Genomic DNA, 226,225 nt, shown 5'->3' with positions numbered 1-226,225 from the left:
AGAGTCGATCCGGGGCCACGTCCAGGTGTTCTTCACGAACCAGGGCGTGACCTTCACCGAGCCCGGACGTCACACGGTCGCCGCGCAGCTCGAGGTCGATCCGGTGACGACCGTGCGGTCGGCGCCGGTGACCGTCGACGTCCGCGGGCCCGCCTCCGAGGCCGAGGTCGACATCAGCGCCAAGACGCTGACGCCGGGCGTCGGGCGCGCGATCGCGATGGGCGATTTCGCGACGGATGCTGCCGCCCGAGCCGTGCTGACGGACCTGGCCGAGCAGCACAACGACACTGACACGGGTGCGGCCGGAGCCCTGGTGCTCGCGAACTCGCTGGCGCGCTCGTTCACCGACGTGCGTGCCCGCGGCGTGCGGGACGCGGCGCCGGACGAGGCGGCGCACTTCCTCGAACTGGCGCTTGCCGGCCGGTCGGCCGAACGCGTCGCCGCGCTCGCCGTGACGGTCGCGAGTCCGACGGAGAAGAATGCGCCGGTCGTCGCCGACACGGTGGCGGCGCTCAAGGCGCGCACGAAGGGCGGCGCGAGGTCGGCGGCCGGGAAGGACGTCGCGGCGGCCGAGCAGATCGCCGAGGACTTCGTCTCGCCGCAGGGGCGGTGACCCGGTGACAGCGGCGCCGTGCCGAGCAAGGATCGAGATGTGACTTCTGATGCGCTGGGCGGCGGGCTGGAGCTCCGGCTCCGGCTCGCCCCCGAGTCCGTTCCGCTCGACCGCATCGCCTACGCCGAGGTGGAGGTCGCGGCGGTCGGTGGCGCGGCGACCGTGAGCGCCCGGCTCAACCTCATCGAGGGCGACCTCGATGTGGAGGTGACGGGGCCGGACGGGCGTATCGCCCGAGCCGCCTGGCCGTGGCCGGCCGATTCGGCGCCCCGCTCGGTCGAGCTCGCCACGGGGGAGCGCCTGGTCGCGGGGGTGCCACTCGTGTCGGAGGGCAGTGAGCCGCTGTTCCCCGTCCCCGGTCGCTACGAGCTCGTGGCGCACTTCGCCGTGCGGCCGGGCGAGACGCTCACGTCGAACTCGGCCGCGCTCATGCGCACCGCGGGTGAGAACGCCGCGCTCGCCGCGGATCTCCTCGATCGCGATGTGGTTCAGAGCCTGCTGGGGACGGGCGTCATCGGTGCCGCCGAGCCCGCGCTCGAGCGTCTCGCGGACTCGTCCGACCCGGGCACGGCGGTCGCCGCGCGTCTCGCGCTCTCGCGCACCGATGCCCTCGCCGCGGACGCGGCCGATCCCGCCGTGTCGAGGGCGGTCGCCGCGCTCCTGCCTCCCGGCGCCACCGGGCCGGACGAGCGGCGCGAGGCGGTGGTGGCGCGCGCCGCCCCGCGCGACGCCGCGATGCTCAGCGGACGCCCGGTCCAGGAGTGACCTCCCGCGGTAGGCTTCCTGTTGCCACCGGAGTAGCATCGCCATATGTCCTTCACGAAGGTGAGCGTGAGCCTCAGCCAAGCGGACGTCGAATTCCTCGACCGCGAGGCGCTCGACGGTCATTTCGAGAGCCGCTCCGCCGCAGTGCAGGAAGCCGTGCGCCTGCTGCGTGAAAGCCGGCTCGCCGACGCCTATGCCGAGGCCTTCGGCGAATGGAAGGAATCCGGCGAGGAAGACGTGTGGAGCGCCGCCACGGGTGACGGCGTCGCATGAGCGACGCGATCCCCTTTCTCCGTCGTGGCCAGATCGTGCTGGCATCCCTCGATCCGGTGATCGGTAGCGAAGCATCGCGGACGCGTCCCGTCGTCGTCGTCAGCAACAACACGGCGAACGCCGCGGCGGTTCGTGCGGGCGGCGTGATCACCGTCGTTCCCGTCACGTCGAATGTCGTGCACGTGCATGACTTCCAGGTGCTTCTTCCCGCGGAGCAGACCGGGCTGCAGCGCCTTTCCAAGGCACAGGCGGAGCAAGTGCGCACGATCGCCGTCGCACGAGTCGCCGGGATCGTCGGCTGGGTCCCCGCGGAACTGCTCGGCGCGCTCGACGACGCCTTGCGGTTGCACCTCGCCCTGTAGGACTCGCGGAACCCGGCCGCGCGAACATCGAACCGACGCGATTCCGGGCTACACGACCAGCACCGCGTGCAAGGCGGCGGAGCGTGCGACGTCGTTGTCGATCGTGAACTCCGGCGGGACGATCTTCGCCGGTGACGTCTGCGGCTACTGGGGCGCGGCGAAGAAGTGGGGCTTCTCGATGACCTGCAAGAAGCTGGTACCCATCGGCTCCTGAGCGGGCGCCGGGGCGCAGCATCCGTAAAATCGAGAGCATGACCGCCGCCTCCACGCCCCAGCTCGAAGCCGACCGCCAGTATCTGATCGCGCTGATCCAGGACGAGGCGGTGTTCCACGGGGACTTCACCCTCTCGAGCGGCAAGCAGGCGACGTACTACGTCGACATGCGCAAGCTGACGCTCGACCACCGTGCGGCTCCGTCGATCGGGCGCATCATGCTCGATCTCATCCGCGACGTGGACGGCATCGTCGCCGTCGGCGGCCTCACCCTCGGTGCCGACCCCATCGCGAACGCCGTGATGCACGAGTCCGCGCGCACCCACAAGCCGCTCGACGCCTTCGTCGTGCGCAAGGAGCCCAAGGACCACGGCCGCGGCCGCCAGGTGGAGGGGGCGGATGTCGCGGGAAAGCGCGTCGTCGTCGTTGAAGACACCTCGACCACGGGTCAGTCGGCGCTCAAGGCCGTCGAGGCGCTCCGCCGCGAGGGCGCCGAGCCCGTCGCCGTCGCCGTCATCGTGGACCGCAAGACCGGCGCGCGGGCGGCCGTCGAGGCCGAGGGCCTGGAGTGGCTCGCGGCCATCGATCTCGACGACCTGGGCCTCGACCCGCAGTAATTCTCCGCGGGGTGTGTCACACACCGGCCGCGGCCGGTGTCTCCATGTCGTAGGACCCATTCGACACGGAGGTAGACATGACCAGCGACACCCGCATTCCCACCGCAGAGGTCACCGGCGCGCAGGGCGCGATCATCAAGTTCGCCGCGCGCAGGATGATCGGCCGCGTGCCCGACTCCGTCGGTGTGCTGTGGCACCACCGTCGCGTGATGAAGGACTCGATGGGCATCGGCCAGAAGGTCGAGGGCTGGCACGAGCTCGACCCGAGCCTCGCGACCTTCGCGGCGATGGCGTCGGCGGCCACCATCGGCTGCAGCTTCTGCCTGGACTTCAACTACTTCATGTCACGAAACCGCGATGTCGACGCGGCGAAGGTGCGCGAGGTGCCGCGGTGGCGTGAGTCGACCGTGTTCACCCCGCTCGAGCGCCGCGTGATGGAGTACGCCGAGGCGGCGAGCCAGACGCCGCCCGCGGTCACCGACGAGCTCTCGGACGCGCTCCTCGCCGACCTCGGCCCCGCCGGCCTCGTCGAGCTGGCGGCCCGCGTCGCGTTCATGAACATGTCGGCGCGGATGAACATCGCGCTCGGCATCCGTTCCGAGCACTTCGCGGATGCCTGCGGGCTGCCGCCGCTCGCGACCCGGCCTGCCGTCGGCGCCTCCGCGTAGGCTCGCGACCATGAGCATCGCCGACGTCGACGATCCTTTCGTCACGCACCGGAGCCTGCTGTTCACCGTCGCCTACGAGATGCTCGGCTCGGCGGCCGACGCCGAGGACGTGCTGCAGGAGTCGTGGCTGCGGTGGGCGGCGGTCGACCGCGCCGCCGTGCAGGAGCCGCGCGCCTATCTCGTGCGCATCGTCACGCGGCAGGCGCTCAACCACCTGCGCGCGGTGTCGCGGCGGCGCGAGGAGTACGTCGGCGAGTGGCTCCCCGAGCCCCTGCTCACGAGCCCCGACGTCGCCGATGACGTGGAGCTCGCCGAGAACCTGTCGATCGCGATGCTCACGGTGCTCGAGACGCTGGGCCCCGCCGAGCGGGCCGTGTTCGTGCTGCGCGAGGTGTTCGACGTGCCGTACGACGAGATAGCGGATGCGGTGGGCAAGACTCCTGCGGCCGTGCGGCAGATCGCGCGCCGTGCGAAGGACCACGTCGCCGCACGCCGGCCTCGCGTCACCGTCGGGCCGACCGAGCACGAGGAGGTGGTGGAGCGACTCGTCGTCGCGCTGAACAGCGGCGACCTGCAGGGACTCATGGACGTGCTCGCGCCCGACGTCGTGTCGGTCGCCGACGGCGGCGGCAAGGTCCGCGGTGCCGCCCGTCGGCCGATCGTCGGCGCCGATCGGCTCGCACGCTACCTCATCGGCGGCTTGGCGAAGGTCGAGGGCTCGCTCGTGGCGTCGTCGACGTGGGTCAACGGGCAGCCCGGGGTGCGCATGGAGCTCGACGGCGGGCTCGTGGGCGTCGTCAGCCTGACCGTCGTGGACGGGCGCATCACGCAGGTGTACTCGATCGCCAACCCCGAGAAGCTCGGCCGCGTCGACGCCGAGGCAGTGGTCGCCCGCTGATCCCGGTCAGTCGCCCTTGCCCCGGCCACGCCACCACTGCCAGATGATGACGGTGAGCGTGCCGAGCGTGATGAGGGCGGCCGTCAGCAGGAGCAGCGTCTGCTCGGTCTCGGAGATCACGGGCGCCTCCCTTCGGCAGCGTCCGCCACGATCTTCGCGACACGGGCGGCCCGGGTGTCGGGGCGCCGCGCCATGTCGACGGTCGAGATGCCGAGTTTGCGGCTCGACGGCGGGAACGCGTCCCACGCGGTGCGTGCGGCGGGTACGGCGTCGAGCGCCGCTGCGAGGTCGTCGGGCTCGCGCATCGCCTCGGCGTTGTCGAGCACGGTCCACGCGCCGTTGGCCTTGGCGACCTCGACCGCGCGATAGCCGGCCTCGGTGATCAGCCCGGCCTCTTCCAGCTGGATGAGCCGCGCCTTGTTCGTCGCCGCCCACCCGCTCGTCGCACGCCGCGGCGCGAACCACAGGCCGCCGCGCTCTTCGTCGAACGAGCGCACCGGACCGTCGATCCACCCGAAGCAGAGGGCCTGCAGGATCGCATCCTCATAGCCGATGACCTCGATCCCGGATCCCGGTCGCGCCCGCACGAGCCACGCCCCCTTGGAGGTGCGATGGTTCGCGTCGAGCCACGAACGCCAGGCCGCGGCATCCGTCACTTCCACCATCTCGCCGTCGTCGAGCGCTCCCATGATCGCGACCCTACCGGGAGCCTCCGACCTCGCGCACGGTGGCGGCGAGCAGGCGCACCGCCTCGTCGACGAGGGGGTCGGCGAGGTCGCCGTAGCCGAGCACGAGCCGCTCGGGTGCCGGCGCGTCGGGCGAGACGCGGTAGCGGCGGATGTCGGTGAGGCCGAGGTCGCGGGGCTCCGCGGCGCGCACGACGTCGGCCGCCCGCACGCCGGACGGGAGATCGAGCACGACATGGAGCCCTGCCGCGATGCCCGACACGCGGCACTCGGGCAGCGCGCGATCGAGCGCGGCGAGGAGCGCCTCGCGTCGACGCCGGTATCTCGTGCGTGCGCCGCGCAGGTGCCGGTCGAGCCCGCCGGAGGTGAGGAAACGGGCGAGCGCGAGCTGGTCGAGAATCGACGGCGCCGCCGATCCCGCGTCGCGCACCGCATCGCGCAGCCACGGCGGCAGCACGAGCCAGCCGAGGCCGAGCGCCGGGGTCGCCGTCTTGCTGAGGCTGCCGGCGAGCACGACGCGGTCGGGCGCCATCGCCTGCAGCGCTCCGATCGGGCGCCGGTCGTAGCGGAACTCGGCGTCGTAGTCGTCCTCGATCGCGACCCCGTCCCGGGCGCGCGCCCAGGCGATGAGTGCTTCACGGCGCTCGGCCGACAACGGCACCCCGGTGGGGAACTGGTGCGCGGGCGTCACGAGGGCTGCGCGCGCGCCGGTGCGGACGGATGCCTCGACCAGCGCCTTGACGTCGATGCCATCGTCGTCGACCGGAACCGGCACCGCGGTGAGGCCCTCCGCCGCGGCGACCTGACGCATGCGCTGCCAGGACGGGTCCTCGACGAGGAGCGCGGTATGCCCGAGGGCACGGAGCGCCCGCGCAACGCGCCGCATGCCGTCGGCCGCGCCGTGCGTGACCACGACGGCGTCCGCGTCGGCCCGAGCGAAGCGCGACCGCGACAGGTAGGCCGCGAGCGCCACGCGGGCGGCCGGCACATCCCCGTCGAGACGGAACAGATCGGCGTCGGGTGTCTCGGTCAGCACCTCGGTCATCGCGCGCAGCCACAGCGCGCGCGGCGCGTTCCGCAGATCGGGCACGCCGGGCGCGAGGTCGTAGCGGGGCCTCCGCAGCGGGGGGACAGGCTCCGGGGCGGGCCGGGCAGCGGTGGCGCGGACGGATGCTGCCACCCGCGTCGCCGAGCCGGTCCGGGCATCGAGGATGCCCTCGGCCGTGAGCCGCCCGTACACCTCGGTGACCACCCACCGCGAGACCCCGAGCGACGCCGCGAGCAGCCGGCTCGGGGGAAGTGCGGCGCCGGCGGGCAGACGGCCGGTGGCGACAGCATCCCGTACCGCCTGCTCCAACCGCACGTGACGCGGGCCGTCGTACGCGGCGAGATCGAGCAATGTCTCCCACGCGATCGGATTGGTCTGGGTCTCTGGCATCGAATCGGATCGTACTCCCAGACCGTCCGCGCTCCACGATGGGATCACGAACCAAGGAAAGGGCACACCATGCAGTACCGCACCATCTCGAACGGCACGACGGCCTTCGAGGTCTCGACCCTGTGCCTCGGCACCATGTTCTTCGGCACGCGCACCGACACCGCGACATCCCTCGAGATCCTCGACCGGTTCGCCGCCGCCGGCGGCACCTTCGTCGACACCGCGAACAACTACAACGCGTGGGTCGGCGGCCACGGCCGCGACAGCGAGGATGTGCTGGGCACGTGGATCCGCCGCCGCGGCGGCCTCGGCGATGTGCGGCTGGCCACCAAGCTCGGCGCCGCGAAGAAGGACCCCGCGCTGCCCCTCCAGAACGTCGAGCCGACGAACTTCCAGGGGCTGTCGGCGGAGGTGGTCGCGCGCGAGGCGCGGCTCAGCCTGCAGCACCTCGGCGTCGACCGCATCGATGTGCTGTACGGGCACGTCGACGACCGCGAGACGCCGATCGCCGAGACCGTCGCCGCGTTCGGGCAGCTGCAGCGCGAGGGGCTCGTCGGCATCTCGGGCATCTCGAACGTCGCGCTGTGGCGCCTGATCGAGGCCCGCGACGAGGCGCTGCGCCAGGGCGTCGACCCCTACGGTGTCGTGCAGCAGGGCTACAGCTACGTCTACCCGAGCCCGGGCTTCGGGCGCACCAACGACGTATCGGTCGAGCTCCTGGACTACACCGCCGCGGCCGGCATCGACGGCAGGCCGCCGCTCACCATCACGGCGTACTCTCCGCTGCACCAGGGCGCGTTCGCCCGCGACGACAAGCCGATGTGGGCGCCCATGCGGCATGCATCCAACCGCGAGCGCGTGCGCGCGCTCCACGACGTCGCCGCCGAGATCGGCGCGACACCCAACCAGGTCGCGCTGTCGTGGCTGCTCGGTGCGGCGCTGCCGGTGATCCCCGTGGTCGGCATCTCGAGCGTCGCGCAACTCGAAGAGGCACTCGTCGCGTCTGAGCTCGTCCTCGACGCCGACGTCCGGGCGCGCCTCGCCGCCGCCGACCTCGACGTCCGCGCGGCGGTCTCGGCCTGACCGGGTGCGGCGGGCGCCAGCCCGCCCTCACCCGGCGCGGGCCCCGGGCCGCAGCATCCGTCCCTCATTTGAGGTCGTAAGCCGAGGTGAGGGCCGTGCGCGACGTGTCGGTCCGCATCCCGGCTCTGATCCTCAATTGAGGACAGGCAGCGTGCACGGGATGCTGCGGCCGCGGCCTGTCAGAGAAGCTCGGGGTCTTCGGATTCGACGGGCTCGTGGTCGAGGAGGTCGGCGACCGAGGTCAGCACCTCGTCGGGGCGGAACGGGTAGCGCGCGATCTCGGCGGTGTCGCTGATGCCCGTCAGCACGAGCACGGTGTGCAGACCCGCCTCGATGCCGGCGACGACGTCGGTGTCCATGCGGTCGCCGATCATGCCGGTGTTCTCGGAGTGGGCGCCGATGCGGTTCAGGGCCGAGCGGAACATCATCGGGTTCGGTTTGCCGACGACGTAGGGCTCCATGCCCGTCGCCTTCGTGATGAGCGCCGAGATCGCGCCGGTCGCCGGCAGCACGCCCTCGGTCGAGGGCCCGGTCGCGTCGGGGTTGGTCGCGATGAAGCGGGCGCCGGCGTTGATGAAGCGGATCGCCTTCGTGATCGCCTCGAACGAGTAGTTGCGGGTCTCGCCGACGACGACGTAGTCGGGGTTCGTCTCGGTCATGATGAAACCGGCCTCGTGAAGGGCGGTCGTGAGCCCCGCCTCGCCGATGACGAACGCCGAGCCGCCGGGCATCTGCGACTTGAGGAAGTCGGCGGTGGCGAGGGCGGACGTCCAGATCGATTCCTCCGGCACGATGAGGCCGGAGGCCCGCAGCCGGGCCGACAGATCACGCGGCGTGAAGATCGAGTTGTTCGTGAGCACCAGGAACGGCACACCCTGATCGGTCCACTGCTGCAGCAGATCTGAAGCCCCGGGAATGGGGGTGTTCTCGTGGACCAGCACGCCGTCCATGTCGGTGAGCCAGCATTCGATGTCCGCGCGGGTCCGCATGCGTCCAGACTAGGTGCCGGTCGGGCGTAGGGTCGTTCCCGTGACGTGGGACCCCCGGACCCTTCCCGACCTCTCCGGACGCGTGTACCTCGTGACCGGATCCAACGCCGGCCTCGGCTACTTCGCCTCGGAACAGCTCGTGCGCGCAGGTGCGCACGTGCTGATGTCGGCGCGCCATCCCAACCGCCTCTCGGCGGCCCGCGCGGCGATCCGTCGGCGGGTTCCGGATGCTGCGCCCGACGCGACCGAGCCGCTCATCCTCGACACCTCGAACCTGGCGTCGGTGCGCTCGGCCGCGGCGAGCGTGCGCGGCAAGGGCGCCCTCGACGGCGTGCTGCTCAACGCCGGGATCGTCCACGCGCCGAAGACGCGCGAGACCACGATCGACGGGCACGAGGTCGTGTTCGCCACCAACGCCCTCGGCCATTACGCGCTCGCCGGCGAGCTCCTGCCCGCCCTCGCCGAGGCCCGCGGGCGGATGGTGTGGGTCGGGAGCATGTCGACCTCGCTCACGCCTTACGACCCCGTCGACCCGCAGCTCGTCGACGGATACACGGCCTGGCGCGCGTACGTGCAGTCGAAGGTCGCGACGACGGCGCTGGGCTTCGAGGCCGACCGGCGCCTGCGGGCGGCCGGTATCCCGGTCGCGAGCGTCGTCGCGCACCCCGGCTACTCGACCGGCGGCCGCACTCCCGGCATCGTCGGCGTCAACGAGCCCTCTCGCGCCAAGCGCTTCCGCGACAACCTGCAGGCGGCGATGGCGCAGTCGAAGGAGCACGGCGCCTGGCCGCTCGTGCGGGCGCTCACCGACCCCGCCGTCGAGGGCGGCGAGTTCTGGGGTCCGCGTACGGGCTCGCGCGGCGAGCCCCGCAAGCACACCGCCTCGAAGATCACGCGTGACCCGGTCGTGGCCGCGCGCCTGTGGGACGTCGCCGAGACCGCCACAGGCGTGCGCTGGCCGTTCGAGGTCGCGGCGCGTCCCTGACCTGACGCGCACAGAATCGGAGGTTCTGTGCGACTCGCCGGCGCGCAGCATCCGTTCCCCGGCGTGCCGTCGCGAATCTTGCGATCCTGTGTCGGGAGACGGATGCTGCCGCCCCGGCTGTCAGACTGTTGCGACCCGTGAACGGCGGTCAGGCGCTGAGCCACACCGCGTCGGCCGCCGCCGCGGGCAGCGAGACCGAAGCGGCGCCGATGCCCTCACCCATCGTCAAACGCAGGGACGCAGCCCCCGTCACCGTCACCGTCGCGCCGACGGACACGCCGGCCGACTCGACGGCCCTGAGCAGCTCGGGATCGCGGTCGCTCACCCGCAGCACCCGGCCGACGTGCCCCGCGGGTGCCGAAGCCAGCAGCACGAAGGGCTCGCGGTGGACGTGGCCCGCAGCATCCGGGATCGCGTCGCCATGCGGGTCGAAGCGCGGGCGTCCGAGCCGCTCGTCGATGCCCTCGAGCAGCCGGTCGCTGATCGCGTGCTCCAGCACCTCTGCCTCGTCGTGCACCTCGTCCCACGCGTAGCCGAACTCGCGCACGAGCCACGTCTCGATGAGGCGGTGGCGGCGGATGATCGCGGCTGCCCGCAGCTCGCCGGACTCGGTCAGCGACACCGGGCCGTAGGGGCGATGCGTCACGAGACCCTGTGCGGCGAGCTTCTGCACCATCTCGGTGACGCTCGACGGCGCGAGGCCGAGCTCGGCTGCCAGCTGCGACGGCGTGATGCGGTCGTCCTGCCACTCGGTGTGGTGGTAGATCGTCTTCAGGTAGTCGTCGATCGCAGGGGAGGCCACGGAATCAGGGTACCGGGCGGCCCTCACGCCCCCGTCAGCACGAGGTACAGCAGCATCCCGTTGAGGGCGATGAGGAACACGGATGCTGCGATCCCCGCGACCGTCGTCCACACCCGGTTGCGGTAGCCGCCGAGCACGTCGCGGTTCGCGGTGAGCGCGACGAGCGGGATGAGCGCGAACGGGATGCCGAACGACAGCACCACCTGACTCAGCACGAGCGCGACCGTCGGGTCGAACCCCACAGCGAGGATGACGAGCGCCGGGATCAGCGTGACCAGGCGGCGGGCGAGGAGCGGCACGCGGATGTGCAGCAGGCCGTGCATGATCTCGGCGCCGGCGTAGGCGCCGACCGACGTGCTGGCGAGCCCGCTCGCGAGGAGGCCCACCGCGAACAGGGTCGCGACGAGCGGGCCGAGTCCCGCGTACAGCGCCGCGTAGGCGCCCTCGAGCGAGTCGGTGCCCGGTACGCCCGCCAGGTTCGCGGCCGCGAGCAGCAGGATGCAGAGGTTCACGGTGCCCGCGATCAGCATCGCGATCGTGACATCCCATTTCGTCGCCCGGAGGAGACGTGGGGTGGGGATGCCGCGCAGCTCAGCCAGCGTCGGGTCTGCCGGAGCCCCGATGGGGGCATCCGCAGCGCGGGAGCTGCGCGGCACCAATCGGTCGCCGCCGAGCGCGCTGTTCGAGCGCGGCGGAGCGAAGCGGTCGCGGGCCAGGGCGCTGTGCGCGTAGATGGCGTGGGGCATGATCGTGGCGCCGAGGATCGAGGCCGCCAGCAGCACCGAGTCGGTGCCCTCGAAGCGCGGCACCAGGCCCGCCACGACGCTCGCGCCGTCGGGCGGCGCGACGAACACGCCGAACGAGAACCCGATCGCGATGATCGCGAGCAGGCCGATGACGACGAACTCGAACGGCCGGGCCCCGCGCCGCGACTGGATCAGCAGGAGCGCCATCGAGACGGCACCCGTGATCACGCCGCCCCACAGCAGCGGGACGCCGAACAGCAGATTGAGCGCGACCGCCCCGCCGATCACCTCGGCGATGTCGGTCGCCATCGCGACGAGCTCGGCCTGCAGCCAGTAGGCGCGGCGCCCCCAGCGGTTGCCGATGCGATCGCCCAGTGTCTCGGGGAGGCTCCGCCCGGTGACGATGCCGAGCTTGGCCGAGAGGTACTGGATGAGCCACGCCATGATGTTGCCGAGCACCACGACCCACACGAGCAGATACCCGTAGCGGGCGCCGGCGGTCATGTTGCTCGCGACATTGCCGGGATCGAGATACGCGACCCCCGCGACGAGCGCCGGCCCGATCAGCCACGCGAGGCGCGGCATCGACAGGCGTCGGCTCTGGAGCGCGGTGGGGGTCCTGACGTCCTCGGCAGTTTTCGGCATACCGAAAACATACCCTGTTTTCGGCGCACCGAAAAGCTGCGCGCGCCCACTCCTGTGACGGCTTGTCAACCCCTGCGCACGCCGGTTCGATCGGCGATATGCCTGACTCGACATCCTCGAGAGCAGGCGGTGCAGATGACGACGAAGTTGGTCGCGGCGATCCACCACGTGATGGACGGCGTGCGGGAGCGCAGGATGGCGCGGCCCGCCCGCCGGATCTGGCGGGCGTCGCTCGCCGAGACGCGACGCGGCCAGTGGCACCAGGTGCACCACACCTGATCGCCCGATCGCGGGGCGCGCTCCGCGGCGGATAGCCTGGGCCGGTGAATCCGCCCGATGCGAGCGCCGCCGAGCCTGCCGAGCCCACGCTCCCGGTGGGCGTGGGGCCGTGGCCGGGTGGTCCCGGTGCGTGGCCCGACGACCCGCGCTACGACCGCGACCTGCTCGCGAACGGCGACGCCCGCAACGTCGTCGACGCCTACCGGTACTGGACGATGGACGCCATCGTCGCCGACCTCGACACGCGCCGCCACGCGTTCCACGTCGCGATCGAGAACTGGCAGCACGACATGAACATCGGCTCGATCGTGCGCAGCGCCAATGCGTTCCTCGCCGCCGAGGTGCACATCATCGGCAAGCGCCGCTGGAACCGCCGCGGGGCGATGGTCACAGACCGCTACCAGCACGTGCGCCACCACGAGACCGTGGAGGCGTTCACCGAATGGGCGGATGCTGCGTCCCTCCCCGTCATCGCGATCGACAACGTCGAGGGCTCGCGGCCGTTGCCGGCCGCCGACCTGCCCGAGGCGTGCGTGCTGCTGTTCGGCCAGGAAGGACCCGGGCTGTCGCCGGAGGCGCTGGCCGCAGCATCCGGAACCGTCCAGATCGAGCAGTACGGCTCGACCCGCTCGATCAACGCCAGCGCCGCCGCGGCCGTCGTCATGTACGAATGGTGCCGCCGCCACACCGGTCGCTGAGTGAGCTTGCGAGTCGAAACGCAGGTCATGCCCCGGCGGTGAGCCAGGCCGATCCGCGCACGCGCCAGCCGAGGGTGGCGAGCCGGGCGAGCATGTAGACGCCGAAGAACGCGACGGCCAGCCACGCGAGGCCGGCGGCACCCACGGGGTGCAGCCAGGCCACGAGCACGAGCGCGGGGACGAACGGCACGAGGTTCAGCACTCCGACGATCGCGAGGTACTTCGCGTCGCCCGCGCCGATGAGCACGCCGTCGAGCACGAAGACGACGCCGCACACCGGCTGGGCGATCGCGAGCACGATGAGCGCGGGCTGCACGAGTGTCGCGATGCCGGCGTCGCCGGTGAAGGCCAGCCCGATGACCCCCGACAGTGCGCCGATGATCGCGCCGGTGATCACGCCGAACCACGCGCCCCACGCGACGGTGCGGCCGAGCACGCGGCGCACCAGAGGGGTGTCCTCCGCGCCGAGCCCCATGCCGATCAGCGCCTGGGCGGCGATCGCGAGCGCGTCGAGTGCGAAGGCGGCCGTGGAGAAGATCGTGAAGGCGACCTGCCAGCCGGCGAGCTCGACCGTGCCGAGCCCGGTCGCGACGGCGACCGTCGCGAGCAGTGCGAACCGCAGCGACACCGTGCGCAGGAACAGCCAGCCGCCGGACCGCGCCGACCCCCGCACCCCCTCGCGCTGAGGGCGGACGGATGCCTCGTGCCGCCGCGCGAGCCGCCCGATGACGATCGCGTACGCCGCGACCATGCCCCACTGGGCGACGACGGTGCCGATCGCGGAGCCCGCGATGCCCCAGCCGAAGCCGTAGATGAAGAGCCAGTTGAGAAGGGCGTTGGCGGCGAAGCCGAGACCGGCGATCCACAGGGGCGTCACCGTGTCCTGCATGCCGCGCAGGAGTCCGGTCGCCGCGAACACGACGAGCATCGCGGGCAGGCCCCACATCGAGATGCCGAGGTAGATCTCGGCCTGCTCGGCGACTTCGGGCGTCGCGCCGAACAGGCCGACGAGCAGCGGCGTCGCGACGTAGCCGACGAGCGCCAGCACCGCGCCGATGCCGAGTGCGAGCCACATGCCGTCGATGCCCACCGACACCGCGCGCGACGGGTCGCCCGCCCCGAAGCGGCGCGCGACAGCGGGCGTCGTCGAGTACGCGAGGAACACCATGAGCCCGACGATCGTCTGCAGCACCGCGCTCGCGATGCCGAGGCCGGCGAGCGGCTCGACGCCGAGGTGGCCGACGAGGGCCGAGTCGACGATGAGGAAGAGCGGCTCGGCGATCAGGGCGCCGAGCGCCGGCACCGCGAGCCGCAGGATGTCGCGGTTCAGGGTGTCGGTCGTCACCCCACGAGCCTAGGAGGCGGCGCCGACGCCGGGGCGCAGCATCCGTTCATCACAATGTCGTCACGAGCGGCGATCCGTCCCCTCCCGAGAGTTGTCCAGGTTTCGGGCGACTACCCTGGAACGCATGACCGATGCCCCCCGCTCCGGTCTCGCGCTCGAGGAACTCAGCGCCGAGATCCGCCCCCAGGACGACCTGTTCCGCCACGTCAACGGCAGCTGGCTCGAACGGACCGAGATCCCGGAGGACAAGGCACGGTGGGGCTCGTTCCACCTCATCGCGGAGCAGGCCGAGAAGGACGTGCACGCGATCGTCGAGGAGTCGCAGCAGGCCGAGCCCGGCACCGAGGCCCGCAAGATCGGCGACCTGTACACGAGCTTCATGGACACCGAGCGCATCGAGGCGCACGGTGCCGCCCCGCTCGCCGAGTCGCTCTCGCGCGTCGAGGCGATCGAAGACATCCCCGGTTTCCTCCGCACGATCGGCGAGTTCGAGCGCGACGGCATCGCCGCGCTGATCCACCTCTACTTCGAGCCCGACCCGGGCAACCCCGAGCGATACGTGCCCTTCTTCATCCAGGGCGGGCTGTCGCTGCCGGACGAGAGCTACTACCGCCTCGACAACTTCCAGGAGACGCGCATCGCGTTCCGCACGCACGTGCAGCGCATCCTCGAGCTCGCGGGCGTGGCCGAGGCCGAGGCATCCGCCGACCGCATCGTCGCGATCGAGACGGAGCTCGCCACGCACCACTGGGACAACGTCTCGAGCCGCGACGCGGTCAAGACGTACAACCTGAAGACGTGGGACGAGGTGCAGGAGCTCGTCGGCGTCGACCTGACGCCGTGGCGCGAGGGCGCGGCACCCGACCACGCCGACGCGTTCGCCGAGATCAACGTCTACCAGCCCAGCTTCTTCGAGGGGCTCGGCGCGCTGCTCGTCGAGGACCGCCTCGAGGATTGGAAGGCGTGGCTGCGGTTCGCCGTCGTGCACTCCGCGGCGCCGTTCCTCTCGGAGGAGTTCGTCGCCGAGAACTTCGGGTTCTACGGCACGCAGCTGACCGGCGTCCCGGTCAACCGCGAGCGGTGGAAGCGGGGCGTCAGCCTCACGGAGGCCGCGATGGGCGAGGCCATCGGCCGCGTCTATGTCGAGCGGCACTTCCCGCCCGCCGCCAAGGAGGCGATGGACGAGCTCGTCGGCAACCTCATCGACGCGTACCGCGCGTCGATCGCCGAGCTCGAGTGGATGAGCCCCGAGACCCGTGAGCGCGCGCTCGCGAAGCTCGACGCCTTCACCCCGAAGATCGGGTACCCGGTGAAGTGGAAGGATTACTCCACCCTCGAGATCGACGCCGAAGACCTCGTCGGCAACGTGCGCCGCGCGCACGTGTGGGAGCACGACCGCCAGCTCGCGAAGGTCGGCCAGCCGATCGACCGCGACGAGTGGTTCATGACGCCGCAGACCGTCAACGCGTACTACAACCCGCTGATGAACGAGATCGTGTTCCCGGCGGCGATCCTGCAGTACCCGTTCTTCGACGTCGAGCGCGACGCCGCCGCCAACTACGGCGGCATCGGCGCGGTCATCGGCCACGAGATCGGCCACGGCTTCGACGACCAGGGCAGCCGCTTCGACGGCGACGGGTCGCTGCGCGACTGGTGGACCGACGACGACCGCGCCGCCTTCGAGAAGCGCACCAAGAACCTCATCGCCCAGTACGACGCCCTCGTGCCGCAGGGGCTCGCCGACGACAACCACGTCAACGGCGCGCTCACCATCGGCGAGAACATCGGCGATCTGGGCGGTCTCGGCATCGCGATCAAGGCCTACGCCCTGTCGCTCGACGGCACGGGCGCGCCCGAGCTCGACGGCTTCACGGGCATCCAGCGACTGCTGCTCAGCTGGGGACAGATCTGGCAGCAGAAGGGACGGGATGCTGAGACCATCCGTCTGCTCACGATCGATCCGCACTCGCCCAACGAGTTCCGGTGCAACCAGATCGTGCGCAACATCGACGCGTTCTACGATGCGTTCGGTGTGACCGAGTCGGATGCTCTCTGGCTCGACGAGGATCAGCGCGTCACCATCTGGTGACGGACGGGCCGCATGCGGCCCGATCACCCCGCAACAACGTCAAGGGGAAGGGAAACTCCGTGGGCATGGAGCCCAGAAAGGATGCCGAGTCGCTGCGGGGGGCAGGGCGGAGCACCGGTCGGCGGCTGCCGAAGAGGGCAGCGGCCGGTCGTCGTTCGTTCACGTCGACGCTGAAGGCGCTCGACGATCTCGCCGCATCCGGGGCCAAGATCTCGGTGCGCATCACCGACCTCGACCGCGGCACATCCGTCCTGTCGGGCGACGACTTCGTGACGCTGCCGGTGGCCGGGCTCGGTGTCGTGCCGCTGCTCATCGAGGTGGCGGCCGCGTTCGAGTCGGGGCGCCTCGAGCCGCTCGAGATCATCGACCGCGCGCACATCGAGCCGGTCGGCGTGGGGGGAGTGTGGCAGCACCTCAAGGCGCCCGCCCTTCCCCTTGTCGACCTCGCTGTGCTCACTGCGTCGACAGGCGACGCGCTTGCCGCCAACGCGCTGCTGCGGCGCGTGGGCATCCCCGCCGTGCGCGCCCGCATCGAGGAGCTCGGGCTCGCCCGCTCGGCGCTGCTGGACCGGTTCCGCGACGAGCGCGGGCCCGACGACGCTCCGCACTTCGCCCTCGGCTCGGCGCGGGAGCTCGCCGAGGTGTTCGCGGCGCTGGTGAACTCGCAGGTCGTCTCGCCGAGCGTGAGCGCCCAGGTGGCGGAGTGGCTGAGCCTCAACCACGACCTGTCGCTCGTGGCATCCGCCACCGGTCTCGACCCGTTCTCGCACGAGAACGACGAGCACGGACTGCTCTTCATCAACAAGACGGGCCGGGATGCCGGCATCCGTGTCGAAGCAGGTGTGCTCGCCGGCCCGCGCGCCGGAGTGTCGTACGCGCTCATCGTGTGCTTCGACGACCTGTCGATCTCGCACCGCCTCCGCGCACACGAGGCGTTCCGCATCCTCGGCACCGACCTCATGGAGTACGTGTTCTGACGCCCCGGCGCCGCCGGTGGACTCGCGAAAGGGTAGATCTCCGCACGTTCCGGGCCCTTCTCGTGTGCGGAAACCCACCCTTTCGCGGTTCTGTGACGGGACGTTTCCCTATGGCGGGAGGGATCAGGTACGCTCGCGAGGGTGTCAACACCGCCGTTCCGCGCCGACATCGTCGGCAGCTTCCTCCGTCCCGCCGAGCTCGCGGAGGCCCGTCGCCGGTTCGCCTCCGGCCAGATCGACGCCGAAGCGCTGAAGGTCGCGGAAGACACCGCGATCGCCGAGCTGATCGTCCGCGAGGCCGACACCGGGCTGAAGCTCGCGACCGACGGCGAGTTCCGCCGTTCGTGGTGGCACTTCGACTTCTTCGGTCTGCTCGACGGCGTCGAGATCGTCGAACTCGACCACGGCATCCAGTTCCAGGGCGTGCAGACCAAGCCGCGCGGCATCGACGTGACCGGACGGATCGGCTTCAGCGACACGCACCCCTTCCTCGGCCACTTCCGGTCGCTCAAGAGCCTGCTCGAGCGCACGACCGGCGCGGTGCCCAAGTTCAGCATCCCGGCGCCGACCGTCCTCGACTTCCGCATCGAGCCGGGGCACCTCGCTGCGTCGGGCTACGGCGGGCACGACGACATGGTCGACGACCTCGTACAGACCTACCGCGACGCGGTGGCGGCGTTCTACGAGGCAGGATGCCGCTACCTCCAGTTCGATGACACCGCGTGGGCGTACCTGTGCTCCGAGGTCGAGCTCGAGAAGGCGCGGGAGCGCGGCATCCGCACCGACGGCATCGCCGAGCGTTACGCGACCATGCTCAACCGCATCCTCGACGGCAAGCCCGACGACCTCACGATCACCACGCACGTCTGCCGCGGCAACTTCCGCTCGACGTGGATCTCGTCGGGCGGCTACGAGCCGGTCGCCGAGCAGCTGCTGGGCAACACCGCCTACGACGGGTACTTCCTCGAGTACGACAGCGAGCGCGCCGGCGGCTTCGAGCCGCTCCGATTCCTGCCCCAAAGCAGCAATGGGAACGGTCGCGACAAGACGGTCGTGCTCGGGCTCATCACGTCGAAGACCGGTGAACTCGAGAACGTGGATGCTGTGAAGCAGCGCATCGACGAGGCGGCGGCGTTCGCCCCGCTCGAGCAGCTGGCCCTGAGCCCCCAGTGCGGCTTCGCCTCGACCGAGGAGGGCAACGTCCTCACCGAGGACGAGCAGTGGGCCAAGGTGCGCGAGGTCGTCGACATCGCCGCCGACGTCTGGCGCTGACCCGCCGTCCCGCTCCCCGGTGCCTCGCATTCCGGCGAGAGAACACCTGGCGGCCGAGAGGTAGTGAACTTCCCTATTCCTCGGCCGCCAGGTGTTCTCTCGCGGATCCGGGTGGCGGGGAACGGACGGATGGTTCAGACGACGGGGGTGCCGTGCGTGTGGAAGGTCTCGATCGTCTTCATGCCCCAGGCCTGCCCCTTGCGGCGCTCGGCCTCGGTCCACTCCACGACGGGCTGGTCGGGGTCCAGCAGCAGGCGGGCGCCGGCGTTGGCGAACTCGATGCGGTTGCCGCCGGGCTCCCAGACGTAGAGGAAGAACGTCTGGTTGATCGCGTGCTTGTGGGGCCCTGACTCGATGTGGATGCCGTTCTCGAGGAAGATGTCGGCGGCCTTGAGGATGTCCTCCCGGGTGTCGGGCGCGAACGCGATGTGGTGCAGGCGATTGCCGTGCTTGGTCCAGTCGTCGGAGTACACCACGTCGTACGACTTCAGCGAGAAGTGGAACCACCACGCCGCGAACTTCCCGCTGTCGAGCCGGATGCGCTCGGACTCCCGCATGCCGAGCGCGTCGCGCAGGAATGCACCGTTGGCCTCGACGTCCTTCGCGAGGTAGTTGATGTGGTCGAGGCGGCGCGCGTTCACGCCCCGGCCGGGGAACCGCGAGGCCTGGTTCTTCAGGGCCGGGCGGTCGTCGTCACCTGCCTCGTACCGCTCGGCCTCGTAGAAGATCCCCATCGTGTGCCCGTCGGGGTCGGTGAACTCGTACGTCGGTCCGCAGCCCACGTCGCCGTCGGTCCACCCGCTGCCGAGCCCCGCCTGCTCGATCGCGGCGACGCGACGCTCCAGCGCCTGCGCCGACGAGGCCCGGAATGACGTGCGACCCACGCCCGCAGCATCCGATGCCGTGAGCTTGATCGTGTACAGCTGGTACTCGTCCCACGTGCGCAGGTAGACGGAGTCGCCCTCCTCGGCGACGACCCGCATCGCCAGCAGGTCCTCGAAGAACCAGCGGCTCTCCGCCGGGGTGGGCGTCAGCAGCTCGACGTGGGCGAGGTGGGCGACGTCGAACGACGTGTCTGCGGTCATGAGGCGTCCTCTCTGACGGTGTTCATCGGCGCGGCCTCGGAAAGACCGTGCCATCGAAGAGCTTGCGAGCCGTCCGCCGGGAGAATGAGGTCGCGCGCCAGGCGCCGGCGTCGTCCTGCGTGACGCGGACGCGCGACGGGAACGTGCCGCTCGGGTGCTCGACAGCGGTGTCCTCGTCGTCGAGCGGGCCGGCCATGGCGTGGCCGACAGCGTCGGGGATCCGGAGGGCGGCGGCGACGGATGCTGCCATCAGCACGCCGATCGCCGTGTGCACGCGCGTCGGGATGAAGGCGCGGGTCGAGATCGCGCCGCCCGCGCGCGGCGGCGCGAGCAGGATCACCTTCGGCACCGTCTGCGCCGTCACGTCGCCGAGCCCCATGAGCGGGCCGGCGGCGAGTCGGACGCGCTCGATGCGCGCGGCGAGGTCGGCATCGGCCTCGAGCGCCGCGGGCGACTCCGAGCCGTCGACACCGAGGTCGTCGGCGCGCAGGAGCACGACCGGCATGCCGTTGTCGATGAGGGTCGCGGCGACGCCGTCCAGCTCGTCGGCGGGGTGGCCGGTCGGGAGCAGCGCCTTGTCCGGGCCGCCGCCCACCTCCAGCTCGATGGCGGATGCCGTGCCGGGCACGCCGTCGATGGCGGCATCGCCGTCGTAGTCCGGGCGGCCGTCGGCCGTGGTGAAGACCGCGGTCGCGGTGTCCCCGGTGTTGAGGAGCCGGATGCGCACGGTCGTGCGCGCGCCCGTCGCCGCGACGAGGCCGCGTTCCACGGCGAACGGCCCGATGCCGGCGAGCAGGTTGCCGCACGTCTGCGCGTCGGCCACCGTCGCGGTGTCGACGCCGATCTGAAGGAACAGGTAGTCGACGTCCACGCCCTCGGCGGTCGACCGCGAAACCACCGCGACCTTGCTGGTGAGCGGGTGCGCGCCGCCGATGCCGTCGATCTGGCGGGGGTCGGGCGAGCCCATGATGCGCAGCAGCAGGTCGTCGCGCTCGGGCCCGTCCTCCGGGAGGTCCGAGGCGAGGAAGTACGCGCCCTTCGACGTGCCCCCGCGCATGAGCATGCAGCGGACGCCGTCGCGCACCGGATCAGGCGCGCTCATCGTCGCGCGCCTCGTACTCGGCCTGCGTGACGTACTCGATGCCGAGCTCGGCGAGGAGGGGGCGCAGGCCCTTGCGGTCGAGGCTCAGCTCAGCGCCGGATCCGTACGCTTCGCGGTCCGCGGTCTCCTTCGCGACGCGAGCATCGGCAGCCGAGAGCACATCCGCCGCGCGCTCGCGCGGCACGACGACCACGCCGTCGTCGTCGGCGATGACCACATCGCCCGGCCGCACCGTCGCACCGGCGACGACGATCGGCACGTTGACAGAGCCGGGTGTCGCCTTCACGGTGCCCTGTGCGTGTACAGCGCTCGCCCACACCGGGAAGCCCATCTCGCGCAGGTCTGCGGTGTCGCGGACGCCTGTCGTGGTGACGAGCCCCCGCACGCCGCGTGCCTTGAGCGCGGTGGCGAAGAGGTCGCCGAACGCGCCGTCGGTCGACGGTGAGGTCGTCGCGACCACGAGCAGGTCGCCTTCGCGGCACTGCTCGATCGCCGCGTGGATCATGAGGTTGTCTCCCGGCCAGCTCAGCACCGTGACGGCCGTTCCCGCCGTGCGGACACCGGTCTGGATGGGACGGATGCCGGGACCCACGAGTCCCGTTCGCCCCATCGCCTCGTGCACCGTCGCGACGCCGTGCGATCCGAGCGCGCGGGCGGTCGCAGCATCCGTCCGCGCGATGTCGGTCACGATGACGGGCTTCATCACGGACGCACCCCGCTCACGACAGCACCGCGGTGACCTGCGGGAAGTGCCGCATGTAGGCCTCGCCCATGGTCTCGTGGGGAAGGCCCAGGTTCGGGCCCGCGTTGCGCTTGAGCTGCACGCCGCGGCGGACCGCGAGGTCGGTGTAGTACGACCACATGTGCTTCTGGGCGGGCAGGCACTCCATCGCGGCGCGCTTGCGCCCGAACGCCTCGGTGATGTCGAGCAGCACGTTCGGGGTGAAGTCGCACTGCTCGGGCTGGTGCGGCTCGAAGAAGAACACCGGCGGGGCGCCGATGAAGTCGTCCTTCGTGGGGTAGCTGCCGTCGGAGTTCGCGACGCCGATCGCCTGCGCGAGCACACGGGCCTCGAGCGCCATCCGCGCCGCAGCAGGGTGGTCGCCGTTGTAGGGGTCGCGCAGCGTGTGCGTGAGCACGACCGTCGGCTGCACGCGCCGGTACAGGTCGACGAGGCGCGACACCGCTTCGCGCGACTCGACGAGCGGGTAGTCGCCGAGGTCGAGGAACTCGATCTCGGCTCCGAGAGCGGATGCTGCGGCCTCGGCCTCGTCGCGCCGGATGCGCTTGATCTCGTCCAGCGACTTGCCGTCCAGCCACTGGCTCGCCGACTCGCCCCGCTCGCCGTACGACAGGCAGGCGACCACCGCGCGTTCGCCTCGAAGGGCCGCGGCGGCGATCGCGCCGCCCGCCCGCCACACGAAGTCGCCGGCGTGGGCGCTGACGACGAGGAGCGTGTCGACGGCGGTGTCTGTCATGGGGCCAGCGAACCATACCTGTGGCGAAATGGTCAACAAATTGTCTACAATCGTGGCGACGAAATACCTCTGGACGTAGGTATCGCCGCGACGTAGCATCGCGGTCAGGTCACCCGGCAGCACCCACTGGACGAGGAAGTCGAGACAGGCATGGCGAGCAATCTGCAGGAACTCATGGACGAGCGGGGAAGCGTCGTCGAGATGCTCCGCAACTCGCCGCTGGGCACGTACATCTACCCGGTGGTGCCGGCGGAGTTCACGAACTGGCGGCGCGAGCAGAAGGCGTGGCGCGAGACGGCCGTGCTCTACGACCAGACCCACCACATGGTCAACTTCTTCATGACGGGACCGGATGCGCTGACGCTGCTCTCCGACACCGGTATCAACTCGTTCGCGAACTTCCCCGTGAACACGGCGAAGCAGTTCGTGCCGACCTCGTCGACGGGCGGGGTGATCGGCGACGGCATCCTCTTCCACCTCGCGGACGACGAGTACGTCTACGTCGGCCGTGCGCCGGGCGCGAACTGGCTGCAGTTCCACGCCGAGACCGGCGGCTACGACGTCGAGACCCGCTACGACGACCGGTCGCCGTCGCGCCCGTACGGCGAGGCGGTCACGCGCGAGTTCTACCGCTTCCAGATCCAGGGACCCAACGCCTGGCCCATCATCGAGAAGCTCGCCGGCCACGAGGTCGAGCAGGTGCGCTTCTTCCACATGGGCGAGCTCGAGATCGCGGGGCAGCAGGTGCGCACGCTCCGCCACGGCATGGCCGGTGCGCCGGGCCTCGAGATCTGGGGCCCGTACGCCGAGCACGGCCGCATCCGCGACGCCGTGCTCGAGGCGGGCCGCGAGTTCGGCCTCGAGCCGTGCGGCTCGCGGGCGTACTCGTCGAACACGCTCGAGTCGGGCTGGATCCCCTCGCCGCTGCCGGCGATCTACACCGGCGGCGACCTCGAGCGCCGCTACCGCGAGTGGCTGCCGGCGAACAGCTACGAGGCGATCAACGCGCTCGCGGGGTCGTTCGTCTCGGAGGACATCGAGGACTACTACCTCAACCCGTGGGACCTCGGCTACGGCTCGTTCGTGAAGTTCGACCACGACTTCATCGGGCGCGAGGCCCTCGAGCAGATCGACCCCGAGACGCAGCGCAAGAAGGTGACGCTCGCGTGGAACGACGAGGACCTCGCCAAGCTCCTCACGAGCGTGATCGACCGCGAGGGCCCCGGGTATCAGTTCTTCGATCTGCCGAACGCGAACTACGGCTCGTCGAACTACGACGCGGTGATCGACGCCGACGGCGACACGATCGGCCTCTCGCTGTTCACCGGCGTCACGGCGAATGAGAAGCGCGGCCTGTCGCTGGCGACCGTCGACCGCGATGTGCCGATCGGCGCCGAGGTGCGCGTGGTGTGGGGCGAGCCCGACGGCGGCTCGCGCAAGACCACCGTCGAGCCGCACGAGCAGCTGGCGGTGCGGGCCGTGGTGAGCCCGGTGCCCTACGCGGTGACGGCTCGCCAGGAGTACCACGGCGGCTGGCGCACCGCCGCGGCGGCGGTGTAGCCGACGTCGGTGCGGGACCGGTGCGGCGGCATCGGTCCGCTCAATGCGCTTCGCCATTGTGCGTGGCGGGGAATGCGGGTAGGTTGCCCCGTTCAGTCGTGGTCGCGCTCTGCCACGAGCCGCTCGAACCAGGCCAGGGTCGCGCGGGTCATGTCGGCGGGCTGGCCCGAGGCTTCGAGCGCGGCGAGGGCGGCGCGCACCTCGTGCTCGCGGCGCACCGCGTGCGTCGTCGAGCCGTCGACGAGGCGGTCGATCAGCGCCGCGCCGTCGGGTCCGAGCTCCTGCGCCATCTGCGCGCGGAGCCAGTCCTCGGCGCCCACGGCGCGCGAGGCGCCGAGCCCCTCCAGCACGAGGGCGGCGAGGCCCTTCATGAACACGCTCCGCAGCAGCCGCAGCCGGGCGGCTTCGCCCGCCTCGCCCTCGACGACCTCCACCGGCACCTCGAACGGCCCGACGCGAGCCGCGAACTCCTGGGCCCCGGATCCGCTCGCGAGCAGCGGCGTGCGGTGCCCGGCGCGCACCACCGGCGCCAGCACGGCGACGTCGGCCATCGCGAGCCCGCGGTCGGCGGCGAGCCGCGCGATGCGCTGTTTGAGCTCGGGCGCCCCGGTGTTGAGGTCGGCGTACACGGCACCCGCCGCGATGTGCGGCAGGGCTTCGCGGGCGACGGATGCTGCGGCATGGCCGGTCACGAGGCTCAGGGCGACATCGGCCCCGGCGAGGGCATCGACGAGGGAGGCGAACTGCGGCACATCGGGGTCGCCGAGGTCGTGTGCGGGATCGAAGCCGCGCACCTCAGCTCCGGCGTGCGCGAGGCCGCGCGCGTAGCGTCGGCCGGCTTCGCCGAGCCCCAGGACCGCGATCGTCGTCATGGCGCCAACCTAAGGCACCGGCGCGGGGCCGAGGGCGGGAAGCGCGCCCGAGACGCGCGGGTCGGCGTCGAGGCTCTCGAGGTACTCCAGCGACCGTCGTGAACCGCTCACGAGCGAGCGGATGCCGTGCGTGCGTTCGTCGACGTCGGGCCGGTACGCGACCGCGAGCTCGCGCGCGATGCCCGCTGCCGCGCGGCGCAGCAGTTCGGCGTACGCATGGGTCGAGGCGCCGTCGTTGGGCACAACGACGCCGATCGCGGCGTACACGGTACCTCCGGGCCCGGTCACGGGCACGGCGATGCCGCGAGACTCGGGGTGGATGGCGCCCTCGGTGACGGCGTACCCCTGCTCCCGCACGCGGCGCAGCTCCGCGCGCAGTTCGGCGCCGGTGCGGATCGTGCGTTCGTTGTAGGTCCGCAGGCCCGCGGCGATCACGTCGGCAACGAGTGACGCGTCGGCGTACGCCAGCAGCACCAACCCGCTCGACGACGCGTGCAGCGGGATGCGGCCCCCGATCAGCGTGGCGTTGACGACGGCATCGCGCGTCGACATCCGATCGATGAAGAGCACGTCCCGCCCGCTCAGCACGCCCAGCTGCGCGTGCTGCCGCACCCGTTCGTGCACCGCACCCAGCCACGGGCGCGCGATCTCGCGCAACCCGACCGCGCCCGGCGTGCGGCTGGCGAACTCCCACAGCCGCACGCCGAGACGGTACGTCCGGTCGGGCAGGCGCTCGAGCAGACCCTCGTGCTCGAGTTCGGCGATGAGGCGGTGCGCGGTCGACGGCGGGATGCCCGACGCGTCGGCGATCTCCGTCAGGGTGAGGAACGGGTGCCACGCATCGAAGCTCTCGAGCACGCGCAGGTGCCGGTGAAGCACCGACTCTCCGGCCGATCCTCGTGCCACGGCATCCTCCTCGACGACGCCGCCATGCTAACCCCGCTCGGGCGCCGCGGTTCCGATCAGCGGAATCCGGGCGCCGGAGCGGTCAGCGGCTCAGGCGTTCTGGCGATACACCGTCCGGGCGTAGTCGTGGTACGGCGCGGGGGCGACGGTCGCGCGGATGCGCACCTGGCGGTGGTCCGCATCCACGCCGTCCTTGCGCGAGATCGGGTCCTCGCCCCACACCACCTCCACCTCTTCGCCCTCGCGGATGCCGGCGTCCAAGGTGGCGAGCGACATGTAGAGCTGGTCGTACGCCACGTAACCGGCATCCGTCGAGATGCCCACCCGCTCGCCGTCCTTCAGGATCTCGTCCATCTGGTACAGCCCGTAGCGCGCCTTGGGGAAGTCGAGGTACTTCGCGGGAGTGCCCGGCTCGAGCTGCGAGCGCACGACCGCGGCGACGTCGTCGGCGTTCCAGATCAGCGTGACCTTGCGGCGGCGCTGGTTCTCGGCGTGCTTCTCGAGCGCCTCGCGGCCGTGGAAGTCGTGGTCGAAGCGCACCGAGCGGCCGAGGCCGATGTCGAACGGCGTCATGTAGAAGTCGTGGATGTCGGTCGAGTACAACGAGCCGCCCACCGAGCCGATGCGCGCCGCCGGCAGCCATTCGCGGTACTCGGCGAAGTCGTCGTCGAACACGGCCGGGAATGGCGTCGGGACCCACCCCGACTCGAGCGGCGACGAGGAGTACGCCTTCGCGCCGACGCGGCGGATCCCGTGCTCCTCACCCGCCTCCATGAGCGCGTTCAGAACGACCTCGTGATCTTCCCACGGCCCGTAGAACTCGAAGCCCGGCTGCCCGGCCATGCCGTGGCGCAGCGCCTTGACCGGGCGCCCCGCGATCTCGACGTCGCCGATGTGGAAGAACTTGATCTCTGGCGCCGGCCCGCCGAACACCTTCTCCATCACGAGGTCGGCGTGCGGCCCTTGCAGTTCGTAGCGGTAGAACGTGGGCGGTCCCTGCCGCATGTGCGAGTTCGCCTCGAGGCGGTAGCGCACGTCCTTGCCGAGCGCCTCCGCCTTCTCGATGTTGAATCGCACCCAGTCGATGAGGATGTGGTGCCCGATGAGCACAAGCCCCTCGGGGCCTTCGGAGTTGTAGAACAGGATGCTGTCGCCGATGAGGTAGCCGTCCTTGTTCACCGAGATGAGCTGCTTCGCAACGCCCGGCCGGAACGTCGCGAACGTGTTCGGCGAGATCGAGCTCAGCAGGGGAATGAGGTCGGCGCCGTCGAGGAACAGCTGCGTCATGTGGTGCGACTGGTCCATGAGCGCCACCGAGGTGTTCCACGCCCGCTGCTCGTCGCGCCAGTTCGTGAACTCCGGCGCCACCGGGAACGTGAACGCCGGCCAGTTCTGGTTGCGCAGCAGCTCCACGGGGCTGCCGGCGCGCTCGATCGCCTCGGCGAGCGATTCGGGCTTGGTGTCCGTGATCGTGGTCATCGTCGACCCTCCTTCGTCGGTTGGGGAAGCTGCGGTCAGCGTAAGAGCGCTCCGGCCGGCTTCGACAGGGTCGTTCCGTTGAACGGAAACGGATGCCGCGCCCCCGCGCGCGCCGCGCCAGCATCGTGTCGAAGGTCACGGTCGCGGAACTTCACACCAAAATCGTTGACAATCTGGCCGCGAATCCGTAGTTTCCCAAGCACGGGAGGGACTCGACTCCCGGATCGACCACGACCACGCGATGACGCGAAAGGTGGGGCCATGGGCGCTCGGCTCGCAGTCCGCGACGTGAGCCTGCACTTCGGCGGCGTCAAGGTGCTCGAGGACGTGACCTTCACTGTCGAGCCCGGCCAGATCTTCGGCCTCGTCGGCCCCAACGGCGCCGGCAAGACGTCGCTGTTCAACTGCGTGAGCGGCCACTACCGCCCGAGCGCCGGCTCGATCACGATCGACGACGACGAGGTGCTCGGCTCGCCGCCGGCGACCCTCGCACGGCACGGCCTGGCGCGCACGTTCCAGCACCCCGCGCTGCAGCTGCGCGAGACCGTGCTCGAGAACGTGCTGCTCGGCGCGCACAGCCGCCTTCCGGGTGGGCCGGCGGAGTGGTCGCTGCGACTGCCCCGAACGACCCGCTGCGAGAAGGCGCTCCGGCACGAGGCGCTGGACCTTCTCGAAGGCCACGGTCTCGGCTGGGCCGCCCGCACGCGGGCCGACGAGCTGTCGCACGGGCTGCACAAGGGTGTCGAGCTCTGCCGTGCCCTGCTCATGAAGCCGCGGCTGCTGCTGCTCGACGAGCCGGCCGCGGGGCTCCCGCACTCCGAGGTCGAGCAGCTCATCGAGACCGTGCGGCGCGTGCGCGACGACGACATCACCGTCGTCATCGTCGAGCACAACATGGGACTCATCTCCGCGCTCACCGATCGCGTCGTCGTGCTCGACCACGGCCGCAAGCTCATGGAGGGCTCGGCCGCCGAGGCGCAGTCCGACCCGCGCGTCGTCGAGGCGTACCTCGGAAAGGACGCGGTCGATGACGCTGCTTGAGCTCGCCGACGTCCGCGCGTTCTACGGGCGCGTGCAGGTGCTCGAGGGCGTCTCGCTCACGGTGCCCGACGGCGGTGCGGTCGGCATCCTCGGTGCGAACGGCGCCGGCAAGACGACCACGCTGCGCGCGGTGTCGGGCACCGTCCGCTCGACCGGCACGATCCGCTTCGACGGCAAAGACCTCAAGGGTCTGCGCCCCGACCAGGTCGCCGCGCTCGGCATCGCGCACGTGCCGGAGGGCCGCGGGACGCTCTCCGACCTCACGGTGCGCGAGAACCTCCGGGTCGGCGCGTACCGCCGCAAGGACGCCAAGGCGATCCGCGCCGACGTCGATTACTGCCTCGAGCTCTTCCCGCAGCTCAAGGACCGCATCCGCTCGAACGGGTCGGCGCTGTCGGGCGGCGAGCAGCAGATGCTCGCCATCGCGCGGGCGATCATGGCCCGGCCCCGCCTGATGCTGCTGGACGAGGCATCCCTCGGTCTCGCCCCCGGCACCGCGAAGACCGTGTACCAGGCGATCGGTCGCCTGCGCGCCGAGTCGGGCATCGCGATGCTCGTCGTCGAGCAGAACGCCAACCTCGCCTTCACCCTCGTCGACAGCGCGACCGTGCTCGAGACGGGGCGCAATGTCCTGACCGGCTCGACCGCGGAGCTCAAGGGCATGGACGAGATCCGCCGCGCGTACCTGGGAGGCTGACGGTGGGCACGTTCATCCAGCTCGTGATCGACGGCCTGTCGACGGGGTCGATATACGCCGCGCTCGCCCTCGCGATCGTGCTGGTCAACCAGGCCACCGGCCTCATCAACTTCGCCCAGGGCGGTATGGCCGTGCTGTCGGCGTACATCGCGTGGGCCCTCAACGGGTTCGGCGTGCCGCTGGTGCTGGCGATCCTCGCCGCGATCGTGATCTCGTTCTTCCTCGGCGCACTCATCGAGCGCTACCTCCTTCGCCGGTTCGAGCGCGGCGACCCCGACACCGCGGTGGTGGTGACGATCGGCTTGCTGACGTTCATCACCGGACTCTGCGCCTGGATCTGGACGTACAACAACCGGCTCTTCCCTTCGCTGTTCCCGCTCGAGACGATCCGGATCGGGGGAGCGGTGATCAGCGTCCGCTCGCTTGGGACGATCATCGTGATCGTCGTGATCATGGGGCTGCTGCAGGCGCTGTTCCTCGGCACGAAGCTCGGACTGGCCCTGCGGGCGGTCGCGATCAACCCCGGCTCGGCGGCGTTCTCGGGCATCAACGTCGGACGCAACCTCATGGTCGGCTGGGGACTCGCCGCGGTGCTCGGCGCCGTCGCGGGCGTGCTGGTCGCGCCGCAGCTGACCCTCACCCCCGGGATGATGGACGGCGCCCTCGTCTACGCGCTGGCTGCCTGCATCCTCGGCGGTCTGTCGAGCCCGATCGGTGTCGTGATCGCGGCGTGGCTCATCGGCGTGCTCGAGAACCTCGCCGCCGTCTACGTCCCCTTCATCGGCCACGACCTCAAGATCGCCGTGCCGTTCATCCTCATCTTCGTCGTGCTCATCGTGCGGCCACAGGGCCTGTTCGGCCGGAAAGCGGTGGTGCGCGTCTGATGCCTTCGACCGCGGAGTTCTGGACACGCCCCTGGGTGAAGTGGGCGGGGGTCGCCCTCGTCGTCGTGCTGCTCGTCGTGGGGCCGCTGATCCTGCCCGAGTTCGCCAACCAGACGATCGCGCGCATCGGCGTCTTCGCCGTCGCGGTGCTCGGTCTCAACGTCGTGATGGGCTACACCGGTCAGGTGTCGCTCGGCCAGATCTTCTTCGTCGGCGTCGGCGCGTACGTCACGGCGTACGGCGTCAACCAGGACTGGAACATCGTCCTCGTGTTCGTGCTCGCGTGCATCGTGCCGGCGGTGTTCGGGCTGCTCGTCGCGCTCGCCGCAGCGCGCCTCGGCGGCCTCGCGATCGCCATGGTGACGATCGCGCTCCCGCTCGTGGGCCTGCCGCTCGCCAAGCGGCTGTCGGAGTTCACCGGCGGATCGCAGGGCACCTCCGCGCGCTTCTCGAGCGCGCCGGAGTGGACGGGCCTCTACGACGACCAGTGGCAGCTGTACATCGTGATCCTCATCGGCGCCATCACGTTCCTGCTGACGCGCAACCTCGTGCGGGGCAAGTACGGCCGCGCCTTCGCCATCGTGAAGGGCAACGAGGCGGTCGCAGCATCCATGGGCGTCTCGCCTTACCGCTACAAGGTGCTGGCCTTCACGATCGCCTCGCTCATCGGCGGCGTGAGCGGCTTCCTCTACATGGTCGTGATCCAGTACACCTCGCCCGAGACGCTGCACTTCGGCCACTCGATCGAGCTGCTCGCCTCGATGGTCATCGGAGGCGCCGGCAGCATCATCGGCTCGCTCCTCGGCGGCGCCTGGTACGTGCTGCTGCCGCAGATCACCAACCTCATCGATCCCAACATCACGGCGATGCTCCAGGGCGCGATCCTCCTCGTCGTGCTGTTCATCCTCCCGGGCGGCTTGGTGTCGCTGCCACGGCTGTGGCGTCGACGACGCCGCGATGCGGGCGCCGGGCGCGGACCGGCCGGCGGAGCAATGCAGGCGGATGCCGCAGCATCCGTCACCGGATCCTCGACCGTCGGCGACGCCTTGGGATCCCCTTCGACGCAATCACCCCCACCCCCTACGACGCAGTCGTAAACCACACAGAGAGGCAGGACCCATGAGCACGAATCGCAGAAGGATGCGCGTCGCCTCGGTCGTCGCGGGAATCGGCATCGTCGCCGTGCTCGCTGCCGGCTGCGCGCGCGGCGGCGGCTCGCCGGACAGCACGGAGGAAGGCGGCGCTGCCGCGAGCCCGGGCATCACCGACGACTCCCTCACGCTCGGCATCACCACTCCGCTGTCGGGACCCACGGCCGGCCCCGGCACCTGCACGGTCGCCGGTATCACGGCCTACTTCGGCGCCAAGAACGCCGACGGCGGCGTCGAGTTCGGCGACGGGAAGACCCGCACCGTCGAGATCGAGGCGCTCGACGACGAGTACGACCCGCAGAAGGCCAAGGCCAACTACGACCAGCTCAAGAGCAGCGTGTTCGCGATGACCGCCGGTCTCGGCACGCCCACCAACCGGGCGTGGCTCGACGCGGCGATCGCCGACGAGGTGCCGCAGGTGCTGATCATGACGGGCGACCCGATCTTCAGCAACCAGGAGGAGAGCCCGTGGCAGCTCGGCTTCGTGCCGATCTACCAGAACGAGGGCGAGGCCTTCGGAGAGCTGCTGGCGAGCTCGAGCGAGGACCACACTGTCGCGATCCTGTCGCAGAACGACGACTACGGAGAGGGCTACGTCGAGGGCTTCAAGTCGGCCATCGAGGGCGCCGACAACATCGAGGTCGTCAAGGAGCTCACCTACGAGGCCACCGACACCTCGGTCGACGCGCAGCTGACCGAGCTCGCCGGTTCGGGCGCGGACGTGTTCTTCAACGCGATGTCGATCACGCCGCTCGTGATCTCGTCACTGCAGAAGACGCAGGAGCTGGGCTGGCTGCCCTCGTGGTTCCTGCCGTCCAACACGTCGAGCCCGAGCGCGATCCTCGAGCCCGGTGGCGCAGCCGCGTTCCCCGGCGTATACACCGTCGCGTTCGCGCAGTCTGCGGCCGCACCGACCTTCGCCGAGAGCGAGGAGGGCGCCGCCTTCCTCGAGCAGCTGAAGGAGTACGCGAACTACCCCGACGTCCCCGCGTTCCCGCACTGCGTCTGGTCGTACCAGATCGGCGCGACGCTGGAGGAGGTGTTCGGCAACATGACCGAGCCGACGCGCGAGAACTTCATGGAGGCGCTGCGCGACGTCTCGGGCTTCACCGCACCGCTCATGCTCGAGGGCTCCACCGTCGACACCACCGTCGACGGCCAGCCCGCGGTCTCGACCGTGCAGGTGCAGAAGTACAACGGCAAGGGCTACGCCCCGGCCGAGTCATGGGACGAATGATCTGAGCCGTGGCGAGGGGGCGGGCGGAGGCATCCGTCCGCCCCTTCGCCCTGCTCGCTCCTGCGCTTCGGGGATTCGGACACGGATGCCGCGGCCCGAGCGCCGTCTACTCCATGCCGTGGAGCACCTCGACGATGCCCGAGAGATGGGCGCGCGTCGCGGCTTCGGCGGCGTCGGGGTCCTTCGCGAGGATCGCGTCGATGATGGCGATGTGCTCGGGCGCCGACGTCGCGGCGCGGCCCGGGTGGAACGCGAGCCGGAACTGGTGGCGGGCGGACTGCGCGCGCAGGCGCTCGAGCAGCTGCGTCGCGGTGCCGTGGCGGCTGAGGTCGCGGATGCGTCGGTCGAGCTCCTGGTTGAGGCGCGAGTACGCCATGAGGTCGCCCGACCCGATCGCGGCGTCGATGTCGGCGCGCAGCGCCCGGAGCTCGTCGGCATCGGTCGGCGTCAGGTTCTCGGCGGCCTTGCGGGCGCACAGAGTCTCGAGGCCGATGCGCACCTCGACGATCTCGATCGCCTCGTCGACCGTGATCGCGCGCACGCGCGCCCCACGGTTGGGGAGGCGCTCCACGAGCCCTTCGCCGGCGAGGTTGAGCAGAGCCGTCCGCACGGAGGCCCGCGACGCGCCGTAGCGCTCGCTGAGATCGGCCTCGATGAGGCGCTGATGCGGCGCGAACTGCGCGTCGAGGATCGCCTCGCGGATCACCTGCGTCAGGTCGGGACGCTCTGTGGTCTCGTCGTCGCTCAGCACTGCAGCATCCGTCATCTCGGCCAACCCCCTTCGGCGCCTTCGTCCGTGCACTGACACTATCTCGCGCGAGACCGATCATCGCGAAGAATCTCATACGAAATCCGCGCGAAAATCGTCGACAATCTTGATTCACACGCATGGGAGAGGCACGCTGGGAGAGGTGTCGATCCGCGCCGACCCGAGGCGGATCCACGTTGGACAACACGGAGAGGTGGGCGTTCCATGGGCGAGACGGCGATGGGGACTTCGGTCCGGACGGGCCTGTTCATCGGGGGTGAGGAGCGGTTCACCGACGACGTGCTGACGATCGCCGATCCCGGCAAGCCGGGAGCTGTCGTCGGTGAGGCGGCGGCCGCGACGGAATCGGATGTGAAGGATGCCGTCGCCGCGGCGAAGAAGGCCTTTCCGGCGTGGGCGGCGCTCACCCCGCAGGAGCGCGCGGCCGCGATGGCCGACGCCATCGCCGGGATCGCCGACGACCGCGACGAGGACGCCGCGATCCTGTCGCAGGAGAACGGCAAGATCCGCATGGAGGGGTGGATCGACGCGCTCGTGTTCGAGATCCGCTGGAACCTCGCGCTGATGCTCGCCGACGAGGTCGACGCGTCCAAGACGCTGCCCCCGATCCCCGGCGCGATCCCGGTGTCGACCGACGTGGCGTACCAGCCGCTCGGCGTCGTCACCGTGATCGTGCCGTTCAACTGGCCGATCGCGATTCTCGGTGCATCACTGCCGCACGCCCTGCTGGCAGGCAACACCGCGATCGTGAAGCCCCCGCCCTCCGCGCCGCTGGCGACCACTCGCGTCGTGCAGCGCGTGGCGGAGAAGCTGCCGCCCGGCGTGCTGAACGTCGTGACGGGCCGCGACCAGGACATGGCCGGACTCATCCAGAACCCCGACATCGCGAAGGTCTGCTTCACCGGATCGGTCAACGGCGGCAAGCGGATCATGGAGATGGCGTCGAAGACGCTCACGCGGGTGACGCTGGAGCTCGGCGGCAACGACGCGGCGGTGTTCCTCGACGACGCTATCCTCGACGACGCGCACCTCGACCGCCTCTACGCCGCGATCTACGACACCACCGGCCAGATCTGCATGAACGCCAAGCGCATCTTCGTGCACCGGTCTCGTGCCGACGAGCTCGTCGCGGGGCTGTCCGCCCGGCTCGAGGCGGCGAAGCTCGGCTACGGCCTCGACGAGGGCACGACGATGGGGCCGCTGCACCAGCCGGCGCAGAAGGCGTTCGTCGACGAGATCATCCAGGAGGCGAAGGATGCCGGCGCCGACGTCCGCGAGTTCGGCGACCTGCCCGGCGGCGACCTGGCGGGCGGCAACTTCGTGCGCCCCGCGATCGTCGTCGACCCGTCGCTCGACCTGCGCGTGGTGACGCAGGAGCAGTTCGGCCCGGTGATCCCGGTGATCCCGTTCGACGACGAGGCCGAGGCCGTCCGCCTCGCCAACGACACGTGGGGCGGCCTGTGCGGCTCGGTGTGGACGGCCTCGCCGGAGGCGGCGCAGCGCGTCGGCTCGCAGCTGGAGTGCGGCTACGTGTGGGTCAACGACCACGGCGCGACCCGCCTCGACCTGCGGGCGCCGTTCGGCGGCATGAAGCAGTCGGGCTTCGGCCGTGAGCAGGGGATCGAGGGCGTCCGCGCCTTCCAGGACACGCGCTCCATCGCGACGCTCGACCCGGAGGTGCTGGCCTCGATGGCCCACTGACCCTCGTCCGACCCACAAAGGCGGGTCCGCTCCGGCGGGGCCTGCCCCTTCCGCGAGAGTACAACTGGCGGACGAGAGGGTGGTTGGTTCCCTACCTTTCGGCGACCAGCTGTACTCTCGCGAAGAGTGAGGTGCGGGCGAGGCGGACCCAGGCTCTGGGTCAGGGCTCGAGGCGGTCGACGAGCGCCAGGCCGCGGCGGGCCCAGGAGATCTCGCCCTGGGCGCGCTCCACGAGACCCTCGTACGCGAAGCGCTTGTAGGCGATGGTGCGCTCGCGGTCGGCGTCGGCCGTCACCTGGAGGCGCCGGACCAGCATGGGGTTGGCGACGGCGTCGATGCGCTCCAGCTCACCCTCCCACTGCGCCAGTTCGCCCTCCCACTGGGCGATGTGCCGCTCGAGGAACGTGCGCGCGTCCGCGGGGGTTGCGGCCTCGAGGTAGGCCGCGCGCAGGTGCGCGGGGTCGCGCACGCGCTGGTAGTCGAGGGGAGAGCTCATCCATGCGAGGAACGCCTGCTCGCCGGCATCCGTCACGTGGTACATCCGCCGCGTGCCGCGCTCGCCGCGCGTCTGCTCCTCGCCCTCGATGAGACCGAGCTCTTCCATCTTGCGCAGCTCGGGATAGATCTGGGAGTCGGGCGCGTGCCACACGTGGCCGACCGACTGGTGGAACTGCTTCTGCAGGTCGTAGCCCGACAGCGGGCCCACCCGCAGGATCGCCAGCAGTGCGTAGCGCAGACTCATGCGTCTCCCTTCGTCCCCGAGCGTAGCGACCGGATTCGGATGCCTCGGCCAGGCGTCGCCCGGAATGCCCGAAGGGGGCCCGCCCGGCGTGGGCGGACCCCCTTCGGATCCGTTCGCTGCAACCGGACGGCTCAGGCCGGCTGGTACTGGGTGCGCCAGCCGCCGTGGTAGGTCTGGCGGGCGACCGTCGAGTACGGCACGGGGCTGACGACGGCGCGTACCTCGAGCTGGCGGTGCGGCTCGACGGAGGCCTTCGTGGTGCCGCCGTTCGGCTCGCCCCACACGACAGTCACCTCGGCGCCCTCGGGCACGTCGGGGTTGACCGTGGCGAGCGAGAGCGCGCGCTTCTCGTTGGCGCTGTACCCGGTGAACATCGAGAAGCCCACCACGTTGCCGTCGGCATCCGTCACCGAGTCGTAGTTCGCCGACCCGTAGTTGGCGAGCGGCAGGTCGAAGAACTTGTAGCTCTCGTTCTCGGTGTCCAGCAGCGACGCGAAGATCTTCGTGACGTCCTCGGCGTTCCACGCGAGCGTGACCTTGCGACGCTGCGTCTCGGGGTCGATCTGCTCGAGCGCGTCGCGGCCGATGAAGTCGTGGTCGAACTTCACGAACGAGCCGTAGCCGAGCTCCCACGGGGTCAGGTAGTAGTCCGAGATGTCGTCCGAGACGAACGAGCCTGCGAGCGTGCCGGTCGCCTCGTAGCTGTCGACGCCGAGCCACTCGCGGTAGCCGCGCTCGGCCTCGCCCGAGTAGATCGCGGGCAGCGGCGACGGGATCCAGCCCGACTCCAGCGTGTTCGACGGGTACGCCCGCGAACCGACCGGCACGAGCCCGAACTCGGCGCCCGCCTCGACGATGAGGTCGCGCACCCGGTGGTGGTCCTCGTAGGGCCCCCACACCTCGAGGCCGGGGGCGCCGGCCATGCCGTGACGCAGCGTCCGGACGTTCGCGCCGCCGATCTGCATCTCCGACATGCTGAAGAAGCGCAGCTGCTCGAGCGGCCCGCCGTTGAGCTTCTCGATGACGTTCCACGCCGCCGGACCCTGGATCTGGAACCGGTAGTAGCGGCGGCTCACCGCGTCGCCGTAGGGTCGCGAGGGCGAGCGGCGGTCGACGGTGATGTCGAGGTTCGAGTACCCGCCGGTCTCGCCGTGGTACAGCAGCCAGTTCGACGCCGGCGCGCGGCCGACGTAGACGAACTCGTCCTCGGCCTCGTGGAAGAGGATGCCGTCGCCGATGACGTGGCCCGACGCGGTCGTCGGCACGTACTGCTTGGCACGGTTCACCGGGAAGGTCGCGACGGAGTTGATCGCCGTGTCGGAGATCAGCTTGATCGCGTCCGAGCCCTTGAGGAACACATTGTCCATGTGGTGCGACTGGTCGTACAGCACGGCCGTGTCACGCCACGCCCGCTGCTCTTTGATCCAGTTCTGGAAGTCCGCGGGGACCACCGGGTAGATGTACGAGCCGATCTGCGAGTTGCGCAGCATCTCGACGGCGTTCTGCGCGTCGAGCAGCTCCTGCAGATTCTTCGCCATGGGGAACCTCTCTGTTCGTGGGTTGTGTTCTGTGATGACGGATGCTGCGGTCCGCAGCATCCGCGTCGATCAGGTGAAGACGATCGTGTGGTTGCCGTGCCGGATGACACGGTCTTCGGCGTGCCACTGCACCGCGCGGGAGAGCACCGCGCGCTCGACGTACGCGCCGCGGGCCTGGAGGTCGCCCGCGGTCATGGCGTGGGTGACGCGGGCGACGTCCTGCTCGATGATGGGTCCCTCGTCGAGGTCCTCGGTGACGTAGTGGCTGGTCGCGCCGATGAGCTTGACACCCCGCTCCTTCGCCTTGCGGTACGGCGCCGCGCCGATGAAGGCGGGCAGGAACGAGTGGTGGATGTTGATCACCGGCACCCCCACGTCTTCCAGGAACGAGTCGGAGAGGATCTGCATGTAGCGGGCCAGCACCACGAAGTCGACGTTGCCCTTCAGCAGTTCGACGATCTTCGCCTCGGCGGCGGACTTGTCGGGCCCCTGCGAGGGCACGTGGAAGAACGGGATGCCGAAGCTGCGGACGTCTTCGGCGGTGTTCGTGTGGTTCGAGATCACCATCGGAATGGTGACGGGCAGCTCGCCGCGGCGGTGCCGCCACAGCAGCTCGAGCAGGCAGTGGTCGCTCGTCGAGACCAGGATCGCCATCCGCTTCGGGATGGACTGGTCGGTGATCCACCACTCCAGGCCGAGCCGGGTGAGCGTCTCGTCGAGATCGGCCTCGATCGCGGGCAGCGCCGCCTGCAGGTCGGGCCGGTGGAACACCACGCGCTGGAAGAACTCGCCCCCCTCGGGGTTGTCGGAGTACTGGTCCAGCGTCACGATGTTTCCCTGGTTACGGGCCACCAGCGCCGTCACGGCCGCGACGATGCCCGAGCGGTCGGGCCCGTGCACGATCAGACAGGCATGATCGCGCCGCACGTCGAGGTGGGTCGTCATCGACGCGCCCCCGAGGACTGCGCCGCGACGAACTCCCGCGCCCAGTTGCTCGTCGCGGCAAGGCCCCCGAACGTGTAGAAGTGCAGCTTCACGTCGCCCGAGGTCGGGTCGTCGGCCAGCAGCGTGGCAAGGTCCGACACGAAGCGGTCGGGTCCGGCCGTGCCCATGAGGTTCGTGAGCGAGAAGCCGTACTTCTTCACGATCATGGCGTTCGCGCCGATCCCGAAGCGGCGGGCGAAGCCCAGCAGCCGCTTGATGCCGGCGGGACCGGGCGTGCCGATGCGGATCTGCGCGTCGATCCCGCGGGCGCGCACCGCGTCGATCCACGTCATGACGGGATCGGTGTCGAACGCGAACTGCGTGAGGATCACCGCATCCAGTCCCTGCTGCGCGAGCGCGAGCGCCTTCTCGTCGAGGTGATTCCACAGCACGTCGTCGGAGATGTCGGGGTGGCCCTCGGGGTAGCCGGCGATCGAGACCTCGCGCACGCCGAACTTCTGCAGCACGCCCGAGCGGATCACGGTGAGCGAGTCTGGGTAAGGCCCTTCGGGCTCGGCGGGGTCGCCGCCCACCGCGAACACGTGCTCGGTGGCGCCGACCTCCGCGAGGCGGCCGAGGAACTCCTCGAGCTCGGCCTGCGACCGCAGCCGGCGGGCCGAGAGGTGGGGGACGGGGACGAAGCCCATCTCCTTGACGGCCTTCGCGGCGGCGACGCGCATCTCGAGGTCTTCGTTGCCGAGGAACGTCACGTTGATCTTCGTCCCCTGCGGGATCATCTCGCGGGCCTCTTCGAGCCCGGCGATGTCCTTGCCGGTCATCTCGAGCGAGAAGCCCTCGACGAGGGCTGCGGCCTTCGGCGAGACGGGAGTCTGGTGTGCCACTGATCGAGGTCCTTTCCTCGGCGCGGGCGCCTTCGCACCGCGGGGAGTGATGTCAGATTACCTATGGACATAGGTAATGGCAATAGGCACGCAGCGCGTGCGGAACCATCCTCGAATCAAGCGCGCCGCGATCCGCACCGGATTTCCGTTGAGCGGATGCTGCACCCCCGAGCCTCAGCATCCGTCCTGCTCTGCTTCCACAGGTCAACCGCGCTTCCACAGGCCGTGTGGCGCGAAAAGCTCCTGTGGAAGCCCGGTTGACCTGTGTGCACTGCGTCGCGCACGGTGCAAGAGGCAGAGGGGTAGACCCGGCCGCCGATGCGGCTGGATCCACCTCTGACGGTGACCGGACTGCTCAGGTGACGCGGTAGGCGACGTAGCGCACGCGGTTCGCCTCGCGGATGTACGACGCCAGGTACACCGCACGCTCGAATTCGGGGTGCGCGGCGCATTCGAGCGTGAGCGCCGCCCGGAAGTAGTAGTCCGCCGGGTCGACGTCGTCGCCGCGGAGCAGCGCCTCGAGCACGGCGGGGTCGCCGCTGCGCACCCCCTGGGCGCGGATGTAGAGGAGCGAGCCGTCGTCGCCGCGCGCGCTGTAGCGCCCGTCGATCTCGATCGACCCGTCGGCGCGCACCGTCTGCCAGTCGGCGCCGCTCGACAGGATCGCGCCGGTGAAGGCGCCGGTGATCGTGCCACCGATCACCGGGATGACGCGGCGGTGGCCGGCCCGGGTCATGCCGTGGTCCTCGAGCGGTCCGAGGTCGGCCACGACCTCGAACGCGCGCTCGAAGGACGGTACCGGCGGTTCGTGCGTCATCGGCTCTCTCCATAGCGCGCGCGGAGGTCGGCCTTGCGGACCTTGCCGGATGCCGTGCGGGGCAGGTCCTCGACGACCACGACGTTCTTGGGCAGCTTGTAGCGGGCGAGCAGGCCGTCGAGGTGCGCGCGGACGATCTCCGTGTCGACCTCGGCGCCCTCGCGGAGCGTGACCACCGCCCACGGCACCTCGCCCCAGCGCTCGTCCGGCACGCCGACGACGGCGACGCCCGAGATCCCCTCGATGTCGGCGATGAGGTTCTCGACCTCGGCGGGGTAGATGTTCTCGCCGCCCGAGATGATCATGTCCTTCAGCCGGTCGGAGATGTAGAGGTAGCCCTCGGCGTCGAGGTAGCCGAGGTCGCCCGAGCGGAACCACCCGTCGGGCGTGAACGCGGCCGCGGTGGCCTCGGGCAGCCCGTGGTAGCCCAGGAACACGTTGGGTCCCGCGACCTCGATCTCACCCACGGTGCCGCGCGGCACCACGTCGCCGTGCTCGTCGGTGATGCGCACGTCGGTGAAGAAGTGCGGCAGGCCCACGCTGCCCTGCTTCTCGCGGGTCATCGCGGGGGAGAGGGACGTCGCCCCGGGGGAGGTCTCGGTCATGCCGTAGCCCTGCGAGAACGACAGCCCGCGGTCCTCGTAGGCGTTGAGGATGCGCGTGGGCACGGCCGATCCGCCGCAGGTGAGCTTGCGCAGGGTCGAGAGGTCGGTGGACGTCCACGCCGGGTGGTCGGCCATCAGCTGGTAGGTCGTGGGCACGCCGCTGAGCATCGTGATCCCGCACTGCTGGATGAGCGCCAGCGCACGGCCAGGCTCGAAGCCCTTCTCGAGCACGAGTGTCGCGCCCTTCAGAATCACCGGCAGTGCGCCCATGCCGAGCGAGGCGACGTGGAAGAGCGGCGAGATCATGAGCGACACGTCGGCCTGGACGACGTCGTAGTCCACGATGCAGTTGAGCGCTACCCACGTCAGGTTGCCGTGGGTGAGGACCGCGCCCTTCGGCTTGCCGGTCGTGCCGGACGTGTACACGATCGCGGCCGGGTCGTCGAGGTCGACGTCGGCGACGATGTGCCCGCCGGGTGCCTCGGCGGCGAGCACCGCGAGACCGGGGTGCTCGGGAAGGCCGTCACCGGTGACGATGACGTGCGCGATCCGGCCCGCTTCGACACCGGGCATCGCCCGCTCGAGGAACTCCGGGTCGAGCACGACGGCCCGCGCCCCGGCGTCGACGAGCAGGTGCTGCACCTCGGGCGCGGCGAGACGGGTGTTGACCGGGACGAACACGGCACCGAGCTGCGCGGCGCCGAACATGACCTCGAGGAACTGCGGGCTGTTCTCGCCGATGTACGCCACGGCGTCACCCCGACGGATGCCGCGGTGCCAGAGCACGGCGGCGGCGCGGTCGGCGGCGTCGGCCAGCTCACGGTAGGTGAGCTCGTGGTCGCCGAAGACGACGGCGGTCTTGTCTGGGTCCTTCAGGCGCCGTTTGGCGAGCCAGAACCCGATGCCCTTGTGCATCGTTGCGGTGTCCTCTCCTTCGAGGCGTTTCGTCGCGGTCGCTGCGATCCCTCGCGGGGCGACCCGGTATGTCAGGCGTAGAAGCGGTACAGGCCGCGGGCGACGACGGCGGGCTTGCCGCCGCCTTCGATCTCGATGGTCTGGTCGACGGCGAACTGGTAGCCGCCGGGCACCTCGGTGACCTCGGCGATCACCGCGCCGCCCCGGACGCGCGCGCCCACCTTGACGGGCGAGACGAACCGCACCTTGTCGAGACCGTAGTTGACGCGGGTGCTCACCCCGGTCACGTCGAACAGCTCGGACCAGAACTTCACGGTGAGCGACAGCGACAGGAAGCCGTGCGCGATGGCGCCGCCGAACGGGCCCTCGGCCGCGCGCTCGGCGTCGACGTGGATCCACTGGTGGTCGTCGGTGGCGTCGGCGAAGAGGTTCACACGCTCCTGAGTGACCTCGAGCCACTCGGTCCAGCCGAGGTCGGTGCCGGCGAGGCCTGCGACGTCGGCGTAGTCGACGGTGGTGGTCATGGGTTCTCCTTCGATGGGTCGGACGGTTCAGGCGAAGGCCGAAGCGCCTGTGAGGGCGCGGCCGACGATGAGGGCGTTGATCTCGTGCGTGCCCTCGTACGAATAGACGGCTTCGGCGTCGGCGAAGAAACGGGCGACGTCGTGCTCGAGCAGGATGCCGTTGCCGCCGAGCACCTCTCGCCCGAGGGCGACGGTCTCGCGCGCGAGGCGGGCGGTCTGCAGCTTGGCGAGTGCGGAGTTCTCGTCGGCGTACTCGCCCGCATCCTGCCGGGTCGACAGCTGGGTGACCAGCGCCAGCGAGGCCACGGTGTTGCCGAGCATGCGGGCGAGCTTCTCCTGCACGAGCTGGAACCCGCCGATGGGCCGCTCGAACTGGTGGCGCTCGCGCACGTAGCGCACGGTGGCATCGAGTGCGCCGGCCTGGAGCCCGGCGGCGATCCACGCCACGTCCGAGCGCAGCGCGCGGAGGATGCGGGCGACGTCGCGCCAGCCGTTCACGTTGTGCAGACGCTCCGCCTCGGTCACGCGCACGTCGTCGAGCGTGATCACCGCGTTCTGCATGGGGCGCAGCGCGACCTTGCCGCCGATCGCCTCGAGCCGCACGCCCGTCGCGTCGGTCGGCACGAGGAAGGCCTTGACGGCGTGGTCGTAGACGTCGCGGGCGAACACGACGAGCACATCGGATGCCGCGGCCCCGCCGATCCACTTCTTGCGGCCGTCGATCACCCACGCGTCGCCCTCGCGGCGCGCGGTGGTGGCGAGCCCGCCGGCGATGTCGGAGCCGTGCTCCGGCTCGGTCAGCGCGAAGACGCCCTTGAGTTCGAAGCTCCGCACCCGCGGATCGAGCTCCTCCGCCTGCGCGGCCGATCCGCCCAGCGCGATCGCGGTGCGGAAGAGCCCGGACTGCGCGTTGAACAGCGTCGCCACCGATACGTCGGTGCGTGCCAGCACGTAGTTGCGGAAACCCGAGTACAGAGACGACGCCGCCTCCGCAGCATCCACCCCCGCCGGCTGCATGAGGTCGAGCGGGATGAGGGCTTCGAGCACCTCGGGCGGCATGGTCGCCGTCTCCCACGCCTCGGCGAGGAGAGGACGGATGCTGCGCTCCAGCGCATGCTGCAGACGCCCGAGCGCCGCCCGCGCAGCGGGGCTGAGGTGCGCGGCCGCGATCGCGTACGGGTCGAACCCGAACGTCGCATCCGCCTCGAGGGTGGGCATGTCAGCCGCCGAGTCCGAGGAGCCGCACGGCGTTGTTCTTGAGGATGCCGGGCATGACCTCGGGCTTGAAGGAGCCGGCGGTCTCGGCATCCCTCATCCAGCGCTCGGGCGTGAGCAGCGGGAAGTCCGAGCCGAACAGCACGCGCTTCTTGAGGTACGAGTTCGCGGCGCGCACGAGGGACTCGGGGAAGTACTTCGGGCTCCAGCCCGACAGGTCGATCCACGTGTTGTGCTTGTGGGTCGCCACCGAGAGGGCTTCGTCCTGCCAGGGCACCGACGGGTGGGCCATGATGATCTGCAGCTCGGGGAAGCGGGCGGCGACCGGGTCGAGCAGCATGGGGTTCGACAGGCCCAGCAGCAGGCCGCGCCCGCCTGGCAGGCCCGCGCCGATGCCGGTCTGACCGGTGTGGAAGAGCGCCACGACGCCCGCGTCCTGCAGCGTCTCGTACAGCGGGGAGTACGCCGGGTCGGACGGGTCGAAGCCTTGCACGGTGGGGTGGAACTTGAAGCCGCGCACGCCGTGGTCGTCGATGAGACGGCGGGCGTCCGAGGTCGCGGTCGGCTTGAGCGGATCGACCGAGCCGAAGGGGATGAGCACGTCGTTGTTGCGCGCCGCGCCCTCGGCGATGTCGGCGCTCGAGATCGCCGAGTGTCCGAAGTTCGTCTCGGCGTCGACGGTGAACACGACGGCCGCCATCTTCCGCTCCCGGTAGTACGCGGCCACGCCGTCGAGGTCGGGGTTCGGCCCGTCGGTGCTGAAGTAGGTCGCCGCGGCGTCGCGGAGGTCGTCGGGCAGCGACGAGTGCCCGTGGTGATCGACTTCGATGTGCACGTGCACGTCGATCGCGGTGATCGCGTCGAGGTCGATCGCGGGTTCGTAGCGGGTCATGGCGGTCTTCCGTTCGTTGAGCGAGCGAAGCGAGTCGAAACGCGTCAGCGCGTCACGAGCGCTGCAGCTCCTCGGGGAGCGGCGGGAACTTCTCGCCCACCGACTGGAGCGGGCCCGCCGCGTCGGTGAAGCCGGTGGCGAGGTCGTCGTACGACCAGCCGCCCTCGCTGTAGGCGGTGGCGACGGCCTCGGGGTGCGACCACAGCTGCAGTCGGTCGCCGCCGATGCCGATGGCCTGACCGGTGACGGCGGCCGCAGCATCCGATGCCAGATACGCGATGAGTCCCGCGACGTCGTCCGATGTGCCGAACCCGAGGTTGTGGCGGAAGAACGCGGGCATCGGCTCGCCCGCGGCGTCGGCCTCGACGGCCGCGGCGAAGTACGGCACGGTCGCCGTCATCGCGGTCGCGGCGACGGGGATGACCGCGTTCGCGGTGATGCCGGCGCGCTTGAGCTCGAGCGCCCAGGTGCGCACCATGCCGACGATGCCGGCCTTGGCGGCGGCGTAGTTGGTCTGGCCGAAGTTGCCGCGCTGGCCGGTCGGCGAGCCGATGCAGATGATGCGGCCGGCGACCTCGTTCTCGCGCATCCATGTCGCGGCCTCGCGCACACAGGTGAAGGTGCCGCGCAGGTGCACGTTGATGACGGTGTCGAAGTCGTCGTCGCTCATCTTCCACAGCACGGTGTCGCGCAGCACGCCGGCGTTGGTGACGAGGATGTCGAGGCGCCCGAACTCGTCGACGGCCGTCTGGACGAGCTGCTTCGCGGTCGCTGTGGGGCCGACCGGGGCGACGACGGCCACCGCTCGCCCGCCTTCCGCGGTGATGGTGGCGACGGCCTCGGCCGCGGTGGCCTCATCCACGTCGTTGATCACGACGGCGGCGCCCTGCCGGGCGAGCTCCTGGGCGTAGGCGAGGCCGAGGCCGCGGCCCGAGCCGGTGACGATGGCGACCTTGCCGTCGAGCGGTGCGTGCGAAGACATGCGTGAACTCCTTCGTGTCGGATCCATTGAAGTGCCAACTGTTGAGAAAGTCAATCATTCCGTTCGTCCATGAATTGCATTAGCATCGTGGGCATGCCCAAGACCGCTGACACCGTCACCCCCGAGGGTCTGCGGGCGTCGGCGCTGACCGACGACGTGAGCTTCCTGCTCGCGCGCGCGAACGCCATCGCGCTCGCCGCGGGCAACGCCGCCCTCGCCGAGCACGGGCTGAAGGCGCGCTCGTACTCCGTGCTGGTGCTGACGTCGGGCGAGGCCCGGCCGTCGCAGCGTGAGCTGGCCGAGTTCCTCCGGCTCGACCCGAGCCAGGTCGTGAGCCTCGTCGACGAGCTGCAGTCGCGCGGCCTGGTCGAACGCAAGCCCGATCCCGCGGACCGGCGCGCCAACGTCGTCGTCGCGACGGATGCCGGCCGCGCACTCGTCGGCCAGGCGCGGGAGTCGGCCCGGGCGGCCGAAGAGCGCGTGCACGCCGACCTGTCGGAGACCGAGCGCGCGACGCTCGCCACGTTGCTGCGGACGCTCGCCTTCCCCGGAGAGTGAGCCCGGGCCGCAGCATCCGTTCCGCTACCGGCGGTCGAGCACGAACCGGTCGCGCCCGGCGAACACGCCCACGACGGTCAGAGCCACGAGCACGGCGAGCACCAGCGCGAGCGACGCAATCCAGCCGCCGGTGAGGCTGTGCAGGGCGCCGAAGGCGATCGGGCCGAGCGCCGCGATGACATAGCCGACCGACTGCGACATTCCCGACAGCGCCGCCGAGGTGTCGTGGTCGCGGGCGCGCTGGGCCATCAGGGTGAGCGACATCGCGAGCGTCGCGCCGCCCGTCAGCCCGATGAGCGAACCCCACGCCAGCACGGCGTCCGGCGCGATCATGAGGCCGGCGACGCCGACGATCGCGAGCGACGGGATGAGCGCGGGCGCCCAGCGTTCGAGACCGCCGCGCAGCGCGAGCGGCAGCAGCAGGCAGCCGGCGAGCGAGAACAGCTGGTAGACCATGACGTCGACGCCGGCGACGACCTCGGAGCGTCCGATCGACATCGACAGCGGCGCGAGCCAGGTCACGAACATGTAGAACATGGATGCCTGCAGCCCCATGTACGCGGCGACGAGCCAGGCGATCGGGTCGCGCCAGATGCCGGTGCGCCCACGCGGTGCCGAGGCGCGATCGTGGGCGCGTCCGGCCCCGCGGTGCGCCCACCACCACGCGGCGATCGCGAACGGCAGGAGCGCGGCGCCCGTGACGAGAAGCGCGAAGCGCCAGCCTGCGGGATCGCCGCCGAGCTCGATGTGCGAGATCGGCACGACCACGCCCGACGAGACCGCGCCGAGGCCCGCGAGCAGCGCGGTGTAGGCCGCGGTGACGGCGGGGACGTGGCCCGAGAACTCGCGCTTGACCACGGCAGGCATGAGCACGTTGATGATCGCGATCCCGATGCCGATGATCGCGGTGCCGATCCACAGGCTCACCACCGGACCCGGGATCGACCGCACGAGGGTGCCGACGAGCAGCACCAGCAGCGACCACAGCAGCACGCGCGGCTGCCCGAACCGGCGGCTCAGGTCGTGTGCGAGCGGCGAGAACAGCGCCCACGCGATGAGCGGCACCGCGGCGAGCAGGCCCAGCGCCGAGACCGACATGCCGGTGTCGGCGCCGATCTGGTCGAGGAGCGGCCCGAGCCCCGTGATCGCCGGCCGCATGTTCATCGCGACGAGGCACACCGCCGCGAGGAGCATCGCCACCGAGGCCGTGCGGGACGGCTCGGTTCGCGTGGTCCGCGACGATGAGGCCATAGGCACCGGACTATAGCCGAGGCCGGGGACGCAGCATCCGCTCATTCCCGTTCAGCGGCAATGCCGGCTCCCGCACTGGCCTCGCGCCGAGGGGCACCGCGTCAGGCGAGCCCCTCGAGCGGCCAGCCGGTGTACGCCTCGGCGAGGAAGCGGCGGCCGGCCTCGGACTCCACGACCGACTGCAGCTCGCCGAGCTGGCGCATCCGGTCGAAGTCCGAGGCATCCGGTGCCACGTGCAGCATGCTCGTCATCCACCACGAGAAGTGCTGCGCCTTCCAGATGCGGTGCAGCGCCTTCTCGGGGAAGGCCCCGATGAGCCGGTCGTCGTTGTCGAGGAGGAGTGCGCGCAGCGCCCGCTCGAGCACGAGCACGTCCGCGACGGCGAGGTTCATGCCCTTCGCGCCGGTCGGCGGCACGGTGTGCGCGGCGTCGCCGATGAGCGCGACGCGGCCGTGCAGCAGCTCGTGGGCGACGAAGCTGCGGAACCGCAGCACGTCGCGCTGGAAGATCCTGCCCTCCTTGAGGGTCGTGCCGGGCACGCGCTTCTGCAGTTCCTCCCACAGCTGCTCCTCGCTGAGGGCGTTCGGGTCGGCGTTCGGGTCGCACTGGAAGTACATGCGCTGCACCGTGGCGCTGCGCTGGCTGATGAGCGCGAAGCCGTCGGGCGAGTTGCTGTAGATGAGCTCGTCGGCGCTCGGCGGCGCCTCGCACAGGATGCCGAACCACGCGAACGGGTACTCGCGGAAGTACCCGCCGGTGGACGATCCCGTGACCGCTTCGCGCGCGACGCTGCGCGACCCGTCGGCGCCGACGACGAACTCGGCCTCGATCTCGAGGGGCGCGCCGTCGGCGTCGGTCGCGATGACGCGGGGGCGATCGGATGCCGCGTCCTCGACGCGCACGGCGGTCACGCCGAAGCGGAGATCCTGACCCTTGTCGAGGCGCACCGCGATGAGATCCTTGAGCGCCTCGTGCTGCGGGTACAGCCACACGCCCCGGCCGACGAGGTCGGCGAAGTCGATGCGGTGGCCGTGGCCGGCGAAGCGGAGTTCGATGCCGTCGTGGCGGTTGCCGACCGTGCGCACACGGCTCGACGCACCCGACGAGTCGAGGATCTCGACCGTGCCCTGCTCGAGGATGCCGGCGCGGATCGTCGTCTCGATCTCCTCGCGCGAGCGCTGGTCGATGACGACCGACTCGATGCCGGCGATCCCGAGCAGGTGCGACAGCAGGAGCCCGGCCGGGCCGGCGCCGATGATGGCGACGCGGGTGCGGATCGTGGACATGGACGTCTCCTTCGACGTTCGGGAACGGGTGCCTGCGCCCAGTGTGACGCGGGCGGTTCGATGTGCGGTGGGATTCCCGTTGAACGGGAAGCGTGGCGCCATCCTCAATTGAGGATCTCAGCCGCAATGAGGAGGGGCGAGCCGGTTTCGCTCCTCATCTCGGCCCTGAACCTCAGATGAGGATCGCGGAGGCGCCGGAGGAGTCAGCGGCGGTCGGCGCGCAGCGCCGACTCGATGCCGGCGGCGGCGTCGCGGAGCGCCTGGATCGCGGCCGCCGGGTCGGTCTCGCGCGGCAGCACGACCGAGAGCGCGGCGACGACCGCGCCTGCGTCACGGATCGGCACGGCCACGCCCGTCGACACGGCCTCGATGGATCCGGGCGCCACCACGACCCCGGCGCGTCGGACCTCGGCGATGAGGCGGCGGAGGCGCGCAGCATCCGTCACCGTCTCCGGAGCCAGGGCGCGCAGCGGGCCGGCGAGCACTCGCTCCCGGAGGGCGGACGGGGCATGCGCGAGCAGCACGAGCCCCGACGAGGAGGCGTGCAGCGGCAGGCGTCCGGCGATGCGCGTGATGTTGGCGCCGGCATCGGGGTGGGAGAGGCGCTCGAGGAAGAGGGCCTCGTCCTGCTCGAGCACCGCGAGCTGGGTGTGCTCGCGGATGCGGGTCTGCACCTGCTCCATGTGGGGGAGCGCTGCCTGCCGCAATCGCAGTGCCGTCGAGCCGCGGAGCGCGAGCTCCCACAGGCGCATGCCGAGGTGCACGCGGCGGTCCTCGTCGCGTTCGAGGAGGCCCGCGTCGACGAGCTCGTCGACGATCCGATGCGCGGTCGACGACGGCAGCCCCGCGCGGCGGCCGATCTCGGCGGCCGACTGCATCGAGCGCTCGGCGGTGAACGTCTCGAGCACCCGCACGATGCGGTCGGTCATCGAGTCGCCGGAGGGCGAGTTGGCCATGCGCCCACTGTGACACAGCACGGGGCGGGTAACGTCGCTCGGGGAGGATCCATGACGGTGGGCGAAGGCGTGCTCGAGCGCACGCTGCGAGTGCTCGGCTGCTTCACTGACGACGAGCCCGCGGTCACCGCGACGACGCTCGCCGCGCGCACCGGACTCGCGTCGTCGACGCTGCACCGCCTGCTCGCGACGCTTGTGGCCGAGGGCCTCCTCACGCGAGGACCTGGCCACACCTACGCGATCGGCCCGCGACTGTGGGAGCTCGGCGAGCTCTCGCCGCTGTCGCTGCGGCTGCGCGAGACGGCGCTGCCGCACATGGTGCGGCTGTACGAGGCGACCGGCGAGAACGTCCACCTCGCGGTGCTCGACGGTGCGACCCCCGCCACGACGACCGCCCTCTACGTCGGCCGCCTCACCGGACGCCAGTCGATCGCCACGCTGAGCCGCATGGGCGGGCGCGGGCCGCTGCACACGACGGGCGTCGGCAAGGCGCTGCTCGCGACGCGCGACGAGGGCTGGCTGCGCGCGTACTTCGCGGCCCCGCTCGAGCGCGAGACGGTCAACTCGATCACGACCGAGCAGGAGCTCCGCACCGACATCGCCCGCACGCGGGCGCTCGGCTATGCGACGACCCGCGAGGAGATGACCCTCGGCAACGTCTCGGTCGCCGCCGCGCTGCCGCGGGTCGAGGGCCTGCCGCCCATCGCGCTCGGCCTCGTCGTGCACCTCGCGCGCGCCGACGAGCGGCGCCTCGGGCCTCTCGTGGTGCAGGCCGCGAAGGACCTGCACCTCGACCTCCGTTCCCACTGAGTGGGAATCCACGGCGCCGAGCCTGCCGGGGAGTGCGAACCTGGGACGACCCGAGTCGTCGAAGGAGACCTCATGACACAGGCCCAGCCCGATACCCAGGGCGAGGAGGCGTTCTCGTCGTCGGTGGTGCTCGAGCAGACGGCGGCGGCCCCCGAGTCGCTGCTGGCCTCGCCCGACCAGCTCACCCAGCGCGAGATCACGCAGGAGATCGTCGACTACCACGCCGCCGCCGCGCGGCGTGAGGCGGCGGGGGAGCGGCTCAACATGAGCCTGCACGACTTCCCGCCGTACCGGTCGAGCCTGCTGCGCCACCCCACCAAGAACCCGAAGCTCGTCGACCCCGAGACGATCGAGCTGTGGTCGCCCGCGTTCGGGCAGCGCGATGTCGCCGCCATCGAGTCCGACCTGACGCTGCAGCACATCGGCGAGCCCCAGGGTGAGCGCATGACCGTCGAGGGCCGCGTGCTCGACTCGTGGGGGCGTCCGGTCCCCAACCAGCTCGTCGAGATCTGGCAGGCGAACGCGGCGGGCCGCTACATCCACCAGCGGGATCAGCATCCCGCCCCGCTCGACCCGAACTTCACCGGCGCCGGACGCATCGTCACCGACGACGAGGGGTACTACAAGTTCACGACGATCAAGCCGGGCGCGTACCCGTGGAAGAACCACGTCAACGCCTGGCGCCCCGCCCACATCCACTTCTCGATCTTCGGCTCGGGCTTCACGCAGCGCCTCGTGACGCAGATGTACTTCCCCGGCGACCCGCTGTTCCCGCTCGACCCGATCTACAACACCATCTGGCGCCAGAAGGACCGCGACCGCCTCATCGGCCGGTACGACCACGACCTGTCGGTGCCCGAGTTCTCGATGGGCTACCGCTTCGACATCGTCGTCGACGGCCCCGACGCGACCTGGTTCGAGCCCGAAGAAGGAGAGCACTGATGGCCCGCACCGCGCGCGATCTCGGCCCGAAGACCCACGAGGCCACCGGCGGCCAGACTGTCGGCCCGTTCTTCGCCTTCGGCCTGGACTACGACAAGAAGCACCAGGTGGTGTTCCCGCACAGCCCGGGCTCGGTCGTGCTCGGCGGCACCGTGTTCGACGGTGCCGGCAACCCGATCCCCGACGCGGTCATCGAGATCTGGAGCGCCGACGAGCACGGCCGCATCCCGCGGGCCCACGGCGCCTTCCGTCGCGACGACCACTCGTTCACGGGGTTCGGCCGCGCCGCCACGACCGACGTCGGACGCTACGAGTTCTGGACCCGCAACCCCGGTCCGATCGACGGCGGCGCGCCGTTCTACTCGGTCATCGTGTTCGCGCGCGGCCTTCCCGACAAGCTCGTGACGCGCATCTACCTGCCCGAGCACGAGGAGCTCCTCGCGGCCGACGCGCTGCTGTCCTCGCTCGACGCCGACGAGCGCGCTACGCTCATCGCGACGCGCCTGCCGGACGGCAACCTGCACCACGACATCCACCTGCAGGGCGAGAAGGAGACCGTGTTCCTTGCCTTCTGACCGTGACCGGCCCGCACTCGATGGGGGTCTGCTCTCGCCCGTGACCGTCGGTCACGACGAGACGGTGACGGATGCTGCGTACCTCGACGCACTCGTGACGGCTGAGGTCGCGCTCGCACGGGCGTACCGCGAGATCGACCTCGCGCCCGATGAGGCGATCGACGAGATCGAGACCGAGTTCGGCTGGCAGGGCGCGCTGCGCGGATGCCGCGACCACGGCGTGGACGGCATCGCGCTGGCCGCTGCGGCCGTCGCGGGCGGCAACCCCGTGATCCCCCTCGTCGGGCGGCTCAAGGAACGGGTCGGGGCCGACGCGCGGGTCTGGGTGCACCGCGGCGCGACCAGCCAGGACATCGTCGACACCGCCGCGATGGTGGTCGCTCGTGCGGCGACGAGCCGCGTCGTCGCGGCGCTCGTGCACACCGAGGTATCGCTGCGCTCGCTCGCCCGTTCGCGGCGGGACGAGGTCGCCGCAGCACGCACGCTGACCCAGCACGCCGTGCCCACGACGGTGGGCCTGCGCGCCGCGGCGTGGCTCCGCGCCGTCGAGCGCGCCAAGGAGCGCGTCGAGGACGTGCAGCACCGGCTGCCGGCCCAGCTCGGGGGCGCCGCGGGAACCCTCGCGTCGTTCGCCGAGATCGCGGGGGCCGAGGGCGCGGCCGCGCTGCCCGCCGCCTTCGCGCACGAACTCGGACTCGCCGCCCCCGACGCTCCGTGGCACACCAACCGCTGGCCGATCACCGAACTCGGCGACGCCCTGGTGCAGGCGATCGACGCCGTCGGCAAGATCGCCACCGACGTCGCGACCCTCAGCCGCACCGAGATCGGCGAGCTCGCCGAGGGTGCGGGTGGCGGATCGTCGGCGATGCCGCAGAAGCGCAACCCCGCAGCATCCGTCCTCATCCGCTCGGCCGCGCTGCGCGCACCCCAGCTCGGTGCGACGCTGCATCTCGCGTCGGCCCTCGCCGCCGACGAACGCCCCGACGGCGCGTGGCACGCGGAGTGGCCGACGCTCCGGGAGCTGCTGCGCCTCGCACTCGGTGCGACCGCCCACGCGGCCTCACTCGTCGCAGGGCTCCACGTCGACACCGACGCCGTCGAGCGCAACCTCGCCGCCACGGGCGGGCTCATCGTCTCGGAGCGCCTCTCGATCGTGCTCGGGCCGGTGCTGGGTGCGGCTCGCGTGGCGGAACTCGTGACCGCGGCCGCCGGGGGCGGAGACCTCGCCGGTCTCCTCGCGGCGTCGCCCGAGGTCGCCGCCCTCGCCGCAGAGCGCGGCGCGACCCCCGAGGCGTTCGTCGCCGATCTGCTCGACCCCGCCCGCTACACCGGACTCGCCGGCCGCCTCGTCGACGAGGCCGCCGCCCCCACCGCAGAGGAGGAGGACGCGTGACCGTCCCCGCCATCTCCCTCACCGACCCCGTCGGCCCCGCTGCCGCACCGCTGCTTCTGCTCGGGCCGTCGCTCGGCACGTCGACGCTGCTGTGGGACCGCGTGGTTCCGGCGCTCGCCGAGCACGACCGCGTCGCCCTGTGGGACCTGCCCGGCCACGGCGCCGCGCCCGCGTCGGCCGACGCGTTCACGATCGCCGAGCTCGCCGACGCGGTGGCGGCCGCGGTCGAGGGACCGTTCCTCTACGCCGGGGTCTCGCTCGGCGGCGCGGTCGGACTCGAGCTGCTGCTGCGGCACGGCGACCGCATCGACGCCGCGGCGATCCTGTGCTCGGGCGCGAAGATCGGCACGCCGGAGGGCTGGCGCGAGCGTGCGGCCCAGGTGCGCGCGCAGAGCACGTCGAGCCTCATCATCGGCTCCGCGCAGCGCTGGTTCGCGCCGGGCTCGATCGAGCGCGACCCCGACCTCACCGGGCGGCTCCTCCACGTGCTGCAGAACACCGACGACGAGAGCTACGCCCGCTGCTGCGACGCGCTCGCCGTCTTCGACGTGCGCGATCGGCTGGGCGAGATCGCCACGCCGATGCTCGCGGTGTGGGGCGATCACGACGCGGTCACCCCCGAGGCATCCGCTCGCGAGATCGCCGCGGGTGTGCAGCACGGCGAGGCGATCGGGATCCCGGATGCCTCGCACCTGGCGCCCGCCGACTCCCCGGCGGCGACCGCCGCGGTGCTGCTCGACTTCTTCGACACGGTCGCCGCGGAGCGTGCCGCGTGAGCCGGTCCGACGGTGAGGGCCTGACCGACGAGGAGCGCTACGACCAGGGCATGATCGTGCGTCGCGAGGTGCTCTCGGATGCCCACGTCGATCGCGCGATCGACGGCACGACCGACCTGACCGCCGACTTCCAGGACTTCATCACCCGCGTCGCGTGGGGCGACATCTGGTCGCGTCCGGGGCTCGACCGCCGGTCGCGGTCGGTCGCCGTGCTCACCGCGCTCATCGCGCTCGGCCACCACGAGGAGCTCGCGATGCACCTGCGCGCGGCCCTGCGCAACGGGCTCACCGTCGACGAGATCAAGGAAGTGATCCTGCAGGCCGGCTTGTACTGCGGGGTTCCTGCCGCGAACACGGCGTTCCGCATCGCGAAGGACGTCTTCGCCGAGGCCGAGTAACCGGGGCTCTCCTCCTCCGAAATCTCCTGATCTGGCGAAGACAGGACGTTCCGCCGCAGATCGTCCTGCCTCCGCCAGATCTCCTGATCCCGCAAACGGTGAGGGAGACGGATGCTGCGACCCGGGCCGATCGCGGCGTCGTGCGCTCGCGGCGGGGGGTTTCGGCGACCCCGTTTGCTGGCGTACACTGGATCGCAGAGCGTACATGTGTTCGCAGCGCGAACAAGCAAGGAGGCGGCTCGTGATCGACAAGACCGTGGGCTCCGTCGAGGAGGCCGTGGCCGGCATCCCTGACGGAGCGACCATCATGATCGGCGGCTTCGGGCGTGCCGGGCAGCCCGTCGAGCTCATCGACGCGCTCATCGCGCAAGGTGCGTCGGGCCTCACGATCATCAACAACAACGCGGGCAACGGCGACGTGGGACTCGCGGCGCTGCTCGCGAAGAAGCGGGTGCGCAAGATCCTCTGCTCGTTCCCGCGTCAGCACGACTCGTGGGTGTTCGACGGGCTGTACCGCGCCGGCGAGATCGAGCTGGAGCTCGTGCCGCAGGGCAACCTCGCCGAGCGCATCCGCGCGGCGGGGGCGGGCATCGGGGCGTTCTTCTCGCCGACCGGCGTGGGCACCCAGCTCGCCGAAGGCAAGGAGATCCGCGAGATCGACGGCCGCTCCTACGCGCTCGAGTACCCGATCAAGGCGGACTACGCCCTGGTGAGCGCGTACCGCGCCGACCGGTGGGGCAACCTCGTCTACCGCGAGACCGCGCGCAACTTCGGGCCCATCATGGCCTCTGCCGCGACCACGACGATCGTGCAGGTCGACGAGCTCGTCCCGCTCGGTTCGCTCGACCCCGAGACCGTGGTGACTCCCGGCATCTTCGTCGACCGCGTGGTCGCGGTGGGCGAGCGCGCGTGGCTCGACGAGGGCGCGTTCGTCGGCGGAGTGGACATCGAAGGGCGCCCGCTCGCCGGCGCCGCAGCATCCGGAAGCGAGGTCGACCAGTGACCGAGACCGCAACGAAGGCGACGCGCATCACCCGCGAGCAGCTCGCGGCGCGCATCGCGCAGGACATCCCCGAGGGGTCGTACGTCAACCTCGGCATCGGCGCGCCGACGCTCGTCGCCGACTACCTGCCGGACGACCAGGAGATCATCCTCCACACCGAGAACGGCATGCTCGGCATGGGGCCGTCGCCCGCCGCCGGAGAGATCGACCCCGACCTCATCAACGCGGGCAAGCAGCCCGTCACCGCCCTCGCGGGAGCGGCGTACTTCCACCACGCCGACTCGTTCGGGATGATGCGCGGCGGCCATCTCGACGTGTGCGTGCTCGGCGCGTTCCAGGTGTCGCAGGGCGGCGACCTGGCGAACTGGTCCACCGGGGCGCCGGGCGCGATCCCGGCGGTCGGCGGCGCGATGGATCTCGCCATCGGCGCGAAGAACGTCTACGTCATGACCGACCTCCTCACCAAGACCGGCGAGTCGAAGCTCGTGGAGGCCTGCACCTACCCGCTCACCGGCGTCGGCTGCGTCACGCGGGTCTACACCGACCACGCCGTGTTCGACGTCACGCCTGACGGCTTCGCGGTGCGCGAAGCCTTCGGCGACAACACCGTCGAGCTCCTCGCTGAGCTCACGGGCCTGGAATTGACGGATGCCTCGACCCGCAGCATCCGGGAAGGTGAATGACATGACGACCTACGTGTACGACGCCGTCCGCACCCCGTTCGGTCGCGCCGGCGGCGCCCTCTCGGGCGTGCGTCCCGACGACCTGGCCGCCGTGGTCATGAAGGCGATCGTCGAGCGCACGGGCCTCGACCCCGCGCGCATCGACGACGTGATCTTCGGCGACGCGAACCAGGCCGGGGAAGACAACCGCAACGTCGCGCGCATGGGCGCGCTGCTCGCCGGCTTCCCGACGTCGGTGACCGGGGTGACGGTGAACCGGCTGTGCGCCTCGTCGGTCGAGGCGGTCATCCAGGGGTCGCGGGCGATCGACGCGGGCGACGCCGACATCGTGCTCGCCGGTGGCGTCGAGTCGATGAGCCGTGCCCCGTACGTCGTCGAGAAGTCGCCGCGGCCGTGGCCGAGCGTCGGCAACCAGACGCTGTGGAACACGTCGATCGGGTGGCGCATGACCAACCCGAGGCTGCCGAAGCACTGGACGATCTCGAACGGCGAGTCCGCCGAGAAGATCGCCCGCGAGCAGGGCATCTCTCGCGAGGCGCAGGACGAGTTCGCGGAGCGCTCGCACCGCCTCGCCGCGCAGGCGTGGGCGGACGGGATCTACGACGGCGAGATCGTGCAGGTTCCCGGCGCCGAGCTCGCCCGGGACGAAGGAATCCGCGACGACACGTCGGTGGAGAAGCTCGCGGGGCTCAAGGCGCTGTTCGCCCCGGACGGCGAGGGCAGCGTCACGGCCGGCAACTCGTCGCCCATCAACGACGGCGCCTCCGCGGTGCTGCTGGGCCGCGAAGGGGCGCTGCCGAGCGAGCCCCTCGCCCGCATCACGGCGCGTGCGGCGCATGGCGTCGACCCCGACGTCTTCCCGCTGGCCCCGATCGAGGCGGCGAACAAGGCGCTCGCCCGCGCCGGCCGCACGTGGGCCGATGTCGACCTCGTCGAGCTGAACGAGGCCTTCGCGTCGCAGTCGCTCGCCGACATCAGGGGGTGGGCGGGCCTGGACCCGGAGCGGGTGAACATCCACGGCGGCGCGCTCGCGATCGGGCACCCGCTCGGCGCCTCGGGAGGCCGCATCATCGGCCACGCCGCGCACGAGCTCGCCCGCCGCGGCGGCGGTGTCGCGGTCGCCGCGATCTGCATCGGCGTCGGGCAGGGCCTCGCCGTCGTGCTCGAACGCTGAAGCGGAGCTCCCCGTGGCACGACAGCTGCAGATTCCGGCAGCTGCTGCGCACGCCGGCCGATGGGCGGCGGCGAGGCGGATAGGGTGAGCCGATGACCGACGCCGCGGCCCGCACGAGCGACACTGTTCAGTCCCTGGCGCGCGGGCTCGCCGTGATCCGGGCGTTCGACGCGGAGCACCCCGAGCTGACGCTCAGCGAAGTGGCGCGCCGTGCGGAGATCACGCGCGCGGCAGCGGGCCGGTTCCTGCGCACCCTCGAGGAGCTGGGCTACGTGCGCGGCTCGGCCGGGTCAGGTGTCGGCCGCACGTTCGCACTCACCCCGCGCGTGCTCGAGCTGGGCTTCAGCTACCTCTCCGCCCTGTCGATCCCCGAGATCGTGCAGCCCCACCTCGAGCGGCTCTCGCGCGAGGTCGACGAGAGCGTCTCGGCGGCCGTGCTCGACGGCGGCGACATCGTCTACATCGCGCGCGTTCCGACCCGGCGCATCATGAGCGTGCGCATCACGATCGGCACCCGCTTCCCCGCCTTCGCGACGTCGATGGGGCGCGTGCTGCTGGCGGGCCTGCCGGATGCCGCGCGCGACGAGCTGCTCGCAGCATCCGTCCTCCCGTCCCTCACCGAGCGCACCGTGACCGACGCCGGAGAGCTGCGCGCAGAGCTCGACCGCGTGCGCGAACAGGGATGGTCCCTCGTCGACGGCGAGCTCGAGCCGGGCCTGCGCTCTGTCGCCGTGCCGCTGCACGACCGCCGCGGTGACGTGGTGGCCGCGGTCAACGTCTCGACCAGCGCCACGCGCGACAGTGTCGAGCACGTCCGCGAGCACCACCTGCCGCTGCTGCGGGAGACGGCCGCGGCAATCGACGCCGAGCTTCGCCTGATCTGACCCCTGGAATCGCGAAAGGGTAGATTTCCGCACGGCCGCGCGGTGCGGAAATCCACCCTTTCGCGATTCTTGACCGGGGCTGTGGGCGGGCGTCAGAAGACGATCGTGTGGTTGCCGTGGCGGATGACGCGGTCCTCGGCGTGCCACAGCACGGCGCGGGAGAGCACCTGACGCTCGACGTCGGCGCCGCGGCGCGCGAGCTCGGCCGCCGAGTCGGCGTGGGTGACGCGCACGGTGTCCTGCTCGATGATCGGACCCTCGTCGAGGTCGTCGGTGACGTAGTGCGAAGTGGCGCCGATGAGCTTGACGCCGCGTTCCTTGGCCTTCTTGTACGGCTCGGCGCCGATGAAGGCGGGCAGGAACGAGTGGTGGATGTTGATCACCGGCACCCCGAGCTCCGTGAGGAAGTCGCCCGACAGGATCTGCATGTAGCGGGCGAGCACCACGAAGTCCACGTTCCCGCGCAGCAGCTCGAGGATCTTCGCTTCGGACGCGGACTTGTCGGGGCCGGCGACGCCTGGCACGTGGAAGAACGGCACGCCGAACGAGCGGACGTCCTCGGCCGACGCCGTGTGGTTCGAGATCACCATCGGCACGGTCACCGGCAGGTCGCCGCGGCGGTGCCGCCACAGCAGGTCGAGCAGGCAGTGGTCCTGCTTCGACGCCAGGATCGCCATGCGCTTCGGCACGGACTGGTCGGTCAGCGACCACTCCAGGTCGAAGCCGGCGAGCGTCCGGGCGATCTCATCCTCGATGTGCGGGCGGTCCGCGGCGAAGCTCGGCCGGTGGAACACCACCCGCTGGAAGTACGCGCCGCCCTCGGGGTTGTCGGAGTACTGGTCGAACGCGACGATGTTGCCACCGATGCGCGTGATCATCGCCGAGACGGCCGCAACGATTCCCGGCTTGTCGCTGCCGTGGACGATGAGGCAGGCGTGGTCGGGATTCAGGTGCGGGGAGGCGGCCATTGTTCGATTCTGCCCTGTGCGAAGGAACCCCGCTTCTTGAGGTCGGCCTGCGCGACATGCACGGGACACACGGATGCTGCGGCCCGTACTCTGACGGCATGAGCACCGGTTCCGGGGCCGCGGCCCGCGACGACCGCATCACGCTGCGGTTCATGGCGGTCCCCGCCGACACCGCCGCGGGCGGACGATCGGTCGCCGCAGGCAGCGTCATGGAGTGGATCGACAAGGCCGGCTACGCCTGCGCGGTCGGTTGGGCGGGTGCCTACTGCGTCACCGCGTACGTCGGGAACGTCCGCCATCGCCGGCCCATCGCGCCCGGGAGCCTCATCGAGGTGCGGGCCCGCATCGTCTACACCGGCCGCACGAGCATGCACGTGGTCGTCACCGTGTCGTCGACCGAGGTCAGCGAGCGCCTGTACACGCCGGCGACGACGTGCATCCTCGTCTTCGTCGCGAAGGGTGCCGATGGGCGGCCCACCGAGGTGCCGGCGTGGACCCCGGTCACTCGCTCCGACCACAAGCTCGCCGAGGGCGCGCTGGAGCGCATCGAATCGCGCGCCGAGATCAAGCGCCTCATGCTCGAGGAGGACTACACGGATGCCTCGACCGCCCCGCGCACGACGCTGACGTTCCTCGCGCCGCCCGGCGTAGTGAACTTCGGCGGCAAGGCGCATGGCGGCACGGTGATGCGCTGGATCGACGAGGCCGGCTACGCGGTCGCGGCGGCGTGGGCGAAGGACGGCGAGGATGCGAGTGCGGCGATCGGCGTCTACTCGGGCGGCATCCACTTCCTCGCGCCGGTCGTGATCGGGCATCTCGTCGACGTCGACGCGCGCATCGTCTTCACGAGCCGGCACAGCATGCACGTCAGCACGCGGGTGTGGACCGCCGACCCGCGCACGCCGCACGAGCGCACGCTGACCACGCAGTGCCTCAGCGTGTTCGTCGTCCCCGGCGCCGACGGCGTCGCGCAGCCGGTCCCGCAGTGGACCCCCGAGCTCGCGGAGGACGAGCGCCTGCAGGAGCACGTGCGCGAGATCATGGCGCTGCGCGAGGAGATCGTGCCGATCGCGGCCTCCCTCACGCTCGAGCCGTAACCGGGCGCCGGCCGGCGGATCTACGCGGCGCCGATCAGGTCGCCGTTTCGGGTGAGGTCGAGATACCGGGCGACGGCGTCGCGGCTCTTGGTGAGGCACGCCAGCCGATCGTCCAGGGCGGTGAGCTCGGCCCTCGGCGCGACGCTCGCCTCACGCCGGGACGGTGTTCGAGTCTGATCACCGAGGCTGATGCCGCCGATCGGGAATATCATCTTCCTCGATAGCGGGCGGGGGACGAGCATGGAATCGTCCTCAAGAAAGTGAGTCGATGATGACCCGACGCCTGGTGTCCCACCTCCGATACGCGGCCCTCGCCGTGCCGGACTTCGAGACGGAGCGCGACTTCTTCGTGCGGCACTGGGGCCTCACCGAGGTCGCCGCGGAGGACGGCCTCAGCCACCTGGCCGCCGAGGGGTCGAGCGAGCCCTTCATCCTGCGCCTGCGACGCGATGAGAAGCGCGTCGATCTCGCGGCGTTCGCCGTCGCCGACCGCGCAGACCTCGAGGCACTCGCCGCCAAGCTCCACGCGGAGGACGTGCGGTTCGTGCATGAGCCGCAGGAGCTGACGGGCTTCGGTGGCGGGTACGGCTTCCGCGTGTTCGACGGCGACGGGCGCGTGCTGGAGTTCTCGACGGGCTACCAGACGCGCGAGGCGCGCAAGATCCGTGAGCGCGAGCCCATCCCGGCGAAGCTCTCGCACGTCGTGTTCAACTCGGCGAACCTCGAGCAGTCGGCGCAGTGGTACATCGACCACCTCGACTTCACGATCTCGGACTCGCTGACCCGTCCCGACGGCGTGAGCATGATGCACTTCATGCGCTGCAACCCGACACACCATTCGGTCGCCATCGCCATGGGCCCCCATCACTCGCTGCACCACCTCTCGTTCGAGATGCGCGGGATAGAGGAGTGGATGCGCGGCGCGGGCAAGATCCTCCGCTCGGGCGCCCGCATGATCTGGGGCCCGGGCCGGCACAACGCCGGCGACAACACGTTCGCGTACTTCCTCAGCCCCGCCGGAAACACGATCGAGTACACCACCGAGCTTTCGGTCGTCGACGAGGAGACGTGGCAGCCCCACCGGCTCAACATCAAGGACGTGTCGAACCAGGACCAGTGGGGGACCGCGCAGGAGATGAGCGAGCTCATCGCCCGCGAATCGTTCAACGACATCGACAAGGGCCTGTTCGTCGCACCGCCGGTGTGATCGAGATCGACGAGAAGAGTCATCCCATGGCACGCATCCACTTCGCCGCGGATCACGGCGGCTACGAACTCGGTCGCGCCCTCGAGACCCGCGCGAACGCCGCGGGGCACGAGGTCGTGTGGCACGGCGCGGAACAGCTCGATCCGGGCGACGACTACCCGATCTTCGCGATCCGGGTGGGCGCCGCCGTCGTCGCGGATCAGGACGCCGGCATCGACGCGTTCGGAACGCTCGTCCTCAGCGAGGGTTTCGCCGGAGTGATCGCCGCGAACAAGGTCAACGGTGCCCGTGCGGTGCAGGTCGCATCACCCCGGGCGGCTGCTGACGCGCGCGAGATCGTCGACGCGAACGTGCTCGTGTTCGACGGGATCGCGTTCGAGGAGAACGCGTGGCTCACGCTCAGCGCGTTCGTGAAGGCGTCGCTGCCGCACTCGGTCGCGCGCGGGCGCCGCATCCTCCAGATCGAGGAGTACGAGAACGCCGGCACGATCGAGGGCTGGGCCGTGCAGCTCGAGCCCGAGCAGATCGCGGTCTCGCGAGAGTAGACCCCGGGCGCCTCGAACGGGCGCGGGCCGGCTGGGCTCCGCGAGGGGTCGGCCCTGGATCAGACCGGCAGGCTCACGCCGGAGGCGGGGCGATTCGATACGGATGCTGCGGCCTGTTCGAAGATGCCGCGCATCCAGGCGTGCTCGGGGTCGCGGCCGTGGACGGGGTGCCACCACAGCGCATTGACGACGGGCGTGGCGTCGAAGGGAGCCGCGAGCGTGCGCACGCCCGCCACGGACTCGGCGACGTGCGCGAGCCCCGCCTGGATCAGCCCGAGGCGGTTGGTGCCGGCGATGAAGTGCGGGAGCGCGAGGAAGCTCTCGACGACTGCCTCGATGTGGGGCTCGATGCCCAGCTGCTGCAGTTGACGGGCCGCCGAGGTGAAGGCCGTGCGCGACTGGTAGGTGAAGACCCACGGCAGGGCACCGAGCACCTCCATCGTCAGCTCGTCGCCGACCTGCTCGTTCGACTCCGAGGCCAGGACCACCCAGCCGTCCCGCCACAGGTCCGCGTAGGGGAGGTCGACGAGATAGCCGTGCGGGATCACCATGCCGTCGGCCGAGCGCAGTCGGTTGAGCGCGTCGTCGACGATCGTGGGGTTGTGCAGCATGAACCGGAAGCGCACGCCCGGGGCGGTCTCGGCGGCGAGGCGGGACACCTCGCTGCCGATGGTGGCGAAGCCGTAGTCGGAGCCGTAGATCGAGAACTCGCGGGTCGAGTCGCGCGGGCTCCACGTGGCCTGGCTCTCGAACACGCGGCGGGCGGCCTCGAGCGCCGTGGTCGTGTGCTCGGTGAGCCGCAGAGCGAGCGGGGTCAGCTCGTAGGTGTTGCCTCTGCGGGCGAGGATCTGGTCGTTGAAGTGGGTGCGCAGCCGGGCGAGCGACGCGCTCAGCGCCGGCTGGCTCAGGTGCAGCCGCTCGGCGGCACGCGTCACGCTGCGCTCGGTCAGCAGTGCGTCCAGGGCGACCAGGAGGTTCAGATCGAGCCGGGAGAGGAGCGGTTGATCGGACACGACGGTGTGCTCCTCCGGGTTTGGGATGCCTGGGGCCAGTGTATCCGTGCAATCTATGCGAGGGGGAGGTGGCATCGTTCGCAACGATGCGCAGCCCTCGGAGCAATTATGCGCGCATCACACTTACTTATGTCTAAATCACGCCTAACGCTGATACGCTCGAGAAGACTCCCGGCCCGCTGCAACGCGGTCCCGACCCAGAGAGCGAGCATCGATGCTTCTCGAGAGAGATCTCATCCAGTCCGTGGGCTTCCGCAACGTCCGCGAGGGCGGTGAGATCACCGGGTTTCAGTTCCGCCTGCGCATGCCGTCGTACCGCGGGATGGCGGCATCCCTCATCGACGGCGTCGCCGTTCGTGTCCGAGACCTCGTCGACGTCCCGGCGGAGGTGCCGCTCTGGACCTTCGCCGGCCGCACCTACTCGCTGCAGGAGCTGTGGGACTCGGAGGGTGTGCGCTGGCCCCTCGAGGAGGCCGCGATCGTCACGGTGCCGCACCCGGGAGGACTTCCCGAGGGCACGCACGAGGTCTCGATCCAGCTGCGGCTGCGCATGTCGTACATCCCCCAGGAGCACCAGCCGTCGACCTACGAGGTGTCGCGGCACATCACGCTGACGTCGTCGGAGAAGGGCGGCCCGTTCAAGTACGGCGTCAGCCTGTACAGCTTCATGACCGACTACGGCACCGTCATGGACCTCGAGACCGCGCTCGCGGCGGTGGCCGACGTCGGCGCGACCGGCGTCGAGATCCTCGGCGAAGGCCACATCGCGCGCTACCCCGAGCCCACGACCGAGTGGATCGACCGCTGGTTCGCCCTCCTCGAGAAGTACTCGCTCGAGCCCACCAACTATGGGTCGTGGATCGACACCCGCCTGCACTCGAGCGGCGCGAATGCCCGTGACCTCACGGCGGCCGAAGGCGCTGCCATGCTCCAGCGCGATCTGCGTCTCGCCAAGCAGCTCGGCTTCCGCTTCGTGCGTCCGAAGATCGGCGTCGTGTCGAGCGACCTCATCCCGCACCCGATCTGGACCGAATCGGTCGAGCGGTCGCTCGACCTGGCGGCCGAGCTCGACGTCGTCATCTGCCCCGAGATCCACTCGCCCACGCCAATCAAGCACGAGGTCGTCGACGACTACATCGGCCTCATCCAGCGCACCGGCACGAAGCATTTCGGCCTGCTGCTCGACACCGGCATCTTCCAGGACCGCCCGATCCCTCTGAAGCCCGGCGAGCTGCCCGGCCGCCGCCCCGCGTTCCTCGACGGCATCGGGGTCGACCCCGCCGACATCGCCGACATCGCGGAGTACGTCGTCTTCATCCAGGCGAAGTTCCACGACATCGACGAGAACCTCGAAGACCAGCAGATCCCGTGGGAGCCGGTGCTCCGCGCCCTCAAGGACGCCGGCTACACCGGCTACCTGTCGAGTGAGTACGAGGGCGACCGCATCCCCTGGCGCTCGATCGAGCAGGTGCGCCGCCAGCACTCCCTCATCCGCTCGATCGCCTCCACCCTCTGACATTCCGCCCGAAACGGAGAGAACCATGCCCAACGGACTCATCGCCGAAGACAGCCTCCGCCCGCACCCGGACGGGCTCGCGCTGAAGCTCACCCTGCCCTGGTACCGGAGCCTCTGGCTCTCGTCCGTCTCGACCCTGCGCCTCACCGTCGACGGCGTCGAGATCCCGGCCGACGACCTGGCCTTCGAGATCGACGGCCGACGATTTTCGATCGCCGAGCTGCCGCAGCAGAGTGAGACGCTCTGGTTCTTGCAGCAGCATCCGCTCCTCATCGCCCGTCTCGACCAGCCGGTCGCGCTCGGCGAGCAGCACGACGTCGAGATCTTCGGCGAGCTGCGCCTGCCGTACATGCAGATCGCGCCCGGCCAGGACGGCGGCCCCGGCCTGTACGTGCCGAACATCGTGCGGCAGTCCTTCACGCTGACGGTGACGGACACGGATGCTGCGCCCCCGGCGACCGTGACCGGCATCGCGCCTCCGCCGCCCGCCGCGGAGGAAGACCCCTTCAAGCTCGGCCTCACGCTGTACTCGGCGAGCGCCGAGTTCCGCGCCGGCTGGTACGACTTCGACGGCCTGCTCGACCGCGTGGCCGAGCTGGGCATCGGTCCGGGGATCGAGATCGTCGCGTCGCAGGTGCTGCCGAGCTACCCGGTCGTGTCGGACGAGTTCGTCGCGCAGTGGCGCGCCGCGTTCGACAAGCACGGCTTCGACGCCAGCTCCTTCGGCGCGAACCTCGACATGGGCCGCCGGCGCAACCGCGACATGACGCCGGACGAGGAGTTCGAGTTCAGCGAGCTCATGTTCCAGGGGGCGAAGAAGCTGGGATTCCCGCTGGTGCGCATCCAGTCCGCGAAGCCGGAGCTGCTGCGGCGGCTGCTGCCCGTCGCCGAGAGCCTGGACCTGCAGCTGGCGTACGAGATCCACGCGCCGATGGGGCCGAACGCCGAGCCGATCCTGAAGGTGCGGGACACCTACGCCGAGCTGGACTCGCCGTTGCTCGGGTTCGTCGCGGACTTCTCGTCGACGATGCACAGCATGTCGCCGACGCTGCTGCGGGCCGTGCAGCGCGCGGGTCTCGATGACGTCGCGCTCGCCGAGCTGCAGCGCATCTGGGCGACCGATGCCACGATGCAGGAGCGGCAGCAGGAGTTCATCGGCTACCTGAAGAGCCGCGACTTCGACCCGGGCCGCCTCGGCTCGTTCGCGCACCTCGCGTTCAACATGCACGGTCACGTCGACCCGCGCGAGTGGGCCGACATCATGCCGCAGATCAAGCACGTGCACGCGAAGTTCTACGACATCGACGAGAACGGCCAGGAGCCGGCCATCGACTACCCCGAGCTCGTGCGGGTCTTCGTCGAGGGGGGCTACCGCGGCTACTGGTCGAGCGAGTGGGAGGGTCACGCCTTCGCCGAGCTGGGCGAAGTCGACCCGCTGCTGCTCGTCCGCAAGCAGCACGACCTCATCCGGGCGTCGATGCGCGCCGTGCAGGCGGCTCATGTCTGACACCGACGTCGACTTCCGCACGCTGCCGCTGCCCGAGGTGCTGCGGATCTTCCGTGAGCACGGCGAGCCCGCCGACCCGCGCCCCGACATCGACACGGAGTCGCTGAAGCGCCGCTTCCCGCGCCTCGCGAACGTCGAGACGCGCGAGGTCGCGATCGACGGCGGTGCCCGCGCGGTGCCGGCGCGGCTGTACACCGATGCCTCGGCCGAGGCATCCGGTCGCGCCCTCGTCTGGGTGCACGGCGGCGCGTTCATCGGCGGCCACCTCGACATGCCGGAGTCGAACTGGGTCGCACTCGAACTCGCGGCGCGCGGGATCCCCATTCTCGCGGTGGACTACGTCAAGTGCCTCGGCGACGTGCACTTCCCCGAGCCTTCGGACGACGTGCTCGCCGCGTGGCGCCACGCGGTCGCGCACGCGGAAGAGCTGTTCGGCACCGACACCGTGCATCTCGGGGGCGCCAGCGCGGGCGGCAACCTCACCGCCGGGGCGGTCGCACGACTGCGGGATGCGGGCGAACGGCTGCCCGACGGGCTCGTGCTCGTCTACCCGGTCGTGCACCCGAACGGACCCGCGGCGTCGGCGGATCTCGATCCCGAGTCCCCGCACGGCGCCCTCGCGCTGAACTTCGCGGGATCCGTCGAGGCGCTGGCCGATTCGCACGCGTTCGCAGCACTCGGGTCGGTCGACGGATTCCCGCCGACGTTCGTGCTCGTGTGCGAATTCGACGGGCTGCGTCCGTCTGGCGAGGCTCTCGCACGGCAGTTGGATGCTGCGGGGATCGACGTCGCCCTCCGCCTGGAGTCCGGCGCCGACCACGGCCATATCAACGAGCCCGCCGACCCGACGGCGCTGCCGACCGTGGAGGCGATCGCGGACTGGGTCCGGTCACGGTGACCGTGCATCGCGTGAGCGGACTCGTCGAAGAGACGGACGAACTCGAAGACCGCATCATCGCGGCGCAGCGCGACGTGGGTTCCCGTGCGCGACTGATCCATGAGGGGTGAACCGGTGCCCGGCACCTTCGTCAACCCAGTGCTGGGCGGTGACCGACCAGACCCCGCGGTCATCAGGGTGGGCGACGAGTACTGGATGACGTACTCATCGTTCGAGTCGGCGCCGGGCCTTCTGCTCTATCGGTCGCCCGATCTCGTGAACTGGACCTACTCGGGCTCGGCGCTCGCCGAGCCGCTCGGCAGCACGTTCGCGGTCGACATCGCGGAGGTGGACGGGCGCTTCTTCATCTACATCCCGTTCATCCCCGCGCCCTGGTCGGCACTCGAGGCGCCGGCGATCTTCGTCATCCACGCGGACTCGATGGAAGGCCCGTGGTCGGATCCCATCGACCTCGGCATCCGCTGGGCGATCGACCCAGGTCACGTCGTCGGCGAGGACGGCAAGCGGTATCTCTTCGTCAACGGCATCCGCCGCATCGCGCTGACGGACGACGGGTTGGCGACCGTCGGCGAGCTCGAGAAGGTGTACGACGGCTGGCGCTACCCCGACGAGTGGATCACGGAGGCCTATGCGCTCGAAGGGCCCAAGCTGTTCCGGCGCGGGGAGTGGTTCTACCTCGTGAGCGCCGTCGGCGGTACCGGCGGACCGCCGACCGGGCACATGGTCATCGTCGCGCGGTCGCGCTCGGTCGACGGTCCGTGGGAGAACTGCCCGCACAACCCCATCGCGCGCACCGAGGACGCGGCCGACAAGTGGTGGTCACGCGGGCACGCGACAATCCTCGCCACGGGCGACGGCGACTGGTGGATGGTGTCGCACGGCTACGAGAACGGCTTCCGCACGCTCGGTCGCCAGATCCTGCTCGAGCCGATCGCGTGGACCGAGGACGGCTGGCCCGTCGCCGCGCTCGACGACATCGGAGGAGAGCTGGAGGCCCCGGCCGCAGCATCCGTCCAGTCCCCGTCCCAGGGCTTCGAGGACGACTTCGCCGATCTGCGACTCGGGGAACGGTGGACGTTCCACGCCCCGTCGCCGGGCGAGGCGGAGCGCCTCACGCTGGACGACGGTCTGGTGCTCGCGGGCAAGGGTGCGGGGCCGGGGGACACATCCCCCCTCGCGCTCGTCGTCGGCGACCACTCGTACGAGATCGAGGTCGACGTCGAGATCGAGGGGGCCGAGGGCGGGCTGCTCCTGTTCTTCAACGACCGGCTGTTCTGCGGCATGGGGATCGACGGGGAACGGATGCGGAGCTACTCCGGCGGCCACGTCACTCATTGGCGCGAGCCCGCGCCCGCGGTGAACCGACTGCAGCTGCGCATTCGCAACGATCGGCACATCGTCACCGGCTGGTACCGCGTGCCCCGCGAGGAGTGGGTGCGCCACGCGATCCGCTACGAGACCTCCGGCTACCACGCCAACACGATGGGCGACCTGCTGAGCCTGCGCCCCGCGCTGTACGCGGCCGGCGAGGGGACGGCGCGGTTCCGCGACTTCCGGTACCGGCCCCTCCGCTGAGTCAGACGACCCGCAGCTCCACGGCTTGGGTCGACGCGAGCGTCGCGCCGACATGTAGCCGGAAGGCGCCCGGTTCCACAACGAACGCCGGGGCAGCAGCATCCGTGGCCCAGAAACCGAGCTGATCGCGGCCGATCCCGAACTCGAAGACCGTGGTGAGACCAGGATCGATGGTTCGGCGTTCGAACGCGACGAGCCGGCGGACCGGCGGTGCGACGCTCGCGACGACGTCCTCGACGAAGACCTGCACGACCTCGTCGCCCGCACGCGTCGAGGTGTTGGCGACCTCGAGCGACAGCGTCAGGGCGGCGCCCGCCTCGAGCTCGGAGCCGCCGATCGACGCGGCCGACAGCGTGGCCGCCCCGTGCGAGAAGGTCGCGTAACCCGATCCGTGGCCGAAGGCGAACTGCGGCCCGAGCTCGAGATCGAGATACTTCGACGTGTACTTGTCCTGCACGTTCGCGGGTCCGTGAAGCCCGATGTCGGCGGTCTCGGTGGTGAGCGATCCGCTCGTCGTCGCGGGGCGGCCCGTGTTCTCGTGCGCGTAGTGGATCGGGATCTGCCCGACGGCCCGCGGCCACGACATCGGCAGGCGCCCCGCAGGCTCCGCGTGACCGAGGAGAACGTCGACGATCGCGGCGGCGGCCTCGGTGCCGCCGTGCCACGCGACCATGACGGTGGGGGCGAGGTCGATCCAGTCCGACACGATGAGCGGGCGGCCGGTCTCGAGGACGACGACGAAGGGGGTGCCCGTGCCGGCGATCTCACGGATCAGCTGCTCCTGCCGCCCCGGCAGGCGCAGGTCGCTGCGGGAGGCCGCCTCGCCCGACAGTGCGCTGGGCTCACCGACGAACACCACGACGACATCGCTGGCTCGCGCGGCCTGGACGGCGTCCACGATGCCGGACGCATCGTCGCCGAGGAAGTCGACGCCGGGGACCACGCTCAGGTCGGCGTCGGGGCGACGGGCGGCGAACTCGTCGGCGATGGTTCTTGCGTCGGCGCCGAAGGACTGTGTCCAGGCGCCGAGGTGGTCGGTCGAGTCGGCGTAAGGGCCGGTCAGCAGCACGCGCGCGGGCGCCCTGAGCGGCAGGGTCCCGTCATTCTTGAGCAGCACCGAAGACCGCGCGGCTGCGCGGCGCACGAGGGCCCGGCCGGCATCGGTCGGGGAGGTCACCTCGTCTGCCTCGCTCGAGTAGGGCGCGTCGAAGAGGCCGAGGGATTCCTTGAGTGCGAGCACGCGGGCGACGGCGTCATCGAGGCGAGCCGGGTCGATGGCGGCGAGGGCCTCGGCCTGGATCTCGGCGGGCGCGCCGCCCATCTCGACGTCGAGCCCGGCGCGGAACGCCTGGGACACAGCATCCGTCAGATCCTCGGCGATGCCGTGCGGAAGCAGGTTTCGTACGCCTTCGGCGTCGCCCACGACCACACCTGCGAAGCTCCACTCCTCTTTCAGCACGCCCGTCATCAGCCGTCGGTTGGCGTGCATCGGCACGCCTGCGACGGTGTTGAACGAGGCCATGACCGAGGCGGCACCTTCGTCGACGACCGCGCGGAACGGCTCGAGGTAGGTGTTGCGCAGGCGGTGTTCCGACACGTCGACCGTGTTGTAGTCGCGGCCGCCCTCGGGTTGCCCGTATGCAACGAAGTGCTTCGCCGTCGCGGCGATCGACTGCGGAGAGGCGAGATCGTCGCCCTGATAGCCGCGCACCATCGCGCGGCCCATCGCCGAAGTCAGGTGGACGTCTTCGCCGAAGCCCTCGACCACGCGACCCCAGCGCGGGTCGCGCGAGACGTCGATCATGGGGGAGAAGGTCCAGGTGACGCCGCCCGAGCGCGCCTCGGCGGCAGCGAGGGCGGCGAGCTCGGCGACGAGCGAGCGGTCGAAGCTCGCGGCCTGCGCGAGAGGGACGGGCGCGATCGTGCGCTGGCCGTGGATGACGTCGAGCCCGACGAGGACGGGGATGCCGAGCCGCGTCTCTTCGACGGCGACCCGCTGCAGGGCGTTGGTCGCCGCAGCCGACCGCGGCCAGAAGATCGATCCGAGGCCTTCGCGGATGAGCTGCGCCGCATCGTCGTGCCGCGGCCGGAACACGATCTGCAGTTGGCCCAGTTTCTCGGCCGGGGTCATCTCGCTCAGCAGCCTCTGCACGCGGGTCGATCGGCTCATCTCGTGCTCCTCCGGGGGTCGCGACGCGCGTCCGCGTGTTGCGCCACCTGACAGGCGGCGCAGGGGGTCGGGCAGGGGGTCGGGCAGGTCATGACGATGCCGCCCGGGGCGGGGCCCCGGGCGGCATCATTCAGAGCGGATGCGGTGCGGTCACTCGCCCCACGCCGCGTCCATGTCGGCGAGAACCTGGTCGACCGTCTTTTGTCCGGTCAAGAGGCCCTGCACGCCGACGCCGAGCGCGTCGTAGACGGCGGGGTTCGGCCAGCTGGCGTTGGGCAGACCGGTGTAGGCGCCCGACTCGAGCAGGTCGCCGATCGGCGCGTAGCTCGGGAGGAGGTCGGCGGCCGTGACGCCCGTGATCGGCACGTAGCCGGCCAGATCGGCGTAGGTCTTGGCCTGCTCCGGCTGGGCCGCCCAGTCGAGGAACTCCTGTGCGGACGACTTCACCGCGTCGTCGGACTTCGCGTTGATGGCCCAGGCGTAGTTCGCCGAGGCGAGCGTGAACGCCTCCTGCCCGTCGGCCGGCGGGAAGGCCTGCACGGTGATGTCGAGGCCGGTGGCGCCACCGATCGAGGCCGCAGCCGAGCCGGGCGTCGCCGCCGTCAGCGCCGTGCCCCCGCCGATGCCGGCGGTGATGTTGTCGAACGTGCCGCCCGCGGCGCCGTCCTGGAAGCAGCCGGTGTCGTTGAGCTCGACGATGTCGTCGAGCGTCTCCTGCCAGCCCTCGCTGTCGGCGAAGGTGACGTCGCCCGCGGCCCGCTGCTCGTTCCAGTCGGGTTCGCCCTGGTAGACGCGCGTGGCCGAGATGAGCTGGGCGAACAGGCCGGTGTTGAACGGCACGCCGCCGGCGAGGACCGTGAAGGTCTTGCCGCCGTCGCGGGCCGTCTGGCAGGCCGCCAGCAGGTCGTCGTACGTCGCCGGGTATTCGTCGATGCCGACTTCTTCGCCGCCGGCGGAGTTGTAGATGAGGCCGACCGGGGCGAGTGCGGTGGGCTGTCCGTACACGTTGTCGTCGACGGTGTACTGGGCCTCACTGCCCGCGGGGATGATCCCGGCGCTGGTGTCGCTGAGCGGCTCGAGGAAGCCCGCCTCGGCAAGGGTGACCACCGAGATCGGCTGGCCTGTGCCGGGTGCGAGGATCATGGCGTCGGCGGCATTGCCGGCCTGGAGCTGCGTGGTGACCTGCGTGTTGTACGCGTCCGACGGGTACGGGATCACCTCGACCGGAACGCCGGTCTCCTCGGTGTACATCTCAGTGAGCTGCTCGTAGTAGTTGTCGGCGTCGTTCGCCTCGGCGACCATGAGCGAGAAACCGACGGCGTCGCCGTCACCGCCATCGGTGCCGTCGTCGCCGCCGCCACCGGAGCAGCCGGCGAGAATGAGAACCCCGGCGACGGGAGCCGCGAGAAGCGACCACCGGAGAGGCCGGGAGGCTGTGTGCTGTGGCATTTCGACCCTTTCGTGACTTCGTTGTCGCCAGCTCGGGTTGCTGGCTCGGCCTCGGGGCCGCACATCAAGCGTCGCATGATATGTAGGTTTTCGACATTAGCGATGCTTATGTGCGGCAATTGCCTCGGTGATCCGCGATTTCGCCCAGGTCAGTGGATGATCTCGGTGAGCAGGGCGACCGGCCCTGCGAGCCCCGCAGCCAGTGGCGCGGCATCCGTCTCGAACACCTCGGTCACCGGGGCGAAGATCTCGCCTGAGGGGGCGGACGCCTCGGCGATGAGCCGGTTGCGCCAAGGATTCGCGATCTCGACCTCGAGGACGTTCTCGCCCGCCCTCACCGCCGCGGTCACCTCGACGCGGAACGGCGCTGTCCAGGCGATCCCGCAGTCCACGCCGTTGAGAATCACCCGTGCGACGTCGCCGACGCGCCCGAACTCGAGGTCGATGCGCGCGCCGTCGGGCGGCGCCGCCTGCTCGAATCGCGTGCGATAGACGGCCGTTCCCGAGAAGGCGCGCGCCTCGTCGTCGAGGTCGGTCCAGAGCACCGGCCCGTCGGGCAGCGCGATCGACGCCCGGCCGGGGAAGTCCAGCGTCCACTCGCTCCCGATCGGTCGACGGAGAACGGATGCTGCGCCCCCGGCCGCGGTGGGGCCCTCAGGCACCACGAACACCGAGCCGAAAGGCACCAGCGCGATCTCGAACGCGCGACGCCGGCCCGTTGCCCCCGCGTCGACGAGCGGCGCCGTTCGGACGGAGACCGGGTCCCACGCGGTGAGTGCGGGCACCCCATCATCGACGAGGATCCGCGCGTGCACGGCCTCGGCGGACGGGTTCGCGATGAACGTGATCCGCCGCCCCCCGATCACCCGGGCGATGGTGCGCAGTCGTGCCCCGACGATCTCGAGCTCCGGCGCGATGCCCAGCTCGCTCAGGGCCGCGGCGAGGTCCGCCGTCGGGACGATGCGGGGGTGCCCCCAGATCTCGTCGCAGAGTCGTGTGAACTCGTGCTCGTCGTCGCCGAGCGAAGGCGACCGCTCGGGCCGCACCCCCACGACCGTCGCTCCTGCGTCGAGCAGCGTGGCGATCCGACGCAGGGTCTCGTTCGTCAGGCGCCGACTCGAGCCGCCGAGGTGGAGCACACGGTACCGCGCGCCGCGCGCGACGAGCGCGCCGTCCTCCACCCGCAGCAGCTCCAGCGCGTCCGCGCCGATGTAGTCGAAGTCGAAGCCGTCGGGCACGGTCGCGTCGAGGCCGGCGGCGTACAGGCCCGTCACCGGCGCCTCCTCGCCGATGAAGACGGCGACCTCGACCGCCGGCTCGCCCGACGAGAGCACGGCCGCGCACCGCGAGAGGTAGTCGATCCACGGCCCCGCCAAGCCCGCCCAGGTCTCGTTCGCCGTGAACGCCTGTCCCAGGAAGGGAGCCAGGGCGATGCCCGGCGGCGGCGCCGCGAGCGGCTGGTGGGCCGAGGTGTGGATGCAGAAGCGCGTCACACCGAGCGCGAGCTGCAGGTCGGCGACGTGCTTGAGGCTCTGCGGCGACGAGGCCCACGGGCGGTCGAAGCTGGTGAAGGCCTCGGCTCCCGTCCACCGCTTGCCGTGAACATGAGCGACGGACGCCGCGCCCTTGAGATCGGCGACGTAGGTCGGCTGCGGACCGGCGTCGGGGTCGAAGGTCCACATCGCACCCATGGGGACATCGGCGTGCGCCCGCATCGCGAGGTCGTCGCCGAGCTGCGGCCGCGCGTCTTCGAGAGCCTCGGCGTAGTAGGTCATGCTCCGGCGGTGGGCCTCGGCGGAGAGCGTTCCGTAGTACTCGGATGCGAGCAGCTCCGAGAGCGTGCGCCGGTAGTCGTAGAGGAATCGATCGGATGCCGCGGCCCCGCCCACGAGATACCCCGCGAGCGTCGGCAGCCACGGTGTCGGGTCATAGCCTCGAAGCTCCCGGAACCGCTCGAGGATTCCGTCGGTCCAGTTCTGCGCTCCCGACTCGATGCTGTCGCTGAGGAGGGCGTCGTATCGACCGGGTGCGAACCGCTCGAGGTGGTGCTCGAGGTATGCCGCGACGCGGCCGCCATCGAGCTTGTCGATCTCGAGCCCCGTGACATCCGGCAGCGCGGGACCGTTGGTCTGGCCGGTGAGGGATGCCCCGATCCGCAGCACGCGCCAGCGCCCTGGGGGCGCGTCCCACGTGAGGCGGTCGCCGTCGAGATGAGCGGTGAGGTCGTGCACGTCCGACGGGCCTGGGGGTGCAGCATCCGTTCCCGGAATCGTGTCGATCGCGTAATAGTCGGGAACCACGCCGAACCCGGCCTTGACCTCGGCCTGATGCACGCGGGCGCCCGTGCGCAACGCGAACTCGGAGATGAGGAAGGCGTCGCTGCGGCGCAGCACGGGGGGCAGCCGCACGCCGTCGGCGACGGGCGGCAGTGCCTCGGCCGCGCTCGCGCCCGACAGCACCACGCGGAAGCGGCGGGCGGTGACGGGGGCGAAGGTCGCCGACCTCGCCGGCACCGTCGTGGCGGGCAGCGTGGCGACGTCGCGGTAGACGACGCCGTCGTCGCCCGCCTGGAGTACCGCGTCGGGCGGCGGCGCGGCACCGAACCCGCGAGGCCCGGGGAGGCCGAGGGTGACCGAGCGTATCGTCACAGGGGCGTCGAACTCGAGCTCGAGCCACGCCGAGGACCACGCGTCGGGATCGCGGGGGAGCGAGATCGTGTCGCCGAACGAGCCGTCGACGAGCCGCTCCGCGTCGGTGACGGGTGCGGAGCCGTGCACCCGGTCCGGACGGAGGACGTCCTGCGCCGGCGCTGCCGGCATGGCGATCACGCGCCAGTCCACCGCCCAGGGGCCACGCGCCGCGCCCGGACGCGGGGAGTCCTGGAACGCGCCGGCGACCGCAGGCAGGGGCGCGAGCTCGACGACGTGGCGCTCGCCACCGTCGATGACCCGTTCCGACCACACCAGCTTCTTCATGGCGTCGCGCGGCTGCACCCACGGACCGCCAGCGGCGCTCCACCCGGATGACGTCGCGACCGCGAGCTCGAGGCCCAGGTCGCCGGCGGTGCGCGAGGCGGTGTCGATCGCCTCGCGCCAGGCATCGGTGCCCGGCCGGACCGGTTCCGGGACGACCAGGGGCACCCCCATCCCGCCATCGAAGAGCTGCACACCGCGTACGCCGACGTCGTGCAGCCAGGTGAGATCGAGGACGATTCCGGCCGGGTCGACGTTGCCGTCCATCCAGTGCCACCACGCGCGCGGGCGGGCGTCGTCCGGCGGATCGACGAAGTCTCGCCAGAGGTTCGACAGATGCTCCGGCGCGCTCGACGATGACTCGGCCACGCTCCTCATCCTGCGCGAGGAACGACATCCCGCGTGGTCCCGAACCACTTATATCCGGTATTGCCAGAACTAATGTGTGCTTCCGACACAAGTGTGTGATAGTGGCTGTGACGCCGCCGGTGAAGGGGCGCATGACGACGAGGTCAGAGAGTAGATGACTGTGACGATCGAGCGAGACGCGACGCGCACCCTGACGGTGCCACCCGAAGCACGACGCACGCCGCGCCCCCGCGGCCGCCGCCCGCTGATCAGCTACGGGCACTGGTGGTGGGCCCTTCCGGCCATCATCATGGTCATCGCGGTGCACTATGCCGCCACCCTGACGGGCGGCTTCTTCGCCTTCACGAACTGGACCGGTCTCGGCGACTGGGAGTTCATCGGGCTCGACAACTTCGTGCGGATCTTCAACGACCCGCTGATGGTCGGCGCCGTGATCAACACGCTGTTCCTGGCGTTCGGCTCCGTCATCCTGACGAACATCCTGGGGCTCGGCTTCGCGCTGGCGATCAACCGCACGCTCAAGACGCGCTACATCCTTCGCACGCTGCTCTTCATGCCCGTGGTCCTGAGCCCGCTGGCCGTGGCATACGTATGGAAGTTCATCTTCCAGTTCAACGGCCCGCTCAACGGCTTCCTGGCGGCGATCGGCCTCGAAGAGCTGCAGAAGGTCTGGCTTGCCGACCCCACGTGGTCGATCTGGGCGATCCTGCTCACGGTCGTCTGGCAGCAGACGGGCTTCGTCATGGTGATCTACCTCGCAGGCCTCGCCTCGGTGCCGGTCGAGCTGGAGGAAGCGGCCGCGCTCGACGGCGCCGGCGTCTTCAAGCGGTTCTGGCACGTCACGGTTCCCGGCATCCGTCCCTCCATCGCGATCGCGACGACGCTCGGGATCATCCAGGGTCTGCGGATCTTCGACCAGATCCTCGCGCTCACCGCCGGCGGACCGGCCGGCGCGACCGAGACGCTGGCGACCCAGGTCTACAAGCAGGCGTTCTCGCTCGGCCAGTTCGGGTTCGGCTCGGCGCTCGCGCTCGTGCTGACCCTCATCATCCTCGTCTTCGCGATCCTCCAGCAGTACGCGACGCGCGATCGCGACGCCGCTCGAAAGGCCTGACATGTTCCGCTACACCAAGCTCACCGCGGTGCGGGAAGTCCTCATCTGGATCATCACGATCATCGGGCTGCTGCCCTTCTACTTCCTGATCGCGACCGCGTTCAAGACCGACCAGGAGGCGCTCACGACGAGCGCGTTGGCGCCGCCCCAGTCCCTCGATTTCAACGCCTTCATCGAAGTGCTGACGACGGGGGGCCGCAACAGCATCCCGATGGCGATCCTCAACAGCGCGATCATCACGGCCGGCGCGATCTTCGGGCTGGTGCTGTTCGGCTCGGTCGCGGCGTACGTCATCACCCGCCGCACCCGCGCCTGGACGAATCTGACGTTCTACCTGGTGCTCATCGCGATCATCCTGCCGGCGCAGCTGGGCACCGTGCCGCTCTACATCGGCGCACGCAGCGTCGGCCTCACGGGCAACGCGATCGGCATGATCCTGCTGTGGATCGGCATCCTGCTGCCGCTGTCGGTGTTCCTCTACGCCAGCTTCTTCCGCGGCCTCACGACCGAGTACGAAGAGGCCGCCGTGATCGACGGGGCCTCCCCGACGCAGGCGTTCTTCAGAGTCGTGCTCCCGCTGATGGCCCCCGCGACCGGCACCGTCGCGATCCTCGCGGGTCTCATCGTGTGGAACGACTTCTTCAACTCGCTGATCTTCCTCGGCGGCTCGACGACCCAGACCCTGCCCGTCGCGATGTACACGTACGTCGGCGGCCTCGTGTCGGCCTGGAACAAGATCTTCGCCGTCGTGATCATCTCGATGATCCCGATCCTGCTGTTCTACATGTTCGCGCAGAAGAAGTTCATCCAGGGCTTCGCCGGCGGCCTGAAGGGCTGAGAACGGACCCGTGAGCGTCGACAACCGCGCGGCGTTCGAGACGTTCGTCGACCTCTTCTACACGCAGAAGCGTGTGGCAGATGCCTTCGCCTTCCTCGTCTCGGACGACTACACCCAGCACAACCCCACCATCGGCGACGGTCCCGGACCCGCGGTCGAGATGCTCACCCCGAAGTTCGACGGCTCGCCCGACGCCATCTTCGAGGTCCAGCGGGTCCTCGTGGACGGCGACCTCGCGATGGCGCACGTGAAAGCCTCCCGACCCGGCGCCCCAGACGCCGCGGTCGCGGACATCTACCGATTCGAGGACGGCCGGATCGTCGAGCACTGGGACGTGCTGCAGCAGGTTCCCGTGCATGCCGTCCACGACCATCCGATGTTCTGAATCCCAGGAGAAACGACCGTGTACCAGCTCGCCCCGAATATCGAACTCCTCTTCGCGGAAGCCGGCGATTACCACGACCGCGTGCGCGCGGCCGCCGCGGCGGGCTTCGACGCCGTCGAGATGTGGGGGCCGACCGGCGTCGACGCGCCCGCGACCCCCAAGGACCTCCCCGCCCTCAAAGCGGCGCTGGAAGAGACCGGCACCGAGCTCACCGCGCAACTCGCCGAGCCCCGCACGCAGTTCATGATCCCGCCGTGGGACCACTCGGAGTTCTTCCGCAAGCTCGACGAGGGTGTCGCGATCGCGCACGACCTCGGCTGCCCACGGATGGTCGTCGGCAGCGGCACGGGGTTCGGCGGCTGGAAGCGCCAGGTGCAGCTCGACAAGCTCGTCGAGATCTACCAGAAGGCGATCGCGCAGATCGAGGGCTCGGGGATCACGCTCGTGCTCGAGCCGGTGAACGTCCGCGTCGACCACCCCGGCTCGCTCCTGGACCGCACCGCCGAAGCCGTCTACGTCGCTCGCGGCGTCGCCTCGCCGCAGTTCGGTGTGCTCTACGACATCTATCACTCGGCCGTGGAGGGCGAGGATATGGCGCTCGAGCTCGCGAACGCCGGCGATCTCGTGAAGTACGTGCAGCTCGCCGACGCCCCTGGCCGCGGCGAGCCGGGCACCGGCGCGCTCGACTGGGCCGAGCGCCTCGGCAGCCTCCGCTCGGCCGGCTACGACGGCCCTATCGGCCTCGAGTACTACCCGACGCAGGAGTCCGCAGCATCCGTCGCCCTCATCCGCGAGCTGGCGGCCTCGGCATGAGAAGCGATGGTGTGCCAATGAGCCGCTATCCCGCGTCGGTCGACGTCGCGATCGTCGGCAGCGGGCCCGCGGGCGCGACGTATGCGCGCATCCTGAGCGAGGAGGCTCCGGATGCCGCGATCGCGATGTTCGAGGTGGGGCCCACGGTCTCCGATCCGCCGGGCGCGCACGTGAAGAACATCGAGGACGCCGCTCGCCGCGCCGAGGCGCAGCGACGATCGGAGGGCCCGGGGGCCGGCGAGGCGACAGTGAACAATCCGGGCGCCGTGACCTCAGGGATGCGTCGGGCCCGCCCCGGCACTTATCTCCTCGCCGACGGCTACCAGGTCGACGGCGAGGACGGCCTCCCCGTCGTCGCATTCTCGAGCAACGTCGGCGGCATGGCTGCGCACTGGACGGGCGCGTGCCCGCGGCCGGGCGGCAGCGAGCGCATCGCGTACCTCCCCGACCTGGACGAGCTGCTCGACGAGGGCGATCGCCTGCTGGGCGTGACGACGGATGCCTTCGACGCGGCGCCGTTCACCGCGCTCGTGCGTGACCGACTCGCTGCGGCGGTCGACGGCCGTGACGAGGCCGCGCGCGTGCAGCGGATGCCGCTCGCCGTGCACCGGCGCGACGACGGCCGCCTGGTGTGGTCGGGCTCGGACGTCGTGCTCGGCGAGGTCACCCGCGCGAACGAGAACTTCTCGTTGTTCGACGAGTCGCTCGTGACGCGCGTTCTGGTCGAGGACGGACGCGCAACCGGCGTCGAAGTGCGCGATCTCCGCACCGGCGAGGTCCATGAGGTGCGCGCCCGGGCCGTCGTGGTCGCCGCCGATGCCCTCCGCACCCCGCAGGTGCTGTGGGCCTCGGGTGTCCGCCCCGCCGCGCTCGGCCGCATGCTCAACGACCAGACGCAGGTGGTCTACGCCTCGCGGCTGCAGGGCGTCGAGCCTCCCGCAGAGGACCAGGTCGCAGCATCCGGAGCCCTCTCGGAACAGAGCGGGGTCAGCTGGGTGCCGTTCACGGACGACATGCCGTTCCATGGGCAGATCATGCAGCTCGACGCCTCTCCGGTGCCGCTCGCCGACGACGACCCGGTGATCCCCGGATCGATCGTCGGGCTGGGGCTTTTCTGCGCTAAGGACCTGCAATGGGATGACCGCGTCGAGTTCTCGGACGCGGAGCAGGACTCCTACGGGATGCCGGCGATGCGGCTGCACTACACGCTGACCGACCGTGACCATGCCGTGCTCGACCGGGCGCGTGATGAGATCGTCGAACTTGCGAAGGCCGTCGGCGAGCCGATCGGCGACCGTCCGTTCACGATGCCGCTTGGCGCCTCGCTGCACTACCAGGGCACCACGCGCATGGGCGAGACAGACGACGGACAGAGCGTCTGCAGCCCCGACAGCGAGGTGTGGGACGTGCCCGGTCTGTTCGTCGCCGGCAACGGCGTCATTCCGACGGCGACGGCGTGCAACCCCACCCTGACGTCGGTCGCGCTCGCGGTCCGCGGCGCACGTCGAATCGCTCAAGACCTTGCTTATGTCTGATTCAGACATTAGAGTGTAGAAACAAGATTTAAGTGTCAAGGAGGACTCTGTGATCCCCGATCGCATCATCGAGCAGGGAACGCTCACGACCGACGGCGCCCGCGTCTCGGTCGAGGTTCGACTGCCGTGGTACCGCGCGCTGCCCGCCTCGTGCATCGGCCGCGCCACGCTCACTGTCGACGGCGTCGAGGTGCCGGCCGATTCCCTCCGCTGGGGGATGAACGGCCAGACCTTCACCTTCGACGAGCTCGTGCCGAACACCGAGGAGTGGTGGTTCCCCACCGACTCCGCCGTGCTGTCGGGCGACCTGGAGCTTCCGGGCGATGCCGAGCACAAAGTCGAGGTCGGCCTCGTCCTGTACATCCCCTACATCGTCATCGGCGAGAACGAGGTGCTCCACATCGAGGAGCACGACGCCAAGACCATGACCGCACGAAAGGCGGTGGTCGCGTGACCACGCTCGGCTCGCCCATCCAGGGCGTCACGCTCTACAGCTTCACGCGTGCCTTCCACGGCCGCGAGTACGACCTCGAGGGTCTCATCCGCAAGGTCGCGGCCGACGGCTACGGCCCCGGCCTCGAGATCATCGGGTTCTCGAGCTTCCGCGGCTTCCCCGAGATCGACGACCGCTTCGCCGGCTGGTTCCGCGACCTCGTCGACGAGGTCGGCCTCGTGACCACGTCGCTCGCCGTGAACGCCGACATCGGCATCCACCGCGATCGCCTGCTCAGGCAGGACGAGCTGCTCGAGTACATGCGCCGTCAGATCGCGGCAGCCGCGAAGCTCGGCTTCCCGATCGCACGCGTGCAGATCTCGATCACGCCCGACTCGATGGAGGCGCTCGCGCCGATCGCCGAGGAGCACGGCGTGACGCTCGCGCTCGAGGTGCACGCCGACCAGTACGCCTCGCACCCCCGCATCCTGGCGCTGCGCGACCGCTATGAGAAGGTCGGCTCGCCCTTCCTCGGCTTCACGATGGACTGGGGTGCCACCGTCTCCGGTTTCGCCCCATCGCTGCTCGAGGCCTATCGCCGACGCGGCGCCTCGGAGGAGCTGCTCGGCAAGGTCGTCGAGCTGTGGGACGAGTTCTACCAGCAGGGACCGCCGGCCGACCAGGCCGACCACGGACAGCGCTTCGGTCGCTTCATCGGTCTCGCCGCGCAGAACGGGCGCCCCGATCTCGGCATCGATTTCGGGATCAACGGCACGGGCCTGTTCGGACCCGCGCGCGTGGACGACTGGCTCGAGATCATGCCGTGGATCAAGCACGTGCACGGCAAGTTCTTCGGTATCGACGAGACGGGCGAAGAGCCCTCGGTGCCGGTGCGCGATCTCATCCGCCTGCTTGTCGAGAACGGCTACTCGGGCGCGGTCTCGAGCGAGTACGAGGGCTGGCACTGGAACCACTGGCAGTCGCCCTTCGAGATCATCGCGGCCGAACAGGCCGTGCAGCGCTCCGCCGCGCAGGATGCCGGCTCCCGCATGATCACCGACGCGGACGAAGCCCGGTCGACCCTCTCCCACCACCTCCCGCACGCACTGCTCAAGGAGACGAACGCATGAGCGACGGCATCGCCGGCACCGGCATCCGGCTCGGCACGACGCTCTACTCGATGACGAGCGAATTCGCCGCCGGGCTGTACACGCCCGAGACCCTCATCGCCGCGGTCGCCGAGAACGGGATCGGCCCGGGCGTCGAGTTCAACATCGCGCAGCTTCTGCGCACCTACCCCGACGTCGACGCCGAGTTCGTGAAGCTCTGGTTCGACTCGCTCGACAGGTACGGCCTCGAGGCGAGCGCCGTCGGCACGAACCTCGACATGGGTCGTCGCAAGGACCGCGACATGACGCCCGACGAGGAGCACGACTTCTTCGCCCGCCAGCTGAAGACGGCGAACACGCTCGGGTTCAAGACTGTCGTGATCCGCTCGGCCGGCAAGGACCTGTTGCGCAGCCTCCTGCCGCTCGCCGAGCAGTACGACCAGCGCCTGGCCTACGAGATCCACGCCCCCGAGGGCCCCAACAGCCCCAAGGTGGTGCAGATCCGCGAGCTCTACGACGAGCTGGGCAGCGATCGGCTCGGCTTCACCGCCGACTTCTCGTCGACGATGCACTCGCTGTCGCCGACCCTGCTCGCGCAGCTCGAGAAGATGGGCATGGAGCCGAAGCACTTCGCGGTCATGGACGAGATCTGGCACGAGCCGGCGCCCATGCACGTGCGCAACCAGAAGTTCGAGGACTACCTCTCGGGCGAGGGCGTCGACTTCCTGCGGTTCGGCCCGTTCACCCGCCTCGCGTTCAACATGCACGGGCTGGTCGCTCCGGAGGAGTGGCGCGACATCATGCCCCAGACCTTCCACGTGCACGCGAAGTTCTACGACATCGATGAGAACGGCGACGAGCCCGCGATGGACATCCCGCGCATCGTGCGGCAGTTCGTCGAGGGCGGCTACGAAGGCTACCTGTCGAGCGAGTGGGAGGGTCACGCCTTCCAGGACCTCGGCGAGGCCGACCCGATCGACCTCGTGAAGAAGCAGCACGTGCTGATGCGCCGTGCGATCGAAGACACCGTCGCCGCTCGCTCCGGCGCAGTGGTCTGAGGACGGCGAAAGGAACAGCCATGGCCACCCACAACTCCCTCTTCTCCGAGAAGGACGTGCGTCGCACCGGCAGCGGCATCGCGGTCTCGGTGCAGCTGCCCTGGTACCGGAGCCTGTGGCTCTCGGCGGTCGACGGTGTCGCGGCATCGGTCGACGGCGTCGAGATCCCCACCGACCGGCTCCGCTTCGTGCTGCAGGGCCGCGAGTACCGGATCGAGGAGCTTCCCGAGGAGTGCGAGACCCTCTGGTTCGTCGCCGACAAGCCGGAGGTCGTCATCGATCTCGGCCGCGCCCCCGCGGCGGGCGAGAAGCTCACCGTCGAGGTGGTGCTGACCATGCGCCTGCTCTACATGCAGATCATGCCCGGCGTCGACGGCGGCCCGGGCCGCTACGTCACGAACCGTGTGCCGGTGGAGCGCGAACTGGTGCTGGCATGACCCTCAGGGTGGCCATGATCGGCTACGGCTTCATGGGTGCCGCGCACTCGGTCGGCTGGCGGCAGGCGCCACGGATGTTCTCGCTGCCCGATGAGGTCGAGATGGCGGTGATCGTCGGCCGCAACGCGGACGCGGTGGCGGATGCTGCCGCCCAGTGGGGCTGGGCGGAGTCGGCGACCGACTGGCGCGAGGTGATCGCGCGTGACGACATCGACATCGTCGACATCGTGACGCCCGGCGACTCGCACGCCGAGATCGCGATCGCCGCGTTGGAGGCGGGCAAGCACGTGCTGTGCGAGAAGCCGCTGGCGAACACCGTGGAAGAGGCGGAGGCGATGGCGGATGCCGCGTCCCGCGCCGCCGCGCGCGGCGTGCGGTCGATGGTCGGTTTCACGTATCGTCGCGTGCCCGCGGTCACGTTCCTGCGCGACCTCATCGCGCAGGGCGCCGTCGGCAAGATCGCGCATGTGCGCGCGGCGTACCGTCAGGACTGGCTGGTCGATCCGGAGATGCCGCTGGCCTGGCGCCTGCAGAAGGAGCACGCGGGTTCGGGCGCGCTCGGCGACATCGGTGCCCACATCATCGACATGACGCAGTTCGTGACGGGCCTGGACGTGACCGCGGTGTCGGGCGTCGTCGACACCATCGTGAAGCAGCGTCCGCTGCAGGGTTCCGGTTCGGGTCTGTCGGGCACTGCGACGGAAGGGTACGGCGAGGTGACCGTCGACGACATCGCGATCTTCACCGGTCGCCTGGAGTCGGGGGCGCTCGTCTCGTTCGAAGCCTCCCGCTTCGCGACGGGCCGCAAGAACGACCTGTCGATCGAGGTGTCGGGCGACAAGGGCGCCTTGCGGTTCGACCTCGAAGATCTCAACACGCTGTGGTTCTACGATCGGACGGCGCCGGAGCCGACGCAGGGCTTCACGCGGATCCTCGTCACGGAAGCATCCCATCCGTATGTCGCGGCGTGGTGGCCGGCCGGACACATGCTCGGCTATGAGCATGGGTTCAGTCATCAGGTCGTCGACCTGGTGACCGCGGTCGTCGAACGCACCGACCCGCACCCCTCGTTCGAGGAGGGGCTGTCGGTGCAGCGTGTGCTCGCCGCCGTCGAATCCAGTTCCGCCCAGGACTCCGCCTGGGTCACCGTAGACGCCGACGTCACCGTGAAGGGATAGCAATGCCTCGTCCGATCACCCTGTTCACCGGCCAATGGGCCGATCTGCCGTTCGAGGAGGTGGCACGGCTCGCGGGCGAGTGGGGGTACGACGGTCTGGAGATCGCGTGCTGGGGCGACCACATCGATGTGTCGCGGTGGGATGACGCCGACTACGTGCAGTCCCGTAAGGACATCCTCGAGCGCAACGGCCTCAAGGTCTGGACGATCTCGAACCACCTCGCAGGTCAAGCGGTGTGCGACGACCCCATCGACGAGCGTCATCAGGACATCCTGAACGCCCGGGTGTGGGGCGACGGCGAGCCGGAAGGCGTGCGACAGCGCGCCGCCGAGGAGCTGAAGATGACGGCGCGGTTCGCGGCGAAGCTCGGCGTGAAGACGGTCACCGGGTTCACCGGCTCGTCGATCTGGAAGGCGGTGGCGATGTTCCCGCCGGCGTCCGACGAGTGGATCGCGGCCGGCTACCGGGACTTCGCCGACCGGTTCCACCCGATCCTCGATGTGTTCGAAGAAGTGGGGGTGCGGTTCGCGCTCGAGGTGCACCCGTCCGAGATCGCCTACGACTACTGGACGACCAAGGCGACCCTCGACGCGATCGGGCACCGCAAGAGCTTCGGCATCAACTTCGATCCGTCGCACTTCATGTGGCAGCAGCTCGACCCGGTGGCGTTCGTGCTCGACTTCGCCGACGACATCTTCCACGTGCACGTGAAGGAGTCGGTCACCAACCTCGACGGTCGCAACGGCGTGCTCGGCTCGCATCTGCCCTGGGCGAACCCGCGCCGCGGCTGGACGTTCGTGTCGACCGCGCACGGCGAGGTGCCGTGGGAGCCGCTGTTCCGTGCGCTCAACGCGATCGGCTACGACGGGCCGACGTCCGTGGAGTGGGAGGACGCCGGGATGGACCGTCTGCAGGGCGCGCCCGAAGCCATCGAATTCGTCCGCACGCTCAACGCCATCACGCCGCCCGCTGCGGCATTCGACGCCGCTTTCTCCACCAAAGCCGACTGAGTCTCGATACGAAACGCCCTGGTCCCCGGGGCGCTCTTCGGCGTGCCTTCGCACGCCCCGCACGAAGGAGTGTTCCGCATGGCCGATGTCCTGAACGTGCTCATCATGTCGGGTCACATGACCCGCGAGCACGACAACGAGTTCCGCAGCTTCCGCCAGCACAATCAGTGGCTCACCACCCTGCTTGAAGACACGGGACGCTTCCGCGTCCGTGTCGTCGAGGACCCGCGGGGCCTCGGCGCCGAGATCATCGACAAGTACGACGTCGTGATCGTCGTGTTCGAGGGCCGTGACGGCTACCACGACAAAGCCGTCGGGTTCGGAGCGGAGACGGATGCTGCGCTCCTGAAGTTCGTCCACGACGACGGCAAGGGCATCGTGTGGTTCCACGGCTCCGCCGCACAGGAGGACGACTGGGGCTACCCCGACGAGTACAACGTCATGCGCGGCTCACGGCTGACCGTCGCCGGCGGGCTGCGCCCTCGGCCGTGGGGCGAGGCGCAGCTCGACACCGTCGAACCGCGCCACGCGATCACGGAGGGCATCAGCGCCCGGTGGACGGTGACCGGCGACGACATCCTCGTCGGCCTCGAGATCCTCGATGGCGCCCAGGTCCTGCTCACGACGTTCGACGACCTCGAGGCGTACGAGAAGGCGCCGGTGTGGCCGATGTCGCACTACCCCGTGGCGATCCCGTCGGAGGGCATCGCGGCGCTGCCCGGCATGAATACGGACCAGCCCATCGCCTGGATCAACGAGTACGGCGAGGGGCGGTCGTTCACCATCACGATCGGCCACGACATCGACACGTTCCGGCGCATCGAGTTCATCCGCATGTTCCCGCGCGGCGTCGAATGGGCCGCGACCGGCGAGGTCACTCTGAACGGCCCGGACCGTCGCGGCGAGCGACGCTTCCTGCCGTGGCCGTACTACAACCACGAGGGCTGAGCCGCGGCGCGTACAACGACGAGGAGCCGGACGCGATGCGTCCGGCTCCTCGCACGCTTGCGCTGACCTTGCGTCAGCGGGCGGTCCCTACGGCCGAGAGCGCGCGCCGCGCGAGCGCGAGGTGCGCCAGGGTCGTCGCCGCGGGATCCGTGTCGAGCCACTCGTGACCGCCCCACTCGCTGGTGAGGGTGCCGGCGAAGCCGGTGCGCCGCAACGCGGCGCCGATGTCGCCGATGGGGCGCGTGACACGACCGTCGGTGTCGTCCAGGTCCCAGAACTTGAGATGCACCCCCGTGGTGAGGGGGAGGAGCGGCTCGAGGTCGGCCACCTCCGACCGGCCGAAGCGCACCAGCAGATTCATGAAGAGCGTGTGCACCGCCGGCGGCACGCGACCTTCCCGGAGCGTGGCGATCACGGCCTGGTGGGTCTCGGGCGCGCGCCAGTCGTTCTCGAGGCGCCGGAGCAGGTCTTCATCGACTCCGCCCCGGCGCAGCTCGTCCAGGTACGTCGGCGGCAGCGACGGCATGAGCATGCTGATGTCGATCAGGACGCGGACATGCGGGTCATCGAGCCCGTGCAGCAGCTCGAGGTTCGCCGCGACGGCGGGCACGTCGAGCGTCTGCTGTCCCTGGATCTCCTCGTAGAGCACCACGTCGAGCTCATCGAGCACTGGTTGGGCGAGCCGCAGCAGCTCGGGTCCCGCCTGCCCGAACGGCACGCGCACGCCGCGGGCGCCGAGGCGCGCGGCCGCGCGCAGCTGCGGCGCGAGGAACGCCAGGCGCTCCTGCTCGGTGCGCCGACGTGTGGGTGAGGCCCAGTCGTCGAGACTCGCGCCGACGATCGTCACGGCGCCGCCCGCGGCGGCGAGGCGCTCGCGGAACGTGGAGACCTCCTCGTCGGAAGGCTCGGGGAACGAGCGCCACACCTGACCCGCCTCGATCTCGATCGTCGACGCTACGCCGTCCTCGACCACGCCTATCGCGATGTCGGCTGCGGTCCGTTCGGCACGGATCACCTCGGGCGTCCAGTTGAACGCGCTCGCTGAGATCGTCCATTCGCCGGAGACGTCATCCTGCGGCACGCTCTCCGGCTCGCGAACCGTCGCCTGTCCGCGGGTCGGGTGCGGACGAACGGATGCCGCGTCCCCGAGCCCGAGCGCACGCTCGGCGCGGAACGGCAGGGCGAGCGGGCCGGACGGCCCGGCCTGCAGATAGGGCACCACGAGCACGAACGACACCGCGACGTCGTGGGCGCCGGGTGGCAGCATCCATTCTCCGCGCAGTTCGAGCCGGTCCTGGATGAACCACCAGCGCGGCTCGGCGGCGAGGGCGGCCGGTTCCACGTCGCGGCCGTCGTGCCGGACTCTGACCTCCACAGGCGATCCATCGACCTGCACCGCGATGTCGGTGACGGCCGCGAGGGGCATCGACCGGATCCACGGCAGGCTCACCCGCAGCGCGAAGCCCGAGTCTGTCGCGACGAGCGCATCGTCCAGCAGCAGCGGCAACGCCATCGGTTCACTCCCTTGTGTCGGCGCCGATCGATACCGGCTTCAGACAGGAAGCTACACGCTTTTGTCGATTTCCGTAAGAAGTTGACGGGTAGATGACTCGGCACTCATGCCGCGGCTTCGACCGGGCCCCGGATCGCGGCGACGGACGGCCGCCCGTCACCGAACCAGCGCGGGAAGGTGGCTTCGAAGAGCTGCTCCCGCACCATCTCGACACCGCCTCGCAACGGCTCACCCCGGTCGTTGACGGACTGCGCGATGGTCAGATCGCGGGTCGCGAGGGGCAGCGACAGTTCGTACACGCGCTGGCGCACCTCGGCGAGCAGCAGCTCGCCGGCACCGGCCATGGCGCCGCCGATCACGATGACGGACGGGTTGAACATGTTGACCAGCGCAGCGATCGACTCGCCGACGACGCGGGCCGAGCGCTGTACGAGGCGGATCGCGAGGGCGTCGCCGTTCTCGGCTGCGATCGAGATGCGCTCGGGCGTGAGCTCCTGCCCCTCGGCGACGGCGGCGGCGAGCACGCCCGTGGCACCCGCTTCGATCTCGGCGAGGGCATCGCGGATCATCGCCCAGCCGCCGGCGACGGCTTCGAGGCAGCCGACCTTGCCGCAGCGGCAGAGCGCGTCCGACTCGCGCACCCGCACGTGGCCGATATCACCGGCCGCGCCGTTGACGCCGCGATGGATGCGGCCGTGCGAGAGCAACCCGGCGCCGATGCCGGAGCCGATCTTGCAGTAGATGAGGTCGAGGCGGTCGTCGTCGCGGCGCGCGCGCTCACCGAACGTGAGGAGGTTCACGTCGTTGTCGACCCACACGGGCGCGTCGTAGCGCTGCTCGAAGCGACGCCGCACGTCGAAGCCGTTCCAGCCGGGCATGATGGGGGGCGCGACGGGGCGGCCGCTGTCGAAGTCCACCGGGCCGGGAACGCCGACGCCGACGCCCCAGACGGGCACGTCCGGTGTACGGGCGAGCACCTCGTCGATCATGCTGAGGGCCTTGTCGAGGGTCTCGGCCGGGCCGCGCGCGATGTCCCACGGCGAATGCACCTGGTCGATGACGTCGCCGTCGAGGAGTGCCACGCCGACGTGGATGTGCAGCGCGCCGAGGGCGCACACGACGATGCGCCCGGCGTCGCCCCGGAAGCGGAGCGTGCGCGGGGCGCGGCCCCCCGACGAGGGGCCGAACTCGCCGTCGGCGAGGTAGCCCATCTCGATCGCGTGGTCGACGCGCTGAGTCACGACGCCGCGGCCGAGCCCGGTCACGCGGCCGATCTCGGGGCGGGTCGCGGCCTCGCCGGTGCGAACCATGTTGACGATGCGAAGAAGGCTCGTCATCTCGTCGGTCTGTGCGCCGAACCGCAGCGTGGACTCTCTGGCCATGGTCGATTCTTACATAACACCGCGCAGCTGATGCGGAAATGGTGACATCTATAGTCAAACGACTTCCAACTTAGGTACGCTTCGAGCGGAAGTAAGGAGGCGCCTATGACACTGGGTGTGGGCATCATCGGTGCGGGTCCGGGAGTGGCGGCGCTGCACCTTCCGACGCTCGCGCGGCTGGGCGACGCCTTCCGCGTCGTGCACATCGCCGACGGTGGCAGTGGTCGCTCGGCTGCGCTCGCGGCGCGCGTGGGGGCGCGGTCGTCGACCGGCGCCGAGGCGATCATGGCCGATCCCGACGTCGAGACCGTCGCGATCTGCAGTCCACCCGCCCAGCACGCGGCGCAGATCATCGCGGCCGCCGTTGCGGGCAAGCGTGCGGTGTTCTGCGAGAAGCCGATCGGCACGACCGTCGCCGAGGCGGAGGAGGCCGTCGAGGCATGCCGCCGCGCCGGCGTGCCACTCATCGTCGGCACCAACCACTACTTCGACCCGGCGTGGGGCCGGGCCAAGCATCACCTCACGGCGTCGGGAGGGCCGGTCGTCTCGATCTCGGTGACGCTCGCGCTTCCGCCGAACGCGCGCTACCACGAGCTCGTCACCGAGCTGCCCCCGGCGGCGGCCGGTGCGCGGGGCGTTCCCGACCTCGCGCGCCCCGAGGTGGCCGCGGGCGTCGTGCGTCAGCTCCTCACCGGGCTCGCGATCCACGACCTGCCGCTCGTACGCGACCTCGCGCCCCGTTTCGAGCGGGTCGTCTTCGCGCGGGCGCTGCCCCCGCTCGGGTACGCCGTCGGGTTCGTCGCGAGCGGCATCCCCGTCCAGCTCACGACGGTGATGCTCCCGGACGGCGCCGACACGCTGTGGCGCATCGCCGTTGCAACGGCCTCCGACCGGCTGGACGTCAGCTTCCCGCCGCCGTTCGTCCACGCGGGCGGAGCGCGGGTGCGCGTGCGCGCCGCCGACGGGCGCGACACGATCTACGCGCACGACCCCGGCGACGGGTACGTCGCGGAATGGCGCGCCCTCGCGGAGCTGCTGGATGCCGGCCTCCCGGTGGAGTACGACGAGCTGCTCGACGACGCCCGTTACGGCCTGCAGCTGGCGGAGACCGCGGCAGCGCTGATCGGAGCCGCAGCATGACGACACGTGTTCGTGCCGACCTCGAGCCGTACCGCGTCGCGCTGGCTGAACTGCCTGACAGTGCCATCGCGAGCCGTGACTTCGGCGGCGCCGTCGCCGTCGTGGCCGGCGACGGCGCGTGGTGGAAGGCCGTCTCCGATGCGCTCGCCGCGGGTGTCGCCGCCGTCGTCGTCGCCCGGCCCGCTGCTGCTCCGGTCGAAGCGCTGGATGCACTCGCCTCCGTCGCCGGGGCGACCCCTGTGATCGTCGAGCGCCCCCTGCTCCGTGCCGACGTGGTCAGTGCGGTGGGCGGGTCGGCCGGGGGCCTGCCAGCTGCCGCCGCACTCGCCGTCGAGTGTCATGCGCCTGCTCGTGCGCTCGCCCTGGCGCTGCGTGACGCGATCGGCTGGGCGCGGGTCATCGCGGCCGCTCCGCTCACCGTCCGCGCGGCCGAGTCGTGGGACGGCCGCGTGCTCGGCCTCCTCGAATCCGCACACGGCGCGGCGGTCTCGGTCGTCGCCGCCACCCAGCCCGGCGCCCCGCTCCTCGGTCGCGTGCGGATCACGACGATCGCCGAGACGCGCGTCGAGGTCGACGCCGATCTCGACACGGTCGTGGAGATCACGGATGCCGCGGGCCGGCGCATCGCGCCCGCGCGGTTCGAGAGCGCCGAGCGCGTCGCCGTGCGCCGTGCGATCGTGGCGGTGCGCGGCGGCGAACGCACGTCAGACCTCGCAGATCTGCGCCACGACACAGCGCTCGCTCAGTCGCTGCTCTCGGCGCCGTCCGCATAAACGCCGGTGATCCGAGGGATAGCCGATATGGGATTCCTCGATATGCCCGACTTCGGCGAAAGTGGGTGACGGGATCACCCCGACAACTCACCGAAAAGGATCGATGATGATCAAGCTTCTGTCGCATCTGTCGTATGTGGCCATCACGTCGCCGGATGTCGAGGCATCCGTCGACTTCTACGTGAAGCAGGTCGGCCTCACCGTCGTCGACCGCGTCGACGGCGCCGTCTACCTGCGCTGCTGGGGCGACTACTACGCCTACTCGGTCGTGGTCGTGCCGGGCGACGAGCCGGGTCTCGAGACCGCCGCGTGGCGCACGTCGAGCCCGGAGGCGCTGGAGGAGGCCGCGAAGCGCGTCGAGGCCACCGGCGTCCAGGGCGAGTGGGTGGACGTGCACAAGATCGGCCGCGCGTACCGGTTCACCGGCCCGTGGGGTCACACGCTGACACTCCACTGGGACGTCACGCGTCACCACGACACCGAGGGTGATGTCGCGTCGATCTACCCCGATCGTCCCTCGCGCCGCAGCAAGGTCGCCGGTGCCCCGCGCCAGCTCGACCACGTCACGATCGCGACGAGCGATGTCGACGCGTTCGTGAAGTGGTACGTCGACGTGCTCGGCTTCCGCTTCATGGCGCGCACCGTCCTCGACGAGGCCCCGATCTCGGTGTTCTCGGTGCTCACGACGAACGAGAAGTCGCACGACCTCGGCGTCGTCCTCGACGGCTCGACCCGCGCCGGCCGCGTGAACCACTACGCCTTCTGGGTCGACACCCGCGAGGAGCTGCTCATCGCGGCCGACATCCTCGGCGAGAACGGCTACCCGATCGAGTACGGCCCGTCGATCCACGGCATCGGTGAGCAGAACTTCCTCTACTACCGCGAGCCGTCGAGCCTGCGCATCGAGCTCAACACCGGCGGCTACCGCAACTACGTGCCCGACTGGGAGGCCAACACGTGGAAGCCGTCGCAGGGCTCGAACAACTTCTATCGCAACAGCGCGATGCCCATGTCGATGACGGAGTCGTTCCCGCCGGCCGACGGTCCGTCGGCGACGGAGGAGGGCGTTCCGGATGAGATCAAGGACGCCCTGCTGAACCCCTACGCCAAGCACGGCCAGGGCTGACAGGCTCGAGGGTGGGGATGCCGCCGAGGCGTCCCCACCCTCGCACCACGTTCCGCACCACGGATCTGGAGAGAACATGACGACGTCGTCCCAAGGACTGACCGCCCCCTTCGCCCTCGCACGCTTCCGCGACGGCGATTCCGTCCGTCTCGGGCTCGTCGCCGGCGACCGCATCCGTGCGGTCTCGGACGACGACCTCGGCGCCGCCGGCCTCAACGCCTTCCTGGCGCACCCCGATTGGCGCCGCCTCGGCACTCTCGCCGACGCGGAGGGGGAGTGGATGCCGCTGGCCGACGTCGTGCTCACCGCCCCCGTCGAGCCGCGCCAGGTGGTGCAGGCGGGCGCGAACTATCGCGAGCACGTCATCGAGCTGGTCGTGGCGGGCCTCACGCAGGACCCGTCCCGCTCGCCGGAAGAGGCCCGCGAGTTCGCGGCCAGGATGATGGACGATCGCCGTGCGAACGGCGAACCGTACTTCTTCCTCGGACTGCCGACCGTCGTCGTCGGCGACGACGTGCCGCTCGTCCTTCCCGGCTACAGCGAGGTGCACGACTGGGAGCTGGAGCTCGCCGTCGTGATCGGCACCGAGGCGTTCCGCGTCTCCCGCGAGGACGCGCTGAATCACGTCGCCGGCTACACGATCGTCAACGACGTCACGACGCGCGACCTCGTCTTCCGCAAGGACATGAAGGAGATCGGCACCGACTGGTTCCGATCCAAGAACGCCCCCGGCTTCCTTCCGACCGGTCCGTTCCTGGTCCCGGCCCCGTTCGTGGCGGGGGAGGACCTCACGGTGCGACTCGATCTCAACGGCGACACGATGCAGAACGGATCGACGAGCGACCTCCTCTTCGACATCCCGGCGCTCATCTCCGCCGCATCGCAGACGACGACGCTGCTGCCGGGCGATCTGCTCCTCACCGGAAGCCCTCCTGGGAACGGCCAGCACTGGAAGAGGTTCCTGCAGGGCGGCGACGTCATGACGGGCTCCATCTCGGGCCTCGGGACGCAGGTGGTCCGCTGCCTCGCGGAAGGACCGGCGGTATGAGCGCGCCGAGCGAGGACCCTGCCGACCTCGACCGCACCGACCCCGCGGCCGAGATCGCGGCGCGCGCCGAGGCCTTCCGCAATTGGGGACGCTGGGGCGAGGGCGACGTGCTCGGGACCCTCAACTTCATCGACGCCGCCAAGCGCGTCGAGGCCGCCGCCCTCGTGCAGGACGGCGAGGTCGTCTCGCTCGCGCAGGCGTTCGACACGAACGGCCCGCAGAAGGGCTGGCGGCGGCGCACCAATCCGGTGCACACCATGACCGACACCGGCACCGACGCGGAGCGCGGCAACCAGGGCTTCCCGCACGGCATCGGCGGCGCCGACGACGTGATCGCGATGCCGCTGCAGTGCTCCACCCAGTGGGACGGGCTGGGCCACATCTTCGATCACGGCAACGCGTGGAACGGCAGGCGTGCCGGCGACGTCGTGACGAGCGACGGCGACCTGGTCACGGGCATCGAGCACGCAGCATCCGTCATCGTCTCGCGCGGTGTGCTGCTCGACGTGGGCCGTCATCTCGCGCCCGAGACCGGCGAGCTCGCCGACGGCTATGCGATCACCGTCGCCGACCTCGAGGCGACGATCGCCGCACAGGGCGCATCGAGCCGCGTCCGCCGCGGCGACATCGTGCTGGTGCGAACCGGCCAGTACGCGCGCACGCGCCGCGACGGCTGGGGCGAGTACGCCGGCGGGCCCGCGCCCGGGCTCTCGCTGACCACGGCGGGGTGGCTCCATCGCACCGAGATCGCCGCGATCGCGACCGACACGTGGGGCTTCGAGGTGCGCCCGAACGAGTTCGACACGGCGGCGTTCCAGCCGCTGCACCAGGTCGTGATTCCGAACATGGGGCTCACGATCGGCGAGATGTGGAATCTCGATGCCCTCGCCGACGCGTGCGCGGCGCGCGGGCGGTGGGACTTCCTGCTGTCGGCGGCGCCGCTGCCGATCACGGGCGCGGTCGGCTCGCCCATCAACCCCGTCGCGATTCTCTAACCCGAAGACAAAGAACAGAGAGGTTCTGACATGACCGCAGTCAACAAGGTCGCGATCGCCGGAAGCGGCGTCAGCGGACTCGCCGCCGCCATCCAGCTCGCCAAGGCCGGCGTCGAGGTCCACGTCTTCGAGGCGAAGCCCGAGCTCAGCGCGCTCGGGTCCGGCATCTCGCTGCAGGGCAACGCCCTGCGCGTGTTCGACGCGCTCGGCGCGTGGGACGACATCCGCGCCGCCGGCTACCCCTTCGAGGGGCTCAACCTGCGTGCCCCCGGGCCGGATGCACCGATCGTCGCCGAGCTCCCGGACGTCAAGACCGGCGGGCCCGACTACCCGGCAGCGATGGGGATGCCGCGGCCCGCGCTGGCCCGGATCCTGCTCGACCACGCGCAGAAGGCCGGTGCGAACGTCCGCTTCGGCACCAAGGTGACGGGGATCGAACAGAACGGTGACACCGTGGAGGTCTTCGTCGACGGCACCTCCGCCGGCACCTACGACCTGCTCATCGGCGCCGACGGCCTGAACTCCGCCGTTCGCGGGCTCATCGGCATCGAGACCAAGCCCGAGCCGACCGGCATGGGCATCTGGCGCTCGTTCGTCTCGCGGCCGGCTGAGGTCGTGCGCAGTGAGCTCTACTACGGCGGCCCGGTGTACATCGCGGGATACACGCCGACGGGAGACGGCACGATGTACGCGTTCCTCGTCGAGAAGGCGCAGGACCGCTTCGACATCAGCGACGAGGACGCCACGCGCATCATGCTCGAGGAGTCGCGTGCCTACGAAGGCCCGTGGAACTCGATCCGCGCCGACCTCGAAGCCGGCGCGCATGCGAACTACACCTGGTTCACGAAGCACATCGTCGAGGAGCCGTGGAACCGCGGCCGCGTCGTCCTCATCGGCGACGCCGCGCACTCGTGCCCTCCGACGATCGCGCAGGGCGCGGCTCAGGGCCTCGAGGATGCGCTTGTGCTGACCGAGCTGCTGACCGGTCGAGACGCCGTCGACGCGTCGCTGTGGGACGAGTTCCACGCGCGCCGGCTGCCCCGCGCGAAGGCGGTGGTGGAGGCATCCGTTCAGCTGGGCCAGTGGCAGCTCGACGGCGTCCGGGACGCCGACGTCGCGGGCCTGATGTTCGGCATCGCCCATCAGATGGCGGTTCCCGCATGACTGAGCTCGTGACGGTCGGTGGCACCCGGATGCCGGTTGTCGACGTCCACGCGCACCTGCTCCTGCCGGCGCTGCACGCCGAGGTCGAGCGTCGCGCACCCGAGGAAGTGGCTGCGGCTGCCGACCTCGAGCGCCGCCGCAACGGCGTCGAGAGTCTGCAGGCGTCCGGCGCGATGATCGGCGCCCGTATCGCGAAGCTCACCGACGTGCACGCCCGGCTCGCCGCGATGGATGAGCAGGGCGTCGACCGGCAGTGGGTCAGCGTCTCGCCGAACCACTTCTACCCGTGGGCGAACGAGGGCCTCGCCGGCTGGGTGGCGGGCGAGACCAATCGCCTCATCGCCGAGCACGTCGCCCAGGCACCGGACCGGCTCGTCGGTCTCGGCGTCGTGCCGCTGCAGCATCCCTCACACCTCGTCGAGTATCTCGACGACGCGGTGCTCGGCCGCGGTCTCGCCGGCGTCGAGATCTCGTCGTTCGCGGGCGACGTCGAACTTTCGGACGAACGTCTCGAGCCGTTCTGGGCGCGCGCGGCCGAGCTCGGCTGCGTGATCTTCCTCCACCCGTTCGGCTGCAGCCTCGACGAGCGCCTGGACCGCTTCTACCTCTCGAACACGGTCGGGCAGCCGACCGAGAACGCCGTCGCGCTGTCGCACCTCATCTTCGCGGGCGTGCTCGACCGGCACCCGGGACTCAAGATCGTCGTCGCCCACGGCGGCGGCTACCTGCCGTTCGCGATCGGCCGCTCCGACCGGGCGTGGCGGGTGCGGCCCGAGGCGCGGCGCTGCGCGCACGAGCCGTCGAGCTATCTGAAGAAGCTGTGGTTCGACACCGTCGTGCACGACCCCATCGCGGTGCGCCACCTCGTCGAGGTCGCCGGCGGCTCGCGCGTCGTGCTCGGGAGCGACTTCCCGTTCGACATGGGGCTGGACGATCCGGTCTCGTTCGTGCGTTCCGCGGACCTTCCGGCCGAGATCAGCGAGCGCATCCTCGCCGGCAACGCCGAGGAGCTGCTGCGCACCAAGGTCTCGGCATGAGGATCGCGCGCTGGACCGACGGCGCCGGCATCGGCGAGGGGTTCGTCGTCGACGAGAGTGTGATCCCTTTTCCGGACGGCCAGACGGTCGCCGACATCCTCGCCGGGGGAGTGGATGCTGCGCACGCAGCCTTCGGCCGGGTGAAGGGTGAGCCCGGCACGGCGCTCGCCGGCGTGCGCCTGCTGGCGCCGGTGGTGCCGGCATCCGTCCGTGACTTCGTCGCGTTCGAGGAGCATGTCGAAGGCGTGAGTGCGTCGGTCGACGGCAAGAGCGAGGTCGTGCCCGAGTGGTACCAGGCACCCACGTTCTACTTCACGAACCCGCACACGATCCTCGGCCCTGACGAGGCCGTCGCTCCGCCGGTCACCGAGCGTCTCGACTTCGAGCTCGAGGTCGCCGTCGTCATCGGCAATGCCCCCGGAGTCGGCGGTGCGAACCTCACGGCGGAGGACGCGGCATCCGTCATCTTCGGCTACACGATCATGAACGACTGGTCGGCCCGCGACATCCAGTCGCGGGAGATGAAGGTGCGCCTGGGGCCCGCCAAGGGCAAGGACTTCGGCACCAGCCTCGGGCCGTGGATCGTGACGGCCGACGAGTTCGAGCCGTACGTCGACGAAGACGGGTTCCTCGAAATCCGCGCCGAGGTGCGCATCAACGGCGAGCTCGTCGGCGAGGACCTCGTGTCGAACATGGGATGGCCGTTCCCCGAGCTCGTCGCGTACGCCTCGCGCAACGCGCGGGTCGTCCCGGGAGACGTGCTCGGCAGCGGGACGGTCGGCAACGGCGGGTGCCTCGGAGAACTGTGGGGGAGGGGCTCGGCGATCCCCGCCCTGCGCGAGGGAGACGAGGTTCGCATGACCGTCGAGGGCATCGGCGAACTCGTCGGAATGGTGGGCCCGGCAGTGGTGGCGCCGGAGCTTCCGGCCGCCCGACGGCGCCCGCGCGCGAGGCACCGTTCCTGATTCTTTAGTTGTTTTTCGACGAAAGAATGGCTAGAATCGACGGTGACGTCGGGGCCCACGAGGCCCGTTCCCTGAAGCGAAGCCGCCCAGGGGCACACCCCGTCGCGTCGATCGCCCGGTCGTACGGGCCAACGCGTATGAGCATGTCACCGTGGAGGCTCCGCCTCCTGATCGCCTCCCTGCTGACGGTCGCGATCCTCGGAGCCCTCGACCACACGATCGTCTCGACGTCGCTCGCGACCGTCGCCGGAGAACTCGGGGCGCTCGCCCAGATGGGGTGGGTGGTCGTCGGCTACACGCTGGCGAGCACGGTGCTCCTCCCGATCCTCGGCAAGCTCGGCGACGCCGTGGGCCCGCGAGGAGTGTTCCTCGTCTCGCTCGTGCTGTTCCTCCTCGCGTCGCTCGCCTGTGGGTTCGCGCAGGACATGCCGCAGCTCATCGGCGCACGCGTCGTGCAGGGCATGAGCTCGGCGGGCCTGCACCTCATGTCGCAGACGATCGTCGCGCGCGTGACCACGCCGCGCGAGCGCCCGCGCTACATGGCCATCATCGGCGCGGCCTTCCCGGTCGCGATCCTCGTCGGTCCGGTCCTCGGCGGGCTCATCACGGACTACTGGGGATGGCCGTGGGTGTTCTGGATCAACATCCCGTTCGGCGTCGCGGCCCTCCTCCTGGCGCTCGTCGCTGTGCCGCGGCTCCCCGGCTTCGGGCGGCGGCGATTCGACGTCGCCGGCTCGGTCTCGTTTGCGATCGCGATGATCGCGCTCGTGCTCGCGGTGACGTGGATCGGCGATCCCGCTCTGGCCGCAGCATCCGTGGTCGCCTTCATCGTCGCGGCGATGGCGTTCGCCGCGTTCTTCCTCGTCGAGTTGCGGGCCGTCGAACCGCTGGTGCCGTTGCGACTCTTCGCGAACCGCACGATCGCCGCCGGCACGGCGCTGTCGGCCATCATCGGCATCGGCCTCTTCTCGATCACGGCGTACCTGCCGACGTACTTCCAGATGGCGTACCGCACGAGCGCGACGGTATCGGGTCTCGTTCCGATCGCGACGGTGTTCGGGATGCTGGTCTCCAACCTCGCGACCGGGTGGCTCGTCAGCCGCACCGGCCACTACCGCGTCTACTGCATCGTCGGCACGGCCCTCAGCGCCGCCGGGCTGTTCGCGATGTCGGTGCTCCCGGTGGGGCTGCCGCTCTGGGTGCCGATGATCGTCATGGCGGTCGTCGGAGTCGGCACCGGCGCCTTCATGAGCCTCGTCATCGCGGTCGTGCAGAGCGCGGCGCCCCGCCGCGACACCGGCAGCATGACGGCCACCGTCAACCTCGTACGCCAGATCGGCTCGACCGTGGCAACCGCGATCATCGGCGGCGTCATCGGCTTCGGCGTCGCGGCCCTGCTCCCGTCGTCCCTCGACGCCGCGGCCCTGACACCGCAATTCGTGCATGAGACGTCCGCCGCGGTGCAGAACCAGGTCGCCGGCATCTACAACGGCGTCTTCGCTCCCGTGTTCGCGGCACTCGCCGTCACCTACGCCGCCGGCATCGTCGCCGCGGTGCTCCTTCCGGCCGGCCGGCTCTCGGACGAGTCCGAGCACGCTCCGGCACCCAGCTCCGAACCGCTCACCGCGTGAGCAGAAGAGGTACTCCCATGTCGCACACCCCCACCGTCGCCGTCGTCGGCTCAGGTCCGATCGGCTCCGCCTACGCCCGCGTCATCCTCGAGTCGAGCCCCGACGCGCGCGTCGTGATGTTCGAGGCCGGCCCGCAGCTCACCGCGGTCCCCGGTGAGAGCGTCCGCAACATCGCCGACCCTGACGAGAAGGCCCGCGCCCGCGAGATGTCGCAGGGGCCCCAGTCGGGAGAGTTCCGCGAGAGTCTCGGCATCCCGTCCGGCGTCGTCGTCGAGGGCATGTTCACCGCGCGCCAGGGCACGCATCTGCTCGACTTCGGTGGCCCGGGATCCGCGCACGCCGCCACCTTCCCCGCTGCGGCCGCCGCGACGAACGTCGGCGGCCAGGGCGCGCACTGGACCTGCGCGATCCCGCGACCGGCCTTCAGCGAGAAGGTCGACTTCATCGACGACGCCGAGTGGGAGGACCTGATCTCGAGGGCCGAGGGGCTGCTGCACGCGCAGCAGGCGGCGTTCGCGGATTCGGCCATCGGGACGGCGATACGCGCGCTCCTGAACGACGAGTTCGGCGCCGAGCTGCCCGCCGGCTACGGCGTGGGCACCCTGCCGGTCGCCGGCGACCCGCAGCCCGACGGCTCCATGGTGTGGGCGGGCGCGAACACGGTCCTGGGACCCCTCATCGAGGAGGGCACGCCCGAGTCGGCGAGGTTCGAGCTCCGCGACCTCACGCTCGTGCGTCGCGTCGAGACCGAGGATGGCGTGGCCACCGGGGTCACGATCGAGGATCTCCGCACGAAAGAGGTCTCGTTCTTCCGGGCCGATGTCGTCGTCGTGGCCGCCGACGCGTTCCGCTCTCCGCAGCTGCTCTGGGCCAGCGGCATCCGTCCCCGCGCCCTCGGGCGCTACCTCACCGAACATCACGTCGTCATCACGACGGTGGCCCTCGACGAGGAGCGCATGAGCGCCCTGATCACGGACGACGAGTTCGAGGCCGAGCTCGCCCGGCGCGCGCAGAACGCGGCCGACCCCGTCGCGGCCGTCAACCGGATCCCGTTCTCGGAGCCCGGGCATCCGTTCTCGCTCCAGGTGATGTACGCCGAGAACCCGCCGTTCCAGCTCGACCCCTCGCACCCGGCCGCGGGCAACCGCTGGGGCTACGTGAACATGGGCTACGGCGTGCGCAAGCACCCGCGCGTCGAGGACGGCGTCACCTTCGACGACAGCGAGCTCGACTACCGCGGCTTCCCCAACATGACGATCGAGTACGCGCTGACGGATGCCGAGCAGCCCGAGCTCGACGAGGCGACCGAGCGCGTCCGTCGTGCGGGCGCCGCGCTGGGCACATTCGTCGCCGAGCCGCGGCTCCTGCCGAACGGCTCGAGCCTGCACTACATGGGCACTCTGCGGATGGGGCCGGCCGACGACGGCACGTCCGTGGCCGACCCGTTCTCGCGCGTGTGGGGGTACGACAACCTCGTCGTCGGCGGCAATGCCTTGATCCCCACGGCCAACACGATGAACCCGACGCTCATGAGCGTCGCGATCGCCGTCCGCGGCGCCCGCAAGCTCGTCGAGCAGCTGGACACGGTGCGCATCGAAGAGGTCGCACGCTAGGACGCCGCGCCCCGCCGGCTGCTGACGCGGGCTAGTAGCCGGCGATGCGGTCGGCCATGAACTTGGCGCCCGCCGACGACGTGGCACCGCCGTCGACGGGGATCTCGGCGCCCGTGAGGTAGGACGCGGCGTCCGACAGCAGGAAGGCGACCGCCTCGGCGACCTCGTCCGCCTGCCCGAGCCGGTCCAGCGGAGTCAGGGCGAGCTGCGCGGCCCGCATGGCCTCGGGCGCGTTCGCGGTCATCGGCGTCTCGATGAAGCCGGGGTGCACGACGTTGACACGGATGCCTCGGGGCCCGAGCTCGGTCGCTGCGACATGCGTGAGCCCGCGCAGGCCCCACTTCGATGTCGTGTAGGCCACCGGGTAGTGCGCGTTGAGGGCCGCAGACGAGCCGATGTTGACGATCGACGACCCGGGGCCCATCAGCGGGGCGAGGGCCTGGATGCCGAGCATCGGCCCCGTGAGGTTCACCGCGAGCACCCGGTCCCAGTCTGCGCGCTCGACCGCGCCCAGCCGCGCACGATGCGTGATGCCGGCGTTGTTCACGAGGCCGCGGAGAGGTTCGCCGTCGAGGAGTTCCGTCAGGTGGGCGGCGAGAGCGGCCCAGTCGTCCTCGCCCGAGACGTCGAGTCGTCGGTACTCGACGCCCGGCGGGTCAGCGGTCGCGGCATCCGTCACGTCCGTGGCGATGACGCGGGCGCCGGCTTCCGCCAGCACGCGCGCCTCTGCGGCACCCTGGCCGCCTCCGGCACCGGTGACGACGATCGTGCGTCCCGCGAGCCCCGCATACCTGGTCATGAACGCGACGCTAGCCCGCCGCCCGGCGTGCGGGAACCAGCATCCGCTGATGCCGCCCATCGGAATCCACGAACCCACGCCGGCGCCTCGCACGCGAGGATGAGCGCATGGAATCATCGCCGCTCGCGCCCGCGCGGCTCTTCTCGTGCGCGGGGCAGATCGCTGTGGTCACGGGGGCCGCGACCGGCATCGGGCGCGCCGCTGCCGAGGCGCTCGCCGCAGCGGGTGCGCGGGTGGTGCTCGCGGGTCTGGCGTCGTCGGAGTCCGAGCGTGCCGCAGCCGACCTCGTCGGCCAGGGCGCCGATGCGATCGGCGTGGCGTGCGACGTGACGGATGCCGCGGCCCTCGTGAGCCTCGTCGACACCGTGGTGCGGCGATGCGGGCGCATCGACACCGTCGTGGCCAACGCCGGCGCGGCGCTCGACGACCCGGGCGCCGACGCCATCGAGCGGCTCGACCGCATGTTCGACCTCCACGTGCGCTCCGTCGCTCGGCTGGCCGACCTCGTGCTGCCCGTCATGGCCGACGGCGGCGGCGGAGCGTTCATCGTGATGTCGAGCCTGTCCGGGCTCCGCGGGAACCGACTCCTCTCGGGGTACGGCGTGACGAAGGCGGCGAACGCCCAGCTCGCCCGCAATCTCGCGGTGCAGTGGGGTTCACGCGGCATCCGCGCGAACGCGATCTCACCCGGCGTCATCGCGACGGACTTCGCCCGCCCCATCACCGACGACCCGGCCGCCGCACCCGCGCGCCTCGCGAAGACGCCGCTCGGTCGCTTCGGGACGCCGGCCGAGGTCGCCGGTGCCGTCGTATGGCTGGCGTCGCCCGCCGGCGCGTTCGTGAGCGGTCAGAACATCGTGATCGACGGCGGCACGCTCATCTCCGACTGAGGATCACGCCGGGCCATAGCGACCCACCAGCTGCCGGTAGACATCGGCGCTCGGCTTCTCGGTCCGCTCGAACGTCTCGGGATCGACCTCGTGCAGGCCGAGCTTCGGGCCGTAGCCGAAGATCCACTCGAAGTTGTCCATGAGCGTCCAGTGGCAGTACCCGAGCACGGGCACTCCGTCGGCGATCGCCTGCGCGAGGCCCTCGAGCGACGGTTCGATGAAGGCGGCACGGATGCTGTCATCCGGCGTGCTCACGCCGTGCTCGCTGACGAGGATCGGGACGCCGGCCACGGCGTAGGCGTACTCGACGGCGCCGCGCAGCGAGTCGGGGTCGACCGGGGTGCCCATGCCGTTGAGCACGGCGCCCTCCGGTGCGGGGAGCAGCCCGTCGGGCCCGTAGACCAGGCGCTCGTAGTTCTGCACGCCGACGAAGTCGTCGTCGGCGGCCAGTCGCAGCCAGTAGTCGTACACCTCCGCGCGCTTGCGGTCGCGCACCTCTTCGCCACCGGGTGCGGCGACGTCGTCGCACATCGCGAGCGACAGTCCGACCGGCAGGTCGGCACGGCGCTCCTTGATGGCGGCTTTGGCCGCGACGTGTGCCGCCGTCATGCCGGCGCGCATCCCGGCGAAGTCCTCGCGGGTCATGACGTTGCCGGCCCGGTATCTCTCCACACCTGCGGCTTCGGATGCGGCCGCCAGCGTCGCGCGCTCGAGGTCGGCGACGAAGGGGGGAAGATCTGCCCATGTCAGCATCTCGGGCAGATCGGGCTCGTTGAAGGTCACCCCGAGTTCGATGCGGTCGCCGAAGCGGTCCATCACGACGCCGCAGTAGCGGGCGAAGAGCTCCGGCGCCTCGGGATCCAGCCACGCGCCACGACCCGCGAACCAGTGCGGCGACGTGAAGTGGTTGAACGTCACGATCGGCGCGAGGCTGCGGGCGCGGCATCCGTCCACGATCGCTTCGTAGTGATCGAGCGCCTCGGATGAGAACTCACCCTCGACCGGTTCGACGCGTGCCCATTCCACCGAGAAGCGATAGGCGTTGAGCCCCAGGCCGGCGACGATGTCGAGGTCGGACTCCCACAGCTCCCACCCGTTGGTCGCCTTGCCCGAACGTGCCTGGAACACGGTCGGCGTGACGTTCTCGAGGAACCACGTGTCGCTGTCGATGTTGTCGCCCTCGTTCTGATGGCCGGCGGTGGCGACTCCCCAGAGGAAGTCGGCGGGGAAGGATGCTGCGGGCATGAGTGGTCCTCTCTGAACTCTCGTCCATCATGCACGAGTCGTTCATTCTGAGAAAGTCTCTTTCATTGAATGCAGTGCCGAAAGCAGGCCACATTAGGCCGCGGTTAACGACTCGCAGAGGAATCCGAATGGCCAAACCGCCCGCGGATCGTCACTGTTGACCGAAAGATCGCATCCCGAATCGCGATCCCGACACCGAAGTCCGCAGCAGCACATCGATCACAGGAGATCAGGATGTCCCGACTCACCACAGCACGTGGCGCCGCCGTCATTGCGGCCGTCGCCGTATCAGCCCTCGCACTCGCGGGCTGCAGCGGCGCTGGCGACCCCAGCCAGACCGGCGGTGCGGCCGACACGTCGAAGCTCGTCATCGGCCTCGACTCCGACCAGGCCGCGCTCGGTTACGACCCGGTCCGCTACGGAAGCGGACAGCGCTTCTTCTTCGAGGGGATCTACGACTCGCTGTTCCTGCTCGACGAGGACGGTCAGGTCGTCCCCGATCTCGTCACATCGTTCGAGTACAACGAGGACAACACCCAGCTCACGCTCGACCTGGACACGAGCGCGACCTTCGACGACGGCACGGCGCTGAGCGCCGATCTCGTGAAGGAGAACCTCGACGCGCGCGGCAACCCGGATCTGTCCGCGTACAACGGCTTCGCGACCGGCGGGCAGAACGAGATCTCGGACGTGACCGTCGTCGACGACGACACGGTGACGCTCACGTTCGCGGCGCCGCAGCCGGGCTTCGAGGCGAACCTCGTGCTGCCCGCAGGGGCGATCGTCGGGCCGACCGGCGCAGCCGACCGCTCCACGCTCGACACCACGCCGGATGGGTCGGGGCCCCTCACGGTCGACGAGGACGCCACGGTGAAGGGCAACTCGTACCTGCTCGTCAAGAAGGAGGGCAGCGACGCCGCCGCGGACTACCCCTTCGACTCGTACGAGTTCCGCCCGGTCCTCGACCCGCAGGCTCGCGTGAACGCGGTGATCTCGGGCGAGGTCGACCTGGCCTACATCACGGCCGACACGCAGGCGCAGGTCGAGTCCGCGGGCGTCGGACTCGTCGCCAACGGCGGCACCGTGCAGAACATCGTGGCCTTCGACAAGACGGGTGCCCTCGGCCCCCAGTGGGCGGACCCGCGCGTCTACCAGGCGCTCTCGATGGCGATCGACCGCGAGGCGTTCGTCGAGGCGATCCACCCGGGCGAACTGCCCACGGCCAACGCGCTGCCCGCCGACAACCCGGGCTACCTGCCCGAGCTCGACGAGGAGTACGCGTACGACCCGGAGGCCGCCAAGGACCTCCTGGCCGAGGCGGGCTACCCGGACGGCTTCGACTTCACCTTCACGATCTCTTCCGCCAGCCAGCGCGATCTCGAGGCGCTCCAGCCGTACTGGGAGGCGATCGGCGTCAACATGACGCTGAAGAACGCGGCGTCGACCGAGGAGATCTTCGCCGTCGTGCAGACCGAGCCGCTCGGCGGGCCGCTTCCGCTGACGTGGACCAACCCGCTCGGCAACGTGTTCGGAGTGTTGTTCGGCTTCGCGAACTTCCACGGCGCGGACAACCCCGACATCAAGGCCGCGGCCGGCGCGTACGGTGCGGCGACGGGCGATGAGGCGGCGCAGACCGCGGCCCTCAAAGATCTCAACCGCGCGATCGTCGACTCGGGGTGGCTCATCCCGCTGTTCGAGCAGCTGGCACCGTGGGCGTACAACGCGAAGAAGGTCGCCGAGCCGACGTTCCCGGGCGCCGAGGCCTTCCCGATCCTGGCCTCGATCCAGCCCGCATCCTGATCCGACGGCGGTGCCGGCGACCCGCGTCGCCGGCACCGCCCGTCAGGGAGAGTTCTGATGCTCATCTTCATCCTGAAGCGCGTCGCCTGGGGCATCGTGACGCTGCTGATCGCATCGTGGATCGCGTTCATGCTCGTCCACCTCTCGGGGTCGACGCCCGGCGGCGTCGCCCTCGGGCAGTCCGCCACGCCCGAGCAGGTGGCCGCGTACAACGAGTCGATCGGCTGGTACGACCCCTGGATCCAGCAGTACCTCGCCTGGGTCGCGCAGGTGCTGCAGGGCAACCTCGGCACGTCCCTCATCGACGGTCGTCCCATCGGCCCCGACATCGCCAAGCGCCTCCCCGTGACCGCCGCGCTCGCCGTCTTCGGAACCCTCGTCGCCGCCCTCATCGGCATCGTCATGGGCGTCATCGCGGCGGTGCGCCGCGGAGCGGTCGACAAAGCCATCACCGCGACCTCCGGCATCCTGCTCTCCATCCCGGCCTTCTGGGTCGGAGTCCTGCTCGTCTACGTCTTCGCCGTCCAGCTGCGGCTGCTCCCCGCGACCGGGTTCGTGCCGTTCGCGAACGACCCGGCCGCCTGGGCGCGCTCCCTCGTGCTGCCCGTCCTCACGATCGCGATCACCTCCGCCGCAGGCATCGCGCGGCAGACGAGGGCCTCGATGTCGGAGTCGCTCGCGCAGGAGCACATCCGCACCCTCCGCGCCGTCGGCACGCCGACGAACCGCATCATCTACGTCCACGCGCTCCGCGGGGCGAGCCTTCCGATCCTCGCAAGCGTGGCCGTCATGTTCATCGTCCTGTTCAGCGGCTCGGTCGTCATCGAGGTGCTCTTCGCCCTGCCCGGCATCGGTCAGGCGATGCAGAGCGCCGTCGGCTCCGCCGACCTCCCGTTCGTGCAGGCGCTCGTGCTCGTCGCGACCCTCGTGGTCGTGATCGTGAACGTCGCGCTGGAACTCCTCAACCGGACCCTCGACCCGAAGCTGCGTGCCTCATGACCGTCTCGACGACCTCGATCGTCCGCCCTCGGCGCTCGGAGCGGAAGCTGCGCCTGCGCGTGCTGCGCTCGCCGGCCGCCCTCATCTCGCTCGTCTGGCTCGTCGGGCTCGTTCTCGCTTCGCTCACATCGCCGCTCTGGCTGCGGTACGGCCCCCTCGAGCAGGACCTCTCCGTCGTGCTCCAGGGCCCCTCGCTCGCACACCTCCTCGGCACGGACGAGCTGGGCCGCGACATCCTCTCGCGTCTGGTGACCGCAGCCGCGCCGACGATCTTCATCGGCCTCGTGGTGCCGATCGTCGCGGTGCTGGTGACGATCCCCATCACCCTCTGGGCGGCTCGGAGCCGGCGCGGCGAGGGGGCGATGAACCAGGTCAGCGAGATCGTCCTGTCCCTGCCCGGAACCGTCATCATCTTGGCCTTCATCGCGGCGGTCGGCACCAACATGCCGCTCGTGATGGCAGCGTTCGGCCTGCTGCTGTTCGGCGCGATGTACAAGATCTTCTTCGGCCAGGCGAAGTCGCTGCACACGCAGCTCTACGTCGAGGCCGCCGCGATCGACGGCGTTCGGCCGATGCGCGCCAGCATCCGCCACGTGCTGCCGAACATGTCGACGACCGTCATCGTGCAGTTCGTCCTGCTCTTCGGAGTCGGCATCGGGATGCAGGCCGCCCTCGCGTTCATCGGACTCGGGCCCCAGCCGCCCGAGCCGACGTGGGGCGGCATGATCCAGACCGCGTCGCGCTTCATCTTCCAGCAGCCCTGGATGATGGTGCCGACCGGCGGCATCCTCGCGCTCACGCTCATCGCCGCCAACTCCCTCGCGGACGTGCTCGCGGGAGGTACGGCCGTTCCGCCCCCGCTCGTCGCACTCCGCCGCCGCTTGCGAGGCGGGCCCGCGACCGAGGTCGCCGCGGCCGCCGTCGCCGACGACCTTCCTGTCGCTGGCCAGATCGACGAGCCGGCCCCCGAGTCGCTCACCATGATCGGCGATGCCTCATACCCCGGATCCAATGCCGACCCGCTGCGCGACGCGGCAACGCCGATCGACGTCATCGCCCTTGGCGGACTGTCCGCCGACATGGTGACCGCGCCGACGTCCGGCCCGGCTGCACCCGGTGCCTCGACGAGCCACGAGCGGCGCGCGGACGACAGCCACGGGCTGGTCGTCGAGGATCTCGTGATCGGTGTCGACGGCGGTCCCGCCCTCGTGACCGGCGTCTCGATGCGGGTCCGCCCGGGCACAGTCATGGGGCTCGTCGGCGAATCGGGCTGCGGCAAGAGCGTGACGTCCTACGCACTGCTGGGTCTGCTCGCACCGGGACTCTCGGTGCGCTCGGGTCGCATCGGCTGGCGCGGTGCCGATCTCGCCGGGGCCACCGAGAAGACCCTTCAGAGGGTGCGCGGCCACGAGATCGCCTTCATCTCACAGGAGCCGACGCGCGCGCTCGATCCCATGTTCACGGTCGGCGCGCAGCTCGCCGCCGCGATCCGGCGCCTGCGCGGCGTCGGACGAGCCGAGGCCAAGCGCATCGCCTCCCAGCTGCTCACCGACGTCGGCATCGTCGATCCGCCGCGCGTGCTGAAGAGCTACCCGCACCAGATCTCGGGCGGCATGGCCCAGCGCGTCGCGATCGCCCTCGCCCTGAGCGGCACGCCGAGTCTGCTCGTCGCCGACGAGCCCACGACGGCCCTCGATGTCACGATCCAGGCCGAGATCCTGGCGCTGCTGCGCGGGCTCATCGCGCAACGCGGCATGTCGATCATCATCGTGACCCACGACCTCGGTGTCGTCGCCGACATCTGCGACGACGTGTCGGTGATGTACGCGGGCGAGATCGTCGAGACCGGCACCGTGCGCGATGTGCTGTTGCGGCCCGAGCACCCGTACACCATGGCGCTGCTCGCGGCCGATCCGCACGCGATCCTTGATCTCGAAGGGACCGCGCGCCTCGCGTCCATCCCCGGTCAGGTGCCGCTGCCGGGTTCGTGGACGACCGGGTGCCGCTTCGCCCAGCGCTGCCGCTTCGCGCGCGACGAGTGCCTCGTGACGGTGCCGCTCGACCCACGCGCCCAGGGTGAAGGCGGAGTGCGGTGCGTGCGCCGAGACGAGGTGCAGGGCCGCCAGGACGAATGGCGACTGCCCGTGACGACAGGAGGAGGACGATGAGCGCCCCAGACACGGTTTCCGTCGGCGTGCGAGCGACGGATGCGCCGCTGCTCGAGGTGCGCAACCTCGTCGTGCGCTACGGCAAGAAGGGCCCGGCTGCGGTCGACGACGTCTCGTTCACGATCGCCCGGGGTGAGACGCTGGGGCTCGTCGGTGAGTCCGGTTCGGGGAAGACGACGATCGGCCGCGCGATCCTCGGCCTGCAGCCGGTGAGCGACGGGCAGATCCTCTTCGAGGGGCGCGACATCACGCGCGCGAGCGTCCCCGAGCGTCGCGCGCTGCAGGGTGACCTGCGCGCAGTGTTCCAGGACCCCTTCTCGTCGCTCAACCCGCGCCGGGTGATCGGCGACGCCCTCACGGAGCCGCTGCGGGTGGCCGGCGTCGGGCGCGAGGAGCGCGTGCGACGCGCGAACGAGGCCCTGGCATCGGTGGGACTTCCCGCCGGCTCGTACGACCGTTACCCGCGGCAGTTCTCCGGCGGGCAGCGGCAGCGGATCGCGATCGCGAGAGCGCTCGTCACAGACCCCCGTCTTGTCGTGTGCGACGAGGCGGTGAGCGCCCTCGACCTGTCGACGCAGGCGCAGGTGCTGAACCTCCTCGCCGAACTGCGGACCGGCGCCGATCTCGGCTACCTCTTCATCGCCCACGACATGGCGGTCGTCGAGTTCCTCGCACAGCGCGTCGTCGTGCTCTATCGCGGCAAGGTCATGGAGCAGGGAGCCACGGCCGACGTCATCCGCAACCCCCAGAGCGATTACACGCGCGTGCTCATGGCAGCCTCGCCGGTGCCCGATCCCGACGAGCAGGCCCGTCGCCGTGAGATCTGGCAGAAGCTGCGGGCAGATGCGAAGGCGGCGGTCGGCTGACTCGGCGGCTCAGTGCAGCGTCGCGTCGACGAGGGGCGAGAGTTCCTGCGCGGTCTCGCGGAACGTTCGGACCATCGGGTTCGGCGAATCGCTGAGGCTGCACAGCACGATCGTCGCCGGCTCGATGTCGGAGATCGGCACGAACGCGAGCTCGTCGCGGCGGTACTGCCGTGACGCGGACTGCCCGGCGATGTTCACCCCCGCCCCCGCTGCGACGAGCTCGAACAGCCCGTCGACGCTGTCGGCGGTCGGGCCCCGCCGGGGCCGCGATCCATCCGGGCGGGGGTCGACGATCCACCAGTTCACGACTTCGGGAACGCCGCCCGCGACCGCGACGAACACCTCGTCGTTGGTCTCGACGATGGTGACCGACTCCCGCCCGGCGAGGGCGTGATCGGCGGGGACGACGAGCACCCGCGGCTCTCGCCACAGTGGCTCGACCCGGATGCGCGGCGGCAGCACCATCGGCGACGGGGCGAACACGACGTCGACCCGCCCGGCTTCGAGTTCGGAGGCGACGTCGAAGAAGCCGAGCCGCCGCATCTCGATCCGCGCCTGCGGGATCGCCTGCATCGTCGCGGTGATCGCCGCCGTCGTCAGTGCACCGGCGCCCGCGGCCACCACGCCGACGCGCAGGAGCGGCGTGCGCTGATCCCGGCGCACGGACTGCGCCCAGGAGAGGAGCTGGTCGTGGTCGTCCTGCACGCGGCGCGCGAGAGGCAGCAGGTCGCGCCCGTAGCCGGTGAGCTCGACCTTGCGGGGGCTTCGATCGAACAGTTTGACGCCGACCTGCTGCTCGAGCCGGCTGATCTGCTGGCTCAGCGACGGCGGGGTGATGCTGAGGCGTTCGGCCGCGCGACCGAAGTGCAGCTCCTCGGCGAGCACGCAGAAATACCGGATCACGTGGATAGGCACGTCCATGCTCGGATCTTAGTCGCAGGCTAACGCCGGGTAGGGATGTCGAACTTCCTCAGGGTGCGAAACCTCGTGAGACTTGAGGCATCTGGAACGGTCGATCGGAATGACCCGATGTTCCCGTCTGCCTAACGGCACCACTGTCTTACATGGAGGTAAGCATGACCACTTTCGCCGCTGACGACCCCGACAAGGTCGCGTTCGCCGGTATCCTGCCCGCCGCCCCGAAGCCCTACGTGATCGGCAACGGGCAGGGTGAGAAGTCGCTCGTCTTCGACCAGCTCTTCGAGATCCTGGTCTCGGGAGACGAGACCGACGACCAGTACGGCGCGTGGACGATGAAGGCCCGTCAGGGGGACCGCATCCCCGCTCACACGCACCTCAAGACCCATGAGTTCTTCTACGTCGTCGACGGCGAGATCTCGGTGTGGATGGACGACCAGGCGGACTACCACAGCAAGACCACGCTCACCACGGGCGACTTCGCGTTCGTGCCGGCGAACATCGTCCACGCGTTCAAGATCGAGAACACCACGACCGTGTTCGGCGCCGGCACGGCGGGCTTCGAGCGGTTCTTCCACGCGATCGGCCAGAAGACCGACCTCGACGAGCCGCAGGGCGTCTACGTCCCGGACTTCTCGATCATGCGCGCCGCAGGCGAAAAGTACGCCACGGTCTTCATGCCCGAGTTCCGGTTCCGCGACTGACCTCCCGCGTGTCATCGCTGCTCGAGGTCGACTTCGCCCAGCCGGAGGGCTTCCGGCCGCTGTCGCTCGACCTGCGCACGCCGGAGCCCGCCGGCGCGCCACTCATCGTGTTCCTGCACGGTGGGGGGTGGCTGCGCGGCAGTCGCAAGGTCTTCACGCCGGGGATCGGCGTCAGCCAGTCCTTCGACCGCATCGTCGCGGCCGGCTTCGCGATCGCGTCGTGCGAGTACCGGCTGAGCGGAGAAGCACGATTTCCTGCGCAGCTCGACGACGTCGATGCCGCCCTTGAGTGGTTGAGGAATCACGCGGCCGACTACGGAGCGGATGCCTCGCGCCTGGTGCTGTGGGGAGTCTCGGCGGGCGCGACGATCGCCGCGCTCACGGGGCTCCGTCGCCGTGACGTGCGCGGCGTCGTGGACTGGTTCGGTCCCGCCGACCTCTTCACGATGGCGGAACACGACATGGGCGATCCGCCCGCCGAGACTCGCGAGGCCCGGTGGATCGGCGGCCCCGCGGCACAGCATCCCGAGATCGCCCGTGCAGCCAGTCCCGCCCACCGGGTGCACGCCGATGCTCCGCCGTTCCACATCGCGCACGGCACCGCCGACGAGCACGTGCCGTTCGCGCAGAGCGAGGCGCTCGCCGAGGCGCTCCTGAGCGTCGGAGCGGATGTCGAGTTCCACACCGTCGCCGGCGGAAAGCACTTCTGGCAGGGGCTCGACGACCCGTCCGCGATGTTCGACGCCGCGATCGACTTCTGCTCGCGCGTCACACGTTCACAAGGAGACTGAAGTGACAGACCCCACCCGAACGGGCGATGCCGGCGCTCCGCGCGCTCGCGTCATCCTCGACAACGACTTCGGAGGAGATCCCGACGGACTCTTCCAGCTCGCGCATCACCTGCTGAGCCCTTCGGTGCACGTCGCACTGGTCGTCGCGTCGAAGATCCCCGACTCATTCGCCGAATTCGACCCGGGCGTGGTGGAGCGCGGGGTGATCGCAGCCGATCGCATCGTCGAGATGCTCGGTCGTCCCGAACGCGCTCTCGCCGGCGCCGAGACGGGCTTGCGCGCCGGGGTCACGCCGCCGCTCACCGACGCGGCGCGGGCGATCATCGCAGAGGCGCTCCGCGATGATCCCCTGCCGCTCTTCTACTGTGCGGGCGGAGGGCTGACGGACCTCGCCACGGCGTATCTCCACGAACCCGGCATCGCGGATCGACTGACGCTCGTATGGATCGGCGGTCCGGGCTATGACCCGGCGCATGCGGAGGAGTCCCGCCCGGCGGAATTCAACACGACAATCGACCCTGTCGCCGCGGGAGTGGTCTTCGCGTCTTCGATGGCCATCTGGCAGGTGCCTGAGACGACGTACGAGCAGTGCCTCATCACCTGGAGCGAGCTCCACCGCCACGTCGCGCCGCTCGGACCTCTCGCGGCACACCTCGTCGAAAGCCTCGACACCTTCACGGCGACGATGTCCGCGATGCTCGGGTTCAACCGCGGCGAGACTGTCGTCCTCGGCGACAGCCCGCTCGTCCTGCTGACCGCCCTCCGCGGGCCCTTCCGCGTCGAGCCGTCGTCGTCGCCGTCGTCCCTGCAACCACGGCGTGCGATCAGAGAAGACGCCACCTACGGCGACCTGCTCGTCGGGGCACCGGCCGTTCGCGTCTTCACCGCCCTCGACACCCGGCTCATGCTCGGCGACCTGGTCGCGAAGCTCGCAGAAGTGGGCGGGACCGCATGACGAAGGCGATGATGATCGCGCCCGATCATCCGACCGACGCGGCGCCTCTCCTGCGTCGCGAGTTCACGCTCGATCCAGGGCACGGGCCCGTGGACAGGGCGATTCTGCGCACATCCGCCCAGGGGGTCATCGAGGCGTGGGTGAACGGCATCCCGTCCTCCGACGAACTGCTCGCACCGGGATGGACGAGCTACGAGTGGCGCGTGCGTCTCGTCGAGCACGATGTCACCACCGCCGTCGCCGAGCGGACCGTCGTCGCGCTGCGGCTCGGGAACGGCTGGTACCGCGGCTGGCTCGGCTTCACCGGCCAGCGCGCGGTGTACGCAGACGAGCGCGCCGGGTACGCCGAGCTCGAGATCCGCTTCGCCGACGGTCATGTCCAGGTCGTCGGCACGGACGAGTCGTGGCGCGCGGAAACGGGCGAGGTACTCGCCGACGACCTCTACAACGGCGAGACGATCGACGCGCGGCTGCGGGACGACGCCTGGCAGCGGCCGGGATTCGACGACGCGGGATGGGATGCCGCGCACGCTGTCGACTTCGACCACAGCCGCCTCGTCGCCCGGACATCGCCGCCCGTCCGTCGACTGGGCGAGCGGGCCGCTGAGCGGGTCTGGACCTCGCCATCGGGCAAGACGCTCGTCGACTTCGGCCAGAACCTCGTCGGCTTCGTGCGGGTGCAGGTCTCCGGACCGGCCGGCAGCGAGATCGTCCTTCGTCATGCGGAGGTGCTCGAAGGTGCCGAGCTCGGCACACGCCCGCTGCGGCGCGCCGAGGCGACGGATCGTTTCATCCTCAGCGGCGGCGACGATGTGTTCGAGCCCACGCTCACCTTCCACGGGTTCCGCTACGCGGAGGTCACCGGCTGGCCGGGCGAGCTCGACCCCGCGGCGCTGACCGCGGTCGTCGTCGGGTCCGACATCCGCCGCATCGGAACGTTCGCGTGCTCCGACGCGCTCCTGAATCAGCTGCACAGCAACGTGGTGTGGGGGATGAAGGGCAACTTCCTGAGCGTGCCGACGGACTGCCCGCAGCGCGACGAGCGCCTCGGCTGGACGGGTGACCTCGCGGTCTTCGCACCGACGGCGGCATTCCTCGGCGATGTCGAGAGCTTCCTCGCGGACTGGCTCATCGACACCGAGCTCGAGCGGCAGGCGACGCCGTTGAAGACCGTGCCCGTCGTGGTCCCGAACGTCATGAAGCACCTCGAGACGGGATTCCCCGAGCCCGGCGCGACCGCCGTCTGGGGCGATGCCGCCGTGTGGGTGCCCTGGTCGCTGTGGACCGCGTACGGCCACGAGCAGACGCTCCGCGACGCCTACCCCCTCATGACCGCGCACGTGCGCAGCGTCGAGGCGGTGCTCGCACCCGACGGGGCGTGGGACTCCGGGTTCCAATTCGGGGACTGGCTCGACCCGGACGCGCCCGCCGATGACCCGGGCAAGTCCAAGGCGCCGGCCGAGGTCGTCGCCACAGCGAGCGCCTATCGCAGTGCGGGCCTGGTCGCCGAGGCGGCGGTGGTGCTGGGCGAGGAGTCGGATGCTGCGGAGTTCCGCGCGCTGCGCGATCGCATCGGTGCGGGCTTCCGCACCCGGTACGTCCACGACGGGCGCGTCGAAAGCGACAGCGCCACGGCCTATGCGCTCGCGATCGTGTTCGGCATCCTCGACGCTGCCGACGTGCCGCGCGCCGGCGATCGGCTGGCGGAGCTCGTGCGGGAGGCGGGGCATCGCATCAGCACCGGATTCGCGGGCACCCCGTTCATCCTCGACGCGCTGACCGCGACCGGTCACCTCGACGATGCGTACGCGCTGCTGCTGCAGCGTGAGGTGCCGTCGTGGCTCTACCCGGTGACGATGGGCGCCACCACGATCTGGGAGCGCTGGGATTCGATGCTGCCCGACGGCAGCGTCAACCCGGGCGAGATGACGAGCTTCAACCACTACGCGTTCGGGGCCGTCGCCGACTGGATGCACCGGTCGATCGGGGGCATCGCGCCGCTCGACCCGGGCTATCGCCGCATCCTGGTCGCACCGCAGCCTGGCGGCGCGCTCACGTGGGCACACGCGAGCCTCGAGACGCCTCACGGCCATGTCGCCGTGCGCTGGGACGCGGATGCCGAGCACGGGCTGCGCGTGCGCGTCGACGTGCCGGCGGGCACCGAGGCCGTGCTGCGGATCCTCGGGCGCGCCGACGAGACGCTGGCCCCCGGCATCCACACCCGATGAGAGGAACAAGCAGATGACCGAGATCCACGATGTGGCCCTCGCCGGCGGCGGCTTCGACTTCCGCGTGCGCGTGTACCCTGCGGCGGAGCCGAACGGCGCGCTGCTGGTCTGGCTGCACGGCGGTGCGTTCATGTTCGGCGATCTCGAGATGCCGGAGGCCGACCAGGTCGGTCGCCGTCTCAGCGACGGCGGAATCACCGTCGTCTCGGTCGATTACACGCTCGCGCCACTCGACGCACTGGAGTCGCTCGGCCCGCCCGAGCCAGGCCTCGGCATCCCGTCGCCCGCCGAGATCCGGGCCGCAGCGGAGGCTGCGGGGCCGCGGGCGCGATTCCCGGTCGCGTCGTTGCAGATCGTCGCGGCCTTCGACTGGGCTGTCGCGCACGCAGGCGAGTACGGTGCGGACCCGGGCCGCGTGTCGCTCGGCGGGGCGAGCGCGGGCGGCAACCTGGCCACCGGCGCGGCGATGCGGCTTCGCGACCGTGCGACCTCGGTGCCCGCTGTTCTGGCCCTCGTCTACCCGGTGCTGCATTCGCCGCTGCCTGCGGCGGGAGCGGAGCTCGAGTCGCTGCTCGACGGCCTGCCGCCGTTCCTGACGTTCCCGCCCGAGTCCACGCAGGCGATCAACGCGAACTATCTCGGGGGCGCTACCGACGACGAGGGCTACGCGTTCCCGGGCGGACACGACCTCGCCCGCCTCCCGTCGACGGTCATCGTGAACGCCGACCGCGACCGCTTGCGGGCATCGGGTGAGGCGTTCGCCGCGGAACTCGCGCTCGCCGGTGCCGACGTCAGGCTCGTCCGCGAGCGCGGCGCGATGCACGGCTTCCTCAACGAGGTCGGCGACGCGGCCGCCGAGAGGACGCTCAGGCTGCTCGCGGGTGCCGTCACCCAGGCGCGACCCGTTGCCGTCGCGCGGGCGGTGTGACGGGCGATCAGGTGGCGCGGAGGAGCCGCGAGATGTCGTCCGCCGTTGCCCGCAGGCGATCGAGGATCGGTCCGCGCAGCGAGGCGAGATCATGACGCTGCGTCGACACGGCGATGTTGATCGCAGCGGCGGGCTTCGCGGCATCCCGTCCGAACACGGGCACCGAGACCGAGCGCAAGCCGGCCGCGACCTCCTGGTCCTGCACCGAATAGCCCTGTTCGCGGATGACGGCCAGGCGCTCGCGCAGTTCGTCGAGCGACGTCGCGGCGTTGGGTCCGGCATCCGTCCCGAACTCGTGGGCAGCAAGGGCTGCGGCGAGCTCTGTGTCGCTCAGGTAGGCCAGCAGGAGCTTGCCCATCGAGGTGTAGGCGGCAGGCAGCGTCGACCCGACCTGGATGTTCGCGGTGACGAGGTCGGAGTTGCGCAGGCGTGCGAGGTACAGCACTTGATCGCCGACGAGCACGCCCAGGTTGACGGTCTCGCCGGACTGCTCGGCGAGGTGCCGGAGCGGCTGCTCGCTGAGCTGGACGAGGCTCGATCCGCGCAGGGCGGCCGAGCCCAGCAGCAGCACAGCGACACCAGGACGGATGGCGCCGTCGGCCAGGCGCTCGAGGTAGCCGCCCTCTTCGAGGGTCGCGACCACGCGGAAGGCGGTCGGCATCGGGATGCCCGTGCGCTCGCTGATGTCGCGGAGCTTGAGCGAGGTGACGGACTCGTCGAAGAGCCGCAGGACGTCGAGTCCTTTCGCGAGCGCCTCGATGCGATAGCGGCTCGGCGTCTTGTCGGCGGACTCGCTCGGGGTCTCTTCGGCTTTCATCGTGTGAAACCGTATCTCTCGGTGTGGGGGCGTGCAATCTCAGCCATCGACGCGGAACACGCGCAGCTGCAGGGCGAGGGTGGCGTAGTAGCCGACGAGGGTCGTGAGCTCGAAGACGACGGCTGCGCCGAGGGCGACGGATGCCGTGTTCCACAGCTCGTCGTCGAGGTCGCCGTCGATCAGCTGGACGGTGGTGGCGGCGACGAGCCCTTCGTCGCCCCCGAAGGGCGTGATGTCGCCAGCCCGCAGCGCGGCCAATTCGGCGTCGCCGAGGCCCGCAGCGGCGCCCACGGCTTCGTGCGCCTCGCGCTCGAAGTTGCTGTTCCAGTGAGCCGCGACCAGCAGGATCGCGATCTCGCGTGCCCGATCGCTGAGCGCACCCCGGTAACGGATGGCAGCGCCGACGTCCTGGAGCGCCCCGCCGAGCTCCGGGGCGAGGAGCAGGGCGTTGAAGGGTCCTCGCAGCGAACCGTCCGGCCGGGTCAGGGCGAAGTGCTGCGGCCCCTGGGCGCGCGGCCCGCCGGCGATCGCGCCGTACAGGTCGGCCTGTGCGGGGGAGAGCTCCTCGGGGCGGAGTGGGGGAACGCGGGGCTGCATCTGTCTCCTCCATTTGACGAATCGCTGGGATCAGCCTACATTCAATCAACGAAAGTTACTTTCATCTAATGAACTCGATTGCGAGAGACGTCATGGCAGACACCCTCCACGCCGCGAAGGCCGCATGGCTCGGACTCGAGGGCGCGCGCGTGCTGGTCGCGGGCGCCGGCGGGATCGGCGGAGCGTGCGCCCTCGCGTACGCCCAGGCCGGGGCATCCGTCGCCGTCGTCGACCGCGATCAGCGCGCGCTCGACGCGATCGGCGCGGAGCTCGAGGCCGCGGGTGCGCGACATGCGCTGATCCGGGCCGACCTCACGGAGCACGGCGTGGGGGAGCGGGTCGTGGCCGACGTCGTCGAAGAGCTGGGCGGCCTCGACGTGCTGCTCCATGCCGTCGGCATCAACGACCGGCGTCCGATCCTCGAGTTCACCGAGGACGAGTGGGACCACATCCTGCGGGTCAACCTGTCGTCCCTCTTCGGTCTTGCGCAGGCAGCCGGCCGCCACATGGTCGCGCAGGGTCACGGCCGCGTGCTCGCGCTGTCGAGCGTCTCCGGACTGCTGGCCCACCACTCCCACGGGCCCTACGCGGCCTCGAAGGGCGGGATCAACCAGCTCCTGCGGGTCATGGCGCGCGAGTGGGCCGCGTCGGGTGTCACGGTGAACGCCCTGGCACCGGGCTACATCGAGACGCCGCTCACCGCGGGCGAGCTCGCCAAGCCCGGCAAGCGCAAGGATCTCGAGAGCCTCGTTCCGGCCGGCCGTCTCGGCACCCCGGACGAGCTCACCGGCCCCGCCCTCTTCCTGTCCTCACGACATGCCGGGTTCGTCACCGGCCATGTCATGTACATCGACGGCGGACGCACGCTCGTCTGAGCGCGCTCGACGATTGGAGAACCCGATGACCGACCCCCAGATCTTCCCCCGCTTCGCCGGCAAGACCGTGCTCGTCACCGGCGCCGGCACCGGCTTCGGCGCCGAGATAGCCGTCCGCGCCGCACAGGAGGGCGCGAAGGTCGCCGTCCACTACCGCTCGTCCAAGTCGGGCGCCGAGGCGACCCTCGAGCGCATCCGCGAGGCGGGCAGCAACGGAATCCTGGTGCAGGCCGACATCGGCTCGTGGGACCAGATCAAGCGCATGGCCGACGAGGTGTGGGCCGCGTTCGGCACGCTCGACGTGCTCGTCAACAACGTCGGCGACGTCTCGAGCGAGCAGATGAACTGGGACGAGCTGACCCAGGAGGCTCTCGACGCCGTCATCGACATCGACGTCAAGGGCACGCTCCTCATGACGCACGAGTTCGGCGAGCGGATGCTGGCGCAGGGGCACGGCAGCATCGTGCAGGTCGGTTCGACGGTGGTCGTGCGCGGCTCGGCGCGGGCGCCGCAGTACGCCGCGGCGAAGTACGCGATCCTCGGCATCACCAAGTCCTACGCCAAGGCCTTCGCCCCGGCGGTGCGCGTCAACACCTTCGCCCCCGGGTTCATGGAGACCGAGCGGCTGCTGAACCGCGAGGACTGGAAGAACGGACGCCGCGAGGTGCTGCTGTCGCAGACGCCGATGGGCGTCATCCCGCCGCCCGAGTTCGTCACCGGCGCCTGCCTCTGGCTCGCCACCGACGAGGCGGCGCACCTGACCGGCGGATACATGCTCGCCGACGGCGGCTTCAACATGGTCGGCGCCTGAGCGCCCGCCCGACATCTAGGAGACAAGAACCATGAAGCTCATCACCTTCGACGGCGGACGCGTCGGCCGGCTCGAACTCGAGGAGGGCGTCGTCATCGAACTCGACGTCCCCTCGACCCGCGAGTACTTCGAGCGCGGCGGCGACGTCCGCGAGACCGGCGAGCGCCTCGCGTACGCCGACGTGAAGCTCGAGGCGCCGATCCGCCCCAAGAAGTTCTTCCACACGGCAGGTAACTTCGCTGACCACCACAACGAGCTCGAGGCCGTCAACTGGTCGCACCCGGTGCACAAGGGCATCGTGTTCTTCCAGAACGTCGACGCGATCATCGGCCCCGACGACGACATCGTCTACCCCGACCACCTCACGAAGGAGATGGACTACGAGCTCGAGCTCGCCATCATCATCGGCAAGTCGGGCAAGTTCTTCGGGCCCGACGAGGCCGACGACTACATCGCGGGGTTCACCGTGTTCAACGACATCTCGGCGCGCGACATCCAGCGCAAGGAGATGGAGTCGGGCGTCTTCTCGTTCTCGAAGGCGATCGACACGTTCTGCCCGATCGGACCGTGGATCGTCACGCGCGACGAGGTGCCCGACATGCACGAGCTGCCCATGCAGCTGCGCGTGAACGGCGAGGTGCGCCAGCAGGGCAACACCAACCAGACCCGAATCAAATTCCCGCACCTCGTCGCCTACCACTCGCCGCAGATCTACAGCGCCGGCGACATCATCACGACCGGCACGATCTCGGGCGTCGCGGCGATCCAGGACAACCCGTTCGACTTCTACCTGAAGCCCGGCGACCAGATCGAGGCCGAGATCACCGGCATCGGGACGCTCCGCAACAAGGTCATCAGCTGGGAGGACCGCTACGGCGGGCCCGCCCCGCAGCGGGTCGACTGGTGAGGCTCGCGAACCTCGCCGGTCGGGCGGTCATCGTCACCGGCGACCGCGCGGTCGACGTCGACCAGGCATCAGGCGGGCGTTTCGGCGCCGATCCGCAGGCGCTGTTCGACGACTGGCAGGCGTTCGCGGAGTGGGCGTCGGCGGTTCCGGATGCTGCGGCCGCAGCATCCGTCGCCTTCGAGGCGACCGAACTCGGCGCACCCGTGCCTCGCCCGCGGCAGGTGTTCGCGATCGGGCTGAACTACGCCGAGCACGCCGCGGAGGCCGGATACCCGCCGGACTCGATGCCCGTGACCTTCACGAAGTTCCCGTCGTCGATCGTCGGGCCGGACGCCGTCGTGGAGCTTCCCGAGGGCAACGTCGACTGGGAGGTCGAGCTCGTCGTGGTGATCGGCCGTGAGGCGTACCGCGTCGACCGGGAGCACGCGTGGGATCACGTCGCGGGGCTCACGATCGGCCAGGACCTGTCGGAGCGCGTCACGCAGCTGCAGGGTTCGGCCCCGCAGTTCAGCCTCGGCAAGTCCTTCCCCGGCTTCGGTCCGACAGGGCCGTGGCTCGTGACGCCGGACGAGTTCGCCGATCGCGACGACCTCGCCATCTCGTGCACGCTGTCGGGCGAGGGCATGCAGGCCTCGCGCACGTCGATGATGCTGTACGACGTCCCCGAGCTGCTGATGCGGCTGTCGGCCGTGTGCCCGCTGCTGCCCGGCGACGTCATCTTCTCGGGCACGCCGTCCGGCATCGGCAACCGCCGCACCCCGCCGCGATTCATCGGACCCGACGACGTGCTGGTCAGCGAGATCGAGGGCATCGGCACCCTGACCACGCGGTTCGCCGCCGCTCGCTGACGCCGGATCGACCGTGGCTGCCACCCCCCACGACCTCCGCGTCGAGTACCTCCGTGCCCCGATCGGCGTCGGCACGCGCAACCCGCGCTTCTCGTGGTTCGTCGACCATGCGCGAGTGGCGTGCGAACTCGAGGTGTCGACCGCGGGAAGGGTCGTGTGGGCGAGCGGTGAGATCGTTGCCGCCGATGCCGCACCCGCCGTCTACGCCGGCGAGTCGCTGACCTCGAACACCGCATACGAGTGGCGGGTGCGCAGTCGCGCCCTCAGGGGCGACTGGTCGGACTGGACCGGTTCGACGTTCGAGACGTCGCTGCTGGACGCCTCCGACTGGGTCGCGCCCTGGGTCGAACCCGTTCAGCAGGGGGCGGTGGTCGAGCGGTGGAGCATCGTCGACTGGATCCGCGGACTCGGTCCTGACTCGTCGCCCGAGGAGCGACTGCGTCCCGCGCAGCTGCTGCGCCAGCGGTTCGACGTCGGTCCGGGTGCCGTGCGGGCGCGACTGTTCGCCACCGCCCGCGGCGTGTTCTCCGCGTACGTCAACGGTGAGAGCTCCGACGACCACGTCCTCGCACCGGGCTTCGACAGCTATGAGCATCGTGTCTCGTTCTCGACGGCCGACGTGACGGCGGCCCTCGTCCCGGGGGAGAACGTCCTCGGCGTCGCGCTGGCCGACGGCTGGTGGGCGGGAAGGATCGGCCTCACCGGCTCGAGCGCGCAGTTCGGCACGCGCACGTCGGTGATCTGGCAGCTCCACATCGATTACGCCGACGGCACGACGCAGATCGTCGCGTCGGGCGCTGACGTACGTAGCGACTCCGGGCCGTGGGCGTACGCCGACCTGTTCGTGGGCGAGCGATTCGACCGGCGCGCAGTTCCTCGGGGCTGGGACCGGCCCGGCTTCGACGACGCGGGATGGATGCCGGCGGCCGAGGCCGGCCGCGACCACGCCGCTCTCGTGCCCCTGCGCGGCGAGCCGGTCCGCCGCGTGCTCGAAGTCCGCCCGGTCGCGGTCGTCGAGACGCCCGAGGGGGCCATCGTCGACTTCGGGCAGGTGCTCGTCGGCCGCGTGCGGCTTCGTCTGCGCGTCACGACACCGGGCCAGCGCGTGACGATCGAGCACACCGAGACACTCGCGGCGGATGGCTCGTGGTTCGCGAACATCGCCGGGATCAACAAGGAACAGACCGACGTCTTCGTCGCCGCCGGCGGGCCCGACGAATGGGAGCCGGAGTTCACGTTCCACGGGTTCCGCTACGCGCGCGTCAGCGGCCTGACGACGGAGCTCTCGGCCGACGATGTCGTCGCCGTGGTGCTGGCGAGCGATCTGGAGCAGACCGGGTCGTTCGAGGCATCCGATCCCCGTCTCGATCGTCTGCACCAGAACGTCCTCTGGAGTCAGCGCGGCAACTTCTTGTCGGTGCCCACCGACTGCCCGCAGCGCGAGCGGGCGGGCTGGACCGGCGACATCCAAGCATTCGTCGGAGCCGCGACGAACAACGCGCAGGTGGTGCCGTTCCTCGAGCGGTGGCTCGACAACCTGCGCGCCGATCAGCTGCCGGACGGCCGGATCCCGATCTTCTCGCCGCGCTCGCCGTTCGACGCCGAGGCCGCGGCGAAGGCACAGGGGATCGGCTCGATCGTCGCGGCCGCCGGGTGGAGCGACGCGATCGCCATCGTGCCGTGGACCCTGTACGAGCGCACCGGCGACCGCCGCGTGCTCGAGGAGAACCTCGAGGCGATGCTCCGCTGGATCGGCTACCAGACGGCGACCGCGCGCGCCGAGCTGCCGGCGTCCCTCGCCGGAGTCGCGCTCGATGAGGCGCGTGTCGACGCGCAGGCGCTGCTCTACAACACCGGCTCGCAGTTCGGCGACTGGCTGACCCCGAGCACGATGGAGGGGCGGCCGATACACGAGGCGATCGGCATCGCACCGGCGCTCACCGGGGAGCACCTGGCGCCGATGTTCCAGGCCAACACCCTTACGATCGCGGCGCGCGCCGCGGCGGACCTCGGGCGGGAGACGGATGCTGCGCACCTCACGGAGCGGGCCGCTCAGGTGCGCACGGCCTTCGCGGCGGAGTATGTCGATGCCCACGGGGACCTGCCGGTGCTGCTGCAGGGCGTGTACGTCGTCGCGCTCGCGTTCGACATGATCCCCGCGGAACTGCGCGCCCGCACCGCGGCGCGCCTGGTGGAACTCGTCCGCGAACGCGGCAACCGTCTCGACACCGGGTTCTTGTCGACCCCCTATCTGCTGGACGTGCTGTGCGACTCCGGCTACCCCGACGTCGCCCGCGAGCTGCTGTGGCAGTCGGAGATGCCGTCCTGGCTTTACCAGGTAGACCGCGGCGCCACCACCATCTGGGAGGCGTGGGACGCGATCTCACCGGACGGCCAGGTGCGCGCCACGTCGTTCAACCACTATGCGCCGGGGAGCGTCGACGACTTCCTCTACCGCCGGGTCGCCGGCATCCGCGCCACCTCACCCGGCTACCGCACGGCGGTGATCGAACCCGACTTCCGCGTCGGCCTCGACCACGTGCGCGCACACGTCGGCACGCCTCTCGGCCGGCTCGCCGTGCGGTGGTCGATCACCGGCAGCGCGGCATCCGTCACCGTCGACGTGCCGCACGGCGTAGGCGCCCGACTGGTGACGCCACTCGGCGAGACGGAGCTGACCGCCGGTCGCTCCTCGCACTCGGTTCCTATCGCACGCCCCGCATCAGCTTCAGCACGGGTTTGACCACGGCGAGCAGGGCGAGGCCCAGCACGATCGCGATGCCGCCGAGGATCGTGAAGTACGGGATCTCGTTCTCGGGGTCGTAGAACTGCGCGAGCCAGCCGGCGATCGCGGTGCCGAGCGCGATCGAGAGGAAGTAGAGCGCCACCATCTGGGTGTGGAAGCGCTCGGGCGCGAGCTTCGTCGTCACCGACAGTCCCGGAGGCGAGATGAACAGCTCGGCGATCGTGAAGACGAAGAGGATCATCACGATGGCCATCAGCGGCGTCGAGTTCGGAGCGCCGTTCGCCCAGGGCAGGAACAGCAGGAACGCGACGCCCATGATCATCGCGCCGAGGGAGAACTTCACCGGCGCCGACGGCGCGCGGTCGCCGAGCTTGGTCCAGATCGCGGCGAACACGCCGGAGAGAATGATGACGAAGATCGGGTTGATCGAGTTCACCCACGACACCGGCATCTCCCAGCCGAAGATCGTGCGGTCCAGCTGCTTGTCGGAGTAGATCGTCAGCACGGTGAACTGCTGCTGGTACAACGACCAGAAGCCGACGTTCACGATGAACAGCGGGATGAAGCCGATGACGCGGGAGCGGTCGTCGCCGCTGATCGCGCGCGACGAGATGATGACCGAGAAGTAGGCGATCGCCGCGGCGAGGGTCACGAGGATCACGATGCCCGCGAGGTTGTCGGCCCGGATCACGCCGGTGAGCACCAGCACCACGATCGCCGCCAGCCCGGCGATGCCGATGCCGATCATCATGCCGCGGCGATTCGCGGGGAGCGGGTTCGCGACGACGCGCGACGAGGCCGGCAGCTGCTTTCGGCCGAAGGAGTACTGGGTGAGGCCGATCGCCATGCCGATCGCCGCGGCGCCGAAGCCCCAGTGGAAGCCGACGTTGCTTTGCAGGAAGCCGGTCACGATCGGCCCGAGGAACGCACCGAGGTTGATGCCGAGATAGAACAGCGAGAAGCCGGCGTCGCGTCTCGGGTCCTTCGCGGAGTACAGCGTGCCGACGACGGCTGTCGCGTTGGCCTTCAGACCGCCAGACCCGACGGCGACGAGGATGAGGCCGACGCCCAGGCCCCACACGCTCGGCAGCAGGGCCAGCGCGATGTGCCCGGCCATGATGACCCAGGCACTGTAGAAGAGGACGCGCTCCGAGCCGAGCAGCCGGTCGGCCACCCACGCGCCGAGGATCGTCGAGAGGTACACGGTGCCGCCGTAGGCGCCGACGATGCCGGTCGCCGTCGCCTCGGGAATCCCCAAGCCCCCGTCGGCGACGGAGTAGTACATGTAGATGAGCAGGATGCCCTGCATGCCGTAGAAGCTGAACCGCTCCCACATCTCCACGCCGAAGATGTGCGCGAGGGCCCACGGCTGCCCGAAGAACCGGGTGTCGTGGTCGGCGCCGTCGCCCGGAGCGGTCGTTCCTGCCGCGTCTGTGCCGCTCGTCGCGGCGACCGTGCCCGTGCGTGTGGCGTCCGCCGCGGCCGTGGCGCCGTCGGGCGGGCCTACCGGGACCTGCTCGGGCCTGCGCTCGCCCCCTGTCGCGTCGTCCCCCTGAAAGCCCTGATCCCGCCCGTCCATGCGCCTGCTCCCGTCGCCCCCGGTAGAGGTCAGGGTAGCGACGGGGCGCGCGGGCGCGATAGACCCCGGTGCGCGCACCCTAGTCTGAGCGGGGGCTCACAGAACGGCGCGCACATGCGGATCGGCATCATCGGCGGCGGTGCCGCCGGACTCGCGGCCGCATGGCTGCTCGAGCAGGATCACGACGTCACCCTTTTCGAGAAGGACGACCGGCTCGGCGGCCACGCGCACACGATCGACATCGAGGTCGACGGCCGGCCGCTGCGCGTCGACGCCGGCTTCCAGTTCTTCGCCCGCAACGCCGCGTACGCGACGTTCAACCGGCTGCTCGACGAGCTCGACGTGCCGCGCACGACGTACCCGGCGACGCTCACGGTCTCGCGCCTCGACGGCACCCGGCCGGTGGCGATGCCGCCCTTCCGGCGCGGCCGGCCGGTGTGGTCGTCGCTCACGCCGCGCGCGATCATCCACCTGGTGCGGTTCCGGGCGTTCCTGTCGCGCCTTCCGGCGTTCCTCGCCGAGTACGACACGACGGTGACGATCGCCGAGTACGTGGAACGCGAGCGCCTCCCGAAGGCGTTCGTCGACGACTTCCTCTTCCCCCTGCTGCTCGCGTTCTGGTGCGTCGACCTCGCGGACTTCCGCCGGTTCGCCGCCTACAACGCGCTGTACTACCTGGGGGCGAACCTCCCGCGCGGGCTGACGCCGCCCGCGCAGAGCGAGATCCCCGGCGGACTCCGCGTCTACGTCGACGCCCTCGTCGCCTCGCTCGAGCGGGCGCGGCTGCGCACCGGGGCGGCCGTCGAGTCCGTCACGCGGGGTGCCGACGGCGCGCTGGTCGTCGAGGTAGCCGGCGCGCAGCATCCGTTCGACCATCTCGTCTTCGCGTGCGACGCGCGCACGGCGCACGACCTGCTCGCGCCGCTGCCGGAGTTCGCGGAGGTCACTGCGCAGCTCGCGCGGTTCGGGTACTTCGACACGACGATCGCGATCCACGGCGACCGGCGGCTGATGCCGCGCGACAGGCGGGCGTGGTCGGTCGTGAACGTGCGGACGGATGCTGCGCACAGCTCGCTGTCGATCTGGAACCCGTCGCGCGGGGTCGACGTCTTCAAGAGCTGGGTGACCTACGACAACGAGCTTCCGCAGCCGCTCTACGCGACGGCGACCTACCGGCACGGGCTCATCGACACCGAGTACTTCGACGCGCAGCGGCGGCTCCGCCTGCTGCAGGGACTGCACGGCGTCTCGCTCGCGGGGCTGTACACCGCCGACGCCGACTCGCACGAGAGCGCGATCCGCTCGGCGGTCGCCGTCGCCGAGCGGCTGGCTCCGGATTCGGCGAGGCTCGCGCGACTGCGCGGCTGAGCCTGCGCTCGCCCGGGTGGCCGAGAGCTGGTTCCTCAGTTGAGGACCAGCGCCGAGCCGAGGAGGCTTCGGGCGGGTTCGCTCAGCAGCTCGGCTCAGGTCCTCAATTGAGGACGAGGCGCTGCCCCTCAGCTGAGGAGCGGCGCTCGCGAATCACTCGGGGAGGGACGGGTGCCGCTCCTGGGGCGCGTGATGGCGCGGGATGAACAGCGCGACCAGGAGCGCGACCAGCGCCGCGGCTCCGCCGAGCAGGAACGAGATGTGGAACGCCTCCGGCTCCGGCACCGGCACGCCGTCGACCTCGACCGCGAAGGTCGCGAGCACCGCGCCGACCACGGCCGCCGCCGTGCTGGTGCCGAGCGAGCGGAAGAGGGCGTTGAGGCCGTTCGACGCGCCCGTCTCGGACTGCGGCACCGAGCGCATGATGAGCATCGGCATCGCCGCGTAGCCGAAGCCGATGCCGAACCCGATCCCGATGTTCGCCACGAGGATCTGCCACACCTCGCTCGCGAACAGGAGGGTGAACCCGTACGTGACGACGAGCGCGATGGCGCCGACGACGAGGAGCAGCTTGGGGCCGACCGTGCGCGCGAGCTGCCCCGAGAAGGGGGAGAGCACCATCATCACGAGGCCCGCCGGCATCACGATGAGGCTCGCGGCCACGAGCGACAGGCCGAACCCGCCTGCCGCGGTCGGCAGTTCGAGCATCTGCGGGTAGATCACGTTCGACGCGAACAGCGAGAAGCCGAACGCGATCGAGGCGAGGTTGGTGAGCAGCACGGGGCGCCGCGCCGCGACACGGAGGTCGAGCAGCGGGTCGGCGATGCGCAGCTCGTACCAGCCCCACAGCAGCAGCACGGCGAGGCCGCCGAGACCGCAGGCGAGCACGACGGGGGAGGTCCAGCCCCACTCGTTGCCGCGCGACACCGCGAGCAGCACCCCCACGAGGCCGACCGCGAGACCGGCCGCGCCGACGTAGTCGAACTTGCCACCCGTGCGCAGGGCGCTCACCGGCACGATCCACAGCACGAGCGCGAACACGACCGCGCCGAGCGCCGCCGACACCCAGAACAGCACGTGCCAATCGCTGCGCTCGGTGATGAACGCGCTGACGGGCAGCCCGAGCGCGCCGCCCACGCCGAGCGTCGCGCTGATGAGGGCGATGGCCGAGTCGACCCGATCCTCGTGCAGCACGTCGCGGAGGATCGAGATGCCGAGCGGGATCACGCCGGTCACGGCGCCCTGCAGCGTGCGTCCCACGATCACGCCGACGATGCCGGTGGATGCTGCGGCGATGACGGATCCCGCGACCAGCAACGCGAGCAGCACGAGCACGATGCGGCGCTTCCCGTACATGTCGCCGAGGCGCCCGGCGATGGGCGTCATCACGGCCGCCGCGAGGAGGGTCGACGTGACGACCCACGCGGTGTCGTCTCGGCTCGCGTCCAGGAGCTCCGGGAGCTTCGACTGGATCGGCACGACCAGCGTGAACATGAACGACGACGCGAGCCCCGCGATCGCCAGCACCGCCACGATGGCGCCTTGGCGAGGCATCCGGGTGAGTCTTCTTCTCGCGTCCTCGTCACCCGTGCCCATCAGTTCAGGCTATCGGGGCTCTGAGCACCGGGCTCCGCGGGTGCAGACTGAGGGCATGGCCGAGATCGCGACGCCGCCGGGCATCGACATCCGCTTCCTCGACACCGTCGAGGAGGTCCACCGCGCGTCGGCGGTGCTCGCCGACGTGTGGGGCGGTGACCGTGGCGGCATGCCGCCGAACCTGCTGCGCGCGCTCGCCCACGCCGGCAGCTACGCGGTCGGCCTCTATGACGAGGACCGCATGGTCGGGGCATCCGTCGCGTTCTTCGCGGAGCCCGCGGCGCGCTCGATGCACAGCCACATCACCGGGGTGCTGCCCGACCACCAGTCGCAGGGACTCGGCCGCGTGCTCAAGCGCCACCAGCAGGAGTGGGCGCTCGCGCGCGGCGTCGGCCACATCACCTGGACCTTCGACCCGCTCGTGGCCCGCAACGCCCACTTCAATCTGCGCGTGCTCGGCACCCGGGTCACCGAGTACCTCGTGAACCACTACGGACCCATGGACGACGGCGTCAACCGCGGCGACGAGACCGACCGCATTATGGTGTCGTGGGCGCTCGCCGCCCCGCCCGTGCCCACTCCCGACGACGAGCGCGTGGTCGCGTCGGTCGAGATCCCGCACGACATCGAGACCCTCCGCCGGGAGACACCGGTGGATGCTGCGGTCTGGCGCGCGCACGTGCGCGATCAGCTCGTCGGACACCTGGCCGAAGGCCTCGTCATCGGCGGCTTCGACGACGCGCGCGGGTACCTGCTCGTGCGCCCCTGACGGCGTTCGGCGGAATCCTGCCATTGTGCGGGATCTCCCCGCAGGGGACGGATGCCGCGCCCCTACGCTGACCGCATGCCCGAGTATCGCGCCCACTTCGACTTCGACATCCGCTTCGCCAACGGCGGCGGCCTCGCCGGCACGGGGTTCCGGCTGGACCTTCCGGGTGCCGAGGCCACCGAGGACGAGATCGCTCGCCTCCTGATCGCGCACCTCGGACTGGCGCTGGTCGACGAGGTGGAGCTGCGCGGTCTCCGCATCGTCGAGGAACCGCACCGTGGCAGCAGGGGAGTGGATGCGGCGTCCCCGGCGACCGGCGGGACGCGTGTGGTCGACCTCAGCCACCCGATTCGTGCCGGGCTCGTGACCTACCCCGGCCTTCCTGCCCCGACCATCACGCCGCACCTCACCCGCGCGGACTCGCGCGCCCGCTACGCTCCCGGCACCGAGTTCGCGATGGACGTCATCCACATGATCGGCAACACCGGCACGTACCTCGACTCGCCGTTCCACCGCTACGCCGACGGCCTCGACCTGGCCGGCCTCGACCTGTCGTCGCTCGTAGGCCTCCGCGCCGAGGTGTTCCACCTCGAGGATGCGTGGGATGCCTCGCGCCGCGGCATCCGTTCATCCACGCTCGCCGATCGTGACGTGCGCGGCGCGGCCGTCCTGCTGCACACCGGGTGGGACCGCTGGTTCGGGCAGCCGGAGTACGGGGTCGGGGCGCCGTTCCTGACGGGCGAGGGCGCGCAGTGGCTCATCGACGCCGGGGCGGCGCTCGTCGGCATCGACTCGGTGAACATCGACGACACCGAGTCGGGCGGCGAGCGGCCGGCGCACTCGCTGTTGCTGGGCGCCGGTGTTCACGTCGTCGAGCACCTCACGAACCTCGGTGCGCTGCCGCCGCGCGGCGCGCGGTTCACCGCCGCACCGCCCGCCGTCGAGAGCTTCGGCACGTTCCCCGTGCGCGCCTTCGCCGAGCTCCCCGCCTGACTTCGCGATTCCAGGGAATGTCGGAACCCCGGCGTACCGTGACGGACAGGTAGACAGACGGACGTATCAGCGCACACGCCCGCCGCTCTTCTCAAGCGAACCAAGGAGAAGAAGCAATGCGCGAGCACATCGAGACCCTGATCGTCGCCATGAGCGACGCGCTGCGGGGAACGGCGCACCACGCGGCGCCGGCAGAACCGCGGCGCCGGCGGCCGCGGGTCGCACGGTCCACGTACGTCCCCGTCCTCCGAGACGGCTCGACCGCGCGCTTCGCGCACTGACCGCCTCGCTCCGTCGCCGGCCCGGCGTACGCTGAGCGCATGCCCATCGCCCGGCCGGCAGCATCCGTCACCCTCGAAGGGTTCGAGCTGCACGTGCTGCACCTGCCGCTCGTCGCTCCGTTCACCACGTCGTTCGGCACCGAGTCGGTGCGCGAGGTCATCGTCGTCCGGGCGCTCACCGCCGACGGCGACGGCTGGGGCGAGGTCGTCACGCAGGCCGATCCGCTGTACTCGAGCGAGTACACGCAGGGCGCGTGGGACGTCGCGCTCCGCTTCCTCGCGCCGGCGCTCCTCGACCGGCAGCGCCTCGCGCCGGAGGAGGTCGCACACACCCTCGAGCCGTTCAAGGGGCACCGCATGGCCAAGGCCGGACTCGAGCTCGCCGTGCTCGACGCCGCCCTCCGCGCCGAGGGCCGCAGCTTCGCCGAGTACGCAGGGGCGGTGCGCGACCGCGTGCCGAGCGGGGTGTCGGTGGGCATCCAGCGCGACCCCGCCGCGCTCGTCGAGACCGTGCGCGGCTACCTCGACGAGGGCTACGTGCGCATCAAGATCAAGATCAAGCCCGGTCGCGACGTCGGCGACACGGCCGCCGTTCGCGACGCCTTCGGCGCGATCCCCCTGCAGGTCGATGCGAACTCCGCCTTCACGATGGCGGATGCCGACACCCTCGCCGAGCTCGACCGCTTCGACCTGCTCCTCATCGAGCAGCCGCTGCAGGAAGACGACCTCGTCGACCACGCCACGCTCGCCAAGCGCCTGCGCACGCCGGTGTGCCTGGACGAGTCGATCGTGTCCGACAAGGCGGCGGCCGACGCGCTCGCGCTGGGCTCGGCATCCGTCATCAACATCAAGGCGGGCCGGATCGGCGGGTACCTCGAGGCGGTCAAGATCCACGACCGGTGCCTCGCGGCCGGCGTGCCGGTGTGGTGCGGCGGCATGCTCGAGACCGGCATCGGCCGCGCAGCCAACGCGGCGCTTGCGGCGCTTCCCGGCTTCACGCTGCCCGGCGACGTGTCGGCCTCGAGCCGCTTCTACACGCGCGACATCGTCACCGAGCCGGCCGTGCTCGAAGACGGGCACGTGCGCGTGCCGATCGGCCACGGGCTCGGCGTCGACATCGACCCCGTCGCGCTCGAGGACTTCACCGTCGCGCGCGAGACCCTCACTCGGTAGTCCGCCATGACCGTCGTCGTGCCGCCGCGCGTTCGGAATTCAGGATGAACGTGCGACGGATGCTGCGACACGCCGTCGTGCGGTCCGCTCATCCTGAATCCCCGACCAGTGGTCGCCGGGCGCGGGGGAGGGCGGGCGCGGTCGCGGTCGCGTCGGTGGTGACGATCGCGCTGCTCTCGGGCTGCGCGCCGGGAGGGCCCCGCGCCGGGCCGTCGCAAACCCCGGCGAGCACCCTGCCCGCCGGTGCGACGGTCGAAGTGCGGCAGCTGCGCGCCGACGTGGCACCGCGGCAGGCGCAGATCCACCTCACCAACGAGTCGGACGAGCCGCTCCGCGTCGGCGACGTGCAGCTTCAGGACGCCCGGTTCGAGGGCCCCGCGTTCCGGGTCGTCGCCGACCGCGTGAGCGTCGTCCCTCCCGGCGGCGCGGTCGACATCCGCGTGCAGCTGCCGTCGGTCGACTGCGCGGTCGGTGACGACGGTGACCCCCGCGTCATGATCGAGGTCATCGACGACGCCGGGTCGACCGAGGCAACGGCATCCGCGTCCGACCCGCTCGGCTTCATCGCTCCGCTGCACGCGCGCGAATGCCGGCTGGAGCGGGTGACGGATGCTGCGACCCTGACGTTCACCGGGTTCACGCCCTCCCCGCCCGGCGAGCGGGCCCTGCTGCAGCTCACGGTCGCTCCGACGGGAGCCGGCGCTGCGACCGTCGTCGGGGTGGAGCCGACGAACCTCATCGACTTCGCCGACGCCGCTGAGGAGGACCTCCACCCTGTCGGCCTCGAGATCTCCGAGGGTGACTCGGCGCCTGTCGTCGTCGAGATCCCGATCGTCCCGTTCCGGTGCGACCCGCACGCGGTGCAGGAGGACAAGCGCGGCACGATCTTCCCGCTGCGCGTCGAGGTCGACGGCGAGCCCGGCGAGATCGAACTGTTCGTCGGCGAGGAGATGCGCGGCAAGATCCTGTCGTGGGTCGCCGCCTGGTGCGGCTTCGGCGGCTGACCGCGTCTCGACGAGCCTCCCGACCCACGCACTGGAATCGCGAAAGGGTAGAGTTCCGCACGTCCGGGGCGGCGGAAATCTACCCTTTCGCGGTTCCTGACCCCGGGCTACTTCACCGTGACCGTGATCGCCTGGGAACTGGTGGCTCCGGCGGCGTTGGCGAACTCGGCGTCGTAGGTGTACGTGCCGGGGGCGCGTCCCGCGATGGCGGTCCTGGCCTGCTGCGCGTTCGGGGAGGCGGCGGTGAGGGACTGCTGGTCGATCACCGTGCCGTTCTCGAACAGGCGGTAGGTGGTGGCGTTGGTGCCCCACCACAGGTTGGCCGTCACCGTGTAGTTGCCGTCCTTGTCCCAGTTGTCATGCGAGAGGACGGGCGCCGCGGGCGCGGCATCCTTCACCTTCACGGTCACCGAGGTGGTCGCGGTGGTGCCCTTCGCGTTGATCAGCTGGCCGGTGTACAAGTAGGTGCCGTTCGGTTTGCCGGTCACGTCGACCGTCGACAGCTGCGCCTTCGGCGAGTTCGCGTCGAGCAGCTTGGTCGAGATGAGGGTGCCGTTCTCGTACAGCTTGTACACCGCGCCGTTGACCCCCGACCAGAGGTTCATCGACACCGTGAACGTGCCGTCGTGCAGGCCGTCCTCCCAGCCGGAGTTCGTCGACAGCGTCCCGCGGCCGGGGGCCGCCTTGGCGCCTTCGTCGTCGAACACCAGCAGCTGCACCGACGCGGCCGTAACGAGGCCGTCGTGGTTCACCGCGTTCACCGTCAGGGTGTGCGGGCCGACGAGCTCGGCCAGCGCGATGACCTGGCCCGGCGCGACGGGCTCGCCGTCGAACGCGATGTCGAGGTTGCGCACGCCCGACTCCGGGTCGTCCGCGCTCACCGACACCGTGAACGTGCCCGTGCTCGGCAGCAGGGTGCCGTCGGCCGGGACTCCGGAGAGCACCGGGGCCGTAGCATCCGTCGCCCCCGAAGGGTCACCGGTGACCGCGATGCGCGGTGCCGGCGGCTCCGCCATGCCCTCGCCCAGGAAGAACGAGGTCTGCGTCGGCTGGTTGTAGCCGGTGTTCTGCCACGCGACCGACAGCCGGTAGACCGGGTCGTGCATCAGCGTGCGGATGCGCAGGTCGGTCTCGTCGGTGGTCGAGTAGATCCGCAGCTCGCTCGAGTCGGCCGAGCGCCACGCGATCTCCTCGCGCCAGTCGCCGAACAGGTCCGCCTGCAGGTTGGGAGTCCCCTTCGTCGAGTTGTTCGACCGAGCGCCGTCGGCCTTCACGATGACGTCGGCGGACTCGGTCTCCCAGTTCCACTCGGCGATCGTCGGCACACCCTGCGACGTGGTGGCGTTCCAGTCGTGGTCGACGATCTCGCGCAGCGGATCGCCGTCGAACCACGCGAGGAAGTTCGCCGCCGGGATCTTCTCGCCGATGAGCTCGCCCGTCGACGACTTCAGCTGCCCGACGGGGGAGTTCCATGCGGCGTCGCCGCCGATGGCCCACCCCTCGGCGCCCTCGTGGCGCGGGTCGATGTCGGCCGAGGCCGCACGCCCGGTGTCCTTCGCCGCGGGGATCGACCAGAGCACGTCGCCCGTCCGGGCATCGCGCATGGTCGCGCCCAGGTTGCCGGAGTTGCCCATGTCCTCGTGGGCCGCGAAGACCTCGAGGCCGGGGTTCGACGGCACGAGATCCGACACGTGGATCGCGTCGCCGTGGCCGAGGCCCGTCGAGTACAGCAGCTCCCCGTCGTCGTCGACCGTCGCCGAGCCGTAGACGATCTCGTCCTTGGCGTCGCCGTCCACGTCGGCCACCGACAGGTTGTGGTTGCCCATCCCGTAGAAGCCCTCGTTCCCGTCCTCGTTCGAGTCGAGCACCCACCGCTGGGTGAGCTGCGAGCCGTCGAAGTCGTACGCCGCCATCACCGCGCGGGTGTAGTACCCGCGACTGAAGACCGCGCTGGGGTGTTCGCCGTCGAGGTAGGCCGTCGCCGCCAGGAACCGGTCGACCCGGTTGCCGTAGGCATCGCCCCACGCTCCGACGTCACCGCGGGCGGGCACGTAGTCCACCGTGTCGATCGCGGCGCCGGTGAGGCCGTTGAACACCGTGAGGTACTCGGGCCCGGTCAGCACGTAGCCCGAGCTGTTGCGGTGGTCGGCGCTGGCATTGCCGATCGGCTGGCCGACGCCGTCGATCGTGCCGTCACCGGTCTTCATGATGACCTCGGCACGCCCGTCGCCGTCGTAGTCGTACACCTGGAACTGCGTGTAGTGCGCGCCCGCCCGGATGTTCACACCGAGATCGATGCGCCACAGCCGCGTGCCGTCGAGCCGGTAGGCGTCGAGGTACACGTTGCCGGTGTAGCCGGCCTGCGAGTTGTCCTTCGCGTTCGACGGGTCCCACTTCACGAGCAGCTCGTACTGGCCGTCGCCGTCCACGTCGCCCACGCTCGTGTCGTTGGCCGAGTACGTGTAGGGCTGGCCGTCCTTGCTGTACGCGTCGGCCGGCTTGTCCAGCGGCACCGACCGGTACGCACCGGTCTGCACGCCGAACGAGTCCGTCTCGGTGGTCTCGACGCCGTCCAGCACGGTGGTGATGAAGTAGACGGATGCCGCAGCCCCGGTCTCGTCGAGATAGTTCGTCGAGTCCGTGATCGGCGTCGAAGTGACCCGTTTCCCGTCACGGTAGACGTGGAAGGCGACGCTGTCGGGATCGGTGCCGAGCATGCGCCACGACACCAGGGTGCCGGCATCCGTCTCCACCGCCGCCGGGGCACGGTCGAGGTACTCGGCCTGCCGCTGCAGCACCGTGACGGCCTCCGTCGTCAGCTGCTCGGACGCGGCGCCGGCGCCGCCCGCGTTCACCGCGACCACCGTGTAGAAGTACTCGATCGTGGTGAGGACGTCGGTGTCGATGTACCGGCTCGCGTCGGCCACGCCGACCAGTTCGCCGCGCTCGCCCTCCACCTCGGAGCGGAACACCAGGTAGTACAGCGAGCCCAGCGGCTGCGCCCACGAGAACTCCACCGAGCGCTTCTCGATGCTCTCCACCGACAGACTCGACGGTGCCGCGGGCGGCGTGACGTCGGCATCGACGAACGAGACCTCGACCGTGGCCGACGGCACCGACTCGAGCTTCGTCTGGTCGACGGCCGTGACGTGGTACGCGTAGTCGAGTCCGACGCGCGCGGTCGTGTCGACGAACGCGGGCTCGCTCACCGCGGCGACGAGCACCGGCTTCGCGTCGAACGGCGAACTCCGGTAGACGTTCCAGGTGAGACCGGGCTCGGCGTCCCATGCCAGCGACACCCTCGGCGCCGCAGGGTCGGCGTTCACGTCGATCGCCTCGAGGCCCACCGGTCCGAGCAGGATCGGCGTGATCTCCAGGCCGTTGAGGCGCGTGCCCGCCGCGGCACCGTACGCCTCGACGTTCAGCTGCCCGTCGGTCACCAGGTACGGTCCGCGCAGCGTCGAGTTGACGCTGCCGGTGCCGGCGTTGCCGGTGCCGGCCTCCTTGCCCTCGATGCGGAAGCTCGTGCGGGTCGACCCGATCCAGTCGCCCGAGTACGTCTTCACCGAGTACGTGCCGTTCGGGACGTCCAGGGCGAAGGTCGAGCTGTCGCCCGGGAGCACGAAGTCGCGGACGAGGTCGTTCGAGCCCGTTGCGGCGCCGCGGTCACGGCCGGCGTTCGCAGCGAGCGTGTGGAGGAAGCCGTACCCGCGTTCGGCCGTGTAGGCCGTGTTCGGGTTGACCTCGGTGTACCCCGCCATGAGCGGGTTGCCCGCGAGCTGGAAGTCGTACTTGTACAGCGCCTGCTTCGTCGTGAAGGTCACGGCGGCGCTCGGCGCGGACTCGCCGCGGCCGTTCACCGCGACGACGCGGTACCGGTAGCCGGTGCCCTCGGTGAGCCCCTGCACGATCGAGCTCGTCTGCGTCACCATGCCGACGAGCGTCCACTCGGGCGAGGGGTCGGCGACGGCCTGACGATAGATCTTGTAGATGTCGGCCGTGGGCGAGGCGTCCCACTGCAGCGTCGCGCCGCCGTTGCTGATCGCACCGGCCACGACGTTCTGCGGGGGCGCCGGCACGTCGGCGGGCGGCTCGATGTCGGACACCTCCGCGGCGAGCGGGGTGTCGAGCCCGGCGACGTTCTGCGCGATCAGGCGCGCCAGCTGGATCGCGCCGTACTCCTGGAAGTGCGTGTCATCGACGATGCCGGCGGGACGGTTCGGGAAGATGCCCGGATCGACGTGCAGGAACACGGCCTTCGCCGCCTCCGGGCCGATCTCGTTCAGGTAGGCGCGGCTGGACGCCGACAGGTCGACGAGCAGCACGTCCTCCTCGGACGCGAGCTCCTTCATCTTCTCGACGTACTCGGGGAAGCTCACGTTGAAGAGGCCCGTGGCCGCATCGAAGCTGCGCCGCGAGACGGGCGTGACCAGGATCGGGGTCGCGCCGCGCTGGCGCGCGCCCTCGACGTAGACCCGCAGGTACTCCTTGTAGTCCGCGGGGCTCGCGTAGCGGTCGTCGACGCCCTGGGTCGCGTCGTTGTGCCCGAACTGCACGAAGAGGTAATCGCCGGGACGGATGCTGCGCAGCACCTCGTCGAGACGGCCCTGCGTGATGAAGTTCTTCGATGAGCGGCCGCCGATCGCGTGGTTGGCGAAGGCGATGTCGTCGGCGAAGAACCGGTCGATCATCTGGCCCCAACCGGCCTGCGGTGCGTAGGCGATGGGGTCGTAGGTCTGCACCGTCGAGTCGCCGGTGATGAACGCCGTCGAGATGGCCCCGGCGACGCGCGCCGGCAGGCGCGTGATCGTCAGTGCGTTGACGACGGGGGCGTCGCCCGCGAACTGCAGGGTCAGGGTGCCGTCGACGAGGGCGATCGTGAACGACATGTCGAGGAACGCGCCCGCGGCCTGCGGGTTCGCCAGCACCTTCGCGATGCTCTCGGCCGTCACCGTGGTCGTGGTCGCCGTCTCGGCGTCGCCCGAGACCAGGCGCACGGAGTAGTCGCCGGCGCCGAGGTCGACCTCGAAGGTCGAGCCGGCCGCGGCGACGAAGTCGCCCCGCAGCGCGTCGGAGCCGCCGCGGTCGACGTCGGGCGCGGCCGAGGTGGGCGCTGTCGAGAAGCCGTAGCCCCACTCCGGGTTGTACGCCGTCGCCGACGTCACCGAGAGGGCGCCGTCGGCCACCTGGCCCGGGCCGAAGTCGAACGTCACAACGTCGCCGGCGGGAAGCGGGGCCGGGGCCGTGTAGACGGTCGAGGTGACCGAGGCCGAGGCCGGCGAAGCACCCGCCTGGTTGCGCGCGGAGACCCGATAGGTCCACTGCTGCGCCGTGTCGGCAGCATCCGTGTATCCGGGGGTCGCGAGGGTCGCGAGCACGGAGAAGACGCCGTCGGCGCCGGCGCGCTCGACGACGTACTCGTCGCCGTTCGCGACCGCCGACCACGACAGCACGACCGCGTCGCGCGTGACCTGCGCCACCGCGAGGTCACCCGGCGCCGCAGGGGCGACAAGCTCGGGGATGACCCCGGAACGCACCTCGGCGGACGGCGCCGAGGCGACGCCGTCGTCGTTCACGGCGACGACAGCGTAGGCGTACGAGCCGCCCTCGGCGACCGACGCGTCGGTGTACGCGGGGTCGGTCGTCTCGGCGATCTGCCCGAATTCACCCGTGGCGTCGCTCTGGACGTCGGCGCGGAGCACCTGGTACTTCGCGGCGCCCTCGACGGCGGCCCACGTGAGGTCGACGCCGTTCCACGCGACGCGAGTCGCGGCGAGGTCGGCCGGGGCGTCGGGCACGATCGGTGCGACGACCAGGCCGTTGACGTACGCGCCCAGGCCCGAGCCGGTGAACCCGACGGTGAGCTGGCCGTCGGTGACGGTGGTCGTGAAGGTCGCGGTCGTGTTGATCCCGCGGGCCGAGGTCAGGCGCGTCTGCGCGACGCCTTCGAGGGTCACGGTGGCGTTGGTGCCGGATGCCGAGCTCAGGCCGTCGCCGATGGTCACGGTCACCTCGTAGTCGCCCTCGGGCACGCCGTCGAGGTTGAAGCCCCAGTTCAGGCCGGCGACGAAGTCGTCCTCCATCGCCCCGGCGGGCGACCCGTCGGTGCTGCGGTCGCGGTCGAAGAGGGTTGCGCCCTCGGGCAGGGTGATGCCCCAGCCGGTCTCGGCGGTGTAGATCGAGGTCGTCCGGACCTGCTGCCAGCCCTCGGCGACGGCGCTCGTCGCGGTGCCGAAGTCGAAGCGCCAGGCCCCGTCGTCGGCCGCGGGGAGCAGAGCCGCGGCGGGGGTCGCGGTGATCAGCGCCGCGACGACGGCGGTGGCGCCGGCGATCGCGGTGAGTCGAAGCCCGCGGCGGGGTGCGCGGGTGGTGGGGGTGTGATCCGCAGGTCGCCACACGTGGGGCACGGTTCCTCCTGTTGTCAGCATCGGCAAAGGATGACGGCGCACACCGCGGCGTCGCGGCATCCGTCGTCTGAACCGGGCGCGTACGGACTCGAGCCCTGTCCGGTGGACTGCGATGGGGCTCGCAATCCGATTTTGTTGTCGACCGCACGGAAAGCGTATTCCGTCCGCGGCCGCTCGCAGTCTGGCACGGCGGTGCGTCAGGTGGCAAGGACTTCGTGAAACGTTTTTAGGAGTTGACCCGCACACCTTGCGCCGACGCCGCACGGTGCTCTAGGGTTCCCGGCGAGCGCTTTCCCCTACCCCCGTCGCCGATGCGCATACGGACCGCGTCGGCGGCGGGCTCACCATGCCGTGCGTAGGCTGGCGGGCATGGCTCAGCGAAGCGCCGCCCCCGACGACCCCGCCGCCGCGTCGCGCGGCATCTCGCGCCGGACGCAGTCCGACATCTACCGCGCCGGCATCAGCGGCACCAGGCCCCGCGTGCCCGTCGACACCGACGCCCTCGAGGCCGCGGCGCGCAAGGCGCTGAGCGCCGAGGCCTTCGCCTACATCGCCGGGGGAGCGGGCGGAGAGCGCACCGTCGCCGCGAACCGCGCCGCCTTCGGTCGCTGGCAGGTGTGGCCGCGGCCGCTGCGGGACGTCTCGTCACGCGACCTGTCGATCGACTTCCTGGGTGTGCGCCGTCCCACGCCGCTCCTGCTCGCCCCGCTCGGGGTCATGGAGATGGCCCACGCCGACGCCGACCTCGCGGTGGCGCGGGCCGCTGCCTCCCTCGGCGTGCCGTACACGCTGTCGAATCAGGCGTCCTTCCCGATGGAGGAGGTCGCCGCGGCCGCACCCGAGGGATCGCGGCTGTTCCAGCTCTACTGGTCGGCCTCCGACGAGCTCAACGCGTCGCTGCTGCGCCGGGCCGAGGCATCCGGGTGCGAAGCCGTCGTCGTGACGCTCGACACCCACCTGCTCGGCTGGCGCACGCGCGATCTCGACCTGGCGTACCTGCCGTTCACACGGGCGTCGGGCATCGCGCAGTACACGAGCGACCCCGTGTTCCAGCAGCTGGTGCGCGAGCGGTCACGGGGAGCGACGGATGCTGCCGCCGACGCCCCGCCGCCGGTCAAGGTGACCCCGAAGGCGGTCGCCGCGGGCGTGCGGATCGCACGCAAGGGCGCGGCGCTCACGGGCACGAGCAGCGTGCGCGAGAACCTGCGCTCGCCGCTGCCGCGCGCGGCGGTGGAGACGTTCCTCGACGTGTTCTCGACGCCCGCGCTGACGTGGGACGACCTCGCGAAGGCGCGGCAGTGGACGTCGCTGCCGATCATCCTGAAGGGCATCGTCCATCCCGACGACGCGATCCGCGCCCTCGACGCCGGCGTCGACGGCATCTGGATCTCGAACCACGGCGGGCGCCAGGTCGACCAGTCCGTGCCGACTCTCGAGGTGCTGCCGACGATCGCCGAGCGCGTCGCCGGGCGCGTGCCGATCGTGTTCGATTCCGGCGTGCGGCAGGGCTCCGACGTGTTCATCGCGCTCGCGCTCGGCGCGACCGCTGTCGCGCTCGGGCGCCCCTACTCCTTCGGCCTCGGCATCGCCGGCGAGGCCGGCGTGCGCGAGGTGGTGCGCAACGTGCTGGCCGAGCTCGACATCACGCTGGGGCTGTCGGGGCACACCGCGATCGCCGACGTGGGGCGCGACGCGCTGCGCTCCGCCTGATCCTGCGCGGAGAGGGGGCCCGGCGTCTGTGCGGGCCGACCGCTGAGCCGTAGGCTTCTGCCATGCCCGCACGAAGCCGGCGCTCGCCCGCCGACAGCTCGCCCCCCGCCTGGATCCGACCGCGTCCGCTCGCCGGTGCGGCGGTGCTGATCGCCTCGGCGATCGCGCTGACCGGATGCTTCGGAGCCGACCCCGAGACCGAGGGACTGGGCGACGGCGACTTCGCCGACGACGGCTGCACGAGCGTCGTCGTCGCGACCTCGTCCGAGAAGGTCAACATGCTCGACGCCCTGGCGGACGCCTTCAAGGACTCGTCGCAGCACGCTGAGCTCGCGGAGTGCGCGACGGTGCACCCGATCAACGTCTCGTCGGGCGACGCGACCCGTTTCCTCACGGCGGGCGGCGACTGGCCCGACGACGACACGCGTCGCTGGCCCACGATGTGGTCGCCCGCGTCGACGGTCTGGACCGATCGGGTCGCGGCCGCAGCATCCGCTTCCCTCGTCGGCGAGCCCGAGTCGTTCACCCACACGCCCGTCGTCTTCGGCGTGCCCGAGACGATGGCGAAGGCGCTGGGCTGGCCCGATGCCGAGATCGGCATCGCCGACTTCGAGGCGCTCTGCCAGGACCCCGCCGGCTGGGCGAGCGTCGGCAAGCCGCTGTGGGGATCGTTCAAGATCTCGAAGACGAACCCCAACACCTCGACGACGGGGCTCTCGGCGATCCTGATGCAGTCGTACGAGGCCTCCGGCAAGTCCGCCGACCTCACCGCCGATGACGTGGCCGCCGCTGCCGAGTTCTCGCGCGTGTTCGAGGAGTGCGTGATCCACTACGGCGACACCACGGGCAAGGTGCTGACGCGGCTCTACGACGAGACGCAGAACGGGGCCGGCGGCTCGGGGTATGTCTCGGCCGTCGCGCTCGAAGAGACGTCGCTGCTCAACTACAACCAGGGCAACCCCGACTCGCACACGGTGCAGCCGGGCGAGGCGCTCACACCACCGAAGGAGAAGCTCGTGGCGGTGTACCCGTCGGGCGGCTCGATGTGGTCCGACAATCCGATCACGGTGCTCGGCGCCGACTGGGTCACGCCTGAGCAGGCCGACGCCGGCGCGGCGTTCGCGGCGTTCCTGCAGACCGATGCGGCGCAGGAGATCCTGCCCGACTACGGATTCCGTCCGCTGGATGCCTCGGTGCCCCTGGGCGACCTCTTCACGGCGGAGTACGGCGTCGATCCCGCCGGGCCCGCGGTCACGCTGCCGAAGCCGGCCGTCGACGTCGTGTCGGCCGCGATCGACCAGTGGACGCAGATCCGCAAGCCGTCGTCGGTGCTCGAGGTGATCGACATCTCCGGCTCGATGGATGAGGCGATCGGCGACGGCCGCTCGAAGCTCGACGGCGCGATCGAGGGCGCTCAGGCCACCCTCGGCCACTTCCGCTCGTCGGACGAGGTCGGGGTCTGGGCGTTCACGACCGGCGTCGAGTCGGAGGCCGGCGAGAACATCGTCGTGCTGCGCGACGTGTCTCCGCTCGCGAGCGACCGGGAGTCCGTCGACTCCTCCCTCGACGACCTGCGCTTCGCCCACCGCGACGGCACTCCGCTGTACGACGCGATCGCCGCGGCGTACGACGAGATGGTGGCGCGGGCGCAGCCCGGTCGCATCAACGCGATCGTGCTGCTGTCGGACGGCCAGGACACCGACTCCGAGATCTCGCTCGACTCGCTCGTCGCGAAGATCGGCGCGGCCTCGAAGGAGGGCGGCGACGACGCGCCGGTGCGCATCTTCCCGATCGCGTACGGCGAGGGCGCCGACACCGGCGCGCTGCAGCGCATCGCCGAGGCGACCGGCGGCCAGTGGTTCGACGCGTCCGACGCGGCGAAGATCGACCTCGTCTTCGCGTCCGTCATCAACAACTTCTGAACGGCGGACGGATGCTGCAGACCTGGGCCACCGACGGAACCGGCGGTGTCTACGTCGGCGAGGCCGTGGACGCGCTCGCGCAGAACAACGTCTACGTGTCCGACGAGGTGTCTGGGGCGGACGCCCTGCGACAGACGCTGGAGCAGCAGGTGACCGACGAGTCGATCGCGGTCGCGGTGTTCTCCGACAACGCCGCGCTCGAGGCCACGGGACCGGAGATCGTGACGGAGCTCGCCGGGCTGCCCGGCTATCAGACGATCATCGTCGCGGTCGGCGACGACCTCTCCGCCGGGTCCCGCGTGCTCGAGACCGGCGAAGCGACCCTCATCGCGAACGAGGCCGAGAACTCGGCCGACTCTCTCGAGGGCGCGATCCTGCAGACCGTCGACGGCGTCGTGGCCGCGACCCCTGCCGACTCCGGACAGGGCGGCGGCGATGCCGGTCTCGCCATCGGCCTCGCGGTCGGGGTCGCCGTGCTGGTCGCGCTCGGCGCCGCGGCCTTCACGATGGTGCGGTCGCTCCGTCGCCGCCGCGGAACGACCGGTCACCACGCACCGCTTCCCGACACCGTGCGCCCGCTCGTCGGGCGGCTGCGCGCGCTGAGCGGCGAGTACGCGGCGGCCGGGGCATCCGGCAATCGCGATGCCACCGAAGTGGCGAGCGAGATCGTAAGCGTCGCGAACAACACGACCGAGCTCTTCGATCGCCTCGACCGCAAGGGCGACGAGGGACAGCGGGCGACGGCCGCCGTCGAGTACGGCGAGACGCTGCGCAAGCTCACGGCGGCACTCGACCGCGACTACCTGCTCGACATCCTCCAGCACCCCGACCTGTGGGACGACCCCGTCGAACGCATCCGCGAGGTGCGGAGCGCGCTCACGTCGTTCGGGGTCGAGCTCGTCGAGAACATCAAGCAGGTCAACGCGCGCCGCGGCCTCCACTTCCAGGTGTCGCTCGACGGCCTCATCGGCCGGCGCAAGGAGCTGCAGGAGTGGGACCGCGCGTTCGACCGCGCACAGGACGACAGCGGGCCGGGTGCCGCTCAGGGCTCGAGCAGGTAGAACCGGAACGCCGCGAAACCCTCGATCGGCAGCACCGTGACGGCGCTGAAGCCCGCCTCCCGCGCGTACCGCTCGAGCGTGGCGGGTCGCATGACGGTGCCTGTGGCGATCGAGCCGGGCGTCGACATCGAGTCGGGCAGGCACATGAGGAGGCTGTACCCGTACATCGCGCGCTCGACCTCGTCGCCGCGCGCGGCGAACGTCTCGGCGACGGCCTCGTCCATCACGACGGCGATCCCGTCCTGCCGCAGTGCGCGGCGGATCGCCGAGAGCACGCCGATCGGGTCGGGCATGTCGTGCAGCGCCTCGAAGACGAATGCCGCGTCGTAGCGCTCCTCGCCCTGTTCCGCCAGCTGCTCCCCGCGCAGCTCCGAGAAGGTCACGTTCTCGATCCCCGCCGCATGCTCCCGCGCCGACGCGATCGCCGGCTCGTCGAGGTCGAAGCCGTCGACGATGGCGTCGGGGTAGGCCCGTGCGAGTGCGATGGTCGACCACCCGTGCCCGCACGCGACGTCGGCAATCCCGGCGTCGGGTCGCGAGAGGACGCCGTGCACGGCAGGCACGGCGGCGAGCGCGCCAGCCAGCGCCTGCTCGAACCACGGCCGGTTGACGTCGCCCTGACCATCGCGGGCGTCGACGCCGAAACGCGCCCATGGCACGCCGCCGCCCGAGCGGTAGGCCTCGAGCAGCGCGGGCATCTGGGCCGCCGCCGAGACGAAGAGCCTCGCGAGCGGTGCGGAGTAGGCCAACGAGGCGGGGTCGGTGAGGACCTCGGCCTGCGCGGCCGGCAGACGGAAGGTCGCGTCGCCGTCGACCTCGAGGATGCCGGCGACAGCCTGCTGCTCGAGCCACTCCCTGGCGTAGCGCTCGTGGACGCCGGCGCGCGACGACAGCTCGGCCGGTGTCGCGGGTCCCTTCAGGAGCGCCTCGTAAAGACCGAGCCGGTCTCCCAGGTAGATCGACAGCAGCTCCATCGCCTCGAGCAGCTGGCCGAACACGCGGCCCCCGAACTCCTCGGCCTTCTGCTCGGTGGTCTTCTCGGTCGCGGTCTCGTCCATGACGGAGCCTCCCCATCGCTGCGTCCGCTCGATGCCGCACATGTTAGGCCGGTCATGGCCCGCGCGCCAGAGTCCCGGATCCCTCGCCGGGCCTGCCCGGCGCCGCACGACTAAGATTGACGGATGCCGCGTTCAGCGGCTTCTCGCACCTTCGTGCATCCCCCTCCCGACCATTGGAGCCACCGTGGCCGAGCAGTCTCGCCTCGACAAAGTCATCGCCCTCGCCCGTCACCGCGGGTTCGTGTTCCAAGCGGGTGAGATCTACGGCGGATCCCGGTCGGCGTGGGACTACGGTCCTCTCGGCACGGAGCTCAAGGAGAACATCCGCCGCCAGTGGTGGCAGACATTCGTGCGCGGCCGCGGCGACATGGTCGGCCTCGACTCCTCGATCATCCTGCCGAAGCGCGTGTGGGAGGCATCCGGTCACGTCGCGACCTTCACCGACCCGCTCGTGGAATGCCTGCAGTGCCACAAGCGCTTCCGCGCCGACAACCTCCTCGAGGACTTCGAGGCGCGCAAGGGCCGCAAGGCTGAGAACGGCCTCGCCGACATCCCCTGCCCCAACTGCGGCACGAAGGGCCAGTACACAGAGCCCAAGGCGTTCTCGGGCCTGGTGAAGACGTACCTCGGTGTCGTCGACGACGAGTCGGGCCTGCACTACCTCCGTCCCGAGACGGCGCAGGGCATCTTCGTCAACTTCTCGAACGTGCTCACCGCGAGCCGCAAGAAGCCGCCGTTCGGCATCGGCCAGGTGGGCAAGGCGTTCCGCAACGAGATCACGCCCGGAAACTTCATCTTCCGCACGCGCGAGTTCGAGCAGATGGAGATCGAGTACTTCGTGCCGCCCGCCGAGGCGCAGGAGTGGTTCGACCACTGGGTCGACGAGTGCTGGGACTGGTTCGTCGGCCTCGGCATCGACCCCGACAACATGCGCCGGTTCGATGTGCCCGAAGAGGAGCGCGCCCACTACTCCGACGGCACGATCGACGTCGAGTACCGCTTCGGCTTCGCCGGCAAGGAATGGGGCGAGCTCATGGGCGTCGCCAACCGCACCGACTACGACCTCGGCTCGCACTCGGAGGCGTCCGGCCAGTCGCTGACCTACTTCGACCAGGCCTCGGGTGAGAAGTACATCCCGTACGTCATCGAGCCCTCGTTCGGCCTCACCCGCGCGATGATGGCGTTCCTCGTCGACGCGTACCACGAGGAGGAGGCGCCGAACGCGAAGGGCGGCACCGACACCCGCACGGTGCTCAAGCTCGACCCGCGCCTGGCTCCCGTCAAGGTCGCCGTGCTCCCGCTGTCGCGCAACGAGCAGCTGTCGCCGATCGCCCGCGAGGTCGCGGAGCAGCTGCGCGGCGACTGGAACATCGACTTCGACGACGCCGGCGCCATCGGCCGCCGCTACCGCCGCCAGGACGAGATCGGCACGCCCTTCTGCGTTACGGTCGACTTCGACTCGCTCGACGACCGCGCCGTCACCGTGCGCGACCGCGACACGATGGGCCAGGAGCGTGTGCCTCTCGACGGCCTGCACGCCTACCTCGCGGAGCGCCTCAAGGGCGCCTGACCCGCACGACAATGGATGCCTCGACCTCGCCGGGTCGAGGCATCCGTCGTCTGCGCCGCATCGGTGGGCGTTGCGCGGTCGATTCGTGCATGCGCTGGCGTTTTCGACGGGCGCGGATGCCGATTGCTGCAGCGCAAGCGGATGGCGCGGGTGCGGATGCCGATTCGGGCAGCGCGAGCGAGGAACGGATGCCGCGACCCGACCGCGCTGTCAGGAGGCGCGCTGGGGCGACCCTGGCGAGACGAGGCCGCGCCACACCGCGGCGATGGTCGCGGTGGTCGCGTCCTGCCAGGGGAAGCCGTTGAGCAGGTCGTCCGTGGCGAGGGTGGCGACGCCGTGCACCGCCGCGAAGGCGACCACGGCGGCCTCTTCGGCGGGACCCGCGGGCAGCTCGCCGGCGTCCTGTGCGGCGGTGATGAGCGCGACGAGCGCGGGCATCGCGACGTGGCTCACCTCGACGAGCTCAGCGGAGGCGGCCGCGTGGTGCTTCGCGGTGTACATCGTGCGCAGGATCGCGGGGTGCTGCACCGCGAAGCTGACATAGGCGATCCCGGCGGCGCGGAAGCGGTCGGCGAACGCCGCATCGCCCGACACCGCTTCGCCCAGCGAGGCGTTCAGGCGCTCGAAACCCTCGATCGCGAGCGCATCGAGGAGGGCCTGCTTGTCGCGGAAGTGGCGAGCGGATGCCCCGTGGCTGACGCCGACGTCGCGTGCAAGCTGCCGGAGCGAGAGGCCGTCGGAACCTTCGGCGTCGACCACGTCCCACGCCCGCTCGAGCAGCGCGGCCCGCAGGTTGCCGTGGTGATAGGTGCGCTCCGTCACCTTTCCACCTTAGTGTGATGTAGGCATTGACAACAATGCTGTCAGTGTCTACATTGGCTGCCATGACCAGGGACTACCGCGGCACGACCGCGCTCATCACCGGTGCGAGCGCCGGACTCGGCGTCGAGTACGCGACGCAGCTCGCCGCTCGGGGTGCCGACGTCGTGCTCGTCGCCCGTCGCGAGGACCGGCTGCGCGAGTTGGCCGAGCGGCTCACGCGCGACCACGGGGTGCGGGCGACGCCCATCCCTCTCGATCTGACACGAACGGATGCTGCGGCCGCGCTTCGGCGGGAGCTCGGCGAGCGGGGAATCCGCCTGCAGACCCTGGTCAACAACGCCGGCTTCGGCATGAAGGGCGCATTCGCCGAGGCGGACGCCGCGCGGATCGGCGAGATGGTGCAGGTCAATGTCGCGGCGCTCGTGGCGATCACGCGCGAGGTGCTGCCCGAGATGGTCGCCGACGGTCGCGGTGCACTCATCGGGATCGCGAGCACCGGTGCATATCAGCCGTGCCCGAACATGGCCGTCTACGGCGCGACGAAGGCGTTCGTGCTGAGCTTCACCGAGGCCCTCGCGTACGAGACGAAGGGCAGCGGACTCGGCGTGATCGCGGTGAGTCCGGGCGCGACGCGCACCGAGTTCTTCGACATCACCGGTGCCGACGCAGCGGTCGGGCGCTTCCAGACGCCGGCGCAGGTCGTCGACCTGACGCTCCGCCGACTGGATCGTGACCACGTGCCGCCGAGCGTGGTGTCCGGCCGCGCCAACGCCTTCAGCGCGTGGGCGGCCGGGGTGATGCCGCGCCGCCTCACGCTCGCGGTGAGCGGCCGCGTGCTGAAGTGGGCACCGGGGCGGGGCATCCGTCCTGATTCGCGGGGTGCGGATCGCCGTTCTCGGGGCTGATCCGCCGCGCCCTCGGAACGGCGAAGCGCCCGGCCCCGCGAAGGACCGGGCGCTTCGGGAGGGATGTCAGCCGGCCTTGCCGAGCGCGGCGGCGGCATCCTTCGCGGCGTTCTTCGCGGCGGTGGCCGCGCCGTCGGCGGCGGCCAGGGCATCCGCACCCGCAGTCTTCAGCGCGAAGGCCTGCAGCAGCGTGGTGAGGTCGAGGCCGGTGAGGCCCTTCACGACCTCGGTGCCCTCGCCGAGCACCCGGCCGACGGTCTTCGTCATCTCGGACGCGCCGTCGGTCGACACGACCGTGAGCTTGTCGATCGAGGCGATCGGCTCGGCCGCGGCACGCACGATCTCGGGCAGACGCGAGATGATCTCCTGCGCGAGCGCGGCCTCGCCGTACTTCTGGAGCGCGAGGGCCTTGGCGTCGGTCGACGCGGCCTCGGCGAGACCCTCGGCCTGGATCGCCGATGCCCGCGCCTCACCCTCCGCCTTGATACCGGCGGCCAGCGCGACCTGCTTGTCGCGCTCGGCCTCACCGGCGAAGCGCACGGCGGCGGCCGACGCCTCTGCGTCCTGCACGGCGGCGACCTTGTTCGCCTCGGCGATCTTGGTGCGCTTGAACGCGTCGGCCTCGGTCGCGGCGTTGGCCGCGTCGCGGAGCGCGGTCGCGCGCTGCACCTCGGCGTACGCCTCGGCCTCGGCGGGCTTGCGGATCTCGATGTCGAGACGCTCTTGGGTCACGAGCGCCTGCTCGGTGAGCGCTTCGCGCTCCTGCATGGCGACGAGCTTGTCCTGCTCGGCGGTCGCGAGCTGGCCGGATGCCTCGGCCTCGGCGTTCGCGCGGTCGGTCTCGGCCTTGATCGTGGCCTGCTTGAGGGCGAGGGCCTTCTGGCGCTCGGCGATCTGCTCGGACGCCTCGATGCGCGCGAACTCGCTCGCGCGCGACGCCTCGGCCTCGCTGATCTCTGCGACCTGGCGGGCACGGGCCGCCTCGGCGCGGCCGAGGTTCGCGAGGTAATCGCTTCCGGGCGTCGAGATGTCGCTGATGTTGAGGAGGTCGACCTGCAGGCCCTGCTCGACGAGGTCGGCCTTGGTCTCGGCGACGACGCGGTCGGAGAGACTCTTGCGGTCGGAGATGATCTGCTCGATGGTCATGTCACCGACGATCGAGCGGAGCGACCCCTCGAGCGACTCCTTGATGATCTCCGTCAGCAGGTCCTGCTGCGAGAGGAAGCGCTGGGCTGCACGGCGCACCCCGTCTTCCGTGCCCGAGACCTTGAAGTTGATCGACGCCTTGATCGCGATCTTGATGCGGTTCTTGTCGACGCCCTCGACGGTGATCCCGATCTGACGCTGCTCGAGCGAGATCGAGAATCCCTGCTGCAGGATCGGCCAGACGAACGTGCGGCCGCCGATCACGACGCGCTGGCCGCTGCCGGTTTCGCCCGGTGCCGGGCGTCCGGCTCCGCGCCCGACGATGACGAGCGCCTCGTTCGGGGGCACCCGGCGGATGCGCCGTGCGATGAACGTGATGAGCCCGAGCACCGCCACGACGAGCGCGATGGCGGCGATCACTTGGATGAGTTCGTTCGTCATGGACGACCTTTCTCGTTGGATGCCGCGGCCCCGGGTTCCCGGACCGGGCCGCGGTGGGGATCTACTCCGCGACGACCTTGACGCGGGTGCCGGAGTGCTCGACGACGCGGATGCGCGCGCCCTCGGCGATGGTCTCGTCGGCGTACGCGAGGCGCCGCTCGACCTCGTGGGGTCCGTCGAGGCTGACCTCGCCGCCCGCGGGCGAGACCGTGGAGCGCGTGACGCCCGACAGGCCCAGCGCCGAGGCCGGTACCCCGTCGGAGCTCTTCGTGATCCGCTTCACGAGGATCACGGCGATGACATAGGCGACGATCGCCAGGACGGCGGCGAGCACGTACGCCCAGACGGCGTCGAGCCCGTTCGTGGTGGTGAGGGCGCCGGACGCCCCGAACACGACCGCCGCGATGCCGAGCGCGGTTCCCGAGATGGCGCCGTCGCCGATGTCGAAGTGATCGAAGATGTCGCCGACGATGAGCGAGATCAGCAGCACGGCGAGGCCGACGCCTCCGACGATGAGGAACGGCAGCATGGTCTGTCTCCAGGCGAGTGGGGCGGGCCGGGCGGGTCCTCCCACCCTAGCCAGCGGTTGGGACCCGGTGTCCAATCCGGTGACGCCCTGTGGAGAATCCGCGTGGTTGATCGACGCCGCAAAGCATCGGGAATGCGCGCCGACCGACGTCGAGGCTCGCTCGAGGGTTCAGTCCGTGACGGTGTAGGTCGTGTCGCCGGTCTCGCCGGCGAGCACGCGGCGGTAGTCCTCGGCGACGATCTCGCGGAGCACCCCGGCGTCGACCTGGTCCAGATCCTTGAGGTACAGGCAGCTCACGCCCGTCTCATGCGGTCCGAGCTTCGCGAGGCGCTCGCCGTGCGCGGCGGTGCGCAGCGTGTAGACGGTCGTGGACTCGCGTCGCGGGGAGAACGCCGCGATCGGGGCGTCGCCCTCGCTCCCTGCGGCCGAGCGGTAGTGGCACGACCCGAAGCCGACGATGGTGCCCCAGAGCTCGGGCTCCCGGCCCGTGACCTCGCGCAGCAGTTCGATCATCGTCACGGCGTCGCGCTGCCGCTTCGCGGGCCGCACGGCGGCGACGAACTCGTCGACGTCCCCTCCGGTCTTCTTCATCGCAGTCCTCCCCGGTCAGCCTTTGGCGGCGGCCTTCATCGCGCGCTTGTGCTCGCGCACCTTCGTCAGCGACTCCGGCGAGACGATGTCGGCGACGCTGCGGAACGAGCCCTCGTCACCGTACGAGCCGGCCGCCTCGCGCCAACCGGCGCCGGAGAAGCCGTACTGCTTGCCCAGGAGGGCCAGGAAGATCTTCGCCTTCTGCTCGCCGAACCCCGGCAGCGCCTTGAGGCGCTTCAGCACTGTCGCGCCGTCGGGCGCCGCGCCGGAATCCGCCGCGGGGCGCGTCCAGATCGCCGACGCGTCGCCGCCCCAGTCCTGCTCGACCGCGGCGCACAGCGCCTGCACCCGCGCGGCCATCGATCCGGGGAACCGGTGCACGGCGGGCGTGGCCTTGAAGAGTTCGGTGAACGCCTCGGGGTCGAAGCTCGCGAGGGCTGCGGCATCCAGCGTTCCCGCCCGTTCCGAGATCTTGAGCGGCCCCGCGAACGCCGTCTCCATGGCGACCTGCTGGTCCAGCAGCATGCCGATCAGCAGCGCGAGCGGGTCGTCGGTCAGCAGGCGGTCGGCGGCATCGTCGCCCGTGATGTGGAGGCTCATGGGCCCAGTCTCCCACCGGCGACCCCGGCCGGCGCAGTCCGCGGATGGGAGGATGGGTGCCGTGACCGTCCCCACGGAGCCGTTCCAGGAACTCGTCGACCACGCCCGCCAGACGCGCGTGGTCGTGATCGGGGGCGGCATCGCCGGGCTCGTCGCGGCCTGGGAGTGCGCGAAGGTCGGTATGGCGGTGACGCTGGTCGAGGCGTCCGACCGCCTCGGCGGCACCATCGGGACCGCCCGCATCGCGGGACTCGACCTCGAGACCGGCGTCACCTGCTGGTCCACGCGGGGCGGCGCGGTGCGCGCCCTCGTCGACGAAGTGCTGCCGGATCCCGTGATCGTGCGCCCGCGCGATGACCGCGAGTGGATCGCCGGGCTGCCGAAGGGTGCCGCGGCGCCGCTGCCCGCCGAGCAGGTGCTGGGCATCCCCGCGAACCCCTGGGACGAGAGCGTCCGCCGGATCATCGGCTGGGGCGGCACGTGGCGCGCGTACGTCGACCGCCTCCGTCCGCCGCTTACGATCGGCGCCCAGCGCAGCCTCGGCCGCCTCGTGCACGGCCGCATGGGCGACAAGGTGCTGGATCGCCTGGTGGCACCGCTCACCATCGACCGCTTCGGCCTCGACCCCGTCGACGTCGACGTCGAGATTGCCGCTCCGGGACTCAGCAACGCCCTCACCCGCACCGGGTGGCTGGGCGGCGCGGTCGCCGACGTGCGCGTCGACGCACCCGGTTCCTCGATCGAGGGACTGGACGGTGGGATGCCGCAGCTCACGGCCGCGCTCGCCGACAGGCTCGCCGAGCGCGAGGTCACGATCCACACCGGTGCGCTGGCGACGGGCCTCGTTCGCAGCGACCGGCTGTGGACGGTGGAGCTCGCGACGATCGCGCCTGAGGGCACGGCAGCCGCGCCCGAGAGCATTCGCGCCGATGCGGTGATCGTCGCGACCGAGGAAGGCTCCGCCCGCACGCTCCTCGCGGGCGCCCTGGGCACGCCGCACTTCGCAGACGTTCCGCTGGCGGGCATCGCCCGCGACGTCGTGACGCTCGTGGTCGACGCCCCCGAACTCGACGCGGCGCCGCGCGGCGTCCACGTCCACGCCGTCCCCGGCGCGCTGCGCGCCACCGGCCTCGTGCACGAGACCGCCCGGTGGGAGTGGCTCGCGCGGGAGGCCGGCCCGGGACGCCACGTCCTGCGCGTCGCCTTCGGCGCCCCCGCGGCCGAACCGGCGACAACGGGACTGTCCGACGCCGATGCCGCGGTGATGGCGGTGGCCGAGGCATCCGTCCTCCTCGGTGTCGAGCTCGACGAAGGCCGGATCGCCGGCGCGCACCGCGACGAGTACACGCTCGTGCCCCCCGCCTCGATGCTGGGCCGGCGCGAGCGCACCGACGCCGCGCGCAACGCGATCGCCCGCGCTCCGGGGCTGGCCGCCGTCGGCGCGTGGCTGTCGGGAAGCGGTCTCGCGCAGGTCGTGGCGGACGCGCAGGAAGAGGCGGATCGACTGCGTCACAAGGCGCTGTGGGGTGCCGCGGCGGCGGAGTGAACCTCCCATTGCGGGCTCTGTCAAGGGTGGATGCCGGAATCGGCATACAGGGCTACCCTGGGAAGGTCGTCAGGTCACACCGAGCGTGAGGAGACCTCATGAAGGGCAAGGCAGGACTCGTCATCGGACTCGCGATCGGGTATGTGCTCGGTACGCGCGCGGGTCGTGAGCGCTACGAGCAGATCAAGACGCAATGGCTGAAGGTGTGGAACACCGAGCCCGTGCAGACTCAGGTCGGCAAGGTGAAGGACTTCGCGAAGTCCCAGGCCATGGCGCTGCCGTCGACGCTGTGGGAGTCGGCTGTGAAGGTCACGCAGGCCGCCGGCTCGAAGGGCACCGCCGGCCAGAAGCTCGACGCGGCCATCAAGGTCGGCAAGGACTCTGCCGACGACGTGGGCAAGGCGGCGCAGACCTCCGCCAAGGCCGTGAAGGACGCTGTCGACGACGCCATCGACGACGCGTCCGAGAACGGGCGCGGCGGGGCCTGACGTGATGACCACCCCCCGCGGCTTCCGTGACCGCGCGGACGACAGCCTGCTCACCCTGCTGGGCGAGATCCCGGAGCTGGTCCGCAACCTCGTCATCGCGGAGATCGACGCCGCGAAGGCCTGGCTCGCCAAGACCGCGAAGGACGGCGGCTGGGGAGCCCTGTGGGTCTTCGCCGCGCTGTTCGTGCTGTTCTGGTCGGTCCCGGTGTTCGGCACGTTCGTGATCGCGGGGCTGTCGTCGTGGTGGCCCGTGTGGCTGTCGGCCCTGGTCGTGTTCTTCGCGATGCTGATCGTCACGGCGGTCTTCGCGATCATCGGCGTCCTGTACTTCCGCCGGATCGGCGAGCGCCGCAATCCGGTCCAATCGATCGCCCTGGACGTGAAGGAGGTGCGCGATGAGCTCTGACGCGCCCGTGCCGCTGTCGAAGAACTCCGTCGCGCTGCCTCGCACCGCTGTGCCCCTCGGGATCGGCGACCCCGTCGAGCAGGCGCGGACCGAGCTCAAGGCGGCGCTCGCCGCCATCGAGGAGAAGGCGAACGTCCCTCGCCGGGTCGAACGCGCCCTGGATGAGCGGATCGAGCAGGCCCGCGCATTCAATCGCCGCAACCCTGCGCTCACCGCCGTCGCGGTCATCGCCGGCGCCGCCGCGATCGGCGCGGCGGTCTGGGGCTTCGTCCGCCTCTATACGCGCTGATCCCGCGCGGATTCCCGCTCTCCACAGCACCGAGGCAACGCCTCGGGCGATCGGGGGTATGCTCGGGAGGCAAGGCAGTGCAATGATGCGTTAGCTGCCGATCGCGCGAACCCGATTCGAATCGCGCATCGGCTGCCTCGATCTTCTTTGGGCGGCCGACTGAGCATCATCGAGAGTCGACCCCCCTATGAACACCGCCGCAGCACAGCACCAGTCCGTCAAACCCCTGACCGGCTGGCGCGTCCTCGTGCCTCGCGGCGGCCCCTGGGGCGACGGTGTCGCGGCGACTCTCCGCCGTCAAGGTGCGATCCCCGTGATCGCCCCGCTCATCAACTTCGCCCCCACGAACGACCAGGCGTCGCTCGACCAGGCGCTCGCCGATCTCGCCGCCGGCAAGTTCGAGTGGCTCACGGTCACCAGCGCCACCACCGTCGACGTCCTGTACGCCTACCGCGCGGTCGTCCCGGCGGCGACGAAGGTGGCCGCCGTGGGCGAGACGACGGCGGCCGCGCTCCTCGCCGTCGGCTACCGCGTCGACCTCGTCCCCGAGCGCGACAACTCCGCGGCCGGCATGGCGGAGCAGCTGATCGCCCTCGAGCCCGAGGCCCGCGACATCCTCACCCTCCGCAGCGAGATCGCGAAGCCGGTCCTCACCCGCATGCTCACCGAGGCCGGGCACCGCGTCCGCAGCGTCGTCGCTTACCGCACGGTCGGGGTTCCCGTCACCGAGCGCATCGCCGAAGACGTGCAGTCCGGCCGCATCAACGCGATCCTCGTGACGAGCGGCTCGGTCGCGCAGCAGGTGCACGAGCAGTTCCCCGTGATCCCCGACACCACCCTCATCGCCGCGATCGGCCCTCGCACCGCGAAGGACGCGCGCCGCGCCGGCCTCGACGTGGACGTGATCGCCGACGCGCAGACCGTCGACGCCCTCATCGACGCCGTCGGTAAGTTCTCCCTCCCGCACGCGGCCGACGAGTTCGCCCCCAAGACCGGCATGATCCCGCGTCTCGGCGGCATCGACACCCGGAACTGACGCTCCTGTGACCGGCACGCCCCGCATCGTCGTGCTCGCGGGCGGCGTCGGCGGCTCCCGCTTCGTGCTCGGCGTCCGAGGCGCGCTGCGCGCCCGCGGCATCGACGACACCGCCGCCGCGCTGACCATCGTCGTGAACACCGGTGACGACATCTGGCTGTCGGGCGTGCGGCTGCAGCCCGACGTCGACTCGATCACCTACGCGCTCGCGGGCGTCAACGACGCCGAGCGCGGCTGGGGCCGCCAGGGCGACAGCGAACGCGTCAACCACGAACTGCAGGAGTGGGGCGCCGGCTGGCCCTGGTTCACCCTCGGCGACCTCGACCTCGGCACGCATCTCGCGCGCACCGGCTGGCTGCGCGAGGGCCTCACGCCGACCGACGTGCTCGGGCGCATGTCGCACCGCTGGGACCTCGGCGCGCGGCTGCTCCCGATGACCGACAGCGAGGTCGACACCATCGTGGTGCTCGACGACGGCTCGCGCCTGCACTTCCAGGAGTGGTGGACCCGCCATCGCGCGACTCTCGCCCCCGCGCGGTTCGAGAACCCCGGCATCGAGTCGGCCACCGCAGCCCCCGGTGTCGCCGAGGCGATCGCCGCTGCCGACGTCGTGCTGCTTGCCCCCTCGAACCCGGTCGTGTCGATCGGCCCGATCCTCGCCGTACCGGGCGTGCGAGACGCGCTGCGCGCGACGACCGCGCCGATCGTCGGCGTCTCGCCGATCATCGGCGGCAAGGTCGTGCGCGGCATGGCCGACGTGTGCCTCACCGCCATCGGCGTCGAGACCTCCGCTCCGGCCGTGGCGGAGCTCTACGGCAGCCGCGCGAACGGCGGGCTGCTCGACACGTGGCTCCTCGCCGAAGAGGACGACGCTCTTGCCACCGCGGTGGCGGGGCTCAGCATCCGTCCGCTCGTCCGCCCGCTCTGGATGACGGATACTGCGCGCCAGACCGCGCTCGGAGAGGCGGCGCTCGCCGCCGCCGGGGTCTGAACGTGCCCGAACTCGCGTGGTGGGCCTGGGCCCTGCTCGGTCTCGGCGCCGTGGTCGTGGGCCTGTCGAAGACCGCCGTTCCCGGCGCGGGCACGATCGCCGTCGCGATCTTCGCGGCCGTGCTTCCCGCGAAGCAGTCGACCGGTGTCCTGCTCCTGCTGCTGATCGTCGCGGACATCTTCGCCGTGACCATGTACCGCCGGCACGCGGACTGGCGCACCCTGGTCAAACTCGCGCCCGCGGTCGTCGTGGGTGTACTGCTCGGCGTGGTGTTCCTGTGGTTCGCCGACGATGTGTGGGTCAAGAAGTCGATCGGCGTGATCCTGCTCGCGGTGATCGCGATCACCCTGCTGCGCCGCCGGTTCGTCGCGGAGGTGGAGACCGGCGGTTCGCACCGCGTCGCCGCAGCGACCTACGGCACGCTCGGCGGGTTCACCACGATGGTCGCCAACGCCGCCGGACCGGTGATGTCGATGTACTTCCTCGCCGCACGGTTCGAGGTGAAGGCGTTCCTCGGCACGGCAGCCTGGTTCTTCGCGATCGTCAACCTCTTCAAGGTGCCGTTCTCGATCGGCATCGGCATCATCACCGTGCCCGGCCTCCTCATCGACCTCGTGCTCGTGCCGCTCGTCGTCGTGGCCGCGTTCGGAGGCCGCTGGCTCACCGACCGCATGCCGCAGTCGGTGTTCGAGAAGCTCGTGATCGTCTTCACGATCGTCGGCGCGGTGTACCTGCTCGTCGCCTGACCCGCCGACCTCATCCCCAGGGGGAGGGGCGGTCGTTGTCGCGCGTGCTGTCGTCGGGAAGGTGGGGGAGTTCCTCGCCGCCGGCGCGGATGCACAGCCACCGCAATTGCTCCGGGCTGTCGGGGGTCGCCCGCCAGGTGCGCCAGACGCCCTGCCCGACGCGAACGACCGAGCCGGGGCCGACGTCGACGACGTCGCCGTCGAGACCCATCTGCCCCTGCCCCGCGAGGAAGACGTAAAGCTCCTCGACCCGCGCGTGCGTGTGCCAGTAGCCCGCCTGTTCACCGGGCTCGAAGGCGTTGGCCGTCATGCCGATGAACTGCATCGTCATGTCGTGGTCGACGACGCGGCGCCCGTCACGCGATTTCTCCGGCGTGAACCCGCCGTAGTGCGCCCGCCACTCGTCGAGCCCGCCCATCTGCAGCACCTGGTAGTCGCTCATCGGCCCAGGCTATCCGTGGGGGAGGCGAGAAGGGCCGCGGTGCGCGGGCCCAGACCCAGGGCGCGGGCGGCGTCGAGCTGGCCGGCGGTATCGACGTCGCGGCGCAGGGTCGAAGCATCCGGGATCGGAAGAGCCTCGCACCCCAGTGCCACGTGCCGGGCGAAGGAGCCGTCGCCGAACGACGATGTCCACTCCATGCCCGCGTTTGCGGTGACCAGCGTCGAGCCGGTGCCCTCCGCGTCGGGAACGACGGCGCGGGGAACGGATGCTGCGGCCCGCAGCGCGTCGGAGAGATCGGCGGGTCGCAGCGCCGGAAGGTCTCCGAGGAGGGCGGCGCGCGGCATCCGTCCGCTCGGATCGATCGCCGCGACGCCCGCCGCCACCGCGGCGTCGAGTCCCTGCGCGTCGCCCTCGGGGACGAAGCGCAGCGCCGGGATCATCGCGGCCTCGCGTGCGAGCGCGGCGTCGTCGGTCACCACCACGACCTGCGCGACGAGCTCGCACGCGCTCGCCGCCGCGAGGGTGTCGAGCGCGATCGCCCGGGCGAGGTCGGAACGACCCACGCCGTCGACCTCGAGCCGCGACTTCGCGCGCGCGGAGGGCTTGACCGGTACCACGACGACCCAGCGCACCGTTCCCAATTCAGGACTGGAGACCGCGGGAACGGCCGACACGGCAGATGGGGTCGACTTCCCCGCGTGCTGATCCTGAGTTACGGCACGCTTGCGTTGCCCGAAGAGCGGGCTCACGCGTACTTCGCGCGCAGGCGCGGCAGGATCTCTTCGCCGTACATCCGCAGGAAGGCGCCCTGGTCGTGGCCGGGGTCGTGGAAGACGAGGTGGCGGAAGCCGAGGTCGACGTACCAGCCGATGCGTTCGACGTGCTCGTCGGGGTCGTCCGACACGATGAACCGCGAGGCCGCGCGCTCGATCGGCAGCGCCTCGCCGAGCCGCTGCATCTCGATGGGGTCGTCGACGCCCATCTTCTCCTCGGGGGTGAGCGCGAGCGGCGCCCAGAACCGCGTCTTCTCCCGGGCCGCTTCGATGGTCGCGGCGAGCGAGACCTTGATCTCCATCAGCGTGTCGATCGCGTCGGGAGCACGCCCGGCCTTCTCGAGCCCTTCGTGCAGCGCGGGCAGCAGCGTGTCGGTGTACAGCTCGCGCTTCTTCCCCGAGGTGGTGATGAAGCCGTCGGCGATGCGTCCCGCGAGGCGGGTCGCGGCGGGACCGGCGGCGCCGATGTAGATCGGCACGGGCTCGGGCAGCTTGTCGTAGATCGTGATGTTGCGCGCGTGGTAGTAGGTGCCGTCGAAGTTGACGCGGTCCTCCGACCACAGCCGGCGGATGAGGCCGATGGCCTCCTTGAGCCGCTGGAACCGCTCCGGCGGATCCGGCCAGGTGATGCCGAGGTTCGCCTCGTTGAGCGCCTCGCCGGTGCCGACGCCGAGGATCACGCGCCCCGGGTACATCACGCCGAGCGTCGCGAAGTCCTGCGCGACCACCGTGGGGTTGTAGCGGAACGTCGGCGTCAGCACCGACGTGCCGATGAGCACGCGCGAGGTCTTCGCGCCGAGCGCGCCGAGCCAGGGAACGGATGCCGGGGCATGCCCGCCGTCGTGCAGCCAGGGCTGCAGGTGGTCCGAGATGAAGACGGAGTCGAACCCGGCCTCCTCGGCCTGGATCGCGTAGCCGAGCAGCTCGGCCGGGCCGAACTGCTCGGCCGAGGCCTTGTACCCGAAGCGCAGGGGGACGGTCATAGGGTGCTCCCTTCGAGAGCGGGTGCGGGGAGGAATTCCGAGCCGTCGGCACGGGCGAGTCGCTCCCGGAAGGCGTCGACGGTGCCCGGCCACAGCAGCGCGAGCCGCCCCGAGCGCTCGTCGACGTACCAGTTGCGGCATCCGCCGGTCATCCAGCGGGTGGATGCCGCGGCCCGCGCGATCTCGTCGGTGTATGTGCGTTCGGCCTCGGGGTCGACGCGCAGCGCGCGGCCGGCGCGTGCGTCGAGGACGCGGGTGACGTAGCCCGCCTGCTCCTCGATCATGAGCACCGACGACGAGTGGCCGAGCGACGCATTCGGGCCGTTCAGCACGAAGAGGTTGGGGAACCCCGCGACGACGGTCGAGGCGAACGCCGTCATGCCGTGCGACCAGTGCTCGGCGAGCGTCACGCCGCCCTCGCCGGTGACGAGCTCGGCGTAGGGCTGCCGGGTCGACGCGAATCCGGTCGCGAGGACGAGCGCGTCGACCTCGTGACGGGTGCCGTCGGAGGCGACGAGCGTCGAGCCGTCGACCTCGGCCAGCGCGGAGGTGACGAGCGAAACGGCGTCGGACGCGACAGCGGGGTAGAAGTCGTCCGAGAGCAGCACGCGCTTGCAGCCGAAGGCGTAGTCGGGTGTGAGCGCGGCCCGCAGCGCGGGATCGGCGACCTGGTGCTCGAGGTGCGCGAGCGCCACGGCCTCGGCCTCCGCCGCCGCAGCGGAGTCGCCCGAGCGGGAGGCGAAGCGCGCCTCGCCCTCGGCGTAGAGGTCGCTGCGAAGGGCCTCGAGCGCCTGCGGCGTTGCGGCGAACCGCGCGCGGTCGGCCTCGGAGTAGAGGTCGCCACCGCGCGGCACGATCCACGCGGGGGTGCGCTGGAAGAGCGTGACGTGCGCCGCCGTTCGGGCGAGCTCCGGCACGATCTGCACGGCGCTGGCGCCGGTGCCCACCACGCCGACGCGCGCACCGGCGAGCTCGGCCGAGTGATCCCATCGCGCCGAGTGGAAGAGCGGCCCCGGGAACTGCTCGAGCCCGGCGATCCGGGGGATCGTCGGCTCGGTCAGTCGCCCGCACGCGAGCACCAGCACGTCCGCGACGATGACTTCCTCGGGCGTCGCGATCCGCCACACCTCGTGCTCGGCATCCCACGCGGCACCACGCATCGGGGTGTCGAGCCGCAGCCGGTCGCGCAGGCCCTCGGCGGCTGTGACGTGCTCGAGATACGCGTGGATCTCCGCGCCCTTGGCGTACGTGCCCGACCACGAGGGGTTCGGATGTGCCGCGAAGCCGTAGAGGTGCGAGGGTACGTCGCACGCGATGCCCGGATACGTGTTGTCGCGCCACGTGCCGCCCACGGATGCGGCCCGCTCCAGCACGACGAAGTCCTCGCGGCCCGCGCGGCGCAGCGCCGACGCCACGCCGATGCCGGCGAACCCGGCACCGACGATCGCGACCTCGACGCGGGTCACCGCGGGCCCACCTGACCGTATGTCGTGGTGCGCAGGCGGAACGGCCGGAACAGCCGCGCGACCATGGCCGAGGCATCTGTCACGGGCAGTTCAAGGCCGTGCTCGATGCCGGCCTCCGGCTTGACGCGGCCGTCGAGCAGGGTGCCGCCGAGGTCGTCGCCGCCGGACTGCAGCAGGACGACGGATGCCTCGCGCCCGACGCGCGTCCATGGGATCTGGATGTGCGGAATGCTGCCCGACAGCAGCAGTCGCGACACAGCCACCATCGCGCGGTGCTCGTCGAGCGGTGCGCGTCCGGGGACGAGGGGGACGCCGCCGGCCGGGCCGGGCAGTGGGATCGGCACGAACTCGCTGAAGCCGTGAGTCTCGCCCTGAACGGCCCGGAGCTGACGCAGGTGCGCGACGCGCTCGGCGGCGGTCTCGACGTGGCCGTAGAAGATGACGCTCGTCGACCGGAAACCGGCGCGGTGCGCGGCGGTGATGCCCTCGACCCAGCGGTCGATCTCGAGGTCGGTCGGCGCGACGAGTCGCCGCACCCGCTCGCTCAGCACCTTGACGCCGGTGCCGGGTACCGTGTCGACGCCGGCTTCGCGCATCGCTGCGAGGGCGTCCTCGAGGCCGAGACCGGAACGGTCGGCGAGGTCGCGCACGTCCTGAGGGCGATAGGCATGGAGATGGATGCCGGGAGCCGTGGCCTTCACCGCGCGCGCGATGTCGAGGTAGCCCGAGGGGTCCTCCGACGCGGGGAGGAGCCCCTGCACGCAGAGCTCGGTGGCGCCGAGATCCCACGCATCCGCGGCGATCGCGCCGACGTCGTCGAGCGTGAACGTCACGGGGTCGCCGGTGGCGTGCGCGCGGAGCCCGGTCGAGGTGAGGTTGCGGTTCACCACGAGGGTGACGGCTTCGCCCACCGTGTAGCGCCGCACGTCGTCCGCGGTCGCCGCGAGCGCATCGAGCTCGTCGCCGGTGGCTTCGAGGAGCGCGACCCATTCGGCGTCGTCGAGCGCGAGCGGGTCGGCCGCCGCAGTCTCGGCGAGCCGCTGGGCGCCGCCGCGCCGGCCTTGGGCGACATCGAGTCGAGGCGTTGCCGTCGAGTCGAGGTGTTGCGTGCGCCCGGAACGTGTCGACTCGGTCGAAACACCGCGATTCGCCGCAAGGGCGGCTGGGACGGATGCTGCGGCCAGGCCGGTCTCGGCATCAGCGAGCGCCGCCACCGCGGGCCGCAGCGCGGGGTCGATCCACGTCGCGGGATCGAGCACGAACTCGGGCTGCGCGGTCAGGCGCTCGCGCAGCTCGAACCCCAGCTCCGCCGTCTTACGGGCGAGGTCGTCGAGGTGCGGCCACGGGCGCTCGGGGTTCACGTGGTCGGCGGTGAGGGGCGAGACGCCGCCCCAGTCGTCGGCGCCGGCGCGCACCAGCAGGCCGAACTCCGGGGCGTCCGACAGGTTCGGCGGCACCTGGATGCGCATGCGCGGGCCCATCACGAGCCGGGCGACCGCGACAGCTGCGACGTACTCGAGCAGTTCCGCGTCGGGCGCACCTTGCATGGCGGTGCGAGGCTTCGCGCGGAAGTTCTGCACGATCACCTCCTGCACATGCCCCTGTCCGTCCACCTGATGACGTTCGTGGGCGTCGCGGATCGCGACGAGGGACTCGGCGCGGTCGCGCACGGTCTCGCCGATCCCGACGAGGATGCCGGTCGTGAACGGCACGCGTTCGCGCCCCGCGGCGTCGATCACCTCGAGCCGCACGGCCGGGTCCTTGTCGGGCGAGCCGAAATGCACCTGTCCGGGCTCTTCGTAGAGCCGGCGCGAGGTCGTCTCGAGCATCATGCCCATCGACGGCGCGGTGGGACGCAGCATCCGCAGCTCTTCCGCGCTCATCACTCCCGGATTCGCGTGGGCGAGCAGCCCCGTCTCGGCGGTCACCAGGCGCGCGATGTGCGCGACGTACTCGATCGTCGAGGCGAACCCGTGCTCGTCCAGCCACGCGCGCGCCTCGGGCCAGCGCTCTTCGGGGCGGTCGCCCAGGGTCAGCAGCACCTCTTTGCAGCCCGACGCCAGCCCCTGCCGCACGACCGCGAGCACCTGCTCGGGCGACATGTACGCGGGCTTGTGCTTCTTGAGGAGCTGCCCCGGGGTGTCGACGAACACGCAGTAGTGGCAGCGGTCGCGGCACAGGGTCGTGAGCGGCACGAACACCTTGCGCGAGTACGTGATCACACGAGGACGACCGGATGCTGCGAGCCCGGCGTCGCGCAGATCCCCGGCGATCTCGAGCAGGCGCTCGAACCGCTCACCCGTGGCGCCCAGTAGGGTCTCGGCGTCGGCCGCATCGAGCCGCGCTCCCGCTGCGGCGCGGGCGAGCGCGGCGTCGACGGCGGCGAGCGAGGCCGCGGCGGGGGACGCGGTGACGGAGGGGGACACGACGGTCACCGATCCAGTCTTGCACCGCACACGGGTGCCCGGGGCGAAGGATCGTTGCCCTCCCGTAAGCAAATGAGACCGGTTCCGACCCCCCGCGCTGGCAGACTGGGCACATGGTGACCCTGCTGCTCGACTCGACGCAGCTCGAAGTGGTGCTGTCGGTGTCGGAGCGCGCCCTGGCATTCCGCAAGGGGAATGTCGTCATCGAGCGCTCGACGATCACCAAGGTGCAGCTCACCGACGACGCGTGGACGTGGCTGCGCGGCGTCCCGAGCCCGGGCACGCACGTGCGCGGCATCGTCGCCATGGGCACGTGGCGCTCGGCGGGTGGCGACGACTTCGCCATCATCCGCCGGCACCGGCCCAGTGTCGTGATCGACCTCGAGGGCCACCCGGAGTATCAGCGCGTCATCCTGACCACGCGCCACGGCCTCGCCCTCGTGCAGGCGCTGCGCGTCGAGGTCGCGGCCGAGCCGACCGATGTCGTCGACATCGCGGCCGAGACCGGGACCATCCCGGTCGTTCCCGAGCGCAAGCCGCGCGGACGCAAGACGCCGGCGCCCGCGCCCGCCGTCTGACCCTTCGCGTTTCGGCTCGCAGACTCGCTCGACGACCGGAGCACGTCAGCTGACGTCGCGGCGCCAGCTCACCAGGTGGCCGAGCACGACGAACACGATGGCGTAGCCGAGCAGCACGAGTCCGCCCACCCACCACTCGAGCGGGTCTGCCGAGCCCTGCGGGATGGTCGCGGCGTAGACGCTCGCACCGACCAGCGCATCGCTCGCCGCCCCCGGAAGGAAGCGCGTGACGTCCGACAGCCCCTCGACGAACGCGGCGGCGGTGCGCCCGATCGGCTCGATGAACTGCGTGAACACGAGCACGCCGACGATCGCGCCCACCTGGTTGCGCACGAGGGCGCCGACTCCGACGCCGATGAGCGTCCAGAGGACGTAGGCCAGCAGCATCCGTCCGAGCATCGCCCACGTGTCGGGGGAGGTGATGTCGGTCTCGAGGCCGAACCCCGCGAGGAACGCCGCCGACGTTCCCACGGCCGCCACGATGCCGATGACGCCGAGCACGACGCCGATCAGCACGCCGACGGCGAGCTTCGCGACGAGCACACGGCCGCGACGAGGTGTCGCAAGGAAGGTCGGGGTCAGGGTCTTGTGACGGAACTCAGCCGTCACCATGAGCGTGCCGACGAGCAGCGGGAAGACGTAGCCGACGGTGGTCGCGGTGCTGTACAGCGTGGCGGCGAGGCCCTCCTCGGGCAGCGGCGGCGCGTTGCCGGGGAGCGCCCCGGTCGCGGCGGCGGCGTAGACGAAGCCGAGCGCCGCCGCTGTGAAGGCGACGTACGCGAACAGGACGATGGCGAGGATCCACCAGATGCTCGTCGAGAACAGCTTCGTGCTCTCGGCGCGGGTCGCGGCGGTGAGGCTCATCGGTCGCCCCCTTCCTCGTCGGCGGGCGTGGTGACGGTGCCGGCGTCCTGATCCGTTTCGGACGGGACGGATGCTTCGTCCCCGGACTCGTGAGGAGGTTCAGCGGCGTCCGCGGGAGGGGTGTGGGTGACGGCGTCCTCGAAAGCCTCGGGCTCGGGCTCGTGCTTGCGCTCTGGCTCTGGCTCTGGCTCGGGCTCGGGATCGGGCTCGGGGTCGGAGTCGGGGTCGGACTCGGGCTTGCGGTCGGGCTCGGCGTCGGGGTCCGATCCGCCGTGGGGAGCGGTGTGGTCGAAGGCGGCGAAGAACGCGTCGGCCTCGATGTCGGAGTCGGTCTTGACGTAGTGCTCCCACGGGCGGTCGTCGTCGGCGTCGGGCGGCTCGGGGGTCGAGAGCTCGTCGTCGATCTCGCCGATGGCGTCGACGTCGGGGTCCGCGTCCACGGGCGCCCACGGATCGGCCGGCTCGGGCTGGGGTTCGGGTTCGGGTTCGGGTTCGGGTTCGGGTTCGGGTTGGGATTCAGCCTCAGGTGCGGGTTCGGACTCGAGCGCGGGCTCGGGTTCCGGTGCTGCCTCCGCTGCCGCCTCTTCCTCGGACGTCGGCGCCGCCTGGGGCTCCGCCGAGAGCTCGTCGTCGATCTCGCCGATGGCCTCGACGTCGGGGTCTGCGTCCTCGGGTGCCGCGGACGGCACGATGTCGATCACGCCGGTGCTTGCGACCGCGTAGGAAGCGGGTGTGGGTGCTTCGGGCTCGTCGCTCCCGCGCGCGTCGGCGGCCCAGGCGGCGCCGGCGGCAGCAGCCAGTGCGGCGGCGGCTCCGGGGGCAGCTGTCGCCTCGGCGTCGAGTTCGGCGGCGGTGAGCGCCGACTCGGCCGCCTCATCGGATTCGGAGGCGGCGGGCTCGGCGGGTGGGGCCGGGGGCGCAGCATCCGTGATCCCGACATGACCGGCCGCGGTCGGGTGCACGCGCGAGCCGTTCACGAGGTCGAGGAAGACCTCCTCCAGCGCCGGGCCGCGGCGGTGCAGCGCCGACAGCGCGACGCCGCCGGCGGCAGCCGCCGCGCCGACCGCGGTCGGGTCGACGCCGCGCACGGTGAGGCCCGAGCGCAGCACCTCGAACGGCACGCCGGCGGCCTTCAGCGCAGACGCCAGCGCGGTGCGGTCGGGGGAGTCGACGACGGTGGCGTACTCGCGCGGGTCGGTGAGCTCGTCGACCTCGCCCTGGAAGACCAGGCGTCCGCGCGAGATGATCAGCAGCGCGTCGACGGTCTGCTGCACCTCGGCGAGCAGGTGCGACGAGACGAGCACGGTCCGGCCCTCGCCGGCGAGCTGGCGGAGGAACCCGCGCATCCAGCGGATGCCCTCGGGGTCCAGTCCGTTCGCCGGCTCGTCGAGCACCAGCACGCCCGGGTCGCCGAGCAGCGCGTACGCGAGGCCGAGGCGCTGGCGCATGCCCAGCGAGTATCCGCCGACCTTGCGGCTCGCAGCATCCGTCAGGCCTACGAGGTCCAGAACCTCACCGACGCGTGACTTCCCGATGCCGGCGGCCTGGGCGTAGATCGTGAGGTGCGCGGCGGCGGTGCGGCCGGGATGGAAGCTGGATGCCTCGAGCACGGCGCCGACCGTCTGCAGCGGCTTGTCGAGCTCGGCGTAGCGCTTGCCGCCGATCGTGGCGTGGCCGTCGGTCGGCTTCTCGAGGCCGAGGAGCACCCGGAGCGTCGTGGTCTTGCCGGCGCCGTTCGGGCCGAGGAATCCGGTGACCATTCCCGGTTCGACCCGAGCCGTGAGGCCTGCGACTGCCGTGACGGCGCCGAAGCGCTTGGTGACACCTGAGAACTCCAGCGACTGGCCTCCGGGCATGCCGAACCCTCTCGTCGGTCGTGGGCGACACCCCGCGGGGCAATGTACGGGGCCGCTCCATTGCGGACTCAATGCAGAACTGCGTCCCATCCTGGCGGAAATCCGGTCTCAGCGTGGGAGAACTTGGCGCGGCCGGTAACGTTGCGCTCGTGACCGACCTCGCTGAGACCGCCGCCGAGTCCACTGTCCTCGTCAGCACGAGCGGGGGCCTCGGACGACTCACCCTCAACCGGCCTCGCGCGATCAACGCCCTCAACCTCGCGATGGTCGAGCAGCTGCACGCGGCGCTGGACGCGTGGGAGCACGACACCGAGGTCGATGTCGTGCTGCTGGACGGCGCCGGCGAGCGCGGACTGTGCGCCGGCGGCGATGTACGCGGGCTCGCCGAGCAGGTCACCAGCGGCCGCGCCGAGGACGCGGCGGTGTTCTTCCGCGCCGAGTACGCGATCAACGCGCGCATCGCCGAGTACCCGAAGCCCTTCGTCGCCTTCGCCGACGGCATCACGATGGGCGGCGGCATCGGCGTCGCCGGCCACGCCGCGATCCGGATCGTGACCGAGCGCTCGCAGCTCGCGATGCCCGAGACGCGCATCGGCTTCACCCCCGACGTCGGCGGCACGTGGCTGCTCGCCCACGCGCCGGGCCGCCTCGGCGAGTATCTCGGGCTGACGGGCGCGGTGATGGATGCCTCGGACGCGATCTACGCCGGATTCGCCGACCACTACGTGCCCCATGAGAACCTCGAAGCCGTCCGCGACGCGCTCGAGACGCGCGCCGACCCGTCGAGCCCTGCCGAGCTCGTGCTGCTGTTCGACGAGACCCCGGCGCCGTCGAGGCTCATCGCCGCGCGGGAGTGGATCGACGATGCCTTCGCCGGCGACACCGTGGCGGAGATCGTCGAGCGACTGCGGGCGCGCGCCGAGCCCGCAGCATCCGCCACTGCAGACCTCCTGGGCGAGCTCTCGCCGACGGGACTCGCCGTGACGCTCGCCGCGATCCGTCGGGCCCGTGAGCTCGCGGGGCTGCGCGATGCGCTCGACCAGGAGTACGGGCTGGTGATGTGGTTCGCGACGACCCAGCCCGACCTCCCGGAGGGCATCAGGGCGCAGGTCATCGACAAAGACCGCACGCCGCGCTGGCAGCCGGCGACCCTGTCCGAGCTGCCGGAAGACGTCGGCGAGACCGCGCTCGCCCATCGGCCTGACGTCCCGCTCTGGGGCTGACGCCGGCACCGGCGACGAGCATCGGCGACGAGGAGGGATCGTGAGCACCCGGCACCGGAGGAGCTACTCGATCGGCGTCGCCATCGACTGGTTCTTCTTCGTCTTCGCCGGGCTCGCGGCGCTGTGGCTCGCGTACCTCAGCCTCACCGAGACGTTCCACGTCGGGTGGTGGGGCATCCCGTTCTTCCTCGCGTTCTGGGTACTGCTCGCGTACCTCGTGCTGCCGCGGCTGCACCGCATCCTCACCACGATCTACGTGCCCGACTACTTCATCGGGCGCACCCGCACCAGTGACGGGCTCCTGGGCGACCCGGTGAACCTCGCGTTCCAGGGCACCGGCGAGCAGATCCGCGCCTCTCTCGAGGCGGCCGGCTGGACGGCGGCCGACCCGGTGACGCTCGGCTCGTCGTGGCGCATCATCACATCGACGCTCACGCGGCGGAGCTACGACGAGGCGCCGGTCAGTCCGCTCTTCCTCTTCGGACGCCAGCAGGACTTCGCCTATCAGCAGGAGGTCGACGGCAATCCGGCCCAGCGCCACCACGTGCGGTTCTGGCGGTGCCCCGACGACTGGCTGCTGCCCGGCGGCCGCCGCGTCGACTGGCTCGCGGCCGGCACCTTCGACACCAGCGTCGGACTGTCGCTGTTCACGCTGCAGGTCACCCATCGCATCGACGCCGACACCGACGTCGAGCGCGACCACATCGTCCAGACCGTGACGGATGCCGACCCCCGCGTCACTGTGGACGTCATCGCCGACTTCGCCACCGGCTATCACGCCCGCAACGGCGGTGGCGACAGCATCCGCACCGACGGGGATCTCCCGATCGTGGACGTGAGCGCGGTCGCGCCGAGCGTTGCGAGCGCCGGGGAGGTGCCGGCATGACCGCCGAGCCGCCCGCACCACAGAAGCGGCCGGCGTACGAACCCGCGGGGCGACTGCTCAAGCCGCCGCGCTTCGACCCCGAGATGAAGCGGCCGACCTCGACGGTGGCTGGCGTCCTGCTCATCGTGCTGCGGGTGATCGCCGGCATCGTCGTGCTCGTGAGCATCGCGACCGGGTGGGACGCGATCCTGTCCGACCCCGACTCCGTGCTCGAGGGGTTCGACCCGACGCCCGAGGGGAAGCAGGCCGCGCTGTGGCTGGTGATCGGCACCGGCGCCACGGTGCTGCTCATCGACCTCGCGCTGGCGTTCTTCGTCTTCCGAGGCTTCAACTGGGCGCGCGTAGTCGTCATGTTCATCGCGGTGCTGTCGATCAGCACCTCGTTCACGGCATGGTGGGCGCAGGGGCAGGAGATCGAGATCGCGGGAACGTTCTTGTCGCTGAGCATCGACATCCTGCTCCTCCTCGCCCTGTCGAGCCGCAGCGCCGCGGCCTACGCGCGCCGCAACGAGCGGCGCCCCGACACCCCCGCGTGACGTAACCTGAGTCCCGCCGCAGACAGCGGCGCGCAGCATCCGTCACCGCAGTCCCGGGGGAGGGCACGTGTTCGACAGTCCGCTCTCGGCGTCGGCGTACGAGGTGCTCGCGGTCGACCCCGAGGTCGACGAGGAGACCCTGCGCAAGGCGTACCGCCTGCGCCTGCGGCAGACCCACCCCGACACCGGCGGTGACGCCGCGGTGTTCATCCAGGTGCAGCGGGCGTGGGAGCTCGTCGGCACGCCGGAGGCGCGCGCGGCGTACGACCGCGGGCACGGCTTCGGCGAGGCGGCGGCGCCGGAGTGGTCGGGCTGGCGGCCGCCGGCGGCGCGGACCGACACGCGCCCGCGCGCCCGCTCGTACGGGCACCCCGGCGGCTGGCGCCGCGAGCGCTACCTGACGCTCATCCGCGAGTGGGCCGGCCGCGGCGTCACGCTCGAGGACCCGTACGACCCCGCGCTCGTGCGCTCGGCGCCGGTGGCATTGCGGCGGCTCCTCGCCGACGCGCTCGCCGAGGAGGCGACGGCCCGCGTGGTCACCGACCTCGGCATGGGCTACACGGTGTGGCACGACGTGGACGCGTCGGGGCGCGGCGGCGACCCCGACGCCAAGATCGACCACATCGTGCTCGGCCCGAGCGGCCTGTACGGGGTGCTGTCGGAGGACTTCGGGGGTCCGGTGCGGATCCGCCGCGGCGAGTTCGTCGGTGACGGCGTGCCCGGCACCCCCCTCGCCGAGCTGCTCTCGCGCATGCGGGTGATCGCGCGCGCCGCGGGCGTGCGGTTCAGCGGCGCGATCGTGGTGCTGCCCGACGAGGACGTGCTCACCCCCATCGACGAGATCGGCCGCGTGCGCGGTATGCGCGTGGCCGTGGTCTCGCGCAGCGCGCTGGCCACGGTGCTGCGCCGCGGCATCACCGGCGCCCGCGACATCGGCGGCAACGAGGTCTTCGACTACCGCACGCGCCTGCAGCAGTCCGTGCGCTTCGCGTAGCCCGGCGCGGGTTCAGGGCGTAGGCGCGTTCACATCGGGTGCTCTCACCGAGTGCACCCGTCGTGCGCGTGCACGACACGTGATCTCGGTGACATCACGTGCAGTGGACGGATGCTGCGGCGAGGCGCTCGCCGCGTCACCCGGGTTCACGCGTCGCGGGCCTGGCGCAGCCAGCGCTCGATGCCCGAGATGTGAACCTGCGCGACCGCCGTGGCGAGCTCGACATCGTGGTCGGCGATCGCGTCGAGGATGGCGCGGTGCTCGGCGAGCGTGCGCTCGACGGCCCCCGCCTGGGTGAGCCCGCGCCAGACGCGGGCGCGCACGGTCTGGCTGGTGAGGCTCTCGAGCAGACTCGCCAGGTAGTCGTTGCCCGCGAGCCGCGCGATGGCGCTGTGGAACCGCACGTCGTGCTCGACCAGGGTCTCGATGTCGGTGTCGGTCGCGACGGCGCTGATCTCAGCATCCAATCCGGCCACATCGTCGTCGTCCGCGCGCTGCGCCGCGAGGCCCGTCGCGTGGGACTCGAGCAGGCGACGGACGGCGAAGATCTCGAGCAGCGAGTCGTCGTCGTGCAGGTCGACCACGAACGAGATCGCCTCGAGCAGCAGCTTCGGCTCGAGGCTCGTGACGTACGTGCCGTCGCCGCGCCGCACGTCGAGCACACGGATGACCTCGAGCGCCTTGACGGCCTCGCGCATCGAGTTGCGCGAGAGTCCGAGGCTCTCGGCGAGGTCTTTCTCGGGAGGCAGGCGCGACCCGGGGGTCAGCTCGCCGCGGACGATCATGTCCTTGATCTTCTCGATCGCTTCGTCGGTGACGGCCACGCGCCCATCTTAGACATCGGATGTCACGCAGATTGGATGCCGCGACCGCCGCGCGTCGGCGGCATGATGGTGACATGCGAGTCGTGGACGGACACCTCCATCTCTGGGACCCCGAGGTCTTGACCTACCAGTGGCTCGAAGGACCTCTGCTCCGATCTTTCGGACCCGAGGAGCTCGACATCGCGTTGCAGGACGCCCCGGACGCGGACTGCGGCTTCGTCTTCGTGCAGGCGGAGTGCGCGCCCGAGCAGGCGATCGCCGAGGTCGACTGGGTCGCGTCGCTGACCTCCCGCGTCCCGGTGCGGGGCATCGTGGCACGCGCGCCGCTCGAAGACCCCGCGGCGACCGACGAGCACCTCGCGGCGTTCGCGGAGCGGCCGCTCGTCGTCGGGGCGCGACGCCTGCTGCAGTCCGAGCCGGCGGGCTTCTGCCTGCGGCCGGGGTTCCTGCGCTCGGCGGAGGCGGTGGCCGCCTCCGGACTCACCTTCGACGCGTGCGTGCGGTGGGACCAGCTGCCCGACGTGGTGGCGTTCGCGGATTCGCTACCCGAGCTCGCCATCGTGCTGGACCACCTGGGCAAACCCGAGGTCGGGTCGCCGGACGACGCCGACCCGGCCGACGACACTCCGTGGGCGGAGTCGCTCCGCGATCTCGCGCAGCGCCCGAACGTGGTGTGCAAGCTCTCCGGCCTGCCGGCGGAATCGACCGGCGAGTGGACCGACGCCCAGGTGCGACCGTTCCTCGACGTGGCGCTCGACGCGTTCGGCCCCGACCGGCTGCTGTTCGGCAGCGACTGGCCGGTCTCGGGTCCGTACGGGCGCTGGCTCGACACCGTGTCGTCGTGGCTGGCGGACCGCGTCGGCGAGCACCGCCAGAAGGCGGTGCTCGCCGAGAACGCCGAGCGGTTCTACCGCCTCGGCTAGCGACACTCCCTGGCCTCGGTCACCCGCCTGCGAGCTCGTTCGACAGGTCAACCAGGGTTCTACAGGAGATTCCGCGCAGAAGTCGTCCTGCGGAAGGGCGGTTGACCTGTTGGACCAATGCCCCGCCGGGGGCCGATCTCCCCCTGGTGCGGTGAGTCAGGAGCCGGCCGGACGGAGGCGGAGCGGCGACATCCCGCCGTCCACCTCGATGTAGGTGCCGGTCGTCGAGCCCGACGACGGGCTCACGAGGTAGAGCACGGCCCCGGCGACCTCGGCGGCCGACACCAGGCGGCCGTGGGGCTGGCGGGCCTCGAGCGCGGCGCGCTCGGCCGCAGGGTCGGGGGCGCTCGCGAGCAGTCGGCCGATCCACGGGGTGTCGGCCGTGCCCGGGTTGACCGCGTTGACGCGGATGCCTTCGCGCAGGTGATCGGCGGCCATCGCACGGGTGAGGGAGAGCACGGCGCCCTTCGAGGCGCTGTACAGCGCACGCTGCGGCAGGCCGGCGGTGGCCGCGATCGACGACGTGTTGCAGATCGCGGCGGCGGGAGAGCGGCGCAGCCAGGGCAGCGCCGCCGCCGTGACACGCGCGATTCCCGTGACGTTGATCGAGAAGACGCGCGCCCATTCGGCGTCGTCGTTGGCCGCGATGTCACCCTGCGCGCCGATGCCCGCGTTGTTCACGAGGATGTCGATGCGCCCGAACCGCTCGCCGACCTCGGCGATCGCCCGGTCGACGGCGGCGCGGTCCGACACGTCCGCGGCGAACGCGGCGAAGCGCGGGTCGGCGCCCGACGGGTCGAGGTCGAGCACGGCGACCTCAGCGCCCTCATCGGCCAGCGCGGTCGCGATCGCGGCGCCGATGCCCGACGCCCCGCCGGTGACGACGGCGACGAGGCCGTCCAGCTGCCGGCCGCTCATCGTGCCGCCTCCCATGCCACGAACTCCTGGCGCTGCGCGCCCAGACCCTCGATCTCGATGTCGACCACGTCGCCCGCCCTCAGGTAGGGGAACTTCCCGCCGAACGCCACGCCCTGCGGCGTGCCGGTGAGGATCAGGTCGCCGGGCTCGAGCGTGACGAACTGCGACAGGTGGTGAACGATGGTGCGCACGTCGAAGATCATGTCGCTCGTGTTCGAGTTCTGACGGGGTTCCCCGTTGACGAAGCTCTTCAGGCCGAGGCTCTGCGCGTCGACCTCGTCGGCTGTCACCAGCCACGGACCCGTGGGGTTGAAGCCGTGCGCGATCTTGCCCTTCGACCACTGCCCGCCCGAGATCTCCATCTGGAACGTGCGTTCCGAGACGTCGTTGGCGACGACGTAGCCGGCGATGTGAGCGTCGGCCTCGTCGGGGCTGTCGAGATACGCGGTGCGGCGGCCGATGACGACACCGAGCTCGACCTCCCAGTCGGTCTTCTCGCTGCCGCGCGGGATCGTCACGGCGTCGTTCGGTCCGACGACCGTGTTCGGGGTCTTCAGGAAGATGATGGGCACGGTCGGCGGCTCCGCGCCGGACTCGCGCGCGTGCGCGGCGTAGTTCTGGCCGATGCAGATCACCGCGCTCGGTCGGGCGATCGGGGCGCCGATGCGCAGCCCCGCGGCGCCTTCGAGCTCGGGGAGGAGTCCTTCGGCGATGGCGGCGGTCGTCCGCTCCACGGGGTCATCGGCGAGGAATCCACCGTCGACATCGGATGTGAGCGGGCGCAGATCGAGGTATCGGTCCGCGTCGAGGACGACGGGGATCTCACTGCCGGACTCGCCGAGGCGCGCGAACTTCATGGCTCTCCTGGATTTCTCGATGCGGGGCGGCGTCGGTGCCGTCGCGTCCCGCGGGCGTGATTGACAGTATAGACATCCGATGTTTACACTGCGAGCGGTTCGACTCCCCGAACCGCGAACCGCTGGAGAACGCCCCGTGAGCCGCATCGTCGCCTTCGAGACGACAGACATCCGATTCCCCACGTCGCTGAGCCTCGACGGCTCCGACGCGATGAACCCCGACCCCGACTACTCGGCCGCCTACCTCCGTATCGTGACGGATGCCGCCGACGGCATCGAGGGACACGCCTTCGTGTTCACGATCGGGCGTGGCAACGACGTGCAGGTCGCCGCCCTCGACGCTCTCGCCGGGCACCTCGTCGGCCGCGAGCTCGAGCCGCTCCTCGACGACATGGGCGCGACCAACCGCGAGCTCACCGGCGACTCGCAGCTGCGCTGGCTCGGCCCCGAGAAGGGCGTGATGCACATGGCGATCGGCGCGGTCGTGAACGCGCTGTGGGACATCAAGGCCAAGCGCGCCGGACTCCCGCTGTGGCAGCTGCTGTCGCGCATGAGCCCCGAGGAGCTCGTCGGGCTCGTCGACTTCCGCTACCTCACGAACGCGCTCACCCCCGAGGACGCGCTGCAGATCCTCCGCGCCGCCGAGCCCGGCCGCGCCGAGCGCGAGCGCGAACTCCTCGCAACCGGCTACCCGGCGTACACGACCAGCCCTGGCTGGCTCGGGTACTCCGATGAGAAACTCGCGCGCCTCTGCCGCGAGGCGATCGCGGACGGGTTCGGCCAGATCAAGCTCAAGGTGGGCGCCGACCTCGAGGACGACGTCCGTCGCCTCCGCGTCGCCCGCGAGGTCTGCGGCGAGGGCTTCCCGATCGCGATCGACGCGAACCAGCGCTGGGAGGTCTCCGAGGCGATCGAGTGGGTGAACGCGCTCGCCGAGTTCGACCTCGCGTGGATCGAGGAGCCGACGAGCCCCGACGACGTGCTCGGCCACGCCGAGATCGCGCGCGGCATCGCGCCCGTGCGGGTGGCGACGGGCGAGCACGCGCAGAACCGCGTGATCTTCAAGCAGCTGCTGCAGGCCGACGCGATCTCGGTCATGCAGATCGACGCGGCCCGCGTCGGCGGCGTCAACGAGAACATCGCGAACCTGCTGCTGGCTGCGAAGTTCGGCGTGCCCGTGTGCCCGCACGCGGGGGGCGTCGGCCTCTGCGAGGCCGTGCAGCACCTGTCGATGTTCGACTTCGTGGCCGTCACCGGCTCCCGCGAGGGTCGCATGATCGAGTACGTGGACCACCTGCACGAGCACTTCGTGGTGCCCACCGAGGTGCATGGCGGCGTGTACCTGGCGCCGACCGCACCCGGCACCGGCATGGAGATGAAGGCGGCCAGCCGCGCCGAGTACGAGTTCGGGACGACGGATGCCGCGGCCTGAGCGCGCTGCTCTTCAGAACCCCGCGCTCACACGTCTCGGGTACGGCGCGGCGAACGTTGGCAACCTGTTCCGCGAGCTCAGCGACGAGCAGGCCTGGGCCATCCTCGACGCGGCGTGGGAATGCGGCATCCGCTATTTCGACACTGCTCCGCACTACGGACTCGGGCTGTCGGAGCGGCGGCTGGGCGCGTTCCTGAAGACGAAGCCCCGCGACGAGTTCGTGATCTCGACGAAGGCCGGCCGCCTGCTCCGCCCCAACCCCGACGACGACGGGGGCCTCGACCTCGCCGCCGACTTCCACGTGCCGACGACGCTGCGCCGCGAGTGGGACTTCTCGGAGTCGGGCGTGCGCGCGAGCCTCGAGGAGTCGCTCGAGCGCCTCGGCCTCGACCGCGTGGACGTGCTCTACCTGCACGACCCCGAGCGGCACGACCTCGACCTGGCGCTGCGCGAGGCGTTCCCGGCACTCGAGCTGCTGCGCGCCGAGGGCGCGGTCGACGCGATCGGCATCGGCTCGATGGTGAGCGAGGCGCTCGCCGCGGCCGTCGAGAGCGCCGATCTCGACCTCATCATGATCGCCGGCCGGTACACGCTGCTCGAGCAGCCGGCCGCCGACGCCGTGCTGCCGGCCTGTCGCGCGAGAGGCACCGGGGTGGTGGCAGCATCCGTCTTCAACTCCGGTCTGCTCGCCAAGGACGAGCCGGAGCGCTCCGACCGCTATGAGTACGGACGCATGCCGGAGCCGCTGTGGGAGCGCCTGCAGGCGATCCTCGCCGTGTGCCGCGCGCACGACGTGCCGCTGCCGGCTGCGGCGGTGCAGTTCCCGCTCCGCGACGCCGCCGTGCGTTCGGTCGTCGTCGGCAGCAGTCGCCCCGAGCAGCTGCGCCGGAACGCGGAGCTCATGGCGATCGACATCCCGCCAGCACTGTGGGACGATCTGGCCGCCGCAGGCCTCATCCGCTGACGAAGGGATCCTCATGCTCGAGGGCATCAACCCGCTGCTGACCGGGGAGCTGCTGCTCCACCTGGACCGCATGGGGCACTCCGACGCGGTCGTGATCGCCGACGCGCACTTCCCGGCGTGGGCCATCGGTGCACGCGTCGTCGGGCACCCGTCCGCCTGAGCGCGCTCGGCGGTTCCTCAGCCGTTGAGACCGAAGAGATCCAGCGGGTGCGTGAGGCGCCACCACGGCGACGGCTCGGTGATCTCCGCCGCGAGCGTCAGGTCGACGGTGGCGGTGTCGAGCGGTCCGGTCACGCTGAGAGAGCCGACGACATCGCCGGCGCCGCGGCTGTCGCCCAGGCTGTACGTGGTCGCCACCGTGCCGCTGCCGCCGTTCCAGAGGATGACCGACGCGTCGCCCGACGTGACGATGTCGACCTTGTCGCCCCACAGCGTATCGACCTGGCCGGCCACAGTGCTCGCCGTCACCGAGGGCTTGGGCTGCAGCTCCGCCTCCATCTGCGCGTACAGCGCGCGGGAGGCGGCGAGGCGTGCCTCGTCGTCCGGCTGTCCGAGCACCGAGGCGTAGAGGCGCACGGTCTTGTCGCCGATCGTGACGTCCTTGGCAGACAGCAGATTCCAGGCGTCGAGCGTTCCCGTCTTGAGCCCCACGACGCCCGGATCGGCGAGGAGGCCGTTCGTGTTCTCGACGTGTCCGGCGCCGGGGAGGTCGACGGACTGCTTCGCGACGATCTCGGCGATGACGGGGTGGGCCAGGGCCTTCTGCGCGAGCGTCACCAGGGCTTCGGGGCTCGCGGCGTTGCGCGGGTCCATGCCGGTGGGCTCGCGGACCGTGATCCCGGGGACGCCGTGCGCGGTCAGCCAGGCGTTGGCGGCGGAGGCGTACACGGCGTCGGACGGCCAGATGCCCTGCGCCAGGCGGTCGGCGTAGTTGTTCGCCGAGCCGATCAGCATGCCCTCGAGCATCTGGTACTCGGTGAGCGAGCCGCCCACCGGGACGTCGAGCGCGGACTCGCCGCCTGCGCGGTACTGCCAGTAGCGCGAGCGGTCGGCGGACGTGAAGCGGTACTCCGGCCCCTGCTCGCCGACGGCGAGCGGCATCTCCTCGAGCACGACCAGCGCGGTCACGAGCTTGGTGATGCTCGCGATGGCGGCGGGGTCGGCCGTGGAGGCCAGCGTTCCCGGGATGCCGGCGACGGCCTCGGCGGCGCTTCCCTGACCCGGCCATGCGGGCGCCGCGGCGGGCGCCGCGATCGGCTGCACCTCCATCGCTGTCACGGTGGGCGCGACCGCGTGCAGCGGCCACAGCAGGGTCGTCGCCGCGTACGCGCCGACCACGGCCGCGATCGCAAGCGTGGGCACCACGACGGCGGCGCGGAACGGGGAGCGTCGCGGGGCGTCGGAGAGGAGATCGGCGTCGACCGCCACGTACGGTGTCGCCGCGGCCGACAGGTCGGCCGGTGCTGCGCCGTGTTCGACGACGGTTTCGTCGACCCAGGCCAGCGCGGTGCGACTGCCGGCGACGGTGGGGGCGGCGGTGAGGTCGACGTCGGACGGGTCGACCGGGTCCGTCGGGTTCCACGTCGCGACCGTGGGCACATCGGCGACGGGCACGGTCGCGATCGTCGGCGCGACAGCGGTCACGTCCACCGGAGCTGTGCTCGTCGGCGGGTAGACGGTGTCTGTCTCACCCGTCTGGATCGTGAGGATGCCGCCGTCCGGGGCATCGTCGGACGCCGGCGTCGAGACGGCACCGGTCTGCACGCGTCGCGCGCGACGCGTGGGTGCCGGGGTGTCGTCCGATGTCACCCACCCAAAATACCCGCTGAAGCGGCGGTATACTCGTCGCCACAACCACGGGAGTCCGGTGAGCCGGGCTGAGAGGAAGCGACCCACGCTTCGACCGTCGAACCTGATCCGGATCATGCCGGCGCAGGGAGGAGCTCATATGCACGCGTCCACGTCCGCATCCACCCCCCTCGCGGACCACTCGCAGCCCCCGCGCAGCCTCCGCTGGCGGGTCGTCGACATCGTCGTCGCGGCCGTGCTCGGTGTCGCGATCGGCCTCGTCTTCTGGCTCTGGAACACCGTCGGCGGCACCTGGTTCGTCGCGATGGACGGCCTCACCCCCGGCCTCGGCGGCATCGCCGTCGGCATCTGGCTCATCGGCGGCGTGATCGGCGGCCTCGTCATCCGCAAGCCCGGTGCGGCACTGCTGGTCGAGGTGATCGCCGCGCTGGTCTCGATGCTCATCGGCAACGTGTGGGGCGTCTCGACGCTCTTCTCGGGCCTCGTACAGGGCCTCGGCGCGGAACTCGTCTTCGCGATCTTCCTCTACCGTCGCTTCACGCTGCCCGTCGCGATGCTCGCCGGTGTCGGCGCCGCGGTCGGCGCCTGGGTGTTCGAGCTGTTCTACGGCAGCTCGCCGAACATCCTCAAGACCCTCGAGTTCAACGTCATCTACCTGGTGTCGCTGGCGGTCTCGGGCGCCCTTCTCGCGGGCGTCGTCGGCTGGTTCGCCGTGCGCGGGCTCGCCGCTACCGGCGCCCTCAACCGCTTCGCGGTCGGACGCGAAGCGCGCCGCGAGGTCTGACGTGAGGGCGACCCACCCGGCACGCATCACGGCGGCGGGCTGGGGCTGGCGCTACGGCGGGCGGCGGGCGCCAGCCGTCCACGACGTCTCGTTCACGATCGAGCCCGGTCAGCGCGTGCTCCTGCTCGGAGCATCGGGCGCGGGCAAGTCCACGCTCCTCGCCGGGATGGCGGGCCTCCTCGGCGGCGCCGACGAGGGCGACGAGACCGGCTCGCTCCTCATCGACGGCGAGCGGGCCGAAGCCCACCGCGGCCGCGTCGGGCTCGTGCTGCAGGACCCCGACGCCGGCGTTGTGCTGTCGAAGGTCGGCGACGACGTGGCGTTCGGCTGCGAGAACCTCGGCGTTCCGGCATCCGAGATCCCCTCCCGCGTGGCCGAGGCACTCGACGCCGTCGGGCTCGATGTGCCCCTCGCCCGTGCGACGAAGGCGCTCTCGGGCGGGCAGAAGCAGCGGCTCTCGCTCGCCGGCGTGCTCGCGATGCGGCCCGGCGTGCTGCTGCTCGACGAGCCCACCGCCAACCTCGACCCGGACGGCGTCCGCGAGGTGCGCGACGCCGTCGAGCGCGCGGTCCGCGAGACCGGCGCGACCCTCGTCGTGATCGAGCACCGCACAGCGGTGTGGGCCGACCTCATGGACCGCGTCATCGTGGTCGGCGCCGACGGCGGGCTCCTCGCCGACGGCACGCCGGCCGACGTGTTCGCGCGCCACGGCGCCGCGCTCGCCGCCGCGGGGGTGTGGGTGCCGGGCCGCCCGGTCGACCTGCCCGTGCTCGCGGCAGCGCCGGCCGACGCGCCGGCGGCGGTGGCGGCATCCGCTCTCTCGATCTCCCGTGACAGCCGCTCGATCGTGCGCGCGGGGCTCGACCTCGCCGTCCCACGGGCCGCGGCGACCGTGATCACCGGGCCCAACGGCGCCGGCAAGTCGACGCTCGCGCTGACGCTCGCGGGGCTGCTCCCTGAGGCGGCGGGCCGCGTCGAGGCGGCCCCGGAGCTGGCCGGCCGCTCGGGCCGCCGGCCCTCGAGGTGGACGTCGCGCGAGCTGCTCACACGCATCGGCACCGTGTTCCAGGAGCCCGAGCACCAATTCCTCGCGTCGACGGTGCGGGGCGAGCTGGGTATCGGGCCGCGGTCGCGCGGCGTCGACCCGGCCGCCGTCGACCAGATCGTCGACGAGCTGCTCGAGCGGCTGCATCTCGCGCCGCTCGCCGCCGCGAACCCGTTCACGCTGTCGGGCGGACAGAAGCGCCGGCTCTCGGTCGCGACCGTGCTCGCCGACGCGCCGCCGGTGATCGTGCTCGACGAGCCGACCTTCGGTCAGGACCGCCGCGGCTGGATCGAGCTCGTGCAGCTGCTGCAGTCCGAGATCGCCGCAGGCACGACGGTCGTCGCCGTGACCCACGACGAGGACGTGCTGCACCACCTCGGCGGCCACCGCATCGAGCTCGGCGCACCCCAGCACGCGGGGGTGGGATCGTGACCGCCGTCGACGCGCGCGCCGCCGACGTCGAGGCCGCGCCGCGGGCGTGGCTCGACGGTGTCAACCCCGTCACCAAGGTCGCGCTGGCCCTGTTGCTGTCGGTGCCGCTCTTCGCTTCGATCGACGCCACCAGCGCCCTCGTGGCGATCGTGCTCCAGCTCGCCTGCATCCCACTGACCGGCTTGGCGATCGTGACGGTGCTGAAACGGATGCTGCCCATCCTGGTCTTCGCGCCGGTCGCGGGTGTGAGCATGCTGCTGTACGCGGAGCCGGGTGGCACGGTCTACTGGTCGTTCTGGTACGCGACGATCAGCGACGACTCGATCGCCCTGGCCGTCGCGGTGTGCCTGCGCGTGGTCGCGCTCGCGCTGCCGACGATCCTGCTCTTCGGCCGCACGGATCCCACCGAACTCGCCGACGCGCTGGCACAGGTCGCGAAGCTGCCCTCGCGGTTCGTGCTCGGCGTGCTCGCGGGCACCCGCACGCTGGGGCTCTTCCTCGACGACTGGCGCAGCATGAGCCTCGCCCGTCGCGCGCGCGGCGTCGGCGACTCGGGCGCGATCCGCCGGTTCTTCTCGATGGCGTTCGTGCTGCTCGTGTTCGCGGTGCGCCGCGGCACCAAGCTCGCGATGGCGATGGAGGCGCGCGGCTTCGGCTCCGGCATCCCGCGCACGTGGGCGCGGCCGTCGCGCCTGCACCCGCGTGATGCCGTCGCGCTGCTGGGCGGCATCGCGATCATGGCGCTCGCGATCGGCGCCGCGGTGGCGGCGGGCACCTTCCGGTTCGTCTGGTCCTGAGCGCGCGAGGCCCGGGTCAGCCGCCGGCGACGAGGCGCTCGTAGCCGGGCTGCAGCGCGGGGAAGTAGTCGTCCCACTTCACGGTGGCGACGTCGACCCCGGCCTGCGCCGCCACCAGCCGATCGAGGTAGTACTCCCAGCCGGGGCCGATCGAGCCGACCTCGTCCTCGGGGTTCAGTCGCTGCCCGAACGTGAGCACGGTGTCGCCGTGCTCCTCCTGCGCCAGCTCGAACCACACGTGCCACGCACCGGACCCTGCCGAGGTGTCGCCGGCGAAACGCCGGGGGCGATCGCACTCGAGGATCGTGTACTCCTCACCCGCAGCATCCAGATCCTCCGCCGTCATGAAGAACGTGACGTGCCCGCTTGCCGGATCGCCCTCCCAGCGGCCGATCCAGCGCTCGAGCCGCGCGGAGTCGGTGAGCTCGCGCCACACCTCGTCGGCAGTCGCGTGGAAGCGCCGCAGGATCACGAGGTTCGGCTTGCCGTCGATGTCGCACACGTTGCCGGTGATGTCGGTCATGTCGCGTTCCACAGCTCTCGGTAGTACGACAGGCGCTCGCGATCCGGGTCGATCCCGTACGCCTCGATGAGGGCGTCCTCCCATCCCTCGCCATAGTTCCACGCCGTCGACATCGACGCCACGGCGATGTCCGCCCAGCGGTCGGCGACGCCCAGCGCGCCGAGGTCCACGTGTCCGCTCCACCGGCCGTCGTCGCCGATCAGCGTGTTGGGGCAGCACGCGTCGCCGTGGCACACGACGAGCCGGTCGACCGGCGGTGCATCGAGGAATGCTTCGGGAACACGGATGCCGCGTCCCGCCGCGTTCGCGATCCGCCCGGGCACGCCCCAGTCGAAGGGGCACTCGTCGACCGGCAGGGCGTCGTGCAGTGCGCGCAGACCCCGGCCGACCGCGCGGACAGCGGTGGCGGGATCCGTGATCCATCGCGGGTCCACCGCCGACAGGCCCGGGAGAGCGGCCGTCACCATCCATTCGTGGCTCCCGTCGCCCCCGGCCTCGAGCACCCGCGGCACTGCGGTGTACGCGGCCGCCCAGCCCAGCCGCTCCGCCTCGCCCGCGAACGACGTCTCGGCGTTGCGGGGCCCGTACTTGAGGTACCGGCCGTCGTCGGTGCGGAAGGTGAGGCCGCCGAGTTCGTTGGCCCAGACCGGGGTGAGCTCCGCGCCGCGCGCGAGCCGCGCGACGGTCTCAGGGACCGCGACCTCGTCGACCGGAATCGTCACCCGCCCATCCTCTCGTGCGTCGGCGCGGCGCGAAGTCCGGACTTCGCAGGGTTGTGGTCGCCGGATGGACGCGTTTCCTGGACGGGCTCCTCCCGATCGGGGTCGCGCCTACCTGCGAAGTCCGGACTTCGCAGGGTTGTGGTCGCCGGGTGGATGCGGTTCCTGGACCGCACCACGGGCGGGGCCAGCGGGACTCGTCTGCCCCGGCGGGCACCACCGGCGTGGTGGGATGGGGGCATGCCCACCACGCGCGCCACCCGCCGCCGAGGACCCCTCACGGCGCTCGAGGGCGAAGAGCCGGCGGTCGCGATCGGCGACACCGCGGCGCGGCACGTGCGGCTCTCGCCCGACGGGCTCTCGCGCCACATCGGTGAGCCCCGGTCGCAGTTCGTGCCATGGACGCAGGTGCACTCGGTCGCGGTGGATCCGCCCGCGACCTGGTGGCCGTATCCCGCGGTCTCCGACATGGCGGCGGCGCTGCTCGGTGGCGTGGCCGGCGGCTTCGAAGCCGGCGAGGCGGCCGAGACGCCGACCTTCCTCGTCGTGATCACGACGCTCGACGGCCAGCGCCTGGAGTGGCGCGCCACTCAGCACTACCTCTCGGGCTATCGTCGCGGCGACGCGCAGGCGACGACGAGGCTGGTGGAGTACCTGACCGCGCGCGGCGAGGCGCGCCTGCTCCTCGCGCGGCCCGCCGAGCTGATCGACCGCATCACCGCCCTCACGCGCATCGGTCCGCAGTTCGGGCCGTGACGGCCCCGGCGCGCGCCCGTTAGCCTGGTCCCGCGGCGCCGCCGGCTGGTGAGCGGTGGGACTGAGTCCCGCGTATGCTGATACGCGGTTCCGCAGAATCAGGACTTCGAAGGAGAATCCATGGACCTCACGGGCACCGCGGCGCTCGTCACCGGTGGCGCGAGCGGACTCGGCCTCGCCACGGCGCGGCGTCTGGCCGCCGCGGGCGCGACAGTCACGATCGTCGACCTGCCGGCCTCGGCGGGCGCCGACATCGCCGCAGAGCTCGGGGGATCGTTCGCGCCCGCCGACGTCACGAGCCCGGAACAGGTGGCTGCCGCAGTCGCCACGGCCGCAGCATCCGGCCCCCTGCGTGTCGTCGTGAACTGCGCCGGGATCGCCCCGCCAGCCAAGGTGCTCGACCGCGAGGGCAACCCGTCGCCGCTCGAGGGCTTCGAGCGGATCGTCCGCGTGAACCTCGTCGGCACCTACAACGTCATCTCACAGGCGTCCGCCGCCATCGCGAAGACCGAGCCCACCCCCGACGGTGACCGCGGCGTCATCGTGAACACAGCGAGCGTCGCCGCGTTCGACGGCCAGATCGGGCAGCCCGCGTACTCGGCGTCGAAGGGCGGCGTTCACGCCATGACCCTGCCGATCGCCCGCGAGCTCGCGCGCTACGGCATCCGCGTCGTGACGATCGCCCCCGGCATCATGGAGACCCCCATGCTGATGGGCCTGCCGCAGGCCGCACAGGACTCGCTCGGCGAGCAGGTGCCGTACCCGCAGCGCCTCGGAAAGCCCGACGAGTACGCGCGCCTGGTCATGTCGATCGTCGACAACGGCTACCTCAACGGCGAGACCATCCGCCTCGACGGCGCCATTCGCATGGCATCGAAGTAAGGAGAAACGTGAGCGACTCGATCCTCGTCACCCGCGACGGCGCCCTCGCGCGCGTGACCTTCAACCGGCCGGCGTTCCTCAACGCGATGGGCTTCGAGATGGGTGCCCGCTGGCGCGACGTCGCGCACGAGCTCACGTCCGACGCGTCGGTGGGGGCCATCATCCTGGATGCTGCGGGCCCGGCCTTCTGCGCCGGCGGCGACGTGCTCGAGATGGCGACGTCGGGCGCCTCGGGTGCCGACGTCACCGAAGCCGCGCACACGATCCACGACGGCATCCGGACGTTCGTCGAGTCGGACAAGCCGATCGTCGCCGCGGTCCAGGGCGCCGTCGCGGGAGGCGGGCTCGGACTGATGCTCACCGCCGACTACATCGTCGCGTCGGAGCACTCCAAGTTCGTCAGCAAGTACGCGAACATCGGGCTCACCCCCGACCTCGGGGTCTCGACGCTGCTGCCGGCCGCGGTCGGCCAGCGCCGCGCGCTGCAGCTCCTGCTGCAGGACCTCACCATCGACGCCCCGACGGCGCTCGACTGGGGGCTGGTGACCGAGGTCGTCCCGGCCGCGGAGGTCGCCTCGCGCGCCGAGGCGGTGGCGCGGTTCTGGCTCGACAACGCGACAGGCGCGTTCGGGCAGGCCAAGCGCCTCGTCCGCACCGGCGCCGGGCGCCCGTTCGACGAGAACCTCGACGACGAGGCGCGCTCGATCGGCGCCCGCTTCGACACCGACGAGGCGAAAGCCCGCGTCGCGGCCTTCGCCGCGGCATCCGCCAAATCCCGATCCTGACTTCCTGACCCGAGGAGACCCCGATGAGCGACAAGCTTCTCGCCGGCAAGACCATCCTGATGTCGGGCGGCAGCCGCGGCATCGGCCTCGCGATCGCGCTGCGCGCGGCGCGCGACGGAGCCAACATCGCGCTGCTCGCCAAGACCGACACGCCCCACCCCAAACTGGAGGGGACCGTGCACTCGGCGGCCGAAGAGATCCGCGCGGCCGGAGGCAACGCGCTGCCGATCGTCGGCGACGTGCGCAACGACGACGACGTCACCGAGGCCGTGCTGAAGACCGAGGGCGAGTTCGGCGGCATCGACATCGTCGTGAACAACGCCTCGGTCATCGATCTGTCGCGCTCGCTCGACCTCGACGCCAAGAAGTACGACCTCATGCAGGACGTCAACGTGCGCGGCACGTTCATGCTCTCGCGCGCCGCGGTGCCGATCCTGAAGGATGCTGCGAACCCGCACATCCTCTCGCTCTCGCCGCCGCTCAACCTGTCGCCGAAATGGCTCGGCGGCCACACCGGGTACACGCTCGCCAAGTACGGGATGACGATGGCGACGCTGGGGATCGCCGCGGAGTTCGCAGAGGCGGGCATCGCCGCGAACACCCTGTGGCCGCGCACCACCATCGCGACCGCCGCCGTGCAGTTCGCCCTGGGCGGCGACCGCATGATGAAGGTCAGCCGCACGCCGGAGATCTACGCCGACGCCGCATACGAGATCTTCACGAAGCCCGCGCGCGAGTACACCGGCCAGACGCTCATCGTCGAGGACGTGCTCGAGGCCGCCGGCGTGACCGACTTCTCGGGCTACGCCGCGGTTCCCGGCACCCCGGATTCGGCGCTGTTCCCCGACATCTTCCTGGACTGACGTGCCCCGCGGATCCCCGGTCTCGCCGAGTCCGGGGATTCGCCGTCGAACCGGGGACGTCGCCCTCGGTCTCGGCGAGGATCCCCTGTCTCGTGGAGGCACGGCGGCGTAGCGTGGGGCTCATGGCGGTGCGGAGCCTGTTCCCGATCCTGCTGACCCGCGAACTTCCCGAGCTCGTGAGGTTCTACGAGCGAGCGCTCGGCGGGACCGTGGACTACCGGTTCCCCGACGAGCACGGCGCCGACGCCTACGTGTCGCTGAAGATCGACGGGGTCTCCCTCGGGATCGGCCGTGACGAGGACGCGCTGCCGCCCGGTGTGGGCGAGCGGGTCGGGCTGTGGTTCTACGTCGACGACGTCGACCGTGCCTACGCGGCCTGGGTGGCTGCCGGCGGCCACCCGATCCAGGCGCCCGCCGACATGCCGTGGGGCGAGCGTGTCGCGCAGGTGCGCGACCCCGCCGGCAATCTCGTGAACCTCGGCGCCGAGGCCCCCGCAGCCGAGAGCTGACCGGCCCGGCGCGCGGCTGCGACGCCGGCGCCGCAGCATCCGTCCCCCTCCGCGCCTTCGGCATGCACGCCGAAGGCGCCGTCGGCGACGGTGCTCGACGGCGTTCGCGAGGATGATTCTCAAAAAGTGAGAATCCGCTAAAACACTGGCGTGGTGACGTTACCAGTGTTAGCTTTCCTTCGGAATCAGAGGACGGCGTGCTCACCGGAGAGCGCAACGATGCGACGTCGCATCGCCGAGATCTTCCGGGAGTCTCTCTGTTCGATTCGTCGCGCGTCTCGACGTGCCGACGGCTGATCCGCCCACACGCTGCACGGCACCACGAGCGGTGTGTCGCCGCCGGGGCACCGCTTCGGCGTCACGGAATCCACGGAAGGATCTGCAATCCCATGAAGCGCTTCACGAAGCTGACCGCGGGAGCCCTCGTGCTCGCCGTGCCCCTCGCACTGACCCTGACGTCCTGCAGCAGCTCGGGCGGCGGTTCCGGCGAGGGCGACGGCGACAACACGCTCACCGTCTGGACCTGGGACCCCGCGTTCAACATCTACGCGATGGAGGAGGCCGAGAAGGTCTACCAGGAGGACCACCCGGACTTCGAGCTCGAGATCGTCGAGGTGCCCTGGGACGACCTGCAGACGAAGCTGACCACGATCGCCCAGTCGCAGGCGTTCGGCGAGCTGCCCGACATCTTCCTCATGCAGAACAACGCATTCCAGAAGAACGGGCTGAACTACCCCGATCTGTTCTCGGACTTCACCGATTCCGACATCGACTTCTCGGAGTTCCCCAAGTCGGTGGTGGACTACTCGACCATCGACGACATCAACTACGGCGTTCCCTTCGACGCCGGCACCGCCATCACCGCCCTCCGCACCGACGTGCTCGAGGAGGCGGGCTACACCGTCGACGACTTCACCGACATCACGTGGGACGAGTACCTCACGATCGGCAAGGACGTGCTCGCCAAGACCGGGCAGCCGCTGCTGTCGGGCCAGGCCGGCTCCGCCGACATCCCGATGATGATGCTGCAGTCGGCCGGCGCCAGCCTGTTCGACGACGAGGGCAACCCCACGATCGTCGACAACGAGGCGCTCGAGACGGCCATCGACGTCTACACGCAGTTGGTCGAGGCAGGCGTGCTCGTCGAGGTGAACTCGTGGGACGAGTACATCGGCACGCTGGTGAACGGCACGGTCGGCGGCACGATCAACGGCGTGTGGATCGTCGGCTCGATCCAGACCGCCGAGGACCAGGACGGCAAGTGGGCCGTCACCAACCTCCCCAAGCTCGACGGCGTCTCGGGTGCGACGAACTACTCGGCCAACGGCGGCTCCTCGTGGGCGATCTCGTCCACCGCCGACGTCGACCTGGCGTCGGACTTCCTCGCCGCGACCTTCGCCGGCTCGACGGAGCTGTACGACACGATCCTGCCGAAGGCCGGCGCGGTCGCGAACTGGATCCCCGCGGGCGACAGCGACGTGTACAACGAGCCGATCGCGTTCTTCGGCGGCCAGCCGATCTTCGCCGACGTGGTGAAGTTCGGCCCCGAGGTGCCGTCGAACAACACTGGCGCGTACTACTACGAGGCCCGCGACGCGGTGAGCACGGCCATGACGCAGATCATGGGCGGCACCGACACGCAGACGGCTCTCGAAGAGGCGCAGGCCAACGTCGAGTTCGCGATGGAGTAACCACGTGAGACGGTCCGGCGGGGCGGTGAACCCCGCCCCGCCGGACCGGAACCGTGGCCCTGACCGCCCGAGGAAAGAGACGACGCCGTGGCCTCCGACGTGAAGACCCGCACCAAGACTCAGGGCAGGCGCAACCAGCCGCCGCCGCTCAACAACTACATCGGCGACCGCAAGCCGTGGCTGAACAACGCCCGCCGCCGCAGCCTCACCGGCTGGGGGTTCCTGCTTCCCGCCGCGCTGCTCATCCTCTTCATGAGCTTCATCCCGATGGCGCAGGCATTCGTCCTGTCGCTGCAGACGGGACGCGGCACGAGGCTCGAGTTCGCCGACCCGCTCTGGTACAACTACGAGCGCCTGCTGAACGACGACATCTTCCGCCTCACGCTGACGAACACGTTCATCTACCTGATCATCCAGGTGCCGATCATGCTGACGCTGGCGCTCGTGCTGGCGAACCTCCTGAACAACCCCAGGCTGCGGTTCAAGGCGCTGTGGCGCACGGCGATCTTCCTGCCCTGCGCGGTGTCGCTGGTGTCGTACTCGCTGGTGTTCCGCACCCTCTTCGCCAATGACGGGTTCGTGAACGACGCGCTGATGTCGCTCGGCGCCATCGGCAGTCCGATCAACTGGCTCGGGCAGCCCGAGACCGCCCGGCTCGTGATCATCCTGGGACTCCTCTGGCGCTGGACCGGCTACAACATGGTCTTCTATCTCGCAGCCCTGCAGAACATCGACCAGTCCAGCATCGAGGCCGCGCGCATGGACGGCGCGAACGGGTTCCAGACGTTCTGGTACGTCACCGTGCCGCAGCTGAAGCCCATGATCGTGCTCACGGCGATCCTGTCGATCAACGGGACGCTGCAGATGTTCGACGAGTCATGGGCGCTGACCCAGGGCGGACCCGCCCACCAGACCATGTCGATGGCGCACTACCTCTACGAGGTGTCGTTCCAGAAGAACCCCAACTTCGGCTACGCCGCGGCGATCTCGTACGTGATCCTCATGCTCGTCGCCATCCTCTCGTTCATCCAGATGAAGATCGGTGACAAGCGTGATTAACAAGCTCCGCAGCCTTCCCGGATACGCCCTGCTGGCGATCTGGGCCCCGTTCTCCGTCTTCCCGCTCTACTTCATGGCCGTATCGGCCACGAACACCAGCAAGGACGTGCTCTCTTCACGGATGCTCCCGGGCACCGCTCTCTTCGAGAACATCGCCGTGCTCTTCTCGACGCAGGATGTCGTGGGCGCGATGACGAACTCGTTCCTCATCGCTGTGGGCACGACGATCCTCGCGCTGACGGTGTGCTCGATCGCCGGCTACGGCTTCGAGGTCTATCACTCCAAGGGCAAGGACGCCGTCATGGCGATCCTGCTGCTCGCGATGATGATCCCGTTCGCCGCGACGATGATCCCGCTGTTCCAGCTGTTCGCCCGGGTCGGGATGGTGAACTCGCTGTGGGCGGTGGTCATCCCGATGATCTCGACGCCGTTCCTCATCCTGCTGTTCCGACAGGCGTCTCGCTCGTTCCCGCACGAGATCATCGAGGCGGCGCGCATCGACGGGCTGAGCGAGCTGTCGATCTTCGCGCGGATCTACGTCCCGACGATGAAGTCGACCTTCGCGGCCGCCGCCGTCATCACGTTCATGATGGCGTGGAACAACTTCCTGTGGCCGAAGGTGATCCTCGTCAACAACAGCGTGCTGACGATGCCGATGCTCACCGCGAACATCAGCGCCGGGTACGTGACCGACTACGGCGTGCTGATGCTCGCCGTGCTGCTGTCGTCGCTGCCGACGATGATCGTGTTCTTCCTCCTGCAGCGGCAGTTCGCGCAGGGCATCACGGGGGCGGTCAAGTGACTCTCGACATCATCGACATCCAGGCTGAGAATCTCGGAGAGGAGAGCGCGATGTTCGACGCCACCCGGATCGCCGATCCTCGGTTCGTGCAGGAGAACCGGCGGCCGGCCCACTCCGACCACCGGTGGTTCCGCACCGCGGCCGAGGCGGCCGGCGGCGTGAGCGGGTACGAGCAGTCGCTCAGCGGCCGCTGGAAGATCCACTACGCGAAGAACCCGTCGTCGGCCCCGACCGGTTTCTTCCATCCGGGATACGACTGCGAGAGCTGGGACGACATCCCGGTGCCCGCGCACATCCAGCTCCACGGCTATGACCGCCCGCAGTACGTCAACGTGCAGTACCCGTGGGACGGGGTCGAGCAGATCGAGCCGGGCGAGGTCCCCGAGCGCTACAACCCGGTCGCGTCGTACGTGAAGACCTTCGTCCTCGACCGGCCGGTCGAGGACGGCGAGACGGTGAGCATCAGCTTCCTGGGCGCCGAGAGCGCGATCGCGGTCTGGCTCAACGGGCGCTACCTCGGGTACGCCACCGACAGCTTCACGCCGTCGGAGTTCGATGTGACCGATGCGCTGGTCGAGGGGGAGAACAAGCTCGCCGCGCAGGTGTTCAAGTTCTCCAGCGGCTCGTGGCTCGAGGACCAGGACTTCTTCCGGTTCTCCGGCCTGTTCCGCGACGTGGTCGTCTACCGGCGTCCGGCCGCGCACGTCGAGGACCTCCGCGTCGACGTCGACCTCGCCGCAGACGGCACGATCGCCGACATCGGGCTTCGTGCCGATCTGCGAGGGCAGGGGAGCGTCACGGCCCGCCTCGCCGGGGTCGGCGACCTCGAGGATCGCGGCGACGGCGGCTTCAGCATCCGTCTCGAGAATCCGCGGCTGTGGAGCCCCGAGGATCCGTGGCTGTACGAGATCGAGCTCGAGGTGCGGGGAGCCGCGGGCGAAGTCGTCGAGGTCATCGTGCAGCACGTCGGCGTGCGCCGCTTCGCGATCGAGGACGGGCTGCTCAAGCTCAACGGGCGACGCGTGGTGTTCTTCGGTGTGAACCGGCACGAGTTCGGCCTGGCCGGGCGCGTGCAGACCGCGGCCGAGATCGAGGCGGATCTGCTCGCCCTCAAGGCCGTCGGCGTCAATGCCGTTCGCACCAGCCACTACCCCAACAGCACACCGTTCTACGAGCTCGCGGACCGGCACGGGCTCATGGTCATCGACGAGATGAACCTCGAGAGCCACGGTGTGTGGGATCGCGTCCGCAAGCTCGGCGCGCCGATCGAAGAGGCGGTCCCCGGCGACCGGCCGGAGTGGCTGCCCGCCCTCCTCGATCGCGCCGCGAGCATGTACGAGCGCGACAAGAACCACCCGAGCGTCGTGATGTGGTCGTGCGGCAACGAGTCGTTCGGCGGCACCGATCTGCGCGACGTCGCCGCGTGGTTCCGCGAGGTCGACAGCCGCCCGGTGCACTACGAGGGCGTGTTCTGGGATCCGCGCTACGAAGAGACCACCGACGTCGCGAGTCAGATGTACACGCCCGCCGCGGAGGTGGAGGAGTACCTGCGCCACCGCCGCGACAAGCCGTTCATCCTGTGCGAGTACGCCCACGCGATGGGCAACTCGTTCGGCGCCGTCGATGAGTACATCGAGCTGGCCTACCGTGAGCCGCTGTTCCAGGGCGGGTTCATCTGGGACTTCGCCGACCAGGCGATCGCCCTGACGGACCGGTACGGCAAGGAGTATTACGGCTACGGCGGCGACTTCGGCGACGCCCCGAACGACGCCGAGTTCTGCGGCAACGGCATCTTCTTCACCGACCACTCGCCGACGCCCAAGCTCCAGGAGGTCGCCTACCTCTACCAGGGCTTCAAGATCCGCATCGACGACGACGGCTTCACGGTGCACAACCGCCTCCTGTCGACGTCGAGCGCCGCGTACCGCTGCGTCGTGACACTGTCTCGCGAGGGACGGATGCTGCGCACCGAAGAGGTCGACACCGACATCGTCGCCGGCGACACCGGTCGCGTCGCCCTTCCGCTCGCGGTTCCCTCCGAGCCCGGGGAGTACGCGATCGACGTGTCGTTCCGCCTGCGGGCGGCGACGGCGTGGGCCCCGGAGGGCCACGAGATCGCGTACGAGCAGCGGGTCGTCCGGGTCGGAGCACCCCCCGCGCGGGTCACGGCGCCGGCGCCCGAGCTCATCCGCGGCGCGCACAACATCGGGGTGCGCGGTCCCGGATTCAGCGCGCTGTTCTCGACGCTCTACGGCGGGCTCACCTCCTACCGCTGCGGCATGACGTCGGACGGCGGGCGGGAGCTTCTCAAGGGAATGCCGCGGCCGCACTTCTGGCACGCTCCGACGTCGAACGAGCGAGGGTGGGAGGCGCCCTTCGAGGACGGCCAGTGGCTGCTCGCCAGCCGCTACGGGCGCGTGCGCGATCCGCTCACCCGCACGCGGGTCGAGCAGGACGACACCGCGGTGACGGTGACGTACGAGTACGAGCTGCCCACCCGGCCGGCGACGACGTGCGACGTGTCGTACCGCGTCGACGGCTCCGGCCGCGTCGAGGTGTCGCAGACCCTGCACCTGGTCGAGGGCCTGCCGAGCCTGCCCGAGTTCGGGATGCTGCTCGCCACGCTGCCGGAGTTCCGCCGGCTGCGCTGGTACGGCGACGGGCCCGAGGAGTGCTACGTCGACCGCCGCGGTGGGGCACGCCTCGGCGTGTACGATCGCGACGTGACGACGGAGCTCACCTCCTATCTGCGTCCGCAGGAGGCGGGAAGCCGCACCGGCGTGCGGTGGGCCGAGGTCACCGACGGCAGGGGAGCCGGCCTCCGCGTCGAATCCGCCGGGGGCATGGAGTTCTCGGCACTGCCGTGGACGCCCGACGAAGTGGAGAACGCCCTGCACCACACCGAGCTGCCGCCGATCCACCGCACCGTGCTGCGGCCGGCGCTCATGCGGCGCGGCGTGGGCGGCGACGACGCGTGGGGTGCGCGCACCCTGGCGAAGTACCACCTCCCCACCACCGGCGACCTCGTGTTCGACTTCGCATTCCGAGGGATCTGAGAGTGCAGGAGCGCCGCACCTCGCTGCGGGACGTGGCCCAGGCCGTCGGCGTTTCGGTGCAGACGGTCTCGCGCGTCGCGAACGGCGAGCCCAATGTGGCGCCCGAGAAGCGCGAGCTGGTCCTCGCCAAGATGCGCGAGCTGGGCTACCGGCCCAATGCGGCGGCGCGGGCGATCCGGCGGGGGTCGTTCCGCACGGTCGGCGTCGTGTACCACAGCCTCCATTCCGTGGGCACGCACCGCTCGCTCGAGGAGATCTCCGAGCGGGCCGCCGAGAGCGGCTACGCGACGACGCTCATGCCGTTGGCCGCCTCCTCCGGGCAGGCGGCCAACGGCGCGTTCACGCGGCTGGGCGAGATGGCGGTCGACGTCCTCATCGTCATCCTCCCGGCCCCGTTCGGCGTCGACGAGGCGCTGCAGCTTCCCGAAGGAGTGCCGGCGGTGATCCTCGGTCCGCCGCTCGTGGAGGGCGTCGCGACCGTCGATTTCGATCAGCTCGTCGGCGCGCGCCAGGCCGTGGGCTACCTGCTCGACCTCGGCCACCAGACGGTGCACCACATCACCGGACCTCCGGGGTCGTTCTCCGCAGGATCCCGGCTCGACGCCTGGCGGGACGTGCTGACCCACGAGGGTCGTGCGATTCCCGCGACCCGGCCCGGCGACTGGAGCCCGCGCTCGGGTTACCGGGCGATGCAGCAGCTGCTCGCCGAGGAGCGCCCCACCGCCGTCTTCGCGGCGAACGACCAGATGGCCCTCGGCGCCTACCGCGCGATCATCGAGGCGGGCCTCCGGATCCCGGAGGACGTCTCCGTCCTCGGATTCGACGACATCGACGAAGCCGAGATGTTCGCACCGCCGCTCACGACCGTCCGCCAGGACTGGGGGCTGCTCGGCCGCGAGTCGCTGCGCGTCGCGCTCGAGATGGAGGGCGGCGCACCGCCCGAGAACGTCGACCTGGCGACCGAGCTGGTGCTGCGCGCCTCCACGGCGCCGCCGATCCCCGGCTGAGCGGGCTGCGTCAGATCAGCCCGAGGCGGCGGAACGCGTTCGCGATCCCGTCGTCGAGCACGTCCGTCGTGACGAAATCGGCGAGCTCCTTGAGCTCGGGCCGGGCGTTGCCCATCGCGACCGAGACCCCGCACACCTGGAACATCTCGATGTCGTTCCAGCTGTCGCCGACCGCGACCGCGTCGGCCGCGTCAATGCCGAGGTGCGCCAGCAGCAGCTCGATCGCCGAGCCCTTCGTCGTCTCGCGCTCGCTGATCTCGCCGTTCGAGCCGCCGGGCAGCGGCATGCTCCCCGGCACGATGAGGAACTCGTCGCCGAGGTCGGCGCGCAGTTCGTCGAGGCCTTCCGGGTGGTCGCTCACGAAGACGGCCTTGTCGATGCGGGTGAGGTCCGCCTCGTCGACGCTGGGGAACGTGCGCTGCGCGAGGCCGACGAGCGAGTCCTCGGGCCGTACCCGCTCGCCCGCCGCTTCTCGCGCCTCGAGCGCAGCCGCGTAGTCGCGCATGAGCTCGGCCATGTCGTCCGACGCGTAGACCGCATCGCGGGTCTGCAGGAAGTAACGGATGCCGCGGCTTCGCAGCGCCGTCAGCATGCGGTCCGTCGCCGCCGGCGACAGCGGGCGGTCGAGGACCACCTCACCGTTCGAGACGACGAGTGCGCCCGAGTTGGTGACGGCGCCGTCGAAGCCGATGTCGGCGACGTTCGGATGGATGTCGGAGGCCGACCTGCCGGTGCTCAGGTAGACCAGGTGTCCGGCTTCCCGCACCGCGCGGATGGCCCGGCCGGTCGACGGCGCCACGTGCGAGCCGTGCTCGAGGATCGTGCCGTCGACGTCGAGGAAGATGATGCGCCGGCGATCCGGGCGGGGCTGGGCTGCAGCATCCATCGTCATCAGTGCTTGTTCCCGGTGAAGAGCAGGATGCCGCCGAGGCCGATCATGAGGCCGCCTCCGGTGGCCGACAGTGTGGAGATGCGCCTCGGGGAGCGCCCGAACCACTCGCGCGCGCCGGCCGCGATGAGCGCCCAGATGCCGTCGGAGATGAGCGCGATGACGAAGAACACGAGTCCGAGCTCGACCATCTGCAGTGGCACCATGCCGGCGCTCAGATTGACGAACTGGGGGAGCACCGCGACGAAGAAGGCGATCGTCTTCGGGTTCGTGATGCCGACGACGAACCCCTCGCCGAGCTGACGCCACGCCGAGCGGGGCAGCGCCCCGCCATTCGCCTCCGCGGCGGCCCGGTGACGGTGGCGTATCGCCTGCACGCCGAGGTACATGAGGTACAGCGCTCCGGCGACCTTGACGATCGTGAACAGCACGACCGACTGCGCCACGATGCCGCCGACGCCGATCGCGACGAGGCCGATGATCGGCAGCAGTCCGAGCGCGTTGCCGAGAACGCTGAGCAGCCCGCCGATGCGGCCGAGGGCGAGCGCGCGCCCGATCGTGAACAGCACGCTCGGACCCGGGATCACGATCAGGACGAGGGCGGCGAGCGTGAAGGCGAGAAGGTTCTCGACGGGGACCACAGGCCGAGCCTAGTCCGGGCGGGAGGTTCGGCCTGTGTCCAGACGTCTCCGCGTACCCTTGACGCATGACCGATTCGCCTGTTCGCACGACCAAACCGAGGCAGGTGCGTCCGGCGACCGAGGGATGGACGCAGAAGAAGGATGCCGAGGGTCGTCCCCTCCTCCAGTTCGCGAGTCCGAAGCGCGGCAAGCCGCCCGTGCACATGGCGGACTTCACCCCCGAGCAGCGCGTCGAGAAGGTCAAGGAGCTGGGGCTCCCCGGCTTCCGCGCGAAGCAGCTCGAGAAGCACTACTTCCAGCACTGGACCCACAATCCGGCCGACATGACCGACCTCCCCGCCGACGGGCGCGAGGAGTTCGTGCACGGCATGCTGCCGGCGCTCCTCACCGAGGTGCGCCGCCTCGAGACCGACCGCGGCGACACCATCAAGTTCCTGTGGAAGCTGCACGACGGCGCGCTCGTCGAGTCGGTGCTCATGCGCTACCCCGGCCGCATCACGCTGTGCGTCTCGTCGCAGGCGGGCTGCGGCATGAACTGCCCGTTCTGCGCGACCGGCCAGGCCGGACTCACGCGCAACATGTCGGCTGCCGAGATCGTCGAGCAGGTCGTCCGGGCCAACCGCCTGATCGCCGACGGCGGCCTCGGCGGCAAGAAGAAAGATGACCACTCCGCCGAGCGGGTGTCGAACATCGTCTTCATGGGCATGGGTGAGCCGCTCGCCAACTACGCGCGCGTCATGCAGGCCGTGCGCGTGATGACCGACAAGCAGCACGGCCTCGGCATGAGCGCGCGGGGCATCACGGTCTCGACCGTCGGCCTCGTGCCGGCGATCACGAAGCTCGCCGCCGAGGACATCCCCGTGACCTTCGCCCTCTCGCTGCACGCGCCCGACGACAAGCTGCGCGACGAGCTCATCCCCGTGAACTCGCGCTGGAAGGTCGATGAGGCGCTCGACGCCGCGCGTGCCTACTTCGACAAGACCGGCCGCCGTGTCTCGATCGAGTACGCCCTCATCAAGGACATGAACGACCACGGCTGGCGCGCCGACCTCCTCGCCGAGAAGCTCAACGCCCGGGGCCGCGGCTGGGTGCACGTGAACCCCATCCCGCTGAACCCGACGCCCGGCTCGATCTGGACCGCGTCCGAGGTCGCCGTGCAGAACGAGTTCGTCCGCCGTCTCAACGACGCCGGCATCCCGACCACCCTCCGCGACACCCGCGGCAAGGAGATCGACGGCGCCTGCGGCCAGCTCGTCGCCACCGAGGAGGACGAGGCGGTCGCCGCCGTCACCCCGCTGGAGGACTGACCGGTCCGGGAAACGCACCCGTCCGCGAAACGCACCCGTCCGGCCCTCGGAACCTGCGAAGTCCGGACTTCGCAGGCGCCGAGGCGCAGTGCTGATCCGGGTCGGTCCGGGAAACGCTGCGTCCCGACCTCCGGATCGTGCGAAGTCCGGACTTCGCACGCGGCGAGGGCGGGTGACGGATGCTGCGGCGCGCGGCACCCGTGCTCTCACGCGGCTCTAATACACCTGGTCCACAGGTTGCCCGCTCTAGGGTGTGCGGATGTCTTCTTACTCTGCGCACCGGCCGGGCCGGTTCGGCTCCGACGGCCGGATCGAGTTCGAGACAGACGGCGAAGAGGCGGAGGATCTGTACCTCGACGACGTGCGCGCGCAGCAGGCCGCGGGTGAGCCGACCGACGCCGACGGCCCAGAGGATCCGTTCCCCGAGACCCGGGACCTGCTCGACGACGCGCTGGCGATGAACCCGACCCAGCCGGTCGCGGTGAGCGAGCCGGTCGTGGTGGAGCCGGCGACGATCGGCGAGTGGGGCGCGATCGACGAGCCGCGGGTCGACGAACCCGATGTCGACGAAGAGCCGGAGGCGGCAGCATCCGTTCCTCCCGTCCGCGCGAAGCGGGCGAAGCGCCCGCGTCGGGAGCGGACCTCGGGCTGGCGCAAGCTCGCGATCCTCGGCGGTGCCGACGGGTCGGTGCTCGACGAGGTGCCGACCGAGACGCCGCGCTTCGTGCAGATGTTCTTCGTGATCGCCGGCACGGCGCTGATCTCGGCGATCTCGATGTACTTCGCGCTCACGACCGGCGTGCGGATCGTCGTGTGGGGAGCGCTGCCGCTCGCGATCGTGTGGGCGCTCATCATCTTCAACCTCGACCGGTTCCTCACCTCGACGATGCGTTCCTCGCAGAGCATCGGGCGGCTGATCGCGCTCGCGATCCCTCGCGTCATCATGGCCGCGGTGATCGGCATCGTCGTGGCCGAGCCGCTCGTGCTGCAGATCTTCCACAACGACATCGCGCGCGAGGTCAACGCCACGAACATCACCCAGGCGCAGACCGATCAGGACGCCGTCACCGCCGGGCCGGAGAAGCAGGCGCTGGATGCCGCGAGCGAGCGTGTCGCGGCACTCGAGAGCCAGGCGGCCAGCGGAGTGGTGGCGGGCGCCGACACGACGTCGGCGTCGGCGGCCTCGGCCCAGCAGACCGTGGACGACCTCACCGCGAAGCTCGCCGCGCAGCAGCAGGTCATCGACCAGGCACGCGCGATCTACCAGTGCGAGCTCACCGGTCAGGGTGCGGGCGACGTGCCTGGCTGCAGCGGCGTCGCGGGCGAGGGTGCCAGCTCGGATGCCGCGGAGGCGCAGCTCGCGGCCGCCCAGTCGGCGTACGACGACCTGAACTCGCAGCTGACGGCCGCGCAGGCCGACCTCGCCGCCGCGCAAGCGGCGGGCACGGCTGACGCGAGCGCCTCGGAAGAGGTGAACAAGCAGCAGGCCGAGGACGAGCTGCCGGGCGCGCGCGAGCAGTACCAGGCCGCGCTCGCCGCCTACGACGCCCGTGCGGCGGAGATCGCGAGCGGCAACTCCGGCGCGGTGGGCCTCTTGAGCCAGATCAGCGGGCTCGAGCGTCTGTCGGAACGCGAGCCCATGCTCGCGTGGGCGCACTGGCTGATCGCCGGGCTGTTCTTCATGATCGAGCTGCTGCCGGTGCTCGTGAAGGTGCTCACGAGCTGGGGCGAGCCCTCCCTCTACGAGAAGGCCGACGCGCTGCGCCGCCAGGTCGCCCTCGACCGCGTCACGGCGCGCAGCTGGCGCGAGCGGGCCGACATCGCCCAGGGCGGGCAGGCCTAGCCGCAGCATCCGTCCTCCGAAGCCGAGAATCGCGAGAGGGTGGGTATCCGCACGCCACGGTGTGCGGAAACCTACCCTCTCGCGATTCCGGGTGCGGGTGGGAGCGGTCTCGAACTTCGCGATATATCGTGTTAGAGTGACCGCGGGTCGCCGCTGGGAGGCACCCACGTCCCCCGTTCCGCCCTCAGTGAACGGGACTGCCGCGATGTCGGCGGCCCGTGCGAAGGTGGGTCGGCACCCTCACATCCGCAGAGGCGGAGCCTTGCCATGGCTTCGCCGAGTCCGGGAGAACCCTCGTGCTGGCAAAACTCCTCGTCCGATACCTCAAACCGTATGGCTGGCTCCTGCTCGGCGTGCTGCTGTTCCAATCAGCCTCCGCCGTCGCCTCGCTGTACCTGCCCAGCCTGAACGCCGACATCATCGACAACGGCGTCTCGAAGGGCGACACCGACTACATCTGGCGCACCGGCGTCGTCATGCTGACGGTGTCGCTGGGTCAGATCGTCGCGTCCATCATCGCGACCTACTTCGCCGCGCGCGCCGCGATGAGTCTCGGTCGCGACATCCGCGACGACATCTTCGAGCGCGTCTCGGGCTTCTCCGAGCGCGAAGTCACCGGCTTCGGCGCCGGCTCGCTCATCACCCGCAACACCAACGACGTGCAGCAGGTGCAGATGCTCGCGATGATGGGGGCGACGTTCCTCGTCACCGCGCCGCTGCTCGCGATCGGCGGCGTCGTGCTCGCGATCGAGCAGGCCGCCAGCCTCGCGTGGATCCTCGCGGTCGCCGTGCCGGTGCTGCTCCTGGTCGCCGGTCTGCTCATCGCCCGCATGGTGCCGCTGTTCCGCAGCTACCAGGGCAAGCTCGACGGCGTGAACCGCGTGATGCGCGAGCAGCTCACGGGCATCCGCGTCATCCGCGCGTTCGTCCGCGAGCCCATCGAAGAGGAGCGCTTCCGGGAGGCCAACACCGACATCATGGTCGTCGGCCGCAAGGTCGGGTCGCTGTTCGTGGTGCTGTTCCCGGCGGTCATGCTGATCCTCAACGTCACCGTGATCGGCGTGATCTGGTTCGGCGGCATGCAGGTCGACAGCGGCGAGATCCAGATCGGCACGCTCTTCGCGTTCATGCAGTACGCGATGATCATCCTCTCGGGCGTCATGATGGCGAGCTTCATGACGCTGATGATCCCGCGCGCCGCCGTGTCGGCCGAGCGCGTCGGGGAGGTGCTCGACACGCACTCGTCGCTGGAGCGTCCGTCCGACGCCGTCGGACGGTTCCCGACGCCCGGCACCGTCGCCTTCCGCGACGTCGCGTTCACCTATCCGGGCGCCGAGCACCCGATCCTGTCGGGCATCACCTTCCGCGCCGAGCCCGGTGAGACGGTCGCCGTCGTCGGCTCGACCGGTGCCGGCAAGACCACGCTGGTGTCGCTGATCCCTCGCCTGTTCGACGTCACCGACGGCGTCGTCGAGGTGGGCGGCGTCGACGTGCGGCGTGCCGACCTCGATGCGCTGTGGAGCACGATCGGGCTCGTTCCGCAGCGCCCGTTCCTGTTCTCGGGCACGATCGCGTCGAACCTGCGCTTCGGCCGCGAGGACGCGACGGATGCCGAGCTCTGGCGCGCGCTCGAGATCGCCCAGGCGAGCGACTTCGTGAGCCAGATGGACGCCGGACTCGACGCGCCGATCGCCCAGGGCGGCACCAACGTGTCGGGTGGGCAGCGGCAGCGGCTCGCGATCGCACGGGCCATCGTCCACCAGCCGAAGGTGCTCGTGTTCGACGACTCGTTCTCGGCGCTCGATCTCACCACCGACGCGCGACTGCGGCAGGCGCTGTGGCGGGAGCTTCCCGACGTCACCAAGATCGTCGTCGCCCAGCGTGTCTCGACGATCACCGACGCCGACCGCATCGTCGTCCTCGACGACGGCGGCATCGTGGGAATCGGCACGCACGAGCAGCTGCTCGAGATGAGCCAGACCTACCGCGAGATCGTCGAATCCCAGCTCGGAGCGGAGGTCGCCCGATGAGCGACGACAAGAACACCGAGAAGACGTCCCGCCGCCGCGTGCGCCAGGCCGTGGCCGAGCTGAGCGCCGAGGAGAAGGCCGAGATCGAGCTCGGCGAGCAGGCGCGCATCGCGGCCGACGACTGGAGCGGCGCCGTCGCGCCGGGCAAGGCCGCGCACTTCTGGCCCGCCTTCCGCCGGCTGATCGGACTGCTGCGTCCGAACGCCTGGGCGTTCGTCTTCGTGTCGATACTCGGCTCGATCGGCGTCGTCCTCGCGGTGCTGTCGCCCAAGGTGCTCGGCGAGGCGACCAACATCCTCTTCGAGGGCGTCGTGTCGTCGATGGCTCCCGCCGGCATGACCAAGGAGCAGGTCGTCGCGGGGCTAGAGGCCTCGGGGCAGCAGGACCTCGCCAACATCGTCTCGGCCATGGAGCACTTCGTGCCCGGCGCCGGCGTCGACTTCATGGCGCTCAGCCGCGTCCTGCTGATCGTGCTCGGGTTGTACTTCGCGTCGTCGTTGCTGATGTGGCTGCAGGGCTACGTCATCAACGTGATCATGGTGCGCGTCATGTGGCGCCTGCGCGAACAGGTGGAGGCGAAGATCAACCGCCTGCCGCTGCGCCACTTCGACCGCGTGCAGCGCGGCGAGCTGATCTCGCGCGTCACCAACGACATCGACAACATCACGCAGATGATGCAGCAGTCGCTGTCGCAGGCGCTCACCAGCGTGCTCACCGTCATCGGCGTGCTCATCATGATGCTGACCATCTCTTGGCAGCTGACGCTCGTGGTGCTGATCAGCTTCCCGCTCATGGGCGTGCTGTTCGGCGTCATCGGGCCGCGCTCGCAGAAGGCGTTCGGCATCCAGTGGCGCAAGGTCGGCCGCCTCAACGCGCGCGTCGAAGAGTCGTTCTCCGGCCACGCCCTGGTCAAGGTGTTCGGCCGCGAGCAGGCGTCGCGCGAGGCGTTCCGCGAGGAGAACGAGGAGCTCTACCAGGCCTCGTTCAAGGCGCAGTTCCTGTCGAACATCATGATGCCGGCGATGATGTTCATCGGGAACCTCACCTACGTGGGCATCGCGGTCTTCGGTGCGCTCATGGTCGCGGGTGGCCAGTTGCGCCTCGGCGACGTGCAGGCGTTCATCCAGTACTCGCAGCAGTTCACGCAGCCGCTGGCCGAGCTCGGCGGCATGGCCGCGGTCGTGCAGTCGGGCACCGCCTCGGCCGAGCGCGTGTTCGAGCTGCTCGACGAGCCCGAGCAGGAGCCCGACGCCGAAGACGCCCCGGCGCTCGTCGAGGGCGACGGCACGATCGAATTCCAGGACGTCGCGTTCTCGTACTCGCCCGACCGCCCGCTCATCCACGACCTGTCGTTCCGGGTCGAGCCCGGCCAGACTGTCGCGATCGTGGGCCCGACCGGCGCCGGCAAGACGACGCTCGTGAACCTGCTGATGCGCTTCTACGAGCTCGACGGCGGCCGCATCCTGCTCAACGGGCAGAACATCGCCGACCTCACGCGGCGCGACATCCGCGCTGAGACCGGCATGGTGCTGCAGGACCCGTGGCTGTTCGCCGGCACGATCCGCGAGAACATCCGCTACGGTCGCGCCGACGCCACCGACGACGAGATCCTCGCCGCCGCGAGGGCGACGTACGTCGACCGGTTCGTGCACTCGCTGCCCGACGGCTACGACACGCTCCTCGACGAGGACGCGTCGAACATCTCGGCCGGCGAGAAGCAGCTCATCACGATCGCGCGCGCGTTCGTGGCGCAGCCCTCGGTGCTGATCCTCGACGAGGCGACGAGCTCCGTCGACACCCGTACGGAGCTGCTGCTGCAGCACGCGATGGCCGCCCTCCGCGAGGGGCGCACATCGTTCGTGATCGCGCACCGTCTGTCGACCATCCGCGACGCCGACCTCATCCTCGTGATGGAGAACGGCGGGATCGTCGAGAAGGGCACGCACGACGAGCTCATCGCGGCCAAGGGCGCGTACTTCCGCCTGTACAACTCGCAGTTCGAGCAGGCCGCGGCCGATCTCGACGAAGAGGCCCGCGCGCTGGCCGTCGACGCGGAGTCCGGCGAGCGCGCCGAGGCCGCCGAGGACGACGCGATCGAGGACGAGACCGCACCGGTCGTCTGATCTCGTTGACGCTGCCCGCTCCGATGCACCCATCGGGGCGGGTAGCGTTTTCTCATGGTCAATTACCGGTACCTCGGAAACAGCGGTCTCAAGGTCAGCGAGATCACCTACGGCAACTGGGTCACCCACGGCTCGCAGGTCGACGACTCGGCCGCCGTCGCCACGGTCCACGCGGCGCTCGACGCCGGCATCACCACGTTCGACACGGCTGACGTCTACGCCAACACGGCCGCCGAGGAGGTCCTCGGCAAGGCGCTCTCGGGCCAGCGCCGCGAATCCCTCGAGATCTTCACGAAGGTCTACTTCCCGACCGGCCCGCAGGGCCCCAACGACACCGGCCTCAGCCGCAAGCACATCTTCGAGTCCATCAACGGGTCGCTGAAGCGCCTCGGCACCGACTACGTCGACCTCTACCAGGCTCACCGCTTCGACTACGAGACGCCGCTCGAAGAGACGTTCCAGGCGTTCGCCGACGTCGTGCGCCAGGGCAAGGCGCTCTACATCGGCGTCTCGGAGTGGACTGCCGAGCAGCTGCGCGAGGGCCACGCACTCGCCAAGAGCTACGGCGTGCAGCTCATCTCGAACCAGCCCCAGTACTCGGCGCTGTGGCGCGTGATCGAGGGCAAGGTCGTGCCGGCGTCGGAGGAGCTCGGCATCTCGCAGATCGTGTGGTCGCCGATGGCGCAGGGTGTGCTGTCGGGCAAGTACCTGCCCGGTCAGCCGTTGCCGGAGGGCTCGCGCGCAACGGACGACAAGAGCGGCGCGCGCTTCATCCAGTCCTTCCTCCGCGATGAGGTGCTCGAGGCCGTCCAGCGGCTGAAGCCCGTCGCCGAGCAGGCGGGCCTGTCGATGCCGCAGCTCGCCATCGCGTGGGTGCTGCAGAACAAGAACGTCGCATCGGCGCTGGTGGGGGCATCCCGTCCCGAGCAGCTCGCCGAGACGGTGAAGGCCTCGGGCGTCGTGCTCGACGCCGACACCCTCGCGGCGATCGACTCCGCTCTCGGCGACGTCGTGTTCAGCGATCCCGAGGACACCTACACGGTCTCGCCGAAGACCCGTATCGTCTGACCCGTGATCACCAGCGCCGGCATCCTGCTGTACCGGATCGCGCCCGAACCCCAGGTGCTCATCGCGCACATGGGCGGGCCGTTCTGGGCGAGCAAGGACGCCGGCGCCTGGTCGATCCCCAAGGGGGAGTTCGCCGAAGGGGAGGAGGGCGCGTTGGATGCTGCGCGCCGCGAGTTCCGCGAGGAGCTCGGCATCGACCCGCCCGCGCCGCCCTACGCCGAGCTCGGCACTTTCGCCTACTCGTCGGGCAAGCGCGTGACGGTGTTCGTCGCCGACGGCACCGGGTTCTCGCTCGACGGCCTGGAGTTCGGCGAGTTCGAGCTGGAGTGGCCGCCGCGCTCCGGGAAGACGGCACGGTTCCCCGAGGTCGATCGCGCGGAGTGGACGGACCTCGATGTCGCACGCGAACGCCTGGTGAAGGGTCAGCGTCCGGCGATCGACGCGCTCGAGAAGCATCTGGCAGAGGCCGCCGCCGGCTGAGTCGCCTCTTCGCCGCGGCTATTTCCGCGAGAGAACAGCTGGCGGACGAGAGGGTGGTTGTTTCACTACCTCTCGTCCGCCAGGTGTTCTCTCGCGGGGGGTTGTGGGTGCGGCGCGCGCGGCGGAGACTGACCGGGTCCGACCTGAACGAGAGGGAGACCCATGGCTCACGGCGACATCACGCACATCGACATCCCCGTCAGCGACCTCGAGGATGGGGCCGCGTTCTACTCCGGGCTCTTCGGCTGGCAGATCGCCGAGGTGCCGGGCTTCGAGGGCTACCCCATGTGGCAGGCGCCGAACGGGATCTCCGGCGGCGGACTGGGCCTGCGCGAAGAGGGCTTCACGAACACGCGCTCATACGTCGAGGTGGACTCCATCGACGACACGGTGGCGAAGGCGACGGCGTCCGGTGGCAGCCTCGTGCGTGAGAAGTCCGAGATCACGCCGACGAGCTGGTGGGCGGTCATCGCCGACCCCGACGGCAACCAGATCGGGCTCTTCGAGGGGTCGATGCAGGGCTGACACCCGAACTCGGGTGTCACGACGCGCGGGATCGGTCAAACGGCTCCGCGTGTCGGGCCACCCGAGCGACCGCGGGCCGGTCAGCGCCCGTTCTTCGGGCGCGCCGAGACGTCGAGGCGGTCCTGCGCGCCCAGCGACGACCACGCACTCGCCGTGCCCTTGGCGGCGTGCTCCGAGGCGCGCACGGCGCGCTCGTCGGCCCACGCGTTGAGCACGTGGCCGGAGTGGCCGCGCACGTGCTCGAGCTCGACGTCGGGGAGGCCGGCGGCGCGGCGTGCGTCGCGCGCGGCGATGAGCTGCTCGAGGATGTCGACGTTCTTCGTCGGCGCGCCCGTCGAGGTCTTCCAGCCGCGGCGGCGGTGGCCGTCCATCCACTTCGTGTACGTGTCGATCGCGTACTTCGAGTCGGCCTGCACGACGAGGTTGGCGACGTCGGCGTGGTCCTCGATGGCCTTGAGCAGGCCCATCAGCTCACCGATGTTGTTGGTCCCTGAGGGGATCGCGCCCGCTGCCCAGTGCCCGTCCTCGCCGACCCAGGCCCACCCCGTCGGTCCAGGGTTGCCCTTGCAGGCTCCGTCGGTGGCAACGATGTAGCGGGTCGCGTCGGTCACCCGGGCAAGGCTACCCGGCCGCAGCGCCCTCGCCGCCCACCGCCGGCGGCGACCCTTCTTCCCCGGGCGCGTCGCGCCCTGCGCGCCACTCGGCCGCGAGCTGCGGCATCCGTTCCGCGAGATACCGGAGGAAGTCGGCGATCTCGTGCGCCCGCGCGGCCGAGGCGGGCGCCGAAGGATTCTCGTCGGCGATGCGATCGAGCGACGCCGCGAGGGTGCCGTACAGGGGCGCATTCGCTGCGATCATGCCCGACCATGAGTCCTCGGCGAGGTCGTAGCGGTCGCGGCGGTCGCCCGGGCGCGAGAGCCGGTGGATCAGCCGCATCGAGACGAGGTAGCGCACAGCCCCCGATACCGCCGCGGCGGACACCCCGAGGCGGTCGGCGAGGTCGGCGGCCGTGTAACCCTCGTCGGGCGAGCCGGCGAGGGCCATCATGACGCGCGCGGGCATGCGCGGCATTCCCACGGCCGTGAGCATGGCGGCCGCCTGCTCGGCCGCCTCGGTGCCCGGGTGCTCGTTCGTCATGTCGGCGCTATCCGGCTGACGCGAGCTCGCGCCGGCGCATGAGCGTCAGGGATGCCGCGGCACCGACGCCGACCGCCAGGAGCAGCCACCACATCCCGCGGACGTCGACCTCGCTTCCGCTCGGCACGGGCGCGACCGAGAACGGCGAGAGGTTCGTCACCCACTCGGGGAGCCCGAGAAGTGGTCCGAAGAGACCGAACACGATCGCGGCCGTGACGAGGGTCCATCCCAGCGGGATCGTCCAGCGCGGCGCGATCGTGAAGACGAGGGCGGTCAGGACGAGGAAGACGGATGCTGCGATCGCCTGGCCCCATGCGGCCACGAACGCATCGCCGGTCAGGGCGGCGCCGTTGTCGAGGCTCGCCGCACCCGCCCATGCACCGACGAACGCCGCCGCGCAGGTCAGGACGATGGCGATGAACCCCACGACGACGAAGTCGGCGAGCCACCGCACGCGCTGCACGGGCGTGGCGAGCACGGGCTCGGCGGTGCCGTGCGCCTCCTCCTGGCGGGCGCGGGCGACCGTTTGCACTCCCGCGCAGGCGGCGAGCAGCCCCACCATCGTGAAGAAGACGACGACGACCGCCTGCTCGAGGTCGGCTTCGGCCGAGAGCGCCCTGAGCATGTCGGCGACCGCGGGATTGTCCGAACCCATCTCGTTCACAACCGACCCGAGCGAGGTCGACAGCGCCCCCGCGAAGAACGCGCCCGCCATCCAGCCGATCGTGGAACCCGCCGCGAGCCGCGTGACGAGCGCTGTCGGCGTCGACAGTGTCGCGCCCGCGCCTGGGCGGCCCTGACGCTCGGGGATGATGCTCGCGTCGAGGTCGCGCACGGTCTGGAGGGCGAGCGCCGCCCCCGCGAGCCCGACGAACGCCCCGAGGCACAGGAAGGCGGGCCACCACAGGTTCTCGTCGAACGCGCGGGTGTTCTCGGCCCATCCGAACGGCGAGAGCCAGGTCAGCCACGAGCTCTCCATGTGGGTGAGGTCGTCGCTCGGGGTGCCGACGGCATTGCCGATGCCGGCGATGAAGTAAGTCACGACGAGCACCCACACCGCGAGGGAGTTCGCGCCGCGCGAGGTGCGCATGAGCTGCGCGGAGAGGAGCGCGACGCCCAGATACGCCAGCCCGCCGCACGCGGCGGTGAACCCGGCGAGCCAGGAGCCCTCGGCGGGCGAGCCCCCGCTGAGGAAGGCGGCGGCGACGAGCACACCAAGAACAAGGTTGGCGAGCACGCCGTGGACGATCGTCGCGACCGACGGCATGGTCCTTCCCGCCGTCGTGGCCGCGACGATCTCGAGGCGTCCGGCCTCCTCGTCGCCGCGCGTGTGACGCACCGCCAGGAACGTGCTCATGAACGCCGCCATCATCACGAGGAACGGCATGAGGAGGAAGACGACGAAGGACTGCTCGCCCGGGCCGGACGGCAGCCCGCGGAAAAGGAGGATCACCGGGTTGGCCATGACCGTGGCGAGGAGCGCCGTCCGCTCCTGCTCCGTGCCGTAGGTGCTCGTCGCGCCGGAGAGGCCTGCGAGTGCGAGCGCCATGGTGCCGGCGATCCACAGCGTCAGCTGCAGCCAGTCTCGACGCAGGCGCTGAGCGAGCAGCGTTGCGAGACGGCTCATCGCCCGTTCCTCTCCAGCACCGCCAGATCGTCGCCGTAGTGGCGCAGGAAGAGCTCCTCGAGCGACGGCGGTGCGACCCGGAGCCCCGCGACGCCGAGGCGCGAGAGCTCGGGGAGCACTCCGGAGACCTGATCGCTGTCGACCGTGAAACGAACGCGGCCGTCTTCGACGAGGGCGTCGTGCGCCGCCGCGAGCGCGGCGACGGGTGTGGCATCCGTCCCCTCGTACGAGACCTCGGTGCGGGTGAGATGACGCATGTCGGCGAGGGTGCCGCTCTCGACGACGCGCCCCGCGCGGATGATCGAGACCCGGTCGCACAGCTGCTCGACCTCCGACAGGATGTGGCTCGACAGCAGCACGGTGGCGCCCGCGGCGTGCACGCGCGCGACCTCACGGCGGAACATGACGTCCATGAGCGGGTCGAGGCCGCTCGTCGGCTCGTCGAGGATGTACAGATCTGCCGGCACCGCGAAGGCGGCGATCAGTGCGACCTTCTGCCGATTGCCCTTCGAGTAGGCGCGGCCCTTCTTGCGGGGGTCGAACTGGAACGCCTCCATCAGGCGCGCCTTCTCGTCGGCGTACGCCTTGTCGTGCCGCGAAGCGCCGCGCAGGCGCGCGAGCAGGTCGATCGCCTCACCACCCGACAGATTCGGCCACACGCTGACGTCGCCGGGGATGTACGCGACGCGCCGGTGGATCTTGACGGCGTCGCGCCAGGGCTGAAGCCCGAAGACGGATGCTTCGCCCCCGGTCTTGCGGGCGAGCCCGAGCAGGATCCGGATCGTGGTGGACTTGCCGGCGCCGTTGGGGCCGAGGAAGCCGTGCACCTGACCCTCGTCGACAGCGAGGTCGAGTCCGTCCAGGGCGTGGACGCGACCGTAGTGCTTCGTGAGACCGCTCGTGCGGATGACTGTGGTCATGGCGCAGACGCTACGCCGATTTCACAAATTGCTGAATGTTCCTCACGCTTTCCTCACGGCCGTAGCCGGGATACGGTCGCGCCATGGCCGCCGGCATCGTCACCACCGACTCCACCCCCTTCCGTGCGACCCTCGACCATCGCTCGGCGGCCGTGCGCGAGATCGCCCTGGCAGCGCGCCGGCTGATCTTCGACGTGCTGCCGCAGACCGTCGAGGTCGTGTGGCCCGCGCAGCGCAGCTCCGGCTACGGCACGGGGCCGAAGAAGAACTCCGAGCAGTTCGCGTGGATCCTCGCCCACGTCGCGCACGTCGCGCTCGCGTTCCCGTACGGCGCGGAGCTCGATGACCCCGCTGGGCTCCTGGGCGGCACCGGCGCCAGGGTGCGCAACGTGCGCCTCGCCTCGCTCGAGGACGTCGCCCGGCCCGAGCTGCGGGCACTGCTGGAGCACGCGATCGGGCACCGCGTGCCGCCGCCGGCAGCCGAAGTCACGGTGGCGGATTGAGGCCGAGCCTCGACCGGATCAGCTGGTGAACTCGATCAGGTCGAGACAGAAATCGCGGCCCTCGGTTTCGAATCGACCTTTGCTGTCTCCTCCCAGGAACTCGAGGAATTCGCGGTTCTCGTCGACGAGGATCGTCGCGAAGGTGCGGCCGACGTCGGTGAAGACCCGCTCGCCCGCATCGTCGTAGTACTTGGTCGGACCGGTGAACAGCACGGTGACGGTGAACGTGCCATCGCCGTTGTCGACCACTTCGTGGTCTTTCTCCAGTCCCTGCCATACGGAGCTGAAGGACTTCCCGGTCTCGACGTTGGTCCACGAGAGCTCGATGTGCACGCTGCTCTGCTCGTACAAGACGCCGCCTCGCGTCAGTCCGCGGAAGTTGCCGTGCGAGTTCTCCTCGAAGAGGACGTCGAACGGGACGATCTCGTTGCCCGCCTCGTCGAGGCAGAAGTCGTCGTGCTCCTCCTGTTCGATATGACTGTCGGTGACGGTCCAGTGGTCGATCTCGGGGCGCGCCGCCGAGGCGGACGTCGTGCCGATGATGAGAAGGGCCCCCGCGATCGCGGCGATGGCGGCCGCTGCGCGCATGTGCTTCATTGCGTCTCCTTCGTTCAGCGCCCCGATGCTGCGGAGGGTATACCCGCCGATTCCGCGCCGATATCGGGTGAACTCCCTACGGAGACGGCTTTGTATACGAATACCAGCCCGTTCCCCCCTCGGAGTGCGATTCCGGCGTGTTTGTGTATACACTGGCCGAGGCGTCGAACGAGGAGGTGATGCGGATGCGTGCCAGTGACCGCGCGTACGCGACCCTCCTCGACGAGATCCAGTCCGGCGTCCTGCGGCCCGGAGCCGTGCTCGGCGAGGTCGAGCAAGCCGCCCGCCTGGGCGTCAGCCGCACGCCGCTGCGCGAAGCGCTCGGCCGGCTCGCCGCCGACGGGCTCGTCGCACAGCAGTCGCCGCGCGTCACCGTGGTCACCGCGATCGATGCCGACGACATCCGCGAGATCTTCGAGGTGCGCCGCGCCCTCGAGGAGTCCGCCGCGCGGCTCGCCGCAGAGCGCGGGGATGCCGCCGCCTTCGCCGACCTCGCGCGCGAGTTCGCGCGAGTCGACCTCGACGGCGGCGCGGCGGGCACCGACGGGCGAGACGCCTACTACGCCCTCATCGCGGACTTCGACTTCGCGCTCGACGCCGCCGTCGCGAACGACTACCTGACCGCCGCGCTGCGCACGGTGCGCACCCATCTCGTCAGGGTGCGGCGACTCGCGCGCGACAATCCCGCTCGGCTCGCAGCATCCGTCGCCGAACACCGCCTCATCGCGGCGGCGATCTCGGCGCGTGACGCGGATCTCGCCGCCCACGCGACGCACGTGCACCTGCACAACGCCCTCCGCAGCATCCTCGAGTCGCTCACCGCGGCAGCTCCCGTGAACTCTCCCGCGCTCGACCTGAAAGGCCAGCCATGACTGTCATCCACCACCTCCGTGTCCACCGCAGCGACGAGAACCTCGCTCGCGAAGGACAGCTCGCGTGGCATATCGCCGAGGTCGCCGCCGACCCCGTCGAGGTCGAGCCCGAGGTCGTCGACATGATCATCAACCGCGTGATCGACAACGCGGCCGTGGCCGCAGCATCCCTCACCCGTGCTCCCGTGAGCGCCGCCCGTCAGCAGGCTCTCGACCACGCCGTGTCGGTCGGCGGCTCGGGCGCCACGGTGTTCGGCTGCGCGCTGGACCGCAAGACGAGCCCGGAGTGGGCGGCGTGGGCGAACGGCGTCGCGGTGCGCGAGCTCGACTACCACGACACGTTCCTCGCGGCCGACTATTCGCACCCGGGCGACAACATCCCGCCGATCGTCGCGGTCGCCCAGCACGTCGGCGCCGACGGACACGCGCTCGTGCGGGGCCTCGCGACCGGGTACGAGATCCAGATCGACCTGGTGCGGGCGATCAGCCTGCACAAGCACAAGATCGACCACGTCGCGCACCTCGGCCCGTCGGCCGCTGCCGGCATCGGCACCCTGCTCGGACTCGACGTCGAGACCATCTACCAGGCCGTCGGCCAGGCGCTTCACACCACGACGGCTACGCGCCAGTCGCGCAAGGGCGAGATCTCGACGTGGAAGGCCCATGCCCCCGCGTTCGCCGGCAAGCTCGCCGTCGAGGCCGTCGACCGCGCGATGCGCGGGGAGACGTCGCCGAGTCCGATCTACGAGGGCGAGGACGGCGTGATCGCGTGGCTGCTGGACGGACCGGACGCCTCGTACGAGGTGCCGCTGCCGGGCGCGGGGGAGTCCAAGCGCGGCATCCTCGACTCGTACACGAAGGAGCACTCGGCCGAGTACCAGGCGCAGGCGTGGATCGACCTCGCGCGCAAGCTCCACGGCGAGCACCCGGAGCTCGCCGACCCGGCGAACGTGGAGGCGATCGTGCTGCACACGTCGCACCACACGCACTACGTGATCGGCTCGGGCGCGAACGACCCGCAGAAGTACGACCCGACCGCGTCGCGCGAGACGCTCGACCACTCGATCCCCTACATCTTCGCCGTCGCGCTGCAGGACGGCGGCTGGCACCACGTCGACTCCTACCTGCCGGCGCGGGCCGCGCGTGAAGACACGGTCGCGCTGTGGCAGAAGATCACCACCGCCGAAGACGAGGAGTGGACGCGCCGCTACCACTCGGAGGACCCGGACGAGAAGGCGTTCGGCGGTCGCGTCGAGATCCGCCTCACGAACGGCGAGACCATCGTGGACGAGATCGCCGTCGCCGACGCGCACCCGCTCGGTGCGCGGCCGTTCGCCCGCGAGGACTACGTGCGCAAGTTCCGGCTGCTGGCCGAGCCGGTGCTCTCGGCCGACGAGATCGAGCGCTTCCTCGGGCTCGCCGAGCGTCTGCCCGAGCTCACCGCCGAAGAGGTGCAGCAGCTCACGATCGTCGCCGACTTCGGCGTGCTGGCCGGTGCCCCGGCGCCCAAGGGGCTGTTCTGATGCTGTCCGCGGGCTCCCAGACTTCGCAGAATCGCGCGGGTTTCGCAGCGGTTCGCCCGATGGCTGCGAAGTTCGACGGATGCTGCGAACTCTGTGAAGGACGGAGTGTCTGATGCTGTACTCCACCGTGCCCGCGCACGAGAAGCGGCGGCTGTTCCGCGAGCGGCTCGCGTCCGGTGAGCTGCTGCGGTTCCCCGGGGCGTTCAATCCACTGAGCGCCCGCCTCATCGAGCGCAAGGGGTTCGAGGGCGTCTACATCTCGGGCGCCGTGCTCAGCGCCGACCTGGGCCTGCCCGACATCGGGCTCACCACGCTCACCGAGGTCGCGGCGCGGGGCCAGCAGATCGCGCGCATGACCGACCTCCCCGCGATCATCGACGCCGACACCGGCTTCGGCGAGCCGATGAACGTCGCCCGCACGATCCAGACGCTCGAGGACGCGGGCCTTGCCGGCACGCACATCGAGGATCAGATCAACCCCAAGCGGTGCGGCCACCTCGACGGCAAGGCAGTGGTGGACGAGGACACCGCGATCAAGCGCATCCGGGCGGCAGCCGACGCGCGCCGCGACCCGAACTTCCTCATCATGGCGCGCACCGACATCCGCGCCGTGGAGGGGATGGATGCCGCGATCGACCGTGCCAATGCGCTCGTCGACGCCGGGGCGGACGCGATCTTCCCCGAGGCGATGCGCACGCTCGAGGAGTTCGCCGCGATCCGGGCCGCCGTGGACGTGCCGATCCTCGCCAACATGACCGAGTTCGGGAAGTCGGAGCTGTTCTCCGTCGAGCAGCTCCGGAGCGTCGGCGTCAACATCGTGATCTGGCCGGTCTCGCTCCTGCGGATCGCGATGGGCGCAGCATCCCGCGCTCTCGATACGCTCATCGACGAAGGACACCTCACGTCCAGGCTCGGCGAGATGCAGCACCGCGCCGACCTCTACGACCTCATCGACTACGAGCAGTACAACCACTTCGACCAGGACGTCTTCAACTTCCAGATCCAGCGCTGAGTCACTGACCCGAAGGAGCAGTCATGACCGAACCCGACATCAAGAAGGGCCTCGCCGGCGTCGTCGTGGACTACACGGCGGTCTCGAAGGTCAACCCCGAGACGAACTCGCTGCTGTATCGGGGCTACCCGGTGCAGGAGCTCGCCGCGACGCAGTCGTTCGAGGCCGTCGCCTACCTGCTGTGGCACGGCGAACTCCCGACCGACGTGCAACTCGCGCAGCTGCGCGCGACCGAGCGTGCGTACCGACACCTCCCCGCCGATGTGCGTGCCGCGATCGACCTCGTACCGATCGACGCGCACCCGATGGACGAGGTGCGCACCGCGGTGAGCCTCATCGGAGCGCGCGACCTCGCCGGCACCGGCTCGGTGCTCGACGTGGCCGGGAGCGAGGACGAGAACCTGGCGCGCAGCGTGCGTCTGTTCGCCGTGCTCCCCGCGATCGTCGCCTACGGGCAGCGCCGGCGCCGCGGCCTGCAGCCGGTCGCTCCGCGCGACGACCTCGATTACGCCGCGAACTTCCTCTGGATGACGTTCGACGAGACCGCCGACGATGTCGTGGTCGACGCGTTCAACCGCTCGATGATCCTGTACGCGGAGCACTCGTTCAACGCTTCAACGTTCACCGCCCGGGTCGTGACGTCGACGCTCAGCGACCTCTACTCGGCGGTCGTCGCGGCGATCGGCGCGCTCAAGGGCCCGCTGCACGGCGGCGCCAACGAGGCCGTGCTGCACATCTTCGACGAGATCGGCACCGCCGAGAACGTCGGGCCGTGGCTCGACCAGGCGCTCGCCGAGAAGCGCAAGATCATGGGCTTCGGCCATCGCGTGTACAAGAAGGGCGACTCGCGTGTTCCGACGATGAAGGCGGCTCTCGACACGCTCGTCGAGCATTACGACCGCCCCGAGGTCGCCGCGCTCTACGACACGCTCGAGAGCGAGTTCGTGAGCCGCAAGGGCATCTACCCGAACCTCGATTACCCGTCCGGTCCGGCGTACAACCTCATCGGGTTCGACACACTCACCTTCACGCCGCTGTTCGTGGCGGCCCGCGTCACCGGCTGGACGGCGCACATCATGGAGCAGCTCGCCTCGAACGCGCTCATCCGCCCGCTGTCGGAGTACAACGGCCCGGACGAGCGTCACATCGACGGCTATGTTCCGGATGCTGCGCACCAGGCCGCCGCCGACCGTGAAGAGGAAGCCGCGGGGTGAGGCAATGAGCCTCTGGTTCGGCGACGTCGCCGGCATCGACCTGTCGGCGATGGCGCCGGGCACGCTCATCGAGAACCTCGGCATCGAGATCGTCGCGATCCGCGACGATGCGCTGGTGGGACGAATGCCGGTGGACCACCGCTCCGTGCAGCCCGCGGGCGTGCTCCACGGCGGGGCGTCGGTGGCGCTCGCCGAGACGCTCGCGTCGTGGGCCGGCTACCTCGCCGTGGACCGCGAACGGTTCCACGTCGTGGGCATGGAGATCAACGCCAACCACCTGCGCCCGATCTCCTCGGGCTGGGTCATCGGCACGGTGATGCCGATCAACGTCGGACGCCGCGTGCACGTGTGGGAGATCCGGATCGCCGACGAGGCCGGCCGGCTCGTGTGCGTCTCGCGGTGCACCTTGGCGGTCATCGAGCAGCGCAGCACGTACGCAACGCCCGACGATCGGGCCTGAAACGGATGCCGCGGCCCCCCGCGAGCGGCCGCAACATCCGCTTCCCGCCCGCGACCGGCGCGTGGCGCCGATGGCCGGGCCGCAGCATCCGTCATCGGCGCACGGTGATGGGCCGGTCGTCGGTCCGCTCGAGGACGAAGTAGAAGGCGCTGCCGCGATCGTCGGTGTCGCGGCCGGTCATGACGCCGACCACGGCGTCGGGGCTCAGCCGCACGAAGTGGTCGATGATCGGCTGGCCGTCGTAGATCATCGACGCCGTGGCGACGCCGTCGTACGTGACGGTGCGCAGCGTCGCGCCGCCGCGGGCGAGGCGCTCGTCGGCGAAGAGTTCGCCGTCGTCGGTCGCGCACACGATGGGCGAGACGTCGTCGTCGGAGCGGAACAGCTTGCCGTACCAGCGGCTGCGCTCGAGCAGTCGTCCGGCGCGGTGGTCGCGGGTGGCGGCCCATCCGCGCCACAGTCCGCGCAGCTCCGCGGTCCGGACCGGGGGGAGCGAGCGCCAGAGCGCCGTGAGGTCGTCGTCGGGCACACCGTCGCGGAGCCGGTCGACCAGAGGGCGGACGGATGCTGCGGCCGCAGCATCCGTCACCACCTCCATCTCGAGCACGGGCTTGACGACGCGTCCCGCGCGGGCGTCGGCGATGGCGGCCTGCGCGTCGGCGAAGGCGTACGTGCCGACGAGCCGCTCGACCGGGAGCCGCCCGACGCGCCACAGCGCCGCGAGCAGCGGCACGTCGCGGGTGAGGTCGGCATCGCCCTCGATCACGCCGGTGAGTGTGCGGCCCCACAGCAGGCGCGACTGCGACACGGTCACCGGATTGGCGCCCGGCTTGAGCGCGACCGTCGTGACGACGCCGCGGGGCGCGACGGCGGCGAGGGCGGCATCGATCGACGACTGGATGCCGACGGTGTCGAGCACGTGGCTGAACACGGCTGCCGGACGCGGGGCCGCAAGGTCGTCGGGGGAGAGCGCCTCGGTCGCGCCGACCTCGAGGGCGAGGGTGCGGCGCGCCGCGACCGGGTCGCTTACGACGATGCGCGTGACGCCCCGGTGCGCGGCGGCCATGACGGCCGCGAGTCCGGTGGTGCCCGCGCCCAGCACGAGCAGCGCGTCGCGGGGTTCGGGGCGCAGCACGTTGAGGACGGTGCCCGCTCCGGTGAGGATGCCGCAGCCCAGCGTCGCGGCCACCGCCCAGGGCACGTCGTCGCCGATCGGCACCACGCTCGACTCGGGCACGACGATGCGGGTCGCCCACGAGGACTGGGCCATCCATCCCGTGGTGACGCGCTCGCCGCCCTCGATGGCCGCGTCGGAGCGCGGTGCATAGTTGAGCTCGGCGAAGCGGTCGCAGTACGCGGAGTGCCCGTCGCGGCACGGGTCGCACGCACCGCACGACCCGAAGCCGAGCACGACCCGGTCGCCGGGTTTCACGCGCGTCACCTCTGCGCCGACGGCTTCGACGATGCCCGCACCCTCGTGCCCGAAGACGGCGGGGAAGCGGTCGCCGGCACCGCCGTCGATGCCGAACAGGTCGGTCGGGCACACGCCGGACGCCATCACCCGGACGACGAGCTCGAGCGGCCCGGGGGAGCGCAGGGCGACGTCCGTGAGCGCGACGGATCCGCCGCGCTCACGGACGAGCGCGGCCACAGCAGCTGTCATGGCCTATGCGAGGGTCAGCTCGCGGTCGGCCGCGCGCAGCGCGACCTTGTTGACCTTGCCCCCGGCGTTGCGGGGGAGCGCGGGCACGACGACCAGCGCCGTGGGCTGCTTGAACCGCGCGAGCTTGTCGCTGAGCCACGCCTGCAGCTCCTCGACGGTCAACTCCTCGCCGGGCGCCAGCGCGACCGCTGCGACCGGCACCTCGCCCCACCGCTCGTCAGTTCGGCCGTAGATCGCGGCGTCGAGGATCTTGGGGTGGGCGAACAGCACGTTCTCGACCTCGGCGCAGTAGATGTTCTCGCCGCCCGAGATGATCATGTCCTTCTTGCGGTCGACGACCCACACGAAGCCCTCGTCGTCCTGGCGGACCAGATCGCCGGAGTGGAACCAGCCGCCCTCGAACGCCTCGGCGGTCTCGGCGGGCTTGCGCCAGTAGCCCTTCATGAGCGTCGGTCCGCGGTACACGATCTCGCCGACCTCGCCGGGTGCGACGTCGTTCATGACTTCGTCCACGACGCGGTACTGGATCGTCGGGATCGGCTTGCCGACCGATCCGAGCTTGCGGAGGGAGTCCTCGCCGCGGAGCACGCAGGTGATCGGCGAAAGCTCGGTCTGGCCGAAGACGGCGACATTCGTCGCGTGCGGGAACGTGTCGGCCATCGCGTGCAGCAGCGTGTCGGAGGCCGGTGCGGCGCCCCAGCTGATGATGCGCAGGTGCAGGTCGCGCTCGGGGATCGACGGGTCGTCGCAGATCACCTGCCATTGCTGCGGCACGTTGAAGACGATCGTCGCCTTCTCGCGCTCCCAGGCGTCGAGGAGCTCGGTGGCGTTGAACGCGCCGAGCGGGTGGATCACCGTCGGGATGCCGAGGATGAAGTTCGGCGCGATCGACCCGAGACCTGCGATGTGGAAGAGCGGCGCCGTCATGAAGGAGATGTCGCTCTCGTCGACGACGTTGTTGGCGCGGATGCACGTGATCGACTGCGCGTACAGGTTGATGTGGTCGAGCATCGCGCCCTTCGGGCGGCCGGTCGTGCCCGAGGTGTACATGATGAGCGCCGTCGTGTCTTCGCTGATGTCGGGTGCCTCGAAGCCTTCGGAGTGTTCCGCGGCGAGATCGGCCCACGACTCCTGGCCCTCGCCGGCCTCGCCGATCACGATGACCTTCTTGATGCGATCGGTGATCTGGGCGACGGCGCCCACGAGCGGAGCGAGCGGGCCCTCGACGATGAGCACGTCCGCGTCGGCGTCGTCGACGATGTACGCGATCTCGGGGGGCGTGAGGCGGATGTTGATCGGCACGGCGATCGCGCCGATGCGATTGATGCCGAATACCGAGATCACGACCTCGGGCCGGTTCAGCGTGAGCAGCAGCACGCGGTCGCCGGCGGCGACGCCGCGGCGCGCGAGGGCCGCCGCGAACGCGTCGGTGAGGTCTCGCGTCTCGCGCCATGTGGTCGTGGCGCCGAGGAAGCGGAAGGCCGCAGCATCCGGCTTCATTTCGGCGTGCGTGGCGATCTGGTTCATCCAGTGGTTGCGCCGCGCGGCGGCGGGGATCGCGGTGGGAGCGGAGTCGTTCATCGGGTGGCCTCTCGTCACGTCGTCGTCAACGGATGCCGCGACCCTGCGGCACCTGTGGCTCGTGTCGAGTATGCCAGGCGTGGCGGCGGTTGTCACGACTTTTGTTAACGAGAATTCACATGAATCGCCGCTGTGGAAGTGAACAGCGCCTCGCGTCCCAGGCCGGAGTCCGAGGCCGCGAGTAGGCTGTCCGCATGCCCGCTGCCGCGCCTGCCGCCTCTCGTACCAGGCCGCGGGATCGCAAGCGCCGCATCGAGGAGGCCGCCGCCCTCGCCTTCGCGCAGAACGGCTATCACGCCGTCGCCATGCAGGACATTGCTGCGGCCGTCGGCATCTCGGCTCCCGCCCTGTACCGGCACTTCCCGAACAAGTACGCACTGTTCGTGCAGACGGCGTTCACCATCGCGCACCGCCTCATCGAAGACACCGATGCGGCCGCCGCGCTTCCGCTCGCCTCGCCCGACGAGGGGCGCGCTGCCCTCGACGCTCTGGTCGACGCGGTCATCGCGACCACGATCGAGCTCCGCGCGACCGGGGGCATCTACCGGTGGGAGGGCCGCTACCTCGAGCCCGACGACCGCGAGCTGCTCACGTCCGAGTTCCGCCTGCTCCGCCGGCGGTTCGAGGCCGCGCACGCCGCCTACCGCCCCGAGGTCGATGAGGCCGACCGGCGGCTGCTCGTACTCGGCGCGCTGAGCGTGGTCGCGAGCATCACGGCGCACCGCACGGTCGTCGGTGCCAAGGCACTGCGCACGCTGCTGGCGGGCGCCGCATGGCGTGCACTGGACGGCTCGATTCCGGCTCCCGATGCGGTGACGGGGACGGATGCTGCGCCCCCGCGTGCCCCCGAAGACGAACCCGCCTCCGACCAGGGTCGCCGGGCGCGCCTCATCGACGCCGCGATCAGGCAGTTCGCGGCGCGCGGCTACAACGAGGTGACCATCGAGGACGTCGCGGTCGAGGTGGACCTCACGCCGTCGGGCGTCTACCGCCACTTCGATGGCAAGTCCGCTTTGCTCCTCGCCGCGTGCGAACGGGCGGCGGTCGAGCTCGAGCGCGCGGCACTGCACGCGCGGGAGTCGGCGTCGTCACCCGAGGACGCGCTGCAGCGACTTTGCCGCGCGTACGTCGACCACACCTTCACGCACCTCGCGCTGATGCGCATCTACTTCTCGGAGATCGGCAACCTCGCGCCCGACGAGCAGCGGCGCCTGCGCGCCATGCAGCGCGCGCACATCGCCGACTGGGCGGCGCTGCTGCAGGCTGTGCGTCCGGAACTCGGCGGGCGCGAGGCATCCGTCCTCGTCCATGCCGGACTGGGCGTCGTCACCGACCAGGCGCCGCTGCTCACGCTGCGGGATGACGCCGCCGCGGCGCGGCTGACGTGCCTGGTCGAGATCGTCCTCGGCATCGACGCGCGCTGACTGCGCGGGTCAGCGCGCCTTGCCGTGGAGCATCGGGATCATGCGCTCGACCAGGTGCATGTCTTTGGGCGAGCGCTCGAGCGTCAGCAGGTTGAGCGCCGCCTTGCGGGTCTGCCGGGCGATCGACTTGGGCACGCTGAACTCGCGGAGGCCGTCGGCGCCGTGGATGCGGCCGAAGCCGGATCCCTTCACGCCGCCGAACGGCAGGGCCCCGATCGCGGCGAAGCCGAGCACGGAGTTGATGGTCACGACGCCGGCGCGCAGTTGAGCCGCGATGCGCTCGCCCTTCTTCGCGTCACGCGTGAACACGGCGGCGCCGAGGCCGTACTCGGTCGCGTTCGCGCGGGCGACGGCCTCGCCGAGGTCGGCGACGGCGTTGATGACGACGGTCGGCCCGAACGTCTCGCGCTGCACGGCATCGGAGTCCTCGGGGACGTCGACGAGGACGATGGGCGACACGGTGCGGTCGGCCACCGACTCGGGGCCGCCGAAGACCGCCCTGCCGCCGCGGGCGAGGGCGTCGTCGACGTGCGCGGCGACGACGTCGGTCTGGGTCGCGAGGGTCATCGGCCCGTAGGTCGGGGCGTCGCCGGTCACGACGATGCGCTTCGCGCGCTCGACGACCTTGTCGACGAGCGCGTCGCGCACGCGCTGCTCGACGTAGACGCGCTCGACGCCGACGCACGTCTGGCCCGCGTTGCCGAGCGCGCCGAACGCGATGAAGTCGGCAGCGGCGTCGAGGTCGGCGTCTGTCGCGACGATGAGCGCGTCCTTGCCGCCGCACTCGGCGACCAGCGGGGTGAGGGTCTCGGAGCACGCGGCCATGACCTTCTTCGCGCTGGCGGTCGAGCCGGTGAACGCGACCTTGTCGACACCGGAGCGCACCAGGTCCGCGCCGGTGGCGCGGCCGCCCGTCACGACCTGCAGCACCGGCCGGTCGCACACCTCGCGCCACTTGTCGGCGACCCACACGGCGGTGCCGGGTGTCAGCTCGCTGGGCTTGAAGACGACGGCGTTGCCCGCCGCGAGCGCATACGAGATCGAGCCCATGGGAGTGTAGAACGGGTAGTTCCACGGGCCGATGACGCCGACCACGCCGTAGGGCACGTAGCCCAGCGTCGCGTGCTGGTTGTAGTTGACAAAGCCGGCCTTCACCTTGCGGCGCTTGAGCACGGGTTCGGCGTTCTTCGCCGCCCAGTCGAGGTGGCCGAGCGTGAGCATCACCTCGAGCAGCGCGTCGCCGTCGGGCTTGCCCGTCTCGCGCGCGATCGTCGCAGCGAGCGCCTTCGCGTCGCGCGCGATGGCCGCCTTGAACGCGATCAGCACGCGCCGGCGCTCGCCGAAAGCGAGGCCCGCCCACCATGCCCCCGCTTCGCGGGCGCGGTCGACGGTGCGCCGCACGTCGTCGGCGGAGGCCACCGGGTACGACGCGATCGGACTGCCGTCGCGCGGGTCGGTGGTGGTGAGGACGGACGTGCTGTCGTCGTGCAGAAGGGTCATGTCGGGTCGTTTCCATCTCGTCGCCGAGACTCGTCGTTGAGGGCGGAAAGTGAATGGCGATTCACAGTATCGCCGCGGTGGTCATGCCGCAAGGGCTCCCGCCTACATTTTCGAATCCTGGTTAGAATGTGAGGAACGAGAGGGGGCAGGGTGTCGCAGAGCAGCGAGGACGGCGCGACGGCGAAATCGCAGCGCACGCGTCAGCGCATCCTCGACGCCGCGGCCCAGGTGCTCAGCCGCAAGGGGTACGCCGGCACCCGGCTGACCGACGTCGCCGACGTGGCAGGCGTCCAGGCCCCGGCGATCTACTACTACTTCGGCTCGCGCGACGACCTCGTCGAAGAGGTCATGTGGGCGGGCGCGCACCGCGTGCGGCTCCACGTCGAGGAAGTCATCGCCGGCATGCCCTCCGAAGCGACCCCGATGGACCGCATCCTCGCGGGCGTCGACGCGCACCTGCGCTACGAACTGCAGATCTCGGACTACACGACGGCTTCGGTGCGCAACGCCGGGCAGGTGCCCGAGCACCTGCGCGTGCGCCCCGCTGCGGAGGAGGCGGCCTACAGCCGCATCTGGCGCGACCTGTTCCACGCCGCGCAGGACGCCGGTCAGCTCCGCGCCGACCTCGACATCAACATCTTCCGCCTGCTGCTCCTCGGCTCGATGAACTGGGCCGTGGAGTGGTGGAACCCCCGCACCCGCAGCCTCGACGACCTCGTCCGCCAGACCCAGGACCTCGTCCGCCACGGCGCCGGCGCCTGACCCGCAACCCCCGTCGACCCCGCGGCTCGGGACGGCGACGGGGACGGATGCCTCGGGCGGAGGCATCCGTCCCCCGGGGGGATCCGCCGTCAGGCGAAGAGCGACAGGCGCTGTGACAAGACCTCATGGGCCTCGGCCACCGTGCGGCGCACGACCTCGCCGGCGGGCGGGATGTCGCGGATCAGGCCCTGCACCTGACCCACGGTCCAGATGCCGGCGTCGAGGTCGCCGTTCTCGAACACCTTGCGGCCGCGGGCACCGGCGACGAGCTCGCGCACGTCGGGGAACTGGCCGCCCTCGTCGAGGATGCGGACGACCTCGTCCGAGATGGCGTTCTTCGCGACGCGCGCGGTGTTGCGCAGCGACCGGAAGATGAGGTTCGTGTCGAGCTCGCTCGCCTCGACGATGCGCTCCTTCACCGCCCGCGACACGGGCGACTCCTCGGTGCACATGAACCGCGAGCCCATGTTCACGCCGTCGGCGCCCAGCACGAGCGCCGCTGCGAGGCCGCGGCCGTCGGCGAACCCTCCGGACGCGATGAACGGGATGCTGAGGGCATCGGCCGCCGCCGGGATCAGCACGAGACCCGGCACGTCGTCTTCGCCCGGGTGCCCCGCGCACTCGAATCCGTCGATCGAGACCGCCGCGACCCCGACCTTCTCGGCCTTGAGGGCGTGCCGTACCGACGTGCACTTGTGGATGACCCGCACGCCGTGCTCGCGGAACATGTCCATGTGCGGCTCGGGGTTGGCGCCCGCGGTCTCGACGATCGTGACACCGGCGTCGATGATGGCGCGGCGGTACTCGTCGTACGGCGGTGGGCTGATCGACGGCAGGATCGTGAGGTTCACCCCGAACGGCTTCTCGGTCAGCGCCCGCGCCCGCTCGATCTCGTTCACGAGGTCGGCGGGCGTCGGCTGGGTGAGCGCGGTGATCATGCCGAGGCCGCCCGCCTCCGAGACAGCGGCCGCGAGCTCGGCCCGGCCGACCCACATCATGCCGCCCTGCACGACGGGATGCTCGATGCCGAGCGCTTCGGTGAACCGCGTGCGCAGGCGTGGCCGCGTTTCGTCTCGCTTCGCTCGCTCAACGACCGAGAGGTCACTCATAGGTCTCACCCGCCTCGGCCTTCGCGATCAGCGACGCGGAGGGAAGGAACCGGTCGCCGTACCGCTCCGCGAGCTGACGGGCCCGGGCGATGAAGCCGTCCAGCCCGCCGTCGTACTGGTTGACGTACTGCAGCACGCCGCCCGTCCACGCCGGGAAGCCGATGCCGTAGATCGAGCCGATGTTGGCGTCGGGCACCGACGTGAGCACGCCGGCGTCGAGGCACGCGACGGTGTCGAGGGCCTCGGCGAACAGCATCCGTTCCTGCAGATCTTCGAAGGGGAGGACGGTGCGCCCCGACCCGTATTTCTCGCGCAGACCCGGCCAGATGCCGATGCGCTTGCCCGACTCGTCGTACTCGTAGAAGCCGCCGCCCGCGCGGCGTCCGGGCCGCTCGGCGTCGACGACCATCCAGTCCATCACGGCCTCCGACGGGTGCTCGACCCACGTGCCGCCCTCGACCTCTTCGGCGGCGCGCGTCTCGAGGCGGATCTTGCGCGAGAGCGAGATGGTCAGCTCATCGAGGAGCTGCAGCGCGCCCGCCGGGTACCCGGCCTGCAGCGCCGCCTGCTCGACGGACGCGGGCTCGACGCCCTCGCCGACCGCGGCGACGGCCTCGGCGATGAACCGGCCGATGACGCGCGAGGTGAAGAAGCCGCGGGCGTCGTTGACGACGATCGGCGTCTTGCGGATCTGCTGCACGTAGTCGAACGTCTTCGCGAGCACCTCGTCGCTGGTGCGCTCGCCGCGGACGATCTCGACGAGCGGCATCTTGTCGACGGGGGAGAAGAAGTGGATGCCGATGAAATCGTCGGTGCGCTCCACCCCCTCGGCGAGCAGCGTGATCGGCAGCGTCGAGGTGTTGGAGCCGAGCACCGCGTCGGGCTCGACGAGCTGCTCGATCTCCTGGAAGACCCCCTGCTTCACGGGCACCGACTCGAACACCGCCTCGATCACGAAGTCGACGCCCGCGAAGTCGGCCGGGTCGGCGGACGGCGTGATCCGATCCAGCAGGGCGGAAGACTTCGAGGCGGTCGTACGACCCCGCGCGAGCGCCTTGTCCTCCAGCGCCCGCGAGTAGTCCTTGCCCTTTTCAGCAGCCTCGAGCGAGACGTCTTTCAGCACGACCTCGATGCCCGCCTTCGCCGAGACGTACGCGATCGCGGCGCCCATCATGCCGGCGCCGATCACGCCGACCTTGCGCGCCTGGTACTTCGGGAAGCCAGAGGGGCGGGAGCCGCCGGCATTGATGTGCCCGAGATCGAAGAAGAACGCCTTGATCATGTTCTTCGCGACCTGACCGTGGGTGAGCTCGACGAGGTAGCGGGTCTCGACCTTCGACGCCGTCTCGAAGTCGACGTACGCGCCCTCGACCGCCGCGGCCATCGCCGCGCGCGGCGCGGGAAGCGGCGCGCCCTTCAACTGCTTGCGCAGCGAGGCCGGGAACGCCGGCAGCGCGCCCGCGAGCGACGGCGAGTTCGGCGCGCCGCCCGGGATGCGGAAGCCTTTCACGTCCCACGGCTTCACGGGCGCCGGGTTCGCAGCGATCCACATCTTCGCGGCGGCGACGAGGTCCGAAGCCGACGGCACGAGCTCGTCGACGATGCCCACCGCGAGCGCATCGGACGGCGAGAACTTCGTCGCGGGCAGGATGACATCGGTCAGGGCCTTCTGCAGCCCGAGCATGCGCACGAGCCGCGTGATGCCGCCACCCCCGGGCAGCAGGCCGAGCGACACCTCGGGCACGCCGAACTGCGCGCCGCGCACGTCGGCGGCGATGCGGTGGTGCGCCGCGAGGGCGACCTCGAGGCCGCCGCCGAGCGCCGTGCCGTTCATCGCCGCGACCACGGGCTTGCCGAGCAGCTCGAGCCGGCGCATGTCGGCCTTGACCGCGTCGATGTGCGCGGTCTCCTCCGCTGCCCGGGAGGGGTCGGCGGCGCGCAGCAGATTGAGGTCGCCCCCGGCGAACCAGCTCTTCTTCGCCGACACCAGGATGACCCCGCGGATGTCGTCGCGCTCGGCTTCGAGTCGGTCGGCCGTCGCCTTCAGCGCCGCGACGAAGTGGGGGTTCATGGTGTTGACGCTGCTGTCGGGGTCGTCGAGGGTGATGACGACGTCGCCGTCGGCATCCTGCTCCCACGCGTACCCCTGGTACACGGTCGTGTCGTCGATCGTGGTGCTCATAGGTGTTCTCTTCTCAAGTCGATGGAGATGGATGCTTCGGCTCGTGCCTCGCTCAGCACAAGTGCCGCGGGCTCAGACCCGCTCGATGACGGTGGCGATGCCCATCCCGGCGCCGACGCACAGCGTCGCGAGGCCGCGTTTCTGGTCGCGACGCTCGAGCTCGTCGAGCAGGGTGCCGAGGATCATGGCGCCGGTGGCGCCGAGAGGGTGCCCGAGCGCGATCGCGCCGCCGTTGACGTTGACCTTGTCGTGCGGGATGTCGAGGTCCTTCATCCACTTCATGACGACGGCGGCGAACGCCTCATTGAGTTCGAAGAGGTCGATATCGGATGCTGCGAGCCCGGCCCGATCAAGCGCCTTGAGCGTCGCCGGGGTCGGGCCGGTGAGCATGATCGTCGGCTCGGAGCCCGTGACCGCCGTGGCGACGATCCTCGCGCGGGGCGTCAGGCCGAGCCGCTCGCCGACCTCCTTGCTGCCGATGAGCATGAGCGCGGCGCCGTCGACGATCCCCGAAGAGTTGCCGGCGGTGTGGACGTGGTCGATGCGCTCGACGGCGTGGTACTTCTGCGTTGCGACAGCGTCGAACCCGGCGTTCTCGCCCAGCGCGGCGAAGGCCGCCGGAAGGTTCCCCAGCCCGGACGTGTCGGGGCGGCGGTGCTCGTCGGTCTCGAGCAGCGTGACGCCGTTCTGGTCGCGCACCGGCACGACCGACCCCTCGAACCGACCCTCGCGCCACGCGGTGTCGGCGCGGCGTTGCGACTCGGCGGCGTACGCGTCGACATCGTCGCGCGAGAAGCCCTCCAGTGTCGCGATGAGGTCGGCGCCGATGCCCTGCGGGACGAAGTACAGGTCGTAGTTGGTGGTCGGATCCTGCGCGTAGGCGCCGCCGTCCGAGCCGATCGGCACGCGCGACATCGACTCGACGCCGCCGGCGAGCACCAGGTCCTCGAAGCCCGAGGCCACCTTCTGCGCCGCGACGTTCACGGCCTCGAGCCCCGACGCGCAGAAGCGGTTGAGCTGCACGCCCGCCACCGTTTCGGGCAGACCCGCGACGAGCGCGGCGGTGCGGGCGATGTCGCCGCCCTGCTCGCCGATCGGCGACACCACGCCGAGCACGATGTCGTCGATGAGCGCGGGGTCGACCCCCGGGTTGCGCTCGAGCACCGCGTGGATGAGTCCCACGACGAGGTCGAGGGGCTTGGTGCCGTGCAGCGCGCCCCCGCGGTTCTTGCCGCGCGGGGTGCGTACGGCGTCGTAGATGTATGCGTCAGCCATGTGGTCTCCTCACAGTCCCAGGCCCCGGCCGACGATCTCTTTCATGATCTCGGTCGTGCCGCCGTAGATGGTCGTGATGCGCGCGTCCTCGTAGTCGCGCGCGATGCGGTACTCGCGCATGTAGCCGTAGCCGCCGTGCAGCTGCAGGCAGCGGTTCACCACCTGCACGAGCTGCTCGGTGGTCCAGAACTTGGCGGCCGCCGCATCCTCGGCCGAGAGCTCGCCGGCCGTGTGCAGTCGGATGCAGCGGTCGATGTACGCACGGCTGACATCGGTCGCCGTCACCATGTCGGCGAGCTCGAACCGGGTGTTCTGGAACGACCCGACCGGCTTGCCGAACGCCTTGCGGTCCTTGACGTAGGTGAGCGTGCGCTCGAGCACACCCTCGCTGGCGGCGACCGCCGCGGCCGCGATCGAGAGGCGCTCCTGCGGCAGGTTGCGCATGAGCCCGAAGAAGCCGTCCCCCTCGGCGCCGAGCAGGTTCGACGCCGGCACGCGGACGTCTTCGAAGACGAGCTCGCTGGTGTCCTGCGCGTGCAGGCCGACCTTCTCGAGGTTGCGGCCGCGCGAGAACCCGGGGGTGTCGGTCTCGACCACGAGCAGGCTGAGGCCGCGGTGCGGGTCATCGCTCGTGCGCACGGCGGTCACGACGAGATCGGCGTTCTGCCCGTTCGAGATGAAGATCTTCGTGCCGTTGACGACGTAGTGGTCGCCGTCGCGCACGGCGGAGGTGCGGATGCCCGCCAGGTCGCTGCCCGTGCCGGGCTCGGTCATCGCGACCGCGACGATGAGCTCGCCGGCGGCGATGCCCGGCAGCCACCGCTGCTTCTGCGCGTCGCTCGTGAGGTCGGTGAAGTAGGGGATCACGATGTCGTTCGACAGTGCGATGCCGGCCATGCCGTCCGACACGGGGTTGTGCGCGAGCTCCTCGCCCATGATCGCGTGGAACCGGAAGTCGTCAGCACCGCCGCCCCCGTACTCCTCGGGAATCGCGAAGCCGAGTATGCCCGCCTCCGCCGCCTTCGTGAACAGCCAGCGGTCGACCTTGCCCTCCGTGCTCCAGCGGTCGGCGTTGGGCCTCGCGTACTGCTCGACGAACGCCCGCACGACCTCGCGGAACTGCTCGTGGTCCTCGTCGTAGATGTCTCTCTTCAGCGTCATCGCCGAACCTCCGTGTCGCGGATGCGGCGTCCTCGCCGCGCAGCATGTTTTTATTATGCATTAGAAATTGGATGCTGCAACCTGGCGCATCCCGCCGGATCACAGGGTTGTGTGCGTGCTGTTTCTTACGCACGATTAAACGAAGGCACGGTGGCCGCCGCCGGCGGCGACCACGCTGAGAGTGAGGACGACGATGACCACAGCACTCCGCGGACGCACCGCGATCGTGACGGGGGCGAGCCGGGGCATCGGCCTCGCGATCGCAGCGCGACTGGCCGCCGAAGGGGCACGCGTGTGTCTGACCGCCCGGCACCCCGAGGAGCTCGCGGAGGCCGTCGCGTCGCTGCCGGACGGCTCCGCGATCGGCGTCGCGGGCGGCGCCGACGACCCCGATCACCGGGCCGAGACGCTCGACCGCGTCGCCCGGGAGTTCGGCGGCATCGACATCCTCGTGAACAATGCGGGCATCAATCCCGTCTACGGCCCGCTGGCAGACCTCGACCTCGCAGCCGCGCGCAAGATCCTCGAGGTCAACGTCGTCTCCACCCTCGCCTGGACCCAGGAGGCGCTGCGCCGCGGGCTCGGCGAGGGCGCCCACGGCGGCAGTGTCGTGAACCTCTCTTCGGTGACCGGAGCGATGCCGTCACCGGGGATCGGCTGGTACGGCGTCACGAAGGCCGCCGTCGCCCACCTCACCACGACCCTGTCGGTCGAGCTCGCCCCGCGCGTGCGC

At 70.6% G+C, this 226,225-nt stretch carries 208 protein-coding genes and 1 riboswitch (2 of these 209 cut by a window edge); of the genes, 132 read left to right on the top strand and 76 right to left on the bottom strand.

Annotated features, from left to right (window positions below; genetic code table 11):
* The 7 genes from ACVN90_RS19550 to ACVN90_RS19520 all read left to right on the top strand — a co-directional run.
* A protein-coding gene (locus ACVN90_RS19550) for a hypothetical protein (RefSeq protein WP_475099865.1) crosses the window boundary here: on the top strand, positions 1–613 show its end. The gene continues 1,643 nt to the left of window position 1, outside the view; 613 of the gene's 2,256 nt are visible here — the last part of the coding sequence; its start codon lies off the left edge, out of view; the stop codon is at positions 611–613.
* 39 nt (positions 614–652) lie between these two features.
* Positions 653–1,378 carry a hypothetical protein gene (locus tag ACVN90_RS19545; protein WP_475099864.1) on the top strand — a complete coding sequence of 242 codons (726 nt, stop codon included), beginning with the start codon at positions 653–655 and terminating at the stop codon, positions 1,376–1,378.
* A 45-nt stretch (positions 1,379–1,423) separates the two neighbouring features.
* Positions 1,424–1,651 (top strand): ribbon-helix-helix domain-containing protein, encoded by a 228-nt coding sequence (locus ACVN90_RS19540; protein ID WP_475099863.1) that lies wholly within the window; start codon positions 1,424–1,426, stop codon positions 1,649–1,651.
* Positions 1,648–2,013 carry a type II toxin-antitoxin system PemK/MazF family toxin gene (locus tag ACVN90_RS19535; protein ID WP_475099862.1) on the top strand — a complete coding sequence of 122 codons (366 nt, stop codon included), beginning with the start codon at positions 1,648–1,650 and terminating at the stop codon, positions 2,011–2,013. The genes ACVN90_RS19540 and ACVN90_RS19535 overlap by 4 nt, the downstream gene beginning before the upstream one ends.
* Before the next feature lie 251 nt (positions 2,014–2,264).
* Positions 2,265–2,843, top strand: a complete 579-nt coding sequence (gene pyrE / locus ACVN90_RS19530; RefSeq protein WP_475099861.1) for an orotate phosphoribosyltransferase — start codon at positions 2,265–2,267, stop codon at positions 2,841–2,843.
* 77 nt (positions 2,844–2,920) lie between these two features.
* Positions 2,921–3,511 carry a carboxymuconolactone decarboxylase family protein gene (locus ACVN90_RS19525; RefSeq protein ID WP_475099860.1) on the top strand — a complete coding sequence of 197 codons (591 nt, stop codon included), beginning with the start codon at positions 2,921–2,923 and terminating at the stop codon, positions 3,509–3,511.
* Positions 3,512–3,521: 10 nt separating this feature from the next.
* Positions 3,522–4,409, top strand: a complete 888-nt coding sequence (locus tag ACVN90_RS19520) for an RNA polymerase sigma-70 factor (protein WP_475099859.1) — start codon at positions 3,522–3,524, stop codon at positions 4,407–4,409.
* A 116-nt stretch (positions 4,410–4,525) separates the two neighbouring features.
* On the opposite strand, the gene ACVN90_RS19515 is transcribed toward ACVN90_RS19520, so the two are convergent.
* Positions 4,526–5,098 carry a YdeI/OmpD-associated family protein gene (locus tag ACVN90_RS19515; RefSeq protein ID WP_475099858.1) on the bottom strand — a complete coding sequence of 191 codons (573 nt, stop codon included), beginning with the start codon at positions 5,096–5,098 and terminating at the stop codon, positions 4,526–4,528.
* Between the two features lie 10 nt (positions 5,099–5,108).
* Positions 5,109–6,533, bottom strand: coding sequence for a MocR-like pyridoxine biosynthesis transcription factor PdxR (gene pdxR, locus ACVN90_RS19510; protein ID WP_475099857.1), 1,425 nt, complete (start codon positions 6,531–6,533; stop codon positions 5,109–5,111).
* A 69-nt stretch (positions 6,534–6,602) separates the two neighbouring features.
* Between pdxR and ACVN90_RS19505 the strand changes: the two genes are divergently transcribed.
* Positions 6,603–7,616, top strand: a complete 1,014-nt coding sequence (locus ACVN90_RS19505; RefSeq protein ID WP_475099856.1) for an aldo/keto reductase — start codon at positions 6,603–6,605, stop codon at positions 7,614–7,616.
* Between the two features lie 179 nt (positions 7,617–7,795).
* Here ACVN90_RS19505 and ACVN90_RS19500 read toward each other — a convergent pair whose 3' ends face one another.
* A complete protein-coding gene (locus ACVN90_RS19500; RefSeq protein ID WP_475099855.1) occupies positions 7,796–8,605 on the bottom strand; it encodes an HAD-IIA family hydrolase in 810 nt (269 codons plus the stop codon).
* Between the two features lie 40 nt (positions 8,606–8,645).
* On the opposite strand from ACVN90_RS19500, the gene ACVN90_RS19495 reads away from it, so the two are divergent.
* Positions 8,646–9,590 carry an SDR family NAD(P)-dependent oxidoreductase gene (locus ACVN90_RS19495; RefSeq protein ID WP_475099854.1) on the top strand — a complete coding sequence of 315 codons (945 nt, stop codon included), beginning with the start codon at positions 8,646–8,648 and terminating at the stop codon, positions 9,588–9,590.
* 148 nt (positions 9,591–9,738) lie between these two features.
* On the opposite strand, the gene ACVN90_RS19490 is transcribed toward ACVN90_RS19495, so the two are convergent.
* Together ACVN90_RS19490 and ACVN90_RS19485 are read right to left on the bottom strand one after the other, a co-directional pair.
* Entirely contained in the window at positions 9,739–10,392 is a 654-nt protein-coding gene (locus ACVN90_RS19490) for a metal-dependent transcriptional regulator (protein WP_475099853.1), read from the bottom strand.
* A 23-nt stretch (positions 10,393–10,415) separates the two neighbouring features.
* Positions 10,416–11,723 (bottom strand): Nramp family divalent metal transporter, encoded by a 1,308-nt coding sequence (locus tag ACVN90_RS19485; RefSeq protein WP_475102158.1) that lies wholly within the window; start codon positions 11,721–11,723, stop codon positions 10,416–10,418.
* A gap of 195 nt (positions 11,724–11,918) precedes the next feature.
* Here ACVN90_RS19485 and ACVN90_RS19480 point away from each other — a divergent pair, with 195 nt between their 5' ends.
* Positions 11,919–12,062 carry a hypothetical protein gene (locus tag ACVN90_RS19480; RefSeq protein ID WP_475099852.1) on the top strand — a complete coding sequence of 48 codons (144 nt, stop codon included), beginning with the start codon at positions 11,919–11,921 and terminating at the stop codon, positions 12,060–12,062.
* Between the two features lie 44 nt (positions 12,063–12,106).
* Entirely contained in the window at positions 12,107–12,760 is a 654-nt protein-coding gene (locus ACVN90_RS19475; RefSeq protein ID WP_475099851.1) for a TrmH family RNA methyltransferase, read from the top strand.
* 25 nt (positions 12,761–12,785) lie between these two features.
* On the opposite strand, the gene ACVN90_RS19470 is transcribed toward ACVN90_RS19475, so the two are convergent.
* Complete coding sequence (locus tag ACVN90_RS19470) at positions 12,786–14,105, bottom strand: MATE family efflux transporter (protein ID WP_475099850.1); 1,320 nt, start codon at positions 14,103–14,105, stop codon at positions 12,786–12,788.
* 124 nt (positions 14,106–14,229) lie between these two features.
* Here ACVN90_RS19470 and ACVN90_RS19465 point away from each other — a divergent pair, with 124 nt between their 5' ends.
* From ACVN90_RS19465 to ACVN90_RS19455, 3 genes are all read left to right on the top strand, one after another.
* Complete coding sequence (locus tag ACVN90_RS19465) at positions 14,230–16,194, top strand: M13 family metallopeptidase (RefSeq protein WP_475099849.1); 1,965 nt, start codon at positions 14,230–14,232, stop codon at positions 16,192–16,194.
* A gap of 65 nt (positions 16,195–16,259) precedes the next feature.
* Entirely contained in the window at positions 16,260–17,171 is a 912-nt protein-coding gene (locus tag ACVN90_RS19460) for a serine hydrolase (protein WP_116196946.1), read from the top strand.
* A 141-nt stretch (positions 17,172–17,312) separates the two neighbouring features.
* Positions 17,313–18,443: a 5-methyltetrahydropteroyltriglutamate--homocysteine S-methyltransferase gene (locus tag ACVN90_RS19455; protein ID WP_475099848.1), complete on the top strand. Its 1,131-nt coding sequence runs from the start codon at positions 17,313–17,315 to the stop codon at positions 18,441–18,443.
* Positions 18,444–18,577: 134 nt separating this feature from the next.
* Here the strand turns inward: ACVN90_RS19455 and ACVN90_RS19450 are convergent, their stop codons facing one another.
* The 4 genes from ACVN90_RS19450 to ACVN90_RS19435 are packed head-to-tail and all read right to left on the bottom strand — an operon-like array spanning position 18,578 to position 22,108.
* Positions 18,578–19,528 (bottom strand): VOC family protein, encoded by a 951-nt coding sequence (locus tag ACVN90_RS19450; RefSeq protein WP_475099847.1) that lies wholly within the window; start codon positions 19,526–19,528, stop codon positions 18,578–18,580.
* 22 nt (positions 19,529–19,550) lie between these two features.
* Entirely contained in the window at positions 19,551–20,630 is a 1,080-nt protein-coding gene (locus ACVN90_RS19445) for a 4-oxalomesaconate tautomerase (protein WP_475099846.1), read from the bottom strand.
* A complete protein-coding gene (locus tag ACVN90_RS19440; RefSeq protein WP_475102157.1) occupies positions 20,617–21,333 on the bottom strand; it encodes a 4-carboxy-4-hydroxy-2-oxoadipate aldolase/oxaloacetate decarboxylase in 717 nt (238 codons plus the stop codon). The genes ACVN90_RS19445 and ACVN90_RS19440 overlap by 14 nt, the downstream gene beginning before the upstream one ends.
* 16 nt (positions 21,334–21,349) lie before the next feature.
* The gene (locus tag ACVN90_RS19435) at positions 21,350–22,108 is read right to left on the bottom strand and encodes a PIG-L deacetylase family protein (protein WP_475099845.1); all 759 of its coding nucleotides are present in this window, start codon (positions 22,106–22,108) and stop codon (positions 21,350–21,352) included.
* Between the two features lie 150 nt (positions 22,109–22,258).
* Between ACVN90_RS19435 and ligM (ACVN90_RS19430) the strand changes: the two genes are divergently transcribed.
* Positions 22,259–23,668 (top strand): vanillate/3-O-methylgallate O-demethylase, encoded by a 1,410-nt coding sequence (ligM, locus tag ACVN90_RS19430; protein ID WP_475099844.1) that lies wholly within the window; start codon positions 22,259–22,261, stop codon positions 23,666–23,668.
* Between the two features lie 92 nt (positions 23,669–23,760).
* Here the strand turns inward: ligM (ACVN90_RS19430) and ACVN90_RS19425 are convergent, their stop codons facing one another.
* The 3 genes from ACVN90_RS19425 to ACVN90_RS19415 all read right to left on the bottom strand — a co-directional run bounded on the left by ACVN90_RS19425 (position 23,761) and on the right by ACVN90_RS19415 (position 26,925).
* The gene (locus tag ACVN90_RS19425; protein ID WP_475099843.1) at positions 23,761–24,540 is read right to left on the bottom strand and encodes a DUF1932 domain-containing protein; all 780 of its coding nucleotides are present in this window, start codon (positions 24,538–24,540) and stop codon (positions 23,761–23,763) included.
* 9 nt (positions 24,541–24,549) lie between these two features.
* Positions 24,550–25,446 carry an IclR family transcriptional regulator gene (locus ACVN90_RS19420; protein ID WP_475099842.1) on the bottom strand — a complete coding sequence of 299 codons (897 nt, stop codon included), beginning with the start codon at positions 25,444–25,446 and terminating at the stop codon, positions 24,550–24,552.
* Between the two features lie 90 nt (positions 25,447–25,536).
* A complete protein-coding gene (locus ACVN90_RS19415; RefSeq protein ID WP_475099841.1) occupies positions 25,537–26,925 on the bottom strand; it encodes an aminomethyl transferase family protein in 1,389 nt (462 codons plus the stop codon).
* A 261-nt stretch (positions 26,926–27,186) separates the two neighbouring features.
* Here ACVN90_RS19415 and ACVN90_RS19410 point away from each other — a divergent pair, with 261 nt between their 5' ends.
* The 5 genes from ACVN90_RS19410 to ACVN90_RS19390 are packed head-to-tail and all read left to right on the top strand — an operon-like array spanning position 27,187 to position 31,935.
* Complete coding sequence (locus tag ACVN90_RS19410) at positions 27,187–27,966, top strand: ABC transporter ATP-binding protein (RefSeq protein WP_475099840.1); 780 nt, start codon at positions 27,187–27,189, stop codon at positions 27,964–27,966.
* On the top strand, positions 27,953–28,663 hold the full coding sequence (locus ACVN90_RS19405) for an ABC transporter ATP-binding protein (protein ID WP_475099839.1): 711 nt from the start codon (positions 27,953–27,955) through the stop codon (positions 28,661–28,663). Before ACVN90_RS19410 ends, ACVN90_RS19405 begins: the two co-directional genes overlap by 14 nt.
* 2 nt (positions 28,664–28,665) lie before the next feature.
* Positions 28,666–29,547 (top strand): branched-chain amino acid ABC transporter permease, encoded by an 882-nt coding sequence (locus ACVN90_RS19400; protein WP_475099838.1) that lies wholly within the window; start codon positions 28,666–28,668, stop codon positions 29,545–29,547.
* Entirely contained in the window at positions 29,547–30,644 is a 1,098-nt protein-coding gene (locus ACVN90_RS19395; RefSeq protein ID WP_475099837.1) for a branched-chain amino acid ABC transporter permease, read from the top strand. Before ACVN90_RS19400 ends, ACVN90_RS19395 begins: the two co-directional genes overlap by 1 nt.
* A 22-nt stretch (positions 30,645–30,666) precedes the next feature.
* Complete coding sequence (locus ACVN90_RS19390; RefSeq protein ID WP_475099836.1) at positions 30,667–31,935, top strand: ABC transporter substrate-binding protein; 1,269 nt, start codon at positions 30,667–30,669, stop codon at positions 31,933–31,935.
* Positions 31,936–32,041: 106 nt separating this feature from the next.
* Here ACVN90_RS19390 and ACVN90_RS19385 read toward each other — a convergent pair whose 3' ends face one another.
* Positions 32,042–32,701, bottom strand: coding sequence for a GntR family transcriptional regulator (locus ACVN90_RS19385; protein WP_475099835.1), 660 nt, complete (start codon positions 32,699–32,701; stop codon positions 32,042–32,044).
* A 222-nt stretch (positions 32,702–32,923) separates the two neighbouring features.
* On the opposite strand from ACVN90_RS19385, the gene ACVN90_RS19380 reads away from it, so the two are divergent.
* Complete coding sequence (locus tag ACVN90_RS19380; RefSeq protein ID WP_475099834.1) at positions 32,924–34,405, top strand: aldehyde dehydrogenase family protein; 1,482 nt, start codon at positions 32,924–32,926, stop codon at positions 34,403–34,405.
* Between the two features lie 160 nt (positions 34,406–34,565).
* On the opposite strand, the gene ACVN90_RS19375 is transcribed toward ACVN90_RS19380, so the two are convergent.
* The 10 genes from ACVN90_RS19375 to ACVN90_RS19330 form a co-directional block, all read right to left on the bottom strand.
* On the bottom strand, positions 34,566–35,147 hold the full coding sequence (locus tag ACVN90_RS19375) for a PadR family transcriptional regulator (RefSeq protein ID WP_475099833.1): 582 nt from the start codon (positions 35,145–35,147) through the stop codon (positions 34,566–34,568).
* A gap of 131 nt (positions 35,148–35,278) precedes the next feature.
* Positions 35,279–36,685, bottom strand: a complete 1,407-nt coding sequence (ligM, locus tag ACVN90_RS19370) for a vanillate/3-O-methylgallate O-demethylase (RefSeq protein WP_475099832.1) — start codon at positions 36,683–36,685, stop codon at positions 35,279–35,281.
* Positions 36,686–36,754: 69 nt separating this feature from the next.
* The gene (purU, locus tag ACVN90_RS19365) at positions 36,755–37,630 is read right to left on the bottom strand and encodes a formyltetrahydrofolate deformylase (protein ID WP_475099831.1); all 876 of its coding nucleotides are present in this window, start codon (positions 37,628–37,630) and stop codon (positions 36,755–36,757) included.
* Positions 37,627–38,448, bottom strand: coding sequence for a methylenetetrahydrofolate reductase (locus ACVN90_RS19360; RefSeq protein WP_475102156.1), 822 nt, complete (start codon positions 38,446–38,448; stop codon positions 37,627–37,629). The genes purU (ACVN90_RS19365) and ACVN90_RS19360 overlap by 4 nt, the downstream gene beginning before the upstream one ends.
* Positions 38,449–38,866: 418 nt before the next feature.
* Complete coding sequence (locus ACVN90_RS19355) at positions 38,867–39,328, bottom strand: DUF3237 family protein (protein WP_475099830.1); 462 nt, start codon at positions 39,326–39,328, stop codon at positions 38,867–38,869.
* A complete protein-coding gene (locus ACVN90_RS19350) occupies positions 39,325–40,848 on the bottom strand; it encodes an acyl-CoA synthetase (protein ID WP_475099829.1) in 1,524 nt (507 codons plus the stop codon). The genes ACVN90_RS19355 and ACVN90_RS19350 overlap by 4 nt, the downstream gene beginning before the upstream one ends.
* A 71-nt stretch (positions 40,849–40,919) precedes the next feature.
* Positions 40,920–41,372, bottom strand: a complete 453-nt coding sequence (locus ACVN90_RS19345) for a MaoC family dehydratase (protein ID WP_475099828.1) — start codon at positions 41,370–41,372, stop codon at positions 40,920–40,922.
* Between the two features lie 27 nt (positions 41,373–41,399).
* On the bottom strand, positions 41,400–42,590 hold the full coding sequence (locus ACVN90_RS19340) for an acyl-CoA dehydrogenase family protein (RefSeq protein WP_475099827.1): 1,191 nt from the start codon (positions 42,588–42,590) through the stop codon (positions 41,400–41,402).
* A 1-nt stretch (position 42,591) separates the two neighbouring features.
* Positions 42,592–43,479 carry an amidohydrolase family protein gene (locus tag ACVN90_RS19335; protein ID WP_475099826.1) on the bottom strand — a complete coding sequence of 296 codons (888 nt, stop codon included), beginning with the start codon at positions 43,477–43,479 and terminating at the stop codon, positions 42,592–42,594.
* A 52-nt stretch (positions 43,480–43,531) separates the two neighbouring features.
* Entirely contained in the window at positions 43,532–44,461 is a 930-nt protein-coding gene (locus tag ACVN90_RS19330; RefSeq protein WP_475099825.1) for an SDR family NAD(P)-dependent oxidoreductase, read from the bottom strand.
* Between the two features lie 93 nt (positions 44,462–44,554).
* On the opposite strand from ACVN90_RS19330, the gene ACVN90_RS19325 reads away from it, so the two are divergent.
* Positions 44,555–45,019: a MarR family winged helix-turn-helix transcriptional regulator gene (locus ACVN90_RS19325; protein ID WP_475099824.1), complete on the top strand. Its 465-nt coding sequence runs from the start codon at positions 44,555–44,557 to the stop codon at positions 45,017–45,019.
* A 24-nt stretch (positions 45,020–45,043) separates the two neighbouring features.
* On the opposite strand, the gene ACVN90_RS19320 is transcribed toward ACVN90_RS19325, so the two are convergent.
* The 3 genes from ACVN90_RS19320 to ACVN90_RS19310 form a co-directional block, all read right to left on the bottom strand.
* Positions 45,044–46,270 carry an MFS transporter gene (locus ACVN90_RS19320; protein ID WP_475099823.1) on the bottom strand — a complete coding sequence of 409 codons (1,227 nt, stop codon included), beginning with the start codon at positions 46,268–46,270 and terminating at the stop codon, positions 45,044–45,046.
* A 101-nt stretch (positions 46,271–46,371) separates the two neighbouring features.
* The gene (locus tag ACVN90_RS19315) at positions 46,372–47,556 is read right to left on the bottom strand and encodes a 4-hydroxybenzoate 3-monooxygenase (protein WP_475099822.1); all 1,185 of its coding nucleotides are present in this window, start codon (positions 47,554–47,556) and stop codon (positions 46,372–46,374) included.
* Positions 47,557–47,759: 203 nt separating this feature from the next.
* Entirely contained in the window at positions 47,760–48,512 is a 753-nt protein-coding gene (locus tag ACVN90_RS19310) for an IclR family transcriptional regulator (RefSeq protein WP_475099821.1), read from the bottom strand.
* A gap of 51 nt (positions 48,513–48,563) precedes the next feature.
* Between ACVN90_RS19310 and ACVN90_RS19305 the strand changes: the two genes are divergently transcribed.
* The 10 genes from ACVN90_RS19305 to ACVN90_RS19260 all read left to right on the top strand — a co-directional run bounded on the left by ACVN90_RS19305 (position 48,564) and on the right by ACVN90_RS19260 (position 57,150).
* Positions 48,564–49,322: an IclR family transcriptional regulator gene (locus tag ACVN90_RS19305; protein ID WP_475099820.1), complete on the top strand. Its 759-nt coding sequence runs from the start codon at positions 48,564–48,566 to the stop codon at positions 49,320–49,322.
* A gap of 72 nt (positions 49,323–49,394) precedes the next feature.
* Complete coding sequence (gene pcaH / locus ACVN90_RS19300; protein ID WP_475099819.1) at positions 49,395–50,264, top strand: protocatechuate 3,4-dioxygenase subunit beta; 870 nt, start codon at positions 49,395–49,397, stop codon at positions 50,262–50,264.
* Positions 50,264–50,839: a protocatechuate 3,4-dioxygenase subunit alpha gene (gene pcaG, locus ACVN90_RS19295; RefSeq protein WP_475099818.1), complete on the top strand. Its 576-nt coding sequence runs from the start codon at positions 50,264–50,266 to the stop codon at positions 50,837–50,839. Before pcaH ends, pcaG begins: the two co-directional genes overlap by 1 nt.
* The gene (locus ACVN90_RS19290) at positions 50,829–52,232 is read left to right on the top strand and encodes a lyase family protein (RefSeq protein WP_475099817.1); all 1,404 of its coding nucleotides are present in this window, start codon (positions 50,829–50,831) and stop codon (positions 52,230–52,232) included. The genes pcaG and ACVN90_RS19290 overlap by 11 nt, the downstream gene beginning before the upstream one ends.
* The gene (locus ACVN90_RS19285) at positions 52,229–53,008 is read left to right on the top strand and encodes an alpha/beta fold hydrolase (protein ID WP_475099816.1); all 780 of its coding nucleotides are present in this window, start codon (positions 52,229–52,231) and stop codon (positions 53,006–53,008) included. Before ACVN90_RS19290 ends, ACVN90_RS19285 begins: the two co-directional genes overlap by 4 nt.
* A complete protein-coding gene (gene pcaC, locus ACVN90_RS19280) occupies positions 53,005–53,406 on the top strand; it encodes a 4-carboxymuconolactone decarboxylase (protein ID WP_475099815.1) in 402 nt (133 codons plus the stop codon). Before ACVN90_RS19285 ends, pcaC begins: the two co-directional genes overlap by 4 nt.
* Before the next feature lie 241 nt (positions 53,407–53,647).
* Positions 53,648–54,409: a 3-oxoacid CoA-transferase subunit A gene (locus ACVN90_RS19275; protein ID WP_475099814.1), complete on the top strand. Its 762-nt coding sequence runs from the start codon at positions 53,648–53,650 to the stop codon at positions 54,407–54,409.
* Positions 54,406–55,092 carry a 3-oxoacid CoA-transferase subunit B gene (locus ACVN90_RS19270; RefSeq protein ID WP_475099813.1) on the top strand — a complete coding sequence of 229 codons (687 nt, stop codon included), beginning with the start codon at positions 54,406–54,408 and terminating at the stop codon, positions 55,090–55,092. The genes ACVN90_RS19275 and ACVN90_RS19270 overlap by 4 nt, the downstream gene beginning before the upstream one ends.
* A gap of 1 nt (position 55,093) precedes the next feature.
* Positions 55,094–56,266 carry a thiolase family protein gene (locus tag ACVN90_RS19265; RefSeq protein WP_475099812.1) on the top strand — a complete coding sequence of 391 codons (1,173 nt, stop codon included), beginning with the start codon at positions 55,094–55,096 and terminating at the stop codon, positions 56,264–56,266.
* Positions 56,267–56,358: 92 nt separating this feature from the next.
* Positions 56,359–57,150: an IclR family transcriptional regulator domain-containing protein gene (locus ACVN90_RS19260; RefSeq protein ID WP_475099811.1), complete on the top strand. Its 792-nt coding sequence runs from the start codon at positions 56,359–56,361 to the stop codon at positions 57,148–57,150.
* Between the two features lie 92 nt (positions 57,151–57,242).
* On the opposite strand, the gene purU (ACVN90_RS19255) is transcribed toward ACVN90_RS19260, so the two are convergent.
* A complete protein-coding gene (gene purU, locus ACVN90_RS19255; protein ID WP_475099810.1) occupies positions 57,243–58,118 on the bottom strand; it encodes a formyltetrahydrofolate deformylase in 876 nt (291 codons plus the stop codon).
* Positions 58,119–58,216: 98 nt separating this feature from the next.
* Here purU (ACVN90_RS19255) and ACVN90_RS19250 point away from each other — a divergent pair, with 98 nt between their 5' ends.
* Complete coding sequence (locus tag ACVN90_RS19250; RefSeq protein ID WP_475099809.1) at positions 58,217–59,215, top strand: acyl-CoA thioesterase; 999 nt, start codon at positions 58,217–58,219, stop codon at positions 59,213–59,215.
* Positions 59,216–59,235: 20 nt separating this feature from the next.
* Here ACVN90_RS19250 and ACVN90_RS19245 read toward each other — a convergent pair whose 3' ends face one another.
* Entirely contained in the window at positions 59,236–59,457 is a 222-nt protein-coding gene (locus ACVN90_RS19245; protein WP_475099808.1) for a hypothetical protein, read from the bottom strand.
* Positions 59,458–59,483: 26 nt separating this feature from the next.
* Between ACVN90_RS19245 and ACVN90_RS19240 the strand changes: the two genes are divergently transcribed.
* Positions 59,484–60,422 (top strand): VOC family protein, encoded by a 939-nt coding sequence (locus ACVN90_RS19240; protein ID WP_475099807.1) that lies wholly within the window; start codon positions 59,484–59,486, stop codon positions 60,420–60,422.
* A gap of 26 nt (positions 60,423–60,448) precedes the next feature.
* The gene (locus ACVN90_RS19235) at positions 60,449–60,967 is read left to right on the top strand and encodes an RpiB/LacA/LacB family sugar-phosphate isomerase (protein WP_475099806.1); all 519 of its coding nucleotides are present in this window, start codon (positions 60,449–60,451) and stop codon (positions 60,965–60,967) included.
* A 59-nt stretch (positions 60,968–61,026) separates the two neighbouring features.
* On the opposite strand, the gene ACVN90_RS19230 is transcribed toward ACVN90_RS19235, so the two are convergent.
* A complete protein-coding gene (locus ACVN90_RS19230) occupies positions 61,027–61,980 on the bottom strand; it encodes a LysR family transcriptional regulator (RefSeq protein WP_475099805.1) in 954 nt (317 codons plus the stop codon).
* 214 nt (positions 61,981–62,194) lie between these two features.
* Here ACVN90_RS19230 and ACVN90_RS19225 point away from each other — a divergent pair, with 214 nt between their 5' ends.
* The 4 genes from ACVN90_RS19225 (at position 62,195) to ACVN90_RS19210 (ending at position 67,476) form a co-directional block, all read left to right on the top strand.
* Positions 62,195–63,496, top strand: coding sequence for a C-glycoside deglycosidase beta subunit domain-containing protein (locus ACVN90_RS19225; protein WP_475099804.1), 1,302 nt, complete (start codon positions 62,195–62,197; stop codon positions 63,494–63,496).
* A gap of 25 nt (positions 63,497–63,521) precedes the next feature.
* On the top strand, positions 63,522–65,003 hold the full coding sequence (locus tag ACVN90_RS19220; protein ID WP_475099803.1) for a C-glycoside deglycosidase beta subunit domain-containing protein: 1,482 nt from the start codon (positions 63,522–63,524) through the stop codon (positions 65,001–65,003).
* Positions 64,996–65,901, top strand: coding sequence for an alpha/beta hydrolase (locus ACVN90_RS19215; RefSeq protein WP_475099802.1), 906 nt, complete (start codon positions 64,996–64,998; stop codon positions 65,899–65,901). The genes ACVN90_RS19220 and ACVN90_RS19215 overlap by 8 nt, the downstream gene beginning before the upstream one ends.
* Before the next feature lie 114 nt (positions 65,902–66,015).
* A complete protein-coding gene (locus tag ACVN90_RS19210; protein WP_475099801.1) occupies positions 66,016–67,476 on the top strand; it encodes a family 43 glycosylhydrolase in 1,461 nt (486 codons plus the stop codon).
* A gap of 1 nt (position 67,477) precedes the next feature.
* On the opposite strand, the gene ACVN90_RS19205 is transcribed toward ACVN90_RS19210, so the two are convergent.
* The 3 genes from ACVN90_RS19205 to ACVN90_RS19195 all read right to left on the bottom strand — a co-directional run bounded on the left by ACVN90_RS19205 (position 67,478) and on the right by ACVN90_RS19195 (position 74,436).
* Complete coding sequence (locus ACVN90_RS19205; RefSeq protein ID WP_475099800.1) at positions 67,478–69,646, bottom strand: glycoside hydrolase family 3 N-terminal domain-containing protein; 2,169 nt, start codon at positions 69,644–69,646, stop codon at positions 67,478–67,480.
* A 150-nt stretch (positions 69,647–69,796) separates the two neighbouring features.
* The gene (locus tag ACVN90_RS19200) at positions 69,797–71,095 is read right to left on the bottom strand and encodes an ABC transporter substrate-binding protein (protein ID WP_475099799.1); all 1,299 of its coding nucleotides are present in this window, start codon (positions 71,093–71,095) and stop codon (positions 69,797–69,799) included.
* 149 nt (positions 71,096–71,244) lie between these two features.
* A complete protein-coding gene (locus ACVN90_RS19195) occupies positions 71,245–74,436 on the bottom strand; it encodes a glycosyl hydrolase (protein ID WP_475099798.1) in 3,192 nt (1,063 codons plus the stop codon).
* A 154-nt stretch (positions 74,437–74,590) separates the two neighbouring features.
* Between ACVN90_RS19195 and ACVN90_RS19190 the strand changes: the two genes are divergently transcribed.
* From ACVN90_RS19190 to ACVN90_RS19135, 12 genes are all read left to right on the top strand, one after another.
* Positions 74,591–75,550, top strand: a complete 960-nt coding sequence (locus ACVN90_RS19190) for a carbohydrate ABC transporter permease (RefSeq protein ID WP_475099797.1) — start codon at positions 74,591–74,593, stop codon at positions 75,548–75,550.
* A gap of 1 nt (position 75,551) precedes the next feature.
* Positions 75,552–76,388, top strand: coding sequence for a carbohydrate ABC transporter permease (locus ACVN90_RS19185; RefSeq protein ID WP_475099796.1), 837 nt, complete (start codon positions 75,552–75,554; stop codon positions 76,386–76,388).
* 10 nt (positions 76,389–76,398) lie between these two features.
* Complete coding sequence (locus ACVN90_RS19180) at positions 76,399–76,773, top strand: nuclear transport factor 2 family protein (protein WP_475099795.1); 375 nt, start codon at positions 76,399–76,401, stop codon at positions 76,771–76,773.
* An 18-nt stretch (positions 76,774–76,791) separates the two neighbouring features.
* Entirely contained in the window at positions 76,792–77,586 is a 795-nt protein-coding gene (locus tag ACVN90_RS19175) for a TIM barrel protein (RefSeq protein ID WP_475099794.1), read from the top strand.
* A 17-nt stretch (positions 77,587–77,603) separates the two neighbouring features.
* Positions 77,604–79,121 carry a GMC oxidoreductase gene (locus tag ACVN90_RS19170; protein ID WP_475099793.1) on the top strand — a complete coding sequence of 506 codons (1,518 nt, stop codon included), beginning with the start codon at positions 77,604–77,606 and terminating at the stop codon, positions 79,119–79,121.
* Between the two features lie 49 nt (positions 79,122–79,170).
* Positions 79,171–79,575 (top strand): C-glycoside deglycosidase beta subunit domain-containing protein, encoded by a 405-nt coding sequence (locus ACVN90_RS19165; RefSeq protein ID WP_475099792.1) that lies wholly within the window; start codon positions 79,171–79,173, stop codon positions 79,573–79,575.
* Entirely contained in the window at positions 79,572–80,684 is a 1,113-nt protein-coding gene (locus ACVN90_RS19160) for a sugar phosphate isomerase/epimerase family protein (protein ID WP_475099791.1), read from the top strand. The genes ACVN90_RS19165 and ACVN90_RS19160 overlap by 4 nt, the downstream gene beginning before the upstream one ends.
* Complete coding sequence (locus ACVN90_RS19155) at positions 80,681–81,721, top strand: sugar phosphate isomerase/epimerase family protein (protein WP_475099790.1); 1,041 nt, start codon at positions 80,681–80,683, stop codon at positions 81,719–81,721. Before ACVN90_RS19160 ends, ACVN90_RS19155 begins: the two co-directional genes overlap by 4 nt.
* Positions 81,722–81,741: 20 nt before the next feature.
* Positions 81,742–82,158 carry a C-glycoside deglycosidase beta subunit domain-containing protein gene (locus ACVN90_RS19150; RefSeq protein WP_475099789.1) on the top strand — a complete coding sequence of 139 codons (417 nt, stop codon included), beginning with the start codon at positions 81,742–81,744 and terminating at the stop codon, positions 82,156–82,158.
* Positions 82,155–83,336: a Gfo/Idh/MocA family protein gene (locus ACVN90_RS19145; RefSeq protein ID WP_475099788.1), complete on the top strand. Its 1,182-nt coding sequence runs from the start codon at positions 82,155–82,157 to the stop codon at positions 83,334–83,336. The genes ACVN90_RS19150 and ACVN90_RS19145 overlap by 4 nt, the downstream gene beginning before the upstream one ends.
* A gap of 2 nt (positions 83,337–83,338) precedes the next feature.
* Complete coding sequence (locus tag ACVN90_RS19140; protein ID WP_475099787.1) at positions 83,339–84,346, top strand: sugar phosphate isomerase/epimerase family protein; 1,008 nt, start codon at positions 83,339–83,341, stop codon at positions 84,344–84,346.
* 78 nt (positions 84,347–84,424) lie between these two features.
* The gene (locus tag ACVN90_RS19135; RefSeq protein WP_475099786.1) at positions 84,425–85,294 is read left to right on the top strand and encodes a ThuA domain-containing protein; all 870 of its coding nucleotides are present in this window, start codon (positions 84,425–84,427) and stop codon (positions 85,292–85,294) included.
* Positions 85,295–85,367: 73 nt separating this feature from the next.
* Here the strand turns inward: ACVN90_RS19135 and ACVN90_RS19130 are convergent, their stop codons facing one another.
* Together ACVN90_RS19130 and ACVN90_RS19125 are read right to left on the bottom strand one after the other, a co-directional pair.
* Complete coding sequence (locus ACVN90_RS19130; RefSeq protein ID WP_475099785.1) at positions 85,368–86,807, bottom strand: hypothetical protein; 1,440 nt, start codon at positions 86,805–86,807, stop codon at positions 85,368–85,370.
* 104 nt (positions 86,808–86,911) lie between these two features.
* Entirely contained in the window at positions 86,912–88,189 is a 1,278-nt protein-coding gene (locus tag ACVN90_RS19125) for an ROK family protein (RefSeq protein ID WP_475099784.1), read from the bottom strand.
* 105 nt (positions 88,190–88,294) lie between these two features.
* Between ACVN90_RS19125 and ACVN90_RS19120 the strand changes: the two genes are divergently transcribed.
* The 10 genes from ACVN90_RS19120 to ACVN90_RS19075 all read left to right on the top strand — a co-directional run bounded on the left by ACVN90_RS19120 (position 88,295) and on the right by ACVN90_RS19075 (position 99,681).
* On the top strand, positions 88,295–89,329 hold the full coding sequence (locus tag ACVN90_RS19120) for a Gfo/Idh/MocA family protein (RefSeq protein ID WP_475099783.1): 1,035 nt from the start codon (positions 88,295–88,297) through the stop codon (positions 89,327–89,329).
* Positions 89,326–90,102: a hypothetical protein gene (locus tag ACVN90_RS19115; RefSeq protein ID WP_475099782.1), complete on the top strand. Its 777-nt coding sequence runs from the start codon at positions 89,326–89,328 to the stop codon at positions 90,100–90,102. The genes ACVN90_RS19120 and ACVN90_RS19115 overlap by 4 nt, the downstream gene beginning before the upstream one ends.
* Before the next feature lie 106 nt (positions 90,103–90,208).
* Positions 90,209–91,228: a VOC family protein gene (locus ACVN90_RS19110; RefSeq protein ID WP_475099781.1), complete on the top strand. Its 1,020-nt coding sequence runs from the start codon at positions 90,209–90,211 to the stop codon at positions 91,226–91,228.
* A 76-nt stretch (positions 91,229–91,304) separates the two neighbouring features.
* Positions 91,305–92,276, top strand: a complete 972-nt coding sequence (locus tag ACVN90_RS19105) for a fumarylacetoacetate hydrolase family protein (protein WP_475099780.1) — start codon at positions 91,305–91,307, stop codon at positions 92,274–92,276.
* Complete coding sequence (locus ACVN90_RS19100; protein ID WP_475099779.1) at positions 92,273–93,271, top strand: cyclase family protein; 999 nt, start codon at positions 92,273–92,275, stop codon at positions 93,269–93,271. The genes ACVN90_RS19105 and ACVN90_RS19100 overlap by 4 nt, the downstream gene beginning before the upstream one ends.
* Before the next feature lie 30 nt (positions 93,272–93,301).
* Positions 93,302–94,435 (top strand): FAD-dependent oxidoreductase, encoded by a 1,134-nt coding sequence (locus ACVN90_RS19095; protein WP_475099778.1) that lies wholly within the window; start codon positions 93,302–93,304, stop codon positions 94,433–94,435.
* On the top strand, positions 94,432–95,472 hold the full coding sequence (locus ACVN90_RS19090) for an amidohydrolase family protein (protein ID WP_475099777.1): 1,041 nt from the start codon (positions 94,432–94,434) through the stop codon (positions 95,470–95,472). Before ACVN90_RS19095 ends, ACVN90_RS19090 begins: the two co-directional genes overlap by 4 nt.
* Positions 95,469–96,437 (top strand): fumarylacetoacetate hydrolase family protein, encoded by a 969-nt coding sequence (locus ACVN90_RS19085; protein WP_475099776.1) that lies wholly within the window; start codon positions 95,469–95,471, stop codon positions 96,435–96,437. The genes ACVN90_RS19090 and ACVN90_RS19085 overlap by 4 nt, the downstream gene beginning before the upstream one ends.
* 143 nt (positions 96,438–96,580) lie before the next feature.
* The gene (locus ACVN90_RS19080) at positions 96,581–98,068 is read left to right on the top strand and encodes an MFS transporter (protein ID WP_475099775.1); all 1,488 of its coding nucleotides are present in this window, start codon (positions 96,581–96,583) and stop codon (positions 98,066–98,068) included.
* Positions 98,069–98,085: 17 nt separating this feature from the next.
* Entirely contained in the window at positions 98,086–99,681 is a 1,596-nt protein-coding gene (locus tag ACVN90_RS19075) for a GMC oxidoreductase (protein WP_475099774.1), read from the top strand.
* 31 nt (positions 99,682–99,712) lie between these two features.
* On the opposite strand, the gene ACVN90_RS19070 is transcribed toward ACVN90_RS19075, so the two are convergent.
* Positions 99,713–100,480 (bottom strand): SDR family NAD(P)-dependent oxidoreductase, encoded by a 768-nt coding sequence (locus tag ACVN90_RS19070; RefSeq protein ID WP_475099773.1) that lies wholly within the window; start codon positions 100,478–100,480, stop codon positions 99,713–99,715.
* Positions 100,481–100,587: 107 nt separating this feature from the next.
* On the opposite strand from ACVN90_RS19070, the gene ACVN90_RS19065 reads away from it, so the two are divergent.
* Entirely contained in the window at positions 100,588–101,370 is a 783-nt protein-coding gene (locus ACVN90_RS19065) for an SDR family NAD(P)-dependent oxidoreductase (RefSeq protein ID WP_475099772.1), read from the top strand.
* 3 nt (positions 101,371–101,373) lie between these two features.
* Here the strand turns inward: ACVN90_RS19065 and ACVN90_RS19060 are convergent, their stop codons facing one another.
* On the bottom strand, positions 101,374–102,615 hold the full coding sequence (locus ACVN90_RS19060) for a family 1 glycosylhydrolase (protein ID WP_475099771.1): 1,242 nt from the start codon (positions 102,613–102,615) through the stop codon (positions 101,374–101,376).
* Positions 102,616–102,849: 234 nt separating this feature from the next.
* Here ACVN90_RS19060 and ACVN90_RS19055 point away from each other — a divergent pair, with 234 nt between their 5' ends.
* Genes ACVN90_RS19055 through ACVN90_RS19040 form a run of 4 tightly spaced genes read left to right on the top strand, consistent with a single transcriptional unit; the run spans position 102,850 to position 108,448 of the window.
* Positions 102,850–104,415 carry an ABC transporter substrate-binding protein gene (locus ACVN90_RS19055; protein ID WP_475099770.1) on the top strand — a complete coding sequence of 522 codons (1,566 nt, stop codon included), beginning with the start codon at positions 102,850–102,852 and terminating at the stop codon, positions 104,413–104,415.
* Between the two features lie 57 nt (positions 104,416–104,472).
* Positions 104,473–105,414: an ABC transporter permease gene (locus ACVN90_RS19050; protein WP_475099769.1), complete on the top strand. Its 942-nt coding sequence runs from the start codon at positions 104,473–104,475 to the stop codon at positions 105,412–105,414.
* A complete protein-coding gene (locus ACVN90_RS19045; RefSeq protein ID WP_475099768.1) occupies positions 105,411–107,582 on the top strand; it encodes a dipeptide/oligopeptide/nickel ABC transporter permease/ATP-binding protein in 2,172 nt (723 codons plus the stop codon). Before ACVN90_RS19050 ends, ACVN90_RS19045 begins: the two co-directional genes overlap by 4 nt.
* On the top strand, positions 107,579–108,448 hold the full coding sequence (locus ACVN90_RS19040; RefSeq protein ID WP_475099767.1) for an ATP-binding cassette domain-containing protein: 870 nt from the start codon (positions 107,579–107,581) through the stop codon (positions 108,446–108,448). The genes ACVN90_RS19045 and ACVN90_RS19040 overlap by 4 nt, the downstream gene beginning before the upstream one ends.
* Before the next feature lie 9 nt (positions 108,449–108,457).
* On the opposite strand, the gene ACVN90_RS19035 is transcribed toward ACVN90_RS19040, so the two are convergent.
* The gene (locus ACVN90_RS19035; protein ID WP_475099766.1) at positions 108,458–109,369 is read right to left on the bottom strand and encodes a LysR family transcriptional regulator; all 912 of its coding nucleotides are present in this window, start codon (positions 109,367–109,369) and stop codon (positions 108,458–108,460) included.
* Positions 109,370–109,524: 155 nt separating this feature from the next.
* Here ACVN90_RS19035 and ACVN90_RS19030 point away from each other — a divergent pair, with 155 nt between their 5' ends.
* The 5 genes from ACVN90_RS19030 to ACVN90_RS19010 are packed head-to-tail and all read left to right on the top strand — an operon-like array spanning position 109,525 to position 114,972.
* Positions 109,525–110,070: a quercetin 2,3-dioxygenase gene (locus tag ACVN90_RS19030; protein WP_310286293.1), complete on the top strand. Its 546-nt coding sequence runs from the start codon at positions 109,525–109,527 to the stop codon at positions 110,068–110,070.
* Positions 110,071–110,078: 8 nt separating this feature from the next.
* The gene (locus ACVN90_RS19025) at positions 110,079–110,861 is read left to right on the top strand and encodes an alpha/beta hydrolase fold domain-containing protein (RefSeq protein ID WP_475099765.1); all 783 of its coding nucleotides are present in this window, start codon (positions 110,079–110,081) and stop codon (positions 110,859–110,861) included.
* Position 110,862: 1 nt separating this feature from the next.
* Positions 110,863–111,816 carry a nucleoside hydrolase gene (locus tag ACVN90_RS19020; RefSeq protein WP_475099764.1) on the top strand — a complete coding sequence of 318 codons (954 nt, stop codon included), beginning with the start codon at positions 110,863–110,865 and terminating at the stop codon, positions 111,814–111,816.
* Positions 111,813–114,044, top strand: a complete 2,232-nt coding sequence (locus ACVN90_RS19015) for an alpha-L-rhamnosidase (protein WP_475099763.1) — start codon at positions 111,813–111,815, stop codon at positions 114,042–114,044. Before ACVN90_RS19020 ends, ACVN90_RS19015 begins: the two co-directional genes overlap by 4 nt.
* Before the next feature lie 13 nt (positions 114,045–114,057).
* Positions 114,058–114,972, top strand: coding sequence for an alpha/beta hydrolase fold domain-containing protein (locus ACVN90_RS19010; protein ID WP_475099762.1), 915 nt, complete (start codon positions 114,058–114,060; stop codon positions 114,970–114,972).
* A 7-nt stretch (positions 114,973–114,979) separates the two neighbouring features.
* On the opposite strand, the gene ACVN90_RS19005 is transcribed toward ACVN90_RS19010, so the two are convergent.
* Together ACVN90_RS19005 and ACVN90_RS19000 are read right to left on the bottom strand one after the other, a co-directional pair.
* Positions 114,980–115,789 (bottom strand): IclR family transcriptional regulator, encoded by an 810-nt coding sequence (locus ACVN90_RS19005; protein WP_475099761.1) that lies wholly within the window; start codon positions 115,787–115,789, stop codon positions 114,980–114,982.
* A 39-nt stretch (positions 115,790–115,828) separates the two neighbouring features.
* Positions 115,829–116,386: a carboxymuconolactone decarboxylase family protein gene (locus tag ACVN90_RS19000; RefSeq protein WP_475099760.1), complete on the bottom strand. Its 558-nt coding sequence runs from the start codon at positions 116,384–116,386 to the stop codon at positions 115,829–115,831.
* Between the two features lie 92 nt (positions 116,387–116,478).
* Here ACVN90_RS19000 and ACVN90_RS18995 point away from each other — a divergent pair, with 92 nt between their 5' ends.
* Genes ACVN90_RS18995 through ACVN90_RS18975 form a run of 5 tightly spaced genes read left to right on the top strand, consistent with a single transcriptional unit; the run spans position 116,479 to position 122,570 of the window.
* Positions 116,479–117,261, top strand: a complete 783-nt coding sequence (locus ACVN90_RS18995) for an SDR family NAD(P)-dependent oxidoreductase (protein WP_475099759.1) — start codon at positions 116,479–116,481, stop codon at positions 117,259–117,261.
* 25 nt (positions 117,262–117,286) lie between these two features.
* Positions 117,287–118,072 (top strand): SDR family NAD(P)-dependent oxidoreductase, encoded by a 786-nt coding sequence (locus ACVN90_RS18990; protein ID WP_475099758.1) that lies wholly within the window; start codon positions 117,287–117,289, stop codon positions 118,070–118,072.
* Between the two features lie 31 nt (positions 118,073–118,103).
* Entirely contained in the window at positions 118,104–118,979 is an 876-nt protein-coding gene (locus tag ACVN90_RS18985) for a fumarylacetoacetate hydrolase family protein (RefSeq protein ID WP_475099757.1), read from the top strand.
* Positions 118,976–119,827 carry a fumarylacetoacetate hydrolase family protein gene (locus tag ACVN90_RS18980; protein ID WP_475099756.1) on the top strand — a complete coding sequence of 284 codons (852 nt, stop codon included), beginning with the start codon at positions 118,976–118,978 and terminating at the stop codon, positions 119,825–119,827. The genes ACVN90_RS18985 and ACVN90_RS18980 overlap by 4 nt, the downstream gene beginning before the upstream one ends.
* 13 nt (positions 119,828–119,840) lie before the next feature.
* Positions 119,841–122,570, top strand: a complete 2,730-nt coding sequence (locus ACVN90_RS18975) for a family 78 glycoside hydrolase catalytic domain (RefSeq protein ID WP_475099755.1) — start codon at positions 119,841–119,843, stop codon at positions 122,568–122,570.
* On the opposite strand, the gene ACVN90_RS18970 is transcribed toward ACVN90_RS18975, so the two are convergent.
* Complete coding sequence (locus tag ACVN90_RS18970; protein ID WP_475099754.1) at positions 122,533–124,152, bottom strand: peptide MFS transporter; 1,620 nt, start codon at positions 124,150–124,152, stop codon at positions 122,533–122,535. The two genes, ACVN90_RS18975 and ACVN90_RS18970, sit on opposite strands and share 38 nt — an antisense overlap.
* 114 nt (positions 124,153–124,266) lie before the next feature.
* Between ACVN90_RS18970 and ACVN90_RS18965 the strand changes: the two genes are divergently transcribed.
* Complete coding sequence (locus tag ACVN90_RS18965) at positions 124,267–125,520, top strand: FAD-dependent oxidoreductase (protein WP_475099753.1); 1,254 nt, start codon at positions 124,267–124,269, stop codon at positions 125,518–125,520.
* Between the two features lie 153 nt (positions 125,521–125,673).
* Here the strand turns inward: ACVN90_RS18965 and ACVN90_RS18960 are convergent, their stop codons facing one another.
* Positions 125,674–127,074, bottom strand: coding sequence for an MFS transporter (locus tag ACVN90_RS18960; RefSeq protein WP_475099752.1), 1,401 nt, complete (start codon positions 127,072–127,074; stop codon positions 125,674–125,676).
* Positions 127,075–127,171: 97 nt separating this feature from the next.
* On the opposite strand from ACVN90_RS18960, the gene ACVN90_RS18955 reads away from it, so the two are divergent.
* The 5 genes from ACVN90_RS18955 (at position 127,172) to ACVN90_RS18935 (ending at position 131,336) form a co-directional block, all read left to right on the top strand.
* Positions 127,172–127,885: a GNAT family N-acetyltransferase gene (locus ACVN90_RS18955; protein WP_475099751.1), complete on the top strand. Its 714-nt coding sequence runs from the start codon at positions 127,172–127,174 to the stop codon at positions 127,883–127,885.
* Between the two features lie 75 nt (positions 127,886–127,960).
* Complete coding sequence (locus ACVN90_RS18950; RefSeq protein WP_475099750.1) at positions 127,961–128,878, top strand: cyclase family protein; 918 nt, start codon at positions 127,961–127,963, stop codon at positions 128,876–128,878.
* A gap of 116 nt (positions 128,879–128,994) precedes the next feature.
* Entirely contained in the window at positions 128,995–129,159 is a 165-nt protein-coding gene (locus tag ACVN90_RS18945) for a hypothetical protein (RefSeq protein ID WP_475099749.1), read from the top strand.
* A gap of 39 nt (positions 129,160–129,198) precedes the next feature.
* The gene (gene menC / locus ACVN90_RS18940) at positions 129,199–130,332 is read left to right on the top strand and encodes an o-succinylbenzoate synthase (protein ID WP_475099748.1); all 1,134 of its coding nucleotides are present in this window, start codon (positions 129,199–129,201) and stop codon (positions 130,330–130,332) included.
* Between the two features lie 59 nt (positions 130,333–130,391).
* A complete protein-coding gene (locus ACVN90_RS18935; RefSeq protein ID WP_475099747.1) occupies positions 130,392–131,336 on the top strand; it encodes a hypothetical protein in 945 nt (314 codons plus the stop codon).
* Positions 131,337–131,443: 107 nt separating this feature from the next.
* Here the strand turns inward: ACVN90_RS18935 and ACVN90_RS18930 are convergent, their stop codons facing one another.
* On the bottom strand, positions 131,444–137,743 hold the full coding sequence (locus ACVN90_RS18930) for a rhamnogalacturonan lyase family protein (RefSeq protein ID WP_475099746.1): 6,300 nt from the start codon (positions 137,741–137,743) through the stop codon (positions 131,444–131,446).
* Between the two features lie 369 nt (positions 137,744–138,112).
* Between ACVN90_RS18930 and ACVN90_RS18925 the strand changes: the two genes are divergently transcribed.
* From ACVN90_RS18925 to ACVN90_RS18915, 3 genes are all read left to right on the top strand, one after another.
* Positions 138,113–139,453, top strand: coding sequence for an alpha-hydroxy-acid oxidizing protein (locus ACVN90_RS18925; RefSeq protein ID WP_475099745.1), 1,341 nt, complete (start codon positions 138,113–138,115; stop codon positions 139,451–139,453).
* Positions 139,454–139,515: 62 nt separating this feature from the next.
* Positions 139,516–141,375: a vWA domain-containing protein gene (locus ACVN90_RS18920; protein ID WP_475099744.1), complete on the top strand. Its 1,860-nt coding sequence runs from the start codon at positions 139,516–139,518 to the stop codon at positions 141,373–141,375.
* An 11-nt stretch (positions 141,376–141,386) separates the two neighbouring features.
* Positions 141,387–142,436: a hypothetical protein gene (locus ACVN90_RS18915; RefSeq protein WP_475099743.1), complete on the top strand. Its 1,050-nt coding sequence runs from the start codon at positions 141,387–141,389 to the stop codon at positions 142,434–142,436.
* Here the strand turns inward: ACVN90_RS18915 and ACVN90_RS18910 are convergent.
* Positions 142,418–143,494: a class I SAM-dependent methyltransferase gene (locus ACVN90_RS18910; protein ID WP_475099742.1), complete on the bottom strand. Its 1,077-nt coding sequence runs from the start codon at positions 143,492–143,494 to the stop codon at positions 142,418–142,420. The two genes, ACVN90_RS18915 and ACVN90_RS18910, sit on opposite strands and share 19 nt — an antisense overlap.
* 184 nt (positions 143,495–143,678) lie before the next feature.
* Here ACVN90_RS18910 and ACVN90_RS18905 point away from each other — a divergent pair, with 184 nt between their 5' ends.
* On the top strand, positions 143,679–145,064 hold the full coding sequence (locus ACVN90_RS18905; protein WP_475099741.1) for a glycine--tRNA ligase: 1,386 nt from the start codon (positions 143,679–143,681) through the stop codon (positions 145,062–145,064).
* 210 nt (positions 145,065–145,274) lie between these two features.
* Here the strand turns inward: ACVN90_RS18905 and ACVN90_RS18900 are convergent, their stop codons facing one another.
* Complete coding sequence (locus ACVN90_RS18900) at positions 145,275–145,886, bottom strand: TetR/AcrR family transcriptional regulator (protein ID WP_475099740.1); 612 nt, start codon at positions 145,884–145,886, stop codon at positions 145,275–145,277.
* A 62-nt stretch (positions 145,887–145,948) separates the two neighbouring features.
* On the opposite strand from ACVN90_RS18900, the gene ACVN90_RS18895 reads away from it, so the two are divergent.
* Positions 145,949–146,791, top strand: coding sequence for an SDR family NAD(P)-dependent oxidoreductase (locus ACVN90_RS18895; RefSeq protein WP_475099739.1), 843 nt, complete (start codon positions 145,949–145,951; stop codon positions 146,789–146,791).
* 66 nt (positions 146,792–146,857) lie between these two features.
* On the opposite strand, the gene ACVN90_RS18890 is transcribed toward ACVN90_RS18895, so the two are convergent.
* The 4 genes from ACVN90_RS18890 to ACVN90_RS18875 all read right to left on the bottom strand — a co-directional run bounded on the left by ACVN90_RS18890 (position 146,858) and on the right by ACVN90_RS18875 (position 150,098).
* Complete coding sequence (locus ACVN90_RS18890) at positions 146,858–148,378, bottom strand: flotillin family protein (RefSeq protein ID WP_475099738.1); 1,521 nt, start codon at positions 148,376–148,378, stop codon at positions 146,858–146,860.
* 61 nt (positions 148,379–148,439) lie between these two features.
* Positions 148,440–148,907 (bottom strand): NfeD family protein, encoded by a 468-nt coding sequence (locus tag ACVN90_RS18885; protein ID WP_475099737.1) that lies wholly within the window; start codon positions 148,905–148,907, stop codon positions 148,440–148,442.
* A gap of 168 nt (positions 148,908–149,075) precedes the next feature.
* Positions 149,076–149,498 carry a DUF1801 domain-containing protein gene (locus ACVN90_RS18880; RefSeq protein ID WP_475099736.1) on the bottom strand — a complete coding sequence of 141 codons (423 nt, stop codon included), beginning with the start codon at positions 149,496–149,498 and terminating at the stop codon, positions 149,076–149,078.
* 15 nt (positions 149,499–149,513) lie between these two features.
* Positions 149,514–150,098, bottom strand: coding sequence for an HhH-GPD-type base excision DNA repair protein (locus ACVN90_RS18875; RefSeq protein WP_475099735.1), 585 nt, complete (start codon positions 150,096–150,098; stop codon positions 149,514–149,516).
* A gap of 52 nt (positions 150,099–150,150) precedes the next feature.
* Here ACVN90_RS18875 and ACVN90_RS18870 point away from each other — a divergent pair, with 52 nt between their 5' ends.
* From ACVN90_RS18870 to ACVN90_RS18840, 7 genes are all read left to right on the top strand, one after another.
* Complete coding sequence (locus ACVN90_RS18870) at positions 150,151–151,644, top strand: protoporphyrinogen/coproporphyrinogen oxidase (protein ID WP_475099734.1); 1,494 nt, start codon at positions 150,151–150,153, stop codon at positions 151,642–151,644.
* A 98-nt stretch (positions 151,645–151,742) separates the two neighbouring features.
* Complete coding sequence (locus ACVN90_RS18865; protein WP_475099733.1) at positions 151,743–152,132, top strand: hypothetical protein; 390 nt, start codon at positions 151,743–151,745, stop codon at positions 152,130–152,132.
* 4 nt (positions 152,133–152,136) lie between these two features.
* On the top strand, positions 152,137–152,538 hold the full coding sequence (locus ACVN90_RS18860) for a phage holin family protein (protein ID WP_116196957.1): 402 nt from the start codon (positions 152,137–152,139) through the stop codon (positions 152,536–152,538).
* Positions 152,528–152,827, top strand: coding sequence for a hypothetical protein (locus ACVN90_RS18855; RefSeq protein ID WP_475099732.1), 300 nt, complete (start codon positions 152,528–152,530; stop codon positions 152,825–152,827). Before ACVN90_RS18860 ends, ACVN90_RS18855 begins: the two co-directional genes overlap by 11 nt.
* A gap of 187 nt (positions 152,828–153,014) precedes the next feature.
* Positions 153,015–153,863: a uroporphyrinogen-III synthase gene (locus tag ACVN90_RS18850; protein ID WP_475099731.1), complete on the top strand. Its 849-nt coding sequence runs from the start codon at positions 153,015–153,017 to the stop codon at positions 153,861–153,863.
* Positions 153,864–153,870: 7 nt separating this feature from the next.
* Positions 153,871–154,854: a 2-phospho-L-lactate transferase gene (gene cofD, locus ACVN90_RS18845; protein ID WP_475099730.1), complete on the top strand. Its 984-nt coding sequence runs from the start codon at positions 153,871–153,873 to the stop codon at positions 154,852–154,854.
* Between the two features lie 2 nt (positions 154,855–154,856).
* Positions 154,857–155,600, top strand: coding sequence for a sulfite exporter TauE/SafE family protein (locus ACVN90_RS18840; RefSeq protein WP_475099729.1), 744 nt, complete (start codon positions 154,857–154,859; stop codon positions 155,598–155,600).
* 10 nt (positions 155,601–155,610) lie between these two features.
* Here the strand turns inward: ACVN90_RS18840 and ACVN90_RS18835 are convergent, their stop codons facing one another.
* The 5 genes from ACVN90_RS18835 to cofG form a co-directional block, all read right to left on the bottom strand.
* Positions 155,611–156,042, bottom strand: a complete 432-nt coding sequence (locus ACVN90_RS18835) for a cupin domain-containing protein (protein WP_475099728.1) — start codon at positions 156,040–156,042, stop codon at positions 155,611–155,613.
* The gene (cofC, locus tag ACVN90_RS18830; protein WP_475099727.1) at positions 156,039–156,716 is read right to left on the bottom strand and encodes a 2-phospho-L-lactate guanylyltransferase; all 678 of its coding nucleotides are present in this window, start codon (positions 156,714–156,716) and stop codon (positions 156,039–156,041) included. The genes ACVN90_RS18835 and cofC overlap by 4 nt, the downstream gene beginning before the upstream one ends.
* Before the next feature lie 71 nt (positions 156,717–156,787).
* The gene (gene fgd / locus ACVN90_RS18825; protein ID WP_475099726.1) at positions 156,788–157,798 is read right to left on the bottom strand and encodes a glucose-6-phosphate dehydrogenase (coenzyme-F420); all 1,011 of its coding nucleotides are present in this window, start codon (positions 157,796–157,798) and stop codon (positions 156,788–156,790) included.
* Positions 157,795–159,264: a flavin-containing monooxygenase gene (locus tag ACVN90_RS18820; protein ID WP_475099725.1), complete on the bottom strand. Its 1,470-nt coding sequence runs from the start codon at positions 159,262–159,264 to the stop codon at positions 157,795–157,797. The genes fgd and ACVN90_RS18820 overlap by 4 nt, the downstream gene beginning before the upstream one ends.
* Entirely contained in the window at positions 159,261–161,690 is a 2,430-nt protein-coding gene (gene cofG / locus ACVN90_RS18815) for a 7,8-didemethyl-8-hydroxy-5-deazariboflavin synthase CofG (RefSeq protein WP_475102155.1), read from the bottom strand. Before cofG ends, ACVN90_RS18820 begins: the two co-directional genes overlap by 4 nt.
* Positions 161,691–161,803: 113 nt before the next feature.
* Between cofG and ACVN90_RS18810 the strand changes: the two genes are divergently transcribed.
* Complete coding sequence (locus ACVN90_RS18810) at positions 161,804–162,268, top strand: hypothetical protein (RefSeq protein WP_116195508.1); 465 nt, start codon at positions 161,804–161,806, stop codon at positions 162,266–162,268.
* Positions 162,269–162,313: 45 nt separating this feature from the next.
* Here the strand turns inward: ACVN90_RS18810 and ACVN90_RS18805 are convergent, their stop codons facing one another.
* Positions 162,314–163,132, bottom strand: coding sequence for an ABC transporter permease (locus ACVN90_RS18805; protein ID WP_475099724.1), 819 nt, complete (start codon positions 163,130–163,132; stop codon positions 162,314–162,316).
* The gene (locus ACVN90_RS18800) at positions 163,129–164,988 is read right to left on the bottom strand and encodes an ABC transporter ATP-binding protein (RefSeq protein ID WP_475099723.1); all 1,860 of its coding nucleotides are present in this window, start codon (positions 164,986–164,988) and stop codon (positions 163,129–163,131) included. The genes ACVN90_RS18805 and ACVN90_RS18800 overlap by 4 nt, the downstream gene beginning before the upstream one ends.
* A 149-nt stretch (positions 164,989–165,137) precedes the next feature.
* Here ACVN90_RS18800 and ACVN90_RS18795 point away from each other — a divergent pair, with 149 nt between their 5' ends.
* From ACVN90_RS18795 to ACVN90_RS18780, 4 genes are all read left to right on the top strand, one after another.
* A complete protein-coding gene (locus tag ACVN90_RS18795) occupies positions 165,138–166,211 on the top strand; it encodes an enoyl-CoA hydratase/isomerase family protein (RefSeq protein ID WP_475099722.1) in 1,074 nt (357 codons plus the stop codon).
* Between the two features lie 40 nt (positions 166,212–166,251).
* Positions 166,252–167,097 (top strand): LssY C-terminal domain-containing protein, encoded by an 846-nt coding sequence (locus ACVN90_RS18790; protein ID WP_475099721.1) that lies wholly within the window; start codon positions 166,252–166,254, stop codon positions 167,095–167,097.
* Positions 167,094–167,633: a hypothetical protein gene (locus ACVN90_RS18785; RefSeq protein ID WP_475099720.1), complete on the top strand. Its 540-nt coding sequence runs from the start codon at positions 167,094–167,096 to the stop codon at positions 167,631–167,633. The genes ACVN90_RS18790 and ACVN90_RS18785 overlap by 4 nt, the downstream gene beginning before the upstream one ends.
* Positions 167,634–167,700: 67 nt before the next feature.
* Positions 167,701–168,627, top strand: a complete 927-nt coding sequence (locus ACVN90_RS18780) for a J domain-containing protein (protein WP_475099719.1) — start codon at positions 167,701–167,703, stop codon at positions 168,625–168,627.
* Positions 168,628–168,773: 146 nt separating this feature from the next.
* On the opposite strand, the gene ACVN90_RS18775 is transcribed toward ACVN90_RS18780, so the two are convergent.
* Positions 168,774–169,451 carry a FadR/GntR family transcriptional regulator gene (locus ACVN90_RS18775; RefSeq protein WP_475099718.1) on the bottom strand — a complete coding sequence of 226 codons (678 nt, stop codon included), beginning with the start codon at positions 169,449–169,451 and terminating at the stop codon, positions 168,774–168,776.
* 74 nt (positions 169,452–169,525) lie between these two features.
* Here ACVN90_RS18775 and ACVN90_RS18770 point away from each other — a divergent pair, with 74 nt between their 5' ends.
* Positions 169,526–170,374 carry an amidohydrolase family protein gene (locus ACVN90_RS18770; protein ID WP_475099717.1) on the top strand — a complete coding sequence of 283 codons (849 nt, stop codon included), beginning with the start codon at positions 169,526–169,528 and terminating at the stop codon, positions 170,372–170,374.
* A 156-nt stretch (positions 170,375–170,530) separates the two neighbouring features.
* Here the strand turns inward: ACVN90_RS18770 and ACVN90_RS18765 are convergent, their stop codons facing one another.
* Together ACVN90_RS18765 and ACVN90_RS18760 are read right to left on the bottom strand one after the other, a co-directional pair.
* Positions 170,531–171,292: an SDR family NAD(P)-dependent oxidoreductase gene (locus ACVN90_RS18765; protein ID WP_475099716.1), complete on the bottom strand. Its 762-nt coding sequence runs from the start codon at positions 171,290–171,292 to the stop codon at positions 170,531–170,533.
* Positions 171,289–172,149 carry a fumarylacetoacetate hydrolase family protein gene (locus ACVN90_RS18760; RefSeq protein WP_475099715.1) on the bottom strand — a complete coding sequence of 287 codons (861 nt, stop codon included), beginning with the start codon at positions 172,147–172,149 and terminating at the stop codon, positions 171,289–171,291. Before ACVN90_RS18760 ends, ACVN90_RS18765 begins: the two co-directional genes overlap by 4 nt.
* A 136-nt stretch (positions 172,150–172,285) precedes the next feature.
* On the opposite strand from ACVN90_RS18760, the gene ACVN90_RS18755 reads away from it, so the two are divergent.
* The 3 genes from ACVN90_RS18755 to ACVN90_RS18745 are packed head-to-tail and all read left to right on the top strand — an operon-like array spanning position 172,286 to position 174,705.
* Positions 172,286–173,581, top strand: a complete 1,296-nt coding sequence (locus ACVN90_RS18755; protein WP_475099714.1) for an L-fuconate dehydratase — start codon at positions 172,286–172,288, stop codon at positions 173,579–173,581.
* Entirely contained in the window at positions 173,568–174,545 is a 978-nt protein-coding gene (locus ACVN90_RS18750; RefSeq protein ID WP_475099713.1) for an aldo/keto reductase, read from the top strand. Before ACVN90_RS18755 ends, ACVN90_RS18750 begins: the two co-directional genes overlap by 14 nt.
* A 13-nt stretch (positions 174,546–174,558) precedes the next feature.
* Positions 174,559–174,705 (top strand): RbsD/FucU domain-containing protein, encoded by a 147-nt coding sequence (locus tag ACVN90_RS18745; RefSeq protein ID WP_475099712.1) that lies wholly within the window; start codon positions 174,559–174,561, stop codon positions 174,703–174,705.
* A gap of 17 nt (positions 174,706–174,722) precedes the next feature.
* On the opposite strand, the gene ACVN90_RS18740 is transcribed toward ACVN90_RS18745, so the two are convergent.
* Positions 174,723–176,354, bottom strand: coding sequence for a D-alanyl-D-alanine carboxypeptidase family protein (locus ACVN90_RS18740; RefSeq protein ID WP_475099711.1), 1,632 nt, complete (start codon positions 176,352–176,354; stop codon positions 174,723–174,725).
* Positions 176,355–176,391: 37 nt separating this feature from the next.
* A riboswitch (TPP riboswitch) is annotated at positions 176,392–176,501 on the top strand.
* Here ACVN90_RS18740 and ACVN90_RS18735 point away from each other — a divergent pair.
* From ACVN90_RS18735 to ACVN90_RS18725, 3 genes are all read left to right on the top strand, one after another.
* On the top strand, positions 176,494–177,138 hold the full coding sequence (locus ACVN90_RS18735) for an ECF transporter S component (protein WP_475099710.1): 645 nt from the start codon (positions 176,494–176,496) through the stop codon (positions 177,136–177,138). It overlaps the preceding riboswitch by 8 nt.
* A gap of 1 nt (position 177,139) precedes the next feature.
* On the top strand, positions 177,140–178,615 hold the full coding sequence (locus ACVN90_RS18730; RefSeq protein ID WP_475099709.1) for an ABC transporter ATP-binding protein: 1,476 nt from the start codon (positions 177,140–177,142) through the stop codon (positions 178,613–178,615).
* The gene (locus tag ACVN90_RS18725) at positions 178,612–179,412 is read left to right on the top strand and encodes an energy-coupling factor transporter transmembrane component T family protein (protein ID WP_475099708.1); all 801 of its coding nucleotides are present in this window, start codon (positions 178,612–178,614) and stop codon (positions 179,410–179,412) included. Before ACVN90_RS18730 ends, ACVN90_RS18725 begins: the two co-directional genes overlap by 4 nt.
* A 16-nt stretch (positions 179,413–179,428) precedes the next feature.
* Here the strand turns inward: ACVN90_RS18725 and ACVN90_RS18720 are convergent, their stop codons facing one another.
* Together ACVN90_RS18720 and ACVN90_RS18715 are read right to left on the bottom strand one after the other, a co-directional pair.
* The gene (locus ACVN90_RS18720) at positions 179,429–179,935 is read right to left on the bottom strand and encodes an SRPBCC domain-containing protein (protein ID WP_475099707.1); all 507 of its coding nucleotides are present in this window, start codon (positions 179,933–179,935) and stop codon (positions 179,429–179,431) included.
* Positions 179,932–180,657 (bottom strand): phosphotransferase, encoded by a 726-nt coding sequence (locus ACVN90_RS18715; protein ID WP_475099706.1) that lies wholly within the window; start codon positions 180,655–180,657, stop codon positions 179,932–179,934. Before ACVN90_RS18715 ends, ACVN90_RS18720 begins: the two co-directional genes overlap by 4 nt.
* Positions 180,658–180,894: 237 nt before the next feature.
* Between ACVN90_RS18715 and ACVN90_RS18710 the strand changes: the two genes are divergently transcribed.
* The 10 genes from ACVN90_RS18710 to ACVN90_RS18665 all read left to right on the top strand — a co-directional run bounded on the left by ACVN90_RS18710 (position 180,895) and on the right by ACVN90_RS18665 (position 192,064).
* Positions 180,895–181,410: a hypothetical protein gene (locus ACVN90_RS18710; protein WP_475099705.1), complete on the top strand. Its 516-nt coding sequence runs from the start codon at positions 180,895–180,897 to the stop codon at positions 181,408–181,410.
* Positions 181,411–181,530: 120 nt separating this feature from the next.
* Positions 181,531–182,292 carry an SDR family NAD(P)-dependent oxidoreductase gene (locus ACVN90_RS18705; RefSeq protein ID WP_475099704.1) on the top strand — a complete coding sequence of 254 codons (762 nt, stop codon included), beginning with the start codon at positions 181,531–181,533 and terminating at the stop codon, positions 182,290–182,292.
* Between the two features lie 8 nt (positions 182,293–182,300).
* On the top strand, positions 182,301–183,077 hold the full coding sequence (locus ACVN90_RS18700) for an enoyl-CoA hydratase/isomerase family protein (protein ID WP_475099703.1): 777 nt from the start codon (positions 182,301–182,303) through the stop codon (positions 183,075–183,077).
* Between the two features lie 23 nt (positions 183,078–183,100).
* Positions 183,101–183,940, top strand: a complete 840-nt coding sequence (locus tag ACVN90_RS18695) for an SDR family oxidoreductase (protein WP_475099702.1) — start codon at positions 183,101–183,103, stop codon at positions 183,938–183,940.
* A 122-nt stretch (positions 183,941–184,062) separates the two neighbouring features.
* Positions 184,063–184,449, top strand: a complete 387-nt coding sequence (locus tag ACVN90_RS18690) for a VOC family protein (RefSeq protein WP_475099701.1) — start codon at positions 184,063–184,065, stop codon at positions 184,447–184,449.
* Positions 184,450–184,838: 389 nt separating this feature from the next.
* A complete protein-coding gene (locus ACVN90_RS18685) occupies positions 184,839–186,140 on the top strand; it encodes an ABC transporter substrate-binding protein (RefSeq protein ID WP_475099700.1) in 1,302 nt (433 codons plus the stop codon).
* Between the two features lie 87 nt (positions 186,141–186,227).
* Entirely contained in the window at positions 186,228–187,199 is a 972-nt protein-coding gene (locus ACVN90_RS18680; protein ID WP_475099699.1) for a carbohydrate ABC transporter permease, read from the top strand.
* On the top strand, positions 187,192–188,001 hold the full coding sequence (locus tag ACVN90_RS18675; RefSeq protein WP_475099698.1) for a carbohydrate ABC transporter permease: 810 nt from the start codon (positions 187,192–187,194) through the stop codon (positions 187,999–188,001). Before ACVN90_RS18680 ends, ACVN90_RS18675 begins: the two co-directional genes overlap by 8 nt.
* Positions 187,998–191,057, top strand: coding sequence for a beta-galactosidase, LacZ type (lacZ, locus tag ACVN90_RS18670; RefSeq protein ID WP_475099697.1), 3,060 nt, complete (start codon positions 187,998–188,000; stop codon positions 191,055–191,057). Before ACVN90_RS18675 ends, lacZ begins: the two co-directional genes overlap by 4 nt.
* A 2-nt stretch (positions 191,058–191,059) precedes the next feature.
* Complete coding sequence (locus ACVN90_RS18665; protein ID WP_475099696.1) at positions 191,060–192,064, top strand: LacI family DNA-binding transcriptional regulator; 1,005 nt, start codon at positions 191,060–191,062, stop codon at positions 192,062–192,064.
* A gap of 10 nt (positions 192,065–192,074) precedes the next feature.
* Here ACVN90_RS18665 and ACVN90_RS18660 read toward each other — a convergent pair whose 3' ends face one another.
* Both ACVN90_RS18660 and ACVN90_RS18655 read right to left on the bottom strand, forming a co-directional pair.
* On the bottom strand, positions 192,075–192,956 hold the full coding sequence (locus ACVN90_RS18660) for an HAD family hydrolase (RefSeq protein WP_475099695.1): 882 nt from the start codon (positions 192,954–192,956) through the stop codon (positions 192,075–192,077).
* Entirely contained in the window at positions 192,956–193,594 is a 639-nt protein-coding gene (locus tag ACVN90_RS18655) for a LysE family translocator (protein ID WP_475099694.1), read from the bottom strand. Before ACVN90_RS18655 ends, ACVN90_RS18660 begins: the two co-directional genes overlap by 1 nt.
* A gap of 65 nt (positions 193,595–193,659) precedes the next feature.
* Between ACVN90_RS18655 and rlmN the strand changes: the two genes are divergently transcribed.
* From rlmN to ACVN90_RS18620, 7 genes are all read left to right on the top strand, one after another.
* Positions 193,660–194,901 (top strand): dual-specificity RNA methyltransferase RlmN, encoded by a 1,242-nt coding sequence (gene rlmN, locus ACVN90_RS18650; protein ID WP_475099693.1) that lies wholly within the window; start codon positions 193,660–193,662, stop codon positions 194,899–194,901.
* A 259-nt stretch (positions 194,902–195,160) separates the two neighbouring features.
* A complete protein-coding gene (locus ACVN90_RS18645; protein WP_475099692.1) occupies positions 195,161–196,744 on the top strand; it encodes a DUF4407 domain-containing protein in 1,584 nt (527 codons plus the stop codon).
* A 296-nt stretch (positions 196,745–197,040) separates the two neighbouring features.
* Positions 197,041–198,774, top strand: a complete 1,734-nt coding sequence (locus tag ACVN90_RS18640; RefSeq protein ID WP_475099691.1) for an ABC transporter ATP-binding protein — start codon at positions 197,041–197,043, stop codon at positions 198,772–198,774.
* A complete protein-coding gene (locus tag ACVN90_RS18635) occupies positions 198,771–200,897 on the top strand; it encodes an ABC transporter ATP-binding protein (protein WP_475099690.1) in 2,127 nt (708 codons plus the stop codon). The genes ACVN90_RS18640 and ACVN90_RS18635 overlap by 4 nt, the downstream gene beginning before the upstream one ends.
* A gap of 54 nt (positions 200,898–200,951) precedes the next feature.
* A complete protein-coding gene (locus ACVN90_RS18630; protein WP_475099689.1) occupies positions 200,952–201,965 on the top strand; it encodes an aldo/keto reductase family protein in 1,014 nt (337 codons plus the stop codon).
* A gap of 3 nt (positions 201,966–201,968) precedes the next feature.
* Positions 201,969–202,445, top strand: a complete 477-nt coding sequence (locus ACVN90_RS18625) for an NUDIX hydrolase (RefSeq protein WP_475099688.1) — start codon at positions 201,969–201,971, stop codon at positions 202,443–202,445.
* A gap of 162 nt (positions 202,446–202,607) precedes the next feature.
* Positions 202,608–202,970: a VOC family protein gene (locus ACVN90_RS18620; protein WP_475099687.1), complete on the top strand. Its 363-nt coding sequence runs from the start codon at positions 202,608–202,610 to the stop codon at positions 202,968–202,970.
* 80 nt (positions 202,971–203,050) lie between these two features.
* Here ACVN90_RS18620 and ACVN90_RS18615 read toward each other — a convergent pair whose 3' ends face one another.
* The 4 genes from ACVN90_RS18615 to ACVN90_RS18600 are packed head-to-tail and all read right to left on the bottom strand — an operon-like array spanning position 203,051 to position 206,654.
* Entirely contained in the window at positions 203,051–203,581 is a 531-nt protein-coding gene (locus ACVN90_RS18615) for a ribonuclease H family protein (protein WP_475099686.1), read from the bottom strand.
* A 10-nt stretch (positions 203,582–203,591) separates the two neighbouring features.
* The gene (locus ACVN90_RS18610) at positions 203,592–204,107 is read right to left on the bottom strand and encodes a GbsR/MarR family transcriptional regulator (protein WP_475099685.1); all 516 of its coding nucleotides are present in this window, start codon (positions 204,105–204,107) and stop codon (positions 203,592–203,594) included.
* Between the two features lie 7 nt (positions 204,108–204,114).
* Positions 204,115–205,734 (bottom strand): ABC transporter permease, encoded by a 1,620-nt coding sequence (locus tag ACVN90_RS18605; RefSeq protein ID WP_475099684.1) that lies wholly within the window; start codon positions 205,732–205,734, stop codon positions 204,115–204,117.
* The gene (locus ACVN90_RS18600) at positions 205,731–206,654 is read right to left on the bottom strand and encodes an ABC transporter ATP-binding protein (RefSeq protein ID WP_475099683.1); all 924 of its coding nucleotides are present in this window, start codon (positions 206,652–206,654) and stop codon (positions 205,731–205,733) included. The genes ACVN90_RS18605 and ACVN90_RS18600 overlap by 4 nt, the downstream gene beginning before the upstream one ends.
* Before the next feature lie 83 nt (positions 206,655–206,737).
* On the opposite strand from ACVN90_RS18600, the gene ACVN90_RS18595 reads away from it, so the two are divergent.
* Positions 206,738–207,157, top strand: a complete 420-nt coding sequence (locus tag ACVN90_RS18595) for a DUF1801 domain-containing protein (protein ID WP_475099682.1) — start codon at positions 206,738–206,740, stop codon at positions 207,155–207,157.
* A gap of 18 nt (positions 207,158–207,175) precedes the next feature.
* On the opposite strand, the gene ACVN90_RS18590 is transcribed toward ACVN90_RS18595, so the two are convergent.
* Complete coding sequence (locus ACVN90_RS18590; protein ID WP_475099681.1) at positions 207,176–207,754, bottom strand: hypothetical protein; 579 nt, start codon at positions 207,752–207,754, stop codon at positions 207,176–207,178.
* Positions 207,755–207,939: 185 nt separating this feature from the next.
* Between ACVN90_RS18590 and ACVN90_RS18585 the strand changes: the two genes are divergently transcribed.
* From ACVN90_RS18585 to ACVN90_RS18565, 5 genes are all read left to right on the top strand, one after another.
* Entirely contained in the window at positions 207,940–208,626 is a 687-nt protein-coding gene (locus tag ACVN90_RS18585; RefSeq protein WP_475099680.1) for a GntR family transcriptional regulator, read from the top strand.
* A complete protein-coding gene (locus ACVN90_RS18580; RefSeq protein WP_475099679.1) occupies positions 208,623–210,149 on the top strand; it encodes an MmgE/PrpD family protein in 1,527 nt (508 codons plus the stop codon). The genes ACVN90_RS18585 and ACVN90_RS18580 overlap by 4 nt, the downstream gene beginning before the upstream one ends.
* Positions 210,150–210,261: 112 nt before the next feature.
* Complete coding sequence (prpB, locus tag ACVN90_RS18575) at positions 210,262–211,161, top strand: methylisocitrate lyase (protein WP_475099678.1); 900 nt, start codon at positions 210,262–210,264, stop codon at positions 211,159–211,161.
* 23 nt (positions 211,162–211,184) lie between these two features.
* A complete protein-coding gene (locus ACVN90_RS18570) occupies positions 211,185–212,375 on the top strand; it encodes a bifunctional 2-methylcitrate synthase/citrate synthase (RefSeq protein WP_475099677.1) in 1,191 nt (396 codons plus the stop codon).
* Between the two features lie 4 nt (positions 212,376–212,379).
* Positions 212,380–212,835 (top strand): hotdog fold thioesterase, encoded by a 456-nt coding sequence (locus tag ACVN90_RS18565; RefSeq protein ID WP_475099676.1) that lies wholly within the window; start codon positions 212,380–212,382, stop codon positions 212,833–212,835.
* A 91-nt stretch (positions 212,836–212,926) separates the two neighbouring features.
* Here ACVN90_RS18565 and ACVN90_RS18560 read toward each other — a convergent pair whose 3' ends face one another.
* Both ACVN90_RS18560 and ACVN90_RS18555 read right to left on the bottom strand, forming a co-directional pair.
* Complete coding sequence (locus ACVN90_RS18560; RefSeq protein ID WP_475099675.1) at positions 212,927–214,498, bottom strand: alcohol dehydrogenase catalytic domain-containing protein; 1,572 nt, start codon at positions 214,496–214,498, stop codon at positions 212,927–212,929.
* A 3-nt stretch (positions 214,499–214,501) separates the two neighbouring features.
* Positions 214,502–216,079 carry a long-chain-fatty-acid--CoA ligase gene (locus ACVN90_RS18555; protein WP_475099674.1) on the bottom strand — a complete coding sequence of 526 codons (1,578 nt, stop codon included), beginning with the start codon at positions 216,077–216,079 and terminating at the stop codon, positions 214,502–214,504.
* A gap of 194 nt (positions 216,080–216,273) precedes the next feature.
* Here ACVN90_RS18555 and ACVN90_RS18550 point away from each other — a divergent pair, with 194 nt between their 5' ends.
* A complete protein-coding gene (locus ACVN90_RS18550) occupies positions 216,274–217,503 on the top strand; it encodes a TetR/AcrR family transcriptional regulator (protein WP_475099673.1) in 1,230 nt (409 codons plus the stop codon).
* Positions 217,504–217,512: 9 nt separating this feature from the next.
* Here the strand turns inward: ACVN90_RS18550 and ACVN90_RS18545 are convergent, their stop codons facing one another.
* Positions 217,513–219,003: an aldehyde dehydrogenase family protein gene (locus tag ACVN90_RS18545; protein WP_475099672.1), complete on the bottom strand. Its 1,491-nt coding sequence runs from the start codon at positions 219,001–219,003 to the stop codon at positions 217,513–217,515.
* A gap of 150 nt (positions 219,004–219,153) precedes the next feature.
* On the opposite strand from ACVN90_RS18545, the gene ACVN90_RS18540 reads away from it, so the two are divergent.
* Positions 219,154–219,765 (top strand): TetR/AcrR family transcriptional regulator, encoded by a 612-nt coding sequence (locus tag ACVN90_RS18540; RefSeq protein ID WP_475099671.1) that lies wholly within the window; start codon positions 219,154–219,156, stop codon positions 219,763–219,765.
* A gap of 89 nt (positions 219,766–219,854) precedes the next feature.
* On the opposite strand, the gene ACVN90_RS18535 is transcribed toward ACVN90_RS18540, so the two are convergent.
* The 4 genes from ACVN90_RS18535 to ACVN90_RS18520 all read right to left on the bottom strand — a co-directional run bounded on the left by ACVN90_RS18535 (position 219,855) and on the right by ACVN90_RS18520 (position 225,492).
* A complete protein-coding gene (locus ACVN90_RS18535; protein ID WP_475099670.1) occupies positions 219,855–220,874 on the bottom strand; it encodes an NAD(P)H-dependent flavin oxidoreductase in 1,020 nt (339 codons plus the stop codon).
* Complete coding sequence (locus tag ACVN90_RS18530) at positions 220,867–223,056, bottom strand: 3-hydroxyacyl-CoA dehydrogenase NAD-binding domain-containing protein (protein WP_475099669.1); 2,190 nt, start codon at positions 223,054–223,056, stop codon at positions 220,867–220,869. The genes ACVN90_RS18535 and ACVN90_RS18530 overlap by 8 nt, the downstream gene beginning before the upstream one ends.
* Before the next feature lie 72 nt (positions 223,057–223,128).
* Positions 223,129–224,331 (bottom strand): acetyl-CoA C-acetyltransferase, encoded by a 1,203-nt coding sequence (locus tag ACVN90_RS18525; RefSeq protein ID WP_475099668.1) that lies wholly within the window; start codon positions 224,329–224,331, stop codon positions 223,129–223,131.
* Positions 224,332–224,340: 9 nt separating this feature from the next.
* Positions 224,341–225,492 carry an acyl-CoA dehydrogenase family protein gene (locus ACVN90_RS18520; RefSeq protein ID WP_475099667.1) on the bottom strand — a complete coding sequence of 384 codons (1,152 nt, stop codon included), beginning with the start codon at positions 225,490–225,492 and terminating at the stop codon, positions 224,341–224,343.
* 193 nt (positions 225,493–225,685) lie between these two features.
* Between ACVN90_RS18520 and ACVN90_RS18515 the strand changes: the two genes are divergently transcribed.
* Positions 225,686–226,225 carry the 5' portion of an SDR family oxidoreductase gene (locus ACVN90_RS18515; protein ID WP_475099666.1) on the top strand. 222 nt of this gene lie beyond the right edge of the window, so 540 of the gene's 762 nt are visible here — the first part of the coding sequence; it begins with the start codon at positions 225,686–225,688; the stop codon falls past the right edge of the window.

It is taken from the genome of Microbacterium sp. F01 (assembly GCF_056156365.1).
The sequence above is the reverse complement of the archived record's forward strand: the minus strand, read 5'-3'. Positions and strand labels throughout refer to the sequence as shown.

Excerpts from the sequence above, each read along its gene's own strand:
- ACVN90_RS19540 (WP_475099863.1), top strand. The coding sequence starts at position 1,424 with ATGTCCTTCACGAAGGTGAGCGTGAGCCTCAGCCAAGCGGACGTCGAA.
- ACVN90_RS19535 (WP_475099862.1), top strand. The coding sequence starts at position 1,648 with ATGAGCGACGCGATCCCCTTTCTCCGTCGTGGCCAGATCGTGCTGGCA.
- pyrE (WP_475099861.1), top strand. The coding sequence starts at position 2,265 with ATGACCGCCGCCTCCACGCCCCAGCTCGAAGCCGACCGCCAGTATCTG.
- ACVN90_RS19525 (WP_475099860.1), top strand. The coding sequence starts at position 2,921 with ATGACCAGCGACACCCGCATTCCCACCGCAGAGGTCACCGGCGCGCAG.
- ACVN90_RS19520 (WP_475099859.1), top strand. The coding sequence starts at position 3,522 with ATGAGCATCGCCGACGTCGACGATCCTTTCGTCACGCACCGGAGCCTG.
- ACVN90_RS19515 (WP_475099858.1), bottom strand. The coding sequence starts at position 5,098 with ATGGGAGCGCTCGACGACGGCGAGATGGTGGAAGTGACGGATGCCGCG.
- pdxR (WP_475099857.1), bottom strand. The coding sequence starts at position 6,533 with ATGCCAGAGACCCAGACCAATCCGATCGCGTGGGAGACATTGCTCGAT.
- ACVN90_RS19505 (WP_475099856.1), top strand. The coding sequence starts at position 6,603 with ATGCAGTACCGCACCATCTCGAACGGCACGACGGCCTTCGAGGTCTCG.
- ACVN90_RS19500 (WP_475099855.1), bottom strand. The coding sequence starts at position 8,605 with ATGCGGACCCGCGCGGACATCGAATGCTGGCTCACCGACATGGACGGC.
- ACVN90_RS19485 (WP_475102158.1), bottom strand. The coding sequence starts at position 11,723 with ATGCCGCGCCTCGCGTGGCTGATCGGGCCGGCGCTCGTCGCGGGGGTC.
- ACVN90_RS19480 (WP_475099852.1), top strand. The coding sequence starts at position 11,919 with ATGACGACGAAGTTGGTCGCGGCGATCCACCACGTGATGGACGGCGTG.
- ACVN90_RS19465 (WP_475099849.1), top strand. The coding sequence starts at position 14,230 with ATGACCGATGCCCCCCGCTCCGGTCTCGCGCTCGAGGAACTCAGCGCC.
- ACVN90_RS19460 (WP_116196946.1), top strand. The coding sequence starts at position 16,260 with ATGGAGCCCAGAAAGGATGCCGAGTCGCTGCGGGGGGCAGGGCGGAGC.
- ACVN90_RS19450 (WP_475099847.1), bottom strand. The coding sequence starts at position 19,528 with ATGACCGCAGACACGTCGTTCGACGTCGCCCACCTCGCCCACGTCGAG.
- ACVN90_RS19445 (WP_475099846.1), bottom strand. The coding sequence starts at position 20,630 with ATGAGCGCGCCTGATCCGGTGCGCGACGGCGTCCGCTGCATGCTCATG.
- ACVN90_RS19440 (WP_475102157.1), bottom strand. The coding sequence starts at position 21,333 with ATGAAGCCCGTCATCGTGACCGACATCGCGCGGACGGATGCTGCGACC.
- ACVN90_RS19435 (WP_475099845.1), bottom strand. The coding sequence starts at position 22,108 with ATGACAGACACCGCCGTCGACACGCTCCTCGTCGTCAGCGCCCACGCC.
- ligM (WP_475099844.1), top strand. The coding sequence starts at position 22,259 with ATGGCGAGCAATCTGCAGGAACTCATGGACGAGCGGGGAAGCGTCGTC.
- ACVN90_RS19425 (WP_475099843.1), bottom strand. The coding sequence starts at position 24,540 with ATGACGACGATCGCGGTCCTGGGGCTCGGCGAAGCCGGCCGACGCTAC.
- ACVN90_RS19415 (WP_475099841.1), bottom strand. The coding sequence starts at position 26,925 with ATGACCACGATCACGGACACCAAGCCCGAATCGCTCGCCGAGGCGATC.
- ACVN90_RS19410 (WP_475099840.1), top strand. The coding sequence starts at position 27,187 with ATGGGCGCTCGGCTCGCAGTCCGCGACGTGAGCCTGCACTTCGGCGGC.
- ACVN90_RS19405 (WP_475099839.1), top strand. The coding sequence starts at position 27,953 with ATGACGCTGCTTGAGCTCGCCGACGTCCGCGCGTTCTACGGGCGCGTG.
- ACVN90_RS19395 (WP_475099837.1), top strand. The coding sequence starts at position 29,547 with ATGCCTTCGACCGCGGAGTTCTGGACACGCCCCTGGGTGAAGTGGGCG.
- ACVN90_RS19390 (WP_475099836.1), top strand. The coding sequence starts at position 30,667 with ATGAGCACGAATCGCAGAAGGATGCGCGTCGCCTCGGTCGTCGCGGGA.
- ACVN90_RS19385 (WP_475099835.1), bottom strand. The coding sequence starts at position 32,701 with ATGACGGATGCTGCAGTGCTGAGCGACGACGAGACCACAGAGCGTCCC.
- ACVN90_RS19380 (WP_475099834.1), top strand. The coding sequence starts at position 32,924 with ATGGGGACTTCGGTCCGGACGGGCCTGTTCATCGGGGGTGAGGAGCGG.
- ACVN90_RS19375 (WP_475099833.1), bottom strand. The coding sequence starts at position 35,147 with ATGAGTCTGCGCTACGCACTGCTGGCGATCCTGCGGGTGGGCCCGCTG.
- ligM (WP_475099832.1), bottom strand. The coding sequence starts at position 36,685 with ATGGCGAAGAATCTGCAGGAGCTGCTCGACGCGCAGAACGCCGTCGAG.
- purU (WP_475099831.1), bottom strand. The coding sequence starts at position 37,630 with ATGACGACCCACCTCGACGTGCGGCGCGATCATGCCTGTCTGATCGTG.
- ACVN90_RS19360 (WP_475102156.1), bottom strand. The coding sequence starts at position 38,448 with ATGACCGGCAAGGACATCGCCGGGCTCGAAGAGGCCCGCGAGATGATC.
- ACVN90_RS19355 (WP_475099830.1), bottom strand. The coding sequence starts at position 39,328 with ATGACGCACGAACCGCCGGTACCGTCCTTCGAGCGCGCGTTCGAGGTC.
- ACVN90_RS19350 (WP_475099829.1), bottom strand. The coding sequence starts at position 40,848 with ATGCACAAGGGCATCGGGTTCTGGCTCGCCAAACGGCGCCTGAAGGAC.
- ACVN90_RS19345 (WP_475099828.1), bottom strand. The coding sequence starts at position 41,372 with ATGACCACCACCGTCGACTACGCCGACGTCGCAGGCCTCGCCGGCACC.
- ACVN90_RS19340 (WP_475099827.1), bottom strand. The coding sequence starts at position 42,590 with ATGCCCACCCTCGAGGCGGATGCGACGTTCGGGTTCGACCCGTACGCG.
- ACVN90_RS19335 (WP_475099826.1), bottom strand. The coding sequence starts at position 43,479 with ATGACCCGCTACGAACCCGCGATCGACCTCGACGCGATCACCGCGATC.
- ACVN90_RS19330 (WP_475099825.1), bottom strand. The coding sequence starts at position 44,461 with ATGTCTTCGCACGCACCGCTCGACGGCAAGGTCGCCATCGTCACCGGC.
- ACVN90_RS19325 (WP_475099824.1), top strand. The coding sequence starts at position 44,555 with ATGCCCAAGACCGCTGACACCGTCACCCCCGAGGGTCTGCGGGCGTCG.
- ACVN90_RS19320 (WP_475099823.1), bottom strand. The coding sequence starts at position 46,270 with ATGGCCTCATCGTCGCGGACCACGCGAACCGAGCCGTCCCGCACGGCC.
- ACVN90_RS19315 (WP_475099822.1), bottom strand. The coding sequence starts at position 47,556 with ATGTCCACGATCCGCACCCGCGTCGCCATCATCGGCGCCGGCCCGGCC.
- ACVN90_RS19310 (WP_475099821.1), bottom strand. The coding sequence starts at position 48,512 with ATGGCCAACTCGCCCTCCGGCGACTCGATGACCGACCGCATCGTGCGG.
- ACVN90_RS19305 (WP_475099820.1), top strand. The coding sequence starts at position 48,564 with ATGACGGTGGGCGAAGGCGTGCTCGAGCGCACGCTGCGAGTGCTCGGC.
- pcaH (WP_475099819.1), top strand. The coding sequence starts at position 49,395 with ATGACACAGGCCCAGCCCGATACCCAGGGCGAGGAGGCGTTCTCGTCG.
- pcaG (WP_475099818.1), top strand. The coding sequence starts at position 50,264 with ATGGCCCGCACCGCGCGCGATCTCGGCCCGAAGACCCACGAGGCCACC.
- ACVN90_RS19265 (WP_475099812.1), top strand. The coding sequence starts at position 55,094 with ATGACGACCTACGTGTACGACGCCGTCCGCACCCCGTTCGGTCGCGCC.
- ACVN90_RS19260 (WP_475099811.1), top strand. The coding sequence starts at position 56,359 with ATGACCGACGCCGCGGCCCGCACGAGCGACACTGTTCAGTCCCTGGCG.
- purU (WP_475099810.1), bottom strand. The coding sequence starts at position 58,118 with ATGGCCGCCTCCCCGCACCTGAATCCCGACCACGCCTGCCTCATCGTC.
- ACVN90_RS19250 (WP_475099809.1), top strand. The coding sequence starts at position 58,217 with ATGAGCACCGGTTCCGGGGCCGCGGCCCGCGACGACCGCATCACGCTG.
- ACVN90_RS19245 (WP_475099808.1), bottom strand. The coding sequence starts at position 59,457 with ATGCTCGTCCCCCGCCCGCTATCGAGGAAGATGATATTCCCGATCGGC.
- ACVN90_RS19240 (WP_475099807.1), top strand. The coding sequence starts at position 59,484 with ATGATGACCCGACGCCTGGTGTCCCACCTCCGATACGCGGCCCTCGCC.
- ACVN90_RS19235 (WP_475099806.1), top strand. The coding sequence starts at position 60,449 with ATGGCACGCATCCACTTCGCCGCGGATCACGGCGGCTACGAACTCGGT.
- ACVN90_RS19225 (WP_475099804.1), top strand. The coding sequence starts at position 62,195 with ATGCTTCTCGAGAGAGATCTCATCCAGTCCGTGGGCTTCCGCAACGTC.
- ACVN90_RS19220 (WP_475099803.1), top strand. The coding sequence starts at position 63,522 with ATGCCCAACGGACTCATCGCCGAAGACAGCCTCCGCCCGCACCCGGAC.
- ACVN90_RS19215 (WP_475099802.1), top strand. The coding sequence starts at position 64,996 with ATGTCTGACACCGACGTCGACTTCCGCACGCTGCCGCTGCCCGAGGTG.
- ACVN90_RS19205 (WP_475099800.1), bottom strand. The coding sequence starts at position 69,646 with ATGAGCCGATCGACCCGCGTGCAGAGGCTGCTGAGCGAGATGACCCCG.
- ACVN90_RS19200 (WP_475099799.1), bottom strand. The coding sequence starts at position 71,095 with ATGCCACAGCACACAGCCTCCCGGCCTCTCCGGTGGTCGCTTCTCGCG.
- ACVN90_RS19190 (WP_475099797.1), top strand. The coding sequence starts at position 74,591 with ATGACTGTGACGATCGAGCGAGACGCGACGCGCACCCTGACGGTGCCA.
- ACVN90_RS19185 (WP_475099796.1), top strand. The coding sequence starts at position 75,552 with ATGTTCCGCTACACCAAGCTCACCGCGGTGCGGGAAGTCCTCATCTGG.
- ACVN90_RS19170 (WP_475099793.1), top strand. The coding sequence starts at position 77,604 with ATGAGCCGCTATCCCGCGTCGGTCGACGTCGCGATCGTCGGCAGCGGG.
- ACVN90_RS19155 (WP_475099790.1), top strand. The coding sequence starts at position 80,681 with ATGAGCGACGGCATCGCCGGCACCGGCATCCGGCTCGGCACGACGCTC.
- ACVN90_RS19150 (WP_475099789.1), top strand. The coding sequence starts at position 81,742 with ATGGCCACCCACAACTCCCTCTTCTCCGAGAAGGACGTGCGTCGCACC.
- ACVN90_RS19145 (WP_475099788.1), top strand. The coding sequence starts at position 82,155 with ATGACCCTCAGGGTGGCCATGATCGGCTACGGCTTCATGGGTGCCGCG.
- ACVN90_RS19140 (WP_475099787.1), top strand. The coding sequence starts at position 83,339 with ATGCCTCGTCCGATCACCCTGTTCACCGGCCAATGGGCCGATCTGCCG.
- ACVN90_RS19135 (WP_475099786.1), top strand. The coding sequence starts at position 84,425 with ATGGCCGATGTCCTGAACGTGCTCATCATGTCGGGTCACATGACCCGC.
- ACVN90_RS19130 (WP_475099785.1), bottom strand. The coding sequence starts at position 86,807 with ATGGCGTTGCCGCTGCTGCTGGACGATGCGCTCGTCGCGACAGACTCG.
- ACVN90_RS19125 (WP_475099784.1), bottom strand. The coding sequence starts at position 88,189 with ATGGCCAGAGAGTCCACGCTGCGGTTCGGCGCACAGACCGACGAGATG.
- ACVN90_RS19120 (WP_475099783.1), top strand. The coding sequence starts at position 88,295 with ATGACACTGGGTGTGGGCATCATCGGTGCGGGTCCGGGAGTGGCGGCG.
- ACVN90_RS19115 (WP_475099782.1), top strand. The coding sequence starts at position 89,326 with ATGACGACACGTGTTCGTGCCGACCTCGAGCCGTACCGCGTCGCGCTG.
- ACVN90_RS19110 (WP_475099781.1), top strand. The coding sequence starts at position 90,209 with ATGATCAAGCTTCTGTCGCATCTGTCGTATGTGGCCATCACGTCGCCG.
- ACVN90_RS19105 (WP_475099780.1), top strand. The coding sequence starts at position 91,305 with ATGACGACGTCGTCCCAAGGACTGACCGCCCCCTTCGCCCTCGCACGC.
- ACVN90_RS19100 (WP_475099779.1), top strand. The coding sequence starts at position 92,273 with ATGAGCGCGCCGAGCGAGGACCCTGCCGACCTCGACCGCACCGACCCC.
- ACVN90_RS19095 (WP_475099778.1), top strand. The coding sequence starts at position 93,302 with ATGACCGCAGTCAACAAGGTCGCGATCGCCGGAAGCGGCGTCAGCGGA.
- ACVN90_RS19090 (WP_475099777.1), top strand. The coding sequence starts at position 94,432 with ATGACTGAGCTCGTGACGGTCGGTGGCACCCGGATGCCGGTTGTCGAC.
- ACVN90_RS19085 (WP_475099776.1), top strand. The coding sequence starts at position 95,469 with ATGAGGATCGCGCGCTGGACCGACGGCGCCGGCATCGGCGAGGGGTTC.
- ACVN90_RS19080 (WP_475099775.1), top strand. The coding sequence starts at position 96,581 with ATGTCACCGTGGAGGCTCCGCCTCCTGATCGCCTCCCTGCTGACGGTC.
- ACVN90_RS19075 (WP_475099774.1), top strand. The coding sequence starts at position 98,086 with ATGTCGCACACCCCCACCGTCGCCGTCGTCGGCTCAGGTCCGATCGGC.
- ACVN90_RS19070 (WP_475099773.1), bottom strand. The coding sequence starts at position 100,480 with ATGACCAGGTATGCGGGGCTCGCGGGACGCACGATCGTCGTCACCGGT.
- ACVN90_RS19065 (WP_475099772.1), top strand. The coding sequence starts at position 100,588 with ATGGAATCATCGCCGCTCGCGCCCGCGCGGCTCTTCTCGTGCGCGGGG.
- ACVN90_RS19060 (WP_475099771.1), bottom strand. The coding sequence starts at position 102,615 with ATGCCCGCAGCATCCTTCCCCGCCGACTTCCTCTGGGGAGTCGCCACC.
- ACVN90_RS19055 (WP_475099770.1), top strand. The coding sequence starts at position 102,850 with ATGTCCCGACTCACCACAGCACGTGGCGCCGCCGTCATTGCGGCCGTC.
- ACVN90_RS19050 (WP_475099769.1), top strand. The coding sequence starts at position 104,473 with ATGCTCATCTTCATCCTGAAGCGCGTCGCCTGGGGCATCGTGACGCTG.
- ACVN90_RS19045 (WP_475099768.1), top strand. The coding sequence starts at position 105,411 with ATGACCGTCTCGACGACCTCGATCGTCCGCCCTCGGCGCTCGGAGCGG.
- ACVN90_RS19040 (WP_475099767.1), top strand. The coding sequence starts at position 107,579 with ATGAGCGCCCCAGACACGGTTTCCGTCGGCGTGCGAGCGACGGATGCG.
- ACVN90_RS19035 (WP_475099766.1), bottom strand. The coding sequence starts at position 109,369 with ATGGACGTGCCTATCCACGTGATCCGGTATTTCTGCGTGCTCGCCGAG.
- ACVN90_RS19030 (WP_310286293.1), top strand. The coding sequence starts at position 109,525 with ATGACCACTTTCGCCGCTGACGACCCCGACAAGGTCGCGTTCGCCGGT.
- ACVN90_RS19015 (WP_475099763.1), top strand. The coding sequence starts at position 111,813 with ATGACGAAGGCGATGATGATCGCGCCCGATCATCCGACCGACGCGGCG.
- ACVN90_RS19010 (WP_475099762.1), top strand. The coding sequence starts at position 114,058 with ATGACCGAGATCCACGATGTGGCCCTCGCCGGCGGCGGCTTCGACTTC.
- ACVN90_RS19005 (WP_475099761.1), bottom strand. The coding sequence starts at position 115,789 with ATGAAAGCCGAAGAGACCCCGAGCGAGTCCGCCGACAAGACGCCGAGC.
- ACVN90_RS19000 (WP_475099760.1), bottom strand. The coding sequence starts at position 116,386 with ATGCAGCCCCGCGTTCCCCCACTCCGCCCCGAGGAGCTCTCCCCCGCA.
- ACVN90_RS18995 (WP_475099759.1), top strand. The coding sequence starts at position 116,479 with ATGGCAGACACCCTCCACGCCGCGAAGGCCGCATGGCTCGGACTCGAG.
- ACVN90_RS18990 (WP_475099758.1), top strand. The coding sequence starts at position 117,287 with ATGACCGACCCCCAGATCTTCCCCCGCTTCGCCGGCAAGACCGTGCTC.
- ACVN90_RS18985 (WP_475099757.1), top strand. The coding sequence starts at position 118,104 with ATGAAGCTCATCACCTTCGACGGCGGACGCGTCGGCCGGCTCGAACTC.
- ACVN90_RS18970 (WP_475099754.1), bottom strand. The coding sequence starts at position 124,152 with ATGGACGGGCGGGATCAGGGCTTTCAGGGGGACGACGCGACAGGGGGC.
- ACVN90_RS18965 (WP_475099753.1), top strand. The coding sequence starts at position 124,267 with ATGCGGATCGGCATCATCGGCGGCGGTGCCGCCGGACTCGCGGCCGCA.
- ACVN90_RS18960 (WP_475099752.1), bottom strand. The coding sequence starts at position 127,074 with ATGCCTCGCCAAGGCGCCATCGTGGCGGTGCTGGCGATCGCGGGGCTC.
- ACVN90_RS18955 (WP_475099751.1), top strand. The coding sequence starts at position 127,172 with ATGGCCGAGATCGCGACGCCGCCGGGCATCGACATCCGCTTCCTCGAC.
- ACVN90_RS18950 (WP_475099750.1), top strand. The coding sequence starts at position 127,961 with ATGCCCGAGTATCGCGCCCACTTCGACTTCGACATCCGCTTCGCCAAC.
- ACVN90_RS18945 (WP_475099749.1), top strand. The coding sequence starts at position 128,995 with ATGCGCGAGCACATCGAGACCCTGATCGTCGCCATGAGCGACGCGCTG.
- menC (WP_475099748.1), top strand. The coding sequence starts at position 129,199 with ATGCCCATCGCCCGGCCGGCAGCATCCGTCACCCTCGAAGGGTTCGAG.
- ACVN90_RS18935 (WP_475099747.1), top strand. The coding sequence starts at position 130,392 with ATGCTGCGACACGCCGTCGTGCGGTCCGCTCATCCTGAATCCCCGACC.
- ACVN90_RS18925 (WP_475099745.1), top strand. The coding sequence starts at position 138,113 with ATGGCTCAGCGAAGCGCCGCCCCCGACGACCCCGCCGCCGCGTCGCGC.
- ACVN90_RS18920 (WP_475099744.1), top strand. The coding sequence starts at position 139,516 with ATGCCCGCACGAAGCCGGCGCTCGCCCGCCGACAGCTCGCCCCCCGCC.
- ACVN90_RS18915 (WP_475099743.1), top strand. The coding sequence starts at position 141,387 with ATGCTGCAGACCTGGGCCACCGACGGAACCGGCGGTGTCTACGTCGGC.
- ACVN90_RS18910 (WP_475099742.1), bottom strand. The coding sequence starts at position 143,494 with ATGGACGAGACCGCGACCGAGAAGACCACCGAGCAGAAGGCCGAGGAG.
- ACVN90_RS18895 (WP_475099739.1), top strand. The coding sequence starts at position 145,949 with ATGACCAGGGACTACCGCGGCACGACCGCGCTCATCACCGGTGCGAGC.
- ACVN90_RS18890 (WP_475099738.1), bottom strand. The coding sequence starts at position 148,378 with ATGACGAACGAACTCATCCAAGTGATCGCCGCCATCGCGCTCGTCGTG.
- ACVN90_RS18885 (WP_475099737.1), bottom strand. The coding sequence starts at position 148,907 with ATGCTGCCGTTCCTCATCGTCGGAGGCGTCGGCCTCGCCGTGCTGCTG.
- ACVN90_RS18880 (WP_475099736.1), bottom strand. The coding sequence starts at position 149,498 with ATGAAGAAGACCGGAGGGGACGTCGACGAGTTCGTCGCCGCCGTGCGG.
- ACVN90_RS18875 (WP_475099735.1), bottom strand. The coding sequence starts at position 150,098 with ATGAGCCTCCACATCACGGGCGACGATGCCGCCGACCGCCTGCTGACC.
- ACVN90_RS18870 (WP_475099734.1), top strand. The coding sequence starts at position 150,151 with ATGGGTGCCGTGACCGTCCCCACGGAGCCGTTCCAGGAACTCGTCGAC.
- ACVN90_RS18865 (WP_475099733.1), top strand. The coding sequence starts at position 151,743 with ATGAAGGGCAAGGCAGGACTCGTCATCGGACTCGCGATCGGGTATGTG.
- ACVN90_RS18860 (WP_116196957.1), top strand. The coding sequence starts at position 152,137 with ATGACCACCCCCCGCGGCTTCCGTGACCGCGCGGACGACAGCCTGCTC.
- ACVN90_RS18855 (WP_475099732.1), top strand. The coding sequence starts at position 152,528 with ATGAGCTCTGACGCGCCCGTGCCGCTGTCGAAGAACTCCGTCGCGCTG.
- ACVN90_RS18850 (WP_475099731.1), top strand. The coding sequence starts at position 153,015 with ATGAACACCGCCGCAGCACAGCACCAGTCCGTCAAACCCCTGACCGGC.
- ACVN90_RS18835 (WP_475099728.1), bottom strand. The coding sequence starts at position 156,042 with ATGAGCGACTACCAGGTGCTGCAGATGGGCGGGCTCGACGAGTGGCGG.
- fgd (WP_475099726.1), bottom strand. The coding sequence starts at position 157,798 with ATGACCGTCCCCCTGCGCTTCGGGTACAAGGCCTCGGCCGAGCAGTTC.
- ACVN90_RS18810 (WP_116195508.1), top strand. The coding sequence starts at position 161,804 with ATGGTGACCCTGCTGCTCGACTCGACGCAGCTCGAAGTGGTGCTGTCG.
- ACVN90_RS18805 (WP_475099724.1), bottom strand. The coding sequence starts at position 163,132 with ATGAGCCTCACCGCCGCGACCCGCGCCGAGAGCACGAAGCTGTTCTCG.
- ACVN90_RS18800 (WP_475099723.1), bottom strand. The coding sequence starts at position 164,988 with ATGCCCGGAGGCCAGTCGCTGGAGTTCTCAGGTGTCACCAAGCGCTTC.
- ACVN90_RS18785 (WP_475099720.1), top strand. The coding sequence starts at position 167,094 with ATGACCGCCGAGCCGCCCGCACCACAGAAGCGGCCGGCGTACGAACCC.
- ACVN90_RS18770 (WP_475099717.1), top strand. The coding sequence starts at position 169,526 with ATGCGAGTCGTGGACGGACACCTCCATCTCTGGGACCCCGAGGTCTTG.
- ACVN90_RS18765 (WP_475099716.1), bottom strand. The coding sequence starts at position 171,292 with ATGAGCGGCCGGCAGCTGGACGGCCTCGTCGCCGTCGTCACCGGCGGG.
- ACVN90_RS18760 (WP_475099715.1), bottom strand. The coding sequence starts at position 172,149 with ATGAAGTTCGCGCGCCTCGGCGAGTCCGGCAGTGAGATCCCCGTCGTC.
- ACVN90_RS18750 (WP_475099713.1), top strand. The coding sequence starts at position 173,568 with ATGCCGCGGCCTGAGCGCGCTGCTCTTCAGAACCCCGCGCTCACACGT.
- ACVN90_RS18745 (WP_475099712.1), top strand. The coding sequence starts at position 174,559 with ATGCTCGAGGGCATCAACCCGCTGCTGACCGGGGAGCTGCTGCTCCAC.
- ACVN90_RS18735 (WP_475099710.1), top strand. The coding sequence starts at position 176,494 with ATGCACGCGTCCACGTCCGCATCCACCCCCCTCGCGGACCACTCGCAG.
- ACVN90_RS18720 (WP_475099707.1), bottom strand. The coding sequence starts at position 179,935 with ATGACCGACATCACCGGCAACGTGTGCGACATCGACGGCAAGCCGAAC.
- ACVN90_RS18710 (WP_475099705.1), top strand. The coding sequence starts at position 180,895 with ATGCCCACCACGCGCGCCACCCGCCGCCGAGGACCCCTCACGGCGCTC.
- ACVN90_RS18705 (WP_475099704.1), top strand. The coding sequence starts at position 181,531 with ATGGACCTCACGGGCACCGCGGCGCTCGTCACCGGTGGCGCGAGCGGA.
- ACVN90_RS18695 (WP_475099702.1), top strand. The coding sequence starts at position 183,101 with ATGAGCGACAAGCTTCTCGCCGGCAAGACCATCCTGATGTCGGGCGGC.
- ACVN90_RS18690 (WP_475099701.1), top strand. The coding sequence starts at position 184,063 with ATGGCGGTGCGGAGCCTGTTCCCGATCCTGCTGACCCGCGAACTTCCC.
- ACVN90_RS18685 (WP_475099700.1), top strand. The coding sequence starts at position 184,839 with ATGAAGCGCTTCACGAAGCTGACCGCGGGAGCCCTCGTGCTCGCCGTG.
- ACVN90_RS18660 (WP_475099695.1), bottom strand. The coding sequence starts at position 192,956 with ATGACGATGGATGCTGCAGCCCAGCCCCGCCCGGATCGCCGGCGCATC.
- rlmN (WP_475099693.1), top strand. The coding sequence starts at position 193,660 with ATGACCGATTCGCCTGTTCGCACGACCAAACCGAGGCAGGTGCGTCCG.
- ACVN90_RS18645 (WP_475099692.1), top strand. The coding sequence starts at position 195,161 with ATGTCTTCTTACTCTGCGCACCGGCCGGGCCGGTTCGGCTCCGACGGC.
- ACVN90_RS18635 (WP_475099690.1), top strand. The coding sequence starts at position 198,771 with ATGAGCGACGACAAGAACACCGAGAAGACGTCCCGCCGCCGCGTGCGC.
- ACVN90_RS18630 (WP_475099689.1), top strand. The coding sequence starts at position 200,952 with ATGGTCAATTACCGGTACCTCGGAAACAGCGGTCTCAAGGTCAGCGAG.
- ACVN90_RS18620 (WP_475099687.1), top strand. The coding sequence starts at position 202,608 with ATGGCTCACGGCGACATCACGCACATCGACATCCCCGTCAGCGACCTC.
- ACVN90_RS18610 (WP_475099685.1), bottom strand. The coding sequence starts at position 204,107 with ATGACGAACGAGCACCCGGGCACCGAGGCGGCCGAGCAGGCGGCCGCC.
- ACVN90_RS18605 (WP_475099684.1), bottom strand. The coding sequence starts at position 205,734 with ATGAGCCGTCTCGCAACGCTGCTCGCTCAGCGCCTGCGTCGAGACTGG.
- ACVN90_RS18600 (WP_475099683.1), bottom strand. The coding sequence starts at position 206,654 with ATGACCACAGTCATCCGCACGAGCGGTCTCACGAAGCACTACGGTCGC.
- ACVN90_RS18595 (WP_475099682.1), top strand. The coding sequence starts at position 206,738 with ATGGCCGCCGGCATCGTCACCACCGACTCCACCCCCTTCCGTGCGACC.
- ACVN90_RS18590 (WP_475099681.1), bottom strand. The coding sequence starts at position 207,754 with ATGAAGCACATGCGCGCAGCGGCCGCCATCGCCGCGATCGCGGGGGCC.
- ACVN90_RS18585 (WP_475099680.1), top strand. The coding sequence starts at position 207,940 with ATGCGTGCCAGTGACCGCGCGTACGCGACCCTCCTCGACGAGATCCAG.
- ACVN90_RS18580 (WP_475099679.1), top strand. The coding sequence starts at position 208,623 with ATGACTGTCATCCACCACCTCCGTGTCCACCGCAGCGACGAGAACCTC.
- prpB (WP_475099678.1), top strand. The coding sequence starts at position 210,262 with ATGCTGTACTCCACCGTGCCCGCGCACGAGAAGCGGCGGCTGTTCCGC.
- ACVN90_RS18570 (WP_475099677.1), top strand. The coding sequence starts at position 211,185 with ATGACCGAACCCGACATCAAGAAGGGCCTCGCCGGCGTCGTCGTGGAC.
- ACVN90_RS18565 (WP_475099676.1), top strand. The coding sequence starts at position 212,380 with ATGAGCCTCTGGTTCGGCGACGTCGCCGGCATCGACCTGTCGGCGATG.
- ACVN90_RS18560 (WP_475099675.1), bottom strand. The coding sequence starts at position 214,498 with ATGACAGCTGCTGTGGCCGCGCTCGTCCGTGAGCGCGGCGGATCCGTC.
- ACVN90_RS18555 (WP_475099674.1), bottom strand. The coding sequence starts at position 216,079 with ATGAACGACTCCGCTCCCACCGCGATCCCCGCCGCCGCGCGGCGCAAC.
- ACVN90_RS18550 (WP_475099673.1), top strand. The coding sequence starts at position 216,274 with ATGCCCGCTGCCGCGCCTGCCGCCTCTCGTACCAGGCCGCGGGATCGC.
- ACVN90_RS18545 (WP_475099672.1), bottom strand. The coding sequence starts at position 219,003 with ATGACCCTTCTGCACGACGACAGCACGTCCGTCCTCACCACCACCGAC.
- ACVN90_RS18535 (WP_475099670.1), bottom strand. The coding sequence starts at position 220,874 with ATGAGTGACCTCTCGGTCGTTGAGCGAGCGAAGCGAGACGAAACGCGG.
- ACVN90_RS18530 (WP_475099669.1), bottom strand. The coding sequence starts at position 223,056 with ATGAGCACCACGATCGACGACACGACCGTGTACCAGGGGTACGCGTGG.
- ACVN90_RS18525 (WP_475099668.1), bottom strand. The coding sequence starts at position 224,331 with ATGGCTGACGCATACATCTACGACGCCGTACGCACCCCGCGCGGCAAG.
- ACVN90_RS18520 (WP_475099667.1), bottom strand. The coding sequence starts at position 225,492 with ATGACGCTGAAGAGAGACATCTACGACGAGGACCACGAGCAGTTCCGC.